Annotated in this window: 241 protein-coding genes, 1 other RNA gene, 7 pseudogenes, 2 riboswitches and 1 other annotated feature (1 of these 252 cut by a window edge); of the genes and pseudogenes, 176 read left to right on the forward strand and 73 right to left on the reverse strand. The window is 47.2% G+C overall.

Annotated elements, in window-relative coordinates:
* The first annotated feature begins 462 nt into the window (after window positions 1-462).
* The 9 genes from KNP99_RS00005 to nrdG all read left to right on the forward strand — a co-directional run bounded on the left by KNP99_RS00005 (window position 463) and on the right by nrdG (window position 8,580).
* On the forward strand, window positions 463-852 hold the full coding sequence (locus KNP99_RS00005; RefSeq protein ID WP_088836718.1) for a CidA/LrgA family protein: 390 nt from the start codon (window positions 463-465) through the stop codon (window positions 850-852).
* Window positions 845-1,525, forward strand: a complete 681-nt coding sequence (locus tag KNP99_RS00010) for an LrgB family protein (protein ID WP_214805030.1) — start codon at window positions 845-847, stop codon at window positions 1,523-1,525. The genes KNP99_RS00005 and KNP99_RS00010 overlap by 8 nt, the downstream gene beginning before the upstream one ends.
* Window positions 1,526-1,614: 89 nt before the next feature.
* Window positions 1,615-2,160, forward strand: coding sequence for an AAA family ATPase (locus KNP99_RS00015; protein ID WP_214767989.1), 546 nt, complete (start codon window positions 1,615-1,617; stop codon window positions 2,158-2,160).
* Between the two features lie 135 nt (window positions 2,161-2,295).
* On the forward strand, window positions 2,296-4,281 hold the full coding sequence (locus KNP99_RS00020) for an ATP-binding protein (protein WP_251132122.1): 1,986 nt from the start codon (window positions 2,296-2,298) through the stop codon (window positions 4,279-4,281).
* A 118-nt stretch (window positions 4,282-4,399) separates the two neighbouring features.
* Window positions 4,400-4,600, forward strand: coding sequence for an NUDIX hydrolase (locus KNP99_RS00025; RefSeq protein ID WP_088836722.1), 201 nt, complete (start codon window positions 4,400-4,402; stop codon window positions 4,598-4,600).
* 60 nt (window positions 4,601-4,660) lie between these two features.
* Window positions 4,661-5,833 carry an IS200/IS605 family element RNA-guided endonuclease TnpB gene (tnpB, locus tag KNP99_RS00030; protein ID WP_088836723.1) on the forward strand — a complete coding sequence of 391 codons (1,173 nt, stop codon included), beginning with the start codon at window positions 4,661-4,663 and terminating at the stop codon, window positions 5,831-5,833.
* 190 nt (window positions 5,834-6,023) lie between these two features.
* A complete protein-coding gene (locus KNP99_RS00035; RefSeq protein WP_157898465.1) occupies window positions 6,024-6,164 on the forward strand; it encodes a hypothetical protein in 141 nt (46 codons plus the stop codon).
* A 138-nt stretch (window positions 6,165-6,302) separates the two neighbouring features.
* On the forward strand, window positions 6,303-8,138 hold the full coding sequence (locus KNP99_RS00040) for an anaerobic ribonucleoside triphosphate reductase (protein ID WP_215192938.1): 1,836 nt from the start codon (window positions 6,303-6,305) through the stop codon (window positions 8,136-8,138).
* The gene (gene nrdG, locus KNP99_RS00045) at window positions 8,110-8,580 is read left to right on the forward strand and encodes an anaerobic ribonucleoside-triphosphate reductase activating protein (RefSeq protein WP_214767994.1); all 471 of its coding nucleotides are present in this window, start codon (window positions 8,110-8,112) and stop codon (window positions 8,578-8,580) included. Before KNP99_RS00040 ends, nrdG begins: the two co-directional genes overlap by 29 nt.
* A gap of 113 nt (window positions 8,581-8,693) precedes the next feature.
* On the opposite strand, the gene KNP99_RS00050 is transcribed toward nrdG, so the two are convergent.
* Complete coding sequence (locus KNP99_RS00050) at window positions 8,694-10,166, reverse strand: DHA2 family efflux MFS transporter permease subunit (RefSeq protein WP_214767340.1); 1,473 nt, start codon at window positions 10,164-10,166, stop codon at window positions 8,694-8,696.
* Between the two features lie 179 nt (window positions 10,167-10,345).
* Here KNP99_RS00050 and KNP99_RS00055 point away from each other — a divergent pair, with 179 nt between their 5' ends.
* The 9 genes from KNP99_RS00055 to KNP99_RS00095 all read left to right on the forward strand — a co-directional run bounded on the left by KNP99_RS00055 (window position 10,346) and on the right by KNP99_RS00095 (window position 21,371).
* Window positions 10,346-11,254, forward strand: a complete 909-nt coding sequence (locus tag KNP99_RS00055) for a TetR/AcrR family transcriptional regulator (RefSeq protein ID WP_088836727.1) — start codon at window positions 10,346-10,348, stop codon at window positions 11,252-11,254.
* A gap of 65 nt (window positions 11,255-11,319) precedes the next feature.
* Window positions 11,320-12,765 (forward strand): SulP family inorganic anion transporter, encoded by a 1,446-nt coding sequence (locus tag KNP99_RS00060; RefSeq protein ID WP_029333221.1) that lies wholly within the window; start codon window positions 11,320-11,322, stop codon window positions 12,763-12,765.
* 87 nt (window positions 12,766-12,852) lie between these two features.
* The gene (locus KNP99_RS00065) at window positions 12,853-13,680 is read left to right on the forward strand and encodes a fumarylacetoacetate hydrolase family protein (RefSeq protein ID WP_215192939.1); all 828 of its coding nucleotides are present in this window, start codon (window positions 12,853-12,855) and stop codon (window positions 13,678-13,680) included.
* A gap of 247 nt (window positions 13,681-13,927) precedes the next feature.
* A complete protein-coding gene (locus KNP99_RS00070) occupies window positions 13,928-14,674 on the forward strand; it encodes a DeoR/GlpR family DNA-binding transcription regulator (RefSeq protein WP_029333224.1) in 747 nt (248 codons plus the stop codon).
* Complete coding sequence (pfkB, locus tag KNP99_RS00075; RefSeq protein WP_214771809.1) at window positions 14,671-15,591, forward strand: 1-phosphofructokinase; 921 nt, start codon at window positions 14,671-14,673, stop codon at window positions 15,589-15,591. The genes KNP99_RS00070 and pfkB overlap by 4 nt, the downstream gene beginning before the upstream one ends.
* Window positions 15,592-15,610: 19 nt before the next feature.
* Window positions 15,611-17,545: a PTS fructose transporter subunit IIABC gene (locus tag KNP99_RS00080; RefSeq protein WP_214767344.1), complete on the forward strand. Its 1,935-nt coding sequence runs from the start codon at window positions 15,611-15,613 to the stop codon at window positions 17,543-17,545.
* Between the two features lie 108 nt (window positions 17,546-17,653).
* Complete coding sequence (locus KNP99_RS00085; RefSeq protein WP_088836731.1) at window positions 17,654-18,799, forward strand: FUSC family protein; 1,146 nt, start codon at window positions 17,654-17,656, stop codon at window positions 18,797-18,799.
* A 63-nt stretch (window positions 18,800-18,862) separates the two neighbouring features.
* Window positions 18,863-19,066, forward strand: a binding site (T-box leader).
* Between the two features lie 59 nt (window positions 19,067-19,125).
* On the forward strand, window positions 19,126-20,775 hold the full coding sequence (locus KNP99_RS00090; protein ID WP_214807743.1) for an aromatic amino acid hydroxylase: 1,650 nt from the start codon (window positions 19,126-19,128) through the stop codon (window positions 20,773-20,775).
* Window positions 20,776-20,858: 83 nt separating this feature from the next.
* The gene (locus KNP99_RS00095; protein ID WP_353048375.1) at window positions 20,859-21,371 is read left to right on the forward strand and encodes a pyrophosphohydrolase domain-containing protein; all 513 of its coding nucleotides are present in this window, start codon (window positions 20,859-20,861) and stop codon (window positions 21,369-21,371) included.
* Between the two features lie 391 nt (window positions 21,372-21,762).
* Here the strand turns inward: KNP99_RS00095 and KNP99_RS00100 are convergent, their stop codons facing one another.
* The 3 genes from KNP99_RS00100 to KNP99_RS00110 all read right to left on the reverse strand — a co-directional run bounded on the left by KNP99_RS00100 (window position 21,763) and on the right by KNP99_RS00110 (window position 23,607).
* Window positions 21,763-22,047 carry an MGMT family protein gene (locus KNP99_RS00100; protein WP_088836734.1) on the reverse strand — a complete coding sequence of 95 codons (285 nt, stop codon included), beginning with the start codon at window positions 22,045-22,047 and terminating at the stop codon, window positions 21,763-21,765.
* The gene (locus KNP99_RS00105; protein ID WP_214801111.1) at window positions 22,044-23,015 is read right to left on the reverse strand and encodes a cation diffusion facilitator family transporter; all 972 of its coding nucleotides are present in this window, start codon (window positions 23,013-23,015) and stop codon (window positions 22,044-22,046) included. The genes KNP99_RS00100 and KNP99_RS00105 overlap by 4 nt, the downstream gene beginning before the upstream one ends.
* Window positions 23,016-23,130: 115 nt before the next feature.
* Complete coding sequence (locus tag KNP99_RS00110) at window positions 23,131-23,607, reverse strand: pyridoxamine 5'-phosphate oxidase family protein (protein ID WP_088836736.1); 477 nt, start codon at window positions 23,605-23,607, stop codon at window positions 23,131-23,133.
* A 165-nt stretch (window positions 23,608-23,772) separates the two neighbouring features.
* Here KNP99_RS00110 and KNP99_RS00115 point away from each other — a divergent pair, with 165 nt between their 5' ends.
* Window positions 23,773-24,783, forward strand: coding sequence for an LLM class flavin-dependent oxidoreductase (locus KNP99_RS00115; RefSeq protein ID WP_088836737.1), 1,011 nt, complete (start codon window positions 23,773-23,775; stop codon window positions 24,781-24,783).
* Between the two features lie 19 nt (window positions 24,784-24,802).
* Here KNP99_RS00115 and KNP99_RS00120 read toward each other — a convergent pair whose 3' ends face one another.
* The gene (locus KNP99_RS00120; RefSeq protein ID WP_215192940.1) at window positions 24,803-26,074 is read right to left on the reverse strand and encodes an MFS transporter; all 1,272 of its coding nucleotides are present in this window, start codon (window positions 26,072-26,074) and stop codon (window positions 24,803-24,805) included.
* A 121-nt stretch (window positions 26,075-26,195) separates the two neighbouring features.
* Between KNP99_RS00120 and KNP99_RS00125 the strand changes: the two genes are divergently transcribed.
* Window positions 26,196-27,383: a helix-turn-helix domain-containing protein gene (locus KNP99_RS00125; protein WP_215192941.1), complete on the forward strand. Its 1,188-nt coding sequence runs from the start codon at window positions 26,196-26,198 to the stop codon at window positions 27,381-27,383.
* A 319-nt stretch (window positions 27,384-27,702) separates the two neighbouring features.
* Here the strand turns inward: KNP99_RS00125 and KNP99_RS00130 are convergent, their stop codons facing one another.
* Window positions 27,703-29,139, reverse strand: a complete 1,437-nt coding sequence (locus KNP99_RS00130) for a C40 family peptidase (RefSeq protein ID WP_215192942.1) — start codon at window positions 29,137-29,139, stop codon at window positions 27,703-27,705.
* A 202-nt stretch (window positions 29,140-29,341) separates the two neighbouring features.
* Here KNP99_RS00130 and KNP99_RS00135 point away from each other — a divergent pair, with 202 nt between their 5' ends.
* Entirely contained in the window at window positions 29,342-31,054 is a 1,713-nt protein-coding gene (locus KNP99_RS00135; RefSeq protein ID WP_215192943.1) for an ABC transporter ATP-binding protein, read from the forward strand.
* Window positions 31,055-31,206: 152 nt separating this feature from the next.
* Window positions 31,207-32,067, forward strand: a complete 861-nt coding sequence (locus KNP99_RS00140) for a DUF4003 family protein (protein WP_214767366.1) — start codon at window positions 31,207-31,209, stop codon at window positions 32,065-32,067.
* Window positions 32,068-32,105: 38 nt separating this feature from the next.
* Here the strand turns inward: KNP99_RS00140 and KNP99_RS00145 are convergent, their stop codons facing one another.
* Together KNP99_RS00145 and KNP99_RS00150 are read right to left on the reverse strand one after the other, a co-directional pair.
* Window positions 32,106-33,353, reverse strand: coding sequence for a lysine N(6)-hydroxylase/L-ornithine N(5)-oxygenase family protein (locus KNP99_RS00145; protein ID WP_215192944.1), 1,248 nt, complete (start codon window positions 33,351-33,353; stop codon window positions 32,106-32,108).
* Between the two features lie 77 nt (window positions 33,354-33,430).
* Window positions 33,431-34,561 (reverse strand): S1C family serine protease, encoded by a 1,131-nt coding sequence (locus tag KNP99_RS00150; protein ID WP_029333256.1) that lies wholly within the window; start codon window positions 34,559-34,561, stop codon window positions 33,431-33,433.
* Between the two features lie 195 nt (window positions 34,562-34,756).
* Here KNP99_RS00150 and KNP99_RS00155 point away from each other — a divergent pair, with 195 nt between their 5' ends.
* On the forward strand, window positions 34,757-35,113 hold the full coding sequence (locus tag KNP99_RS00155; RefSeq protein ID WP_088836745.1) for a DoxX family protein: 357 nt from the start codon (window positions 34,757-34,759) through the stop codon (window positions 35,111-35,113).
* A 43-nt stretch (window positions 35,114-35,156) separates the two neighbouring features.
* Here the strand turns inward: KNP99_RS00155 and KNP99_RS00160 are convergent, their stop codons facing one another.
* Window positions 35,157-35,921: an SGNH/GDSL hydrolase family protein gene (locus tag KNP99_RS00160; RefSeq protein WP_088836746.1), complete on the reverse strand. Its 765-nt coding sequence runs from the start codon at window positions 35,919-35,921 to the stop codon at window positions 35,157-35,159.
* Between the two features lie 126 nt (window positions 35,922-36,047).
* On the opposite strand from KNP99_RS00160, the gene KNP99_RS00165 reads away from it, so the two are divergent.
* From KNP99_RS00165 to hfq, 4 genes are all read left to right on the forward strand, one after another.
* On the forward strand, window positions 36,048-36,968 hold the full coding sequence (locus tag KNP99_RS00165) for an ABC transporter ATP-binding protein (protein WP_029333260.1): 921 nt from the start codon (window positions 36,048-36,050) through the stop codon (window positions 36,966-36,968).
* Entirely contained in the window at window positions 36,961-37,959 is a 999-nt protein-coding gene (locus KNP99_RS00170; protein ID WP_034801277.1) for an ABC transporter permease, read from the forward strand. The genes KNP99_RS00165 and KNP99_RS00170 overlap by 8 nt, the downstream gene beginning before the upstream one ends.
* 469 nt (window positions 37,960-38,428) lie before the next feature.
* A complete protein-coding gene (gene miaA / locus KNP99_RS00175) occupies window positions 38,429-39,382 on the forward strand; it encodes a tRNA (adenosine(37)-N6)-dimethylallyltransferase MiaA (RefSeq protein ID WP_088836747.1) in 954 nt (317 codons plus the stop codon).
* Window positions 39,383-39,404: 22 nt separating this feature from the next.
* A complete protein-coding gene (gene hfq, locus KNP99_RS00180) occupies window positions 39,405-39,653 on the forward strand; it encodes an RNA chaperone Hfq (protein ID WP_029333264.1) in 249 nt (82 codons plus the stop codon).
* A 140-nt stretch (window positions 39,654-39,793) separates the two neighbouring features.
* Here hfq and KNP99_RS00185 read toward each other — a convergent pair whose 3' ends face one another.
* A complete protein-coding gene (locus tag KNP99_RS00185; protein WP_215192945.1) occupies window positions 39,794-40,768 on the reverse strand; it encodes a tyrosine-type recombinase/integrase in 975 nt (324 codons plus the stop codon).
* A gap of 134 nt (window positions 40,769-40,902) precedes the next feature.
* On the opposite strand from KNP99_RS00185, the gene hflX reads away from it, so the two are divergent.
* The 6 genes from hflX to KNP99_RS00215 all read left to right on the forward strand — a co-directional run bounded on the left by hflX (window position 40,903) and on the right by KNP99_RS00215 (window position 46,311).
* On the forward strand, window positions 40,903-42,144 hold the full coding sequence (hflX, locus tag KNP99_RS00190) for a GTPase HflX (RefSeq protein WP_088836749.1): 1,242 nt from the start codon (window positions 40,903-40,905) through the stop codon (window positions 42,142-42,144).
* 2 nt (window positions 42,145-42,146) lie between these two features.
* Window positions 42,147-43,424, forward strand: a complete 1,278-nt coding sequence (locus KNP99_RS00195) for a methionine gamma-lyase family protein (protein ID WP_088836750.1) — start codon at window positions 42,147-42,149, stop codon at window positions 43,422-43,424.
* 139 nt (window positions 43,425-43,563) lie between these two features.
* On the forward strand, window positions 43,564-43,962 hold the full coding sequence (locus tag KNP99_RS00200) for a MerR family transcriptional regulator (RefSeq protein ID WP_029333272.1): 399 nt from the start codon (window positions 43,564-43,566) through the stop codon (window positions 43,960-43,962).
* Window positions 43,963-44,011: 49 nt separating this feature from the next.
* Complete coding sequence (gene glnA / locus KNP99_RS00205) at window positions 44,012-45,358, forward strand: type I glutamate--ammonia ligase (RefSeq protein ID WP_088836751.1); 1,347 nt, start codon at window positions 44,012-44,014, stop codon at window positions 45,356-45,358.
* A 466-nt stretch (window positions 45,359-45,824) separates the two neighbouring features.
* On the forward strand, window positions 45,825-46,061 hold the full coding sequence (locus tag KNP99_RS00210) for a (4Fe-4S)-binding protein (RefSeq protein WP_088836753.1): 237 nt from the start codon (window positions 45,825-45,827) through the stop codon (window positions 46,059-46,061).
* Window positions 46,036-46,311, forward strand: coding sequence for a GNAT family N-acetyltransferase (locus tag KNP99_RS00215; RefSeq protein WP_088836754.1), 276 nt, complete (start codon window positions 46,036-46,038; stop codon window positions 46,309-46,311). The genes KNP99_RS00210 and KNP99_RS00215 overlap by 26 nt, the downstream gene beginning before the upstream one ends.
* A gap of 49 nt (window positions 46,312-46,360) precedes the next feature.
* Here the strand turns inward: KNP99_RS00215 and KNP99_RS00220 are convergent, their stop codons facing one another.
* From KNP99_RS00220 to KNP99_RS00230, 3 genes are all read right to left on the reverse strand, one after another.
* Window positions 46,361-46,537 (reverse strand): hypothetical protein, encoded by a 177-nt coding sequence (locus tag KNP99_RS00220; protein ID WP_157898466.1) that lies wholly within the window; start codon window positions 46,535-46,537, stop codon window positions 46,361-46,363.
* 87 nt (window positions 46,538-46,624) lie between these two features.
* Window positions 46,625-46,951 carry an AzlD domain-containing protein gene (locus KNP99_RS00225; protein ID WP_088836755.1) on the reverse strand — a complete coding sequence of 109 codons (327 nt, stop codon included), beginning with the start codon at window positions 46,949-46,951 and terminating at the stop codon, window positions 46,625-46,627.
* Entirely contained in the window at window positions 46,930-47,631 is a 702-nt protein-coding gene (locus KNP99_RS00230) for an AzlC family ABC transporter permease (RefSeq protein ID WP_088836756.1), read from the reverse strand. Before KNP99_RS00230 ends, KNP99_RS00225 begins: the two co-directional genes overlap by 22 nt.
* 167 nt (window positions 47,632-47,798) lie before the next feature.
* Here KNP99_RS00230 and dhaK point away from each other — a divergent pair, with 167 nt between their 5' ends.
* Genes dhaK through dhaM form a run of 3 tightly spaced genes read left to right on the forward strand, consistent with a single transcriptional unit; the run spans window position 47,799 to window position 49,771 of the window.
* Window positions 47,799-48,767, forward strand: a complete 969-nt coding sequence (gene dhaK, locus KNP99_RS00235; protein WP_029333284.1) for a dihydroxyacetone kinase subunit DhaK — start codon at window positions 47,799-47,801, stop codon at window positions 48,765-48,767.
* Between the two features lie 43 nt (window positions 48,768-48,810).
* On the forward strand, window positions 48,811-49,413 hold the full coding sequence (dhaL, locus tag KNP99_RS00240; RefSeq protein WP_215192946.1) for a dihydroxyacetone kinase subunit DhaL: 603 nt from the start codon (window positions 48,811-48,813) through the stop codon (window positions 49,411-49,413).
* Window positions 49,406-49,771 carry a dihydroxyacetone kinase phosphoryl donor subunit DhaM gene (dhaM, locus tag KNP99_RS00245; protein ID WP_088836757.1) on the forward strand — a complete coding sequence of 122 codons (366 nt, stop codon included), beginning with the start codon at window positions 49,406-49,408 and terminating at the stop codon, window positions 49,769-49,771. The genes dhaL and dhaM overlap by 8 nt, the downstream gene beginning before the upstream one ends.
* A gap of 186 nt (window positions 49,772-49,957) precedes the next feature.
* Here dhaM and glpK read toward each other — a convergent pair whose 3' ends face one another.
* The 4 genes from glpK to lexA form a co-directional block, all read right to left on the reverse strand.
* On the reverse strand, window positions 49,958-51,481 hold the full coding sequence (glpK, locus tag KNP99_RS00250; RefSeq protein WP_214767385.1) for a glycerol kinase GlpK: 1,524 nt from the start codon (window positions 51,479-51,481) through the stop codon (window positions 49,958-49,960).
* Between the two features lie 41 nt (window positions 51,482-51,522).
* Window positions 51,523-52,224 carry an MIP/aquaporin family protein gene (locus tag KNP99_RS00255; protein ID WP_088836759.1) on the reverse strand — a complete coding sequence of 234 codons (702 nt, stop codon included), beginning with the start codon at window positions 52,222-52,224 and terminating at the stop codon, window positions 51,523-51,525.
* A gap of 178 nt (window positions 52,225-52,402) precedes the next feature.
* On the reverse strand, window positions 52,403-52,876 hold the full coding sequence (locus KNP99_RS00260; protein ID WP_088836760.1) for a metal-binding protein: 474 nt from the start codon (window positions 52,874-52,876) through the stop codon (window positions 52,403-52,405).
* A gap of 30 nt (window positions 52,877-52,906) precedes the next feature.
* Complete coding sequence (gene lexA, locus KNP99_RS00265) at window positions 52,907-53,521, reverse strand: transcriptional repressor LexA (protein WP_029333297.1); 615 nt, start codon at window positions 53,519-53,521, stop codon at window positions 52,907-52,909.
* Window positions 53,522-53,727: 206 nt separating this feature from the next.
* Here lexA and yneA point away from each other — a divergent pair, with 206 nt between their 5' ends.
* From yneA to KNP99_RS00300, 7 genes are all read left to right on the forward strand, one after another.
* On the forward strand, window positions 53,728-54,015 hold the full coding sequence (yneA, locus tag KNP99_RS00270) for a cell division suppressor protein YneA (RefSeq protein ID WP_214767387.1): 288 nt from the start codon (window positions 53,728-53,730) through the stop codon (window positions 54,013-54,015).
* Between the two features lie 46 nt (window positions 54,016-54,061).
* Window positions 54,062-54,715: a YneB family resolvase-like protein gene (locus KNP99_RS00275; RefSeq protein WP_088836761.1), complete on the forward strand. Its 654-nt coding sequence runs from the start codon at window positions 54,062-54,064 to the stop codon at window positions 54,713-54,715.
* Between the two features lie 113 nt (window positions 54,716-54,828).
* Window positions 54,829-55,065: a DUF896 domain-containing protein gene (locus tag KNP99_RS00280; protein WP_029333302.1), complete on the forward strand. Its 237-nt coding sequence runs from the start codon at window positions 54,829-54,831 to the stop codon at window positions 55,063-55,065.
* 207 nt (window positions 55,066-55,272) lie between these two features.
* On the forward strand, window positions 55,273-57,261 hold the full coding sequence (gene tkt, locus KNP99_RS00285) for a transketolase (RefSeq protein WP_088836762.1): 1,989 nt from the start codon (window positions 55,273-55,275) through the stop codon (window positions 57,259-57,261).
* Between the two features lie 108 nt (window positions 57,262-57,369).
* On the forward strand, window positions 57,370-57,600 hold the full coding sequence (locus KNP99_RS00290) for a YneF family protein (RefSeq protein ID WP_012370001.1): 231 nt from the start codon (window positions 57,370-57,372) through the stop codon (window positions 57,598-57,600).
* 123 nt (window positions 57,601-57,723) lie between these two features.
* Window positions 57,724-59,481, forward strand: coding sequence for an ABC transporter transmembrane domain-containing protein (locus KNP99_RS00295; protein ID WP_214767391.1), 1,758 nt, complete (start codon window positions 57,724-57,726; stop codon window positions 59,479-59,481).
* Window positions 59,471-61,237, forward strand: a complete 1,767-nt coding sequence (locus tag KNP99_RS00300) for an ABC transporter ATP-binding protein (RefSeq protein ID WP_214801143.1) — start codon at window positions 59,471-59,473, stop codon at window positions 61,235-61,237. Before KNP99_RS00295 ends, KNP99_RS00300 begins: the two co-directional genes overlap by 11 nt.
* Before the next feature lie 62 nt (window positions 61,238-61,299).
* On the opposite strand, the gene KNP99_RS00305 is transcribed toward KNP99_RS00300, so the two are convergent.
* Together KNP99_RS00305 and KNP99_RS00310 are read right to left on the reverse strand one after the other, a co-directional pair.
* On the reverse strand, window positions 61,300-62,202 hold the full coding sequence (locus tag KNP99_RS00305; protein ID WP_088836764.1) for an SH3 domain-containing protein: 903 nt from the start codon (window positions 62,200-62,202) through the stop codon (window positions 61,300-61,302).
* A gap of 448 nt (window positions 62,203-62,650) precedes the next feature.
* Window positions 62,651-62,845: an aspartyl-phosphate phosphatase Spo0E family protein gene (locus KNP99_RS00310; RefSeq protein WP_029333310.1), complete on the reverse strand. Its 195-nt coding sequence runs from the start codon at window positions 62,843-62,845 to the stop codon at window positions 62,651-62,653.
* A gap of 211 nt (window positions 62,846-63,056) precedes the next feature.
* On the opposite strand from KNP99_RS00310, the gene KNP99_RS00315 reads away from it, so the two are divergent.
* Entirely contained in the window at window positions 63,057-63,755 is a 699-nt protein-coding gene (locus KNP99_RS00315; protein ID WP_029333312.1) for a cytochrome c biogenesis CcdA family protein, read from the forward strand.
* Between the two features lie 16 nt (window positions 63,756-63,771).
* Complete coding sequence (locus KNP99_RS00320) at window positions 63,772-64,254, forward strand: CcdC family protein (RefSeq protein ID WP_215192947.1); 483 nt, start codon at window positions 63,772-63,774, stop codon at window positions 64,252-64,254.
* Window positions 64,255-64,352: 98 nt separating this feature from the next.
* Here KNP99_RS00320 and KNP99_RS00325 read toward each other — a convergent pair whose 3' ends face one another.
* Window positions 64,353-64,778, reverse strand: a complete 426-nt coding sequence (locus tag KNP99_RS00325; RefSeq protein ID WP_215192948.1) for a DUF2621 family protein — start codon at window positions 64,776-64,778, stop codon at window positions 64,353-64,355.
* A 92-nt stretch (window positions 64,779-64,870) separates the two neighbouring features.
* Here KNP99_RS00325 and KNP99_RS00330 point away from each other — a divergent pair, with 92 nt between their 5' ends.
* A complete protein-coding gene (locus KNP99_RS00330) occupies window positions 64,871-65,194 on the forward strand; it encodes a hypothetical protein (protein WP_029333315.1) in 324 nt (107 codons plus the stop codon).
* Window positions 65,195-65,232: 38 nt separating this feature from the next.
* Here the strand turns inward: KNP99_RS00330 and KNP99_RS00335 are convergent, their stop codons facing one another.
* The 3 genes from KNP99_RS00335 to KNP99_RS00345 all read right to left on the reverse strand — a co-directional run bounded on the left by KNP99_RS00335 (window position 65,233) and on the right by KNP99_RS00345 (window position 68,107).
* Window positions 65,233-66,537, reverse strand: coding sequence for a VOC family protein (locus KNP99_RS00335; RefSeq protein ID WP_214804963.1), 1,305 nt, complete (start codon window positions 66,535-66,537; stop codon window positions 65,233-65,235).
* 24 nt (window positions 66,538-66,561) lie between these two features.
* Window positions 66,562-67,575 carry a hypothetical protein gene (locus KNP99_RS00340; protein ID WP_029333318.1) on the reverse strand — a complete coding sequence of 338 codons (1,014 nt, stop codon included), beginning with the start codon at window positions 67,573-67,575 and terminating at the stop codon, window positions 66,562-66,564.
* 91 nt (window positions 67,576-67,666) lie between these two features.
* Window positions 67,667-68,107: an RrF2 family transcriptional regulator gene (locus tag KNP99_RS00345; RefSeq protein ID WP_088836768.1), complete on the reverse strand. Its 441-nt coding sequence runs from the start codon at window positions 68,105-68,107 to the stop codon at window positions 67,667-67,669.
* Between the two features lie 153 nt (window positions 68,108-68,260).
* Between KNP99_RS00345 and KNP99_RS00350 the strand changes: the two genes are divergently transcribed.
* The 3 genes from KNP99_RS00350 (at window position 68,261) to KNP99_RS00360 (ending at window position 70,970) form a co-directional block, all read left to right on the forward strand.
* Complete coding sequence (locus tag KNP99_RS00350; protein ID WP_215192949.1) at window positions 68,261-69,061, forward strand: hypothetical protein; 801 nt, start codon at window positions 68,261-68,263, stop codon at window positions 69,059-69,061.
* Window positions 69,062-69,279: 218 nt separating this feature from the next.
* On the forward strand, window positions 69,280-70,167 hold the full coding sequence (locus tag KNP99_RS00355) for an ABC transporter ATP-binding protein (protein WP_215192950.1): 888 nt from the start codon (window positions 69,280-69,282) through the stop codon (window positions 70,165-70,167).
* A complete protein-coding gene (locus KNP99_RS00360) occupies window positions 70,164-70,970 on the forward strand; it encodes an ABC transporter permease subunit (protein ID WP_215192951.1) in 807 nt (268 codons plus the stop codon). Before KNP99_RS00355 ends, KNP99_RS00360 begins: the two co-directional genes overlap by 4 nt.
* A gap of 240 nt (window positions 70,971-71,210) precedes the next feature.
* Here the strand turns inward: KNP99_RS00360 and KNP99_RS00365 are convergent, their stop codons facing one another.
* Window positions 71,211-72,458 carry an MDR family MFS transporter gene (locus KNP99_RS00365; RefSeq protein WP_088836772.1) on the reverse strand — a complete coding sequence of 416 codons (1,248 nt, stop codon included), beginning with the start codon at window positions 72,456-72,458 and terminating at the stop codon, window positions 71,211-71,213.
* A gap of 409 nt (window positions 72,459-72,867) precedes the next feature.
* Between KNP99_RS00365 and KNP99_RS00370 the strand changes: the two genes are divergently transcribed.
* From KNP99_RS00370 to KNP99_RS00380, 3 genes are all read left to right on the forward strand, one after another.
* Window positions 72,868-74,451, forward strand: a complete 1,584-nt coding sequence (locus KNP99_RS00370) for a peptide chain release factor 3 (RefSeq protein ID WP_214767409.1) — start codon at window positions 72,868-72,870, stop codon at window positions 74,449-74,451.
* 134 nt (window positions 74,452-74,585) lie between these two features.
* The gene (locus tag KNP99_RS00375) at window positions 74,586-75,032 is read left to right on the forward strand and encodes a general stress protein (protein ID WP_239456864.1); all 447 of its coding nucleotides are present in this window, start codon (window positions 74,586-74,588) and stop codon (window positions 75,030-75,032) included.
* 120 nt (window positions 75,033-75,152) lie between these two features.
* Window positions 75,153-76,238, forward strand: coding sequence for an MBL fold metallo-hydrolase (locus KNP99_RS00380; RefSeq protein WP_088836775.1), 1,086 nt, complete (start codon window positions 75,153-75,155; stop codon window positions 76,236-76,238).
* Window positions 76,239-76,460: 222 nt separating this feature from the next.
* Here the strand turns inward: KNP99_RS00380 and KNP99_RS00385 are convergent, their stop codons facing one another.
* Window positions 76,461-77,699: a purine/pyrimidine permease gene (locus KNP99_RS00385; RefSeq protein ID WP_214801161.1), complete on the reverse strand. Its 1,239-nt coding sequence runs from the start codon at window positions 77,697-77,699 to the stop codon at window positions 76,461-76,463.
* Window positions 77,700-77,805: 106 nt separating this feature from the next.
* Here KNP99_RS00385 and KNP99_RS00390 point away from each other — a divergent pair, with 106 nt between their 5' ends.
* Both KNP99_RS00390 and KNP99_RS00395 read left to right on the forward strand, forming a co-directional pair.
* A complete protein-coding gene (locus tag KNP99_RS00390) occupies window positions 77,806-78,618 on the forward strand; it encodes a LysR family transcriptional regulator (protein ID WP_215192952.1) in 813 nt (270 codons plus the stop codon).
* 71 nt (window positions 78,619-78,689) lie between these two features.
* A complete protein-coding gene (locus KNP99_RS00395) occupies window positions 78,690-79,880 on the forward strand; it encodes an RtcB family protein (RefSeq protein WP_215192953.1) in 1,191 nt (396 codons plus the stop codon).
* Window positions 79,881-79,972: 92 nt separating this feature from the next.
* On the opposite strand, the gene KNP99_RS00400 is transcribed toward KNP99_RS00395, so the two are convergent.
* Together KNP99_RS00400 and KNP99_RS00405 are read right to left on the reverse strand one after the other, a co-directional pair.
* On the reverse strand, window positions 79,973-80,503 hold the full coding sequence (locus KNP99_RS00400; RefSeq protein ID WP_215192954.1) for a DM13 domain-containing protein: 531 nt from the start codon (window positions 80,501-80,503) through the stop codon (window positions 79,973-79,975).
* A gap of 101 nt (window positions 80,504-80,604) precedes the next feature.
* On the reverse strand, window positions 80,605-81,096 hold the full coding sequence (locus KNP99_RS00405) for a GNAT family N-acetyltransferase (RefSeq protein ID WP_214801172.1): 492 nt from the start codon (window positions 81,094-81,096) through the stop codon (window positions 80,605-80,607).
* Between the two features lie 121 nt (window positions 81,097-81,217).
* Between KNP99_RS00405 and KNP99_RS00410 the strand changes: the two genes are divergently transcribed.
* The 5 genes from KNP99_RS00410 (at window position 81,218) to KNP99_RS00430 (ending at window position 84,452) form a co-directional block, all read left to right on the forward strand.
* Window positions 81,218-81,715: a cysteine hydrolase family protein gene (locus KNP99_RS00410; protein WP_214801174.1), complete on the forward strand. Its 498-nt coding sequence runs from the start codon at window positions 81,218-81,220 to the stop codon at window positions 81,713-81,715.
* A 167-nt stretch (window positions 81,716-81,882) separates the two neighbouring features.
* Window positions 81,883-82,500, forward strand: coding sequence for a hypothetical protein (locus KNP99_RS00415; protein ID WP_251132132.1), 618 nt, complete (start codon window positions 81,883-81,885; stop codon window positions 82,498-82,500).
* On the forward strand, window positions 82,497-83,102 hold the full coding sequence (locus tag KNP99_RS00420) for a hypothetical protein (protein ID WP_214801177.1): 606 nt from the start codon (window positions 82,497-82,499) through the stop codon (window positions 83,100-83,102). Before KNP99_RS00415 ends, KNP99_RS00420 begins: the two co-directional genes overlap by 4 nt.
* A 27-nt stretch (window positions 83,103-83,129) precedes the next feature.
* Complete coding sequence (locus KNP99_RS00425) at window positions 83,130-83,651, forward strand: AAA family ATPase (RefSeq protein ID WP_214801180.1); 522 nt, start codon at window positions 83,130-83,132, stop codon at window positions 83,649-83,651.
* Window positions 83,652-83,678: 27 nt separating this feature from the next.
* Entirely contained in the window at window positions 83,679-84,452 is a 774-nt protein-coding gene (locus tag KNP99_RS00430; protein WP_214801182.1) for an endonuclease/exonuclease/phosphatase family protein, read from the forward strand.
* A gap of 116 nt (window positions 84,453-84,568) precedes the next feature.
* Here KNP99_RS00430 and KNP99_RS00435 read toward each other — a convergent pair whose 3' ends face one another.
* Window positions 84,569-84,919 carry a hypothetical protein gene (locus tag KNP99_RS00435; protein WP_214801185.1) on the reverse strand — a complete coding sequence of 117 codons (351 nt, stop codon included), beginning with the start codon at window positions 84,917-84,919 and terminating at the stop codon, window positions 84,569-84,571.
* Window positions 84,920-85,034: 115 nt separating this feature from the next.
* On the opposite strand from KNP99_RS00435, the gene KNP99_RS00440 reads away from it, so the two are divergent.
* Window positions 85,035-85,784 carry a nucleotidyltransferase domain-containing protein gene (locus KNP99_RS00440; RefSeq protein WP_214801189.1) on the forward strand — a complete coding sequence of 250 codons (750 nt, stop codon included), beginning with the start codon at window positions 85,035-85,037 and terminating at the stop codon, window positions 85,782-85,784.
* 85 nt (window positions 85,785-85,869) lie between these two features.
* Here the strand turns inward: KNP99_RS00440 and KNP99_RS00445 are convergent, their stop codons facing one another.
* A complete protein-coding gene (locus KNP99_RS00445) occupies window positions 85,870-86,364 on the reverse strand; it encodes a hypothetical protein (RefSeq protein WP_159173715.1) in 495 nt (164 codons plus the stop codon).
* 255 nt (window positions 86,365-86,619) lie between these two features.
* Between KNP99_RS00445 and acnA the strand changes: the two genes are divergently transcribed.
* The 10 genes from acnA (at window position 86,620) to KNP99_RS00495 (ending at window position 97,776) form a co-directional block, all read left to right on the forward strand.
* Complete coding sequence (acnA, locus tag KNP99_RS00450) at window positions 86,620-89,343, forward strand: aconitate hydratase AcnA (RefSeq protein ID WP_215192955.1); 2,724 nt, start codon at window positions 86,620-86,622, stop codon at window positions 89,341-89,343.
* Window positions 89,344-89,408: 65 nt separating this feature from the next.
* Window positions 89,409-89,873 (forward strand): DUF3939 domain-containing protein, encoded by a 465-nt coding sequence (locus tag KNP99_RS00455; protein ID WP_215192956.1) that lies wholly within the window; start codon window positions 89,409-89,411, stop codon window positions 89,871-89,873.
* Between the two features lie 198 nt (window positions 89,874-90,071).
* Window positions 90,072-90,779 carry a hypothetical protein gene (locus KNP99_RS00460; protein WP_088836791.1) on the forward strand — a complete coding sequence of 236 codons (708 nt, stop codon included), beginning with the start codon at window positions 90,072-90,074 and terminating at the stop codon, window positions 90,777-90,779.
* Between the two features lie 76 nt (window positions 90,780-90,855).
* The gene (locus KNP99_RS00465) at window positions 90,856-93,099 is read left to right on the forward strand and encodes an AAA family ATPase (protein ID WP_215192957.1); all 2,244 of its coding nucleotides are present in this window, start codon (window positions 90,856-90,858) and stop codon (window positions 93,097-93,099) included.
* 12 nt (window positions 93,100-93,111) lie between these two features.
* Window positions 93,112-93,546, forward strand: coding sequence for an acyl-CoA thioesterase (locus tag KNP99_RS00470; protein ID WP_034801290.1), 435 nt, complete (start codon window positions 93,112-93,114; stop codon window positions 93,544-93,546).
* Between the two features lie 95 nt (window positions 93,547-93,641).
* Window positions 93,642-94,670, forward strand: coding sequence for a M15 family metallopeptidase (locus KNP99_RS00475; protein ID WP_214767439.1), 1,029 nt, complete (start codon window positions 93,642-93,644; stop codon window positions 94,668-94,670).
* Between the two features lie 17 nt (window positions 94,671-94,687).
* Window positions 94,688-95,299 (forward strand): glycerol-3-phosphate 1-O-acyltransferase PlsY, encoded by a 612-nt coding sequence (gene plsY, locus KNP99_RS00480; RefSeq protein WP_088836794.1) that lies wholly within the window; start codon window positions 94,688-94,690, stop codon window positions 95,297-95,299.
* Between the two features lie 205 nt (window positions 95,300-95,504).
* A complete protein-coding gene (locus KNP99_RS00485; protein WP_029333368.1) occupies window positions 95,505-96,269 on the forward strand; it encodes a DeoR/GlpR family DNA-binding transcription regulator in 765 nt (254 codons plus the stop codon).
* A 24-nt stretch (window positions 96,270-96,293) separates the two neighbouring features.
* Window positions 96,294-96,953 (forward strand): copper homeostasis protein CutC, encoded by a 660-nt coding sequence (locus tag KNP99_RS00490; protein WP_088836795.1) that lies wholly within the window; start codon window positions 96,294-96,296, stop codon window positions 96,951-96,953.
* A gap of 190 nt (window positions 96,954-97,143) precedes the next feature.
* On the forward strand, window positions 97,144-97,776 hold the full coding sequence (locus KNP99_RS00495; protein WP_088836796.1) for a DUF975 family protein: 633 nt from the start codon (window positions 97,144-97,146) through the stop codon (window positions 97,774-97,776).
* A gap of 776 nt (window positions 97,777-98,552) precedes the next feature.
* Here the strand turns inward: KNP99_RS00495 and KNP99_RS00500 are convergent.
* Window positions 98,553-99,440 carry an NAD(P)-dependent oxidoreductase gene (locus tag KNP99_RS00500; protein ID WP_215192958.1) on the reverse strand — a complete coding sequence of 296 codons (888 nt, stop codon included), beginning with the start codon at window positions 99,438-99,440 and terminating at the stop codon, window positions 98,553-98,555.
* Window positions 99,437-101,185 (reverse strand): ABC transporter ATP-binding protein, encoded by a 1,749-nt coding sequence (locus KNP99_RS00505; protein ID WP_088836798.1) that lies wholly within the window; start codon window positions 101,183-101,185, stop codon window positions 99,437-99,439. The genes KNP99_RS00500 and KNP99_RS00505 overlap by 4 nt, the downstream gene beginning before the upstream one ends.
* A gap of 154 nt (window positions 101,186-101,339) precedes the next feature.
* Between KNP99_RS00505 and KNP99_RS00510 the strand changes: the two genes are divergently transcribed.
* The 4 genes from KNP99_RS00510 to KNP99_RS00525 all read left to right on the forward strand — a co-directional run bounded on the left by KNP99_RS00510 (window position 101,340) and on the right by KNP99_RS00525 (window position 105,576).
* On the forward strand, window positions 101,340-101,777 hold the full coding sequence (locus KNP99_RS00510) for a YaiI/YqxD family protein (RefSeq protein WP_088836799.1): 438 nt from the start codon (window positions 101,340-101,342) through the stop codon (window positions 101,775-101,777).
* Window positions 101,778-101,847: 70 nt separating this feature from the next.
* Window positions 101,848-103,497: a sensor histidine kinase gene (locus KNP99_RS00515; protein WP_251132133.1), complete on the forward strand. Its 1,650-nt coding sequence runs from the start codon at window positions 101,848-101,850 to the stop codon at window positions 103,495-103,497.
* A gap of 19 nt (window positions 103,498-103,516) precedes the next feature.
* The gene (locus KNP99_RS00520) at window positions 103,517-105,271 is read left to right on the forward strand and encodes an EAL domain-containing protein (RefSeq protein ID WP_215192959.1); all 1,755 of its coding nucleotides are present in this window, start codon (window positions 103,517-103,519) and stop codon (window positions 105,269-105,271) included.
* Between the two features lie 59 nt (window positions 105,272-105,330).
* Window positions 105,331-105,576, forward strand: a complete 246-nt coding sequence (locus KNP99_RS00525; protein WP_214845452.1) for a hypothetical protein — start codon at window positions 105,331-105,333, stop codon at window positions 105,574-105,576.
* A gap of 112 nt (window positions 105,577-105,688) precedes the next feature.
* Here the strand turns inward: KNP99_RS00525 and KNP99_RS00530 are convergent, their stop codons facing one another.
* From KNP99_RS00530 to KNP99_RS00540, 3 genes are read right to left on the reverse strand one after another with little or no spacing between them, the layout of a single operon-like run.
* Complete coding sequence (locus KNP99_RS00530) at window positions 105,689-106,258, reverse strand: class I SAM-dependent methyltransferase (protein ID WP_215192960.1); 570 nt, start codon at window positions 106,256-106,258, stop codon at window positions 105,689-105,691.
* Between the two features lie 24 nt (window positions 106,259-106,282).
* Window positions 106,283-107,257, reverse strand: a complete 975-nt coding sequence (locus KNP99_RS00535; protein ID WP_215192961.1) for a DUF4003 family protein — start codon at window positions 107,255-107,257, stop codon at window positions 106,283-106,285.
* Window positions 107,258-107,312: 55 nt separating this feature from the next.
* On the reverse strand, window positions 107,313-107,834 hold the full coding sequence (locus tag KNP99_RS00540; RefSeq protein WP_215192962.1) for a DUF1836 domain-containing protein: 522 nt from the start codon (window positions 107,832-107,834) through the stop codon (window positions 107,313-107,315).
* 115 nt (window positions 107,835-107,949) lie between these two features.
* Between KNP99_RS00540 and trhA the strand changes: the two genes are divergently transcribed.
* The 3 genes from trhA to KNP99_RS00555 all read left to right on the forward strand — a co-directional run bounded on the left by trhA (window position 107,950) and on the right by KNP99_RS00555 (window position 109,731).
* Window positions 107,950-108,597 (forward strand): PAQR family membrane homeostasis protein TrhA, encoded by a 648-nt coding sequence (trhA, locus tag KNP99_RS00545; protein ID WP_215192963.1) that lies wholly within the window; start codon window positions 107,950-107,952, stop codon window positions 108,595-108,597.
* 109 nt (window positions 108,598-108,706) lie between these two features.
* Entirely contained in the window at window positions 108,707-109,405 is a 699-nt protein-coding gene (gene rpiA, locus KNP99_RS00550) for a ribose-5-phosphate isomerase RpiA (protein ID WP_214767460.1), read from the forward strand.
* Window positions 109,406-109,473: 68 nt separating this feature from the next.
* Window positions 109,474-109,731 carry a hypothetical protein gene (locus KNP99_RS00555; RefSeq protein WP_214801210.1) on the forward strand — a complete coding sequence of 86 codons (258 nt, stop codon included), beginning with the start codon at window positions 109,474-109,476 and terminating at the stop codon, window positions 109,729-109,731.
* 41 nt (window positions 109,732-109,772) lie between these two features.
* On the opposite strand, the gene KNP99_RS00560 is transcribed toward KNP99_RS00555, so the two are convergent.
* The 3 genes from KNP99_RS00560 to KNP99_RS00570 form a co-directional block, all read right to left on the reverse strand.
* Window positions 109,773-110,177: a DUF350 domain-containing protein gene (locus tag KNP99_RS00560; protein WP_029333388.1), complete on the reverse strand. Its 405-nt coding sequence runs from the start codon at window positions 110,175-110,177 to the stop codon at window positions 109,773-109,775.
* A 12-nt stretch (window positions 110,178-110,189) separates the two neighbouring features.
* Complete coding sequence (locus KNP99_RS00565) at window positions 110,190-110,366, reverse strand: hypothetical protein (RefSeq protein WP_167331096.1); 177 nt, start codon at window positions 110,364-110,366, stop codon at window positions 110,190-110,192.
* A gap of 64 nt (window positions 110,367-110,430) precedes the next feature.
* Complete coding sequence (locus KNP99_RS00570; RefSeq protein ID WP_215192964.1) at window positions 110,431-111,543, reverse strand: GGDEF domain-containing protein; 1,113 nt, start codon at window positions 111,541-111,543, stop codon at window positions 110,431-110,433.
* A 288-nt stretch (window positions 111,544-111,831) separates the two neighbouring features.
* Here KNP99_RS00570 and KNP99_RS00575 point away from each other — a divergent pair, with 288 nt between their 5' ends.
* Genes KNP99_RS00575 through KNP99_RS00585 form a run of 3 tightly spaced genes read left to right on the forward strand, consistent with a single transcriptional unit; the run spans window position 111,832 to window position 114,067 of the window.
* Window positions 111,832-112,578 carry a methionine ABC transporter ATP-binding protein gene (locus KNP99_RS00575; protein WP_215192965.1) on the forward strand — a complete coding sequence of 249 codons (747 nt, stop codon included), beginning with the start codon at window positions 111,832-111,834 and terminating at the stop codon, window positions 112,576-112,578.
* Window positions 112,571-113,233: a methionine ABC transporter permease gene (locus KNP99_RS00580; protein WP_215192966.1), complete on the forward strand. Its 663-nt coding sequence runs from the start codon at window positions 112,571-112,573 to the stop codon at window positions 113,231-113,233. Before KNP99_RS00575 ends, KNP99_RS00580 begins: the two co-directional genes overlap by 8 nt.
* A gap of 18 nt (window positions 113,234-113,251) precedes the next feature.
* Window positions 113,252-114,067, forward strand: a complete 816-nt coding sequence (locus KNP99_RS00585) for a MetQ/NlpA family ABC transporter substrate-binding protein (protein ID WP_214767473.1) — start codon at window positions 113,252-113,254, stop codon at window positions 114,065-114,067.
* A gap of 159 nt (window positions 114,068-114,226) precedes the next feature.
* Here the strand turns inward: KNP99_RS00585 and KNP99_RS00590 are convergent, their stop codons facing one another.
* Entirely contained in the window at window positions 114,227-115,171 is a 945-nt protein-coding gene (locus KNP99_RS00590) for a DUF2268 domain-containing putative Zn-dependent protease (protein ID WP_215192967.1), read from the reverse strand.
* A 149-nt stretch (window positions 115,172-115,320) separates the two neighbouring features.
* Here KNP99_RS00590 and KNP99_RS00595 point away from each other — a divergent pair, with 149 nt between their 5' ends.
* The 3 genes from KNP99_RS00595 to KNP99_RS00605 all read left to right on the forward strand — a co-directional run bounded on the left by KNP99_RS00595 (window position 115,321) and on the right by KNP99_RS00605 (window position 117,279).
* Window positions 115,321-116,061, forward strand: coding sequence for a hypothetical protein (locus KNP99_RS00595; protein ID WP_214801237.1), 741 nt, complete (start codon window positions 115,321-115,323; stop codon window positions 116,059-116,061).
* Window positions 116,062-116,078: 17 nt separating this feature from the next.
* Complete coding sequence (locus KNP99_RS00600) at window positions 116,079-116,786, forward strand: AAA family ATPase (RefSeq protein WP_088836814.1); 708 nt, start codon at window positions 116,079-116,081, stop codon at window positions 116,784-116,786.
* A 172-nt stretch (window positions 116,787-116,958) separates the two neighbouring features.
* Window positions 116,959-117,279, forward strand: a complete 321-nt coding sequence (locus KNP99_RS00605) for an antibiotic biosynthesis monooxygenase (RefSeq protein WP_214767482.1) — start codon at window positions 116,959-116,961, stop codon at window positions 117,277-117,279.
* A gap of 42 nt (window positions 117,280-117,321) precedes the next feature.
* Here the strand turns inward: KNP99_RS00605 and KNP99_RS00610 are convergent, their stop codons facing one another.
* Window positions 117,322-118,320 carry a FecCD family ABC transporter permease gene (locus KNP99_RS00610; RefSeq protein WP_088836816.1) on the reverse strand — a complete coding sequence of 333 codons (999 nt, stop codon included), beginning with the start codon at window positions 118,318-118,320 and terminating at the stop codon, window positions 117,322-117,324.
* The gene (locus KNP99_RS00615; RefSeq protein ID WP_214811111.1) at window positions 118,320-119,327 is read right to left on the reverse strand and encodes a FecCD family ABC transporter permease; all 1,008 of its coding nucleotides are present in this window, start codon (window positions 119,325-119,327) and stop codon (window positions 118,320-118,322) included. Before KNP99_RS00615 ends, KNP99_RS00610 begins: the two co-directional genes overlap by 1 nt.
* 104 nt (window positions 119,328-119,431) lie before the next feature.
* On the opposite strand from KNP99_RS00615, the gene KNP99_RS00620 reads away from it, so the two are divergent.
* From KNP99_RS00620 to KNP99_RS00660, 9 genes are all read left to right on the forward strand, one after another.
* Window positions 119,432-120,916 (forward strand): helix-turn-helix domain-containing protein, encoded by a 1,485-nt coding sequence (locus KNP99_RS00620; RefSeq protein ID WP_215192968.1) that lies wholly within the window; start codon window positions 119,432-119,434, stop codon window positions 120,914-120,916.
* An 87-nt stretch (window positions 120,917-121,003) separates the two neighbouring features.
* Entirely contained in the window at window positions 121,004-121,921 is a 918-nt protein-coding gene (locus KNP99_RS00625) for an ABC transporter substrate-binding protein (RefSeq protein WP_214804907.1), read from the forward strand.
* Between the two features lie 94 nt (window positions 121,922-122,015).
* Window positions 122,016-123,743, forward strand: coding sequence for an IucA/IucC family protein (locus KNP99_RS00630; protein ID WP_215192969.1), 1,728 nt, complete (start codon window positions 122,016-122,018; stop codon window positions 123,741-123,743).
* Window positions 123,700-125,349: an IucA/IucC family protein gene (locus KNP99_RS00635; RefSeq protein ID WP_215192970.1), complete on the forward strand. Its 1,650-nt coding sequence runs from the start codon at window positions 123,700-123,702 to the stop codon at window positions 125,347-125,349. The genes KNP99_RS00630 and KNP99_RS00635 overlap by 44 nt, the downstream gene beginning before the upstream one ends.
* Window positions 125,336-126,544 carry an AMP-binding protein gene (locus KNP99_RS00640; RefSeq protein WP_088836822.1) on the forward strand — a complete coding sequence of 403 codons (1,209 nt, stop codon included), beginning with the start codon at window positions 125,336-125,338 and terminating at the stop codon, window positions 126,542-126,544. Before KNP99_RS00635 ends, KNP99_RS00640 begins: the two co-directional genes overlap by 14 nt.
* A complete protein-coding gene (locus KNP99_RS00645; RefSeq protein WP_214767498.1) occupies window positions 126,541-126,795 on the forward strand; it encodes a phosphopantetheine-binding protein in 255 nt (84 codons plus the stop codon). Before KNP99_RS00640 ends, KNP99_RS00645 begins: the two co-directional genes overlap by 4 nt.
* The gene (locus KNP99_RS00650; RefSeq protein WP_215192971.1) at window positions 126,795-127,793 is read left to right on the forward strand and encodes a DUF6005 family protein; all 999 of its coding nucleotides are present in this window, start codon (window positions 126,795-126,797) and stop codon (window positions 127,791-127,793) included. The genes KNP99_RS00645 and KNP99_RS00650 overlap by 1 nt, the downstream gene beginning before the upstream one ends.
* Window positions 127,741-128,568 carry a sugar phosphate isomerase/epimerase family protein gene (locus KNP99_RS00655; RefSeq protein WP_214767503.1) on the forward strand — a complete coding sequence of 276 codons (828 nt, stop codon included), beginning with the start codon at window positions 127,741-127,743 and terminating at the stop codon, window positions 128,566-128,568. The genes KNP99_RS00650 and KNP99_RS00655 overlap by 53 nt, the downstream gene beginning before the upstream one ends.
* 94 nt (window positions 128,569-128,662) lie before the next feature.
* Window positions 128,663-129,769 (forward strand): glycerol dehydrogenase, encoded by a 1,107-nt coding sequence (locus KNP99_RS00660; protein WP_215192972.1) that lies wholly within the window; start codon window positions 128,663-128,665, stop codon window positions 129,767-129,769.
* Between the two features lie 46 nt (window positions 129,770-129,815).
* On the opposite strand, the gene KNP99_RS00665 is transcribed toward KNP99_RS00660, so the two are convergent.
* On the reverse strand, window positions 129,816-130,745 hold the full coding sequence (locus KNP99_RS00665) for a peptidoglycan DD-metalloendopeptidase family protein (RefSeq protein WP_214767509.1): 930 nt from the start codon (window positions 130,743-130,745) through the stop codon (window positions 129,816-129,818).
* Window positions 130,746-131,155: 410 nt separating this feature from the next.
* Window positions 131,156-131,890 carry a peptidoglycan DD-metalloendopeptidase family protein gene (locus tag KNP99_RS00670; RefSeq protein WP_088836827.1) on the reverse strand — a complete coding sequence of 245 codons (735 nt, stop codon included), beginning with the start codon at window positions 131,888-131,890 and terminating at the stop codon, window positions 131,156-131,158.
* Between the two features lie 333 nt (window positions 131,891-132,223).
* Here KNP99_RS00670 and KNP99_RS00675 point away from each other — a divergent pair, with 333 nt between their 5' ends.
* The 9 genes from KNP99_RS00675 (at window position 132,224) to KNP99_RS00715 (ending at window position 140,037) form a co-directional block, all read left to right on the forward strand.
* On the forward strand, window positions 132,224-132,688 hold the full coding sequence (locus tag KNP99_RS00675) for an NUDIX hydrolase (RefSeq protein WP_214807862.1): 465 nt from the start codon (window positions 132,224-132,226) through the stop codon (window positions 132,686-132,688).
* A 512-nt stretch (window positions 132,689-133,200) separates the two neighbouring features.
* Window positions 133,201-134,076: an SDR family oxidoreductase gene (locus KNP99_RS00680; RefSeq protein ID WP_214767516.1), complete on the forward strand. Its 876-nt coding sequence runs from the start codon at window positions 133,201-133,203 to the stop codon at window positions 134,074-134,076.
* Between the two features lie 13 nt (window positions 134,077-134,089).
* On the forward strand, window positions 134,090-134,278 hold the full coding sequence (locus KNP99_RS00685; protein WP_029333410.1) for a hypothetical protein: 189 nt from the start codon (window positions 134,090-134,092) through the stop codon (window positions 134,276-134,278).
* A gap of 63 nt (window positions 134,279-134,341) precedes the next feature.
* A complete protein-coding gene (locus KNP99_RS00690; RefSeq protein WP_088836831.1) occupies window positions 134,342-136,351 on the forward strand; it encodes a catalase in 2,010 nt (669 codons plus the stop codon).
* Between the two features lie 223 nt (window positions 136,352-136,574).
* Window positions 136,575-136,865, forward strand: a complete 291-nt coding sequence (locus KNP99_RS00695) for a hypothetical protein (RefSeq protein WP_029333417.1) — start codon at window positions 136,575-136,577, stop codon at window positions 136,863-136,865.
* A gap of 213 nt (window positions 136,866-137,078) precedes the next feature.
* On the forward strand, window positions 137,079-137,459 hold the full coding sequence (locus KNP99_RS00700) for a GntR family transcriptional regulator (protein ID WP_029333419.1): 381 nt from the start codon (window positions 137,079-137,081) through the stop codon (window positions 137,457-137,459).
* Window positions 137,452-138,132, forward strand: coding sequence for an ATP-binding cassette domain-containing protein (locus KNP99_RS00705; protein WP_214845475.1), 681 nt, complete (start codon window positions 137,452-137,454; stop codon window positions 138,130-138,132). Before KNP99_RS00700 ends, KNP99_RS00705 begins: the two co-directional genes overlap by 8 nt.
* The gene (locus tag KNP99_RS00710; protein WP_214845478.1) at window positions 138,129-138,941 is read left to right on the forward strand and encodes a hypothetical protein; all 813 of its coding nucleotides are present in this window, start codon (window positions 138,129-138,131) and stop codon (window positions 138,939-138,941) included. Before KNP99_RS00705 ends, KNP99_RS00710 begins: the two co-directional genes overlap by 4 nt.
* Before the next feature lie 10 nt (window positions 138,942-138,951).
* Window positions 138,952-140,037 (forward strand): hypothetical protein, encoded by a 1,086-nt coding sequence (locus KNP99_RS00715; RefSeq protein ID WP_215192973.1) that lies wholly within the window; start codon window positions 138,952-138,954, stop codon window positions 140,035-140,037.
* A gap of 94 nt (window positions 140,038-140,131) precedes the next feature.
* Here KNP99_RS00715 and KNP99_RS00720 read toward each other — a convergent pair whose 3' ends face one another.
* A complete protein-coding gene (locus KNP99_RS00720; RefSeq protein WP_215192974.1) occupies window positions 140,132-140,629 on the reverse strand; it encodes a C40 family peptidase in 498 nt (165 codons plus the stop codon).
* A gap of 215 nt (window positions 140,630-140,844) precedes the next feature.
* Window positions 140,845-142,032 carry an MFS transporter gene (locus KNP99_RS00725; protein WP_215192975.1) on the reverse strand — a complete coding sequence of 396 codons (1,188 nt, stop codon included), beginning with the start codon at window positions 142,030-142,032 and terminating at the stop codon, window positions 140,845-140,847.
* Window positions 142,033-142,237: 205 nt separating this feature from the next.
* Here KNP99_RS00725 and KNP99_RS00730 point away from each other — a divergent pair, with 205 nt between their 5' ends.
* The 13 genes from KNP99_RS00730 (at window position 142,238) to KNP99_RS00790 (ending at window position 154,893) form a co-directional block, all read left to right on the forward strand.
* Window positions 142,238-142,663, forward strand: a complete 426-nt coding sequence (locus KNP99_RS00730) for an OsmC family protein (RefSeq protein WP_088836833.1) — start codon at window positions 142,238-142,240, stop codon at window positions 142,661-142,663.
* The gene (gene nagZ, locus KNP99_RS00735) at window positions 142,660-143,892 is read left to right on the forward strand and encodes a beta-N-acetylhexosaminidase (RefSeq protein ID WP_215192976.1); all 1,233 of its coding nucleotides are present in this window, start codon (window positions 142,660-142,662) and stop codon (window positions 143,890-143,892) included. The genes KNP99_RS00730 and nagZ overlap by 4 nt, the downstream gene beginning before the upstream one ends.
* A 66-nt stretch (window positions 143,893-143,958) precedes the next feature.
* Window positions 143,959-144,061: riboswitch (TPP riboswitch) on the forward strand.
* Between the two features lie 89 nt (window positions 144,062-144,150).
* On the forward strand, window positions 144,151-144,741 hold the full coding sequence (locus KNP99_RS00740) for a thiamine phosphate synthase (protein WP_215192977.1): 591 nt from the start codon (window positions 144,151-144,153) through the stop codon (window positions 144,739-144,741).
* Window positions 144,738-145,742 (forward strand): NAD(P)/FAD-dependent oxidoreductase, encoded by a 1,005-nt coding sequence (locus tag KNP99_RS00745; RefSeq protein WP_215192978.1) that lies wholly within the window; start codon window positions 144,738-144,740, stop codon window positions 145,740-145,742. The genes KNP99_RS00740 and KNP99_RS00745 overlap by 4 nt, the downstream gene beginning before the upstream one ends.
* Window positions 145,726-145,929, forward strand: a complete 204-nt coding sequence (thiS, locus tag KNP99_RS00750) for a sulfur carrier protein ThiS (RefSeq protein WP_029333431.1) — start codon at window positions 145,726-145,728, stop codon at window positions 145,927-145,929. The genes KNP99_RS00745 and thiS overlap by 17 nt, the downstream gene beginning before the upstream one ends.
* Window positions 145,930-145,931: 2 nt before the next feature.
* Window positions 145,932-146,696 carry a thiazole synthase gene (locus tag KNP99_RS00755; protein ID WP_088836837.1) on the forward strand — a complete coding sequence of 255 codons (765 nt, stop codon included), beginning with the start codon at window positions 145,932-145,934 and terminating at the stop codon, window positions 146,694-146,696.
* Window positions 146,693-147,703, forward strand: a complete 1,011-nt coding sequence (locus KNP99_RS00760; protein WP_215192979.1) for a ThiF family adenylyltransferase — start codon at window positions 146,693-146,695, stop codon at window positions 147,701-147,703. The genes KNP99_RS00755 and KNP99_RS00760 overlap by 4 nt, the downstream gene beginning before the upstream one ends.
* A 126-nt stretch (window positions 147,704-147,829) precedes the next feature.
* Window positions 147,830-148,192, forward strand: a complete 363-nt coding sequence (locus KNP99_RS00765) for a hypothetical protein (RefSeq protein ID WP_215192980.1) — start codon at window positions 147,830-147,832, stop codon at window positions 148,190-148,192.
* A gap of 179 nt (window positions 148,193-148,371) precedes the next feature.
* On the forward strand, window positions 148,372-149,493 hold the full coding sequence (locus KNP99_RS00770) for an exonuclease SbcCD subunit D (protein WP_214767539.1): 1,122 nt from the start codon (window positions 148,372-148,374) through the stop codon (window positions 149,491-149,493).
* Window positions 149,475-152,486 (forward strand): AAA family ATPase, encoded by a 3,012-nt coding sequence (locus tag KNP99_RS00775; RefSeq protein WP_215192981.1) that lies wholly within the window; start codon window positions 149,475-149,477, stop codon window positions 152,484-152,486. Before KNP99_RS00770 ends, KNP99_RS00775 begins: the two co-directional genes overlap by 19 nt.
* 12 nt (window positions 152,487-152,498) lie before the next feature.
* Window positions 152,499-153,290, forward strand: coding sequence for an AAC(3) family N-acetyltransferase (locus tag KNP99_RS00780; protein ID WP_214769631.1), 792 nt, complete (start codon window positions 152,499-152,501; stop codon window positions 153,288-153,290).
* Between the two features lie 59 nt (window positions 153,291-153,349).
* Window positions 153,350-154,087 (forward strand): Bax inhibitor-1/YccA family protein, encoded by a 738-nt coding sequence (locus tag KNP99_RS00785; protein WP_088836843.1) that lies wholly within the window; start codon window positions 153,350-153,352, stop codon window positions 154,085-154,087.
* A gap of 590 nt (window positions 154,088-154,677) precedes the next feature.
* Window positions 154,678-154,893, forward strand: coding sequence for a hypothetical protein (locus KNP99_RS00790; protein ID WP_214767553.1), 216 nt, complete (start codon window positions 154,678-154,680; stop codon window positions 154,891-154,893).
* A gap of 102 nt (window positions 154,894-154,995) precedes the next feature.
* Here KNP99_RS00790 and KNP99_RS00795 read toward each other — a convergent pair whose 3' ends face one another.
* Window positions 154,996-155,301, reverse strand: coding sequence for a hypothetical protein (locus KNP99_RS00795; RefSeq protein WP_215193044.1), 306 nt, complete (start codon window positions 155,299-155,301; stop codon window positions 154,996-154,998).
* Window positions 155,302-155,433: 132 nt separating this feature from the next.
* On the opposite strand from KNP99_RS00795, the gene KNP99_RS00800 reads away from it, so the two are divergent.
* The 4 genes from KNP99_RS00800 (at window position 155,434) to KNP99_RS00815 (ending at window position 158,144) form a co-directional block, all read left to right on the forward strand.
* Window positions 155,434-156,168 (forward strand): nuclease-related domain-containing protein, encoded by a 735-nt coding sequence (locus KNP99_RS00800; RefSeq protein ID WP_215192982.1) that lies wholly within the window; start codon window positions 155,434-155,436, stop codon window positions 156,166-156,168.
* 40 nt (window positions 156,169-156,208) lie between these two features.
* On the forward strand, window positions 156,209-156,517 hold the full coding sequence (locus KNP99_RS00805) for a hypothetical protein (protein WP_214767559.1): 309 nt from the start codon (window positions 156,209-156,211) through the stop codon (window positions 156,515-156,517).
* Window positions 156,518-156,621: 104 nt separating this feature from the next.
* Window positions 156,622-157,044 (forward strand): MarR family winged helix-turn-helix transcriptional regulator, encoded by a 423-nt coding sequence (locus KNP99_RS00810; protein ID WP_215115174.1) that lies wholly within the window; start codon window positions 156,622-156,624, stop codon window positions 157,042-157,044.
* Between the two features lie 71 nt (window positions 157,045-157,115).
* Window positions 157,116-158,144, forward strand: a complete 1,029-nt coding sequence (locus tag KNP99_RS00815; RefSeq protein WP_215192983.1) for a YhgE/Pip domain-containing protein — start codon at window positions 157,116-157,118, stop codon at window positions 158,142-158,144.
* Between the two features lie 43 nt (window positions 158,145-158,187).
* Here the strand turns inward: KNP99_RS00815 and KNP99_RS00820 are convergent, their stop codons facing one another.
* A complete protein-coding gene (locus KNP99_RS00820) occupies window positions 158,188-158,829 on the reverse strand; it encodes an SDR family oxidoreductase (RefSeq protein ID WP_215192984.1) in 642 nt (213 codons plus the stop codon).
* Window positions 158,830-159,037: 208 nt separating this feature from the next.
* Here KNP99_RS00820 and KNP99_RS00825 point away from each other — a divergent pair, with 208 nt between their 5' ends.
* From KNP99_RS00825 to KNP99_RS00835, 3 genes are all read left to right on the forward strand, one after another.
* Window positions 159,038-159,859 (forward strand): transporter substrate-binding domain-containing protein, encoded by an 822-nt coding sequence (locus KNP99_RS00825; protein ID WP_214769609.1) that lies wholly within the window; start codon window positions 159,038-159,040, stop codon window positions 159,857-159,859.
* Between the two features lie 114 nt (window positions 159,860-159,973).
* Entirely contained in the window at window positions 159,974-160,897 is a 924-nt protein-coding gene (locus KNP99_RS00830; RefSeq protein ID WP_251133043.1) for an ATP-binding cassette domain-containing protein, read from the forward strand.
* A 1-nt stretch (window position 160,898) separates the two neighbouring features.
* Complete coding sequence (locus tag KNP99_RS00835) at window positions 160,899-161,666, forward strand: ABC transporter permease (RefSeq protein WP_214769606.1); 768 nt, start codon at window positions 160,899-160,901, stop codon at window positions 161,664-161,666.
* A gap of 51 nt (window positions 161,667-161,717) precedes the next feature.
* On the opposite strand, the gene KNP99_RS00840 is transcribed toward KNP99_RS00835, so the two are convergent.
* The 4 genes from KNP99_RS00840 to KNP99_RS00855 form a co-directional block, all read right to left on the reverse strand.
* The gene (locus tag KNP99_RS00840; protein ID WP_214845495.1) at window positions 161,718-162,593 is read right to left on the reverse strand and encodes a hypothetical protein; all 876 of its coding nucleotides are present in this window, start codon (window positions 162,591-162,593) and stop codon (window positions 161,718-161,720) included.
* Window positions 162,594-162,648: 55 nt separating this feature from the next.
* Window positions 162,649-163,242 carry an undecaprenyl phosphate transporter UptA gene (uptA, locus tag KNP99_RS00845; RefSeq protein WP_214804871.1) on the reverse strand — a complete coding sequence of 198 codons (594 nt, stop codon included), beginning with the start codon at window positions 163,240-163,242 and terminating at the stop codon, window positions 162,649-162,651.
* Between the two features lie 104 nt (window positions 163,243-163,346).
* Window positions 163,347-164,669, reverse strand: a complete 1,323-nt coding sequence (locus tag KNP99_RS00850; RefSeq protein WP_029333456.1) for a Na+/H+ antiporter family protein — start codon at window positions 164,667-164,669, stop codon at window positions 163,347-163,349.
* A 142-nt stretch (window positions 164,670-164,811) separates the two neighbouring features.
* Window positions 164,812-165,363, reverse strand: coding sequence for a beta-class carbonic anhydrase (locus KNP99_RS00855; RefSeq protein WP_159172645.1), 552 nt, complete (start codon window positions 165,361-165,363; stop codon window positions 164,812-164,814).
* 332 nt (window positions 165,364-165,695) lie between these two features.
* On the opposite strand from KNP99_RS00855, the gene adhE reads away from it, so the two are divergent.
* From adhE to KNP99_RS00920, 13 genes are all read left to right on the forward strand, one after another.
* Window positions 165,696-168,290 (forward strand): bifunctional acetaldehyde-CoA/alcohol dehydrogenase, encoded by a 2,595-nt coding sequence (adhE, locus tag KNP99_RS00860; RefSeq protein ID WP_215192985.1) that lies wholly within the window; start codon window positions 165,696-165,698, stop codon window positions 168,288-168,290.
* A gap of 148 nt (window positions 168,291-168,438) precedes the next feature.
* Window positions 168,439-168,539, forward strand: a riboswitch (TPP riboswitch).
* Between the two features lie 137 nt (window positions 168,540-168,676).
* Window positions 168,677-169,429 carry a 3-oxoacyl-ACP reductase gene (locus KNP99_RS00865; protein WP_215192986.1) on the forward strand — a complete coding sequence of 251 codons (753 nt, stop codon included), beginning with the start codon at window positions 168,677-168,679 and terminating at the stop codon, window positions 169,427-169,429.
* A 37-nt stretch (window positions 169,430-169,466) separates the two neighbouring features.
* Window positions 169,467-170,786 carry an LLM class flavin-dependent oxidoreductase gene (locus KNP99_RS00870; RefSeq protein ID WP_215192987.1) on the forward strand — a complete coding sequence of 440 codons (1,320 nt, stop codon included), beginning with the start codon at window positions 169,467-169,469 and terminating at the stop codon, window positions 170,784-170,786.
* 166 nt (window positions 170,787-170,952) lie between these two features.
* Window positions 170,953-172,368 (forward strand): hypothetical protein, encoded by a 1,416-nt coding sequence (locus KNP99_RS00875; RefSeq protein WP_214765602.1) that lies wholly within the window; start codon window positions 170,953-170,955, stop codon window positions 172,366-172,368.
* A gap of 211 nt (window positions 172,369-172,579) precedes the next feature.
* The gene (locus KNP99_RS00880; RefSeq protein WP_215192988.1) at window positions 172,580-175,297 is read left to right on the forward strand and encodes a bifunctional 2',3'-cyclic-nucleotide 2'-phosphodiesterase/3'-nucleotidase; all 2,718 of its coding nucleotides are present in this window, start codon (window positions 172,580-172,582) and stop codon (window positions 175,295-175,297) included.
* Window positions 175,298-175,383: 86 nt separating this feature from the next.
* The gene (locus KNP99_RS00885; protein WP_214769590.1) at window positions 175,384-175,899 is read left to right on the forward strand and encodes a GrpB family protein; all 516 of its coding nucleotides are present in this window, start codon (window positions 175,384-175,386) and stop codon (window positions 175,897-175,899) included.
* The gene (locus KNP99_RS00890; protein WP_214769587.1) at window positions 175,892-176,338 is read left to right on the forward strand and encodes a DinB family protein; all 447 of its coding nucleotides are present in this window, start codon (window positions 175,892-175,894) and stop codon (window positions 176,336-176,338) included. Before KNP99_RS00885 ends, KNP99_RS00890 begins: the two co-directional genes overlap by 8 nt.
* A 12-nt stretch (window positions 176,339-176,350) precedes the next feature.
* Window positions 176,351-177,220: an alpha/beta fold hydrolase gene (locus KNP99_RS00895; protein ID WP_215192989.1), complete on the forward strand. Its 870-nt coding sequence runs from the start codon at window positions 176,351-176,353 to the stop codon at window positions 177,218-177,220.
* A gap of 110 nt (window positions 177,221-177,330) precedes the next feature.
* Window positions 177,331-178,449 carry a GTP-binding protein gene (locus KNP99_RS00900; protein ID WP_215192990.1) on the forward strand — a complete coding sequence of 373 codons (1,119 nt, stop codon included), beginning with the start codon at window positions 177,331-177,333 and terminating at the stop codon, window positions 178,447-178,449.
* A gap of 112 nt (window positions 178,450-178,561) precedes the next feature.
* The gene (locus tag KNP99_RS00905; protein ID WP_088836874.1) at window positions 178,562-180,085 is read left to right on the forward strand and encodes a cardiolipin synthase; all 1,524 of its coding nucleotides are present in this window, start codon (window positions 178,562-178,564) and stop codon (window positions 180,083-180,085) included.
* Window positions 180,086-180,298: 213 nt separating this feature from the next.
* Window positions 180,299-182,635 carry a glycoside hydrolase family 31 protein gene (locus KNP99_RS00910; RefSeq protein WP_251131948.1) on the forward strand — a complete coding sequence of 779 codons (2,337 nt, stop codon included), beginning with the start codon at window positions 180,299-180,301 and terminating at the stop codon, window positions 182,633-182,635.
* Window positions 182,636-182,912: 277 nt separating this feature from the next.
* Window positions 182,913-183,815, forward strand: a complete 903-nt coding sequence (locus KNP99_RS00915) for an acyl-ACP desaturase (RefSeq protein WP_215192991.1) — start codon at window positions 182,913-182,915, stop codon at window positions 183,813-183,815.
* Between the two features lie 13 nt (window positions 183,816-183,828).
* Window positions 183,829-184,089, forward strand: coding sequence for a hypothetical protein (locus KNP99_RS00920; protein ID WP_029333470.1), 261 nt, complete (start codon window positions 183,829-183,831; stop codon window positions 184,087-184,089).
* Window positions 184,090-184,206: 117 nt separating this feature from the next.
* Here the strand turns inward: KNP99_RS00920 and KNP99_RS00925 are convergent, their stop codons facing one another.
* Window positions 184,207-184,788: a DUF1643 domain-containing protein gene (locus KNP99_RS00925; RefSeq protein ID WP_029333471.1), complete on the reverse strand. Its 582-nt coding sequence runs from the start codon at window positions 184,786-184,788 to the stop codon at window positions 184,207-184,209.
* 13 nt (window positions 184,789-184,801) lie between these two features.
* Complete coding sequence (locus KNP99_RS00930) at window positions 184,802-185,485, reverse strand: lytic transglycosylase domain-containing protein (protein ID WP_029333472.1); 684 nt, start codon at window positions 185,483-185,485, stop codon at window positions 184,802-184,804.
* Between the two features lie 315 nt (window positions 185,486-185,800).
* Here KNP99_RS00930 and KNP99_RS00935 point away from each other — a divergent pair, with 315 nt between their 5' ends.
* Window positions 185,801-186,223, forward strand: a complete 423-nt coding sequence (locus tag KNP99_RS00935) for a hypothetical protein (protein ID WP_088836877.1) — start codon at window positions 185,801-185,803, stop codon at window positions 186,221-186,223.
* A 109-nt stretch (window positions 186,224-186,332) separates the two neighbouring features.
* Here KNP99_RS00935 and KNP99_RS00940 read toward each other — a convergent pair whose 3' ends face one another.
* The 3 genes from KNP99_RS00940 to KNP99_RS00950 form a co-directional block, all read right to left on the reverse strand.
* The gene (locus KNP99_RS00940; protein WP_159172632.1) at window positions 186,333-187,232 is read right to left on the reverse strand and encodes a hypothetical protein; all 900 of its coding nucleotides are present in this window, start codon (window positions 187,230-187,232) and stop codon (window positions 186,333-186,335) included.
* Between the two features lie 92 nt (window positions 187,233-187,324).
* Window positions 187,325-187,531: a DUF2922 domain-containing protein gene (locus tag KNP99_RS00945; protein ID WP_029333475.1), complete on the reverse strand. Its 207-nt coding sequence runs from the start codon at window positions 187,529-187,531 to the stop codon at window positions 187,325-187,327.
* Window positions 187,532-187,549: 18 nt separating this feature from the next.
* A complete protein-coding gene (locus KNP99_RS00950) occupies window positions 187,550-187,777 on the reverse strand; it encodes a DUF1659 domain-containing protein (protein WP_215192992.1) in 228 nt (75 codons plus the stop codon).
* A gap of 70 nt (window positions 187,778-187,847) precedes the next feature.
* Between KNP99_RS00950 and KNP99_RS00955 the strand changes: the two genes are divergently transcribed.
* The 4 genes from KNP99_RS00955 (at window position 187,848) to KNP99_RS00970 (ending at window position 191,480) form a co-directional block, all read left to right on the forward strand.
* The gene (locus KNP99_RS00955) at window positions 187,848-188,843 is read left to right on the forward strand and encodes a potassium channel family protein (protein ID WP_214765629.1); all 996 of its coding nucleotides are present in this window, start codon (window positions 187,848-187,850) and stop codon (window positions 188,841-188,843) included.
* 68 nt (window positions 188,844-188,911) lie between these two features.
* Complete coding sequence (locus KNP99_RS00960) at window positions 188,912-189,604, forward strand: hypothetical protein (RefSeq protein WP_159172631.1); 693 nt, start codon at window positions 188,912-188,914, stop codon at window positions 189,602-189,604.
* Between the two features lie 59 nt (window positions 189,605-189,663).
* Complete coding sequence (locus KNP99_RS00965; protein WP_088836881.1) at window positions 189,664-190,077, forward strand: hypothetical protein; 414 nt, start codon at window positions 189,664-189,666, stop codon at window positions 190,075-190,077.
* Between the two features lie 59 nt (window positions 190,078-190,136).
* On the forward strand, window positions 190,137-191,480 hold the full coding sequence (locus tag KNP99_RS00970; protein WP_214804853.1) for a S8 family peptidase: 1,344 nt from the start codon (window positions 190,137-190,139) through the stop codon (window positions 191,478-191,480).
* 52 nt (window positions 191,481-191,532) lie between these two features.
* On the opposite strand, the gene KNP99_RS00975 is transcribed toward KNP99_RS00970, so the two are convergent.
* Entirely contained in the window at window positions 191,533-191,985 is a 453-nt protein-coding gene (locus KNP99_RS00975; RefSeq protein WP_235195231.1) for a hypothetical protein, read from the reverse strand.
* A 135-nt stretch (window positions 191,986-192,120) separates the two neighbouring features.
* Between KNP99_RS00975 and rnpB the strand changes: the two genes are divergently transcribed.
* An RNA gene (gene rnpB / locus KNP99_RS00980) (RNase P RNA component class B) lies at window positions 192,121-192,494 on the forward strand.
* 109 nt (window positions 192,495-192,603) lie between these two features.
* A complete protein-coding gene (locus KNP99_RS00985) occupies window positions 192,604-193,749 on the forward strand; it encodes a THUMP domain-containing class I SAM-dependent RNA methyltransferase (RefSeq protein ID WP_215192993.1) in 1,146 nt (381 codons plus the stop codon).
* A gap of 112 nt (window positions 193,750-193,861) precedes the next feature.
* Here KNP99_RS00985 and KNP99_RS00990 read toward each other — a convergent pair.
* Window positions 193,862-194,395 (reverse strand): annotated as a pseudogene (locus KNP99_RS00990) (IS30 family transposase); the annotation flags it as partial.
* Between the two features lie 101 nt (window positions 194,396-194,496).
* Between KNP99_RS00990 and KNP99_RS00995 the strand changes: the two are divergent.
* Genes KNP99_RS00995 through KNP99_RS01010 form a run of 4 tightly spaced genes read left to right on the forward strand, consistent with a single transcriptional unit; the run spans window position 194,497 to window position 198,663 of the window.
* Window positions 194,497-195,561 (forward strand): hypothetical protein, encoded by a 1,065-nt coding sequence (locus tag KNP99_RS00995; RefSeq protein ID WP_215192994.1) that lies wholly within the window; start codon window positions 194,497-194,499, stop codon window positions 195,559-195,561.
* On the forward strand, window positions 195,554-197,206 hold the full coding sequence (locus KNP99_RS01000) for a ubiquitin-activating E1 family protein (RefSeq protein WP_215192995.1): 1,653 nt from the start codon (window positions 195,554-195,556) through the stop codon (window positions 197,204-197,206). The genes KNP99_RS00995 and KNP99_RS01000 overlap by 8 nt, the downstream gene beginning before the upstream one ends.
* Window positions 197,199-197,666 carry a hypothetical protein gene (locus tag KNP99_RS01005; protein WP_215192996.1) on the forward strand — a complete coding sequence of 156 codons (468 nt, stop codon included), beginning with the start codon at window positions 197,199-197,201 and terminating at the stop codon, window positions 197,664-197,666. Before KNP99_RS01000 ends, KNP99_RS01005 begins: the two co-directional genes overlap by 8 nt.
* Complete coding sequence (locus KNP99_RS01010) at window positions 197,659-198,663, forward strand: DUF3307 domain-containing protein (protein ID WP_215192997.1); 1,005 nt, start codon at window positions 197,659-197,661, stop codon at window positions 198,661-198,663. The genes KNP99_RS01005 and KNP99_RS01010 overlap by 8 nt, the downstream gene beginning before the upstream one ends.
* Here the strand turns inward: KNP99_RS01010 and KNP99_RS01015 are convergent.
* Both KNP99_RS01015 and KNP99_RS15240 read right to left on the reverse strand, forming a co-directional pair.
* Window positions 198,630-199,613 (reverse strand): annotated as a pseudogene (locus tag KNP99_RS01015) (IS30 family transposase). The gene KNP99_RS01010 and the pseudogene KNP99_RS01015 sit on opposite strands and share 34 nt — an antisense overlap.
* A gap of 272 nt (window positions 199,614-199,885) precedes the next feature.
* Window positions 199,886-200,077, reverse strand: coding sequence for a hypothetical protein (locus KNP99_RS15240; RefSeq protein ID WP_251133023.1), 192 nt, complete (start codon window positions 200,075-200,077; stop codon window positions 199,886-199,888).
* On the opposite strand from KNP99_RS15240, the gene KNP99_RS15245 reads away from it, so the two are divergent.
* Entirely contained in the window at window positions 200,076-200,366 is a 291-nt protein-coding gene (locus tag KNP99_RS15245; protein ID WP_251133024.1) for a hypothetical protein, read from the forward strand. The two genes, KNP99_RS15240 and KNP99_RS15245, sit on opposite strands and share 2 nt — an antisense overlap.
* 165 nt (window positions 200,367-200,531) lie before the next feature.
* On the opposite strand, the gene KNP99_RS01025 is transcribed toward KNP99_RS15245, so the two are convergent.
* Window positions 200,532-200,777 carry a hypothetical protein gene (locus tag KNP99_RS01025; RefSeq protein WP_215192998.1) on the reverse strand — a complete coding sequence of 82 codons (246 nt, stop codon included), beginning with the start codon at window positions 200,775-200,777 and terminating at the stop codon, window positions 200,532-200,534.
* A gap of 365 nt (window positions 200,778-201,142) precedes the next feature.
* Here KNP99_RS01025 and KNP99_RS01030 point away from each other — a divergent pair, with 365 nt between their 5' ends.
* Window positions 201,143-201,427, forward strand: coding sequence for a hypothetical protein (locus tag KNP99_RS01030; protein ID WP_215192999.1), 285 nt, complete (start codon window positions 201,143-201,145; stop codon window positions 201,425-201,427).
* A 52-nt stretch (window positions 201,428-201,479) separates the two neighbouring features.
* On the opposite strand, the gene KNP99_RS01035 is transcribed toward KNP99_RS01030, so the two are convergent.
* Window positions 201,480-201,809 (reverse strand): ABC transporter permease, encoded by a 330-nt coding sequence (locus KNP99_RS01035; RefSeq protein WP_215193000.1) that lies wholly within the window; start codon window positions 201,807-201,809, stop codon window positions 201,480-201,482.
* A gap of 166 nt (window positions 201,810-201,975) precedes the next feature.
* Between KNP99_RS01035 and KNP99_RS01040 the strand changes: the two genes are divergently transcribed.
* The 4 genes from KNP99_RS01040 to KNP99_RS01055 are packed head-to-tail and all read left to right on the forward strand — an operon-like array spanning window position 201,976 to window position 203,829.
* Entirely contained in the window at window positions 201,976-202,590 is a 615-nt protein-coding gene (locus tag KNP99_RS01040; protein ID WP_215193001.1) for an SMI1/KNR4 family protein, read from the forward strand.
* A 41-nt stretch (window positions 202,591-202,631) separates the two neighbouring features.
* Window positions 202,632-202,919, forward strand: coding sequence for a hypothetical protein (locus KNP99_RS01045; protein ID WP_088836886.1), 288 nt, complete (start codon window positions 202,632-202,634; stop codon window positions 202,917-202,919).
* Window positions 202,920-202,957: 38 nt separating this feature from the next.
* A complete protein-coding gene (locus tag KNP99_RS01050; protein WP_214811171.1) occupies window positions 202,958-203,431 on the forward strand; it encodes a GNAT family N-acetyltransferase in 474 nt (157 codons plus the stop codon).
* Window positions 203,428-203,829 (forward strand): cytidine deaminase, encoded by a 402-nt coding sequence (locus KNP99_RS01055; protein ID WP_214801305.1) that lies wholly within the window; start codon window positions 203,428-203,430, stop codon window positions 203,827-203,829. The genes KNP99_RS01050 and KNP99_RS01055 overlap by 4 nt, the downstream gene beginning before the upstream one ends.
* Before the next feature lie 338 nt (window positions 203,830-204,167).
* On the opposite strand, the gene KNP99_RS01060 is transcribed toward KNP99_RS01055, so the two are convergent.
* The 4 genes from KNP99_RS01060 to KNP99_RS01075 form a co-directional block, all read right to left on the reverse strand.
* Window positions 204,168-204,407 (reverse strand): hypothetical protein, encoded by a 240-nt coding sequence (locus tag KNP99_RS01060; protein ID WP_214801308.1) that lies wholly within the window; start codon window positions 204,405-204,407, stop codon window positions 204,168-204,170.
* 270 nt (window positions 204,408-204,677) lie between these two features.
* A complete protein-coding gene (locus KNP99_RS01065) occupies window positions 204,678-204,947 on the reverse strand; it encodes a type II toxin-antitoxin system RelE family toxin (protein ID WP_214801311.1) in 270 nt (89 codons plus the stop codon).
* Window positions 204,944-205,168, reverse strand: a complete 225-nt coding sequence (relB, locus tag KNP99_RS01070; protein WP_029333494.1) for a type II toxin-antitoxin system RelB family antitoxin — start codon at window positions 205,166-205,168, stop codon at window positions 204,944-204,946. The genes KNP99_RS01065 and relB overlap by 4 nt, the downstream gene beginning before the upstream one ends.
* Before the next feature lie 464 nt (window positions 205,169-205,632).
* A complete protein-coding gene (locus tag KNP99_RS01075; protein ID WP_088836891.1) occupies window positions 205,633-205,962 on the reverse strand; it encodes a hypothetical protein in 330 nt (109 codons plus the stop codon).
* A 173-nt stretch (window positions 205,963-206,135) separates the two neighbouring features.
* Here KNP99_RS01075 and KNP99_RS01080 point away from each other — a divergent pair, with 173 nt between their 5' ends.
* Window positions 206,136-206,753, forward strand: coding sequence for a hypothetical protein (locus tag KNP99_RS01080; protein ID WP_088836892.1), 618 nt, complete (start codon window positions 206,136-206,138; stop codon window positions 206,751-206,753).
* A gap of 108 nt (window positions 206,754-206,861) precedes the next feature.
* Here KNP99_RS01080 and KNP99_RS01085 read toward each other — a convergent pair whose 3' ends face one another.
* Window positions 206,862-207,833 carry a DUF2268 domain-containing putative Zn-dependent protease gene (locus KNP99_RS01085; protein WP_215193002.1) on the reverse strand — a complete coding sequence of 324 codons (972 nt, stop codon included), beginning with the start codon at window positions 207,831-207,833 and terminating at the stop codon, window positions 206,862-206,864.
* A 243-nt stretch (window positions 207,834-208,076) separates the two neighbouring features.
* On the opposite strand from KNP99_RS01085, the gene KNP99_RS01090 reads away from it, so the two are divergent.
* The 3 genes from KNP99_RS01090 (at window position 208,077) to KNP99_RS01100 (ending at window position 209,238) form a co-directional block, all read left to right on the forward strand.
* Complete coding sequence (locus KNP99_RS01090) at window positions 208,077-208,376, forward strand: hypothetical protein (RefSeq protein ID WP_214801320.1); 300 nt, start codon at window positions 208,077-208,079, stop codon at window positions 208,374-208,376.
* A 92-nt stretch (window positions 208,377-208,468) separates the two neighbouring features.
* A complete protein-coding gene (locus tag KNP99_RS01095) occupies window positions 208,469-208,687 on the forward strand; it encodes a hypothetical protein (protein WP_088836894.1) in 219 nt (72 codons plus the stop codon).
* A 74-nt stretch (window positions 208,688-208,761) separates the two neighbouring features.
* Window positions 208,762-209,238: a glutathione peroxidase gene (locus KNP99_RS01100; RefSeq protein WP_214801322.1), complete on the forward strand. Its 477-nt coding sequence runs from the start codon at window positions 208,762-208,764 to the stop codon at window positions 209,236-209,238.
* Window positions 209,239-209,320: 82 nt separating this feature from the next.
* Here the strand turns inward: KNP99_RS01100 and KNP99_RS01105 are convergent, their stop codons facing one another.
* Together KNP99_RS01105 and KNP99_RS01110 are read right to left on the reverse strand one after the other, a co-directional pair.
* Entirely contained in the window at window positions 209,321-209,785 is a 465-nt protein-coding gene (locus KNP99_RS01105) for a hypothetical protein (RefSeq protein ID WP_214801326.1), read from the reverse strand.
* Between the two features lie 12 nt (window positions 209,786-209,797).
* On the reverse strand, window positions 209,798-210,703 hold the full coding sequence (locus tag KNP99_RS01110) for a DMT family transporter (protein WP_214801328.1): 906 nt from the start codon (window positions 210,701-210,703) through the stop codon (window positions 209,798-209,800).
* 170 nt (window positions 210,704-210,873) lie between these two features.
* On the opposite strand from KNP99_RS01110, the gene KNP99_RS15470 reads away from it, so the two are divergent.
* The 7 genes and pseudogenes from KNP99_RS15470 to KNP99_RS01140 all read left to right on the forward strand — a co-directional run.
* Window positions 210,874-211,098, forward strand: a complete 225-nt coding sequence (locus KNP99_RS15470; RefSeq protein ID WP_353048666.1) for a hypothetical protein — start codon at window positions 210,874-210,876, stop codon at window positions 211,096-211,098.
* Window positions 210,990-211,316 carry an SMI1/KNR4 family protein gene (locus KNP99_RS15255; RefSeq protein ID WP_353049622.1) on the forward strand — a complete coding sequence of 109 codons (327 nt, stop codon included), beginning with the start codon at window positions 210,990-210,992 and terminating at the stop codon, window positions 211,314-211,316. Before KNP99_RS15470 ends, KNP99_RS15255 begins: the two co-directional genes overlap by 109 nt.
* A gap of 219 nt (window positions 211,317-211,535) precedes the next feature.
* Window positions 211,536-212,393 carry an SDR family oxidoreductase gene (locus KNP99_RS01120; RefSeq protein WP_214769539.1) on the forward strand — a complete coding sequence of 286 codons (858 nt, stop codon included), beginning with the start codon at window positions 211,536-211,538 and terminating at the stop codon, window positions 212,391-212,393.
* 67 nt (window positions 212,394-212,460) lie between these two features.
* Window positions 212,461-212,688, forward strand: coding sequence for a DUF2188 domain-containing protein (locus tag KNP99_RS01125; protein ID WP_088836900.1), 228 nt, complete (start codon window positions 212,461-212,463; stop codon window positions 212,686-212,688).
* 558 nt (window positions 212,689-213,246) lie between these two features.
* Window positions 213,247-213,812 (forward strand): annotated as a pseudogene (locus KNP99_RS01130) (helix-turn-helix domain-containing protein); the annotation flags it as partial.
* A gap of 127 nt (window positions 213,813-213,939) precedes the next feature.
* Window positions 213,940-214,464: a DUF421 domain-containing protein gene (locus KNP99_RS01135; protein ID WP_215193003.1), complete on the forward strand. Its 525-nt coding sequence runs from the start codon at window positions 213,940-213,942 to the stop codon at window positions 214,462-214,464.
* 72 nt (window positions 214,465-214,536) lie between these two features.
* Window positions 214,537-214,727 (forward strand): annotated as a pseudogene (locus KNP99_RS01140) (helix-turn-helix domain-containing protein); the annotation flags it as partial.
* Window positions 214,728-214,776: 49 nt separating this feature from the next.
* Here the strand turns inward: KNP99_RS01140 and KNP99_RS15550 are convergent.
* Window positions 214,777-214,956 (reverse strand): annotated as a pseudogene (locus KNP99_RS15550) (DUF3885 domain-containing protein); the annotation flags it as partial.
* A 278-nt stretch (window positions 214,957-215,234) separates the two neighbouring features.
* Between KNP99_RS15550 and KNP99_RS01145 the strand changes: the two are divergent.
* Window positions 215,235-215,456, forward strand: coding sequence for a DUF2188 domain-containing protein (locus KNP99_RS01145; protein WP_214845516.1), 222 nt, complete (start codon window positions 215,235-215,237; stop codon window positions 215,454-215,456).
* Between the two features lie 63 nt (window positions 215,457-215,519).
* On the opposite strand, the pseudogene KNP99_RS01150 reads toward KNP99_RS01145, so the two are convergent.
* A pseudogene (locus tag KNP99_RS01150) lies at window positions 215,520-216,124 on the reverse strand (GNAT family N-acetyltransferase).
* Window positions 216,125-216,472 carry a hypothetical protein gene (locus KNP99_RS01155; protein WP_214845518.1) on the reverse strand — a complete coding sequence of 116 codons (348 nt, stop codon included), beginning with the start codon at window positions 216,470-216,472 and terminating at the stop codon, window positions 216,125-216,127. It lies immediately after the preceding pseudogene.
* Between the two features lie 202 nt (window positions 216,473-216,674).
* Here KNP99_RS01155 and KNP99_RS01160 point away from each other — a divergent pair.
* Window positions 216,675-217,114, forward strand: a pseudogene (locus KNP99_RS01160) (NUDIX hydrolase).
* Here the strand turns inward: KNP99_RS01160 and KNP99_RS01165 are convergent.
* Entirely contained in the window at window positions 217,105-217,683 is a 579-nt protein-coding gene (locus tag KNP99_RS01165) for a histidine phosphatase family protein (protein ID WP_214845520.1), read from the reverse strand. The pseudogene KNP99_RS01160 and the gene KNP99_RS01165 overlap by 10 nt on opposite strands.
* A 60-nt stretch (window positions 217,684-217,743) precedes the next feature.
* On the opposite strand from KNP99_RS01165, the gene KNP99_RS01170 reads away from it, so the two are divergent.
* The 5 genes from KNP99_RS01170 (at window position 217,744) to KNP99_RS01190 (ending at window position 220,933) form a co-directional block, all read left to right on the forward strand.
* On the forward strand, window positions 217,744-218,220 hold the full coding sequence (locus tag KNP99_RS01170; RefSeq protein ID WP_215193004.1) for a hypothetical protein: 477 nt from the start codon (window positions 217,744-217,746) through the stop codon (window positions 218,218-218,220).
* 28 nt (window positions 218,221-218,248) lie between these two features.
* Window positions 218,249-218,545: a barstar family protein gene (locus KNP99_RS01175; protein WP_215193005.1), complete on the forward strand. Its 297-nt coding sequence runs from the start codon at window positions 218,249-218,251 to the stop codon at window positions 218,543-218,545.
* A 92-nt stretch (window positions 218,546-218,637) separates the two neighbouring features.
* Complete coding sequence (locus tag KNP99_RS01180) at window positions 218,638-219,531, forward strand: Cof-type HAD-IIB family hydrolase (RefSeq protein ID WP_214845526.1); 894 nt, start codon at window positions 218,638-218,640, stop codon at window positions 219,529-219,531.
* A complete protein-coding gene (locus tag KNP99_RS01185; protein WP_214845529.1) occupies window positions 219,515-220,486 on the forward strand; it encodes a LacI family DNA-binding transcriptional regulator in 972 nt (323 codons plus the stop codon). Before KNP99_RS01180 ends, KNP99_RS01185 begins: the two co-directional genes overlap by 17 nt.
* Before the next feature lie 87 nt (window positions 220,487-220,573).
* Window positions 220,574-220,933, forward strand: a complete 360-nt coding sequence (locus KNP99_RS01190; RefSeq protein ID WP_214845530.1) for a cupin — start codon at window positions 220,574-220,576, stop codon at window positions 220,931-220,933.
* A gap of 49 nt (window positions 220,934-220,982) precedes the next feature.
* Here KNP99_RS01190 and KNP99_RS01195 read toward each other — a convergent pair whose 3' ends face one another.
* Window positions 220,983-221,204: a hypothetical protein gene (locus KNP99_RS01195; protein ID WP_214807965.1), complete on the reverse strand. Its 222-nt coding sequence runs from the start codon at window positions 221,202-221,204 to the stop codon at window positions 220,983-220,985.
* A gap of 363 nt (window positions 221,205-221,567) precedes the next feature.
* On the opposite strand from KNP99_RS01195, the gene sstT reads away from it, so the two are divergent.
* The 7 genes from sstT to KNP99_RS01230 form a co-directional block, all read left to right on the forward strand.
* Window positions 221,568-222,839 (forward strand): serine/threonine transporter SstT, encoded by a 1,272-nt coding sequence (gene sstT, locus KNP99_RS01200; protein ID WP_214804821.1) that lies wholly within the window; start codon window positions 221,568-221,570, stop codon window positions 222,837-222,839.
* 344 nt (window positions 222,840-223,183) lie between these two features.
* Complete coding sequence (locus tag KNP99_RS01205; protein ID WP_214845531.1) at window positions 223,184-224,485, forward strand: suppressor of fused domain protein; 1,302 nt, start codon at window positions 223,184-223,186, stop codon at window positions 224,483-224,485.
* 16 nt (window positions 224,486-224,501) lie between these two features.
* Window positions 224,502-225,041, forward strand: a complete 540-nt coding sequence (locus tag KNP99_RS01210) for a hypothetical protein (RefSeq protein WP_214769507.1) — start codon at window positions 224,502-224,504, stop codon at window positions 225,039-225,041.
* Window positions 225,042-225,070: 29 nt separating this feature from the next.
* Entirely contained in the window at window positions 225,071-225,727 is a 657-nt protein-coding gene (locus KNP99_RS01215) for a hypothetical protein (RefSeq protein ID WP_214845533.1), read from the forward strand.
* A 29-nt stretch (window positions 225,728-225,756) separates the two neighbouring features.
* Entirely contained in the window at window positions 225,757-226,479 is a 723-nt protein-coding gene (locus tag KNP99_RS01220) for a DUF2750 domain-containing protein (RefSeq protein ID WP_214769501.1), read from the forward strand.
* Window position 226,480: 1 nt separating this feature from the next.
* A complete protein-coding gene (locus KNP99_RS01225) occupies window positions 226,481-227,062 on the forward strand; it encodes a hypothetical protein (protein ID WP_214845534.1) in 582 nt (193 codons plus the stop codon).
* A gap of 116 nt (window positions 227,063-227,178) precedes the next feature.
* On the forward strand, window positions 227,179-227,407 hold the 5' end (the start) of the coding sequence (locus KNP99_RS01230) for a hypothetical protein (protein WP_214845536.1). 251 nt of this gene lie beyond the right edge of the window; the window shows 229 of its 480 coding nt (coding positions 1-229); the start codon lies at window positions 227,179-227,181; its stop codon lies beyond the right edge, outside the window.

A 227,407-nucleotide genomic window follows, 5' to 3' on the forward strand; every position in this document is an offset into this window, starting at 1 on the left:
GTCAACGAAACGTGACGCTTTTTAGGTAACACTATGACGGAAAGCCAGTCATGCAGACGGTTTAGGGCGCAATCCGTCTCGAATCGCTTTGAAGACGAGGCGAGACAGGGAAGCGCGACCGGATTGTCTTTCGTTATCGCATGTTCACGCTTCATAAGAGTTTGTCTACACGCTGATCGCGTGAAAATGCGCATTTTCCCATAGGAGTCAACGCAAAAGCGAAGCTTTTTGGGATTACACCGAAAAAAAGACATTTTAGAGCGTGTTTCGTCTTGAATCGCTTCATACACGTTCGTCTGTTCAACAACAGTTCTTGATGCTTAAAGCTGTACTGTATCAAGAAGTCCTTTCAATTCGTGTGAGAACGATTACATCAAACAAATTGACTCATTTCATTGATTGTTCACAAACAGAAGCGGATAATGAACAGTGAATTCGGTTTATACAAGGGGAAAAGGAATTATGTCTACAAAAATGCGCACACTTCTTTCATTGATTGGGCAAGTAATCCTGATCACTTGTTTTGCGACAATCGGTGAACTGATCAGTAAAAGCTTTGACTTAGCGTTACCGGGGAATATCGTCGGACTTTTGTTGCTCTATTTAGCGCTCAAGGCAAAGGTCGTCCAAGTCAAACACGTTGAACGGGGCGGCCGGCTGTTGCTGCTCATCATGCCGTTGTTCTTCGTTCCGGCATTGTCGGGAATCATGGACTATGCGGTATTCTTACGCCAGAACGGCTTACAGATCGTATTGATCGTCATCATGAGTAGCTTGCTGACGCTCGTCGGTTCTGCCTACATCGTCGATCGGCTTGCTCATCGAAAAGATGGGGTGACGCCACGTGATTAAGGCACTATTTTGGTTGATTCTGACGATTGTTATCTTTTTGATTGGATTTGCCGGGTATCGGCGGTATCCACGAGTCTGGACGTTACCGATTTTGACCGTGACGGCAACAATGATTTTGATTTTATCATTGACGGGTGTATCCCACGCGACCTATATGACTGGCGGACAGTATTTGACGAAAATGCTCGGTCCTGCCATCACCGCCTTCGCGATTCCGCTTTATACGGTCCGTCACCACGTTCGGCGTTTCTTGCCGGAAATCGGGCTAGGGGTCGTCATCGGGACGAGCATCGCCTTGACGTCAGATATCCTGTTCGGACTGTTGTTACATCTCGGACGAACGACGAATCTGGCACTGCTCCCGAAATCCGTCACGTTGCCCGTCGCTTTGTCGATTTCAGAGCGTTCGGGTGGAACGGTGACCTTAACCGCGACGTTCGTTCTGATGACAGGGCTCGTCGGTTCACTTGTCGGTCCACGCTTGATGACGGGGTTAAAGATTCGTCACTTCGTCAGTCGGGGTGTCGGACTGGCTTCGATTGCGCATGTCATGGGTGCAACCAAATCGATGACGCTCGACCAACGGGAGGGTGCGGTCGGATTGCTGACGATGGTCTTGACGGCGATTTTTGCGAGTGTCCTGGCACCTTTCATCATTCAGTTTATTTATTAATATTTCTGTAAAGCTGTCCGACGGTTGAAACCGGCGGGACGGCTTTTTCGTATGTACATCATGCTAGGAAAAGGGGAGACGGGGAAATCATGATTATCTGGATTAACGGGACATTTGGAGTAGGAAAAACGACGGCGGCTAAGGGATTACAAAAAAGAATACCGGGATCTGATATCTTCGATCCGGAATCAGTCGGTCAGTTGTTGAGAGAACAATTACCGTCGACACGCACGTATAGCGATTTTCAAGATGAACCGTTGTGGCGGGAACTGACGCGGGTGATTCTCGAACGAAGCAATCAATCCGGCAATCGGACGGTCATTGTACCGATGACGGTGACGAACCCGACATATTTTGATGAGATCGTTGGTGAATTAAGACGCCGGGGGCACCTGGTCCATCATGTTTCGTTAATGGCCTCTAGCTCTACCGTGAAACGACGTTTACTTCGACGATTTGAACGACCGGATTCCTGGGGAGGGCAGCAAGCAGATGCCCGCATTCAAGCATTGACTGATCCGCTTTTCAATCAACACATCCAGACTGATCGACTGACGAAGCAAGGGGTAGTTGATGCGATTGCGCTAAGTTGTGACCTGCATGTAGCACCGCCATGTCGTAAACGTCTCTTTTGATGATTGATTCACCCGAATTCAGGGAATTAACAGGGAGGTACGAGATGGGTTAAAGACATCCCTGTATTTTTTGAAGATAAGTAGGGGGATTTTTTTATGAGAAACTGGATGACCGAAAAGATAGGAAGACAACTGATGGCGATTTTTTATGGGGTATTCGCGATTGGGGCATTGACGTCATTTGCGAGCTACCTATATATCGACGGCGCAGCAAGTCAGACGAAACGTCAAGTACTCGACCAATTAGAGAAAACACAATGGTTCTGGTTTTTGAACTTACTGATTTTCATTTTGTGTCTTGTGTTCATCGTCAGACCGATCATCAATCGGTTGACGGAACAGCTGCAAGAGCTGACGAAGAAAAGTCACCGTCTTGCAGAAGGGAAGTCGATTTCCTTAGAATATGACCGCCAATCGAATAACGAAGTCGGTCAATTAACTGACTCCTTTTACGAAATGGCCGATTCAATTTCGTCCCAACATACCGATCTATCACGACAAAATCAGGAGCTCGAACAAAAACAAGATGATTTGACCGGTAAGCAAAGAGAACTCGAACAGTCTTTGACGGCAACACGATCGAATGAATTGCACTTGAAAGATCGGAATGAATTGATTGAGACATTGGCTTCCAAAGAAAGTTTATTTGATTTTTCTTCCGTCATCAGTACGATTGTCCGTTTGACGAAAACGGAGTTCGGGGCATTACTGTTCATCAAGAATAATGAGATTACGTCGGTTGTACCAAAAGAGATGACCGATGAGCAGCAAGAGAGCTTAAAAACGGAATCGTTACTGTTGAAACGGGTCATGGTCTCAAAAGAAAGTGCACAATCGACGAAGCAAGTGACCGAAGATCGGTTGCTAGGTTACCCGTACTACATTCATGAAGCGGTCATTCCAATCATGGACCCGGCAAAAGATGAATTGATTGCTTGCCTTTATTTAGCACGATTTGATGAAGCGTTCACGGAACATGACATCACCGAACTGGCATCGTTCGCAAAACAGATTGCAATTTCACGGATGCGGATGACGTTATATGAACAGATGGACTATGAGCGGGCTGAAACGGCGCAACTGTTAAATTCTGTCCGAGAAGCGATATTATACGTCAAATATGAAGAACGAGTGATACTCGGTAACCGAGCATTGTTTGAAATCTTCCAGTCGCTTCAGATTGAGGAAGAAACAGATATGACGACGTTTCTTGAAGTGAATCCCGAGACGATGTTCGAACAGATGGATCAACGAGAGGCATTCGCAATGTATTTCGAGAAGGTCCTCGCTGGTCAGATTCCGACAGACATGTTTTCTTTATCGATTGACGACGGCACATACTTTATTCAAGTCTATGCTGAAGGAATCGTTCATGAGGGACAACCAATCGGGACAATCCTCGTCTTCCGGGATGTAACGCCTGAAACAGAAGTCGACCGAATGAAGTCCGAACTCGTTTCAACGGTCTCGCATGAACTACGGACACCCTTATCGTCCATTTATGGTTTTACCGAGCTGATGTTAAAACGGGATTTAGGTCCGGATCGGAGTAAACGGTATTTACAGACAATTCATGACGAATCAAAACGCCTGACTGATCTCGTCAGTGATTTCTTGAATGTACAACGAATGGAATCAGGCAAGCAGTCATACGAGAAAGAGGTATTTAATCTCCTCGATGTCGTCAAAGAGCAAATTCAGTTTCATCAGGCGACGACGGAACGGCACAACCTTCAACTCGATGCGGATCAAGGGCAGACATTCCTAGTAGAAGCCGATCGCAACAGCATGAAGCAACTCCTCGGTAATTTATTAAACAATGCCGTGAAGTACTCGCCGGACGGCGGTGATATCATCATTGGTTTACTCGAGCATGATGCAAACATCGAACTGAGTGTCCGTGATTTTGGTGTCGGGATTCCTGTCAGTTCGACGCCGCACCTGTTTAGTAAGTTTTATCGCGTCGACAACTCGGATAGTCGTAAAATTGGCGGAACGGGACTCGGATTGTCGATTTGTAAAGAAATCGTCCGCGAGCATGACGGAACGATTGAAGTCGAGTCCGTCTTAGGCGACGGGGCACTCTTTAAAGTCATGTTACCGAACGCAACTAAAAAGTAAGCAGGCTACCTGTCTCTTCAACAATTCATTTTGTTGGAGCGGCAGTTTTTTTGTAGGGGATGTTTAAGGTCATCGCGAATGACTAAACAGAAACGAGTAGCTGAAAGGGGATTAAACGATGCGAGAATGGTACGGTGCAGCAGCAGTTTGTGTCAATGAGGAAAATCAAGTATTGATGGTCAAAAGTTATGGTTCTGAGGCGTGGGCCGTCCCGTCCGGTGGAATCGAGCCGGGAGAGACGGCAGGCGAATGCTGTGTGCGGGAAGTCATGGAAGAGACCGGGTATCCCGTAAAGGTTAAACAGAACCTATTTATCTAAATTAGGCGATGAATCGCCACCCTCTCTTTCGGGTAAACTCTTTGTAAGGAGGTGAACATCATGCTGACACACAAGGCCTACAAATTCAGAATATACCCGACAAAAGAGCAGGAAATCCTGATTGCGAAGACAATCGGTTGTTCGCGCTTCGTCTTCAATCACTTCTTGGCGAAGTGGGATGAGACGTATAAAGCGACAGGGAAAGGACTGTCCTACGCGTCTTGCTCGAAAGAAATTCCGATGTTGAAGCAGGCGTTCGACTGGCTGAAGGAAGTCGATAGCACGTCTGTTCAGACGAGCGTCAAACATCTTGCTGATGCCTTTGACCGCTTCTTCAAGAAGCAGAACGAACGACCCCGCTTCAAGTCAAAGCGCAACCCTGTTCAATCGTATAAGACGAACATTCAGGGCAAGTCTCAACTTCCAGAAGTCTCGATCGTCGGCGCCAAAATCAAAATTCCAAAGCTGAAGTGGGTGCGTTTCGCCAACTCGAGGCAGGTCGTAGGACGCATCTTGAACGCGACCATCCGGCGGAACGCTTCAGGAAAATACTTTGTCTCCCTGCTCGTCGAGCAGGAGAGCAACGAAATGCCGAAGACGGACTCATCCGTCGGCGTCGATGTCGGATTGAAGCACTTCGCCATCCTGTCGGATGGCACGGTATACAAGAACGACCGTTACTTCCGTTCGCTTGAGAAAAAGCTGACACGTGAACAACGTAAACTCTCTCGTCGTCAACGGTTGGCCTTGGACAAGAAAGTAACACTTTCCGAGGCGAAGAACTATCAGAAGCAGAAGCGGAAGGTCGCCCGCATCCACGAGAAGATCGCAAACAAGCGATCCGATTTCCTGCACAAGGTATCGACCGAGATCGTCAAAAAACACGACGTCATCGGCATCGAGACCTTGCAAGTGAAAAACTTACAGAAGAACCGCAAATTGAGCAAGTCCATCTCTGATGTCAGTTGGTCGGAGTTCTTCCGCATGCTCGAATACAAGGCGGAATGGTACGGAAAGACCGTCGTGAAAGTCGGAAAGACCTTCGCCTCTAGTCAACTGTGCTCCCGTTGCGGACATCAACACAAAGACGTGAAACATCTTGGTTTGCGTGAATGGACATGCCCGAGTTGCGGGATCCACCACGACCGTGATGTGAACGCAGGACTGAACCTCAAACAAGAAGCTGAACGCCTCTTAGCTTCTTCAACCGTCGGGACGACGGGGTTAGCCTGATCAATTTTCGACCGTTAGGTCGGATAACTCAGGAATCCTCCACCTCTGAGCGAAGCCTAGGTGGAGGTAGTTCAAGAAACAGACCGTCATCCAAACGATTCAAGTTGAAACGACATATTTTGAAGTCATCCGAATCGGTGACAGTCAAGGAATCAACGACCCGGACGAAACGATTGAACAGGTGGCGTGGATGCCGCGTGCTGAACTCGAGACAATCGAACACATGTATTCGGAAGATGTTCTTTTTTTGACGGAGTGGCTCGACGGTCGTGAGAATCATCATAGCGCTCTGGAAGTTCGAAAAGCGTGCCTGGAGCTGAAGAATACTTAAATTCTACAACCATTTCGTGAAAAATGAGTCCGTTTCCTTGCAAAAAATCAAAAGTATGCAGGGATTGCTGATGAAGATTCTTCCTAGATATAGTAGTCGTACAGACAGAAAAAAAGCGACATTTAGGGAGTGATGGTAATGGAAGTGAACACCTTATACCAACAAGTGATTGAGGAACCGACGACTAATCATGTCCAAGAAAATGCCAACATCGATGGGAAAGTACCACTTGCGAAGTTGAACCGGATTGCGAGTGCGGCAGCGCGGGCGATGATGGAAGACTTGCTCGTGACGCCGATCGTCAAACAAGCGTTAGCGGACAACATCCTCTATATCCATGACGCTGACTACTATGTCACGGGAACGACGACCTGCGCGCAAATTCCATTAGGACGCTTGCTGACGAACGGGTTTCAGATGAGTCATGGGTCGATTCGTCCGGCGAAAGATATCCGCTCCGCTCTTGCCCTCGCTGCAATCATCATGCAGGCCAATCAAAACATGCAACATGGCGGGCAAGCCTTTCCGAATTTTGATACCGATTTAGCTCCCTTCGTCGAGAAGACGTACGCATGTCAAATGAAGAAAATTAATCAGATTGCTCCGAGCTGGTCGAAGGCACGTCGTGCGAGATATGCGCGCCAAGAAGCATACGAAATCACCTATCAAGCATGCGAAGCCTTTATTCATAATACGAATTCAATGCATTCACGCGGTGGCGGACAAGTCCCATTCATCTCGATTAATTACGGGACGGATACGTCGTTTTACGGTCGAATGCTAACAAAAGCCTTACTTGAAGCGACACTGGCAGGTCTCGGAAAAGGGGAAACGCCCATCTTTCCGATTCAGATTTTTAAAATCAAAGCAGGTGTGACGTTAAATCCGGGTGATCCGAATTACGATTTATTTCAGCTTGCGACAAAAGTCACGGGAAAACGGTTGTTTCCGAACTTTGCATTTTTAGATGCCCCGTTCAACGTCAGCAAGGCAACAGAAGAAGTTGCCTACATGGGTTGCCGGACGCGTGTTTTCGAAAATCGTCAAGGAGAAGCTTCCGTGACGGGGCGGGGAAATCTGTCGTTTACGAGTGTGAACCTCGTTCGTCTCGCCTTGACGAGTCAAACGGTCGATCATATGTTTGCGACATTGACTGATTATACGAAACTTGCTTGCGAACAGCTGCTCGAGCGTTATCAGTACCAAGCGAATCGACGGGCGGAAGAATTTCAGTTTCTTTATCAACACGTCTGGCGCGACGGGGAGACGCTTCAACCGACCGATCGCGTTGAGCCGGTCCTGCGTCACGGGACGCTTTCGGTCGGATTCATTGGTCTCGCGGAAGCGCTCGTCGTTTTGACGGGACATGATCACGGCGATTCAGCGATTGCCCATAACATCGGCCGGGCGTTGATTCAGACGATGCGTAACGTTGTCGATCAATTCGGGGATGAGACGGGATTGAATTTTTCACTGATTGCGACACCGGCGGAAGGATTGTCTGGAAAATTCACGGCGCATGATGTCGCAAAGTTTGGTTTGATTGCCGGTGTGACGGATAAAACCTACTATACGAACTCGTTCCATCTTCCAGTGACGGCAGCTGTAACGATGCGTCAAAAGATTCGCCTCGAAGCGCCGTTTCATGCCCTTTGTAACGGAGGACATATCACCTATGTCGAGACGGATGGAGCGCTCGCAGAAAATCCGCAAGCCGTCGAGGATATCGTCCGGATGATGGTGGCAGAAGGCATTGGCTATGGCTCAATCAATCATCCAATCGATCGTTGTTTGACCTGTCGGACGGAACAGACAATCGAGCAGACGTGTCCGGTCTGTGGCGGAGAAGACATTGAACGGATTCGGCGGATTACGGGATATCTCGTCGGGACGATGGCACGCTGGAATGAAGCCAAACGGGCGGAAGAACAGGACCGGGTCTACCATGGTACGACTGCTATCCATCGTCGCTGATTCGGTCGTCGATGGTCCCGGCTTACGGACGGTCATCTTTTTCGCCGGTTGTCCACATCGGTGCCGAGGCTGTCATAATCCATCGTCGTGGTCGCTTGCAGCAGGTGCAACCTACTCGACTCCTGACGTCATCAAGCGGGTCGAGGAAATCGGATCAAAACGGATTACGCTGTCGGGGGGTGAACCGTTCGCTCAAATCGAAGCACTTGAACAGCTCGTCCTGGTATTGCGACCGGACTATGAGATTTATTTGTTCACCGGGTATCGGATTGAAGACTTAGTTAAAGATGAACGCGCGTGTCGAATCTTACGGCAGGTGGATTGTTTGATTGACGGACCCTACATGGAGCAGCTCCATGATACGAGCCTTGCCATCCGTGGCAGTACGAACCAGCGGATTCTCTCCGCCAAACAGATTGAGGAGTATATCAAGAACAGATAGCGGACGGACTGCAGACAACAAAAAAACGCCGATGCTCCCATGTTTCATCCGGAGTCATCGGCGTTTTCATGTCTATTCTTTTCATTCATAACGGAAGGAAGCGAAAGCTACCGTTACGCATATTTTTTTTCGGCGACCGGTTTGACGACCGATAATGTTTCCGATGGACGCTTTTTAATGAAGAACGAAAGGATTAAGGCGAACAAGGCGAGCAATGTCGCGATGAAGAACGTATCGTTAATCCCTTCGACCATTGCTTGTGTCATGATCGTTTTCGGTGCTGTCGTCGGTGTTGCGTTCGCAGCAAGATCCGTTGCGTAACTCGCTGTTCGTGATGTCATGACGGAAATGAGTAAGCCGGAACCGATTGCTCCTGATACTTGCGATAACGTATTGTTGAGTGCCGTACCATGTGGTGTCAAATGTTGTGGAATATGATTGAGACCGTTCGTCATGACGGGCATCATCACCATTGAGATTCCGAGGAAACGTAATGTGTACATGATGACGAGGAACGAATACGCTGTATCTGCCGTCAAACGACTGAAGAAGAACGTTGTTAAGACTGTCAACGACAATCCGATGATGGCAAGCACCCGGGCACCGAACCGGTCAAACAAACGACCTGTGATCGGAGACATAAACGCCATGACGAGTGCACCGGGTAACATCAAGAGTCCAGAGTGGAACGGGGAAATCCCGCGAATCGTTTGGACATAAATCGGCATCAAGATCATCGCCGAGAACATCGACATGTTAAGGACCATCGAAATCCCTTGTGATAAAGCAAACATCGGATATTTAAAAATCCGGAATTCAAGCATCGGTTCGTCGAGACGTAATTGTCGTATAATGAATGAGACGAGACTGATGACGCCGACTGTTAAGGAGCCGATGACAGCGAATGATCCCCAACCGGCTGAACCGGCTGAACTGAACCCATACAACAACCCACCGAATCCAAAACTGGACAACACGAGTGACAGGCGATCGATGCGTAAACTGCTTGTGACGACTTCTTTTTTTAGTAAGAAGAAACCAAGAACAAGAACAAGTGCAGCAATCGGTGTCACGATGTGGAACAGCATCGGCCATTCGTAATGCTCAAGGACCCAACCGGACAGAGTCGGACCGATTGCCGGTGCAAATGTGATGACGAGTCCGAAAATCCCCATCGCTTGTCCGCGTTTCTCGATTGGGAAGCCGGTGATCAAGACGTTCATTAATAATGGCATCATGATAGCAGAACCAGATGCTTGTAACATCCGTGCACCGAGTAAGACGGGGAAGAGCTCCGTTTGACCCGCGACGATGGTTCCAATCGTAAATAAGCTCATCGCCGTTAGAAACAGCTGGCGGGTTGAGAACTTTTGGACGAGAAAGGCAGACGTCGGAATCATGATGCCGTTGACGAGCATATAGCCCGTTGTCAGCCACTGGGCCGTACTGGTTTGAATATCGAGCGAAACCATAATGGAAGGTAAGGCGATATTTAATAGCGTCGAGTTGAGGACGGCAACGAACGCGCCTGCCATGAGGACAGCTAAAATAAGATAAAGTCGAGATGATTGCTTGGTTGATTGCATTTCGTTATGCTCCTTTTATACTACGTGTCTAATTTGTTATACTTCAATTCTACAACTTAGCTATCTTACCGCCTGAAGCAAAACATTACAAATTATTTGCTTTATACACTAAAATAAAAAAGATTGAGGTAAAATCGAATGTACTCAAAAAGATCTTTTACTAGAAGAGGGATTAGAAAATGAACCCAAAAAAGAAACAACTCCTGGATGCTGCATATCGTCTGTTCGTCGAAAAGGGATACCAGTCCACATCGATTCAAGATATTCTCGAGCATAGTAATGTCTCGAAAGGGACGTTCTATAACTACTTTTCATCGAAAAACGAATTGTTCATCGACGTATTTAACGTCGTCTTTGAAAAAATGCGTAATGTTCGAAAAGACATTTTGGTCGGACGCGACGTGTCGGATTATGAGACATTCATCCAACAAGGTAACTGTTACCTTGAACTGATGCAAAAATATAAGCTCTATACCTTGTTTGAAGAAGCTGTCGCTTCGAACGAAAAAGAACTGAAGGCGTTCATGGAAAAGAACCGATTACTTGAAATCGAATGGACCTATCACCGGATGCGTGATTTGTTTGGCGAGGAAAAAGCACCATACTTGCTTGACTTCGCCGTCCTTTATACAGGGATGCTCCAATACGCGATGTATTTTTTCCGTCAATCGGAAAAAAATACACAACCGGAGCGGGTCGTCCGTTACGTCTTTAATCGGTTGACACATTTCGTCGACGACGTCAGTCGAACGGAAGAACAATTGATTCCACCACGTTTCCTCTCCGTTTGGCTCGATCGTCCGCAAGATGAGGTCGTCATCCGGAAAGAACTGTTCGTAAAAACAAATGAACACATGAAACGGTTGATTGGCTTGTCGGCGATTTCAGACGCTTCAAGGGAAGCACATAACGAAGTGCTTGATTTTGTCTATGAAGAACTGCTCGAACGAAAAAAACCAAAAATTCATCTCCTCCGTCGTGCCCTCGATACGCTCGACGAGGATCCAATCTTCTGTGGACAGGACATCATGGCGACGTATAAAGAAATGGTCGATGAAATCGTGATGATCCGGACAAAATCACAATGAGTCTTGTTTGCGTCCCAAAAAGGTACTATGATAGGAAATAGACAAAAAAAGAAATGAGGAATTATATGTTTTCACAATGGAGAAAGGAATGGCTGCTGCAACCTAAAACAGACATTCTATCTGGAATCGTCGTCGCCTTGGCACTCGTTCCGGAAGCAATCGCCTTTTCCTTGATTGCTGGCGTTAACCCGATGGTCGGGCTGTATGCTTCCGTCATTATTGCGATCATCATCTCAATCGCCGGTGGTCGACCGGGAATGATTTCAGCTGCGACAGGTGCGATGGCACTCGTCGTCGTCCAACTCGTCAAAGATCATGGCGTCGACTATTTACTCGCTGCCGGGATTCTCGCCGGGGTCATTCAAATCGTGCTCGGTTTTTTAGGCGTTGCGAAATTACTTCGCTTCATTCCGCGTTCCGTCATGGTTGGTTTCGTTAACGCGTTAGCGATTTTAATTTTTTCGGCACAACTGCCGCAGTTCGAAGGACAAAACTGGATCATGTACGCAATGGTCGCAGCGTCGCTCGCCATCATCTTAATTTTCCCGCGCTTTACAAAAGTACTGCCGGCACCACTCGTCGCGATCACGATTATGACGATTTTGACGGTCGTCTTTTCACTTGATACGCGCGTCATCGGTGATATGGGACAAATTTCTGCGTCACTACCGAGCTTTTTCTTACCGAACGTTCCGTTTTCACTCGAGACGTTACAAATCATTTTCCCGTATGCCTTATCACTCGCTTTCGTTGGTTTGATCGAGTCACTCTTGACGGCACGAATCGTTGATGAGATGACGGATACGACATCAAACAAGGCGACGGAATCACGTGGACAAGGAATCGCAAACATCGTTGCTGGATTCTTTGGCGGGATGCCGGGCTGTGCGATGATCGGTCAATCGGTCATCAATGTCACATCAGGTGGACGTGGTCGTCTATCGACCTTTACAGCAGGAGCATTCTTGATGCTGCTGATGGTCACGATGAATGACTTATTAATGACGATTCCGATGGGGGCACTCGTCGGTGTCATGTTCTTTGTATCGTATGCGACCTTTGATTGGGGTTCATTCAAAATGTTGAAGAATTCACCGAAAAGTGACTCTGCTGTCATGCTCGCGACAGTCATCGTGACGGTCTTGACGGATGATTTATCGATGGGGGTACTCGTCGGAATCTTGCTTGCAGCGATTCTCTTTGCGTCAAAAATTTCGCGCATCAACATGACACGTCGTGTTGAAAACGATCAAGTCACGTATCAAATCAATGGACCGATTTTCTTTGCCTCGACGACGACATTTACTGAACAGTTTGATATCGTAGCCGATGCACAAATGAAACAAGTCGTCATTGACTTTACGAACGCCCATTTATTTGATGATTCCGCGACGGAAGCAATTGAAACGGTTGTCTTGAAATATCAGGCAGCAGGGACGAAAGTAGAACTCGTTGCATTAAATGAAGAATCACAAGCATTAATCGATCGGTTAGCGCACCGGATTGCATAATGAAGGACCGTCAGGATGAAAATCTTGACGGTTTTTTTGTATACATGACCGGGTGAACGGTATACTAAGAAAAAAGGGGGAGTTTTCATGAAATGGTTTCGATTTGAACAAGAAGGACGGGAACGGATTGGTGTGGAGTCGGACGGACACCGGTATGACGTGACGACACAAGCCTATACGGATTCATTGCTCGAAGTCATCACACGGGGGTTTGAGATGGATGTTGATTTAGACATCGCACCATTGATTACAGAAGATGTCCGCTTGCTCGCGCCGTACGTTCCGATGCGTAACGTCATTTGTGTCGGTAAAAATTATGCCGACCATATTAAAGAAATGGATACGGCAGGGGCAGGGAAATTTGTATTGTTCACGAAGGCGCCGAGTGCAATCGTCGGGCCGTTCGATTCCATTGAACGCCATGCTGATTTAACGAATCAGCTGGACTATGAAGGCGAACTCGCCATCATCATCGGGACGATGGGGCGTGATTTGACACCTGAAAATGCACTGGACCACGTTTTTGGCTACAGCATCGTCAATGATGTGACGGCGCGTGACCTTCAAAAAGAACACGTCCAGTTTTTCCGCGGGAAGTCGCTTGATGGTTTTTGTCCATTCGGTCCCGTTATCGTCACGAAGGATACGTTTGATCCGACTGACGTCCTGGTCGAGACGCGTGTCAACGGGCAAGTGCGTCAATCCGGTTCGACGAAGTTGATGATTCGTGACATCGTGACGATTTTGACGGAAGTCTCGCGCGGGATGACACTCGAAGCAGGAGATATCATTGCGACAGGGACACCAGCTGGCGTCGGTCATGGGATGAAACCCCCAGTATACTTACAGACAGGGGATATCGTCGATGTTTCGATTGAAGGAATCGGTCACCTTCGCAATGAAGTCAAGGTATAAAGCACAAACCTAACTGAAGTTGAAAGGCTGATTTACCTGTCTTTATAAACCGTTCACTCGTTGAACGGTTTTTTTGTGTAAACCGTCATATTGTGACCGTTTTTGATGTATAATTAGTATGAAATCGACATTACTGTCGAATAAAGTCGTAAAATGAATGTTTTTTAGAGAAATAAATAAAAAAATGAACGTTTTTGGTTGATTTTTAAATGTAAACGCTTTATATTAAAGATGCGGAGGGAAACCAATGTTAACGAAAAAACGTCATCAGCTGATTCTTGAGCTACTCGCTCGAGAAGAAGTCGTCAAAATGCAGACGATTGTCGAACGGACGGGAGCTAGTGAATCGACCATCCGTCGCGATTTATCACAACTGGAAACTGCTGGTCACTTACGCCGTGTTCACGGGGGAGCGACGGCAAACCATCTGCAGATTGATGAGCCGAGTTATGTCGAGAAAACAGATCGTTTCGTCGATGAGAAAAATCAAATTGCCCGAGCGGCGGCTGATTTAATCGAAGACGGCATGTATGTCTATCTCGATGCTGGAACGACGACGCTTGCCATCGTTCCTTATCTCGAACAGAAGGCGATTACGGTCGTGACGAACAGTCTTCCTCTTGCGAATACGTTACTCTACCACCGTATCCCGACGTTCGTCGTCGGAGGGCAACTCAAGCATTCGACGCAAGCACTGGTCGGCTACAATGCACGTGAAGGAATGTTGATTTACCACTTTGATGTCGCATTTCTTGGGATGAACGGCGTTCATCCGACGCAAGGGTTTACGACACCAGATCCGGAAGAGGCACTCGTAAAGAAGACAGCGATTGAGTTAGCGAAAAAATCGTATGTGTTGGTCGACGAAACCAAGTTGGATGAAATCAGTTTTAGTCGCGTTGCACCACTTCGTGCGGCGACGATTATCACGATGGCATCGAACGAACAAACAGCGAAATACAGTCAATATACAGAGGTGGTGAACGCGAAATGATTTATACACTGACACTCAACCCATCAATCGATTATTACGTATCGTTACCGGTATTTGAGGCAGGACAAGTCAATCGTGTCGAACAAGCAGAAAAAGTAGCAGGTGGAAAAGGAATCAACGTTTCACTCGTCTTAAAAAATTATGACGTCGAGACAGAAGCACTCGGTTTTTTAGGCGGAAGTACGGGACAATTCATTCGAAGTGAACTTGAAAAACAAGGCGTACTGACAGCTTTCACACCAATTGCTGACGAAACCCGGATTAACGTTAAAATTCGTGCCGATCAAGAATCGGAACTAAATGCAGCAGGTCCAGTTATTCAGGATGCAGAACTAGAGACGCTGCTCGCAACATTCGAAACAATGCAGTCAGGTGACATCGTCGTCTTCGCCGGAAGTATCCCAAGCAGTCTTCCACATGATTTATACAAAAAAATTGCACTCTTATTAAATGAACGCGGTGTTAAATTTGCCGTCGATACAACTAAAGAAGCAATGCTCGAAGTGCTGCCGCTCGGTCCATTCATGATTAAACCGAATCATCACGAACTCGGGGAAATCTTTGATGTCGATATCACATCAAAAGAAATGGCCGTCCCGTACGCCCAACAGCTTGTCGAACGAGGAGCGGAAAACGTCATTATTTCCTTTGCAGGTGACGGGGCAATGCTCGTCAACAAGCAAGGGGCTTACACGGCGAATACGCCAAAAGGAAAACTCGTCAACTCGGTCGGAGCAGGGGATTCACTCGTCGCAGGGTTCGTTGCCAGTCATGCACTCGGACGTCCGCCGGAAGAAGCATTCCGGTACGCCGTGACGACAGGAAGTGCTTCCGCGTATTCGTTCGGATTATGTACAAAAGCAGACATCGAACGGTTATTGACCGATGTCGAAGTCGTTGAACTCATTCAATCATAATAAAGGAGTGTGACTACTCATGAAAATTACAGATCTGTTAACACGCGATACGATTAAACTGGATTTACGTTCTGATACAAAAGCAAGCGTCATCGATGAGCTTGTTGAAGTACTTGATCGTGCTGGTAAACTAAACGACCGGGATGCTTACCGTGAGGCGATTTTAGCACGTGAAGCACAAAGTACGACAGGGCTTGGTGAAGGGATTGCGATTCCTCACGCAAAAACGGCTGCCGTTAAATCACCGGCAATCGCGTTCGGTCGTTCGACAGGACTTGATTATGAAGCACTGGACGGACAACCAAGTCGCTTGTTCTTCATGATTGCAGCTGGAGAAAATGCGGACAATGCCCACCTTGAAACACTCTCGAAACTATCAGTCTACTTGATGGACAACAACTTCCGTGACACGATTCTCTCGGCTCGTTCGGAAGATGAAGTCATCGCGGCCATTGAAGCGAAGGAACGGGAAGAAGAAGGTCCTGTTGATGTGACACCGGAAACGGTCGATCAAAACGCACCTTACATCCTCGCTGTAACCGCTTGTCCGACAGGAATCGCCCACACGTATATGGCAGCAGATGCTCTCCGTCAAAAAGCGGAAGAGATGGGTGTCCGGATTAAAGTAGAAACGAACGGTTCGACAGGTGTTAAAAACGGTCTGACGGATGCTGACATCCAAGAAGCGACAGCAATCATCGTCGCTGCAGATAAAGCAGTCGAAATGGACCGCTTCAATGGCAAGCACGTCGTTGAAGTACCAGTCGCACAAGGAATCCGTAAACCAAAGGAACTGATTGATCGCGCCGTCAAACAGGACGCTCCTGTCTATAAAGGCAGCGGGTCAGGAAACAGCGGTACACCAGCACGTGGTGGATTCTACAAACACTTAATGAGTGGGGTTTCAGCGATGTTACCGCTCGTCGTCGCAGGTGGACTCTTAATCGCAATCAGCTTCTTCTGGGGAATCAACTCGTCAAACCCGGATGACCCGACGTATAACCAATTTGCAGGTCAATTGATGTCGATTGGTCAAGCCGCATTCGGTCTTTTAATTCCTGTCCTTGCTGGATTCATCGCGATGTCAATCGCTGATAAACCAGGTCTCGCACCAGGTTTGATTGCCGGTTTCCTCGCAAGCCAAGGGAATGCAGGTTTCCTCGGTGGTCTGATTGCCGGTTTCCTTGCAGGTTACGTAGTTCTAGTTCTTGTTAAAGCTTTGAAAGGTCTTCCGAAAGCTCTTGAAGGAATTAAACCAGTCCTGCTTTATCCATTGTTCGGTTCATTCATTACCGGTATGATCATGTTGCTCGTCATCAACGAACCGGTTGCAGCCTTCATGACATGGTTGACAGATTCACTTAACGGACTTAGTGGCGGTAACGCAATCCTCCTCGGTATGCTCGTCGCAGCGATGATGGCAATCGATATGGGTGGTCCAATCAACAAAACAGCATACGTCTTCGGTACGGCAGCACTTACAGCAGGGAACACGGAAGTCATGGCTGCGGTCATGGCAGGCGGTATGGTGCCACCACTTCTCGTCGCATTCTCATCAACATTGTTTGCACGTAAGAAATTTACACCGCAGGAACGTGAAGCGGGTATCGCAGCTTACGCAATGGGTGCATCATTCGTTACGGAAGGTGCGATTCCATTCGCGGCAGCAGATCCACTTCGTGTCATCCCGTCAAGTGTCATCGGTTCAGCAATCGCTGGTGCACTTACAATCGTCTTCGGCGTCTTACTTCCGGCACCACACGGCGGCGTATTCGTCTTCCCGTTACTCGACGGCCCTTCAGGCACATTGATGGCAGCACTCAGCTACGCAGGTGCTATCTTAATCGGTGCACTTGTCGGAGCGGCAATTCTCTCACTTTGGAAGAAACCGCTCGTCGATCAAGAACTCGCGAAAAAAGAAATGACATCTGGAACAGTTACAAAAGCATCGTAATCAAAATGAAATCACCCTCAGTACGCTGGGGGTGCTTTTTTTATTGCGTTTTCATGATATTAAAGGAAGAATAGAGGGCATACTTACATTATGAAGGAGGGATCAACTATGGGGGGTCAATCCTTACAAATTGGACCACGTACCATCAAAACAGGACTAGCCGTTATTTTGGCATTAGTTATTAGCAATCTCTTTAACTTAAGCCCGATTTTACCAGGAATTTCGGCAGCAACGACATTGTTGCCTTCTGTTTATCAAACATGGAAACAATTTTTAGAAGAGGCAGAGGCGAACTTGATTGGTGCCTTTTTAACGTTACTCGCCTTATGGATTCTCGGAGCGAATCCTGCGAACCCACTTGCAATCGGCATCGTCATCATGGCAGCCATTTCCATCCTGCTGGCGTTCGGATTCGGTCGGACGATTCCTCACGTCGTCTTGATGATCATCGTCATCTTGGAGAGTGTCGAAGGGGCGACAGAGCCGTTATGGCAAATCGTTTTGATACGGTATTTACTCGTGATGCTCGGGATTGCATGTGCACTCGGTGTCAATGCATTGATTTTCCCGCCACGGTACGGGAATGTTTATTATCAAAAAGCCTCAAAACTATTTGAGAAGCTGCTCGTCGTCACGCGGGCGATCGCTTTTGAAGGGAAGGTCGCTCCGTATCGCCCGGCAATCGATAAAATGAGTAAATCCCTACGCGAGACACAACAATTATTTAACTTGCACCGGGAGGAAGTACGAGGGACACGCCAAAAACATGTCCCGTTGCTGCGTAACATCATCATCTTACAACACATGCAGTCGTGCTTGGAACGGAGTGTCGCGACGGCGGAACGTTTCCGTGAGCGGGAACAGGCCCTGTCGAACATCGCCGATGACTTACGCAGTGAATTGTTCTACCACGTCATGCATATCGCCCAGCGGCAGGAGAAAGTCCTGTTGACGTATGATTTATTGTTGACGGAAGAACCGCTCGCGATGGAAGACTTAGTGAAAGAAAATATTGCCTTCGTTAAACATTCTTTTCTCGATCGTGATGAGCTCGAAGAAGAAGAAATCATGGAAATTTTACCGATTGTCGTCGCGATGAATGAATGGATTCAAGAACTTGAAGCTTTTGAAAAACGCCTTCATGGCGCGTTAAAACGGCATGCGACGTCATTATCGATTGAACAGAAATCGGTCCGGGACAAAACATTTAATCGGTTTAAACGTAAAAAAGCCATTGACGAAAGCCAAAAGTAAGCGTATAGTCCTTCTTAACAGCACTTTAGTTGCTAAAAGCGTAACAGCATAACAGAACGAAAGACGTAGACGAGGACGAAACCGAAGTAGAAACAATCTCCCTGTTTCAGAGAGCACGTGGCGCTGCGAACGTGTACACAGATTGAATCGAATTACAGTTTCTGAGTCTCTTGCGAAGCAAGCGGAGAAAACCGTTATCCCGTAATGAAGTGATTCGTGCGAAGCATGGATTATCAGGGTGGTACCGCGGCTTTCGTCGTCCCTGTCGGACTTGATGTCCGACAGGGACTTTTTGTTGTTTAATTTAATCCAAGGGGGAACTTCATATGTCTACACCAATCATTCCAAGTCACTTACAACCACACGTCGCACCACAGCATTACGAAGATTACACACCAACGGATCATGCGGTCTGGCGCTACGTCATGCGCTTGAATTTAAATACATTGCAACATACGGCACACCCGGCGTACCTCGAAGGGCTTGCTGCTTCAGGAATCAGCCCGGAACGTATTCCTGATGTCCGCGAAATGACGGCGAACCTCAGTCGCGGTGGTTGGGGAACGGTCGCCGTCGACGGTTTGATTCCGGGTGTCGCCTTCTTCGACTTCCAAGGACACGGTCTCCTGCCGATCGCAACCGACATTCGGAAGGTCGATAACATTCTTTACACGCCGGCACCGGACATTCTGCATGAAGCGGCAGGACACGCACCAATTTTGATGAATCCGACGTACGCTGAATTTGTCCGCCGGTTCGGTGAAATCGGAGCACATGCCTTCAATCATAAAGCAGAACATGATGTCTTTAAGGCGCTGAAAAAATTAACGATTGTCAAAGAAAGTCCATTTTCAACACCGGAAGACATCGAGCAAGCTGAAATCGCACTCGCGGAAACACGGACCCATGTCACAGGGATTTCGGAAGCCAATGAAATTTCACGCCTCTTTTGGTGGACGGTCGAGTTTGGTTTAATCGGTGATCTTAACGACCCGCAAATTTACGGGGCAGGTCTTCTGTCCTCAGTCGGGGAAAGCCGCCACTGCTTGACGGATGCCGTCAAGAAACATCCGTTTTCACTCGAAAAGGCACTCGCAACAAAACATGACGTCACGAGCATGCAAAAAGAATTGTTCGTCTGTGAGTCCTTTGAACAACTGCGTGACGCGTTAGAAGAGTTTGCACAGACGATGTCTTACGTCCGTGGTGGACGCCACGGTCTCATCAAGGCGGTCGAGTCCGGTAACCTGTCGACGCTCGTCTTTGCATCCGGTCTTTCGCTCGTCGGTGTTCCGGCAGCACAAGAAACATTCGAAACACTTGATCTCGTTCGATTTACTGGGCCGACGGCACTCGCTGCGAATGGCGAAGTGTTAGACGGCCAATCCCAGACGGAGCACCCGAACGGATTTACACTCTTGCATGGAGAAGAATTGAACGCGGTTCTCGAGCAAGTCGAAGTCGGCGAGCAACTCGAGTGGATGGAAGGGACGTTACAATTGACGGGGCATATCGCAGCAATCGAGCAAGTGAATGGAAAACGTGCCATCGCTGTCCTGAAAGACGTTCGACTAACGAAAGACGGTGTGACGGAGCAATTCGATCAACTGGATCTCGTGATCGGTGCGATTACGTCAACCTTCCCGGGAACAGAAGTCGAAGCCTTGAAACCGATTCCGGAAACCGTTGAATTTGAACGGATCGAACGTCCATTGACGGCAGCTGATCCGATTTTCGAAGCCGTCCGGTCCATTCGTGAAGGTCAGGCGAGTCAGTCGCGCCTGTCACAGCTGATTGATCAGACACTTGTCCAGTTACCGGATGCCTGGTTACTCCGGCTTGAACTGCTTGAACTGGCAGATGAAGTCGACCAACCGCGTCTCCTTGACGATCTCGAGCGCCTGAAGCAGACGTCACCGGAACGCGACGAGTTGATCACGCGTGGCATCAAGATGCTTGATCTCGTTCATGCATGAAGCGGACGTTCGAGAAATCTGTCCAAACCTGTTAAAATGAATACGGTTCATGGATGAAACGTAAACATAGGGGAGTGGACAGTGTGAAACAACCAAATTATTTTCAAGACGTGAAACAGTTCCATCAAACATTTAATCACCCGGGAGCGGAACGACCAACCCCGCTCGAACTTGAGCGTGGCATCAAACGGGCAACTTGGACGACAGAAGAAGCAGCAGTCGAGTTTCTGCATCAATCGTCTCGGGATGAAGCGGAATTTTTAGCAGCAATCGATTCCCTCAAAGCAGGGATTGACCGGGCTGTTGAAAAATCATTAAAAGAAACCTATCCGACGACTTCCGTCGAACGCCTCGTAGGTCAAGGTGATGCATTGACGGACGCACTTTACTTCATCATGGGTAGCTTTGTCGAAGCAGGGCTCGAACCGGGACCTCTCTTTGAAATCGTTCAACGCGCGAACATGGCGAAACTCGGGCCAGACGGTCAACCGATCTTCCGAGAATCCGATCAAAAAGTCATGAAACCGGACGGTTGGTTGCCACCGGAACCGCAACTCGAGGCCGAAGTGTTACGGCAGATGGATGAAAAAGCATAAGGATGGACTACGATCGAACAAAAAGAACCACTTCCGCTTAGTTAGGGAAGTGGTTCTAGTGTATAGACGAAGTGATAGCGGGAGATAAACGCGTCTTTTTTCGTTGCTTTCCTCGGGCGAGGCGCAAGCCGTTGCTCCTTGCTCCTAGCGGACAACGAGCAGGGTCTTGCATGCCTCTGACAGCGCAAGGACCTTGCACTTTTTCCCGTAGGAGTCAACGAAACGTGACGCTTTTTAGCGGGATCGTGAGAATGCAGACAGTGTAGCGCGCGTTCCGTCTTGAATCGTTTTAAACTTCATAAGTGTAACTTCAGACTGAAACCACTTCCGCTTAGTCAGGGAAGTGGTTCTTTTTTTGAAAGTGAGTAAATATCCGTCCTCTACAATCAGCTTACATTTGATAATCCGGCAGCACGAGCTTGCCGTCCGATTGAAAGACGATTCCTTCCGCTTCGAGGGCCAATTGCTGTTCAATCCCTTGCGAAATTTCACCTTTGGCGTTGACGACGCGATGCCATGGTAAACGTTCCGCCTGACTCATACTATGCAGAATCCGGACGACTTGGCGAGCGGCCCGTGGGTTTCCAGCGAGGCGGGCGATTTGACCGTATGTTGCGACACGTCCTGCAGGAATCGCACGGATGATCGTCACGACGTCCTGCGTGAAGGGGGTCATCGTTCTTCGTTTGTCGAGACGATGTATTGCTGGACTTGATCGTCCTCATCGAAGCCGATCGTGACGTCGGTGATGTCTTGTTGGATCCGGAGTTGCAGTTCGAGTCGGTCTTTAATATCGTCCGCTTGCGCTACGGTCATCGCCGGATCGATTTCAATCTCGACTTCGACGTGGAAGTGGTCACCTTCTTTGATGACTTCAAGTTTACTGATATCACGGACGTCCGGATCTTGCATGATTAAACCACCGAGCCGTGCCGCCATCGTTTCATCGGCTTCACCGAGCGCTCCGGCAGCGTTTTGCAAGAAGACGTTACCGACGACATAAAACATCATCAGACCGATGAGGACAGAGGCGATTCCTTCCGCTTGATGATAAGGTGTCACATGTGAGATGACGACGGCGATCATCGCGACGATGCCACCAGCCGTCGCGACTAAATCTTCTAAGAAGACGAGTCGTGTCGCAGGCTTCGCTTGTTTTAATGATCGAAAACTTTCGAGAATGAGACGTGGTCCTTTTGCTGTCAGTTTTGCATCGTGGGCAATTTCTTTCATCGCCTTAAAGAAGACAGCACTTTCAAGGACGACACCGGCAAATAAGACAGATAGGGTGATCCAGAATCCCGTTGACTCCGTTGGGTCGATAATATGTCCAATCCCTTCATGAATCGTTTCGTAAGCCATGATGCCGACGAATAAAATTGCGCCGAGCAGAACGAGGTTGACGAGTCGACCAAAGCCATTCGGAAAGCGTTTTGTCGGTGCTTTTTTACTGAGCGCTGAACCGATGAAGACAAAGAACTGGTTCGCGGCGTCGCCAAGTGAGTGCATCATTTCGGCGAACATCGCAACGTTTCCGGTTAAGGTGTAGGCAATGGTCTTGATGATGGCAATGATGGAGTTGACGATTCCGGCTGTTAATGCCGAACGATTTCCTCGTCGTAATAACGTAATGAATTCTCCCATGAGTGTGCTCCTTTTGTTAACAAACTATAGTAATAGTAGTAGTCTACACTAAATCGATAGGAGAGACTAGAAAAAAACCGCTCCGCACAAGGCGGAACGGCTGGATATCAAGCTATTACGTCAAATCAACGGTTTTGTTGATTTCGTTCGAGTCGTCATTTCCTGTGACTTTCTTCAGGACTTGTTTGACAGACTTAGTCGTGTTTCCCGTTTCCCAGTACTCGGCAGCTTCCGTATCAATCTTGATTAAGACGACTTTCGGATCTTCGTAGCTTGTCCCGAGATACGCTTCGTAACGGGGGCTCCATAGTTCTTTTTTGCGGGCGACATCTTCGACGATTTCTGCTTTCCCGCGAATCGAGACGTATGATTTGTCGACATAGGCGACGTTGACGCTCGGATTTTTTAAGATTTCATTGTATTTCCCGGTTTCTTTAGAAGTGAGGAACCAGAGATCGCCATCGAACTCGATATCCTGTGTTTGCATCGGACGCGAGACAAGACCTTCATCTGACACTGTCGTCAGCATCGCCGTTTCGATTTTATCGACTAATTTTTTGACCGTTTCGACTGCTTCTTGATTCGTTGACATGTACAACACCCCATCTGTTCATTTTTTTTGCTCACTTTAAGAATGTTCCCTGAATTTAAAATTGAAAACGTCATCAATGAATCAAGAAGCAGTTTTATTGCATTCCGTCGTTTCCGAGGCGTACAGTCTAAGTATGAATTTCACTTCAAAGGAGCGTTTTACACGATGAAATTAAGTATATTGGATCAATCTCCTGTCTCAAAAGGGCAAACCCCATCCGAAGCATTACAAGAAACAGTCGATCTTGCGAAAACAGCAGATGAACTTGGCTACACACGCCTGTGGGTTTCGGAACACCACTTCGCGAAGACACTGGCCGGGTCGAGTCCGGAAGTCTTGATTGCCTACATGGCAGCGGTGACGAAACAAATCCGTCTTGGTTCAGGCGGCGTCATGTTACCTCATTATAGTCCTTACAAAGTTGCGGAAAACTTCCGTGTCCTCGAAGGGCTTGCACCGAACCGGATTGACCTTGGGCTTGGCCGGGCACCGGGCGGCATGCCGCTAGCGACACGTGCCTTACAAGAAGGTTCGTCGCCACGCTTCGGCGGCGCGGACTATGGCGCACAGCTTGACGATCTCGTTGATTACCTAAAAGACGGCGCACCGGCCGATCACCGTTTCGCAGGACTCGTCGCAACACCGGAAGTCGACACGACACCGGAAGCGTGGTTGCTCGGATCAAGTGGCGGTAGTGCGTTAAATGCAGCACAACGCGGATTCGGTTTTGCATTCGCCCACTTCATCAACGGACAGGGCGGACAAGACGTGATGGATTATTACCGTCATAACTTCATGGCGACATCATTCAACGCGACACCGCAGACACTCGTCTCGATTTTTGTGACGTGTGCCGAAACGACGGAAGAAGCAGAACGGTTGGCATCCAGTCTTGATCTGTCATTGCTCTTACTCGAAAAAGGGGTTTCATCAACAGGCACACCGACACCGGAAGAAGCAGCGGCATACCAGTATTCGTTCCAGGATCAATTCCGGATTGCCGAAAACCGGAAACGGATGATCGTCGGAAATCCGGAAGACGTCGCCCGTCAATTGCAAGACCTCGCCGATTCATATGGAACGGACGAAGTCATGATTGCTTCGATGATTGCCGATAAAGAAGCGAAACAACAATCACTCCGTCTCATTATGGACGCGGTCAAAGCAACGGTTTAAATCAATCCGGACGTTCATCTCAGCTTGCTGAGGTGGACGTTTTTTCAGTTTCGGGAATCTGATCTTTTGCAAGACGTTCTGCCCGGACGTCATGCCGTAAGTGGAAAAATCCGATTCCGACCGTCACGAGTAAGCCGGATGAACTGATTGCGAGGATCAGATTGAGCGAGACGTAATCACTTAACAGGCCGAATAACAGCATCCCGATTGGTGTAATGCCCATTGCGAGTGATTCGAGGACACCGATGACACGCCCTAAGTAAGCCGGATCGGTTTGCCGTTGGACGAGCAGTTGAATCGGAATGTTTGACCGGAGAATAATGAACCCTACCGTGAAGGAGAAGATGAGAAAATAAGCAAATGTCCAGTTCGGCGGAACGATACCGAGTAACGGTAATAAAGGGGAAAGGAATAGAAACCCGACCAAAGCAACCGACTGGAACAACGTCATCAATGGACGCTTAATCGTAAAGCGGGGGAGCGCAAGCAACAGCGAACTAAGCAAAAGACCCACACCTAAAGCGGCTTCAATCGTTCCGAACTGAAATGATGTAACGTTGAGACGATCGAGCAAAATGATGGGATAGATGACTTCTAAGGCGATGAAAAAGAAATTCAACACAAGTGCCATCAAGATGAGTGTCGTCAGGACCCGTTGTTTGAATAAATAACGGTAGCCGGATTGAAAGTCTGCCCACATCGAAGGCGGGCTTTCTTCATGAACAGCGGGGATGACGCGGAACGTCAGGCGCATGTTCCACAGCGCAGCGAGAGAAAACAAGCTGAGCGGTAAGAGGGTGAAAAGGTGGATTGGTGCAAAGGCTAACAGGAAACCGGCCAGCATCGGAGCAACAATCGACGAAAGGGAACTGATACTTGAAATCAGGGAATTACCACGCTGTAATTCCGTATCGTCAAGCAAGCGGGGCAGGGAACTCATCAAGGTAACGGAGAGGAATGTCGAAAGAGCCGTTAAAAGGGCACTGACGATCATGTAATGAATCGTATGGACCGGGAAAAAGGTAGCGAAACCTGCAAATATGGCGAGTATGACGGCACTCATCGCCTCGGTCGTGACGATGATTTTTTTTCGGTTCCAGCGGTCGGACAGCACTCCGGCAATGGGCGACAACAGAATCCGTGGCAGTGTCCCGGCGAGTAAGACGAGCGCGAATTGCAGCCCGGATGACGTTTCCCGTAATACGGTCAAACCCGCGACGAACGTAAAGAGACTCGCTGCGAACAACGAACAAAACTTACCGAACAGGAGCCGTTGTAAATTTTTCGACATCATGATTCCTCCTTTTTGTTCAATTAAATTGAACTTTCCTTTATACTAGAGGAACAGGAGATATTTGTAAATATAAAAGTTAAATTTAATTTAACTTAATCAGTAGAATGAGGTGCCGGCCATGCTTGGACAACGAATTAAAAGTTTACGGAAAGCGAAAAAAATGACGCAGTCGGATGTCGCAGACGGCATCATGACGAAATCGATGCTCAGTATGATTGAGAACGATAAGGCGACGCCGTCCTTACCGGCGTTACAAGCAATTGCGCGTCGTCTGCATGTCTCGATCGATGAGTTGTTGATTGATCCCCGGGCGATCGAAATGAAGCAGCTGATTGAAAAAATCAATGCACGAACAAACGACTATTATGCGGAAGAACAGATCGCCGACATGCTTGCACCCTATTTAGAACCGGCGATTGATTCTTACTGGCAAGGTCGAATCTATGAGATGTATGGAAACGCATTACGTTTTTCGAACACGGAACAGGGCTTACATTATTTCGATTTAGCGGAGGAAATTTACAAGCGGCTTGAATTACGGGATGAACAGATGAATGTACAAATCTCGAAAGTCTATTTCTTATTTTTCCTGCGCCGTTATGAAGAGGCGTACCGAAAGGTGGATGCGATGATGATTCATCAGGACGTCCCACTTGCACCTGAAACGTTTCTTGACTGCCAAATGTTACAGGCTCTCCGCGTCAGTGTGAACGAAGACAACTGGAGCCAGTCGATTGACTTTTTACGGGAAGGCATCCGTTATATGCGGGAAAAAGGCGTCTACAGTGACGTCAGTAACTATCACCGGTTGCTGGCGTTATTCTTAAGTCTAGACGGAGACTTTGAGGCAGCCGACCACGAACTGGAATTACTGGAACATTTCTTTTTGTTCACGGAAGCAACAGCATTCGAGCGGATTCTTGTCGAGTTGACGAAAGGGTCGATTGCGGTCCACCGAGAGGATTATGAAGGCGTCCGGTATGCGCGGGAACGACTTGTTGAAGTCAATATTGAAGCGTGCATTCATTACATCGGATACTTCGAAGTCAATCTGTGTTTGTGGAAGGACTCAAAAGAGACACTCCCGTTTGACCTCCAGAGCGGTGTCGCTAACATTTGGCGCGGTGCACATTTATGGCAAGTTGGCGGTGAATACGATCACGCGATGATGCTATATGCACTCGCATTAGCGATGCGCGCCGGGGTAGGGGTGGACCGTCGGGCAGAAGTGGAAGAAATGACGAAACAACTGTCACCGGGACGATTCAAACAAGAAATCGAGCAAATCTTAGCGGAATTATCGTAAAAAACAGGGCTGATGCAAAAGTCGCTCCAGACGATTTTTGAGTCCGCGCTTTCCATGGGCGGAAGACCCGGCAGGAAGCGAGGATTGCGCTCCTTTTTCCCATAGGAGTCGAGGATGAACACTCGGCACATCTAAGATGCCTATCGAAAAGAAAAAAAGGAGGCGCTTGCTTCACGCGACGCCTGCAGAAAAAAACGCAAAACTTACGCTGTCAGAGACAAAGAGACCCGACCTCCTGTTCACTAAGGGCAGGAAATCGGATCTTATGTCTCGACTGAAAAAAGGGGGAAAGTGCACTTTTTTAGTCAATCCTGTTGCATCAGAGGGCTTTAAAGCCCAGTAATTTTTGAGTCCAGTACTTTTCCGACAGGCGACTGATGCCGAGTGACGGTGTATTGGCATGGATGAATTGGTCATTGTTCAACATGATTCCGATGTGGGTCGGACCTGCGGCATACGTATTCTCGAAGAAGATGATATCTCCCCGGACCGGCTGACGTAATTTCGACAGCTTCTGACCGAGGTACAGGTCGTTGTTCCAGTAGCCATTGACGTTCGTCCGCCCGACTTTGTAACCGGCCGTATTCAACGTGTAGTTGATAAAACCCGAGCAATCGAATCCGCCGTTGATCGGGCTACTCGACCCCCAGACGTACGGTGTCCCGAGATACTGTTGACCGATTGAAATCGCCCGTTCCATGACACCGGAAGCAGGGACAGTCGAGACAGGAGGCGGTGTTACGGGCGGAGTCGTCGCAACAGTCCCGGTCGTAATGTAGCTTTTCGCGACATAATAGTAACCTGTCCCGATTTTGATTTGGTACCATCCGGCAGCGGAACCCGTCGTTTCACCCATCACCTGAACGCTCGAACCGTGGGCAACTTGGGTGAAGACTTGTGAGGAGGTTGTTGGTGCCGTCCGGACATTCAAACCTGACGGCGCATTGACGGTATACGTTTTGGCTTGGTCGACCGGATTGATCGAGACGCCATTCGTTGCAGGCGGTGTTTCTTTTGCTGATGCAGCAACATAACTCGCGGCGACGTAGAGGACTTTTCCGTCGAGCTTAATTTGATACCAGGCGTCAATCGTACCCGTGACCGTCAAGAGCGTTTTATTCGGAATCGTTTTGTAGATTTGTGCCGACGCCGATGCTGCTAAGCGGGCATTCAGTCCGCCACTTGCGTTGACTGTATATTGTTTGGTCGTATCGACGGCTTTAACGGCTGTTGCGACAGGTGTCGTCACTGGTGGTTTCGATGTCGTTTTGACGGTTGATTTTTTCGCAGTGATGAGACTGTCATGGACGTATGCCGTCTTTTTCTTGTAGACGATTTGGTACCAAGAACCGGTTTTCTTTTTGACGGACACGGCTGCATTTTTAGTAAGTTGTCCGACTTTTTTGGAAGCCGTACTCGCTTTCTCACGAACATTGACACCAGCTGTATTCGTTATGTAAGTCGTTGTTGTCGTCGTTTTAGCTGTCGTCGTTTTTGCAGCAGTAGCTGCTTTCACATAACTCGAAGTGATGAATGCTTTTTTCGATTGATAACGAATTTCGTACCAAGAACCTGACTTCTTAACAGCGGTTACCGTTGTACCCTTTTTTAAGGTCGTAATGATGGGTGCGGAAGTAGTGGCAGCAGTTCGGATGTTGACATTTTCGGTTAACGTTAACTTTGTGGAGGCGGCTTCGGCCGCGGTCGCTGAACTGACCAATGCGAGCGTCGTCAAAGCGAGAAGTGTCTTTTTCAAGTTGCGTAACTCCCTTCCAAAATGGTTCGAATAGAATCGTTGTTACCATTTTGTCATATGAGATGTTAATTCCCCTGTTTTTAAAATATATTTTTTATGAAAAAACTTACTTTGATTTTCAAAAATAATGATCTGTGTTTTGAGGCGCGATTAATCTAGAGTCTTCTTGTACACTAGAATTAGCTAGGAGGGGAGTTTACAAATGTTAAAACGATTTTATCAATACTACATACCGCATAAACGCTTGTTTTGGCTCGATTTTTCGTCAGCCTTATTCGTCGGTATACTCGAGCTCGCGTTTCCGCTTGCCGTCCAGTGGTTCATCGATTCTTTGTTGCCAGAAGGCGAGCTGAACTGGATCATCTTAGTCAGTGTCGGTCTACTGTTGCTTTATGTCATCAGTACGATGATGCAGTTCGTCATCAATTACTTCGGACATAAGCTCGGTATCAACATCGAGACCGACATGCGGCGCCAATTATTCGGACACGTTCAAAAACAGTCGTTCCGCTTTTTTGATAACACGAAAACAGGGCACATCATGAGCCGGATCACAAATGACTTGTTCGATATCGGGGAACTGGCTCACCACGGACCGGAAGATGCCTTCATTGCCGTGATGACGTTACTCGGTGCCTTCTCAATCATGCTGACGATTAATGCGCCGCTTGCACTCGTTACCGTCATTGCTGTTCCGTTCCTGATTTGGTTGATTAGTTTCGCCAACGTCCGGATGAATCGTTCGTGGGACAAGATGTACGGCAATATCGCCGAAGTCAACTCCCGTGTCGAAGATAGCGTCTCAGGCATTCGTGTCGTCCAGTCGTTTACGAACGAAGCCCATGAAGTTGCACGGTTCGAGCAAGACAATGCAACGTTCCGTCAATCGAAGATCAATGCCTATAAAGTTATGAGTACAAGTCTGTCCGGTATTTACTTGACGACGCGGCTGATGACGCTCGCCGTTCTTGTGTACGGTGCCTATTTAAGTTACAACGGCCGCCTTAGTTACGGCGAACTTGTCGGGTTCATTCTCTACATGAACATTTTGCTGAAACCGATTGACAAAATCACGGCACTTCTCGAACTTTATCCGAAAGGGATGGCAGGTTTTAAGCGATTCGCTGAAATGATTGATCAGGATGATGAGCTGAAGGATGCGCCAGACGCAATCACGGTCGATCGTCTGCATGGTGCAATCGAGTTCGATGATGTTAGTTTCGGCTACGAAGCCGATCGATTGATTTTAAAAAATATCAACCTGTCCGTTGAACCCGGTCAGACAATTGCCTTCGTCGGAACGTCGGGTGCCGGGAAAACGACGATTTGTTCCTTAATCCCTCGCTTTTACGATGTTTTAGAAGGTGCGATTACGATTGACGGCATCGATGTCCGGCAGATGACAAAAGCTTCGCTCCGCCAACAAATCGGTATCGTTCAACAAGATGTCTTTCTCTTTTCGGGGACGGTTGCCGAAAACATTGCCTATGGCGATTTGACAGCGACGCGGGCAGACATCATCGTAGCTGCCGAGCGCGCCCATCTCGGACAGATGATCGCTGATTTACCGGAGGGGTATGATACGCAGATTGGGGAGCGGGGCTTGAAATTATCCGGGGGACAAAAGCAACGGCTGGCGATTGCCCGGATGTTCTTGAAGAATCCGCCGCTATTGATTCTAGATGAAGCGACATCTGCTCTTGATACGGAGACGGAAGCGATCATTCAAGAATCGCTCGCGGAACTCTCGAAAAACCGGACGACTTTAATCATTGCCCATCGTCTCGGAACGATTCGAAATGCGGACCGGATTCTTGTCGTCACGAAAGAGGGCATCATTGAAGACGGTACACATGACGAATTGATTAAAAATTGTGGTTATTTCTCCCGGTTACTTGAAAAACAACGGGTCTGACATGCCTTTAAAAACCGGGTACCGGCTGTCTTTTCATTTGAAAGACGAGGTGAACCCGGTTTTTTCTTTTGAGGAACTTCGACGCGCATAGTCAGATTCGGGAATGATTTGTCAGGAAAAGGGGAAAACAGAACCGAAGGGAGGGCGCTTTGATGTACGGATTATTTTGTGAAAACTACAATAAGACCTATGCCATTCTCCGCGAGGAAACGTCCCACGACTTCCGCCGTTTTTTTGCCTTATCGTATACGATTCAAGACGTCGTGTTCGACCGGGCGGCCTACGATCGCTTAGCGCATGCCATTAAACGGAAGACAACACGCTTTTCAGCACTTCAAAGTCGTTATACGCCACTGCTGATTTCGCAACTTCAACTTTATAGCGACCGACCGGAACAGTTAGTCGAGCAAGTGATTGAAGCTGAAAAGCATATTAAACGGCGCTTCATCAAAGACAAAGCCGTCCGCCCGTTTTTTGCCCTTGGAGAGCTCTTGAATCGACAGCGCGGTACGGACGCTTTGCCGGTCGTCGAACACTTTCGAGCAGAACGCCCGGGGTTGAATGTGACGAAACAATACGTCGTCACGGCAGCATTGATGGACCAAAAACAATTGCTCGCATCCTTCGTCGAGGATGTCAAGACGAGTGAAGAATGGCTCAGTAAATGGATGGGACCGTCAAGCGAACGATTGATTGCCGCTCAAATCCTTGCTACGTCAAACAATCAAGCAGAACAAAAACAACGGATTGAAAATTGGGTGGACATGCTTGAAAAACGGGAAGTTCGCATGTTTGAACGCCTATTCCCGCTACTCGCCCTGTTACGTTCGACTGATCGTGTCGACTTGATATACGTGACACGGGTCGTCGACCGGGAACGGTCGCGGAATCGGTTTTCCGAAGAAGTCAACTGGTTGCTTGCGTTTCATCTATTACTCGCTAAAGCGGGGCATAGCCGGTTGCAGTCAACCTTACTTGTACTCGAAACGCTTGAATTGACGAAAAAACGCTAAAAAGTAGCTCGCCATATATTTGGCGAGCTACTTTTTTGTCAGTCGAACGTCGTAAACGTTGCATGCTGTTCGACAGGATACAACTCTTTCCCGGCGACATCATTTAAAATCAATTGATTTCGTGAGACCGACATACCTAGATTGTCGGCGGCAGGACCGTGCGAAAGCTCTAAGTTCGTCGTCGCGTACAACTGATGATTTGTTGCGATGGAACGAACGACCCGGTAATTCGCATCGACTTTCCAAGCCTGTTCACCTTCGAACTCGATGTTCAATCGGTCAATGAAGCGCGGTAATGCCGGGACGAAACCGGTTGCTGCGACAACGGCATCCGTGTTTGATGTCCGGACTTGGTTGAGTTCCGTATGCCGCATTTTGATTGCAAATGACGTATCGTGCGTAATTTGTTCGACCTCAAGATTTGCGCGAATCTGGACGCGGTCTTTTTGATCCGTCGTCAAATCATAGAGGTGTTCGTAAATGGCCTGTAAGGTTTCCGGACTGATCCCGTTTTGCGACCGCGTGAATTTCGAAACGGCCTCTTGCCGGGTTTCAAGTGGTAATTGATTAAAATACGTGACATAACTCGGTGAAAAGATTTCTTCGCCGAGTTTTCCGGTCTCAAGTGTTTCAAAAATCGTCGAACGTGAAATCCACTCGAGTTCGAGATCCGGCGAGCGATCGCTCGTCAATAGATCAAGGAAAATTTCTGCTGCACTTTGACCCGATCCGACGATGGAAATTTTATTTTTCGACAGGAGCTGTTCTTTTTCCATGACATATTGCGTGTTGTGAATGACGTTTGAATCAAACGTATCGGGAATTGAAGGTTTAGCCCCTGTTCCGATGACGACGTTACGTGTTTCATATGTCTTCCGTTCACCCGTCTTGACGTCTTCGACAAGCACCTCATAACTATCACCCGTGTCCTGAACATCAATGACGCGGGTCGAAAAACATAAGTCATCGAGTTGGGTCGCGACCCATTTCAAATACGAATTGTATTCTTGGCGCGAAATCAATAATTTTTCATAAAAATAAAACGTATGCAAACGATTGATGGAACGCAAATAGTTTAAATAAGTAAAAGAAGACGTCGGATCAGCAAGTGTGACTAAGTCAGAGATGAAACTCGTTTGCATCATCGAGTCTTTAATCATCATCCCGGGATGCCACGAAAATTGTTCGCTTTCATCAAAAAAAAGTGTCCGTAATGGTGTCGGATGAGCGAGTGCGCTCAACCCTAAATTCATCGGTCCAATCCCGATGCCGATCAAATCATACATAAAGAGAGCCCCCCAAAGATATTGTTCTAAAACAATACCCGATATGGGAGGCAATTGAAACGTCTTGATGTGGAAGATTATAACTGATCGGTTGTCGTCGTCGTTGTTTTAACAGTTGATGTTTTACCATCGCGGATGATCGTCAACGTGATGTCACCGTCCGATTTAATCAGTGCCGTTTTGATGTCGACAAAACTCTCAATCGCCGATCCGTTAATTTTCGTGATGACGTCACCTGTTTTCAGCTTCGCGGAGGCAGCCGGACTGTTCGGTTCAACTGACATGATGACGACACCGGTTTTTTGGGATTCAGGCAACTTGACTTGATCAAGCAAATAACCGGCCGGGAAGGCGGAAACGTCCTGCAAGGCGACACCAAGCGTCGGATGCTTGACTTCACCGGTCGTTTCAAGCTGTTTTAAGATGGGCAGCGCATCGTCGATCGGAATGCTGAAACCAACGCCTTCGACGCCCGTTTCAGCAATCTTCATCGAGTTGATTCCGACGAGCTGACCTTGTTCGTTGATTAAGGCACCACCAGAGTTACCGGGGTTGATGGCTGCATCGGTCTGAATGACGGTCGTATTGAAGTCATCTTGCCCATCGCTGTTCGTGTCGACAGGGACCGTCCGGTCATTTGAACTGACGATTCCACGTGTGACGGAGTTTTGGAATTCACCGAGCGGGTTTCCGATGGCGAGCACGGTTTGACCGGCTTTTAAGTCAGCCGATTTTCCGACCGTGATGACAGCGGGAACGTCTTTTGCGTCGACCTCGAGGACGGCAAGATCGTATGTTGCGTCGCTACCGAGTAACTTTGCACTCAAAGTGTTACCGTCGTTTAATGTCACTTCGAGTTTCGAGGCACCGTCGACGACGTGGTGGTTCGTAATGATGTAGGCCTTTCCGTCTGCTTTTTTATAGATGACACCGGAACCAGAGCCGCTCGCCGCTTCTTCTTGCGTCATGCTGTTACCGGTTTGGTAGTTCGTGACGGTCACGACCGATTTTTGGGCGGATGCGACGGCGTTCGTCACAGGGTCATTTGACGTCGTTGAAACTTGTTTCGGCATCCCGTTTGAAAGAGGTGTGTCCGCGACTTGTTGTTCTTGATCCATCAAAAGTGGAAAGGCGATCGTTGCCGTCAAAACGGCACCGATGATGCCTCCTGTCAGTCCGGGTAAAAGTTGTTTTGTTTTTCCTGCCATATCGACCATTCCTTCCGTATCAATTTCTATTTTTACTGTATCAGATATCCAAACTGAAAATGAAATTGCGGACGTTTTTCCAAAATGACTCATCATTCCCCACAATTGATCGACAGTTTCTTATAGTTGAGCGAAAAGGGTTCGTCCGTTACACTGAGTTTGGTTCTTACTTATATCAACGGGGAGATGGAAGTCATGAAGTATGTTTTACGTTTGTTGTACGGTGGAGGATTATTATTTGCTGGGGTCGGTCATTTTCGAAACGAAAGAGGATTTGTCAGCATCATGCCGTCCTTTATTCCGTTTAAGCGGTTTTTCGTTCAAGTGACGGGTATCATCGAAGTTTTGTACGGCTTCATGTTGTTGACAGGTAAAGGTGTCGATATCGTTCGCAAGACACTACCTGGCTTTTTATATGCCGTCTTACCGGCGAACGTCAACATGGCAGTTAATCCACAACCCATCAACGGTAAAAAATTGCCGGCCTGGGCGTTATGGACACGTTTGCCGCTGCAATGGGTCTTAATCGCCTTAGCCAAACGTCTGAAATGAAATGAAGCCGCCGAGTCGATGTGATTCGGCGGCTTTCTTTGGATTAAAAACGTTTATTTACAGCGAGCAGGGAAGCTTTCGCAATTTGTTCGTACGTTGAATCATTCGGGTGGAACTGATCACTTGAGAGATCGCGTTTGACGTCACGGACTAGGTTGAACGTATCGATGACTTCAATATCATATTCGAGTCCGAGTTGACGCGACTCGGCATTCCAATTTTGGACGATTGCGTCAAATGCCTCCCCATTTTCACTGGCACGGAAAGGATTATACAGTCCGACGTAGAAGATGACGGCATCCGGATTTTCATCTCGGAGGATTTTAAAGGTCTTCTCCAAGTTGGTTTGAGCTGATTTAATCGTATCAGCAGTCTTTTTTGCATCAAAGTTTGCGACACCTTCACCACGGTTGAACAAATCATTCCCGCCAATCGTCACCGAAATGACTTTTGCCTGGCTAAGGGAGCGAAGGACTTCTTTTTGTTCAAGTTGCTTCAGTAGATCTTCCGTCCGGGCTCCGCTGACGGCTAGATTTTGGAAACGTTCGACGGTGTTGTCTTTTGTAAGTTCTTGACCGACGATTGCTGCATAACTGTTTCCGTTCGAAGCACCGACGCCGCGTGTCAACGAGTCACCTAAAGCGACGTAAGTCCCGCCTTTTGCAACGGGTTCTTCTTTCGTTGGTGTCAAGACCGCCCGTTTTGGTGGATTAACGACGTCGTTATAGGCGCTTGCAAATCCGTACCCGAAAAGTGCGGTCAAGATGAGCGAAACGCTTAAAAATAAAGGCCAAGCATATCGTTTCATGAATCGTTCCTCCTTTTACTGTTACGATGATTGTAGCAAAACTTTAGAAAATGTGCGGTTTTGAAGTGCTTAGACGAGTCAAATCATTCATTATTCCGCTAGAATAGACCATAAGAGGTGAGAAACGTGAATCCAACTGTAAAATTAGAATCGGTCACGAAGGTGATTGGAAAGAAAACGATTATCGATAACATTTCGTTTGAAATCTTCCCAGGTGAAGTCTTTGGATTTCTCGGTCCGAACGGGGCAGGGAAAACAACGACGATCCGGATGCTCGTCGGATTGATTAAACCGACGTCGGGTAAAATCACGGTCTGTGATTTTGACGTCCGCAAACAATTTGTTCAAGCGATGGAGCGGATCGGCTCGATCGTTGAAAACCCAGAGCTTTACAAATATTTGAGTGGGCGCGAAAACTTGCGTGTCTTCGCCCGGATGTTACCGAATGTCGATGAAGCTCGGATTCAAGAAGTAATTGACTTGGTCGACTTGACGGCGCGGGTCGACGATCAAGTCCGGACGTATTCCCTCGGGATGCGTCAACGCCTTGGAATCGCCCAAGCCTTGCTCGGTCGTCCAAGTGTTTTGATACTCGATGAACCAACAAACGGACTCGATCCGATGGGGATTCGTGATTTACGGCAATTCATTCGGAAGCTCGTTGATGAGACAGGATTATCAGTTTTAGTCTCGAGCCACATCCTGGCTGAGATTGAGATGCTCGCTGACCGGGTCGCCATCATGAGTTACGGCAAAATCGTTCAAGTCGGGACGGTCAAGGAGCTCGTCGAGTCGCTTGCTCCAGGTGTCGACTGGCGGGTCGATGATGCCTTCAAAGCAAATGAAATTTTATCCGCGTCTGAAGACGTCCAGGTCTCTGAAGTCGTTGACGCGAATACCGTCCATACATTGATGGATTCAAGTAAGACACCGGCACTCAATAAACAGCTGTTTGAAGCCGGCGTCGAAGTCTGGACGATTGAACGAAAAGTCCAGACGCTCGAAGATCTCTTCATCACCTTGACGGGGGGAGATCATATTGCGTAATCCGAACATGCTTGGTCTCGTCCGCAACGAAGTGACGAAAATTGCTTCGAAAAAGCGCTTCGCCGTCGTCGCGATCATTTTAGTCGTTCTTGTGTCGATGTTTACGTATGCACAGTATCGTGACATCCAAGAACAAATTAAGAAACAAGGTACGCTCGATTGGCGTGTCGAACTGCAACAAGACATCGTCGATACACAGAATCGACTGGCCTCGAGCAGTATTCAAGACGAGTTCCGCCAGTTTTTAGAATTTGATTTAAAACAGAATCAATACTACCTCGATAATGATATCAATCCGAACTATCCGGGTGCGCCGACGTTCATCCGCATTTTCTTCTCACAAGGATTAACGTTAATCTTACCGCTCTTCATCATCGTCATCATGGCGGACATCGTCAGCGGGGAGCAAAACGACGGAACGATCAAGACGCTTCTGTCGCGACCGGTCCGGCGCTGGAAAATTTTGATGGCGAAATGGATCACGGTTTTACTCTATACCTCGATGCTGATGGCATTGACCGCGTTCGTCTGTTACGCGATTTCCGGCATCGTCCTCGGGTATGACGGCTGGACCGCCCCGATTTTGACCGGGTTCCAAGCATCGCCGAGCGGGACGTTCTCGACCGAATTCGTGCATACGATTCCGATGTGGGAATACCTCCTGATGGCAATCGGTCTCGCCTGGATCGTCACAGCCGTCGTCGGAACGATTGCGTTGATGGTCTCTGTCCTCGTCAAGAATACGGCGACCGGGATTGGCATCATGATGGCAGTCTTGATTTCCGGAACATTGTTGACGACACTCGGTTCGAGCTGGACAAGTTCGAAATACCTCGTTAACGTCAACTTTGGACTAATCAATTATCTGGATGGTCAAGCACCACCGATTGAAGGCATGACGTTGCCATTCTCGCTTGCCGTCCTTGGCTGTTGGACAGTCGCGACACTTGGAATCGCCTTCTGGAACTTTACGCAAAAAGATATGTATTAATAAAAAACCCCCTGTCCCGAACTCGGAACAGGGGGTTTTTGCAACGGGCAAGCCCGTCACTTGGAATCGAGAGGCAGAGCCTCTAATGGAAAGCCGATGCAGGTCAACTTCCGCGCTACGTACCAATCGTATCTTAATCATAGCGATTCCATTAATTGGTGTCAAACATGCTCGAATGGGTTTACAGTTGTCGCAAATTGTAAAAAGGTAGATAACAGATAAAAGAGGAGGGGCTATGATGGCAGATTGGGGTATTATGTTGACAGGGTTAGTGATTTGCGGATGGTGTGTATTCAGTGCAATTTATGACGACTTCATTCGTCGTGTCTAATATTTTTTTCGTAACAAGTAGAGTACATGTCCTTTTTCTTCAGGATAGGTGCTCTTTTTTTGTCTTAAAACGGCTACGGCAGAGTTGTGAATTATGGTACACTGACATCAAAAATGATCAGTGTAGGAATGGTGATGCATAGTGAAACAACCAGTCATCGTCATCGTCGGTCCGACTGCGGTCGGAAAAACGAAGACAGGTATAGAATTAGCGAAGCGCTTGAATGGTGAAATCATCTCCGGTGACTCCGTTCAGGTCTATCAAGGAATGGACATCGGTTCAGCGAAAGTGACAGAAGAAGAAATGGACGGTGTAGCGCATCATATGCTCGACCTTGTCAATCCGGATGATGAGATGAGTGTTGCTCGTTTTCAGACGCTGGCACGTCAGGCGATTGCGGACATTGCAGGTCGAGGGAAATTGCCAATCATCGTCGGCGGGACCGGGTTATACATCCGGGCGATTTTGTATGACTATCAATTTACAGCACAAGCGGAAAATAAAGAATTGCGGCAGGAGCTGGAACAATTTGCAGCGGAGCAAGGCGTAGTCGCACTCCATGAACGCTTGCGTCAACTCGATCCGAATCGGGCAGAGGAAATTCATCCGAACAATGTGCAACGGGTCGTCCGGGCGATTGAAGTCGCCGAGAGTGGACAGACACAAACGTCCGGTAGTGAACCGAGCTTATATGAGAGCTTGCTGTTCGTCTTACATATGGACGACCGGGATCGCTTATATGACCGAATCAATGAGCGGGTCGATTTGATGGTGGGGCAGGGACTCGTCGAGGAAGTCCGGCAGCTTGTTGACGCCGGCTTCGCCGATACGAAAGCGATGCAAGCAATCGGCTACAAGGAAATCGTCCCTGTTTTGAGTGGCGCGCCACTTGAACCGGCGGTCGAACAGTTGAAACGTAACACGCGACGCTTCGCAAAACGGCAGTTAACCTGGTTCCGTCATCAATTTGATGGCGTTTGGGTAGAAATGGGAACGATTTCATTTGAACAAAACTTCAAAATTATCTATGATAGAACAGTAGGGTTTCTGAAAGCGGTTAACTCGGACTGGCCTGAAGACAGAAACAGATAAAATAGAGGGGGCACGGGGTCTTATGAAAGCGACATACAACATTCAAGACTATTTTTTAAATCAATTACGAAAAGATGCGGTTCCAACAACCGTCTTCTTAATCAGTGGGTATCAATTACGGGGATTAATCAAATCATTCGATAACTTCACGGTAATCCTAGAATCAGAAGGAAAACAACAACTGATTTATAAGCATGCCATTTCGACGTTCGCGCCGGCACGTAACGTGACGTTGTACGAACAAGAGGAAACGGAAGAAGTATCGCGTTAAACAAGACGGCCGCGGGGGCCATCTTGTAAGAAATGCAATCCATTTAGATGAAAGGTCACTGCGAAGTGACGTTTCATCTTTTTTTTGTGGAGGATGACGAATGGTAGATGAAAAAGAGGCTGGCTTTTTGTCGCGACACGTCATAATAACGTCTTTAATTCGTCAAATGCCTCCGCGTACCGCCGTAACGAGACGTCTTTATAGAGACAGGTCTTCGTCAGGCGGTCTTCTGTCGTCATCTCGTCGAAATACGTTTTCAAGATGAAGCTGTTACGGAGCATCGACGGCGTGATCAACCGTTTATTATCCGACCGTTCATTGAGTTGCCGCATCATTTTCGTGATCATGACGATCGAAAGTTGCTTCGGCGCATTTTTACTGTAGAGCCAGCGGAACGTCATCCGGGCGAAGTCGAAGGCGACGAAAAACGGGTCCGTTGTATGATACCGTGGACGGACAGGTTCCGGAACGGTCTTCAAGTAACGGAGCATGACGTCCTGATCCTCGCGCTCGATTTGTAGTTTATACGTGTTCCCGAGCCGGTCGTGGACGAGCATCTCTTGCTGGGCAAAATTGAGGTCTTGCATCTTCAGTCCGATGATGTGGTGAACACGTAATCCGTACCGGTAGAACAATCGTAAAATCAATTCGTTGCGGTCGATCAAGTAGGGACGGGCGACGAGCTGGTGATCGGTCAAACCGCGGTCGGACTGATTCGTCCGGATCAACTGGTCATATTCTTCCTGTGAAGCGACATGGTGTGGACCGAGCTCATGGGTCGGCTGGGCATACTCAATTAGTTTTGCTTTTGATTGTCGGATTTGATAGTTCAGTTGATTGATGACGGTGACGATTCGGGCGACCGTCGCTTGTTTATAGAGTTTTTCTTCGATCAAGTATTCGTTGATGAATGTCTTCCAGGAATCGAGCGGAATCGCTTTAAAATCATCAATCGTCTCGAACGGTTGGTCGACTTCTGTCATGTAGCGGTGGACCTCGATTAAATCATAACGGTAGCGTCGGACGGTCGAGTCCTGTCGACCGCTGACCGTTAAATAGAGGAGATACCGTTCGATGAACTCGGGCAACGTATAATCCAGTCGTTCGCGTGCCATGTTCCGCCTCCTTCAACCTTGTTATTCTTATCATAAACCGAACGAATGTTTCCTGTCCAAAAAAGTTCAGACGGATAGCGGCGTGTGGTATGATTAGGGACGCAGAATGTCTTTATCTTGAAAGGAATGATTTTATGTCAGAACGCGTTATTGTCGTCGGTTGTCAGCTCCCCGATGTGGCAGACCATATTTATGCAGAATCGGTCGCGGAGCTTGAAGCACTCGTCACGACTGCGCACGGGGTCGTCGTTGGACGACTCGATCAAAAACGGCAGGCAGTCGATCGGCGTACATTTATCGGAAAAGGGAAGGTCGAGGAACTGGTCGCGCTAGCGGAAGAACTCGAACCGGATTTAATTATTTTTAATGCAGAAGTCACACCCGGTCAGATGAAGAACATCCGGATTGCACTTGAAGACCCGGAATCGATCAAATTGATTGACCGGACCCAATTGATTCTCGATATCTTCGCCGGGCGTGCTCAGTCACGGGAAGGGAAACTTCAAGTCGAGCTCGCGCAAATGAGTTATTTGTTACCGCGTCTCAGTGGACAAGGAACGCAACTGTCACGTCTTGGTGGCGGAATCGGGACACGTGGTCCGGGTGAATCGAAACTTGAGACGGACCGTCGACACATCCGTCGCCGTGTCGATGAAATCAAGAAACAGCTCGAAACATCGGTCGCACACCGAGCGCGTTACCGGGAACGCCGTAAAGAAAATCAGACGTTCCAAATCGCGCTCGTCGGGTATACGAATGCCGGGAAGTCGACGATTTTCAATCGCTTGACGCATGCTGACACGTATGAAAAAAATGAATTGTTCGCGACGCTCGATCCATTGACACGTCAGTTCGATTTACCGGAAGGCGGACAAATCCTGTTGACGGATACGGTTGGTTTCATCCAGGACCTTCCGACGAAACTGATTGCTGCCTTCCGTTCGACGCTGGAAGAAGTGCTTGAAGCCGATTTAATCCTCCATGTCATTGATGCTTCGAGTGAACATTATCTCAACCAAATGCAGACGACGAACGATGTCCTCGATGAGCTCGGAGCGGGTGATATTCCGCAACTCGAAGTCTTCAATAAAAAAGACCAGTTGACAGACTTGTTCGCCGGCGGAAAATTGCTGATTTCAGCACTCGATCCGACTGATATCGAACGGTTAACGCTCGAAATCGAAAAGTCGATCAGTGAGATTTTGGAATATCTCGAAATCCGGATTCCGGTCGAGGCGTTTGCCCACTACAACCCGGCAAAAGAAGTCATGATGAATTTAAAAGAACAATATGAAGAGGATGGATCGGTCACGCTCAAAGGGTACTTGCGTAAAGACACGCGTCTCTACTCGACATTGAAACAATACGAGGTGTAAGCATGTTTACAGAATTAACGCATTATGAAACGATTCGTCCCTTCATCGAGACGGCGGAGACGCGAATCGCTCCCGGGATCAAACGGACGCAAGAAATCGCGGAATACAATCAGTTTCGCGTCTTGAACGCGTTCCGGAAACACAAAGTCAGCGATTTTCACTTCATGCCGTCGACAGGTTACGGCTATAACGATGAAGGGCGCGATACGCTCGAACGGATTTATGCCGACGTCTTCGGTGCAGAAGCCGGACTTTGCCGTGCGCAAATTATCAGTGGGACCCATGCGATCGGGATTGCGTTGTTCGGGTTACTCTTGCCGGGAGACGAATTACTGTATATCACAGGCAAACCGTACGACACGCTCGAAGAAATCGTCGGCATCCGGGGTGACGGGCGGGGCTCGCTAAAAGAACTCGGTGTCACCTATGATGTCGTCGAGATGAAACAGGCGGAGACGATTGATATCGATGCCGTTCTCGCCCGGATCACAAGCAAGACGAAAGTCGTCGGGATTCAACGGTCGAAAGGTTATGCGACACGGCGCAGCTTACCGGTCGAAGAAATCGGTCACGCGATTGCGACGATTAAAGCCGTCCATCCGGACGTCATCGTCTTTGTTGACAACTGTTACGGCGAGTTCGTCGAGACGATGGAACCGACCCACGTCGGGGCTGACTTGATGGCAGGCTCACTGATTAAAAATCCGGGTGGGGGTCTCGCGAAAACTGGCGGCTACCTCGTCGGACGGACGGACTTGATCGAACGGGCATCGTTCCGAATGACGACTCCGGGCATCGGCGCGGAAGCGGGACCGTCGCTCTACTCGCTCCAAGACATGTATCAAGGCTTCTATATGGCGCCGCACACGGTCAGCCAGGCATTGATGGGGGCAATGTTCACGTCGAGCATGATGGAGCAGTTCGGTTTCGATACGGCACCGCATTACGCAGCAGAGCGGACGGATTTGATTCAATCGGTCTCGTTCCATGCCCCGGAACCGATGATTGCCTTTTGTCAGGCGATTCAAGCGGCGTCACCGGTCAATGCTCATGCTTTACCGATTCCGGACTATATGCCCGGATATGCGGATGATGTCATCATGGCAGCAGGGACATTCATCCAAGGGTCGTCGATCGAATTGTCGGCAGACGGACCGATTCGTGCGCCCTATACGGCTTACGTCCAAGGCGGGTTGACATTTAGTCACGTCAAAATCGCCATCATTTCTGCCGTCGACCATTTGATGGAAAAACAATTGCTTCCGCAAACGCGGGTTTAAAATAATTACAAACTGTGAAAAGACCTTTGATGACAGGTTGTCTGACTTGTGGGAAAGTTGTGTTAACTTTCCTGACATAGCTTGACAACTTGCCTCACAGAGGTTTATTCTCATGGAGTAAGGAAAAAGGAGGAACGACATGGCAGACGTAACACGACAGTCCAAGCCACTGTTTCCGATCGGAGTCGTTCAAGAGTTGACCGCGTTATCTGCCCGGCAGATCCGTTACTATGAAGAACAGGGACTGATCAAACCGGAACGGACAGAGACGAAACGCCGCCTCTACTCGTTCAACGATGTTGATCGTTTACTGTCGATCAAGGAATATTTGGATCAGGGACTGAATATCGCAGGGATTAAAATGATTTTTGACAATGATCTCATCAAACGAGAACGCGTTGCGGAGACGGTCGTCAAGACACGTCCGGAACTATCCGATGGAGAGTTGTATAAACTCCTGAAAAATCAACTGAAGGAAGCAGGTCAACCTGGAAAAACGTCGCTCATCCAAGGTGAGCTCGGGCGTTTCTTCAAGTAAGTACCTGTTACCATATATGAAAAACAGAATCGGAGAGGGGAACTGTTACATGACACGCCGCAACATTACACGAGAAGACATTATGAAAATCGCTAAAGCTGAGGACGTACGGTTTATTCGTCTACAATTCACAGATATCCTCGGTACAATCAAGAACGTTGAAATTCCAGTAAGTCAATTGGAGAAGGCACTTGATAATAAGATGATGTTCGATGGTTCGTCGATTGAAGGATTCGTCCGGATCGAAGAATCAGATATGTATCTCTTCCCAGACTTAAATACATGGGTTGTCTTCCCATGGACTGAAGATGGAACAGGTAAAGTCGCACGTCTCATTTGTGACATTCACAATCCAGATGGCACATCGTTCTCAGGTGATCCACGTGGTCAATTGAAACGCGTACTTAAAGAAATGGAAGAGCTTGGTTTCTCTTCATTCAACGTCGGACCAGAACCGGAATTCTTCCTCTTCAAAAAGGATGAAAACGGTCGCCCGACACTTGAATTAAACGACCAAGGTGGATACTTCGACCTCGCACCTGTCGATCTCGGTGAGAACTGCCGTAAAGAAATCGTCATCGAGCTCGAAAACATGGGCTTTGAAATCGAAGCGTCACACCACGAAGTCGCACCGGGTCAACACGAAATCGACTTTAAATATGCGGATGCGATCACGACTGCCGATAACATCCAAACGTTTAAACTCGTCGTTAAGACGATTGCTGCGAAACATAACTTGCACGCGACATTCATGCCGAAACCGCTCTTCGGTGTCAACGGTTCAGGTATGCATGCGAACATGTCCCTCTTCAAAGGAAACGAAAACGTCTTCTTCGACGAAGAGAACAGCAACATGCAACTCTCTGACGATGCACGCGCCTTCACAGCAGGTATCCTGAAGCACGCTCGTGCCTTCACAGCTGTCTGTAACCCGACAGTCAACTCGTACAAACGTCTTGTTCCTGGTTATGAAGCACCTTGCTACGTCGCATGGTCAGCCCGTAACCGTTCACCGCTCGTCCGAGTTCCTGCTGCACGTGGTCTTTCAACTCGAATCGAAGTTCGTTCAGTTGACCCGGCGGCTAACCCGTACCTTGCACTTGCGACATTGCTTGCGTCAGGTCTTGACGGAATCAAAAACAACTTGCAAGCACCTGCACCAATCGACCGTAACATCTACGTCATGGACAAACCAGAACGTGTTGCGAACGGCATCGATGATTTACCATCAACACTCAGCCATGCACTCGAAGTACTCAAAGCAGATGACGTCGTCATGCACGCACTCGGCGATCACATCGCGGAACACTTCGTTGAGCTCAAAGAAATCGAGTGGGATATGTTCCGGACACAAGTCACGGAATGGGAACGCGATCAGTACATGGTCTTGTTCTAAGTCTACTGGAAACGCCCGAATTTATTTCGGGCGTTTTTTAGCGTGTGGACAAAGCAACATAAAGTGATAAAAGCATCTCTCTTTTCCGTTGCTTTCCTCGGGCGAGGCGCAAGCCGTTGCTCCTTGATCCTCTCGGGCAATGAGCAGGGTCTTGCCTGCCTCTGACAGTGCGTTAAAAACGCACTTTTTCCCGTAGGAGTCAACGGAAGAGAGATGCTTTTTAGACCGTCGTGCAGCCGTTTTGAAGATGAGACGAGACAGGAAAGTGCAACACGCAAGCATATCGGTATAAACCTTTCATTAGAGTTTATCTACAGCCTGGAACGTCTGAATTTATTTCGGGCGTTTTTTGTGAGAATTCAATTGATGGATGCTTACATTTTTGTGATTTTATTAATTTTTTGATTTTCGAAAGGTGCATGCGTCTATTTAAGGAATAGAAAAATATACTAAGGAGGCGTTCCATATGAAGAAAGGCTATGAGGGAAAAGACGTGACTGTCTACTTTGATCCAGAAGTGTGCATTCATTCCGGTCACTGCGTCAAGAGCCTGCCTAGCGTGTTCGATGTCAAAAAACGACCATGGATTGAAGCGAACCGTGCGGAAGCAGAAGAAGTCATGCGTGTGATTGATGGCTGTCCAAGTGGTGCTTTATCTTATGAACGGAGGGAAGCAAATGGAACTGAAACGAGCAGAACGTAAAATCGAAGCGCATCAGGAAGGTGCAGTGATTGGAGAAATCACCTACAGCGACACGAACAACGGCATGTGGATCATCGATCATACGTATGTCGATCCCGCGCACCGGAACCAGCAAATCGGCGAACAACTCGTTGCCGAAATCGTCAACTGGGCACGGGAAGTTAACGTCAAGCTACTGCCGTTATGTCCGTTTGCGAAAAAAGAGTTTGAACATCAATCGGATTATCAGGACGTACAAGCAAATACGTGAACACAAAAATCTCCTCCAGTCTCTCAAGACCAGAGGAGATTTTTTCGAGTCATTGTTTGTGAGCCCTGACTTTCATTTTGCGAGAAACAACCATCGCGCCGAAATAGGCGACGACGTACAACGCGACCAGTCCTTGTTTTAGCATATAGGGGATATCCATTTGACTCGCGATCAGAAAAATCGCGCACAGCAATATCAAATAGGATACAAACTGCTTATTCGGCACATCAGGACCTCCTTCACTATCCATTAATTTTTATTTTAAAAATAACACAAGAGATGCATCGAAACATGTTAAAGATGAATGAGGTGCTTACAGATACAATCGTAGAAATGCCATGGTGACGACACCGGTCACGACCGTCCAGGATAGACTTTTGCTGAAAATTGCCACCGCCATCGTCGGTAGTGCTGCGAAGACATGAAGCGTCGAAATCGTCGGAAACGCGTCGTCTTGCGCGATGAGTAGATTTTGAAAAAAGAGGGCACCAAGCAGGCAGACCGGAATGAAGGAGAGCCATTCCGTTACGAGGCGTGGTAACGTCAGTCCATGAAGGACAAGAAACGGTAAGACGCGTGGAATCCAAGTGACGAGTCCACAAGCTAAAAAAAGAGCGATTAATTCTGGACGGATTTCCATCGTGTGATCACGACTCCTATACTTGCACCACCGAGCGTCGCGCAAAGAACGGCGACTTCTGGAGAAAAGTAGCGCATGGTTATGTAAAGCAATAGTAAGACGATCAGTAAGAGGCAACTGTTCACGGCAATGCGGGAACGTTCTCCTTCGAACTGTAAGTACAATAAGCCGATGAACATCGCCGTCAGGGCAAAGTCGAGACCGAAGCGCTCCGGATCAGGGAACCAACTGCCGACGAGTGCTCCGAGAACAGTTGCGACGATCCAGCTGAGATACGCAGTCAGGTTCAAGCCGTGCATGAAAGACGGGGAAAGCGTTCCTTTTTGCGCAGTATTCATCGCGACAGCGAACGACTCATCTGTCAGTAATGTCCCGACGCCGATCCGATCACGGATATGCCGGGTCTCAACATGCGGTGCAAGCGTCAGACTCATCAATAAGTGCCTGAGATTGACGATGAACGTCGTCAGGATGATGGCAGAAGCGGGACTATTCAATAATAAAAGACTTGTGATGATGAACTGGGCGGCACCGGCGTAAATGAAGACGGACATGAATCCGACTTCAAGAGGGGATAAACCGGAGGCACGACCGACGATGCCGGCAGAAAAGCCGATTCCGAGATAACCGAGAACAGTTGGTAAACAGGCTTTGATTCCTGCTTGGAATGAAGAAGACACGATACAATTCCTCCTTTTTTGACATGTAAGATGAGCATAGCATCCGTACTCAAAAATGGACACTAAGTGGTCAATATTTTCATATGTTTTCTTGACATAAGTTTGCTTGAATTGTGGTAAAGACTAAGTGGTAGTGCAAAAATTCGTTAGACGAAGGAGCGTTCAAGATGGATAAATTAATGCAAGATGCCAACCGATTCGTATCAGATATGGTGGAAGGTCTCGTTTTAGCTCATCCGGATTTATATGCGAAAGTCGACGGCGTCAATGTCGTAAAACGAAAAGAACCACTGAACGGAAAAGTTGCCCTCGTTTCGGGTGGCGGCAGTGGGCATGAGCCAGCCCATGCTGGTTTCATTGGTGACGGGATGTTAGCTGCAGCAGTTTGTGGAGAGGTCTTCACCTCGCCGACACCAGATATGGTCCTTGAAGGGATCAAGGCAGCAGACGCTGGTAAAGGCGTACTTCTCGTCGTTAAAAACTATTCCGGGGACGTCATGAACTTTGATATGGCGAAGGAACTGGCAGAACTTGAAGATATCGAAGTCGAGACGGTTGTCGTAAAGGATGACATCGCCATCAAAAAAGAAGAAGATCGCCGCGGTGTCGCGGGTACAGTCTTTGTCCATAAAATTGCTGGTGCGGCAGCGGCGGAAGGCAAGTCGCTTGCTGAAGTCAAAGCAATTGCCGAGAAAGTCATCGGAAGCGTGCGTTCGATTGGGATGGCACTTTCACCGTGTTACATGCCGGAAAGCGGAAAACCTGGTTTCGACTTACATGAAGATGAGATGGAAATCGGAATTGGAATCCATGGTGAAAAAGGAATCGACCGGAAACCGGTTGCGTCCGTTGAAGCAATCGTCACGGAACTGCTCGACCGACTGACAGCAGAAGTAACAGACAAAAAAGTCGCTGTCATGGTCAATGGTATGGGTGGAACGCCGGAATCGGAACTCTACATCACCTACAAGTATGTCGCGGAACAATTACAAGCAAAAGGCTACGACATCGTCCGTCCATACGTTGGAAACTATATGACATCGCTTGAGATGCACGGTTTCTCGATTACGTTACTTCCGGTCGACGATGAGCTCGTCGGTTACCTTGACGCAAAAACGAATGCAATCGGTTTTTAATCAAACTAAAAATTTTTAAAAGAAATAGAAGAGGTGGATTGAAATGAAGTTAACGACAGAACAGTTTCGTGAAAGCTTACTGAAGGCAGCAGCACAGATTGAAGCCCATAAAGATGAACTGACCGATCTTGATCGTGAAATCGGCGACGGTGATCACGGGATTAACATGTCACGTGGTTTTCAAGCCGTCCAAAAAGAACTAGAAGCACATGGTGAGTATGAAGATTTAGGTGATTTGTCAAAACAAGTTGGGATGACGTTAATCAAGATGGTCGGTGGGGCGTCTGGTCCGTTATACGGAACAGCGTTCGTCAAGTTCGCCGGAGCCTTTAAAGGGAAAAAAGAAGTGGAAGGGCAAGAACTGGCACAAGCTTTTGTTGAAGCGACGGAAGGCATCAAGATGCGTGGAAAGTCTGAATTCGGTCAGAAAACAATGGTCGACATTTGGACACCTTTCCATGAGGCCTTGAGCAAAGAGGCGGATTTAAACGCTGCACTCGAACAAGCGCTCCGTGATACAAAAGAACGTGTCGCGACGAAAGGGCGGGCTTCCTACTTTGGAGACGCGACAGTCGGCGTGCAAGATCCAGGTTCTTTATCGAGTGCACTCTTGTTACAAGAAATCGTGGAGGTGCTACATGGTTAATGTAATTCTCGTTTCACACAGTGAAAAACTGGCGACTGGTCTAAAGGAACTGCTTGCCGAAATGGCACCGGATACACCAATCCTGCTAGCGGCCGGTTTAGCGGATGGAAGCATCGGGACAGATGCTTCGCGCATTGAAGAGACGTTGAATGCGCTCGACGATGACGGTGTTATCTTGACGGATATCGGTTCTGCAACAATGAATACGGAGTTGGCCCTTGAACTGTATAGCGGTGATAAAACAGTCCAATTTGTCGAGGCGCCGCTCGTCGAAGGGGCATTCCTCGCGGCTGTTTTAAGTGGTCAATCGAAGTCACTGACTGAAGTCGTTGACGGATTGAAAAATGAATTCGCCTAAATGATTCGCGTAAGACCGATCTCCCTTCTAAGTCAGGTATCTGCCTGTTCGCTTAGAGGGGAGTTCTTTAGTGTGGATTGAGAAGGTGTATGAATTAAGAGGTCAAAGACAAAAAAAAAAGCGATTTCGAGTGATATCGAAATCGCTTCTTTTTAATAGAGTGGTGCAAAAGTCATCGTTATTCGATTAGACGTTTGCGTTGGCTGCTTTTTTGTTCGGTGTGAATGCCATTGTCGCTTCGACCGCTTTTTGCCATCCGGCATAACGTTTTTCGCGATCGTCTTCTTTCATTTCAGGTGTGAATTGATGGTTGAGTTTCCACTGCTTTTTGATTTCAGCTTTATCTTTCCAATAGCCGACAGCGAGTCCAGCGAGGTAGGCTGCACCGAGTGCCGTCGTCTCATTGATTTCCGGGCGGTCAACTGGAACACCGAGAATATCCGATTGGAATTGCATCAAGAAGTCGTTCGCGACGGCTCCACCGTCGACGCGTAACGTTTTCAGTTCGATGCCGGAATCTTGCTGCATCGCTGTCAAGACGTCGCGTGTTTGGTAAGCGAGTGACTCGAGTGTTGCACGGACAAAGTGTTCTTTTTCCGTTCCGCGTGTCAATCCGAAGATTGCACCACGAACATCGCTATCCCAGTACGGTGCACCGAGACCAACGAAAGCAGGAACGACGTAGACACCGTCTGTTGAATCGACTTTCAAGGCGTAGCCTTCCGAGTCTTTCGCATGTTTCAGCATCCGGAGACCGTCACGTAACCACTGGATTGCAGAACCGGCAACGAAGATGGAACCTTCGAGTGCGTATTCCACTTTGCCGTCGACGCCCCAAGCGATCGTCGTCAGGAGTCCGTGGTCTGAAGAAACGGCTTTTTCGCCCGTGTTCATCAACATGAAGCAACCTGTACCGTATGTGTTTTTCCCTTCGCCCGGTTCAAAACACGTTTGACCGAACAAGGCAGCTTGTTGGTCACCGGCGATGCCGGCGATTGGAACTTCGAAGCCGAAGAAGTGATACGGGACTGTGTTGTCGTAGACTTCACTTGATTGACGGACTTCTGGCAACATCGATTTAGGAACAGTCAGGATTTCAAGTAACTCGTCATCCCATTGTTGTTCGTAAATGTTGTACATGAGTGTCCGTGAGGCATTCGTGTAGTCTGTGATATGTGTTTTTCCACCTGAGAGCTTCCAGACGAGCCACGTATCGATTGTACCGAAGAGCAGTTCCCCGTTCTCTGCTTGCTCACGTGCACCATCGACGTTATCTAGAATCCATTTGACTTTTGTTCCTGAGAAGTAGGCATCGATGAGTAAGCCAGTTTTATCGCGGAATTTTTGATTGAGTCCTTGTTCTTTTAGCTCATCACAAATGTCGGCCGTTTGACGCGATTGCCAGACAAGGGCATGATAAACTGGTTTTCCCGTTTCCTTGTTCCAGACGACTGTCGTTTCACGTTGGTTCGTAATTCCGATGCTCGCGATTTGACTCGGTTTGATGTCAGCCGTTCCGAGTGCATCCGCCATGACTGCTAAAATCGAACCCCAGATTTCATTTGCATCATGCTCGACCCAGCCTGGTTGTGGGAAGTATTGTTTGAATTCACGTTGAGCAGAGTTGACGATTTGACCATCATGATCGAAAATGATGGCGCGTGAGCTTGTCGTTCCTTGGTCGAGTGCTAAAATATACTTGTTTTCCATCTGTGAGTCCCCCTTGAATAGTTAAGATACCTAATGCTCAATCAAAATAGCAGTTGATAGATGAAGACGGCGATTGCGCCTCCGATGATTGGTCCGACAATCGGAATCCATGAGTAACCCCAGTCTGATGATCCCTTACCCGGAATCGGTAAGATCGCGTGGGCGATACGTGGACCAAGGTCACGGGCAGGGTTGATTGCATAACCCGTCGTACCACCAAGCGAAAGACCGATGACGACTACGAGGAGACCGACGATCAATGGATTGAGTCCGTCTGCAAACGTATTCGCTCCAAGCGCCAAGATACCAAAGACGAGAACGAATGTCCCGATGATCTCAGATACTAAGTTTGATCCCGTATGACGGATTGCTGGACCTGTCGCGAAGACACCGAGTTTTGCGGCTTGATCTTCTGTCGCTTCAAAATGTTTCATGTAATGAAGCCAAACGAGTACTGCGCCAAGGAATGCTCCGACAAGTTGAGCAGCGATATAGATAGGTACATCTGCCCACGGTAAGTCAGAATTGAGCGCGAGCGACAAAGTAACCGCTGGGTTCAAGTGGGCACCACTGGATGCCGCGACGTAAACACCGGTCATAACGGCGAGACCCCAAGCGAGCGTGATGACAATCCAGCCACCATTTTCAGACTTGGTTTTCTTCAGAACGACACCGGCGACGACGCCATCCCCGAGTAGGACGAGAATCAATGTTCCCATCATCTCACTAATAAAATTACTCATGCAAAAACCCTCCCTTTGGATTAAAGCGAATAATGCCTTTCTATTTAAACCTAACCCGAATTGATAACGTTTTCAATACAAATAATTGAAATATAGGAATCGAAATTTTCAATATTTAGGTTTAAAAAAATTAGAATTGGATAATAAAAAGACTTTTTCCATGATTGAATGGAAAAAGTCAGGATCGACGTTTTTTTCGTTTCTTTTTAGGGCGGAACCAACTACTCGTATGATCAAGGATGATATGAATCGTACTTGCGGTCATCACACCGATAATAAAAGCAGGCATGACGTCAATCAATGAGTCGACCGTGCTTGCTTGGATGATTTCACTATAGAAGGCTAAAAAGAGTAGCGGAATCAATAAAGCGGCACTGTAGAGTAGGCGGATGACATCTCCGATGATTAAGCCATGCGACCAGATGGAGCGGTGCGGCATAATTTTAACGTATGGCATCCAAAGGACACGCAAAGGGCCAAAACGATAGTAAGGTTCCGATTTTAAGTCTAAGTCGGGCGAAAGCCATAAGGTCCCGACGGCGATTCCGACAGCGGTCGGGAGCCAATCCGTTTGGTTCGTTGCGACCGAATAAACAACATATCCCGTTAGGGCAACGGAGTTGACCGTATCATGTACATTTCCAGAAGGCATGAAAAAAGACCAGCTTAGCTGGTCCCTCTCTTAGTGAATCGTCCGGTAAACGCCGATGACCTTGCCAAGAATCGACACGTTATCGAAATACATCGGGTCCATCGAGTCATTTTCTGGTTGAAGACGTACCTGTTGATCTTCTAAGAAGAACCGTTTGACTGTCGCTTCACTATCTTCGGTCATCGCAACGACAATCTCCCCGTTTTCTGCTGTGTTTTGTTGACGCACGATAACACGATCGCCATCAAGAATACCTGCATTAATCATCGATTCGCCATCAATCGTCAACATAAAGACGGTTTCATTTCCTACATAATGTGCAGGGAGTGGGAAATGCTCTTCTATGTTTTCAATCGCAGTGATCGGAAGTCCGGCAGTTACCTTGCCGATAACGGGGACATGGACGATCGCTTCGTTGATTTCTTCAGGTTTATCAAGCAATATTTCAATCGCGCGTGGTTTCGTCGGGTCACGGCGAATCAGTCCACGTTTTTCTAGACGATCCAAATGACCGTGTACCGTTGAGCTTGAAGCAAGACCAACAGCTTCACCAATTTCGCGAACTGAAGGTGGATAGCCCTTTAACTTCACTTCAGCGATGATGTAGTCAAGGATTTCTTGTTGACGTTTAGACATTTTCCGCATACGAATTGCCACCTCTTTCCGGATTGGTTTTTTTAGGATTTAGGAATATATGTTTCTAGAATTACTATAACATAGAACAAATGAGCGCACAAACAATTGTTCGATGTTTTTGTATTGACCGAACACTGGTTCTGTGTTTATTATAGATTATGCGAACAATTGTTCCGAGAACATTTATTCTAATAACCTATTTGGAGGGATTCATGATGATTCATTCTATTCGTACTCATGCCTTTTCAATTCTGTTTTATACGCTCAGTTTTGCTTTCATTCTTTTTCTTTTAACACCACGACCGGATGAAAAGGTCCACCGATTACTTACGGCGTCAGTCACGGTAGATGAGAACGTAACAGTCGAACAAGTAGCTGAAGTCTACAATGATGGTTCGATGACGAATCAAGAATACATCGACTGGCTGATCAAGAACAATGAGCTCGAAACAAAACATGTCATTTCGAAAGACAAAATCGTTGTACCAATCGCACAACAATGACAGAATATAAAAGTTGTTGAATGAACGAACAGGGGTGTGAGGTACGATGAAAGTAGTAATCTACTGTCGCGTCTCGACGGAAAAAGAAGCACAAGAGAGCTCACTGGAGCGGCAAAGAGCAGAACTGTCGGGACTCGCTTTAACAAAAGGATTTGAAATCATAGATATCATCGTCGAAAAAGAAAGTGGCTATGATGTAGAGCGAGAAGGGATGTTGACCGTTCTTGATTATGTAACGCGTCATCTGGTGGAAGCGGTGCTCGTGACGGACGATACACGAATCGGACGAGGAAACGCCAAAATCGCGATTTTGCATACGTTCAAAAAACATGATGTCCAGTTGATGACGATGGAGTCAGACGGTGAATACCAACTGGCAGATGCGGAAGCGATGGTCCTCGAAATCGTTTCACTCGTTGAGGAATACCAGCGTAAGCTCCACAATGCAAAAATCGCACGCGGCATGCGACGGGCTGTCGATAATGGTTTTAGACCCGAACAAAATCTCAATCGGCAAGGCGAGAATGCCGGCCGCAGTCGAAAGGAAGTCCCGATTGAAGAAATCGTTCGATTACGTGAACTTGGTTTGACGTTTGCTGACATCGCGACGACCTTACGCGGCATGGGGCATGATATTTCGAAAGCGACGGTCAATCGGCGTTATCTTGAATATAAAGAAGTTGTCCAGTCTTATGAATGAAAGCAGGTGTTGTGTCATCTTGACGCGACAAACTTGCTTTTTTTTTTCGGGTCTTTTACAGTAAGGTTACTATTAAAGTGCTCCACGTTGAGTCAAAGAGAAAGAGGGATATTATGTTATCACAAGAACAACTCGATCGAATTAATGAACTTGCCAATAAATCAAAAGTCGAACCGTTAACGGAAGCTGAGACGGCGGAACAAAAAGAATTAAGAACGGCCTATTTAGAAGCATTTCGTGGTTCGTTCAAAAATCAAATGATGGGCATCAAAATCGTTGATGAAGAAGGAACGGATGTTACGCCTGAAAAATTGAAGCAAGCACAAGAAGAAGAACGCAATAAACAGTAAGCAAGTTTTGTATGAATGAAAGCTGCGTCGCTCAATCCGTGAGCGAGGTAGCTTTTTTAATGGGAAAATCAGTAATGTGTATCATGAAAGTCGCTTGAAAAGGGCAATAGAGAGCGCATTCATTTTAATGTGACATACTATTTAGAAAAGTTGTATCACATTTCTGTGTGTGCTAAAATGATATAGAATTTGTGAAAAAGAGAGAGGATGATTGTTTTGACGAACATGACAACAGTAGAATTACTAGCAGTAAATACGATTCGTACCTTATCAATTGATGCAGTACAAAAAGCGAACTCGGGCCACCCGGGAATGCCGATGGGTGCAGCACCGATGGCATTTACATTATGGGCGGATCATATGAACCACAACCCTAAAAATCCAGAATGGTTTAACCGTGACCGTTTTGTACTTTCAGCAGGACACGGTTCAATGCTTCTCTACTCACTCCTCCATTTATCAGGATACGACCTCGCGATGGATGACTTGAAGTCATTCCGTCAATGGAACTCAAAAACACCGGGTCACCCGGAATACCGTCACACAGCAGGTGTCGATGCGACGACTGGTCCACTCGGACAAGGCATCGCGATGGCCGTCGGGATGGCGATGGCAGAACGTCACCTCGAAGCGAAATACAACCGTGACGACTTAAATGTCGTGGATCACTTCACGTATGGCATTTGCGGAGACGGTGATTTAATGGAAGGTGTTTCAGCAGAAGCAGCTTCACTCGCAGGACATTTAGGTCTTGGTAAACTCGTCGTCCTGTATGATTCAAACGATATCTCGTTAGATGGTGACTTGGACAAGTCATTCTCTGAAAACGTCCAACAACGTTTTGAAGCATACAACTGGCAAGTCATCCGTGTTGAAGATGGAACGGATATCGATTCGATTTCAAAAGCACTCGACGCGGCGAAAGCGGAAACAACAAAACCGACATTGATCGAAGTCAAAACGGTTATCGGATTCGGTTCGCCGAACAAATCAGGGAAATCGGCTTCACACGGTGCACCACTCGGCGATGCGGAAATCAAGTTGACGAAAGCAAGCTACGTTTGGGATCATGAAGAATTCTATGTACCGGAAGAAGTCAAAGACTTGTTCGAGGAGCGCATCGAAAAACGTGGCGCTGATACAGAAGCAGCATGGACGGAAAAAATGGAGCAATACAAAGCAGCACATCCGGAATTGCACGCTGAGCTTGTTCAAGCGATCAACAATGAATTGCCGAGCAACTGGGAAGCAGATCTTCCGACATATGATCTGACATCGAAAAAAGCAACACGTCAGACGAGTGGAGAAGTCTTAAACGCTCTTGCGAAAAACATCCCATCAATCTTCGGGGGATCAGCTGACTTAGCTGGTTCGAACAATACGATGCTAAAAGGCGAAGCTGACTTCGATATCGATCCAAGCGGCCGTAACATTTGGTTCGGTGTCCGTGAGTTCGCGATGGCAGCAGCTGTTAACGGAATGGCACTTCACGGTGGCGTCATCCCTTACGGTGCGACATTCTTCGTTTTCTCAGACTACTTGCGCCCGGCAGTCCGTCTTGCAGCATTGATGGGGATTCAATCAATCTTCGTCTTGACGCATGACTCGATCGCAGTGGGAGAAGATGGTCCGACACACGAGCCAGTCGAACACTTGATGAGTTTCCGTGCGATGCCGAACTTGACGGTCTATCGTCCGGCAGACGGAAAAGAAACGATTGCCGCTTGGAAAACAGCTGTTCAATCGAAAAACAAACCGACGTTGCTCGTTATGACGCGTCAAGGTTTACCTGAACTGGAAGGCACGACAGTCGAAGGTGCTGAAAAGGGTGGTTATGTCATCGCAGGTGACGTAAACACAGCAGATACAATCTTGATGGGAACGGGTTCAGAAGTTCACTTGCTCGTCGAAGCACAAAAACAACTGGGTGAAAAGGTTGCGGTCGTTTCACTTCCATCATGGGAGTTGTTCGAAGCGCAAACAGCTGAGTACAAAGAATCTGTCTTACCAAAACGGATCACGAAACGTCTTGCGATCGAAGCAGGCGCGTCACTCGGTTGGTACAAGTACGTGGGAACAGAAGGACAAGTCATCGGAATCGATCGTTTCGGCGCATCGGCTCCAGGAGACCTTCTATTAAAAGAGTACGGCATGTCTGTCGAAAATATCTTGGAAACAGTCAAGCAACTCGGATAAGTGGAACAGGTGCGCGTTCATGCGCACCTTTTTCATGCATTATCTATGCAAACGGTTAGAATTATAGTATAGTAAAAAGCGACGTTTTAAGTTAGAGGAGGAAGCAACTTGGCTACATGGATTTGGATTTTAATTGCCCTTCTTTGCTTGGTAGCAGGTGTCGCCCTTGGTTTCTATATCGCTCGTCGATACATGATGAACTATTTGGAGCAAAACCCGCCAATCAACGAAGATATGATTAAGACATTGATGATGCAAATGGGTCAAAAGCCATCACAAAAGAAAGTCAACCAAGTGATGCGTTCAATGAGTGGTTCGATGAAATCACCTAAAAAATAAGCAGTTTCAAAAGGAGACCCTTGTGGTCTCCTTTTTGTTTGCTATTTACTGGAAAGATGGCTAATCTAAAATGTGAGACTATTTAAAATACTCAATTGATTTGAAAAAGGGGGGGAGACTTGAATGGGAGTCTTCAAGAAATTGAGTTGGTTTTTTCGACTCGAATGGAAAGCATATAGCATCGGTATCATTTGTTTGATTTTTGTCGCAGGTCTCGAAGTGATTCCACCAAAAGTCATCGGGACGACGGTCAATGGATTAAGTGACGGTACATTGACGAAAGAGCGATTGTTTACACTCGCCGGGGTGCTCGTATTGATCGGAGTCTCGACCTACGTTATCCGTTACTTTTGGCGTTTTCACATCTTCGGCGCATCGATCCGGCTGGGCCGGTTGTTGCGGAGTCAGCTTTATGGTCACTTTTCAGATTTAGACCAATCGTTTTATAAGAAATATCGAAGTGGAGACTTAATGGCGCATGCGACGAATGATGTCCAAGCGGTTTCAATGACGGCAGGGGCAGGGATTTTGACGCTCGTCGATTCTGTGACAATGGGAGGTTTTGTCGTCGTCATGATGGTGACGACAATCAGTTGGAAACTGACGGTCGTTTCCCTTCTGCCGATGCCGTTGATGGTCTACTTGACATCGCGTTACGGAAAGATGCTGCATTCCCGTTTTCATGATGCACAGGAAGCCTTTTCTGACTTGAATGACAAAGTAGCAGAAAGTATCAGTGGCGTCCGTGTTTTAAAAGCGACGGGTGAAGTCGAGTCAGACGTGACGACATTCACATCGTTATCGGACGACGTCGTTCAAAAAAACCGTCGTGTCGCGAAAATTGATGCGTTGTTTGATCCAACGATTTTTGGACTCGTCGGTTTATCGTATATCATCGCCGTCGGGTACGGAGCATATTTGTTACAACAAGGGGAAATCCGGATCGGTGACATCGTCGCCTTCACTACATACTTAGGTCTCTTGACGTGGCCGATGCTTGCATTCGGCTGGTTATTCAATATCGTCGAACGAGGACGTGCTTCGTATGATCGAATCGAACGGATGCTTGCCGTGGAGCCGGAAATTAAAGATGCGAAGGAAGCGGTGACGACCGTCGATTCACCACGACTCGATATCGCGATTGACCGTTTTATCTATGACACACAGCCGGTTCTCGAACAGATTGATGTCACACTCGAGCCTGGAAAGTCGCTCGGAATCGTCGGGCGGACAGGTGCTGGGAAGTCGACGTTTGTCCGGTTATTAACCCGCGAATATGATGTCAAACAAGGGGCTATTCGAATGGGAGGGCAAGATATTAAACAACTCCTCCGCGAAACGGTCCGGAAGCAGATCGCCGTCGTCCCGCAAGACCATTTCTTGTTCTCAGCATCGATTGCGGACAATATCGCTTTTGCGAAACCGGACGCTTCGATGGAACAAATCATGGAAGCAGCTCGTGTTGCTGCTGTCCATGACGATATTCTTGGTTTTAAAGAAGGTTACGCGACGATGGTTGGAGAACGCGGCGTGACGTTATCCGGTGGACAAAAACAACGGATTTCGATTGCCCGGGCGTTACTCGCCGACTGTCCGATTTTAGTGCTCGATGACGCGTTATCGGCCGTCGATGCGAAGACAGAAGAGGCGATCATCGATCATTTCCGGACAGCTGATAACGAACAGTCGCAAATCATCGTCGCCCATCGTTTGTCGGCCGTCTCCCATACGGACGAAATCATCGTTCTCGACGCGGGACGGATTATCGAACGGGGGACACATGAACAATTGTTGCGGCGAAAAGGCTGGTATAAAGAAACGTATGACCATCAACAACTCGAATCATTAGTTGAACAAGGGGGTGGACCGTTTGAATCATGATATCAATGAAAAAGACGTCTTGAAGCGTCTGCTTCGGTTTGTCGGTCCCTTTAAGAAACAAGTCTTTCTGGCATTCCTTCTCTTATTGGTCACGACGGGTGCGAAACTCGGAGGACCTTATTTAGTTAAAATCTTCATTGACAACTATGTCACGACTGGCAATTATCCAGTCCAGGAAGTCGCCTTATTATTTAGTGCCTACCTCATCTTGCATACGACAGGGATTATCGTCGATTATTTGCAAGCCTTTGAATTTCAAAAAATCGCGTTAAAAGTCATTCAGCGCTTACGGATTGATGTGTTTCGTCACGTCATGCACCTGCGACTCGCTTACTTTGACCGGACACCGGCTGGGGTTTTAGTCTCGCGGATCACGAATGATACGGAAGCGATCAAGGAACTCTACATCGGCGTCCTCTCGACGTTTGTCCAAAGTGGTGTCCAATTGATCGGAACTTATATCTTCCTCTATTTCTTGGACCCGACGCTTGCGACAATCGCACTTGTTTTACTGCCTGTATTTTATTTCGTCATCTGGATCTACCGCAAGTACTCGACGAAATATTATGCAGAAGTCCGCGATTTGTTATCGAAAATCAATGCGCAGTTAAATGAATCAATCAACGGGATGGCGATCATTCAGCAATTCCGCCAAGAAAAACGATTGATGGCGGAATTTGAAGAGACGAACGTCGCCCACCAAAATGGTCGTTATAAAAACTTAAAGCTCGACAGTTGGTTACTTCGTCCAATCATTGAACTGATGCTGGCGCTTTCAATCGCGACACTCGTCACGTACTTTGGGTTCTTATCATTTACGGAGACGGTTCAAGTCGGTGTCGTCTATGCCTTCATCAGTTATCTTGAACGCATTTTCCAACCCGTTCAACAAATCATGCAACGGTTGTCTGAATTCCAACAGGCGATTGTTTCGGCCGACCGTGTGTTTAAGGTTCTCGATACGGATGAGCCGGAACCGACGAAAGGGTTGCCTGGTGCAGCGAGCGTCACGGATGGACATATCGTCTTTGAAGACGTGCGGTTCAGTTATGATGGAGAGACGGAAGTCTTGAAAGGGATTACCTTTGAAGCGAAAAAAGGACAGACGATTGCCCTTGTCGGTCAGACGGGAAGCGGGAAAAGTTCAATCATCAACATCTTAATGCGGTTTTATGCCTATCAGTCGGGACGAATTTTGATTGATGGAAAACCGCTCGAACAGTTACCGGAAGATGAATTACGGCGTCACGTCGGACTTGTCCTGCAGGATTCGTTCCTCTTTACGGGAAGTGTCGCTGATAACATTCGGTTGTTTGACGATCGGATTTCGTTCGGAACCGTCGAAGAGGCGGCCCGTTTCGTTCAGGCGGATGGTTTCATTCACCAACTTGACGAGGGATACGATAGCCCGGTCGCCGAGCGCGGGGCAACGTTCTCAGCCGGAGAACGGCAATTGATTTCATTTGCACGAACGATGGCGCGTGATCCGAAAATCTTAATCTTGGATGAAGCGACAAGTTCAATCGATACGGAGACGGAAGAGAAAGTCCAGACGGCATTGAAACGAATGCGCGAAGGGCGGACGACGATTGCAATCGCTCACCGGTTATCGACGATTCAGGACGCCGACTTGATTCTTGTGTTACATCAAGGGGAAGTCGTCGAACAAGGAAATCACCAAACGTTGATTGCGAAAGACGGACTCTATAAAAAAATGTATCAATTACAGTCGGGTCATGTGACTTCGATTACGTAAATGCACACAAAAAGGCCTGCCAGGCGATCTCGCCCGGCAGGTTTTGCTGTTACTTTTTTTAATTAGTAGACAGTTACTGTGACGTTTTGGCGTCCCCAGTTGATGGCTTCTTGCTGTGAACCAACGAGAAGGTCAAGTTTGTTACCTTGAATTGCGCCACCACGGTCGAGAACGATTGCTTCACCGATACCTGAAATGTGCATCCGTGTGCCAATCGGGTATTGTGAAGAAGCTGCTACGATACGCATACCATTGTACGTGATCGTGTTTGTTACATCATAACCGCTAGCAGTCAATGCACGACCGTTGTAAAGCTGGCTACCGTTGCTTGATGGATCGTTCGTGTATGCACTTACGTTCATCGTCACTTTAGTACCAGACTTCGCTGAAGTCGTTTGTTTAGTTGCAGTAGCCGGTTTAGCCGCTGGTTTTGGTGCTGGCTTAGCTGCTGGTTTTGCTTCTGCTTTAGGAGCTGGAGCTGCTGAAGTCGAAGCAGTAGAACCAGAAAGTGTAGTGTAAGCACTATGCACATAGCGCGTTTTACCATCGATTGTGGTTTTAATCCAAGAACCAACTTTACTTTCTACGTTTACTGTTTCACCTTTATACAAGTTACCTACATCTTTCGAGTTCGTAGTAGGTTGTGTCCGAACGTTTAATACTGCCGTAGTGACTGTAGCTTTTTTAAAGTCGAATGATGAGGCAGCAGTAGTATATGCGCCATGTACATAACGTTTTTGGCCATTGATGCTTGTTTTGATCCATGCACCAGAACGTCCTTCGACATTTAATGTTTGCCCTTTATATACGTTACCTACGTCTGCTGATGCTGTTGTAGGTGCTGTGCGAACGTTGAGTACTGCTGTGTCTACTTTTACCGTCTCTGAGGCAGCCTCTGTCTCTTGGGCGAATCCTACTGATAGAGCCGTTGCTGCAAGTCCTGCAGCGAAAACTGCTTTTTTCATTATTGATGTCCTCCTGACATATGCTGTGTTTACTGTTCCTACTCTACACCCCGAAACCGGGTAGTGCGTTTACAGGTCAATGTCATTAAAGTTACAAAAGAGGTCAGTGTGACAAACAGATTGCAAAAAGCGTGTTTTTGTCATTAGTAGGTCATAAAGCATGGTTTTTAATTAGGTTCATAAGTCTTTATACCTATACAAAGAATAAACGGAAGCAATTGTAATGTACAAAAGTCATGAATCAATCCCTTGTCTAAAAATAAGTTGAACCATCTTCTAATCAAACTGGAGGCGAAGTTTGAGAGAAGAAGGGGGGCATGACAATGAAAAAGCGATTGAACAAAAACAAACCCTCTGAATGGAAAGAGGGTTTGCTTAAAAAGGATTAGTGATCAAACAAGTACACTTAATGGAAGGTGCCACGAAATGACTGCATTGAATTTTCGTTTTATGTGAGGAGCCGCTCATTTGAAGAGCCAACGGCATAAGTTTGCATAATCCGTGTGTACTCGACTAATAACAGATCGAGTTCATGACTGAGCTTCAATACATGTGGGGAGGTGAAACTAGACCGATCTGCTTGAAGATACAGTTCGCTTCGTTTTGCTTCAATTGCTAAGGTCAGTAATTGTTGGCTTGTCATAGCAGTCTCCCTTACATTGGTGTCGTATCCATATTCTAGCAAGTGATTATTCGGAGTGCAACGAAATTTTAGTAAGATAAAGTAAATGTAATTTTTTTGTAATTTGAGAAGTCACGAATCTTTCTTATCTTTTGTGAGATAATAGGTGCTAAATGATGCGGAGTTTGGCAAAATAGAGAAGAACTTCTTCTTATAGAAAGGAGCTGCTGAAATGGAGCTCTCGCTGTGGTTAGCATTTGGGGCAGGGTTACTGTCATTCGTGTCTCCCTGTACGCTACCGTTGTATCCGGTATTTCTTTCGTACATTACCGGAGTATCTGTAACGGATTTACAAGAAAAAGGTGTCCGGGAAAGACGTTCACTTTTCCATACACTCGCCTTTTTAGTCGGGTTCGCACTCGTATTCGTCGTCCTTGGATTATCGACGTCACTCTTTGCGGACGTCTTCATCACGTATCGCGATACATTACGGATGGTTGGGGCCCTCGTAATTTTCGTCTTCGGGATCGTCTTAGTCGGTTTATGGCAGCCGACGTTCTTGATGCGTGAAAAAAAATTGAATCTTGGTGAACGCAAGGGCGGTTACATCGGTACAGTCCTCGTCGGAATCGGATTTGCGGCAGGCTGGACACCCTGTACAGGTCCAATCCTTGCTGGTGTCATCGGTCTAGCGGCGACGAATCCGAGCCAAGGTATGCTCTACATGCTGTTTTATGTCCTTGGATTTTCGATTCCCTTCTTATTAATGGCCTTTTTTGTTGGACGCTCGAAACTCCTTGTCCAGTACAGTCTCAAAATGACGAAATTCGGTGGCGCCTTGATGATGGTCTTCGGAGTCATGTTGTATTTCAATGGCTTGAGTAAATTTGCGGCCTGGATGAGTGATATCGTTGGATTTACAGGATTTTAATCGAGGAAGTGATGAGATGATTTGGATATCAACAGGGGTTGCGCTCGTGATGGGGTTACTCATCAGCTTCATACGGGTGAAGGCGTCGGCGAAACCGACAAATGCCAAAAAGATTTTAATCCCTCCGTTCGCGATGTCGACCGGGATGTTGCAATTTTTATACCCGGCATCTCGTCTGACATGGACGGAGGTCGCGGAAGCATTGATTGTCGGGATGATTTTCAGTGTCTTCTTGATTAAGACGTCAAATTTTTATGAAGCAGAAGGTCAAATTTATTTGCAACGGTCAAAAGCATTTTTTATCGTCTTATTCGGAATCTTACTCGTACGGACGGTCGCAAAATTTATGATCGGGGGTCAAATCGATATTTTTGAGACAGGTGGAATTTTTTATCTCGTCGCGTTCGGAATGATCGTCCCGTGGCGAATCGCCATGTATCTGAAGTACAAACAAGTTAAGTCGGGGATTGTTCCCGTCGAACATTTACCACAATCATGAAAAATGACCGTCTTGTCCGATTTAATGGACAAGGCGGTCATTTTTTGAATACATCACATAGAATCTCGTTCACTCAGAGTAGATTGATTCTGCCATCATTAACGTTGGAAGTAGAGTTCGTATTCACGCCAATCGATTGCGTGTTCTTTTAAGGCTTTTTTCAAAAAATTATGATCACGTTTTGGAGTCGCTGAAATATATCCTTTGACGACAAGCTCTGACGTCATGACTGAAGCATGTTCTTCAAGTGCGAACTGACCGATCCGTCCGGCAATTTTCCGCCGTGCGACGTCACGAAACGCCGTCGGAACAGGCATGACGAGGGCATTCAATAACTCCATTGTCTCGTCCGTCCACAAGTGTCGTGTTTGGTCGATGTACTCATCTTCCCAATCCATCATCGATTTGCCGTCTTCTTTCGGGAGTTTTTTTAAGAACTTCCGGAACATGAAGAAGCCGCCAATCGCCATTAGTGTAATCATGATAAAGCCCCAGAGCAAAATTCCGTTCATGAACCATGCCATCCGTGACTCATCCCCCTTTCAACATCATTTATAGATTAGCATAAATGGTTTTCTCATGCTATGATGAATGACGGAGAAAGTGAGGAGAAGAGATGTTACAGCCATATGTACAATTAGATGAATCCGGACGACCGCAAAAGGGGAACTTACCCGAGACAGCAGACGGTCGCGTCGTCGAATTTTATTATGATACGAGTGGAACGGAAATCACGGTCGTATTCGTGACAATTCCTGCTTTTGATGCCAGTCGCAAGCGGGCATTTACCGTCGGGAAGACGTTTAAGACGATCTCGACTCTTGAAGATTTTACATTAGTGAAATATGACCTTATAGATCATCAGATCCTCGCGACACTTGAAATGTTCGCCGATGGATCGAAGCGCCAAATCGACGCTTCGAGATTGCTCGACTATTAAAAAAAGAAGGAGACGCGGATTGCCGCGACTCCTTCTTTTTATTTCGCGTTCAGCGTGATTTGATCATGGTCAAGCTCGGCGATCCCGCCAATCGGGAACGTAAATAAAGGTTCCGTGTGACCGAAATCCGCATTCGCGATGACGGGGATTGTTTTAAGTTGCGGGTAGAGACTGACGAGATAACGTAAATGTTCTTCCGTCATCTTCGTCGTCAGTTGGAACCGGCCGAAGACGATCCCGCGGATTTCGTCAGCGCCCGGTTGTGCCAGTAACGAAGCAAAGTCACGGGCGAACGTCGCCGGATGGACTTCGTAGTCGTCTTCTAAGAAGAGGACGGCTTGACGCAAATCGGGGAAAAACGGCGTTCCTTGTAATAAGTTCAACGTACAAAGGTTTCCCCCGAGAATCCGGCCGCTCGCTTTTCCGCTCGCTAAAACGAGATGACCGTCGTTCAACGACGTGACGGTCCGGCCGTCAAACCAGTCATGCCAGTTGACGCTCGGACGAACGGAGATCGCTTGGACGCCGAAGAACATCTTCTTGAAGTAGTCGAGCGTGTAGGCGTCACGCGAACTGAGTGCCCGTAACATCGGTCCTGAGTAGGTGACGAGACCTGTTTTTGTGAAAATCGCATTACTGAGCGCCGTAATGTCAGAGAAACCGCAAAGAATCTTCGGGTGGGTCCGAATTAAATCGTAATCGAGTCCCGCAAGCAATTCGTTTGAACTGAAGCCACCGCGTACGCAAAGAATCGCGTTGACGTCGCTGTCGGCGAAAGCGGCATGTAAATCGTCGATTCGGCAAGCCGGGTCGCTCGAACCGAACGGATTGACGGCGCGGGCATGTTGACTGATTGAGACGCGGAGTCCGAGCGTTTCTAACAGTTCGATGGCGTCATTGATGATTTTTTCATCGACACTCGCTAAGCTCGAAGCAGGCGCAAGGAGACGGACATGCGACCCTGCCTTTAGTTTATCCGGAGTAATCGGCGTCAACTGGCTTTCGATACATTCGATTCGGTTTCCGAATGGATCCTCCGTAAACAATCGCCGGCGCGGTGCAAGCCGATCGTCAAACGTGACCGGGTGACCGGCTTTATTCAAGCGCTCGGCGACACCATCCAAGTCGGGAAACGTAAGGCCGGGATGTGCTTTTTTAGCCGGCTGAAAATTTTGTTCGATGCCAACGTGAATCGCTGCAGCGTGACTTGTAAACCAAACGCCACCCGTCGCACGGACACCGACGGGCTTTTCGACTTCTTTCATATGTAATAGCCCGGCATAAAAAGCCCGGGTCGCATCTTCTGAAGCAGGTGGCGCAGCTAACTGAACATGATCAAGCATGACGACACTTCCTTTCGTGGTGCATCAACCGACAAATTGTGTGACCCGTTTAAGTTCACGTTCGACAAAGTCTAGATAGAAGGAACCGTCAATGCGGTGGTCAAGACTTTGGGCAATTTCATAAATATTCGAACGGAGCAATCCGAGATAGCCGGCTTCTTCTTTACGGGCTGATCGGTAAGAGGCTGCGTAATGAGCGAGTAAGAACTGAAGGTAGCCGCGATCTGTCAAAAGCGGAATCAATTGTTTTTTCTCTTCCATCGACCAGACGTAATTCGGGTTGTAATACATTTCGGCATAAAGGTGATACGGTTCGTCACCACCTGTGAAGAGCGGCTTGACGCGGCGTACTTCTTGTGTGAGTTTCTCCATCCAATCGAATCGGTCCTGTTTACGACTGATGAACAATGGCAAGATGTACGGATGTGCCTGGTCCGGCATCCGTGAACAACCGCGCTCGTGTCGGATTGCTGCATACAATAGAAGTGCCCGGTCTTCGAAACCACGTTCAATCGCATACGTCATCCGGCTGAATCCTTCACACGACGGACAATCACTCAGTTCATCGGAAGGGGCATCAATCCATTCTTCCAAGTATTGATCCGCTTGTTCTTCGTCACCAAGTTTACTGTAAATCATGAAACCGATATAATCACGGGTCCGCGCAAATCCATTGGCGTCACAAAAGTCGCTAAAACGTTCATAATCTGCCTCTAACAAAGCGATCGAGACGTCTTCTTGTTCAGCGGCATAAATCAAATACGATTTATAGTTCCAGTACAGGTCAAGCTCCTGTTTATGTGTCAGTGTCAGTTCGTCCTTACGAATCCAGTCCATCAATAATGAAAACGAGACGAGGAACGAGCGGAAATGTCCGAGATCAAATTGGTTTTGAGAAAAGGTCCATAATGCTAAGGGGCGAAGTGAATCGTCGGTCGTATCTTCAAAAATCGTCCAAAGTGATTCGCCACGTTCGAGTGACGGATTTTCCTCTTTCAATCGAAGATATAGGCTATTGAGTTCTTCATGAGGGTTCATCTGTACCCCTCCTTTCTTATATGAGTATACCACGCAGCGGATGAGAAATCGTTGATGATGCGGGCGCAACAAAAAATGATTCCGCTACGCATCAATTGCGCCTCGGAATCATTTCAAGAATTTGTGGATGCAGTTCATTTGCCGGATGCAATAAATCCTGGATCGTATAACTATTAAGTACCTGATGGAACGCTTCAATCGCTTCATCAAAGGCAGTTCGTGCAGGGTCAAGAGATGGATGTTCCACCATTCCCTCTTGCGGGTCCAAAAAATGAGTCGTTGGTTCGAACAATTGTACGACGTCACCGAGATAAATTTCATCCGGAGGACTTGCTAAGCGAAATCCACCACCACGACCACGGACAGAATGAATCAGACCATTTTGTCCTAAACGATAGACGACTTTCATCAGATGATTTTTAGAAATGTCGTAACAATCCGCTACTTCCTGGATTCGGACAAGTCGATCCGCATGTGTGCCTGCAAATAAAAGCGACCGGATCGCATAGTCCGTATAACGTGTCATGCGCATATATATCACCTACTTATCCTAGATTCTAAAATGGATAGGAAGGAAGAACAAGTTTAAATATGTTGTATAAAACAAGTATTTTTTATACCTTTTTTGAAGATTGTTTTTATCTAGGGGTTCGGGCATAATGAGGGGGGAAAGGTAGGTCATGGTATGCATTTTGATCAAGCATTACACCTCTTACAAAAGATGGGTCCGGAAGTGGATAAACGCGGTTTCCGCATCGCGAGCCGGTTTTATGATCAGTTAGAAAAAAATCATAGCCGACAGCTTGAACAAATGGGACAGCAGGACATACGTTTACAAAATCGTGAACTTCGGATTTTACGCCTCAGTCGCCTGTTGCATCACGTGACGAACCAACAAGAACCGAGTGAGTTGTTTAAACTCATTTTACTCGAAGAAATCAATCAAACGAAATCGTTCATTCTGTCTTACCCAGAAATCGTCAGTCAGGAGATCCTGCTCGCCGTGCAATGGGAATTTGAGCTTGAAGCGACAGACCCGTTGCTCGAGGCATGGTCTGTCGTCCATCACCAACTCGTTGATACGTGTCGTCACTTTTGCAAATATTCATCAAACGCAGACTGGAGACAACTCGAAGTGTTGTTGATTGCAGAAACACATCATTTAGGTGCTGTCATTGACGAAGCAAGGTATGCTTTGACGAATCATCGGAAAACGACGCTTGTCCATTTTAACGACATGAAGGCGCTCTCGGCTAAGTTGATGATGACACTCGAAGGACTTATTCAAAAGGGACTTGTTTTCCATACTATGCACCAAAATAGTACGGATGAAGGGGCGGTTGAATTTTTAGAGATGATTGCAAGCGACGACCCGATCGTATTCGTCAGTGGATCGAGTCGGTTCATCGCGGATGTGCAAAGGACGCTGGAACCGCTTCCGGTTATCTTTGGTCCATTTGTCGCAGATAATGCGTTGCCGTCTTAATGAAGGATTGCCTGAATCGAGTTATTTCAGGTACGAGAGCGGATACCCCGATGTTTTCGAGGGATGTCCGCTTTTTTTGTCGAATTAGCGTTGCTCGTGCGTAAGCTGGTTGGAACAGCGGACTTTTTCAACTGAAAGAGGAGAACTGATCGTTTTTCTTGAAAGGTATTAAAAGTATCAATGCCGGAGTATTCTTTCAAACTTTCAGGAGGGGTGACATGATTAACATCGAGAATCTGACGCAACAGTTTTCAAACGGAAAAGGAATTTTTGATGTCACGATCAATGTGGAGAAAGGCGAAGTATTCGGTTTTCTCGGACCGAACGGTAGCGGAAAATCAACGACGATTCGTCATTTGATGGGATATATGAAGCCGCAACGCGGGCGAGCGACGATAAAAGGGATCGATACGTGGGCAAATCAGGCGCAAGCGCGAAGTCACGTCGGTTATTTACCCGGCGAAATGGCGTTCCTTGACGGAATGACGGGGCTTGCGTTCCTCAACATGATGGCCGGTATGCAAGGATCAGACAATCCGGGCAGACGTGACGAGTTGATTAAAAAGCTCCAATTCAACCCGAACACACCGATTCGCAAGATGTCAAAAGGAATGAAGCAAAAGATTGGGATCGTCGCGACATTCATGCATGACCCGGAAATCTATATCCTCGACGAGCCGACGTCGGGACTCGATCCATTGATGCAGAACTTGTTCATCGAACTCGTCCTTGAAGAAAAAGCACGTGGCAAGACCTTCTTGATGTCGTCTCATAGTTTTGCTGAAATCGAGCGGACATGCGACCGGGCAGCGATTATTCGTGACGGCAAAATCGTCGCGACAAAAAATATTCATGAGTTGCAGACGATGCAACGAAAATCATTTAACGTCACGCTCGATGAAGAAGTGGCTGTAGCCGCTCTGCTTGCTTCCGCCTTGACGACGGAGCGAATCGACGTGCGGACGGTCCGGGTCGAACTCCGTGGGAATTATGATTTACTCATCCAAACGCTCGCCCCGTATCACGTCAAGAACATCAGTGCCGATGACCAAAGCTTGGAACAAATTTTTATGGATTATTATAATCAAAAGGAGTTGGGGAAATGAATCTCGCCCTTTATCGTCATATGATGCAGCTCCATCTGAAGATGTTTTTTGGTTTCGGGGTCGGCTCAGCCATTTATGTCACGTTGATTACCTCCCTTTATCCGTTGCTCGACGACAACATGGAACAGATTGACGACATGATGCAGGTTTTACCGGAAGGAATGATGCGGGCATTCGGAATGGAGTCGATCAGCAACTACGGTCAATTCATCTCGGCCGAATACTATGGTCTGTTTTATCTCTTAATCCTGGGTGTCTTTAGCGTGATGGTCGCGATTCAACTCGTCGCACGGCTCGTCGATCGCGGCTCGATGGCCTATCTTTTATCGACGCAGGTCTCACGAACGAAAGTCATCGTCACACAAATGCTCGTCTTAATCAGTGGTTTAATTGTGATTCATGTTTTGACATTCGCAGGCGGGGCGCTCGCAGCACGGTTCTTAATCGATACGGACCGAATCGCACTCACTGAGTTTTTCCAAATCAACTACGTCGGGTTTTGCTTATTTTTAGCCGTCAGCGGTTATTCGTTCTTGATTTCCTGTTTGTTCAACGATGAAAAAAATGCTTTTGCGGTCGCGGGTGGGATAACTTTTCTATTTTACGGGATGAACATGATGGGGAAAATTGTCACGAAAATCGACTGGATTCGGCATTTTACGCCGTTTTCGCTTTATGAACCCGGAAAAATCGCCAGTGGGGAAGGAGAGGTCCTCGTCTCAGTAATCATTTTAATCTTGATTGGTCTGCTGAGCTATGGTCTTGCCATCGTCCTTTTCCGGAAACGAAACTTGCCGTTGTGAGGAATGAATCGAAGGGGGGAGACGAAAATCACCTTCGGCTTGCCTGTCTCTTGAGCAGCGTGCGTTTAGTCGCTTTTTCCCGATGAAACTAACGAAACTAACGGAAATGGGGAGATTTGAAGACGAGTCGAGGAAGAGCGTTCCGCCCTAAACATAAGAAATAGGGACCTCTTCTTTCTAAAACAGTAAAAGGCGCATTCGACTTTTCGTCAGATGCGCCTTTTTAAAATAAACGTTAACTTACGCCGACTCGGACAACCGTTTCGCACGGCGAATCGAACGATCGAGTGCCAAGTAGACAAGTCCAGATAAACAACACGCGACCCCGATGGCGCCAAGCGCATAGTCGCCGTGACCGGATTCGAGGAACAACGACCCGAGGAGCGGTGCCGTTACGCCACCAATCAACCACTGCACGCTCGCGGCACCATTATACGTTCCCCGTAAGTGAACCGGCGCGATTAAAGCGATGAACGTCATTTGGACCGGTGACATGATCATTTCGCCGATGGTATAAAGGGCATAAATGACGAGTAAGAGAATGACGATGACGATATAATCCGTTCCGAGCGAGAAGAAGTAGGACGGGACGAAGGCGAGTAAAATCATGCCGAGTCCGAAGACGCTTGCGCCGAGTAACATGACTTTCCCGAACGATTTCCCGGATAGCTTCGCAGCAATCGGAAATTGGAACAAGACGACCATGATGCCGTTCAGTCCCATCAAGTACGGGAAAGGATTTTTTTCGTCCGGTAATCCCGGTAAGGCTTCTTTTAAGAAGACGGGTAGCATGTTTTCGACGAGCGTGAAGCCCATCGAGATGAAGACACCAGCCGCAATGAAGATTAAAAAGACATGGTCCTTTCGTAAGACAGTCAGTGAAGAAAGTTGTGGTGTATCCACCGGATGCTCAATTTTTTCAGGCTTCGTCTCACCGATGAACAGCAGGAGGACGAGGGCATAAAGTACATAAACAATAGCTGCTCCATAGAAAATCAAGGACCGATCGATGAAGAGGACGGCACTGCCGATCAATGGACCGAACGCAGCCCCGATGTTATGTCCCATCCGTAAGAGACCAAACGATTCGTTTAATCGTTCCGGTGGCGTGACATCAGCGACCATTGCGCTCGCTGCCGGGTGGAACAGAGAATTCGTCAGGCCGAGCGTCGCATTTAAGATAAGCAACGGCCAAAATGTATCGGCAAACGTAAAACCGATTAGGGCGAGCGCATCCCCGACGATGGCGATGACCATCAACGGTTTGCGGCCGTAAATGTCGGCGAGGTGCCCTCCGAGGAAAGAGCCGAATAAAGCGGCAATCGGCCCGATTGCCATGATGACGCCGACGAGGAGGTACGAATCGAGTTGATCGGCGTAATAGAGTACAAGAAATGGTGCAATCATGAACATCATGATGCCGGTTAACGTTTCCCCGACGAACCGGATCCAGATGTTACGGTCGAGCAGTTTTAATGAGTTGAACATAAATAAAACCCCTTATTATTCCGTTTTTAGACAATAGAAAAGACGGATACGCACAAATATGGGCATACCCGTCCTGATATAAGGGGGCAGCATGTACGTATACGCATACGCACACCCTGCTTAATTTTTAAAAAATTAAACGACTGGGTGACGTACAATGATCGCAGATGAGTTTGATACCTGAATCTGTCGCGGTGCTTGTGGCTGTTTCATGTGTACGTCTCCTCCTTCTAGTTAGTTAACTTCCTCGTCATCGTATAGAACATCAGGACGAGTTGTCAACTAAAAATCTGAAAATTAAGTCAATCGTGTGAAATAGACGAATAGCTGAAAATTCGGTATGATAGATTAGTTGCGAAAAATGAGCTGGTTACAAGTATTGAATTTATCGTGAAGGGACTTATTATACATGACAAAATTACAAACTGAAGTCGAGAAACGCCGGATTTTCGGTATCATCTCCCACCCGGATGCCGGGAAAACGACATTAACAGAAAAATTCTTACTCCACGGAGGGGCAATCCGGGAAGCAGGGTCGGTTAAAGCCCGAAAAAATTCAAAATTTGCTAAATCCGACTGGATGGAAATCGAGAAACAACGTGGAATCTCGGTGACGTCATCGGTCATGCAATTCGAATACGATAAAAAAATCGTTTCCATCATGGATACACCGGGTCACTCGGACTTCGGTGAAGATACGTACCGGATTTTGACGGCCGTCGACTCGGCAATCATGGTCATCGATGCGGCGAAAGGGATCGAGTCACAAACGAAAAAACTTTTTCAAGTCTGTCGGATGCGCGGTATTCCAATTTTTACATTCATCAACAAGATGGACCGTCAAGCACGCGATCCGCTCGAACTGATGGAAGAGCTTGAAGAAGTCCTCGGGATCCCGTCGGTTGCCGTCACGTGGCCGGCAGGTTCAGGACAACAGTTCGAAGGGGTCTACGACCGGGTCAACGAGAAGTTCCACTGCTTCAAACAAGACCGGAAGACGATTGAGCTTGGGGAAGAGGGGCTCGCAAGCGACGAACTCGCTAACTCAATCAACAATGAAATGTACGACACGCTCGTCGATGAAGTTGATTTACTCGACGGTGCCGGCAATGCCTATGACGAGGAATTGATTGCGAAAGGTGAGCTGACACCGGTCTTCTTCGGTTCAGCACTCGTCGACTTTGGTGTCACACCACTGCTCGAGCACTATCTCAACTTGTCCCCGTCACCGACACCACGGGAATCGAACAAAGGGAAGATCGAACCGGCACAAGAATTCTTCAGCGGGTTCGTCTTTAAAATCCAGGCGAACATGAACCCGAATCACCGGGACCGGATTGCGTTCATCCGCATCTGTACCGGGAAATTCGACCGTGGGATGGATGTCGTCCTGACGCGGACAGGGAAGAAAATGAAATTGTCGCAATCGACGCAGTTCATGGCAGATGAGCGGGAAACGGTCAACGAAGCCTTTGCTGGAGACGTCATCGGTCTCTATGATTCGGGCAACTATCAAATTGGCGATACAATCACGAATGGTGATCCGTCACTCCAATACGAAGCCTTGCCGACATTCGCACCGGAATTATTCTTGAAGGTCTTTACGAAAAATGCCCTGAAGTCAAAACAGTTCCAAAAAGGGATTGAACAATTGGCACAAGAAGGGGCAATTCAAGTCTATAAGACGGAATACAACGAGGTCATCCTCGGTGCGATCGGTCAACTGCAGTTCGAAGTCTTCGAACACCGCCTTAAAGGCGAGTATGGCGTCGATATCTTAAAAGATGCGGCGAACTTCCAGGTCGCGAAGTGGGTCAAGGTGACAGAAATCAATGAAGTGAAGAAATTGACGGATTCACGGACGGTCCTCGTTTATGACCGTTGGGAAAACCCGGTTCTCCTCTTTGCGAATGATTTCGTCTATGAACGCTTCGTCCAAAAAAATGAAGGTACGATTACATTAGTCGATTCGCCGCAACAGCTGAACGATTAATCGAATCTTGAGAGAGCTTTTCCGCGTCAGCGGAGGAGTTCTTTTTTTTACTGCACTGTTTTGCTTCAGAAGAACATGGGTAAAAAAGGGAAGTAGTCCGATTCATACATTTTGTGAGAGGGATGGTGGTAACGATGGCGAAAAAATTCGTAGGCGTTTTTCATGATCAATCCAGCTTGGAGCAAAAGATGCATGCTTTAAAAGAACACGGACATAAGGACTCCGACTTTTCAGTTGTCGGACGGGATGAAGCGGCCGAAGAGACATCGGGTGCGTCTTGGGTCGATGAAATGAAAGCGAAGTTCAGCAAGGAACCACCGTTACGCGAGACGCTGAAACGCGTCGGTCATTCGGACGACGAAGCGGCAAAACATTACGAAGAAGTCGAGCGTGGCGGCATCGCCTTGTTCGTCAAGGAACGGGACGATCACGACCACAATCATGACCATGACCATGATGAAGGACATCGACATGAGGGAAAAGTCGAAAATCCCGGCGTCAATGACTATGAGGCGGAGCAGGATGCGAATCACGAAAAAAGTACGCGGACGAAATGGGACGCAGACGATTTAAATAAATAAGGGACGAACACGGCTTGCTTTTTTTAAAGTAATCCGTGTTTTTTGTTGGAGAAGTGTCTTCGCTACCGCCAGGAAAAAGGCGAGTGCTATACTGGAAGCACTTATTGAAGAGGTGAAAACATGAAAAAAACAGTCGCAACACTTACAGGGCTCGGTTTACTCGGAACGGTCTTTATGACGCGTTATCCATTATTCGGTCGCCGACCGTCTAAAGCCGATCAACAGGATTACAGACGATCCGCCCAGTTCAAAAATGGAAAGTTTCAAAATGAACTGCCGTTTCAACTGAAGATGGAATGGGAGACAACAAAAAGTATCTTAAAAGATTATGGGCGGAAATTGCCGTCTTTAAAACCGGTCAAACCGTTACCGGTCAAACCGTTTGAACAGCGGACGGACGGGACAGAACCGCGTGTGACCTGGTTCGGGCATTCGGCATTCCTGCTCGAACTCGATCACCAGACGATTTTCTTTGATCCGATGCTCGGTCGTGCGCCGTCACCGTTCCCGAAACTCGGAGGCGGACGGTTCCAGACGACGGCACCGGTCGACCTCGATGCCTTGCCGGCAATCGATCTCGTCATTTATTCGCATGACCATTATGACCACTTGGATTACCATTCGGTCCTGGCATTAAAAGACCGGGTCGGACAATTTATCGTTCCGCTTGGTGTCGCGAGCCGCCTGAAAGGCTGGGGCGTCGACGCAAGCCGGATCACGGAACTCGATTGGCACGAATCGATTGAGACGAATGGCCTCCGTCTGACGGCGACGCCGGCCCGGCATTACTCCGGTCGTAACGGGCTTGATCAATTTTCGACGCTTTGGGCATCATGGGTAATTGAGGGATCAAAGAAAGTCTTTTTCAGCGGCGACAGCGGCTACGGTCCACACTTTAAGGCGATCGGTGACCAGTATGGTCCGTTTGACTTGACGATCATGGAGTGCGGTCAATACGATACCCGTTGGTCCAGTTCGCACATGTTACCGGAACAGACACTCGCGGCACATCTTGACGTCAAAGGGGACGTGATGATTCCTGTCCATTGGTCGGCGTTTACACTGGCGTTTCATCCGTGGTACGAACCGGTCGAACGGCTGTTGAAGGAAGCGGCGAAACATGACGTACCAGTCGTGACACCGATGATCGGTGAGAGCGTTACGGTTGCAAGTCAGACCCGTAAATGGTGGCGCGAAGTCCGGTGAAGTTAGGTTAAGTTAAGTGAAACTCTCATCTTTTCCCGTGCTTTCCTCAGGCGAGCAGTTGGATCTCGTTTGTCTCTGACAGCGCGAAAAGCACGCGCTTTTTCCTGTAGGAGTCACGGGAAGAAGCCGAAGTTAATGGACTGCCATCAGATGATGACTCAAAAAACATCCCCGCTCTTTCGCCTGTCGCGAGAGAGCGGGGATGTTGTGTTTTCGGACGAGTTAACTGGCAAGCCGTTCTGATTGAGCATCACGTCGCACGCGCAAACGTTCGATGACTTCAAAACCGAGGACGAGCATCGTCCCGATCAATAAGCCGTTACTGAAGAACGGACGTAACGTCAGTGGCAGAATTTCTGCCAGGACCGTCGATTGCAACAGAATGCTGATCCCGATGACGGCACAAATCGCAAAGGCATGTTTCCGGCGGCTTGTCGTCATGCTGCTTTCAGCCGACTGCCAGGCAATCAGGAACATGTGCGGTAACGTCGCGAGTAACGCTGCACTGGCGACACTACGCGGCAATGTCGCGATGATGCCGATGATGCTCGGGAAAAAACCGACCAAGGCGATGACGAGTGAGGCAATCAAAAACGGTCGGCGGTCCTTACTGCCTGTCTGGGCGATAAAGCCACTCGTGATCGGCAAGGGAACCGGAACGAGCGTCGAGAACGTCGCCGCGATCAAGTGAATGATCCCTTCGATCGTCAGTCCTTGATGCAATGCGCCTTTTTTCTGAATCGTCGCTTCGACGGCGCTGAGCGCAGCAATCAAGTTGACGATTAATAGAATTGCAAACGGAATCGCGACGAGAAACGCACTGCCGTCAAATTGCGGCATCCCGAACGGTAAAGCGGTCGGGACGGAAAAGACACCGGATGCTTCCGGCAGTGACGGGCGACTGACCAACCAGCCGACGACAATGCCGATCATCAAAGCAAACGGACGGAGCCGTGCCGGACCAAACTGGCTCAGTCCGAGGACAAGCAGGAATGTCAGAATGCCGGCAAAACGTGTCGCTTCGACGGCGAGAACGGCACTCAGCATGACGCCGGTCAGTTGAATACATAATAAAAGCAAAAACGTGCCGCTGACGAGCGGGGTGAAGACCGGTAATAAAAAGCGGGTCCATCCCGTCAACCCGAGGAAAATCAGGACGACGCCGGCAATGACGACAGCAGCCATCGCAATCGTAAAGGCCGTTTTTGAATCGACCGGCAGAGCGGCGATGACAACAAAGATGCTGACCCATGAACCGGCAGGACCGGACACGATCGGTAACCGGTGACCGAACACACCATGGAGAAAACAGGCAATCCCGCCGACAAAAAAGGATCGCTGGACAAGTGCGGCCGTTTCAACATTTGAGAGATTAAACAGGCTCGCGACGACGATCGGCAAGGCAATCGTATTGGCTAATAAGAAAATAATCCACTGGACTGTGGACGTCGTACGTTTCACAAAAATCGTCTCCTTTAAAAATCGCTGATTTCAGCATCTTATCATATGATTGATGTTATGATTCATACATATTTATGACTAAAAACATATGAAAGAGATGATGAATATGGATTTACGGCAATATCGCTATTTTTGTGCAGTCGTCGAAGAACAGTCGGTCACACGGGCGGCGGAACGCCTGCGGATGGCCCAGCCCGCTTTGACGCAACAAATTCGAAAGATGGAAGAGTTGCTTGGCGTACGGCTGATTGAACGGGCGGGACGCGGCATCCGGATTACAGCGAGCGGTGAGCGGCTCTATGAACGGGCCGTCTCACTATTGCGCTATGAAGCGGAAACGCGGATCGAAGTCAGTGACATCAAGGAAGGGCGGACCGGAATCTTACGGATCGGCGTCAATACGTTGTCCGCCGGCCGCTTGACAGGCTGGGTGCAAGAGATGAAACGCCGCTATCCGCGGATTACGTTACAGATTCATCAGGGCGAGTCTGCTGCTTTGATTGATCGTTTGAAGGATCATGCGATCGACGTGGCACTCGTCCGGCTGCCGATTGAGGCGCAAGGCGTCGCGATCGAGTGGATGGAAGAGGAACCGTTTTACCGAATCCATCATCCTGATTTTCCGGATGCCGATATGATTATTCCGAGTCAGGAAGGACTGGGTGTCTTTCAGACGCTCAGCCAACAGTTCGGGGTCGTCTCACAGGAAACGTGTTCCGACGTCTTGACCTTGATTGGCCTCGTCCGGTGTGGACAAGCGGTGACGCTGTTACCGGAAAGTACGCTTCGCGAGCTCGACATGACGGGACTGGTGCAGGAACGGTTACCGGACGCGACGAGTACGACGGCTCTTGTCTGGTTGACGGAAGACGGTCAATCGGCGCTGACCCAACAATGGATCTCGATTGTCCACGAGTAAGAACGAATTGTTAAAAAAGGGATTTTATAGGATACTTGAACAAGTGACAGGAAGGTAAGGAGGAGGATGAAATGAAGACGATTCGCGGAAAATACGGCGAAGCGAAGATTTTTACACACAATGTCGATGACATGACGATTGAGCAAGTGACGGGGATGCTGAACGAAAACATTGCCGTCAACGGCAATGTCCGAATCATGCCCGATTGTCACGCTGGCAAGGGCTCGGTCATCGGAACGACGATGCGGATTCACGATAAGGTGGTTCCAAATCTCGTCGGTGTCGATATTGGCTGCGGCATGTTATGTACACAAATCAACCGTGAAGGAACAGCCGGCGTCGATTATGAGAAGTTGGATGCTGCGATTCAGGAACTGGTTCCGAGCGGCATGTCGGTTCGCAATCAGCCGCACCGGTTGTCGGAACAGATTCCGTTTGAGCAGGTGTTGGCACCGTTCAACGAAACACGGGCCAGATTGTCGATTGGCACGTTAGGCGGCGGGAATCACTTTATCGAGCTGAACGCGGACGAGGAAGACAATCTCTACCTCGTGATTCATTCCGGCAGCCGGAACCTCGGGAAAACGATTGCCGAACATTACCAAAAGCTCGCGGAAAGCTCACAATTCACCGTCGATACGGCGTCGGTCGTCGCCTCACTGAAAGATCAGGGACGGGAGCAGGACATCCAATCGACGTTGGTCGAGCTGAAGAGTCAGTTCAATGAAACGAATAAAGATTTAGCGTACGTGTCCGGTTCCGATATGGACAGCTACTTACATGACTTAAAAATCGCCCAAAAGTACGCGGCACTGAACCGTCAAGCGATGACCGACGTCATTGTTGAGGCGATGGGCTGGTCGATCACGGAACAGTTCGATACGATTCATAACTACATCGATCTCGAGCGGATGATTCTCCGCAAAGGTGCGATTTCAGCGCAAGCCGGTGAAGTTGCCATCATTCCGATGAACATGCGTGACGGTTCACTGATTGTCAAAGGAAAAGGTAATCCGGACTGGAACTATTCGGCGCCACACGGAGCAGGACGGATCATGTCCCGTTCAAAAGCCTTTAAATCCGTTGATCTGAGAGAATTTGAAGCGACGATGCAGGACGTCTGGTCGAGTTCGGTCGTCGAATCGACACGTGATGAGTCGCCATTCGTCTATAAACCGATGGAGGAAATCATCCGGAACACAATGGATACGGTCGAATTACTCAAAGTCATCAAGCCGCTCTATAACTTTAAGGCGAAGTGATCCGGCAGGTGTCTGCGACTTTGAACCAGACCAAATCCCCCGACCTTCTGATTGGAAATGAATCAGTGGTGAGGGGATCGGTTACATAATATTTACTCGTTGTCAGTCTTTACTACTGCCGTACCAAAGTCGGCGTTGAAGGCACGGCACCAAATCACGACGGTATTGTACTTCGTGAAATCGACATCTGGAGGGACAGCATAATTTTGATTGCCGGTATTGCCTTTTAATGCCCCTAAGTTGATGCCTTCTTTTGGCTCCATACCCGGTTGAATGAGATAGACGAATAAATCTGGACCATTCGTCGTCTTGAAATCTTCAAACCGGAGATACTGACCGTCATCTGCTTGAATCGTTTTGAGTGTTCCTGAGGTTTTGTAGTTTTTTTCTCCATCGACGAATTTACCGGAGAACGTAAGCTCTTCCTCCTGCGTGCTAGGTGTCGTAGTTTCCGTTTCATCTTCAGTATCCGGTGTCTGTTCTTCCGTTTTGACGTCAGAGGAAGTCGGGGGAAGTCCTTCGTCAACTGCTTTATCAAAAAGAAGCGGCGAGACTAACCACCAACTGATTGCCAGGATACCGACGATGACGACGCCAAGGAGAATCTTCGTGATTGTTTTCATGTGCATCACTCCACTTCAGAGGTTTTTCAGTGCAGCGTTCGGACATCTGCGTCTTGGTTAAATTTTATCATATGTGGAAGATATCCGTTCATCAGAAGACGCTAGTTACTTAGATATTTGTAAGTCTCCCCATCATCAGCGCTGCGGAGAAAACCTGCTTTTACAAGTACGGATTGGGAGGCACGATTTTCATGTTCTGTATAGGCACAGACCTGTAAAACTTTCATTTCCTGCAGACCAAACTGGGTAACGGTCTTGACGGCTTCCGTCATATAACCGTGGCCGCGGAAGTCCGGTTTCAGGACATAGCCGATCTCAGCAATGTTGTTTTTGTAGCCGCGGCAAAAACAGCAGTTCCCGATGAATTCGCCGGTCGACTTTAAGTACAGTCCCCACGTAATCCCGTCCCCATTGAAGTAATCAAGAGCAATCTGACTCAAGATGTTGACTACGTCAAGGCTGTTTTTTGCCTGTTGACCATCATAGGCCGTGATGTCAATCATCTGGTTCGCTTCACTTAATCGGATTTCTCGTAATAACAGCCGTTCGTTCGTCAGTTCAGGAAAGACTTCAAAGTAGTATTTTTCTGTCACTCGGCACACCTCGCTTTATCTGTTTCATACGTCAAGTGTACTTCATCTGACACAAACAGGAAGAAGTAATTTGTCGTCATCATAAAAGCAAAATATCCGTTCATTCACAGGAGGAGTTCTTATGCAAAAGAAAGCGTTAGTCGTTATTGATATTCAAAATGACATGACAAAAAATTATAAGGAAGTCATCGGTACGATCAATCAGTCAATTGATTGGGCAGTTGAACAGGACATGCATGTGGTCTATATCCGGCACGAAAATTTATCAGCCGGGACAAGAACGTTTAAAACCGGGACACGTGGTGCCGAGTTAGCACCCGATTTAAATATCGTTTCAGATCATGTATTCACAAAATATAAGGGGAATGCTTTAACAAGCGAAGCGTTCGCGGCGTTTATTGAGCAGCACGAGATCACCGCCTTTTATCTGACCGGTGGAGACGCGACAGCTTGTGTCAAATCGACCTGCTTCAACTTACGTAAACTGGATTATGACGTGACAGTGATTACGGACGGGATTACCAGCTATGACAAAAAGAAGCTTCCGGAGATGATTGAATACTATGAGAAAAAAGGCAGCAGCATCATCCAGTTCAAGGATTTACTTTCGGTTGATTAACGCTGTTGAAGGAGGGGGGTAACATGAAAAATGTAATTAAAGTACTGATTGTTTTGTCCGTCTCAATAGGTCTGATGTTGACAGGTTTTCCGTCAAACGAAGCCGTGGCGAAAAACAAAAAAGAAACATAACATGACACTTTTAAAAAGCTGAAACTGAATACGTCGATGACCAGCGTTGCGGAAGTCATGTATGGCAAGAACTATAAAAAACATCTGTGTGACCGCTCAGAAGATGAAGTGAAAGTTAATCTTTTATGCAGTGGTGAATTGAACGATTCCAATACATACGATAAAAGCGGGAAGCTAAAATATTTGAAGTATGAGTTTTATCTGTACCCAGATTCAAAGGTGCCGAATGAATCGGACAATACGGATGAAGTGACGTTCCAAACCGTCCGGATGTTGCTCGTATTTAAGTCGAAAGAGCACAGCAAGCAGTTAAAGCTTGTCGAAAAACATTGGTTTGACGTATCCGTCGAAAATTCAAAACGTGTCTACAATAATCAAAAAATTAAAAAAGGTATGACGAAAAAGCAGTTGGATGACGTGCTGACTGGAACAGGGCTCGGGAGATACGAAGCCGTCTCGTATATCGACTATTCAAAAGTCGGAAAGCAAGCCGGTAAACAACAGCCTGTTTTTTTAAAGGCGTACAAGACGTATTCGTATTCTGTCTTGAATCAGAAAGAGAATATTCTGTACTTCTTCGAGATGAAGTACAGTCGGACGAAAAAAGAGTACGTCGTTTCGTATGTGGAGTCCTGGAGGGAGAACATTAAATGAAATGGAGAAAAAAATACTTGATTTTGTTATCCAGTGTTTTTTTGATTGCGGGATGCACAGACGATGCTGTGACATCTAAGCCTAAATCAGAAAAGAAAAAAGTCACTGTTTCGAATCAAAAAACAGATGAAAATCAAATCATGAATCATGACCAGTTTGAACAGCTGTTTGCACACATGAACGAACACTTGAAGATTGATCATTTTCAGCTAAAAGCAAGTACGCGGGGTTCAGATTTCACAATCATCGACAAGGAATTAAGCTTTGGTAAAAGAAATTGGTTAACCGTTGATGGAAGTAGTGATAGTGCCTCAACACAAGAAAGCCTATATTTCGAAGATAAAAAACAGACGACGCAGTTGTCGGTCCACTTTGCCTACACCGACCACTACATAGGCGAAGATATGATCCAGTATCCCAGCAGCTCGGGCTATGACAAATTGAATCAAAAACTCGCGAATCAATCTGATTTAATACTTATCAGCTACAAGAATTTAGTGATTTCCGTCCAACAAAATAAATTAAGTAAAGTAGACCCGGAAACGACAAAACTTGCAGTTGAGCGAGTCATCAAGGAGTTAGGACAATTAAACATACATTGAATCCCCTGACCGAAAGGGAGAACAGAAATGACAAACAGAATATATTTCATATCAGGTCCAGCAGGAGTAGGGAAATCAACGACGTCAACCATTTTAGCTGAAAGAATTAAGAGAAGTGCTTATATTTCGGGTGATCTTATAAGCCACCTCCCAGTTTCGGGACATGAAAAACCTTGGGAATCAGTTCAAGCAAAAAAACTCGTGTGGGAGAACCTGATTGCACTGACAAAAAACTTTATTAAGTCTGATTTCGATGTGATTATTGATTGGATAATTTCGTTAGAAGATATCCGTATCTATGCCCCTGAATTGTTCTCTTTAGATGTTGAGATGAAATTCGTCATTTTGTGGACGGATGAGAAAGTCAATGTAAATCGCGACAAAACGCGTTCTGAAAATGAACAAATGGGGGAGCGGGTAAAAATATTGAGAACTGATTTTCTCTCAGAAAAAAATCAACATCCTTACTTTTTGGATACTACCCATTTAGAGCCTAAGGATGTTGTCACCTCCATCATGGAGGAAGAAAGTTATCTTATTGAACTTTAAAACAAATCAAATGAAGGATGAAATACGATGAAGATAGCCACTTTTAATATTTGGAACAAACAGGTTGAGTGGGAAAAGAGGATAGAGGTTATTTGCGGTGAAATCCAAAGAATAAATCCAGACATAATTGCTCTTCAAGAAGTGAAAACTTTTATTAGTGCAGAAAGTAATATGAACGTAGCTCACTATATAAGTGAAAAACTAGAATCATTTCACTGTATTTTTAAAGAATATCCTGATTCACCAGACGAGGGATTGGCTTTTTTAAGCAAATTTCCAATAACATCAACGGATATGATTTGGAATACGGATACAGATGAGTCTAATTACTGTGCGATTAGAATAACAGTTAAACATGATGATGATGACTTAGACTATGGAATTACTAATGTTCACTTAAATTGGAGGACGGAAGAAATTCGTCAAGAGCAAATCATGACCGTCAACCAGTGGATTTCCGACAATCAAAAATCCTACGAAATACTTTGCGGTGACTTTAACGACGTGCCTGATTCTAATACACATAGATATTTAATCTATAATGATTGGTCTGATGTGGCATTAAATTATGAGAAAAGAGGATTTAAAGCTCAACCAACCTTAGACTACACTAACAATACATACCTAAAGAACGAAGGAACCTCACAAAAAACGTTACGGTACGATTGGATTCTTCTAAAAAGTAAGACATCTTTAAAAAGTTGGCAAATAGATTCTGTAGAAATATTTGGCGATAAGTTGCTGGGCAAATATGCTGTTCTTCCAAGCGATCATTACGGCGTGATAGCAGAAATTAATTAATCTCTTTTTGCTTTGTCACCATAAAAGGTAGTTGGTACATTAAGTCCGTCAGATGTTGGAACGGGCATCGAAAAAAGTGACTCCCACAAGACCAATTTCTTTTAAACGAATTTACGTTATTCAGTTTTCACTTCGTAATCAGCTAAAATTTTATTTCCAAAAGTAGTAAGCATTTCTGAGCTGACGAAAGATTTCACTATGAAAAGTAAGTTATCTTTGCTGAAAACAGGATTAATCAGTAGTGCTTTTTGTTCAAAAGCAAAGCGGTTATGATCATAATTGATAATCAGGTCTTTCAGCCCGCGTAGATCACTTTTTGAAAGATCGAATAAGATGACAGCTTCATGTATCGTTGTGTTTTCCATTGCATCCGGTTGTAAATTTCCGAGTAGAGTCAGTAACGTTTGATTGTGAAATTTCAGCTTTTCGATTTCCTCTATCAAATAGGTATAATTTTTATCTGACATATTTGAACTCTCCCTCTTTTTGGCTCCATCTGATAATATTGTATCAATTTACCAATGGTTACCGTAGGCGATGTTTAAATTTCTCGAATAGAATTGATTTGGAGGTGTCGATGACATGCAGTTGCCTACACGACTTGGCACCGATGAGGCCGGCTATATTATGAATCAAACGAGTGTCGTGCGTACTCAAGCGATGTTTCGACCTGTCATTGAAGAAGTGATGGGTCTGTTGAAAAAACAGTTTGGTGAAGTACTTCACAGCGTTTACGTATACGGCAGTATCGGTCGCGGTACAGCCGTCCCTGGAAAATCAGATTTAGATTTGACGGTGATTTTAAGAGAAGACGTTCAAATGGGTTCTTTAAGAGAAGTGACACAAAATTTGTTAGAGCGGCATGCTGAAATCATAAAAGTTGATTACGACATAGGCACACTTGATACAGTGCTCAGTCCTGAAAATCTGTATGAATGGGGCTTTTGGATACGTCATGTCTGTTCCTGCATCGAGGGTTGCGACTTATCTGATCAGTTTCCGAATATGAAACCGGACGTGCGGATCAGTCGTGCTCTAAATCGGGAGCTAGCTGCCCAGTTGCGTAAAGCTCATGAAAAACTAGAGGCAGGCGACATGGCTCAAACGGAAAAACGATCTCTCGTTAAGCGGATGATCCGTGGTGCTTACTTAAACATCAATGTAAAAGATCAAAGTTTTGTATCAACCATTGAGGACAGCCTGTCGATACTGCAGCTATATTTTCCTGAAGATAAACTGATTGAGGATTTAGCGATAATGGCGGACAAGATAGTACTGTCAGACGAAGAATTATACGGTGTGTTGCTTCGATTTGAAGCAGCGTTTACTTAAAGATCGTAATTTGTCACACAGAGTAACATGGCTAAAAAAAGCCCCCGAAAAAACGGGGGCGAAGCATATACTTTATCTTTTCAGTTCACACCGTCTCATCCGTAAACGTTTCACCGGTCCGGCGCACGGTCGCTCCAAGTTCAGCCGCAATCGCATTGATCGCTTCTGAATCTTCATTGACTTCACTGATGATGATGACACCGTAGTGATCGGCACTGATTTGGTTCAGCGTCCGGTTAAATAAATCAAACGAATCGCGTTCGTTTTTTTCGTCCCGGTTTGCGCCGATCAAGTATCCGGCAACAGAACCGACGAGCATCCCGAATGGTCCACCGACGACACCGACTGCCATCCCGATCATTGAGCCTTTGAACGATTGATCCTGCTGCGTAAAGTCAATTGCATCGATGAACGAAAACCCGTCCGTCTCATCGCGTTTCGCTAAAACCATCTGCTCCATCTCGATTTCTTTAATCGCTTCGAGGTCCTTGATCATCTCAAAGCCAGTTTTGGCTTTTTCTAAATCGTTGAAAATAATCGTCGTAACGACGTGGGTTGCATCATTTTTATATTCTGCCATAATTTCCGCCTCCAGAAAGTTCTGATGTCGTTCTACAGTTTAGTAGTACCCGGAACGGAAGTATCGAAAACTAGAAACGTGAACTCCGCCTAAGCATATGATTGATATAACTTCTCAATTAGGCGATAAGGAAAACTTATCACAAGTCTTTTGTTCTTTCAAATTGTAACGAGACCCATATTATACTATGATAGAGCTGTACAAGTAAGCGGTATCAGGGGCTTGATGTCGTCAACACTTAAAGGGGGAATCAGCATGAAACAAACGCAATCAACGCAAGACGTGTTTGGTGCACGCCGTTCGTTTGAAGCGAACGGTAAAAATTACAACTATTACAGCCTGGAAAAATTAGAAGAACTCGGACTAACGGAAGTCAAACGTCTTCCATATTCAATCCGTGTCCTGCTTGAATCGGTTCTTCGTCAACAAGATGGTCGCTCAATCACGAAAGAACACGTCGAAAACTTGGCGAAATGGGGAACTGCCCAAGTTTCGAACGATATCGACGTCCCGTTCAAACCGTCACGCGTCATCTTGCAAGATTTCACAGGTGTTCCGACTGTCGTCGATCTCGCATCACTCCGTAAAGCGATGCAGGACCTCGGTGGAGATCCATCAGTCATCAACCCGGAAGTTCCAGTTGACCTCGTCGTCGACCACTCGGTTCAAGTCGACGCCTACGGTTTCGCTGGCGCACTCGCTGAAAACATGGATTTAGAGTTTGAACGCAACGAAGAACGTTACAAATTATTACGCTGGGCAACGACGGCATTCGACAACTACCGTGCCGTTCCACCGGCAACAGGAATCGTCCACCAAGTTAACCTCGAGTACTTGGCATCGGTCGTCCTTGAAAAAGAAACGGCAGACGGCACAGTTGACGTCTATCCGGATACACTCGTCGGAACAGACTCACATACGACGATGATCAACGGTCTTGGTGTCCTCGGATGGGGCGTCGGTGGGATCGAAGCGGAAGCCGGCATGCTCGGACAACCTTCATTCTTCCCGGTTCCTGAAGTTATCGGTGTCCGCATCACAGGTGAAATGCACCCGGGAACAACAGCAACGGACGTCGCCCTTCGCGTGACGGAAATGCTCCGTCAACAAAACGTTGTCGGTAAATTCGTTGAGTTCTTCGGTCCATCACTTCACTTGATGTCATTATCTGACCGGGCGACGATCGCCAATATGGCACCAGAATACGGTGCAACATGCGGATTCTTCCCGGTCGATACAGAAACGTTGACGTACCTTCGCTTGACAGGTCGTGAAGAAGAGTTGATCGAGAAAGTTGAAAACTACTCGAAAGCAAACGGCTTGTTCTACACACCACAAAACGAAGATCCAACGTTCACGAAAACAGTTGAACTTGATCTTTCAACAATCGTTCCTGCGCTTGCCGGACCAAAACGTCCACAAGACCGGATTGACTTGACAGACGTCCACACGTCATTCGAAAAAGCGTTGACAGCGCCGCAAGGCAATGCTGGATTCGGTCTTTCTGAAGACGAAAAAGATAAAGTCGCAGTTATCCAGTATGAAGACGAAGCGGTCGAAATGCGTACAGGGGACCTCGCGATCGCCGCCATCACAAGCTGTACGAACACATCAAACCCTTACGTCATGATCGGTGCCGGACTCGTTGCGAAAAAAGCAATCGAGCTTGGCTTGACGGTTCCGAAATACGTCAAGACGTCACTTGCTCCGGGATCAAAAGTCGTAACGGATTACCTTGAGAAATCAGGACTTCAACCGTACCTCGATGAGCTCGGATTCAACACGGTCGGTTACGGCTGTACGACATGTATCGGGAACTCGGGTCCACTCGACCGTGCTGTCGAAGATGCAATTCTCGGTTCAGACCTGCTTGTCTCATCTGTCCTCTCGGGTAACCGTAACTTTGAAGGTCGGGTTCACCCGCTCGTCAAAGCCAACTACTTGGCATCACCACCGCTCGTCGTTGCATACGCAATCGCGGGAACAGTTGATGTTGATATCATGAACGCATCACTCGGAACAGGTAAAGACGGACAAGAAGTTTTCTTCGCGGACATCTGGCCGTCACGTGACGAAATTCAGACGATCATCAACACAGTCGTCACACCACAAAGCTTCCGTGCTGAATATGATTCAGTCTTCACAGGAAACGAACGTTGGAACAACCTCGACGTCCCGACAGGCGATCAATATGACTTCGACGAAGCGTCGACATATATCCAAAACCCGCCGTTCTTCGAGAACTTGGCGAAGGAAGCTGGACATGTTGAAGCATTGAATGATCTCCGTGTGTTCGGTAAATTTGCGGATTCTGTTACGACAGACCACATTTCACCAGCCGGATCATTCTCGAAAACGACACCAGCCGGTCAATACCTCGTCAATAAAGGCGTTGCACCAAAAGACTTCAACTCGTACGGTTCACGTCGTGGTAACCACGAAATCATGATGCGCGGGACATTCGCGAACATCCGGATCCGTAACCAAGTCGCACCGGGAACAGAAGGCGGATTCACGACGTACTGGCCAACTGGTGAAACGATGGCGATGTACGATGCTGCGATGAAATATAAAGAAGATGGCACAGGTCTCGTCATCCTCGCTGGTAAAGACTATGGTATGGGCTCGTCGCGTGACTGGGCAGCAAAAGGAACGAACTTGCTCGGCGTTAAAGCCGTCATCGCCGAGAGTTTCGAGCGGATTCACCGTTCGAACCTTGTCATGATGGGTGTCCTACCACTTCAATACGTCGCCGGTACGTCTGCTGAGTCACTTGGTTTAACAGGTGAGGAAGCAATCAGTATCGCAATCGACGAATCTGTCCGTCCACGTGACATCATTCAGTTGACAGCGACAGCTGCTGACGGAAAAGTCACGAAGTTTGAAGCGATTGCCCGCTTTGACTCGGAGGTCGACATCGATTACTACCGCCACGGTGGAATCTTACCGATGGTCCTTCGCGAACGTCTTCAAAAATAAGGGATTGTCGTTGATTGAAAAGGTGGGGGGAACCCCGCCTTTTTCTATAGGAGGGAGGCCAGCCGATGAGTCGGTTCAAAAAGTGGTTTCAGCCGAAAGAGGAAGAACCTTTACCGATTCGTGATGTTACGCTCGATGAAGTCAAACAAGCGACACACGAATTTGAGTTGACGTTACCGAAAGGGACGAACCGGACGGTCTTACTCGACGAAGCACAGAAAATTGATTTAGACCGCCTGGCTGTCCACCTCGGTGTCCGGTCGACACAAAGCTTTTACATGTCGCGGGAGACGTTCGCGATCATAGAAGCAAAAGACCGGGACATCGTCTATGAGATGGATCACGTCCAGCTCGCCGTCGATCGCTATTTTGATAAAGAAGGTAAGTTACCATTAAAGAAGTATTCGAAAACGTTTCAAGTTGATTGTGCGATGTTGTTTGCGACAGGCTATTTACGCGAATTGCCACAGCATTCGTATTATCTCGTCGACGAATCGATGATCATCGCACGTGAACCAAAAGAAAATTAACCGAAGACGGGATGAATCGCGCGCACGTGATTCATTTCGTCTTTTTTTGTCAATTTGTATGTTCGATGAACGGAATCGTTCAAAAGTCTGCCGTATTTCCTCAGAAATCAGTTGAACTTAGACAAACCCTTTGTATTCTAGGCGTAAAACCGATACCATTAACTATGAATCGAGACTGATTAGGATGGTGTACATGGCATGACGAAACGAACGAGTACATGGATTGCTGTAGCAATCGTGGCAATGGCGATACTCCTTGCCTATAATTTTTATTTACTGAATACGACACAGACCTCTAAAGAGGATGAAGCGACTCCCGTCAAACCGTTCTATACGATGTCCCGCATCCAGTATGTCGAAAAGAAATTATCGACGAAGGAAGATGCACTCGAAGCTCGGACGTACGAAGTCGTATTTGACGATCAGGGTCATTTCCGGACGGAAGTCATTGAAGGACCTTCGACAGGCACGACGGCGATTTGGGACGGTGAAATGTTCCGGGAATACGACGCTGACGGCAAGCTAGTCAATGAGACGGAAGCATCGAAAAGTGTCAGTGCGCCGCGCCCGTTCTTATCGCGTGGCTTCAATGAACAAATCCTCGACTTCATCGATAAAGGTGACTTTGGTCAAATCGAGGGCGAGGCGGATATTGCCGGCAATGCAGCAGACGTCTACGTCAAAAAAGAACCCGCAAGCACGGTTCCGGATGAGTGGATTAAACAGTATCCATCGTTCTTCGATAAAGAAGACAATCAAGAAGAAGCGACATATTATGTCGCATCCGACCGTTCGAAAGTCTTAGGGGCGGAGTCACGGAATAACGGTAAGTTATTCTATTCCGTCAAAATGAAAAAAATCGAGTCGTTGGATGAATTTGATCCAGCTTGGTTAAAAATGAAGTAATCGAAAAACCGACTTGAACGTCGCACATCGTGGCGACAAAAGTCGGTTTTTTCGAGAAGTAGGAGGGACTAAAGCGATGGAAGCATTCTCGAAAGAGGAGATGTTCAAACAAATTGAAGCCTGGGAACAGGGTGAAAAAGTCGAGGAGGTCCGCGCCTTACGCTACGCACAAAGTAGTCGGCTGTTAAAAGAGACGGAAGCACTCGTCCGGATTCTCGCGCTACTCGTCGAACACCGGTACATCATGACGGGACGGATTGATGCGCTGGCAGAAAGCTGGATTCAAGAAATCAAACAACACGGTCGCTTACCGGAACGCTTGGAGCAATTGATGATTGAACAACAATTACAAGGCAGTTATCAACTGCTCGTCGCGAACACGTTCCCGACGATCCGTGAGACGGATAATGCCAATGCGAAACGATCGGCGACAAAAGATATGATTCAGCAGGCGAGTCAAATCGTACAAGAAACAGAACAAGTCGTCGAATTGACGGAACGGCTGCGGCGGATCGATGCGACGCGCTGGACGGAATTGTTCGAGGCGGCGAAAGCGCTCCTCTTGTCGAGTGCCCGACTCGAACAGACGGCGACGGACTTTGTCAACAGTTTACAGGAACGGTTTTATTCACGCGAAGCCTTTCGGGAGATGACAGAGCTGAAGGTGACGGCGACGGAAGAATTACGCCGTGTCGTCTCACTGCTCCCGATTGAGATCAAACAAGTCGAACGCTCGGCACTCGAGGAACTCGATGCGATGATTGGACTCGAAGACATCAAGTTACGTGTCCATCAAATGTACCGTTTCTTGAAGTACCAGCAAAAACGGACGGAAGATGGTTACCGGTCGAGTGACCAGCCGTCACTGCACATGATTTTCATGGGCAACCCCGGTACCGGAAAAACGACGCTCGCTCGTCTGATGGCGAAAATCTATCATGAACTCGGACTGCTTGAACGGGCGGAAGTTGTCGAGACGGACCGGTCGTCGCTCGTCGGTGCATTCGTCGGCCAGACAGAAGAACAGGTCATGAGTAAAGTCCGGGAGGCGGTCGGTGGTGTCCTCTTCATCGATGAGGCCTATGCCTTGAAACGGGCCGGTCAAAGCGGGAATGATTACGGACAAGCGGCAATCGATACGCTCGTCGCGGCGATGACGAGCGGGGAATACGCGGGACGTTTCGCCGTCGTCCTCGCCGGTTATCCGGAAGAAATGCGTGACTTCCTAAAAGCGAATCCGGGACTCCGGAGCCGTTTTCCGGAATCGAACCATTATCTGCTCGCCGACTATACGGATCAGGAATTGCTTGAAATCGGTCGGTCGATTGCGACGTCTAACGATTATGTCCTGACGGATCAAGCGGAGCGGACGCTACTTGCGCGACTCGAGCGCGAACGGGTCGACTCGAGTTTCGGAAACGGGCGTGCCGTCCGTAACATCGTCCTCGATGCAATCTTCAAAAAGGGTGCGAGTCTCGGCGAAAGTGCGAGTCATGAAGACTTTGCCCTGCTCGAACAAGCGGATTTCGAACTCGCGGCACCGGAAGACGAGTCGATCGATGCAAGGTTAGCGTCACTCGTCGGTCTGACGGAACTCAAGGCAGAGCTCAAACAAATCCAGGCACTGCTCTCGATGCAACAGCGTCGCCAGGAAGCAGGCTTTAAAGTCTTACCGGTCGAACTGCATGCCGTCTTTAGCGGCAACAGCGGAACGGGTAAAACGACGGTCGCCGCCCTTTATGCTGACGTGTTGCGTCAAGCGGGATATTTGAAACGCGGACATTTGAAAGTCGTCAGTCGCGCCGACCTCGTCTCCGGTTATGTCGGACAGACGGCGCAACAGACGCGGGACGTCATCCGTGACGCACTCGGTGGTGTCCTCTTCATCGATGAAGCCTATTCGTTGAACGGCGGGGCGAATGATTTCGGCAAGGAAGCAATCGATACGCTCGTCGATGAGATGACGAAGCATAACGATAACCTCGTCGTCGTTCTCGCCGGTTACGAGCAACCGATGCAGGCACTGCTTGCAAGCAATCCCGGTCTGAAGTCACGCTTTAAGCGGGAACTTCACTTCCCGAACTACGCGAAAGACGAGTTGATTGAAATCATCGTCAATTACGCGGAACGCTACGGGTATGTCTTGACGGAAGAAGCGCGTCTGGCGTTAGATGAACAGATTCAGGTCGTGCCGAACGGAAACGCCCGTGCCGCGATTACGATTGTCGAACGGGCAATCGCGAAACAGTCCGTCCGATTGATTGACAAAGCGAGTGTCAGCGGTTCAGAATGGTCCTATCTTGAAAAAGAGGATTTTTAAGGGGGAAGTTACATGCACACGATTGAAATACCGGTTCGCTATGCGGAAACGGACATGATGGGGATCGTTTATCACTCGAACTATCTCGTTTATCTTGAAATCGCCCGGACGGAGTTGATTAAGTCGCTCGGTCTTGATTATAAGGAAATGGAAGAGGCAGGCTACGTCTCACCGGTAACGAACGTCAATCTCGACTACAAACGGTCATTGACGTATGGCGATACGGCGACGGTCTCGGTCTGGATCAGCCATTACGACGGACTTCGGACGATTTACGGCTATGAAGTCAAAAATGCGGATGGTCAACTTGCCGTCGCTGGAAAAACGACGCATGTCGTCGTCAAAAAAGAAAATTTCCGACCGATTCGTTTACCAAAGGTCTTTCCGAACTGGCATGCCATCTATGAACAGATGAGTGCTGAGGATGCACGACTCGTTTCGAACTAAGCCTAAGCCCTCAGCAGGATTTCTTGCTGGAGGGCTTTTCTATTGCGTCAATTAGAGGTAACATAGAATAGCACGAAGGAAGAGGGGAATACACGATGAAGAAAATCGTAGCAGTCAGCACGTTAGCGCTCCTCCTTGCAGGATGTAATCCTGGGGATCAAGGCGCAGAAGATGCCACTAAAACAGAAGATGCGACAAAAGAAAAAACGGATGACAACGTCGCCCAAGAAGATAAGAAGACAGACGCAGAAGTAGCGAAAGAAAAAGAAGCAGAAGAAGCAAAAAAAGAAGCGGACGCGAAAGCAGCTGCTGACAAGAAGGCTGCGGAAGAAAAAGCAGCAGAAGATAAGGCAGCAGCAGACAAGAAGGCAGCAGAAGAGAAAGCCGCTGCTGATAAAAAAGCCGCAGACGATAAAGCGACGGAAGATAAAGCAACTGAGGATAAAAAGGATGATGGTAAAACAACATCGTCGCAAGATCCTGAGCCGGATAAAAAGTCTGAACCGGAATCAGAGACACCGGACGTCGATAAATCGGATACGAAAGCCGATTTAGGACTCAATGAACTCGTCGTCGTCAACAAGAAATACAGTCTGCCAATCGACTACAAACCGTCTGATCTCGTCGTTCCAGACATCAGCTTCTCTTATTCGGGTGTGCTCGAACAAAGTTACATGCGCGCACCTGCCGCAAAACAAATTGAGAAGATGTTCGCAGCCGCTAAAGCAGACGGCGTGACATTGAATGCGGTCAGTGGTTTCCGGTCCGGTCAACGCCAGACGGTCCTCTACAATAACTATGTCGCACGAGACGGGAAAGCAGCAGCCGATCAATATTCGGCACGTCCTGGTCACAGTGAACACCAGACAGGGCTCGTCTTCGATATTTCAGCACCGAGTGTCGGAAACGGCTTGACAGCTGAACTCGGCAACACAAAAGAAGGTAAGTGGATTGCGAACAATGCGGCGAAGTATGGTTTCATCGTTCGTTACGATAAAGGGTTCCAAGCGCGGACAGGGTATACGTATGAACCATGGCATATTCGTTACGTCGGTGTCGGTCCTGCAACACAAATCAAAAATAATGGACAGACTCTCGAAGAATATATGAAGGTCGGTCATTAATACTTTGGAGGTTGACCATGATTGAAATCATTGGGATTTTGATTCTCGGCTATCTGCTTGGATCGATACCATTTGCGTTACTTGTCGGAAAATGGGGACATGGGATAGATATCCGCCAGCACGGGAGCGGTAACTTAGGAACGACGAATACGTTTCGTGTCTTAGGTAAAAAAGCCGGGATCATCGTCTTGATTGGGGATCTCGGTAAGGGGGCGGTCGCGAGTCTCGCCCCAATTCTGCTCGCGTCAGAACTCCATCCACTCTTTGCCGGTATTGCGGCAGTCATCGGACATATTTATCCGATCTTCGCAAAGTTCAAAGGTGGAAAAGCTGTCGCGACATCAGGTGGGATGTTGCTCGTGACGAGTCCACTCTTATTCTTGATTTTGCTCGTCTCGTTCTTAACGACGCTTCGTTTCAGTCGAATGGTGTCGCTCAGCTCGATTGTCGCGGCAAGCATCGGAATCGTCGCTGCCGTGTCGATCGGCATCGTACAACACGACTGGATCGTTCCGACGTTCTTTACCGTACTTGCTTTGTTCGTCATCTTCAAGCACCGCGATAACATCGGTCGGATTCGTCAAGGGACAGAGTCGAAGATTCCATTGTTCGATAAAGAAAAGCAATAACAGTCTGACTTTAGTCCACCTTTATTCATGTCATCCGTGAATAAAGGTAGACTTTTTTTGTCTGAGGGACGTGTTAATTCTGAAAAAATGAGGAATTCAACAACAATTCATAGGAAGCACACGTTTTTTTACACCGGATTTACAAGACCTTTACAGACGTTCGGTACACTAGAACTAGTACTCGTTAATGAAGGGGGAAGGTCGTGTGTCGTTACTCGGAGAAGAACGAAAAGGACAAATCATGAAATGGCTGGAAGAAGAAGGGAAAGTCATGACGAAAGATTTAATTGATCGATTGGATGTTTCAGGGGAGACCGTCCGTCGCTACCTGGAGGAACTCGAGCGGGACCGCCAACTCAAACGTGTTTATGGGGGAGCCATCTATCAAGGCGGGAAACCGGAATCGCCGATTTCCCGTCGGACGGATCAATTGTCGCGTCGTCTCGCGCGTTACGCGAAAGGCTGGCTCAGTGAATACTCCTGTATCTTTTTAGGGAAAGGGGAACCCGTCGAGCACTTATTGCCGTACTTAACGGGAACGGCGACGATTGTGACGAACTCGCTGTCGATCGCAAACCATCTGGAACAATGTCGTAAGAATGGACCGTTCAGCGGTGAAATCCGCTTACTTGGCGGAACTGTCGACACCTATGGTCAAACGGTCGGTGTCGAAGTGTTGCAAGCACTTGATTCCTATGCGTTTGATGCCTGTTTCCTTGCATTTGACGGCGCAGAAATCGAACGAGGCTTCGTTAGTGACGACATCGAGTCATCCTTGATTCAAAAAGCCGTCATCGGTTGTACGAAAGACGTCTATGCCTTTTTAGCATGTGACGAGTTTGAGGGGAACCGCAAGTATAAAGTCGCCGAGTTCCGACGGGCTAAAATCGTCCTCAGTCCTTCGACCTATCCACCATCATGGGAGATGAAGTTGTTTAACGAACGGGTGAACTGGACCGTCGTCTCGTGATACACTGATGCGGGAGGGATGTACATGTTAGAAGTAATCGCAGCAACCGTCGAAGAGGCGACGGCTGCAGAACAAGCAGGCGCAGATCGACTCGAGCTCGTATCTGCCTTATCGGAAGGTGGACTGACACCAAGTTACGGATTGATTCGTCAAGTTCTTTCAGCGGTAGAAATCCCGGTCCATGTCCTTGTCCGGCCACATAGTAAGTCATTTGTTTATTCAGAAGCGGATCAGGAAACGATCATCACCGATATCGATCTGATTCGTGAATTAGGGGCTGCCGGCATCGTCGTCGGTTCGTTGACAGCGGATGGACGGATTGATGAAGGATTCCTTGGTCGCGTCATCAAACACAAAGGGGAGCTGTCGCTGACGTTCCACCGGGCCATCGACAGCAGCCGTGATATCCACGAAGCAGCAGAGGTCTTAGCCGACTTCCCGGAAGTCGACCGTATTTTGACGTCGGGTGCCAAAGCAACGGCGCTCGAAGGACAAGCGGTCATCGCGGAACTTGTTGAACGCCACGAGGAATTGACGATTTTACCGGGCTCCGGCATTACCGTCGAAGCAGCAAAAGAGTTATTGGAAACGACGAAAGCGACCGAACTCCACGTCGGCTCAGCAGTTCTCGTTAACGGAAAAGTCGATGCATCAAGAGTGTCGGCTTTGAAATCACTTCTTTAAAGAAACATCGGTTACGAGAGGCGCATCTTCCCTGAATGGGAGGGTGTGCCTCTCCTTTTGTTTGTTGCTGTCGTCCGTCCATCTTTCAGTAGTTTGTCACAACTTTCTCTGAAATCGAAGCACGTCCCTATTTTTTCAAGCGGGACTACGTTAAAATCAAATGGGAAAGTGAAGTGAGAAGGGGTTTATGATGACAAATTCAGCGTACAAAAAAACAGCACTCGCGACATTAAAAGGCAACTGGTTTGTTGGGCTAAGCATTTCAATCGTCTATTTTGCGATTTTTGCCTTAGCGGCTAGTCGAATGTCGTTTGATCAAGAAGACATCGGAAGTATGATGAAGTTCGTTGGCTTGAACATCGTCGTCACGATTATTTTGGCACCGGTCACGGTCGGACGGACGATTTCCTACTTACGGTTCGTTCGAGGAGAAAAAGCCGGCATCGGAACGTTGTTCGAAGGATTCGCTTCGTTGAAATCATATGTCCGGACGATTCTTTCGTACACGGTCGTTACACTGCTCGTCTATGCAGGATCATTTTTGATTTTACCGGCGATCTATTTCTATCTTGTTTACCGACTCGTCCCGTATATTCTCGTCGATCGTCCGGAACTGTCGTTTATTCAAGTATTAGGAGAGAGCCGACGGATGATGCGTGGACAGAAACGACGTTTGATCAAACTCTACATCAGCTTCATCGGTTGGGGAATTCTCGCCTTGTTGAGTACGGTCGGTGTCATCTTCCTGACGCCGTATTTCGATACGACGATGGCGCATTTTTATGAGAAATTAAAAGCAGAACGGCCGACAGCGGCTGAATGATTGGTACGGATGGGTCCTCTGAGAAATCGGAGGACCTTTTAAGTTGGACTGGATTTGGATGTAAGGCGACCGGTCGCGCCTTCCTACCTTGCCTCGTCTCACAAAGTGGTACAAATGTACTGCTATTCGCCAGGGAGCAATTCAAGACGGACCGCTCGGTTGAATCGTTCTGTTTTTCAAGAAGGCAAAGATAATATGCTCAGAGGTATGCTGTTTGTGAGTCATGTAATGGTAAATTCGGAGTAAACCGACCGGTCGCTCGTTCCAGTCTTGCCTCGTCTCCCAAGCGGCAGTGATTTGTGCCGCTTCGCTGCGCTGCAGGGTCACAAATGCACTGCTATTCGCTAGGGAGCGATTCAAGACGGACGGCTCGGTTGAATTGTTCTATTTTCAAGAAGCCAAAGATAATATGTTCAGAATCGCTTCGCTTTTCGTGACTCCTACGGGAAAAAGCGCAAGGTAACCTTGCGCTGTTAGAGCCAGGCGAGACCCTGCTCCTTGTTCGTCAGAAGCAAGGAGCAACGGCTTGCGGCTCGCCCGAGGAAAGCACGGGAAGCAAGAAGCGGTTGCCGCAACAAACGGACTTTGCCCTTTATAATTTCTACGTGGAAAGCACGGGAAGCAAGAAGCGATTGCTGCAACAAACGGACTTTGCCTTTATGATTCCTATGTGAAAAGCACGAGAAGCAAGAAGTAATTGTCACATACGATTTCTCATTAATCGATATCAAGTAATCAAAAAAGGTCCACCCAACTGAATCGGGCGGACCTTTTTGTTACGGTTGCTGCTGCTGTGACTTTTCAGCGAGTAATAAATAGAGTGCTTGTGTACCAGACTCACCGTGCCCCATCGCTGCGAGCTCGTCATACAGTGATTTGACGAGCGCGAGACCCGGTGTCGAAATTCCCATCTCATCCGCCCGTTCAAGTGCAAGACGCATGTCTTTGATGAAATGTTTGACAAAAAATCCTGGTGAATAATTCTCCGCGATGACACGCGGAATCAAGTTCTCGAGTGACCAGCTGCCGGCAGAACCACTTTTAATCGTCTCGACGAACTGGGTCGGGTCGATGCCGGAGCGCGTGACGAACAATAACATCTCAGCTGTCCCGATCATCGAACCGGCAATTGAAATCTGATTTGCGAGTTTCGCCGATTGTCCTTTTCCGGGACCACCGAATAATGAAATCGAGCGTCCCATCGCCTCAAACAATGGTTTGACGTCAGCGAAAGCCTGTTCTTGACCACCGACAAGAATCGCGAGTGTCCCGTTTTTCGCACCAAGGTCTCCACCTGTGACAGGTGCATCGAGTGAAACGAGCCCGTTTGCTTGTGCCTGCTCCGCGATTTTGACGGCGAGCGCCGGGCTTGATGTCGTCATGTCGATGACGATCGTCCCGGGCGCAGCATTCGCTAAAATTCCGTCTTCACTGAAGTAAATCTGTTCGACGTCTTCCGGGTACCCGACGATTGAAATGACGACGTCTGCGCCGGTGACGGCTTCTTTAATCGTGTCGACGATCGTCGCCCCGTCCTGTTCGAGCGGTAAGCCTTTTTCTTTTGTCCGGTTATAGCCTTTGACGGCAAAACCGGATTTCAGTAAGTTCCGCACCATTCCTTGCCCCATGACACCGAGTCCAATAAATCCTACCGTTTTCGTCATCCGTGATTCCCCCTGATTGCATCGGTCTGACCGATGAATTGTTGCGTTACGAGTTTATTATACAAAACATTCGTCTCGACGAGGGTGTCGTGTGTCCCGATGCCGGAAACCCGTCCGTCCTCAAGAACGATAATTTGATCCGCGTGACGGACTGTCGCCAGGCGGTGAGCGATGACGAACGTCGTCCGTCCGCGCATCAGACGTTCGAGTGCTTCCTGGACGACACGTTCCGATTCTGAGTCAAGGCTTGACGTCGCTTCGTCGAGCAGTAAGAGTTCCGGATCACGCAGCAAGGCACGGGCGATCGCAATTCGTTGCCGTTGTCCACCCGACAGTTTGACCCCGCGTTCGCCGATTTCCGTCATGTAGCCGTGCGGGAACGACTCGATGAAGGCATCGGCATTCGCCATTTCTGCAGCATCGCGGATTTCCTGTTCCGTCACGTCACGGACGAGTCCGTACAGTAAATTATCACGAATCGTTCCCGACAAGACGGGTGAATCCTGGGCGACGTAGCCGATTGCCCGGCGCCAGCTTTCAAGCCGGAACGTCTCGATGCCGTCCGGTCCGAGTGAAATATCACCTGACGTTGGTTGATAAAACCGTTCGAGTAACGCAAACAACGTCGATTTTCCAGAACCGCTTGGTCCGACGATCGCCGTCGTCTGGCCGTGCGGCAAAGAAAAGGACACGTCATGCAGTAACGTCGTCTCATCATAGCCGAACGAGAGCTGATTGAATTGAACCGCTCCGAACGGACGGGTGACGTCACGCGTTCCTTGTTGCTCCGGCTGTTCTTCGAGCAGTTCCGAAATTCGTTCTGTCGCCCCGCGTGCTTTTTGGAGCTTCGAAATGAATTCGGTCATCGTCACGAGCGGGGTCATGATTTGGAACAAGTAGAGTGAAAAGGCGACGAGCTCACCGGCAGAAATTTGGTTCGTCGAGACCCGGTAAGCACCGAAGCCGATGATGATGATCAGCATCGATGTCAGCGTCACGTTGAACAGCGGTAACAGAATCGCTTGAATCCGACCTTCTTTGACGCCGAAGCCGAAGAGATTCTCAATCTTTTCGTTTCCACGGTCCATTTCGTAAGACTCGGTCGCTTGCGATTTGATGAGCCGGACTTCGCTCAACATCTCGGCGAAGAAGCCGGATAATCCGGCGAGTTCTTTTTGTGTCGCCCGGGAAATCTCATGCAGTTTCCGGACGAGCGGGATGATGATCAGTAACGTCAACGGAACGGCGATCACCATGACAAGCGTCATCTGCCAATCGAGGAAAAATAAAATCGTGATGGCCCCGATGATGGAAACGACGGATGTCAACAGGCGGACGAGCTGCTCCGACAACAACTGTTGTAACGTCGTCGCGTCATTGTTGAGGCGGGAGACGAGCTCCCCTGATTTTGTTTCATCATAAAACGGAACCGGTAGACCGAGGAGATGTTTCCACAGTAATGTCCGCAAGTTGGCGACGATGCGTTGCCCGGCAATCTGGAGCCAGTAAATCGAAAAGGCATTACTGACGAGTTGGACGAGAAAAACGACGATGAATAAGGAAATCAGTCCGGGTGTCAGCCGATCGACCGAGAAATTATCAATCAGTGATTTCAGAAACCACGGAATCATCAGTGCCGCTAATGCCTGGATGACCGAGACGGCGACGGCTGCTGATAGCAGACCGACCGGGGGATTACTTTTTTTGAGAAGATGTAAAAATGATTTGAATGTAGCTTGCTCCATACGGGCACTTCCTTTCCTATCTATTGTCTTGCGAAATCGGACTCGGGTCAACTTATAGCGATTCGCTTGACAGTGTTTCTGTTTCTCGCGGACACTTAGGACAGATAGGTAAACAGATAGGTAAACAGATAGGTAAACAGAGAGGAAGAGGGAAATGAAAGTATTAGTCGATGCCGATGGGTGTCCGGTCGTTGATTTGACAATCCGGTTAAGCGCCGGGGTGGACGTGTTTTTAGTCTGTGATACAGCGCATGAATTTAACCGGGCGGGGGCGACGACGATTACAATTGGACAAGGTCCGGATGCGGTCGATTATGCAATCGTCAACCGGATTTCACCGGGTGATATCATCGTCACACAAGATTATGGACTGGCGGCACTTGCCTTAGCGCGTAAAGGACGACCGATTGACCAGAATGGACGAATTTTTACAGATGACAATATTGATTTTCTCTTGCATACGCGGCATGTCGGCCAACAAATTCGTCGGGCCGGCGGACGGACGAAGGGACCGAAAAAGCGAACGCGCCTAGAAAACGAGCAATTTGAAGTGTCCTTCCGCTCCTTACTGAAGCAAGAAGAATTCAAATGATGTATGCCGGCCTTCTCATACGCGTGGTATAATTTTAGAAACGATTTTTCAGCTAGGAGGAAAAAATTCATTGAAAAAAGTCATGCGGTACCGTCCAACTAAAAAAACACGACCATATCGTTTGAAGAGTGGATCGTTTCCTTCGATCGAGCAAAGTGCGGATGTCACGACGGATCAGCAACAAATCGGTCAGCTGAAACACGACTTGCTCGCAGCCGAAGATAAATTAAGACACCGAAATGAAATCATGGAAACACTCGCGACACAAAACGTCGAATCTGCGTGCGAGACGCTTCTGTTGAAGCTGCTTCCGCTCATCGGATTGACGCGTGGTGCAATCATTCTCTACCGGCGCGAACAACTCAGTCATGTCGTGACAGAGGCGGTGGAAGAGATGGAGTTGATTGAAAAGGACTTAGATCAATATTCCGTTTTGCGCCGTGCATTCGTGATGCGAAAGTCCGTCCAACTGCCGATTGAAACAGGAGGATATGAGTCCGCGATTCCAATCCAGTCACCGAGTAACAACAGTGTCGTCGGGTTGATTTATTTAAAGCATGAGTTCGAGCAATTTAATTTAGAACAAGTCGGAGACATCTTAGACTTGTCACGCAAGCTCGGGATGACGTTAGAGCGACACCTCTTGTTCCATCAGATGGAGCATGAAAAAATCAAGACGTACCAGTTACTCGATTCGATTCGCGAAGCAGTCCTCTACATCGAGAGTAGTGGCGAACAAATCTATGCCAACCAAGCGTTGCTCGATATGTTCCCGCCAAAACTGTTGAATCAAGCACAAGGATTTCGGCATGCCTACGAGCGGGCGACATCGCTGTTTGAGCACGTCGACCAACCGGATGCGTTGCACGATTATATTGGTCAGCTGATGAACGGTGATATACCGGGTGAAACGATTGAACTGTCAGCCTTTCGAGGCAATCTCTTGCTCAGTGCCTATGCGGAGCGGATTGCGATTGCGAACGTCGAGTGGGGCATGATGCTCGTCTTGCGCGATGTGACGAAAGATAAAGAACTCGACTTGAAGCAAGCTGAATTCGTGTCCATCGTCTCTCACGAACTGCGGACGCCGCTCTCTTCAATCATGGGATTCACAGAATTGTTGATGAAGCGTTCCCTCGACGGACCCCGTCAAAAGAAATACCTTGAGACGATTTATTCCGAGACCGTCCGTTTGTCTGAGCTGATCCACGACATCCTCGAAATTCAAAAGGGTGAAGATTTGACGCAAGGGGCAACGAAAAGAACGATTGATTTAAAGAAACTGCTGATTGAAATGAAAACGATGTTCGAGTTAGCGAGCAGTGAACATACAGTTCGGATGGCGTTCGGTTCAGGGGCGCATCTCTTGATGGCAAGCGAAGAAAAAATGAAGCAATTGTTTACGAACTTAACCATGAATGCGATCAAATACTCACCGAATGGTGGAAACATCGAGATACGTACTGAAGTGACAGCGCAGGACGTCCGGATTGAAGTCGAAGATGAAGGAATTGGAATTCCGGATAAGGCGTTACCGTTCATTTTTGATAAATTCTACCGGGCCGATAATTCGGATACCCGGAAAATTGGCGGAACAGGTCTCGGACTTGCGATTTGTAAAATGATCGTCATGGACCATGGGGGTTCGATTTCTGTTCAGTCAGAAGTTGGTGTCGGAAGTCGCTTCATCGTTGAGTTCCCGATTCATCCGATGTCATGATACGAAAGGAGGCAGCACAATGGATAATTCTCAAAGCCGCTACGAAGCCTTACATCCGCTCGTCGAAGAAATTTTAGAGAAACTCAGTGAAAAAATTGGCGTCAATTCGTTATTTTTCGCACTGAATGATTCAAGTAGCAACTTCATCGTCAAAGCAATCAATCAAGATCAAGAATTGATTGAAGAAGGATCGACGCATGTGTTCAACCACGTCCTTTGTAAACTGGTCATCGATGAGAATGCAGGAAAAATTCAAATCAATGAGTTGTTGACGAGTCCATTGACGGTCGACCATCCCGTCACAAAGGCATTAGGAAACGGGAGCTTTCTTGGCGTCGCAATCAAAAACGCCGACAATGAGAAAATCGGAACGCTTTGTGCTTTTGACGATCGACCATATGACTTCTCAGCGAGCGATTTAGCATTGATTGAACATTACGCTGATATCATCAGCAAATCGATCAGTGTCGAAACATACGTCATTAAAGATGCCTTGACGGATGTGTACAATGAACGGTACATGAACCGTTTGATTTCAAGTGTGACGATTCATCCGGCATTTTTAATGGTCTTGAACCTGGATAACTTTCACGCTGTCAATGCCAAATTCGGATACCGTGTCGGCAACCGGGTTTTACAAGTTCTCGCCGATCGGCTGAAATATGTTCCGATTCCGAATCATGTTGTCGGACGGAAGGACGGCAATGAATTCATCATTCTTGCGCCACTTGATGAACGAGAGTTTGAACAAACGGGTGCGATGTATGCCGATTACATCATGGCAGCAATCGAGGCGCCGATCGCGGACATCGGATTTGAACCGATTCATTTGACGGCGTCGTCCGGTGTCAGTTTGTTGACGGGGGATTATACGAACCGACAGACGCAAGTCTATGCGGCAGAGGCCTTGATGCAACAAGTGAAGCTCGATGGGAAAAATGGAATGCTGTTCGTCAATCAACAGCGGGAGTTCGAACAGCATCCGTTCGCTTCCGTTCTTGAAGAAGAGTTGACGCATGCGTTAGAACGCGGGCAATTCGAACTGTATTACCAGCGGATTCTTGATATGAAGCGAGGGATGACCGTTGCGGTCGAAGCCTTATTACGCTGGAACCATCCGGTGCTCGGATTCGTCAGCCCGACTGACTTCATTCCAATTGCAGAACGTATGGGGGTCTTTGGCGACATCGGTCGATTTACGATTCGCCAAGCGATTGCCGATCGCGAACGGTTCGAAGCAGAATTCGACTTACCGGTTTCGGTTGCGGTCAATCTTTCCGCGAGTCAATTTCAGTCGAATCAACTGTTAGAAGAACTCTTGTCTTTTTCGAAGCAAGCAAACTTTAAACAAGATCGTGTCGTTCTCGAGATTCGGGAAGAAGTATTGCAGACGGGACGGAAAAAAGCAATTGAGCGCCTTGAACTGTTGCGAAGCGCGGGATACCGCTTGACGGTCGATCATTTCGGTAGCCATTATGCATCGCTCAATTCATTGCTTCATCTACCGGTCCAGGCGGTCAAGCTCGATCCGATCTTCACCCGACGTTTGGCTCAAAATCAGCTCGAACAGTCGATGATCCGGTCGGTCTATGCCTTGACGGAGGCGCTCGGTGTTTCGCTCGTCATTCAAGAGGTCGAGACATTATCGCAATACAAGCAAGTAGAAATGCTAGGCGAACGTTTATATGTCCAGGGGCACTATCTGCATCATCCGCAACCGCTCGATAAGTTGATTACGGACTTTGCGAAGAAAATGCAACCTCTTGATGTTTAACGGAAATCGTTCAGGGAATACTCTTAACTGTAGCTTAATTCAGTTAAGGGGGATTTCTCATGAATGAACAACACGATAAAGAAACAGATCCGATTACATCAGGTAATCAGATGACGAATGATGAAATTGCGGGACGTGATAAAGACGCGGCACCGGATACTCGCGATAAGCACGATCAAGCAAAAAACCAAAAAGCGGATGCCGAGAAATCAGACGATGCGTCTGATGAGCAACCGGATCTTTCGCATGAAGCAGACGATGACTCTGACGTCGAAGCGAACGAGGAAACGAATCAAGATAACTAAGTGAGCGAATCGTATTCGTTCCACGCACTTAAAAGGCATCGACTCTTTCAGATGAGTCGATGCCTTTTTGAATGCAAATAAAGAGGTTGTCTGGCAAAGACTTCTTTTTCGTTCAATCGGGCTGAACGGGACCTCGCTTTTTTACGGCGAGCAGATGGAATGTTGCATTTGCTTCTGCATATTCGGTATATGTGTCAGCGAGCGTTTCCCATTCATAAAGAGAATCAGAAAGAATATTTTTTAATACCTGTTCGCGGTTTGTCCCTTGCAACATGCAATTGACGAAGACTGCGCCTTCGCGCAACTGGTTCAAGATGTTGTTTACGAACGTCGTTTCGTTCTTTAAATCAATTTTATGGAAATGCAGCATCGAGTCTAACAACACGACATCGATCTGTTCGGAAATCGGAAAGGCATAAGCATTGCCGACAATGCCTTCGACAACATAGCCCTTTACTGAAGCGTGTTGGTTGAGCTGGGTGATACCGACGACGGAATGATCGACACCCGTCACGGTATAACCCAACTGTCCGAGTAACAAGGCGTCCCGTCCTTGACCACATCCTAAATCGAGCACGTGTCCCTTCGGTTGATATTCACTGAAAAAAGAGACGAGTCCCGGATAAGGCTGTCCAAAATAATTTTCATCTAAATAATACGTATCGTACGCAACTTTTTTCATGGGAAACCTCCTGGAGGATCATCGTCAAGCATCGCTACTGCTACTTCCCGCATCGCCGTCAAATCCGCCGTCGACCATTCCGCCATCTGTCGCATGCGACGTGTCAGTAATATCGATTGGAAACAGTAAAAAGGGGACTGTTTCCGTCGCAATGTCGTCGATCGTCGGAGCGAGTTGAGCAAACAGTTGTTGCAGTGTCGGATGATTCGCAAGATAGAGCCGGACAGCCGTTAAAAAAAGTAAGTCCTTTCGATGCTTGAAGTGGACATCCGAGCGGAGTTGCTCGACGATTTGGTCGAGTTTTGAAGCATGTTCGGCAGGATCACCGAGTAAGGCGAGCAGACCGTGGAACGCAAGTGGGATGTGAGATTTACGATAACGTGCGTGCGACGCCCGTAATTGGTCGACATACGCCTCGAAATCGTCTTCAGGTAAAAGTGAAAATAGGAGAGCGACGATATAGGTCTGTTGGGCGCGACCAAACCGTTTCTTCAACAGATCGTAAGCATCTTCCACTCGTGCAAGAAGATGCTCGACCTCACCGCGCTTGTAACATTGGAAAAAGAAGAATGAGCCGAGTAAAGGGGAAACGATGAAACGGTGTTGTTTTTTGGCGAGTCGGTAAAGGGATAACGTCCGATGTAAGTGAGCGTCTGATGGATTAAGCCGGCTGATCAGCAGAGCGGTCGAGAAGGCATTTGCAGGATGCGTCATGCGATGCGTCGCAAAAAAACTTTGAATCGACATCATTTCCGTGATGCGCTCAAACGGAGACGCATCAAAAGCGTGGATTTTCGATGCGAGGAGCAGTGCCTGGGTCTGGTGCGAATGTAAGTGAAGTTCGATGTAATCAGCAGTCTGTTCGAGCGTCGAAAATTCTGTCGCATAATGACCAATCGTTTGATCAAAAGCAAGTTCGATCAAGATATTGTCTTGGTAGCTAACAAAATACTGTCCTACGTCTTCGAGCTGATGCAAAAAGCGTGTGCTTTCCTCCATCACAGCCCACCCCCATCTTCATTTTCCCTATTTTACCATGAGCACCCGGTAGAAGTTAACCGTCGAGTTGATCAATCATTCGTTCGGCGGCACGTCGATAGAGATTGCTCATATGTGCAAGTGAAAGGATTTGTTGCAGCTGATCGATTGGTTCGTTTTCATCAGCCGACGCTTGCTCAGCTTCGAATGTCTCTAGATTCCGTACCGTGTTTTCCAGGTAGCTTGCATAAAAGGCTTCCAGATTGAGCGTCTCGTTTGCGACACCTTGATTCAATTCAGTCAATGTTGCTTTGATGTCATTGATTGAGACGGTTCCTTTCAGTTGATAAATCAAGCTGATCAAAATGAGATGATTCTTCGTATACTTTTTATTCGTGACGGGGAAAAAGAGTTTCTTTTTCGCGTAATTGTTAATCATCGTCTTCGTCAAAATCGTTTCGCCTTCTGTCCGCGTCGTTGCTTCAAACGTCCGTTCGAACAATTGAATGACTTGATCCATATATAAGTCGATGTTCGGAATATCGTCTAACTGGAATTGGCGATCGAGCGGTCGCAATTTGTCGTCATCGTGTGTCATTAAAAAAACCTCCATGAAATTTACAGGTAATGCTTTCTATTTCTCTACTATATGATAAGATATCTATATAACGCCATGTAGTATTGAAAACTACATAACTTTTGGAGGGTAACTTATGAAAACGTATATGCGCGAACCGATTAATGGATTGACTCATCTCGGGGGAGCCATCTTTGCCTTTGTCGGACTTCTTGCTCTAGTCATCAAGGCCTCACTTGAACGGGGCGCGGTCATCGCCATTGTCGCGGCCATCATTTTCGGAGTCAGTATGATCGCCCTGTATTCCGTCTCGGCAACTTATCATATGGTACTTGCAAGTGACCGGGCGATCGCGATTTGGCGCCGCCTTGATCACTCGATGATTTATTTATTGATTGCCGGATCCTACGCACCGTTTTGTCTCATCAGTTTGAACGGACCGACCGGTTGGGTATTGTTCTCGATCGTCATGTTGATTGCCGTCTTCGGAATCACATTTAAGTTAGTCTGGTTCAACAGTCCGCGTTGGTTATCGACGACGCTTTATATCGGAATGGGCTGGATCATGGTCTTCGCGATCACGCCGCTTGCCGCAGTTCTGTCGCCAGTCGGAATCGGCTTACTGTTCCTCGGCGGAATCTTTTATACTGTCGGTGGAGTCATTTACGGATTGAAACCAAGCGCATTATCGTTCAAGCACCTTGGTTTCCACGAAATTTTCCACGTCTTTGTCTTACTTGGAAGTCTCGCACACTTCTGTTGCGTCTATTTCTTCGTCATTTAACGTTCATGAACCGGGTACGACGGAGACGTCGCACCTGGTTTTTTGATTAAAAGGCGCAGGATTCGGGAAAACTATCAGTGAACTGGAATTAGAGAATGGAGGGTGAACGATGCAAGAACAGGATAAAGCATTGATTGCGCAAGCTGCACTCGCATATGTAAAACCCGGCATGACACTCGGTCTCGGTACGGGTTCGACGACACGCTATTTTATTGATGCTGTAGGAAAAGCAGTGGACGAAGGATTAAAAATCGAAGCGATCGCGACGTCGATTGAGACGGAAGAACAGGGCAAGCGGCTCGGAATACCGATGCGTCAGTTACGTGATGTCGAACAGCTTGATCTCGTCATCGACGGAATTGACCAGATTGATGAACAGTTCCAAGTCATCAAAGGTGGCGGCGGCGCATTGTTCCGGGAAAAGCTCGTCGCGCTGCAAGCACGCGAAGTGTTGTATCTCGCAGACAGCTCGAAGTTCGTCCGCCAGTTGATGGGACCTTTACCGGTCGAAGTCGAACCGTTCGGACGGACACACGTCGAACGACTTCTTGCGGACAAAGGAATTTCCTATACACACCGCGAAACGGCGGGAGAAGCATTCGTGACGGATGGAGGCCATTTGATTTTGGATGTCGCCCTGGATCGTGTCCCGGACGTCGCCCATTTCGTACGGGAATTGAAGTCATGGAGTGGTGTCATCGAAACCGGTTATTTTGAGCGGCAACCGGATCATGTGTTGACTCTAGAACACGGAAATATCAAACTGCTTGCCCACCCAACGCTGCGGAGCGGTGGCGGAATCGTTTGAACTTGACTCAACGTAGTCGGGATAGATAAGTAGTGCATCATTACTCGTTTTTTTAAGGAGGAACAGTCATGAAGCTACGGAAGCGATTTTTATTTGGAGCCGGTGTATTGGCAGGTACAGGACTTGTTATGAAAAAAATGAAATCACGCCGCCCGCCGAGTCATTTGAAGGAGTATTTGGACCACCTCGATCAAGATGAGAGTCAAGATGCGGATAAAGACGAGGATGAAGTAGGATTGACGAAGCTTGATTCGATATACCGATCAGAGTGGCAAGCGAACGGATTCCCGCGTTCGCAACAAGAACTCGATGAATTAGATAAATAAAAAAATGACAGAAGTCCGCTTCCGGATTTCTGTCATTTTTTTTAGTATGTAAGAGACCCGGCGATGATTAAGCCGATTGATAACGAGAGGAACAATAACAATAAACCAACGGCTTCGTTGTTGGCATCGATTTCCTTCGTCATGCTGAGACGCGGAATGAGCAGATCGGCAAGATAAAACAGGACGATTTGGAAAACGATCGCGAGAGCCCCCCACAAAACCATGTCGAGGATGCTGACAGAGTTTGCGATACTTGAATAAAGCACGATCGCAAGTCCGAGAATCCGTCCGCCGAACGCATAGACGGCTGCTTTTTTACCTTGACGAATCAATTCCATTTCCTTTGATTTCGTCGTCACTTCAAACAGGACAACACCGATTGCGAGCAAGAGCGTCGCTACACCGATATAGGCGAGTGTTGATAAAAACAAGTCACTGAATGCCATACCATTTCCCCCTTAAGAACGTTTCTTGTTGTTGCGGTCTTTTTTTTGCTGAATCGCGACATAGAGCTCAAGTAAGGCACCTACTAAAATCCCGGCGGATACATACAGATAAAAATTATCTCCGATAAATCCAAACAATAAACCGAGGAGAAGACCAATGAAAATGTACGGTCCTTTTGTTAACTTCATATTCTTCACCTGCCTTACTATCAAACGTAGCTGATTTTTTTGATTACGTCCATCCTTAATTGAATCACGTCGTCGTCGCGATCTCTTCTTGTACGGAATGGAGCGTGACTTGGTTTCGACCGGATTGTTTAGAAGCATACAGTGCTTGATCGGCATGGCGGACTAAATGATCAATATTTGCAGTCGTCTCTTCAAAGCTTGCGACACCAAAGGATGCCGTCACGCGGAGTGTTTGCCCGGTCTGCGTCGTGAAAGGGGCAGTTTCAATGCGCTCACGCAATTCTTCAGCGAGGGCCAAGACGTGCGTTAACGCAAGATTTGTGATGATGAGTGAAAATTCTTCACCGCCATTTCGTGACAGGTAGCCAGTATCTCCGACTCCATCACGTAACCGTTTTGAGAATTGACGTAACACGTCGTCACCAGCCTCATGCCCGTACGTATCATTGACCGACTTAAAGTGATCGATGTCAATCATGACGAGGGCGACCTGCTGCTCATTGAAGATACTTTGCCGTTTAATGTCCGTTAAGTAATCTGAAAAAACACGCGAGTTGTGAAGACCCGTCAAAAAGTCGATTTGCGCTTTATGTTGGAACGTCCGTAACGCAAGCTTCGTCATCCGGATGTCTTGGATGATGAGTAAAGTCAACCAGCTACTGACGAAAGACGCAGGGGTGATGACTGACAGGATTTCGACGATTTGACCGGTATCGCGTAAGACGATGCCTAAAATGACAGCGTGCAGAAGCGTCGCATAAAGCGTCACCGTCATGAAGGTCTTTTTTGAATACAAAGGCATCAGTTTGACAATCAGGGAGATGCCGACAGCGAGACTGATGATGAAAAAACATGCTGCATAAGCTGCAAAATTCGTACTGATGGTAAAGCGGTAAACGATGATGGCGACAGTCACGATGAACGTCGGCAATGGGCCAGCGAAATAGGCGGCGACAATGACCGGGATATGCCGTAAGTCGACTAAAATTCCAGGGGCCGGTTCAATCGTCATCTGCATCAACACAATCGCGAGGACACTCAAACATAGACCATACAAAATACGCAGTGACTGTTTAGAATCCTGTGTAATCGGTTGAGAAGATAATTTTCCGAGTAAGTAAAATCCACTCATTAAAAAAGTGATATTGTGAAGAACATCGTAGATGATTGTTTTCATATGTCGTGGACTCCTTTTAAACCGATTATGTCTATTGTACTATAATGCCGACATCGATTTTCAAAAAAAAATCATTAGTGCTTCGTCTAATCGTTGAGAAGTGGGCATATGCTCTCATGACTTCAAAAAAATACAGGTGACCTCAACGGTGAACATGAGATGTATGTGTTTATTTGACTGAATGATTTATTTAATTAGCGAGATAACGCGGGAAAGAAAAAAAGCATTCGGCATGACAAGGAATGGGAGCTTACGATAGAATGGAAAATGGCAAAAGGGGGAGGGCACATGATTACATTACATACGGTCAGTAAAGCATTTTCCAAACAACCCGTCATTCAATCAGTATCCTTAATGATTGAACAGGGTGAGATACATGGCATCATCGGTGCGAGCGGAGCAGGTAAGTCGACACTGCTTCGGCTGATGAACCTGCTCGAACGACCGGATGAAGGCGACATTGAGTTTGATGGCATCAATTTGCTTGCTTTACCGCACCATAAATTGCGGGGTGTTCGCCAAGACATCGGGATGATTTTTCAAAACTTTAATTTGATCGCGAATAAGACGGTCGAACAGAATATTTTGGTATCCCTCGAACTCGCGCGCGTGCAGAAGCAGGAGCGTGCCGCGCGGGTTCAGGACTGCCTCCGGTTCGTCGGATTGGAATCCTTTTCTGACAAGTACCCAGCCGAACTGAGCGGCGGTCAGATGCAACGTGTTGCAATTGCCCGTGCGCTTGCCAATCGGCCACGTGTACTCTTATGTGACGAACCAACGTCCTCCCTCGACCCAAGTACGACGTCGGAGATCTTACGGGTTCTTCAAAACATTAATCGGACGCTTGGTGTCACCATCGTGCTCGTCAGCCACGAAATGAACGTGATTCAGAGTATTTGCAATCGCGTCACGATTATGGAGAACGGTCAGATTCGCGATACGGTCGCGACTGAACCTGCAGGTGTTGCCGAAATCACGAGTGATGCGGGTTGGTTCTTAACGCAGCTGACCGAACGGGGGAACGCGGATGCCTGACATATTAATCGAGTACGCAGGGGAAGTCAGACTTGCCATCGGACAAACGTTCGTGATGGTAGGGGTCTCGATTCTTGCTGCAGTGCTGATCGGACTGCCGGTCGGAACGCTGCTGTTTTTATCGCGGAAAAATCAGTTGCTCGAAAATCGTTTCCTGTTCTCCGGTTTGAATCTGCTAGTCAACACGGTCCGCTCCTTTCCTTTTTTGTTACTTGTCGTCTTTTTGATTCCGTTTACACGGTTGATTATCGGTACAGCCATCGGGACGGCAGCAGCGACCGTTCCACTTGCGATTATCGCGATCGCCCATTATTCCCGGCTCGTCGAACAATCGTTACTTGATGTACCAAAAGGCGTCATCGAAGCAGCGATCTCAATGGGCGCGTCGACACGAGAAGTTGTCGTGAAATTTTTATTCGTTGAGGCCCGGTCCGGACTCGTTCTCGGTCTGACGACATCGATCGTCAGTTTTATCTCCTACTCGACGATCATGGGAGTGGTCGGTGGAGGGGGCATCGGAGATTTTGCCGTACGGTACGGGTATCAGCAATTCCAGACTGAGTTGATGATGTACATGATCCTGATTATGGTCATCCTCGTTCAATTGATTCAATTCATAGGTACGAGAGTAGCACGATTGATTGACAAACGTTAAAAGAAAGTAGGAAATGAAATGAAAAAACTGATGATGATGTTGACAATAGTTGTCCTGGCCTTAGCAGGTTGCGGAAATAGTGATGACAGCGATACCGGTTCTACGGAAGAGACAAAAACCTTGAAGGTCGCGTCACTGATTAAACCGATGACGGAAATTCTTGATCTCGTGAAACCACAGTTAAAGGAAGACGGGATTAACCTGGAAGTCGTCGTTCTGAGCGATAACGTTCAGCCAAACAGTGCGCTGGCAGCGAAAGAGGTCGATGCAAACTTCTTCCAACACGTTCCGTATATGGAGGAATTCAATCGGAATAACGATGCGAACCTCGTTCCGATCGAACCAATCTATTTTGCCAATTACGGTGTCTACTCGAAAGAATATAAATCAATCGATCAACTACCGAAGGGGGCCGTCATCGCGATGGCGAACGACGTCTCGAACATCGACCGTTCGCTGTCGTTACTCGCCCAGCATGACGCGATTAAATTGAAAAAGAAGACAGGATCTTACTATACGATGAAGGACATCGTTGAGAATAAACAAGATTACAAATTCAAGGAAGTGGACTTATTGATGCTCGCGCGTCTTTATGATGATGCTGACGCGGTCGTCATGACACCGGCTTATGCAGCACCGCTCGGTCTGACGCCGAAACAGGATGCACTCGTCACGGAAGGCATCGAGAATGACTTTGCGATTACCCTCGTTGCCCGGAAGGACAATCAGGATGCGGAAGCGATTCAGAAGCTTGCGAAAGCGATGACGAGTCCGGAAGTCAAAAAGTTCTTAGAAGAAAATTATGATGAAACGGCGATACCGGCTTTTAACTGATACTCAAATAAAAGTGACTTGTCGGACAATCGCTAGAACTCAGTTTAAAAATCACCCGCTTCACACGTCCGCTCGGCGTCGTGTAAAGCAGGTGATTTTTTTAAAACGATTGTTGATTAAAGCACAATAGACGGTCTGCCTGATCAACTCAAAACCGCTTTAATGTGCCGTCAATTGTTTTGCATAACCGCTTTGCTCTAAAATATCGCCTGTCGGTAGATGCGTCCATTTTTCAACGGAAGTGTCGGGATTTTTCTGAATGAAGTCGGTCATAATCGTATTTCCGATTGCATAATTCGACCAACCGGGGATCTGCAAATCAGAATTACCGTTCTGTAAGTCTGAGAATTTGGCGTGATACGAATTTATTTCATGCAGAACATGCTTAAAGGAATGGTCGAGCAGCGGTTCTGTCCAAGGTGGATTGACATCTGGATAAAGACCTTTCGCAAATAAGTCCGCTTTTCCTTCCGAAATGATATTATCGGCAATCGATGAAATTCCAAGCTTTTCGAGTAAAACGGTGTGATGGTATTCATGGGCAACTGTATAGGCAAGCATCGATTGATCGACATCACGATCGATATAAAGCACTAACAGATTTTTGGCGAGTGCAATTCCTGTCACACCACCCATTCGTTTGTTATTCACGGGATTATCTGAATTAATTGGAGCGACTAGAACGACTAAATCGTTTTGGCGGGGTAACTGTTTTGATGCTTGTTGTAACGATTGTTTGATTTGTTGCTGTATCTCGGTTTGATGCTGCTGTAAGTAGGTAACATTTTCTTTTAAGTGTTTGAGATCGTTCATCGGTCGGTCGAGCGGATTATAGACACCAAGCTGTTCCGAAACCTGCTCCTGCTCACGGATACGATCGTTTTCCTTTAAAACGTATTTTTCGAACAGCGCTCCATTTTCAGTCGGAGCTTTCAGTGCCGCATCGACATATGACTGATAGGCATCATACAGTGGGATGATTTTAACTGTTTTATTATCTTGCGTGAAGGTAACGTCCGTCGGCTTGATTTTTTGTGCTTGCGGTTCCTCGGAGCACCCGGCGAGTAAGCTGGCCAAGACGGCACTCACGATCAATCGTTTCATTCCGATCACATCCTTTCTTTTGGTCTGTGGGAGAACGTTCGAAGAAACCATTTTTTGAAACATTTCTTCTTTTGTTAGCGTATAGTAAGATAATGTAAGAATCAATTTGATTATGGATTTTATTGGATTACACACTAGGAGGGAACCGCGTGCGGAAAAGTTATGAATTCTTTTTGCTTTACAACAAAGAAATGTTCTTCAATAAGTTTGCTTATCTCTATACGCTCGCCGTACCACTCGTCATCATTCTCCTCAATCACTTCGACTGGTTCAAGGATTCCCCGACGTGGACGGTCTTTCAGTCGGCGATGATTCAATTCTTTGCGATCATGATTGTGTTGACTGCAATCAATGGAATTGGCATATCATTACTCAACCAACGGGAGAGCGGCTTTTTGAAGATGTATACGTTTTTGTCCGGGCAAAAATTCCCGGTCATCTTCGGACGTCTCATGTCGCAATGGTTTTTCCTCACGTTGAACATGTTCGCTGCCAGCCTGATGATGGCGGTTTTGTTTCATCAACCGTTGCTGAAGACCGTGCTGATGACCGGATTGCTTGCGCTCATCATCCCGTTACCGGTCTTTGCCTGTAGCCTGCTGATTGCAGCACTCCCATTGAAGCCGGAGACGATGACACCGCTCGGGACGATTTTAATTTTTGCCGTCTTCATTTTCATCGATGTATTTGAACTGACGGATAATCGATTGCTTGCGTATTTTTCATTCCTGAATCCGGCGAATTTAATTTTGAATGAAGCCCGCTTCCTGACAGGCAGTGTCAGTGACGGGATGATGGGCTTGTCGATTCTGACAGGTATCATGGTTTATTTAGTAGTCGGCTACGTTGCCTATCAGCGGTTGTCGATCACGTCAAAAACAAATCGTTAACGGAAGGGGACGGACAAATGCAACTCGGGACAATCGATTACAGCTATGATGAAAAACGGATGATTTTAGATAAAGCGGATCTTGATCTCGATCCGGAACGGTTGAACGTCGTGATTGGTTTAAACGGATCAGGGAAATCGACGTTGTTTGACGTCGTCGCCGGGGCGCTCCCGGCGGACGGGTTTCATCCGCCGTTTGAACGGGCGGAGATTCTTTATCAGTTGCAGCAGGCACCGCTTCCGCCGATGCTGAAAGGAAAAGATTTGGTCCGGTTGATTTTGAAAAGTGACCGGACGGAGCCGTTCCGTTCGTTATGGGATACATATGTCGCCTCGTTACGCGAACAGGAGCGAAGCCGGTTAGAGCGTCTGCAAGACTTACGGCTCGGTCAGATGTCAGCTGGTGAAAAACGCTGGCTGGTCATCCGGACGGTCTGTCATCTCGATCGTACACTCTACATCTTTGACGAGCCGACGGTCGGGCTCGACCCGGAGTCACGGCGTTTCGTCGTCGAAGCGATCGGTGCGTTACTCGACCGTCAAAAAATCGTATTATTGTCGACGCACATATTGCATGAAGTCGCCCACCTGCCGTGCAAGATGCATTTTCTCCATCATGGAAAAATCGTCTACAGCGGCTCCTATCATGCCTTCGTCGCGCGTTATGAAACCGATAATCCGGATATCGCGTTTGAGCGTTTCTTGTCGGAGCAACCAACCGCCTAAACTAACCTGTTCAAGATGCATTCGAACGCGAGTGTATCTTTTTTTTGCGTTGAATTACTCGAATTTCAAAAAAATGAAATAAAATTTAGTACGGGATTGACAATTTTAAGGAGTATAATGTTATATTGATAGTGAAAATGAGATTCATTATCAATTGAGGAGAGTGAGACATATGTTTATCCAACTGAAAACCATTCGTGTTGAGCACGGCTACGCGGAGACAATGATTGAACGATTTGCAGGAGAAGGCATCATCGAACAGCAGCCAGGATTCGTTGATTTGAGCGTTTTGAAAAAAAAGCGGACACGCGGCGATGAGGAAGTCGTGATTTTAATCCGCTGGGAATCCGAAAAGGACTGGAAAGCCTGGGAAACAAGCGATGTCCATCTCGCAGGTCATCGGGAGCGCCGTGGTCAGCCGGCACCGTCCTATATACTCGATAGCAGTCAAGTATATTATGAGATGCTCGGTCAAAAAACGAAAAGTGTGTAACATGTGACCGATTCGTTAAAGCCTTGACGAATCGGTCACACTTCATTTACGAAAAAGCAATACGATAAAGTACGGTGCACCGAGAACGGCGATGACGATCCCGACCGGAATATCGGCCGGGGCCAACAGATTTTTTCCGATTAAATCAGCTAACAATACGAGCAGACTACCGACAAGCGCGGCAACCGGAATCAGACTGTAATGGTTCGGACCGACGAGTCGTCTCGCGATATGAGGGGCGAGCAGACCGATAAATGAAATCCCTCCGCCAGCCGCCACGCAGGCTCCAGCAAGAGCCGCAGCCACGAACAGAATACGTTTACGGGTACGTTCAACCTGAAGTCCTAAGGTTTGTGGCAGTGAACCGCTCAATTGCAATAAGTTCAACGAACGGCTCTGCATAAATGCGAGTGGGATGAAAAGGACGATCCAGGGCGTAAGCATGAAGACGGACGACCAATCTGCCTGCCAGATGCTTCCGGTCAGCCAGACGGTTGCTTGCTGGAAATCTCTTGGATCCATCTTCAACTGAAAAATGATTAAAAGGGCACCGCATAAAGCATTGATTCCGACGCCGACCAACAACAGGCGGGCAGGCTGTAGTGAAGTCGCTCCTGCCAGCCGATAAATCGTCCAGGCGACGAGTATTGCACCGAAAAAAGCGACGAATGGCAAAAGCGGGAGCTGATGTAAAGCGGAGCGAAAATAAAACAGGGTCATGACGACAAACAGCCCGGCCCCTGCATTAATCCCGAGAATACCCGGGTCGGCCAAAGCATTGCGTGACATGCCCTGAAGCAGTGTCCCGGAAACAGCAAGACCTGATCCGATCAAGAGAGCCAGCAGCATCCGGGGCAGTCGCAGGTCAATCAAGACTAACCGTTCTGCATCCGTTCCTTGCCCGATTATGGTCCGGCTGATTGAACTGAACGAAACGGGAAGAATGCCGGTTGAGAGGCTGTATAAAAATGTAACGATAAGAAGAACACATAAGCTAAGAAACGTAAAACGTGATTTTTGAAAAGCGCTCCACATATCCATCAGATCGCCAACTCCTTCCGTCGTGCAAGGTAAAGAAAATAAGGAACCCCGATTACGGCCGTAATGGCTCCAAGTGGTGTTTCAAACGGGGGATTGACCATTCGTGCGAGTAAATCGGAGACAATGAGAAGTGTCATCCCGAATAATGCACTGACCGGCAGGAGAAGATAATAATTCGTTCCGACAAGAAAACGACTGATATGTGGAATGACAAGACCGACGAAACCTATGACACCAGCGATGGATACGGCACTCCCGGCAAGCAGGACGATACTGCAAAATCCGAGAACCCGGACTTTCGTTAACGACGATCCAAGACCTGCCGCGACCTCTTCTCCAAGCGAGAGAACGGTCATGCTTCTCGCGATATGTAAGGAAATCGCCGTACCGATTAAGACGATGGGAAGAAGAACATGGACATGTTCCCACTTAGAGCCGGATAACCCGCCAGCATACCAGAAACTTAAATCTTGGGCAACTTGATGGAACAAAGTGATGCCTGTTGAAAGCGCACCGAACAATGCACTGAGTGCGGCTCCGGCGACGGTCAACGTGACAGGTGAAAAACGGCCACGTGCAAAAACCGTAATTAGAACGATGAGCCCTGTACCAAGGGCTGCACCGCCAAAAGAGAACATCAGCGAACTGAAGAAGGAATGGGCAGAAACAAAAGCCAGGGAAATCGCGACCCCAAGACCAGCCCCGTGGGTAATGCCGAGCAGGGACGGGTCGGCCAATGCGTTACGGGTCAATCCCTGCATCATCGTTCCTGACAAAGCCAGGGCAATTCCGACAAGTCCTGCGCAGATTAAACGCGGCAGGCGGACTTCTTGAATCAATTGGTGCTGCAGGTTATTGGCATCAAACGAATGGAACGATGCGAGGACTGTATCCGAAGAAACCGGAAAAGCTCCGTAAAAGAGTGATAATCCGCTACATAAGAAAAACAGAAAAAGCGTAATCAAAAGAACGATAGCTGTAGGGTGAGGGCGTGCAGATGCATCCATAATCGTCTCTCCTTTTTAAATGAGAATTATATTCATTATCAACGCGATTAAACTTACATCGAATAGCAAATTTTTGTCAAATGTTTTTTTAGGGAGCAAACACTATGGAAGTGAATTTAAAGCCATTAATCATCCAAAAATACTGGTTGCTGGAAGGGGACCGGCAACCGGTCAATTCGGGCATCATCATTGTTGTTGTCGGCAAGGTGTTTTTATATGACGGCCGCCAACGGCTACAACCGGGTGAAAGCGCCTGGGTCGATCAAACGCAGGAGGTACTGGCAGCTACGAAAGAGAGCAGTCTTGTTTATCATCTTGCCGTAACTGGAGACCGTTGCCCACTTTACCGGCAGGATCCAGAACAACTTCACGCACAGTTGCGAAGAATGAGTACGAGTCCGACGACCGTCAAGGGGATGCTACGCCAACAGCGTCTCGTTTATGAGTTGCTTGAGACATTAAGCCACGAACAGGAAAAACATGTATTCGAACAAGTGACGAAAGAATGGCTAGAACAACTAGGCGATAACCGTCCCGTCAACGAACTGGCAGTGGAGCTCGGGATGTCTGTACCGACATTTAATCGGCTGTTTAAGGAGCGATATGCCGAAACACCTAAAGCGTACTTAAATCAACTCCGCATTCGAACGGCGAAAGAGTGGATGCTGACGTCGCCGGACATGACGTTGGCACAAATCGCTCAAAAGGTTGGTTTGCAAGATGAATTTTATTTTAGCCGTTTATTCAAAAAGCGGACAGGTTCGTCTCCCACCCATTTTTTGAAGCGTGCTTCACCCCGCATCGGTATCGCCAGCCGTCTTTTATTGCAGGACCACTTGCTGGCGCTTGGTCTGCAACCGATTCTTGCACCAAGTTATCCGACGGAATACGGTGCGAGTGGCCTACCTGTATTTTTAACCGATTTGGAAGGTACCCAGTTTTATGACGCCAATCGCCCCGCACCGCGGGAAGTGTTTGAATCGATGCAACTGGATTTGATCATCAAGACACCAGATCTCGATAAACAGCATGATGTCAGCTGGTCGCCGCCAGAACACGTCCTCGAATTGCCCCGCCAGACGTGTTGGAGCGAGTATCTGCGTCTGCTGGCAATCGCAACAGATCGGGAAGAGCGCCTGGAACCGATTATGGAAGAGGTCGACCGGTTGGAACAAACCGTTCGGGAACGGATAGCGTGGCACCGGACGGGGACGTGGGCGGTAGTTTGGGTTCGCCCGGACGAGGTGCGGCTTTATGGAACGGGTCAGCATACGATGCTTGATTTTTTGTTTCACGATGTAGGGATGACAAGTGCGACCGGTTTACCGGAGACGGTTTACCAATCTGTCACATTATCAGAACTGAAAATGATTGAACCGGACAATCTATTGATTTTATGGAGCCAACAGACGGATATCGAACGGATTCAACATGATGCCGCCTGGCAAACGCTCAAAGCAGTCAGCACGCATCGCGTCTTTTGTCCGGACAGTGTTGACTGGGATCCATGGGGACCGCTCGGACGGATTCATATGTTACGCCAATTCCTGATTTACATCGAACAGGACAAACGATTGATTTGTCCATGAAAGTTGACGGGTTCGTCCATGTCATTTTTAAGTGATAATGATTATCATTACTAATGAAGAACGAGTTTGAGAGGAGAAAAGAAAATAATGAAAAAAATCATAGGGGTAACATCAGTCCTTGCGACATGTGCAGTTTTAGCTGCATGTGGAGGGGAAGCAAGCGAACAGCCGGCTAAGCAGACAACAGCCGTCCATACGGTCGAACATATTTTCGGGAAAACAGAAGTTCCGGATAATCCGAAGAAGGTCGTCGTCTTATCGCACGTCTCATGGGAAGGCTCACTTGTTTCAGTCGGCGTTAAACCGTATGCGGTCATGGCATATGACAATGAGTTTCCGCCCCACTTGACGGAAGAACTGCAAGGAACGAAAGCCTTACCATATGCCGACGAAATTAATCCGGAAGAAATCGTTAAGCTCAATCCGGATTTACTGATCATCAGCGACCGTTACAAACCACTTTACGATAAACTGGCAAAAACGATTCCGACTGTCGCAGTCGAAGTCGGCGGGGACTGGAAAGAAGATCATTTGAAAGTTGCGGAAGCTGTCAACAAAAAAGCGGAAGGGCAGGCAGTCATCGATGACTTGTCGGAAGAAGCGAAGAGTATCGGACAACGCATCAAGGACAGTGTCAAAGACGAAACGTTTATGGCCGTATCGGTCAATAAAAAAGATATTCGTGTTTACGGTCTGACAAATCATGCGACAAACTCATTGTTGTTTGACGATATCGGATTAACACCGACGAAAGGTTTACCAAAAGATTTCGGGGAGAACATTTCCATCGAAGGGTTGGCGAAATACAATCCGGACCATATCATCGATCTGTCCTACTTCAGCAGCGGTCCTTACTACGATGAAGTAACAAACGGAAAGGTCTGGAAAGGATTAACGGCAGTAAAAAAAGATCAAGTTCATCAGCTATCAACGACATGGGGCTTCTGGGACCCGATTGAACGTGAAAAAGGGTTAAAAGAGCTGGAAGACGTCTTACTGAAATAATCAATTACAGAGCAGGAAGAGGAACGGGGAAACCCGTTTTTCTCTTTTCTTACAATGAGAATCGTTATCAATTGATGGAAGGATAGTGGCAGTCATGACAACACGACAAGAACGTATCGATGAGATTGCAACCCGGGCAACGCTCCAGGCATTTGCGAATAGTTATCTCCGTGAAGTCAAAACAGTTGATTGGTTCATTCCGAAAGAGGAGGAGAGAGAGAAGTGCGGTAAGAGTGGTTGCCGAATTGATGTGACAACAGTCTATATCCTCGAAATCCGTCATCGTTCACGCATTGGACGACATGAAATCGGGCGGATTTATCGCCAGACTCCGAGCGGATTGGTGGAAGAAGCACCTCTTGTCTTCATCATAGCGTGTTGCCAACATCTTCAACGGCTTGTACCGGGATTAACGGATTTACTATACCGGGTCCTCGATAGCCATCGGGTGATGTGTCAAGTCATCACACATCAGTTGGACGAGACGACGCGAGCTCAGACATTCCTTGAACATGAACAGACAGTTCGGTTCGGACATTGGTTTCACCCGACGCCGAAAAGTCGGGTAGGAATGCATGACTGGGAACAAATCGCATATGCTCCAGAATTTAAAAACGGTTTCCAACTCGATTATTTTGCCGTCGATCGGACTTTACTGATTGAGGAAAGTGCGACGGATCGGCTGATCAGTGAGCAGATGTGCAAGCAACTCGAATCAACGGTAAAACTTTCAGCTGGAGAAGCGCTTCTGCCGTCACACCCTCTGCAAACTCAGTTTTTGTTGACACAAACGACTGTTAAAGCATTAGTGGCACAGGGACGGATTCGCCACCTCGGGCAGCTCGGTCCACTGTATTATGCGACATCTTCAATCCGGACGGTTTTACATACCGACGGCCTGCACATGTTGAAGTTTTCGATTCCCGTCCAGGTAACGAATTCACGCCGAGTCAACAAACGACATGAACTAACGGCAGGGATAGTCATGAAACGTCTCGCCGGGCATTTGACGATGCCCCGAGGATTTTCAATTACGCATGATCCGGCATACGCCACACTTTGGACGGATACGGAAGAATCCGGTTTTGAAGTGATTTACCGGGAAGCACAAGCCGACGCGGTCAATGTCGCTGCACTCGTCCAGGAACCGCTGGACAATGAACCTTCCGTTTTGATGTCGCTCGTCCTCGAAGCGAAACAAGCGGATCAGTCATTGGAAGAAGCTGCATGGGACTGGTTTGCAACGTATATTGAACTGACACTCGGGGCGTTGCTCGAGTTGTACGACAACTACGGCATCGCGCTTGAGGCACACCAACAAAACAGCCTGATTACTGTTGAACAGGGACGGCCAATCCGTTATCAGTTCCGCGATAACCAAGGGTATTATCTCGCCCTGTCCTGCGAAGAGAAATTATTGTCTTTGGAACCCTCATTGGATCAGGCACGAGAACTGTTTTATGACGAGTCGACGATTGAGGAACGGTTAACGTATTACATGGTCTGGAACCATTTGGGCGGACTGCTTCACCGTTTTGACCGAGACGGACTCTTACGGGAACAGGACATGCTCGATTGGCTCGGAACTTGGCTTGATCAACGACAGCAAACATTGTCCGGTCCGGCTCAAGACTGGATTCACTATGTCCGCTCACGTCAGACGCTACCGTACAAGGCGAACTTGCTGACACGTCTGCATGCACTCGACGAGCTGGAAGTCAGCGGGGAGCGGGTCATCTTTATTGAAATCGCTAATCCATTACAACGGGAGGTCCCTCATGAGGCAAACGAGCGAACAACGTGTCTGCAAACAACTTCTTGAAGCACTTTTATTCGAACGGATCGAGCCGTTCAGTGAACATCCGCGACAAGACGGCAATGCGACGTTTCGATTCATCCGTCCCCCGTATGAACTGACGATTAACGGGAGGCGTGGGGCATTTGACCGGATTTGGCTCGAACTTTCTACAGGTGTGCTGACCAAAAACAATCAAGTTCAACCGATGACACTGGCGCAAATCATCGCGTGTTTTCAAATTAAGAATTCGCTCCGGCAAGAGCTCGAGCAAACGGTCGCGCTTGATGAGAGCTGTCCCGTCCCCATCGTTGCACGAACGCAAATGACATACAGTGCTTTAGAGCAGGCGTTAATCGAAGGACATCCGTATCATCCATGCTTCAAGTCCCGCATCGGATTTTCGCGCGCCGATCATTGGCGATATGGACCGGAGTCGGGACAGCGGTTTCGTTTACGGTTCGTCGCACTTCCGGCTACTACTGTCCACATGACACAAATGAATGGCGTGATGGAACAGGCATTCGGTCAAGCGACCCTTGAGTGCTTAAATGCACTTCTAATCCGCGCAACAAATGATTCCGCCGATTATCAAATTGTTCCGGTCCACCCGTGGCAATGGAGATGCGTCGGGATGGATGTCCTCGAGTCGGGCGGCATTGACCTTGGAGAAAGCGGTCCCCTGTTTCAAGCGACTCAATCAATCCGGACTGTTTTCCAACCAGGCGTACCGGATGCTCCGCATATTAAGCTCCCGCTTGATCTCATCCAGACGTCGGCGAGACGGACGTTTGACGTCCCGAGCATTGTTGCGGCACCGGTGTTATCCGATTGGCTGATCAGAAGAGCGGAAAAGCTTCCCGTAACGTTGCTCCGCGAATTCGCCAGTCAGGTCGTCGAGACGAAGGACGGAAAATTATCAGGCCGCATCGGCTGTCTCTATCGCGACAATGTCCTGACGAATGTCACAGCTGAGGAAACAGTCATCCCTTTTACGGCGCTTGCCCTCAACGAAGCGAACGGGGGACTGTTTCTTGACCCGTGGTTCAAGAAATACGGGATGGAACAGTGGGTAAAACAGTTTCTGACCGTTTATTTACAACCGGTCTTCCGTCTCGTCGCCGAAGAAGGGCTTGCTCTCGAAGCACATGCCCAAAATAGTTTACTCGTGTTAAAAGACGGCTGGCCAACGCGACTAATTTTGCGGGATTTTCATGATAGCGTCGAATATGTCGGGAAATTTGTCCGGCATCCGGAGGAGATACCTGATTTTAAGACCATCCATCCCGCTTTTAATTCGCCGGTCGGGACATATTACGAAATGAAAGAGGTCGAGGCATTACGCGAGCTCGTCAGCGATACGGTATTTGTATTTCATTTGACGGAATTATCGCATCAGTTGGAGGACAAGTACGGCTTGAAAGAAACAACATTTTTCAAATGGGCTGCCGCGGTACTCGACCGACTCGAGCTGTCGCCGGATCGCTTTGCCGCCTTAGGATTCGGCGAAGCGACCATGTACACGGAGTCCCTCTTCGCGCGTAAATTCGAGACAGGGCAGTGCCGGCATCTTGTTTGCAATACATTATATACAAGGACGCAGAAGGGAAGCGAAACGCATGTTATACATTGAAGAGACGCTTTATACCGAACAAATGCTGACAGATCATCCCGTTTGCCAGTTAAGTTGGCTCGCTGACCCCGGGACTACAGTTGTTGCAGTTTGTACTAAAGACACGGCAGCCTGGATTGCCTTTTGTTTACTTATGAAAAGAACACAAGGAACGGTCGTACCGCTTCATCCGGACTTACCGGAAGCCGGTGCACGCGATATGGCGGAACGAGCAGGGTGTGACTTTTTAATTTATGGTGATTTTCAACAACCGGTTCGATTGACGCAGGCAAAACCTCGTCCGGGAGGTCTGATTCAATTCAGCTCCGGTACGACCGGAGAGGCGAAAGTGATTCACCGGACATGGTTGTCGATTGAACAAGAAGTGACAGCATACAATCAATGTTTTCCGTTACCGCATGCAACAGGAACGATTGTCGCCTGTCCGACATCACATTCATTCGGCTTGATTTGCGGTGTCATGGCGACGCTATATCGGGGGGCAGTACCCGTCATTCTCGAACATACGGCACCGCGACATGTCTTGCGTGTCTGTCGGGCACATCCGGATGCGATTTTGTATGCGGGACCGGGGCTTGTCTATCTGCTCAGTCAATTTAAGCAGCGGCTATTTGCAGTGATGATTTCCGGTATGACGTTGCCGAATAGTTGGTTTGAAGCGATTCAGGACGTGACCGATCATCTTTTACAGCAATACGGATGCTCAGAAACCGGTTGCATCGCATTACACCCTGATCCGAAAACAGCGCAGGCGATTGGCTATCCGTTACCACATCTTCAAACGGAGGCTGGAACTATAAATCAACCGGCTGAATTGCTAGTCGAATCAGATGGAACCTGGACGGGTACGAAGGATTTGGTCGGAGCGTCGGAAAACGGCGAATTGTTCTTCTTCAGCCGGTTGGACGAAATGATAAATGTATCTGGTCTATCCGTTTATCCAGCAGATGTTGAAGATGTATTACTACGTCGCGCCGACGTCAACGAAGCCGTCGTCTTTAAGAAAAGTGATCGTCTGCAAGGCGAACGAGTCTGTGTCCAGATCGTCAGTTCGGCGACCGAGGAGACATTACGCTCGTTTTGCCATGCGCATCTTGCTCCACATCAATGTCCGACTGACTGGACGTTTGTTACGGAAATAAAAAAACTGCCGAACGGAAAAATCAGTCGAATCCGACTGGGGGTGACGTCATGAGTTCCTTCCTCGACCAGCAGACATTTCATCAAATCGTCGAGGCGCAACTCGATGTCATCTTACCGATGGAAGTGACGGGACAGGAGCGGCTTCGCGATGAACTGCAACTGGATTCGATGCGATTGTTGCAGTTGCTCGTTCATCTGGAGCTTGAATACGGTCTCGTTCTAGCCGACGAGCAACTCGGACAGCTTCCACAGATGACGGTTGAAATGTTCTTAGCTGCGCTAACAAAAAAGGAGGTGCTTTGATGATAAAAGTTCACTGTCTCGTCAGTTGTGTCTGTGAAACAATCAAGCGGTCGCAAGCAGATCATCGTCCGTATTATTTCGGGATTTGGGACGCCGACTTTGGCTTGACGTCCGATTTTGTTTTATCGCATCATGCCCCGGAGATTAATCATGAAGCGATGCTCGAGTGGTACCGGTTACTGTACGGGATCACAGTCCATCAGTGGTATGACCGGACCCTGTCACGGGCTACGAATATCATGAACCTCGAACGACTCATGAAAACGAAACGACCGGAACAATCGATTATCGTCATGCTGGATCTCGCGCAGTTACCGGAGCGGGAAAACAAGTTTCACCATGACGTATTTCCACATTATGTGATGCTTGAACCAACGGATGACGAAGAGACATGGCGGATGATGGACCCGGATTTTAGATATGAAGGTGAAATGGATCGCGTACGGATCATCCAGGCAATCGATCAGCCGACTGTCGCCGGAGGGTTCTGGTTTGACGGGAGTCACGTCAAACTTCCGGATCGGGAAACGGTCGCAGCTTACTTCATGAGTGGTCTCAAGCGGCACCACCCGTTGACGGAAGCAGTCGGAAAAATTGTCTCGCATCATAAGAAAACACCAAATCGCTTACCTTCTGCGCTAAAACAACTTCCGGTCATCGCGATCCGTAAATATGCCTATGAACATGCTTTTGCTTATTTTTATGAACAGTTAGGTCTCGATTTAGGCTCTTCCGATTTCGACGGGTGGTGTGATCGAATCGAACGACTCGTCAATCAATATACTGTCATCCAGCACCGGACAATTAAATACAGTATGACGTGCGATCCAGCTGTTTTGACTGAGATTCAAGCGTTGCTCGCAGATCAGGCGATGTTAGAAGATACGATCAAACAACAGCTCATCGGATTATTTAACGAATACTGCCGGAAAGAAGGGGAAACAGATGAAAATTGCACTGTGTACCATCAGCTATCGCCATCATCTCCGCTCGTTTGACGACTTATTATCCTACGCATTGGCGGAGCAGTTTGATGCGTTAGATGTTTGGGGGGTTCATGCGAAGCATTTACAGGACGATGAAATATTGCGTTTACGCGAGCATGCTATAGAGGTCAGTATGCTGAGTCATTATCTATCGTTTGACGCACCATTATCGGTGTTGCTTGAACAGACGAAAGCGTTATCCCGTTTAGGACAACGAATCGGAACAAGGCGTATTCGGATTTTTGCGGGCAACAAGTCAAGTCAGCAGTTGACCGAACCGGAACGGGTCCGGCTCGTCTATCAGTTGCAGGGCGTTTGTAAGGTTCTAGATCAAAGCAAGCAACTGCTGTTAATTGAAATTCATCCAAATACGGCAGCGGACACGATTGAATCGACGGAACGGTTAGTACGCGAAGTGAACCATCCGGCTTGCCGGCTGAACTTTGATGTGTTGCATGTCGTCGAATCAGGTGCTGATCCGGTCACTGCTTACCGTCGTCTTGAACCAGTCATCGAACATCTTCACTTGAAGTCGATTGCCCGGACGGATCAATTCGAAGTCTTTAATCCGGCAAACGTATATGCGGCAGGTGGAACACGTGACGGTATGGTACCGCTGTTTGATGGAATCATTGATTACGAAAGATTTTTCGAAGAACTGAAGCAAGCGTTAACATTGAAAACGGCCAGTCTTGAATGGTTCGGTGATAGTCCGGATGAACAATTAAAAACAGATTGTCGTAAAGTACGCGATGTATTAGAAAAATCACAACTGCAGTTCATGTAATGGTCATACAGATCAGCGTTTAAGAAGCGGCGCGAACAGGGAAACACTATTGTGTACGTCATTGTTTCGTGTTTTCTCGGAAAGGATGTTGATTATGTCAGAACGTGTCTTCATCAGCCCAAGCAAGTACGTCCAAGGAAAAAACGTCATCGACCGGCTCGGTACATACGTGAGCCCGTTCGGTGACAAAGCTCTGTTGATCGCAGACGATGTCGTCTTTAAAATCGTCGGGCAACGGATTCATGACTCTTTTGAAACAGAAAAAATTGGTATCGAACAAGTCGACTTTAGCGGCGAAGCATCGCGCCATGAAGTCGAACGGATCACGAAGCAGGCGAAAGAAGCGGACGTCCGCTTTGTCGTCGGGGTCGGCGGCGGGAAGACGCTGGATACGGCGAAAGCCGTCTCGGACGAACTAACGGTGCCTGTCGTCATCGTGCCGACGATTGCTTCGACCGATGCACCGACGAGCGCGTTATCAGTCATTTATTCAGACGCCGGGATTTTTGAGAGCTATCGCTTCTATAAAAAGAATCCCGATCTTGTCCTCGTCGATACGAAGCTGATCTCGGAAGCACCGGCGCGATTCTTCGCGTCCGGGATTGCCGACGCGCTCGCGACCTGGGTCGAGGTCAGAAGTGTCATCGCATTCGGCGGGAAGACAATGGCCGGTGGTCGGCCGACGATTGCGGCGGAAGCGATCGCGAAACGCTGTGAGGAAGTGTTGTTCGAACATGGTCGACTCGCGTATGAGTCGGTTCAAGCAAAAGTCGTTACGCCGGCTCTTGAAGCAGTCGTCGAAGCGAATACGTTACTGAGTGGACTTGGTTTCGAAAGTGGGGGACTAGCCGCGGCACACGCGATTCATAACGGCTTTACAGCACTTGACGGGGACATCCACCACTTGACGCACGGTGAAAAAGTTGCGTTCGGGACGCTCGTCCAGCTCGCACTTGAGCAACACAGTCAAGAAGAAATCGAGCGGTATATCGCATTTTATATGGACCTCGGGTTACCGGTCACGCTCGAAGACGTCAAACTCAAAGATGCCTCGCGCGACGACATCTTGAAAGTCGGGAAAGCGGCGACGGCAGATGGTGAGACAATCCATGATGGATTCGATGTGACGGCGGAAGAAGTGGCTGATGCGATCATCGCCGCGGACCGTTACTCGAAAGCCTATCAAGCAAAATTAAAATGAGTCAGAAAACAAACACCCCCGACCGGATGTGGTCGGGGGTGTTGTCTTATAAGTAATCGAGCGGATTGACACTGCTTGCAGCGGAGGTTGCGCTGTAGACATATGTACCACGGTGAAGCTCGAAATGAAGGTGTGCTCCGAAAGCATTTCCTGTTTCGCCGACCGTTCCGATCAGTTGTCCTTGCGAGACCGTTTGACCGACTGAGACGCTCCGGCTGTTTAAGTGAGCATAGAGGCTTGTGAAGGAAGATCCGTCAATTGTATGAGTCATCATGATGTAGTTCCCGTACGCGCCATAGTTTTTAGACGTCGTGACTTTACCGGCAGCTGTCGCATAGACGGGCGTTCCTTTTGCTGCACCATAATCGATGCCGTTATGGAACGTATAACCGTAAACGCCGCTCGCTGCCCCGTAACCTTGTGTAATCGGTCCGCTTGTCGGTGTGACGAAATCTTTTGAGGCTTTACTAGCACCTGAATTCGTTAATTTTAAGACCGCGTATTTTTTTACATAGTCGGCGTGCACATAACGCTTTTCGCCATTATAAAGGAACTTAATCCAGTCGCCTTTTTTGCCGAGGTAGCGGTACGTTTCTCCACTATCGACCGAACCGACCTGCTGGCTGTTTGTCGAAGAACTTGTCCGGACACGAAGGTTATCCGCCATTACCTTGATTTTATAATAACGTGTGACTGAATATTTTTTGACATAAGACGAAGAAACATAAACTTTACTTGACCCGTATAAAATTTTTGTCCAGTTGCCGGTACGCCCGAGATACTTGTAGGTTTCTCCCTTAGCAACACCCGTAATGACGCTTGATGAAGTAGAGGGGCCGGTCCGGACGCGTAAACCGTCATCCATGACTTTAACTTTATAGTAAGTTGTCGCAGCATCGACTTTCGGGACTGCAAATGTTGTCAGTCCAGCTACTGCAATGGCAGATACTGTTAAAGTCGTTAATAATTTGTTCATCTATGTATGTCCTCCTTGAAAATCAACACGATAGGTCAGTTGTTTGTTGAAAATATGTTCTACTAAATTTCATAAATGAGTATAACATTACTTAAAATGTTTAAATATTACATTAACATTTCGGAAATGTTTCAATAGAATATATTTAAGCTATCCAAAAATAACATATGACATTTATTGGTTTTTCTATATATATCAACACATTTTAGATGTTTAAAAAATGTTCACACACTAGGGAATTAATAAAAAAGTGTGACAAGTTGAGGTCGTTTAAGATAAAGTTGAAATGGAAATAATAGTATTTTTTAAAATTTGAATTTTTGTAATTTTGATGTTTAAAAAATTTTTTAAGTTTTCAAAATAGGAATCCAAACAAAAAAGACACCTGATTAGAGGTGCCTTTCTTTGGTTTAAAGTAAGTTGAGTGGGTTGACACTACTTGCGGCTGAAGAGCTGCTGTAGACGTAGCTGCCACGATGAAGTTCGAAGTGAAGGTGAGCACCGAACGCATTACCTGTGCTACCGACTGTTCCGATCTTCGTTCCTTTTGCAATCGTTTGACCCGCATAAACTTTACGTGAATTGAGGTGGGCATAAACACTTGTGTAGGTTAAACCGTTCACCTTATGTGACATCATGATGTAGTTTCCGTACGCGCCTTGATATTTTGAGGAGATGACTTTCCCAGTGGCTGTCGCATAGACAGGAGTTCCTGTCTTCGCTCCGAAGTCGACACCGTTATGGAACGTATATCCGTAGCGGCCGCTTGCATTGCCATAGCGTTGCGTCAGAGTCCCGCTTGTCGGGCGAATAAAGCTAGACGAGACGGATGCTTTTTTTGCAGTGCTAGTTTTAGACTTGAGGCTGTACTTTTTAACGTATCCTGAGTATACGTAGCGTTTTTCTCCACCGTAGATGATTTTCGTCCAGTTTCCTTTACGTCCAAGGTACTTAAACGTTTGGCCCGAGTTGACGCCTCCGATGATCCGGTATTTTGTTGAAGGGCCGGTCCGAACGCGAAGTCCGTCTGCCATGACTTTTACTTTATAAGAAGTACCAGCCGCTTCAACCTTACCTGTACCCGTAGCTGCAAATCCTGAAACGACAAGCGCGCTCATCGTCATAGTTGTCAAAATACGTTTCATGTTGTAAATCCTCCTGATGTGAAAACAAAGTGACGGGTTAATGAAAAATGAAATGACTGAGTCATTAAATAGGATGTGTTGTATATAGAGTAGATTGAGTTAGTAGAGTGAGTGGTGCTTTCGAACAAACTGAGTATAGCATTCGGAATTTACAAATCGATATTTCAATTTTATTTCTAAAATATCTTTAGATAATATATATTGTAATCTTCGTTTTGGGATAATTACGCAATCCCTTGAGACGAGGGTTTGTCCATGTCATCTGTTTGACTTTTTTATTACAAAGTCAATTATGGGAAATTATGATATTGTATCGAAACATAACAAAGGAGTGTGGGACAGTTGGATATTAACTTTAAGTTTGAGAAGCAACGATTCAATCACCGGGCGGCTGCCGTGATCGTCAAGGAAGGGTGTCTCTTAATTCATCGGAATATTCGAGATGCTTTTTGGGCATTACCAGGGGGACGGATTCAACTGATGGAGAGTGGGGAGACAGCGGTTGTCCGTGAAATCAAAGAAGAATTAGGATTAGAAGCACAAGTTAAACGTTTTTTGTGCGTTCACGAAAATTTCTTTACATATGAAGACGTCGCTTTTCATGAAGTCGGTTTTTATTACGAAGTCGAGTTGTTAGATGAGATCAATGTGACGACGGAAGATTTTTACGGTGTCGAGGGCGAGGAACTGATTTACCGGTTCGTCCCGATCGACGAATTGCCATCCATCGAATTCTATCCCCTACAGCTAAAAACGATGCTGAAGACAGGTGAGTGGGACCGTCTAATAAAAGAATGAATTCCTGGAGTAAGACTTGTATGCACCTTTTTTTGAAGGAGATTCTGGCTGTAGACAACGTGCGATTGGGAGATCAAGCGTCTTTTTTCGTTGCTTTCCCCGGGTGAGGCGCAAGTCGTTGCTCCTTGATCTTCACGGACAACGAGCAGGGTCTTGCCTGCCTTTGGCAAGTCGCGTTAAATTCCCATAGGAGTCAACGAAACATGGCGCTTTTTAGGTAATACCGTGACAGAACTCTAGGCATGCAGACGGTTTAGCGCGCAATTCGTCTCGAATCGCTTAGAACCGCGAAAAGCAATCGGTCGCGACCTTGCAGCTTTGGAGACGAGGCGAGATAAGGCAGCGCAAACGGATTGCCTCTTTTTATAGCCTGTTCATGTTTCATAAGAGTTTGTCTGTAGTCTGTATCCCCTTTTTGAAGGGGATTTTTTTTATGGAATGACGTTTATTCATACATGGCAAGGGAATGTTAACTAAGGAAGTCAATTATCACAGTAGAGGGGATGAGTGAGATGCGCGAAAAGCAACTGAGGGATATGCATGAAGAAGCAAAAGGGCAAACACAAGATCATCAACCAGGAATTGAGTCCGAAATGAATCCTGAACCGATTTATGACGATCCCGAGTATGTCGGCTCCGGGAAGCTGAAAGGGAAAGTCGCGCTTATCACTGGCGGTGACAGCGGGATTGGTCGCGCCGTCGCGGTCGCTTACGCAAAAGAAGGCGCAAATGTCGCGATCGTTTACTTAAATGAAGGACAGGACGCGGAAAAAACGAAGCAGTTAATTGAAGGGTACGGAGTTAAGGCCCTTGCATTTGCGAAAGACGTCAGCCGGCCGGAAAACGCAAAACCAGTCATTGATCAGGTGCTTCAGGAATTCGGTCAACTGAATATTCTCGTCAACAACGCAGGAAAACAATTTCCGCAAGATGATTTTTTAGACATCACACCGGAACAGTTGCAGGAGACGTTCGAAACGAACATCTTCTCGATGTTTTATTTGACGCAGGCTGCCGTGCCGCATCTGAAAGAAGAAGATACAATCATCAATACGTCGTCCGTGACGGCTTATCGCGGGGCACCGACGTTGATCGATTATTCGGCGACAAAAGGGGCGATTACGACGTTAACACGTTCGCTTGCATCGAGCCTCGTCGAAAAAGGCATTCGTGTCAATGCCGTCGCACCGGGTCCGATTTGGACACCGTTAATTCCGGCGACGTTCTCGAAAGAGAAGGTCGAAGCACATGGGGAAGACACGTTACTGAAGCGTCGGGGACAACCTTCAGAAAATGCTCCAGCTTATGTTTACCTCGCGTCACGCGACTCGAGTTACGTCACGGGACAAACCATCCATATCAATGGCGGCGATTATATTACATCATAAGGAGGTTTTTTTTATGAAGAAGAATCCGAACGAAGTACCGGAGCACGAACCGAATCACGAACCGAATGAAGTGCCGGGAACACCACCGTCGGAAATTCCGGACACGCCGCAAGAAGATCCAATCCGTCAGCCGGAGCCGGATACGTTTCCGGAACCGACAGAAATACCGGATGCACCACAAGAAGATCCGACACCGTATTGATGGTAGCGATGACCTAACTAGCTGATTGACACCGATTGCTTTTACTTATGGGGAGGTAACAGTATGACGAATAAAAAAGAAGAACAAATGAAGGCGCACCAAATCGATAACACGAAAAAAGCGGGACTGACGACGAATCAAGGGTTGAAAATGGCGGAAGATGAATTTTCGCTAAAGGCAGGACTACGGGGACCGACATTGATTGAAGACTTCCACTTTAGAGAGAAGATGACACACTTTGACCATGAACGGATTCCGGAACGAATCGTCCATGCTAGAGGTGTCGGGGCACATGGTGAATTTCAGGTATACGAACCGCTAGCTGAGATTACGAAAGCGGGCTTTTTGAACGATCCCTCGAAAACGACACCGGTCTTCGTCCGTTTTTCGACGGTCCAAGGGTCACGCGGTTCAGGAGATACGGTCCGTGATGTCCGTGGTTTCTCGACGAAGTTTTATACGGATGAAGGCAACTACGATTTAGTCGGGAATAACATTCCGGTATTCTTCATTCAAGATGCCATCAAGTTTCCTGATTTCGTCCATGCCGTCAAACCGGAGCCACATACGGAAGTTCCGCAAGGCGCAAGCGCGCATGATACATTTTGGGATTTCATCGGTCAAAATCATGAGACTGCACATACGGTCATGTGGGCGATGAGTGACCGTGGAATTCCACGGAGCCTTCGGATGATGGAAGGGTTCGGCGTCCATACATTCCGACTCGTCAACGCACAAGGGAAGGCGCACTTTGTTAAGTTCCACTGGAAACCAAAACTTGGTGTTCATTCGCAAGTCTGGGATGAAGCACAAAAAGCACTTGGTAAAAATCCTGATTTCCACCGCGTTGATTTATATGAAGCAATCGATAAGGGGGATTTCCCGGAATGGGAGCTCGGACTGCAATTGATTGCGGAAGAGGATGAGTTCAAGTTCGATTTTGACATTCTCGATCCGACGAAACTATGGCCGGAGGAAGAAGTACCGGTCCGACTCGTCGGTAAAATGACATTGAACCGCAATGTCGACAATTTCTTTGCGGAAACAGAACAAGTAGCGTTCCACCCAGGACACATCGTTCCGGGAATTGATTTTTCAAATGATCCGTTGTTGCAAGGGCGGTTATTCTCATATACGGACACACAGTTGTCCCGACTCGGAGGACCGAACTTCCATCAAATCCCAATCAATCAGCCGGTTTGTCCGTACCATAACAATCAGCGGGACGGCATGCATCAGATGGCGGTCCATAAAGGACAGACGAGCTATCACAAAAATGGTTTGAATGAAAATCAGCCTGAGCCTGTCCCGGTCGAAGAAGGCGGTTTTGAGCATTACCAGGAAAAAGTCGACGGCCATAAAGTGCGTGGCCGGAGTGAAAGTTTCCTCGACTTTTATTCACAGGCGAAGCTCTTTTACAACAGCATGACTGCTGTTGAACAACAACACATTCGTGATGCCTACAGCTTCGAGCTCGGAAAGTGTGAATCTGATGTTGTCAAAACGAATGCCGTGGATTTGCTGAATCATATCGACCATGCCCTCGCGAAAGAGGTTGCGGAGAACATTGACGTTGCGGTACCGACGACGGATGAAGGGGTTCAATCAGAGAAACGCTCAGATGCCCTCAGTATGGAACATACGATTCGAAAAACGGATACGCGCAGTGTTGCTCTGTTGCTTGCAGGGGACGTGGATGCAAATCAGGTGAAGGCGTGGGTCGAAAAACTGGCGGAGCATAACATCAATTACAGCCTCGTTGGTAAAAAAGCCTATACACTAGGTGAAATGAAAGTAAAAGAAACGTATGATACGGTCGATTCAAGTTTGTTTGACGCCGCATTCTTAATCAGCGCATCTTCAAAAGTAGCGGACGACGTGCTCGAATTTATCGAGAACACGTATAAACATGCTAAACCGCTGGCGTTACATCTCCATGATGACTCAGTACTCGATAAGTGCCGTGTTGAAACGGATCAACCGGGTGTCTTCTTATTCAAAGAACATAACTTGGATCATTTTGATTCGTTCATCGAAGGCATCGCCCAAGCACGTTTTTGGGACCGGAAATAAGAATAGTCAAGGACTTCCAGCGTTGCGGGAGGTCCTTTTGACGTCGTCAAAATAACGTATGACTTCAATCATTATGTAGATAAGGCTCTTTTTTTGATGCAGACGCTTCACCCCTTTATAAAAGAATCGTATAAGCCTTTGTTAAATGACAAAATAATCAAAAAAAACAGGAACTTTTTAGGTGGGTATCCGTAGAATAGGTTAAACAAAGGGGGAAGTTCGGATGGAAATCATTTTGGGGATCATTGCAGTCGGGGCAGCATTTTGGTTTTTCTTCAGTTACTTACTTGGCTTCAAAAAGAAAAATATCACGATGACGTTTGACGATCGTTTTTATACGCTCGATGAGCATGTCAAAGCAATTGAGCAGAAATTAAAGCAGGACGGAAAACAGGTCGAGTACTTAGGAAACCGCCGCTTTTTAGTAAGCGGGAAACGTTATCTGTTCGTTGAACGGACGGTTTCGATGTCAGGTGTTCCGATGCAACAAACGATTTTAGAGTTCGAAAAATAAGTAAAAAAGGTGATTCCGACTCAGAAATGAGATCGGCATCACCTTTTTTATGTCGATAGATAATTGAGACTACCGATTCTACGAGACTGGTCAAAAAGAAATAAAATCAATAGATGGGAAATGATTGACAGTCAACTGTACTATCGATATGATACAGAAAGAAAGTGTATTACTGTTTTAATACAACGAACGGTGAAAGGTGGTCGAGGGCACGTGCAATTTGACCAAAGAAGCCCGGTTTATCTTCAAGTCGTCCGCTGGTTCAAGGAACGAATCGCGACAGAAGACTTAAAATGCGGGCAAGAAATTCCATCGCGGCGGGAAACCGCTGCGCAACTCGGAATTAATCCGAATACGGCTCAAAAAGCATACAAAGAAATGGAGGACCAGCAATTGATTACGACAGAACGAAACGTCCCGAGTAAAATCACGATGGATCAAAACATTGTAAAAAAAGTCCGGACGGAGATGTTGGACGAAGCAGTTGCGCAATTCATCGAGGCGGTCCAAGCGATTCAGATACCGCTCGGCGAAGTCGTTACGAAAGTCGAAACCGTTTATCAATCAACGGAACGGAGGAAAATTGATGCTTGAAGTCCATGGATTAAAGAAACGATATGGTCGTAAGAAACCGATTTTAGAAGGGGTTTCCTTTTCAGTTCGCCCAGACAGTATCACCTGCCTGATCGGTTTAAACGGGGAAGGGAAATCGACGATTTTAAAAGCGATTATGGGTCTTGTGCCGATCGACGCCGGAACAGTGCTGGTTGACGGTGAAGTATCGCGTGAAAAAATTGCTTTTGTTCCCGATCTTCAAACGATGCCTTCTTACATGACGATTGGAGATGCTTTGCGTTACATGAGTGATTATTATCCGGACTGGAATCCGAAGATCGCTGAAGAATTAATGGGGCTGTTGAAGCTGTTATCGACCGACCGGATTTTAGAACTGTCAAAAGGAAATCAGGCGAAGTTCAGTTTGGTGCTCGGTTTTGCACTTGATCGTCCCTATTTGTTGCTTGACGAACCATTCGCAGGAATTGATTTATTTACAAAAGAACAAATTGCCTGGCTATTTTCGAGTCATTTCATGGAAGGACGTGCAATTTTGATGACGACGCATGAAATCGTCGAAGTCGAACATTTGATTGATCGGGTCGTCTTTTTACAGGATGGTCGGATTATCGATGAACACGATACGGAAGAAATGCGGGAAATGTACGGGAAATCAGTCCAAGACCGCATGCGGGAGGTCTATCAACGATGAAACAATATCTGATGCTGACGAATGAAGAGTTAAAACGAAGCTGGAAAATCATCGTATCGTTCATTCTTGCGATTGCGAGTATCGAAATCTTAATTGTTGTCGGACGAATCATTTACCATGAACGCCAAGTCCAAAGTTACATGAAGAGTGCAAAACTGTCTGAAGTCGAAGCGATTCAAGAAATCGGGAAATTATCGTTTGAACAAGCCAGTTCTTATTTCAGTTATATCATTATGATCGGGGTTGCGTTTGTTTTGCTATATGCGATTCAAATCTGGTATCGGGATTGGCTAGGCGAATCCAAGTACATATATCGGTTATTACTACTACCAGGTAGTCGCGCAAAAATCTTTTTCGCAAAATTTACTTCTCTCGTACTCGTGATTGTCAGTTTCCTTGGTTTACAGTGGACGGTGATTCAACTCAGTCATGGGATCTTCAACTGGTTAATTAAAGATGGGTACAGGGAGTCAGGTTCGCTCGGTCTCTCAAGGAGCCTCAATAAATTATACATGATGAACTTAATCGATTTATTTGTGCTGGTTATCTTATCGCTGTTCATCGTCAGTTTCTTGTTCCTGTTCGTTCTGCTTGAACGGTCATACGGGAAGTCAAAAGGAATGCTGTTCATCATCATTGAACTAGTTGCTTTAATAGTTATTTTAATTAGTATGCAGTATAGCTTAGAAATGATTGACGGGTTGCTTCAAGAAGAATTCGGAGCAATCGTTCTGTCAGTATTTACGTTGTATTTTATTTATACAATTTGGAGAAGTTTGCGTTTGTTAAAATGGAAAATCACAGTTTAAGGAGGAAATCATGCGAAATTTTAAATTTGTACTCATTCTGACTGTCGTCAGTTTCTTGACGATTGGCATTTACGGATGGTTCATTCATTCGATGGATGAATCAGAATTTGTAATCGAGACGGTCAAAGGTGATCCGAAACAACAAGCTGTCCAGTCCATCCACGCTGAAATCTTAGATCGTGGTCTAAAGCCAATGGATTATGAGATCACGCTGAATGATCGTGTGCAAAAAACAACACATGATTTTGTGGATCAACTCTTCAAAAATCCTTTTGACATCATCGACGCTCCCCGTGCGTTCCGCCGCTTTATTGCCCCTAATTCGGTTAATACGTTAGAGCAAGATGGTATTGTCTATGCGATGCGTCTGCAGAAAGAGGGACGATGGGAACTACAATATTTTAATCAAAAAAAACAACGCCTCTTTAAAAAAATAGTATCAGCACCAGCTGGAATCAAGTACAAAGGGGAAGTGCAATTCAATCCGTTCCAACGTTCTGGTGACAGCCTGTATGTTTATGTCGTAGATGAAGATCCAACGAATGTAGGAAATCATTTCTTTAAGTTCGACTTAAAAGCAGATACGATTCAAACAGTCGATTTACCGAAGACATCAAATGAGTACTTCAATGTTCTTGGGATTAACGGTGAGAAAATCGTTTATCAAACAGAAGGAGATATCAATGGATTGGACGCGACTAAACGAAACACGTACATCAGTGATAGAAAAACGGTTCAATCTCTGACTGCGCTAGATTCAATCGATCTGTATCAATCTGAACTCATCGAGGATGGAACAAAACTTGTTGCGCTTATAGATGCTGATCAGGAACGCTTCAAATGGATTGTATATGATATCGATAGTAAGAAGCTGACACGTCATTCAAATGATTTTAACAAATGGCAGGGGGCTGACGGCTCAAGTACATATTTCCGACTAGAAAACGGAGTAATCTACACGGGGTTAAATACAGGGACCGGCATCTTCAACGTCCAAGTGATTGATCCATTGTCGGGAAACGTAATTTATGAAGGCAATATCAAAGATCGATTAAAGCGACAAGACATAATATTAAATGAACTCGTTGTAAAATAATTGTGATTAAGGCTGAAAACTTGTTGCATAGAGTTCGAAAAATAAGTAAAAACGCGCGGCTGACTCTGCATTGAAGTCAGCCGCGCGTTTTTTGTCATTGGTACGATTTAATGAGGATGTCCTGTTTCGTATAATAACTCCATGTCAGGTCCTGGGCTTCGACCTTCTTCGTCGTCACGGCGACAAACGTGTTTTTGCCCGTATAGATCCCGACGAAGTTCGGTGTCTTTGCTTTTTTCGCCTGGACGAACAACAAGTCACCCGGCATCGCTTTTTTAAGTGTGACAGTTTTCAACGGCATGGCAGCCTGTTTTGCAACCGTCCGCTCAAGCGGCAAGCCGCTTTTTTGATAGACGTATTGCGTGAAGCCTGAAGCATCAAATCCTTTTGTCGTCGTGCCACCTTCTTTATACGGTGTCCCAATCAGTGACGTGGCGAGTTTTGCGATTGCAAGTTTCTTTTTCGCAAGTGCTTTTTCGGACAATGGTTTTTTCGTCTCGACTTTTGTTGGTGTTGCGGCAGACGTGACGACTGGACTGACGGATGCCGTTACAAGTAAGGCAGTCAGTGGGATGGCATAATACGGTTTCATGGGAGAACTCCTTTTTAAGTTAGGGTGAACAGCTAACTTCAGCGTATCATGTGAATTTACAGATAAAGCAACAAGTTGGCGACGATTTCCTAACAGTCTTGTAAGGTTCGGGCTGAGACAATACTTTTTTGACGATAGAAGGCACAAAAAAAAGATTCCCTTCACATTGCGTCCGAGGAAACAAGTGAAGTGAGAATCTTTTCGTTCCAGTTCGTTTATGATACGCGTCGGTCGAGTCGGAAGCTGATTGCAGTCAACAACGCGGCAAGCAAAGCGACAAGTCCGCCGACGAGCGCCGTATTCATCATCGGTCCGCTCGCGTAAACGAGTCCACCGAGCGCGGAGCCGAAAGCGATCCCGACGTTACTTGCGACCGGCATCAAGGACGCAGCGAGTCCTTTTGCTTCCGGGTTGAACTTTTCCGCCAAGTCAATCAGATAGATTTGTGTCGATGTCGTCAATAAAATCGACATCAGTGACATCAAAGCGATATTAATCAGTCCGAGCGTGACGGATGACGTCGTGACATATAAGGCCGCCAAGACGAACGCTTGCACGACGAACACAAACCGTAACCGACCGATCGGATTATGACTGGCGATTTTCCCGGCCAGAATGTTACTGAAAATCGAGACGACGCCGTACGCGAGGAGGATTGGACTGATCCAGGCCCGCGGCAGCTCGAGTTCAAGTTCGAGAATCGGCACGAGGTACGTGTAGACGACATAGGTCGCACCAAATCCGAACGACGGGATGAAGAAGGCAATCATGATACGTGGGTTCGCGAGCAGGCGCAGTTGATCCTTAACGGAACTTGTCGCCGTCGCCTGTTGCCGTGGAACGACTTTGAAAACGGCGAAAAAAGCAATCAGTCCGAGAGCTGTCGTCAGCCAAAACGTCGCTTCAAAACCGGCATGTTGCCCGATGAACGTGCCGATCGGGACGCCGAAGACGTTCGCGAGCGTGAAGCCGCCGAAGATGAACGACACGGCGACACCGCGTTTCGCGACCGGGACACTGTCACTCGCGACGACCATCGCAAGCGAAATCAAGACACCGGTCAGGACGGCCGTGACGATCCGTGTTGCGAGCAGTAGCGAGTAGGTGTCGGCGATGCTGCTGCAAAAGTTCAAGACGACCCAAACAAAGATCAGGCTGAGCATCAATTTGCGACGTTCGAAGCGTCCCGTGATCGACATCGTGAACGGTGTCCCGATCGCGAAGGCAATCGCAAAGGCGGAGACGAGTGTGCCGGCTTTCGCAATCGTAATTCCGAGGGCCGAAGCGATTTCTGATAAAATCCCGACAATGACGAATTCGCTTGTGCCTAAGACGAACGTCAGTAAGGAGAGGGTGGCGATTAAAAGCCAGTCCGTTTTACTTAAACGGGTAGTAGATGACATATCAATTCCTCAATTCTAGCGCTAAGCAGCGCGAAACTATCGTTTTTCAGAATAGCATGATTCGTGTGTCAGGTGAACGGGAATCGGATGGAAACGGAAAAGAAGAATTATTTTGAATAGCATGTCAATTTTCTTCAGGTGAGACTACGCTATAATGAAGGAGAGCGAAGCGAACCGAACTAAAAATCGAAAGGTAGTGAGAAAAATGCAAGCGACAATTACATGGAATCACAAGATGGGCTTTAGTGGAGTGACGGAGTCCGGACACCAACTGGCAATGGATGCAGCACCTGAAAATAACGGGGAGAACGGAGCACCACGACCAACTGAATTGTTGTTACACGCCGTCGCCGGCTGTACGGGAATGGACATCGTCTCCATTTTAGAAAAAATGCGTTTACCGTTAACCTCGTTTGAGATGGACATTGAGGGAGAACGGGCGACGGAACACCCGCGCCGCTTTACGACGATTTCGATTCATTATCGTCTCGAAGGCGACTTACCGGATGATAAAGTCCGCCGGGCCGTGTCGTTATCAAAAGATAAATACTGTTCTGTCTCGAAATCGCTGAATGCTGAAATTGAAGTCTATTATTCAATCAATGGCGTCCGAAACGAGGAACCGCTTTGAAACCGATTTACGTGCTTTTAACGGCTTGCTTTTTGACGGCATGCGCGAGTGAACCAGCAACAGAACCGAAGACGAAACCGGAACCGAAGACGAGTCAGCAACAGCCGGTCGCTGACGAACCGACGGCTGCCGACCAGGCGGAGCAAGACATCAAACGTCAGCTCGCCAAACTCTCGACTGCTGAAAAGGTCGATCAATTGCTGTATATCGGGATCAGTGGGACGACGTTATCGGACGCGGACCGAAGTCTGTTAAACGATCACGCGATAGGCGGTGTCCTGTTACTCGGAGGCAATATCACGTCAGACGCCCAGCTGAAAACCTTGACGGCAGCAATCAAGGACGCACAAGACGACGAAGCGCTCGCGTTCCTCGGCTTCGATGAAGAAGGAGGACGTGTCAGTCGTGTCCCGGATCAAACGTTTCATTTACCTCCGAGTCTGACGCTCGGTCAGAAAAACGATCCGGCATTGATGCAAAAGACCGGACAGGCGCTTGGTGCGATGTCACGGTTTTATGGATTTAATATGGATTTCGCCCCGGTTCTTGATGTCAACAGCAATCCGGCGAACCCGATCATCGGTGACCGGGCACTCAGTGCTGAGCCGGATGATGTCGCCCGGCTCGGTGTCCCGTTAATGCTGGGAATCAAGTCGGAAGATGTCGTGCCGGTCATCAAACATTTTCCCGGACACGGGGATACGACCGTCGATTCGCATGTCGGCTTACCGACCGTGACGAAGACGAAAGCGCAACTCGAGCAACTGGAACTCGTCCCGTTCAAAGCGGCAATCGATGCCGGAGCGGAAATGGTGATGGTCGCACACATTTTATTCCCGGCGCTCGACCCAGACAATCCGTCGTCGTTATCAGAGCCGGTCATGCAACAACTGTTGCGTGAAGAGTTGAAGTTCGATGGCGTCATCGTGACGGACGACCTCGTAATGGGTGCGATCACGAAACAATATGGTCTCGCCCAAGCTTCGCGTCTCGCCCTCGAACGTGGTGCCGACATGGCGATGTTCTCGCAAGCCGGTGCTTACACGGATGTTCATGCGGCAATTATGCAGGGGATCAAGGACAAGTCACTATCACGGGCTGACCTCGACGCGAAAGTGACACGTGTCTTACGTCTGAAACAAACGTATGATTTAGCAGACACGAAGCTGATTCCAACGCGTGAACAATTGACGGAACAGGTCAAAACGGTCACGGATCGGCTGAACTGACAAGTCAGACTAGAAATCAAGCGAGCGGTCATGGTAGACTACGAATGAACCAACCAACACTAAATAGTTCTACACTAGGGGAGTCTCGCAGCAGACTGAGACGGAAATATCCGGACCCTTTGAACCTGATCTAGTTCGTACTAGCGGAGGGAAGTGGCTTCTGATTATCATCCTGTCTCAGGTCTTACCTGGACATTTTTCGGACCACTCCATCATGTTCATGGGGTGGTCCTTTTTGTGTAGCAAGGAGGAGAAGGTATGCGTCCGAAGTTACATATTGTGACGACCGGGACAAAAGAGCTGACACATCTTCTAGAAGTCTTGCCGGCTGTTGTGCCTTATGCCGACATGATTCATATCCGGGAACCGGGTTGGTCGGCGGACCGACTCGTCCAATTGATCGAGGCGCTAGTATGCGCCGGTGTTCCACGTGAAAAACTAATCGTCCATGACCGGCTTGATGTCGCCCTCGTAACGAAGGCAAGTGTCCAGTTGACATCACGCAGTATTCCCGTCGCTGTCGTGCGGCGTCAATTCAGCGAGCTACAGATCGGCCGATCAATTCACTCCTTGACGGAAGCGCTTGAGACGGGCAGCGACTTCGTCATGTATGGTCATGTCTTTGCGACGGCGTCAAAACAGGACGTCGCCCCGCGCGGACTAGCGGCACTCGCGCAAATCGTCACGTTTTCAAAAGTCCCCGTCATCGCGATTGGCGGGATTCAGCCGGAGAATGTCGCGGGTGTCCTCGCGACCGGCGTTGCTGGCATCGCTGTGATGTCAGGGATTCTCGGTCAGGCAAATCCGGTCGAAGCAGTCCTAGCGTATCGCGAGGTGCTTGATCAATGAAAGCAACAGAGACGTTAATCGTCGGCGCAGGCGTAATCGGTTTGACACTCGCCTACGAATTGCTCAAACGAGGACAAGCGGTACGCGTGCTTGAGCAAAGCCGGTGTGGCGAAGGAACGACGCGAGCGGCAGCCGGCATGCTTGCGACGGATCATGAACTGATCCCTGCCTTACATCAACTGGCGGCAGCGAGTCGACAGCTTTATCCCGACCTCGTCCGTGAGCTGTTTAATGAGACCGGCATTGATAGTGGCTATAAAGAAAATCCCTTTCGGTTGATTCGGGGCCATGAGGAAATTCAATTTGCATCCGTCGGTCAAATCGATCCCGTCCAGTTGACGCGTTCGCTCCGTCACGCGATTAAAGTCCGCGGAGGTGTGATTGAAGAACAGACAACGGTCACGGGACTGCTCCGGGCAGGGGCGACCGTCGTCGGCGTTGCGACGAGTAACGGTAAGCGCGAAGCCAGTAACGTCGTGGTCGCAAGCGGTCGGGGATCAGAAGCGTTACTCGCGACGAGTGGTGTCGAGATCGCGACGGTACCGGTCAAAGGCGAATGCCTCGCCGTCCGGCTTCCGGGGCATGTCTTGACCGAGACGTTGTTTAGCGACGACGTGTACCTCGTCCCGAAGTTTGACGGACGGATCATCATCGGGGCGACGGAACGGATCGGTGACGAGACGACAGGGGTCAGCGTCAGCGGGATTGAACATCTCCTGCAGGCGGCGGCGCGACTGTTCCCGGCAATCAGAGAAGCGGAAATCGTGGACATCTGGTCCGGGATTCGTCCACAAACAGCGGACGGATTGCCTTATCTCGGGCAGGTCCCGGGAGTCGGGCACCTATTCGTCGCGACCGGCCATCATCGGCACGGGATATTACTCGCCCCGATCACGGCGTCCGTCCTGGCAGACGAGGTAACGGGAATCACGCCGAAATATGAGCTTCGTCCGTTTTCATTACATGAATCGAGGAGGAACACGAATGCAACTCACTATTAATGGTCAACCGTATACGCTTGACGGATCGATTTCGACAATCGACGGATTGATTCATCATCTCAATTTGACGGAAAAAATGGTCATCATCGAACAGAATCGACAGATTGTCGAGCGGACAGCATACCAAAACACACCCATTCAAACAGGCGATTCTTTTGAAATCGTCCACTTCGTAGGAGGCGGTTAATCATGTTAACGATTGGTCAAACGACATTTCAGTCGCGGTTATTACTCGGAACGGGCAAATACCCCGACGTGACGACACAGCAGCAAGCAGTCGAGGCATCGGGAGCAGACATCCTGACCTTTTCCGTGCGCCGGATGGATATCTTCGAAGCGAGTCAACCGAACTTTTTAGAGGCGCTTGATTTGAGTCAGTATCATTTATTACCGAACACGGCGGGGGCGAAGACAGCGGAAGAAGCGGTTCGGCTGGCAAAACTCGCCCGCGCGTCCGGACTGTGCGACATGGTCAAAGTCGAAGTCATCGGCTGTGATAAAACGCTGTTACCGGACCCGATCGAAACGTTGCGGGCATCGGAAGAATTATTAAAAGAAGGATTCACCGTCTTACCGTATACGTCAGACGATCTGTTGTTGGCACGAAGACTGGAAGAACTCGGGTGTCACGCCATCATGCCTGCCGCGTCCCCAATCGGATCCGGACAAGGAATCCTTAATCCACTGGCCTTAAGCTTCATCATCGAACAGATGACGGTCCCGGTCATCGTCGACGCAGGAATCGGTTCACCGACCGATGTCGCCTATGCAATGGAACTCGGCGCAGACGCCGTCTTACTTAATTCGGCTGTCGCCCATGCGAAAGACCCGGTCAAGATGGCGCGAGCGATGAAGCTTGCCGTCGAAGCGGGACGACTTGGCTTTGAAGCGGGACGGATTGAAAAGAAACGGTACGCGACGGCGAGTAGTCCCGAGACAGGGATGAGTCGATGACGGATCGTTATTCACGGCAAACCCGGTTTCGTCCGATCGGTCAGGCGGGACAGGATGAGCTGACAAAAAAACATGTTCTCCTCATCGGTATGGGGGCACTCGGAACGGCAAGTGCCGAACAACTCGTCCGGGCCGGAATCGGCAAGCTGACGATCGTCGACCGCGATTACGTCGAGTGGAGTAATCTCCAGCGGCAGCACCTTTACACGGAGGACGATGCCGCGCAGCATGTCCCGAAAGCGATCGCGGCGGAGCGCCGCTTAAATGCCATCAATCAGGAAGTCGAGATTATAGCCCATGTCACCGATGTCACGCGTTACGAATTACCGCAATTGATCTCAGGTGTCGATTTGATTCTTGACGCAACCGATCACTTCGACATCCGGATGCTGATCAATGATGTGGCAGCGCAACACAAAATTCCGTGGATTTACGGCGGGTGCGTCGGGAGTTACGGCATGACCTATACGGTCCTCCCGGACGAGACCCCGTGCCTGCATTGTTTGCTCGAACATTTACCGCGCGGGCAAGCGACGTGCGAAACGGCGGGGGTGATTGGTCCGGCGATTCAACTCGTCGCCGCGTATCAAGTCGCGGAAGCCTTGAAGCTCCTCGTCGGTGCGACGGACGCGTTACGGCGGGAATTGCTCGCGTTCGACGTCTGGACGAATGAACAGAGCCGGATCAATGTCGCGTCTTTGAAGAAGGCATCATGCCCGTCCTGCGGCGAGAACCGGACCTATCCGTATTTGACGCACATGCCGGTGCAGTTTACAACATTGTGTGGACGCGACGCCGTCCAGGTCCGTGGAGATGAGGCGCGTGACTTAGAACGTCTTGAACAGAATCTGAGCCCGGTCGTCAGTATCGTCGCGAAAAATCCATACTTACTCAGTTTTAAGACGGAGACGCATCGATTCGTCGCCTTTCGTGACGGACGCGTCCTGATTCATGGGGAACAGGAACTCGTCCGTGCAAAACAGCTCTATCACGCCTTTTTTGGTTAAAAAGTCACAAAAAAATCAAACTAACATTCAAAATATATGTTTTAGATGTTTTGAAAAGAGGTAAATAAGACTTCAAGACACAAAATGGCGTTTTAGGTAGACTGAAAGCGAAGAGGAGTGATTAGGATGAAACAAGAATTCGATAAAGTGGTCCAATCATCGGACCAGACGAAGCGGACAGAACAGACAGCTGAACCGGTTCAGCAGGCGAATTGGAATCCAGATCGGTACCGGACGAACTTAAATCCGTTCTATCTGTCACCTTGTAGCGTCGAACGACGGGAAGATGTTGAAGCACATGCCAATCATCTGATCGAAGTTGAACCAGACGCGTCCCCTCTTACCCAAATTTTCGAACAACAACAAACAGCCCATATACCGAACAAACATCAGAGCTCAAAATTCACGACAGGAATTGTAGTCGGTGCTATCATCGGAGGATCCGTCTCCATCATCACTTCTGTCAAGCGGTTGCGGCACAAACATTAAGGAAATGAATGCATGGAATGTAAAGGATAGTAAGGTCCGGTCGCGTCCGGTCTTTACTGTCTTTTTTTTGATTATAGACGCATGCCGGTTCGAAGCATATGCGCGGACGAGAGTCGTCATTGCCGTTTCAGACGTGTTAAACTGAACTTAATATATTAGTAAAGTGAGGGTGAGGAAACATGAAATGGATTCATACAGCGGATTGGCATTTAGGAAAAATCGTCCACGGCGAATCGATGATTGAAAATCAACGGGCCGCGCTCGAAGCATTTTTAGCGTTACTCGACCGGGAACGCCCGGACGCGGTGGTCATTGCGGGCGACTTATATGATCGCGCCGTCCCACCGACCGAGGCGGTCGAACTGCTCGACGCAACACTCGCGGACATCGTCCTCGACCGCGGGATTCCGGTCATCGCGATCAGCGGTAACCACGATTCGGCGGAACGGCTCAGTTTCGCGACGACCCTTCTCGAACGGTCAGGTCTGCATCTCGCCGGTAAATTAACACCGGTGATTGAGCCGATCGAGATTAAAGGCGTCAAGTTTTATCCGGTCCCGTTCGCAGATCCGGCCATCGTCCGTTACGTCTATCAGGACGACACGATTCGGAATCATGACGAAGCGATGCGAAAAATCATCGACCCCTTAACGATTACAGGACCAAGTGTCCTCGTCGGTCATGCCTTCGTCATCGGTGGACTTGAGACCGACTCGGAGCGTCAACTGTCGGTCGGGACGGCAGGGCAAATCAGTGCCAGTACGTTTGCGCCGTTCACCTATACGGCGCTCGGTCACCTACATAACCCGCTCGCGATCCGTTCCGAGACGATCCGGTACAGTGGATCACTTTTAAAGTATTCCTTTTCGGAAGCGAGTCACGTCAAAGGCGTCGATATCTTGACGCTCAATGATGCAGGAACGTTTGATCGTCGCTTTGAACCGATTGCCGCGAAACGCGATTTACGGGAGTTGACGGGAACGCTTGCCGAATTGATGGATCCGACGTTCGTCGCGACACAATCGACGGACGACTACATCAAAATCAACTTGACGGACGCGGAAGCGTTGATTGATCCGATGGGTAAGCTGAAAAAAGTTTATCCGAACATCCTGCATCTCGAGCGGACCGGTTTTACTAGGGAGAGCACACGATCCGTCCAAGCATCGCGCGACCAGGTCAAGACGGCGACGCTAACCGATTTATTCAGTGAGTTTTATGAAGCAGTCCGGGAAAAACGACCGACGGATGCGATGCAGACCGTCTTAGAGGAGGAAGCGACATGCGGCCAGAACGATTGACCTTACGGGCGTTCGGCCCGTTCGCAGAAGAACAGACGATTGATTTCACGGCACTCGCCGGACGGACGATGTTCGTCATTTCCGGTAATACGGGAGCCGGCAAAACGACGATTTTTGATGCCTTGACGTTTGCCCTTTACGGGGAGACGTCAGGCGGCGAACGGGAGATGACGGATTTACGGAGTCATTTCGCGCGCCCTGATGTCAAAACGGAAGTCGAACTGGAATTTTTACTGAAAGGTGAACGCTATCGTGTGATTCGCCAACCGAGCCAACCGCATCCCGTCAACAAAACGGACTATGCGCACGAGGCAGAACTGGCACGGTTCGACGGGACGGCGTGGCAACCGCTCGCCGTCAAAATCCCCGAAGTCAAGCAACGGGTTCAAAGTCTGCTGCAACTCGACCATAAACAGTTTTCGCAAATTTTGCTGTTGCCGCAAAATAAATTCCGGGAGCTGTTGATGGCGGAGTCAAAAGACAAACTGCAAATCCTGAAGCAACTGTTCAAGACGGAGCAGTACGGTGAGTTCCAGCAACGCTTGCACCGGAAAGCACTCGATCTTGCTGCCGCAATCAAAGAGACAAAAACGAAACAGCTCGCAAAACTGGAGGAATTGCCGTTAGAAGTTGATTGGGTCAATCAAAATGAGACGACGATCCGGAGCGTGACGGATGAATTGTTAGCGTCGCTCGATGAAACGATCACTGCCGCCAAAACAGTCGAACAGCAGGCGCGTCAAGACGTCAATCAGGTTAGCGAACGCTTCCGCCAGGCGGAACAACTCGAACATGCCTTCGTCGAACATGAACGACTGTCGCGACTCGAGCAAGAACTCGCCGTGACGTTACCCGACATCACGCGACAAGCGAACCGGTATGAGATTGCGACACGTGCCGCGGCCATCACGGGACGATACGATGCCTTCTTGTCAGAGCAGCAGACGGTCGTCCGCCTGGAGACGGCGCAAACGCAATTGACGTCAGAACTGACGACGTTGCAAGGACGTCTTGACCAAATCACCGGTCAAGCGGAACAGTTAGCGAGTCGCGAACAAGAAATTCGTGACGGGGCCCGACGGATCGACCAAATCGAGACGGAATTGAAGCAACTGCGCGAACAGGAACACCTGCAACAAAAACAAAAAAAATTGGCGGAGGACGTCGCACGCCTGAACCCGCAAACATTGCTGACAGAGCGTGAGACCAAACGTGCCGAACGGACCCGCATCCAAGCAGAACTTGCGGCACTGGCTGACGTCTCGGACACGCAACTGACGTTACAAGAACGGCGCTTCAGTCTTCAGACTCTCGAACAAAAGCGGCTCGAGTGGCAACGGAGTGAAACGGAACGGCAACAATTGATTGAACGCGGGACCCGTGTCCGGAAAGAGAAGGAAGCGGCGGAAACGGCCTATGCGGAAGGACGGCGCAAAGAACGGATGCAACTCGCGTCCGAGCTTGCTGAACATCTGCACGACGGGGAAGCGTGTCCCGTTTGCGGGAGCCGTGAGCACCCGGAACCAGCGGTGAAGACACAGCTGGATGACGTCGAAGCGTTGCATCAGCTGTATTTAAAAGCGCAGACGGCCCACCAGGAATTACAGGCGACGTACCGGACAATCGTCGAACGGAAACGACAACTCGAGCACGATATCGCAACACTCGGGCAAGAACAGACGCTGCCGACGGAACTCGATCTGATTCGGACGGAAATCAACCGCCTCGTCGCAGCAGAAGCAGAACAAAAACAGCAACAAGATAAAAAACGTCAGCTCGAACAACGCTTGCGGACGCTCGAAACAGAACTTGAGACACTGACGAGTCAAATCGATCAGCAGCTCGCGGCACAAGGGAAACTCGAACTTGAGCTTGCCCGACTTGATGCATTGCTGACGAAAGCAGGCGAGCCGTCAGCGTCGAAAGGGGTTCTCGAACAGGAACAACAGACATTGCAGGCGAAACAGACACAATATGAAACCGACCGGGCGATGGTCGATCAACAAAAAAATCAACTCAATCGGGAAGTCGCAGAACGACAGGGACGCCTTCAACACATTACCGAAGAGGCGACGACACATGTTGCAGCGCGGACGCAAGCGAAGGCTGACTTGGAACAGGCCCTGTCGGAAGAGCATTTTGAGACGTTAGAACAATTCGAACAGGCGCGATTGTCCCGGCAGGAGATGCAACAACTCGCAGCGATGCTTGAAGCGGATCGTGTCAAGCGCCAGGAAGTCGCGACAGGACTCGAACGCTTGAAACAACAAATCAATGCCGCGGCACGTCCGGATCTCGCGCATTTACGGACGCTTGTCGAAACAGCGGAAGGACGCTTGGCGGAAGCAACAGACCAACGTGTCGGTGCCGAGAAGGAACACATCCATGTCAAACAGCTGATCGATGCCTGGGCGACGCTCCAACAAACGATTGAAGCCGAGGACGCCCGGTACGGGATCATCGGGGAGCTGGCACGGGTTGGAGTCGGTGAAAATGCGCAACGGATGACGTTCGAAACCTACGTCCAGACGGCGTACTTCGATGAGATTCTCCAGGCGGCGAACCGCCATTTGACGGAGATGACGTCAGGTCGCTTCCAGCTCGAGCGGAAGACGGAAGCCGGTAAAGGCTTGAAGAAGTATGGCCTCGACCTGAATGTTTTTGATGCTTATACGTCACAGACACGGCATGTCAAAACATTGTCCGGTGGCGAAAGCTTTAAAGCGTCGCTTGCGCTCGCGCTTGGTCTGTCGGAAGTCGTCCAAGAAGCGAGTGGCGGCGTTTCCCTTGAAACGATGTTCATCGATGAAGGATTCGGGACACTCGACCCCGAGTCGCTCGAACAAGCGATCGAGACGTTACTGTCGATTCAAGCGAGCGGACGGATGGTCGGGATCATCAGCCACGTCCAGGAGCTGAAGTCACGGGTCGATGCTAAAATTGAAGTCACGCAAGGAAAAACAGGCTCGACGATACAGCTTGTCGTTGAATAAGGAGTGAGACGGATGGAAGTCAATCAAATGGTAACGAAGTCGGATTTAATCCGCGACCTGAAACAGCTCGGGGTCGAACCAGGGATGAAAGTGTTCGTGCACAGTGCGATGAAACAGATCGGCTGGGTTCCGGGCGGGGCGCAAGCGGTCATCGAAGCTGTCCAGGAAGTCGTCACCGAGACGGGCTTGATCATGATGGCGACACAAAGTACCGATAACTCGGACCCGAAAAACTGGAGTCGTCCTGCCGTACCGGAGGAATGGTGGGAGACGGTCCGTCAAGAAATGCCGGCGTATGATAAACGGAAGACGCCGACGCGGAGCGTCGGCAAAGTGCCGGAATTGTTCCGGACATTTCCGGATGTCGAGCGCAGCGACCACCCGATGTGGTCGGTCGCAGCCTGGGGCAAAGGAGCAGCAGAGTTCGTTGCTGACCATACGCTCGAGAACGGATTCGGTCCCGGATCACCGATTGAACGGTTCATCGAGGCGGACGGTCACATTCTGCATATCGGCTCACCGTGGGATGCGACGACGGTCTGGCATTATGCCGAGTATGGGATTGAGCGTCCGGACATCGAGAGCGGGTGTAAAATCAAGCGAGGCGATGACGAAGAGTTCGTTCACTACTGGCACCGCTTGATTGATAGCGACCCATTCGGTCCAATTGGTGAAGGGTTCACGGACGAACCGTTCGTGACGAGCGGAAAAATCGGTCGTGCGACGTCGCACCTCGTCTCTGCCAAAGAATCGATTCCCGTCGTCATGTTCCAGCTGAGTGCTTTAAATAGCTGGTTAAGCTGAAACTTTTTCGGGAACGATTCTTAATAAGACACAGAGAAATTAAAAGGAGTGAACGCAAGATGGCATCACGATTTAAAGTTAACCCAGCGCTGCGCCGAGGTTTTGAGACGGCACGGGCTGGCGAACGGTCGATGACGAAAAGTGGGACGATGAGTAAGATTTTCTTAATGCTCGCCCTCGTCACGGCAGCTGCCGGAGGAACGTGGTTCTTTTTAGCCGCGAATCCGCAATTTTTATTCCCGGCTTTGATTGGCGGGATCGTCCTCGGACTGATCCTTGCTCTCGTCATCACCTTTAAACCGGCTACGGCACCTGTCCTGTCGCCGGTCTATGCGCTGGTCGAAGGGGTCGCAGTCGGAGCGATTTCCTTGATGTTCGAAAGCATGTACCCAGGCATTGTCGGAAAAGCCGTCGTCGCGACGTTCGTCGTATCGTTCGCGATGTGGTTCGTCTATACGACCGGCATGATTAAAGTGACACAACGGTTCCGTTCCGCTGTCACGGCAGCAATCCTCTCGATTCTCGTCTTGTACGGTGTCAATTTCCTGCTCGCCTTGTTCGGTGTCGACCTCCCGTTCATGACAGGCAGCTCGCCGCTCGCGATCGGGATTCAGTTTGTCATCGTCATTGTCGCCTCGCTGTCACTCGTGATGGACTTCGATTTCATCTCGCGTCAAGTCGAGGCACGGGCACCGAAGTCGATGGAATGGGTCGCCGCGTTCGGTTTAATCGTGACGATCATCTGGCTGTATATCGAGTTACTCGATTTATTGTATCGTTTAGCCGCGCGTGACTAAAACCTGTTTAACGCATCGTTTCCGTTTTGACGGGGACGGTGTTTTTTTATGAAAAGTTGCTGGGCAAATGCTTTTTTCTTCCCGTGCTTTCCTCGGGCGAGGCGCAAGGCGGCAGGGTTGATCCATAAATTATCCCCAGATAAATCCTTGAAACGGATGTTTCCGCCATCCTCGCTTTCCATGGGCGGAAGGTAAGCTGCGGCATCCCGCATTTCATGCTCGCATGCCGGGTCTTACCTATTCCTGACAGAAGCGCGAACCGCGCTTCTTTTTCCCATAGGAGTCGAGGATGGACGCTTCAATCGAATAGCCGATGAGCTCACTTTTCACAAGGAGCAAAACGAGCTGCTTTGGATCTTGTTAGGGAATAAGACACGCGCAATTACAAGTTTAAAAAGATTCGTCCTGATTTAACGCAAACATTCATAAGCTTATAAGAATGGTTGGGGTTTGACATATAAGGAAGTCTATCATTTGCTTGAAAAGAATCAATCGTGTTGTCATTTTTGGATATTTTTGTAACAATGGATAGGTTGAAGAAAGTAATCGCTCATGCGTTTGACTGACAGATCGAAGAAGGGAAGAATGACATGGATTTAATCTTCATGATGAAGGAACGGCTCGGTCTGTTTGCATTTTTATTCGGATTCCTACTCCTGAACGCCCTGCTCCTCGTGGCAATTTGGAAAGTAAAAGTTCAGCTGCCAAAACCGTTGTTGGTTCTGTTGACGATGTGTTGTACGTTTTTCATCTTTGCGACGATTGGTTTCATCGTCAGCACGTTATCATTTGGATATAATTCATAATGATGTTTAAATTATGACAATAATTGAAGTAAAGCAAATAATTTATCCACCGAATTAAACAGGCAAACTTTCCACTCACTTAGGGAAGGTTTGCCTGTCTTTTTAGTTTGATGAATCAAAATGAAGAGAATCGACATACTGCTTAGCTTCGAGTAATGAATAACCAAGTTGATTTCGGACTAGTTTAACAGCTTCCACCATCTGATCCTCTTGAAGAAGGTGTTTAACTTGATGTTGGAGTTTAACCTCATCCGCATCTACTTCCGGCATTCCAAGGTGAATTTGAATACGTTTAATTTCCTTCGTTAATTGCTGTTGCTGGATCCGTTGCTTGGCTAGTTGTTGTGAAATTGATTGCCAGATGATGGCAAGAAACAAGACGGGCAACCATGTGAATAAAGCATCCATCAATGCATCCACCTCCTTTTGTTCACCGTAGCATAGACTGTACCATGTAACAAATAGTGGAAAAGTCATAAGAATACGTTTATTCTTAATAAGTGGTAAATAAAGGTTTTTTAGGTGAAAGGAATGAAAAAAGTGGAAAAAATCATTGTATCGTTAATTCCGTTGTTAGTCCTCATAGGTGGTGTCATGTTCGTTGGTTTCGTCGTGACGCTCTCAAGTCTGTATTACTTACGGCGCCGCTCATTTGAACGAAGTACATATAAGCAAGTAACACAAGAACGATTCCTCAAAGCGGTCCGTGACAAAGGGCTGTGGGGCGAGTATTTGACGACACGCCAACTAGAAAAGATCGACGGATACGGAAAGTTTGTCATCAATACATATGTACCAAAAGCACGGGGGAAAGGCCTGACGGAAATCGACGTCACGTTCATTCATGAGAGCGGGATTTACGTCCTCGAATCGAAAAACTACAGCGGCTGGATTTTCGGGAAAGAAGCAGACCGTCAGTGGACACAGATGTTCAAGAATCGCTTTAAACAGCGATTTTACAATCCAATCAAACAAAATGAACAGCACCTGAAGAGTCTTCAAAAGTTTTTGTCTGAAACGGTTGAGGCAGATGTTTTTAAATCACTGATCGTCTTCAGTGAACGGTGCGAACTGAAGAAAATCACGGTCGATTCGAGCCATGTCCATGTCATCAAGCGGAATGAGTTACGCCGGACCATCAATAAACTGGCGACGGTTAATCGTTTGACACGAGCACAAGTCGATAACGTTTACGAGGAGCTCAAGCAACGGTCTCAAGTCGATCAAATGATTAAAGACGCGCATATCGAATCGATAAAATCGTTTACGTCGTAAAAAATCAAGTGAGACACGTTAATGAAAAGGGAGTGAGAGCATGGCTATTCATCAAGAACCTATCGATTATATTGACATCGATGCACCTCAACATAGTCGAGATGCGTACTATCGGATAATTTATGGTGATGTCGACTGGGAAGAAAACGGGGATTTTAAACGGGCCATTTATGTTTTGATGGGATATGGTAAAAAATTAGCTTATCGGAGAGTTGCTCACATTTTGACGACGCCAAATACACCACACGATCTTTCGGACTTAGAAAAAGTGTTAACTGCAATGGAACGGTTGAAAAATCGAAATTCAACATACAATGATAAAGCAAAAACTGCAGACAAACCGGAATGATTGTTTAATTTTAATTTCATTGACAACTCCTCTTCCTGACCAGTATAGTGAGTAAGTCGAAATAATAAGTAGTGCAACTATTTATCGGAAAGAAGGGGAAGCATGTGAAGGAAGTCGATTGGTCGCTTGGCATGCAGCTGTCGCGCAGCTATCATTCATTTAAACGGGCGGCGACGAAGCGGATGGACGTGCACGGTCTGACACCGGAACAACTCTCTGTCTTAAGTGAATTGCATAAGCAAGAAGGTGTTTCCCAAAAACAGTTAGCGCTCGTGACGGAACGGGATCAAACGACAGTTGGGAAGATTCTTGATAAGCTTGTCAAAAAAGGGTTCGTCATGCGAACGTCTGATCCGAGAGATCGCCGTGCGTTCATTCTTTTGACAACAAAAGAGGGTGTCCACGTGCTTGAATTGCTTGAACCGACGCTTGATGCGTTGCAAGAGCAAGCGTTTCATGGACTGACAAAAGCGGAGATTGAACAGTTCATTCGGACGCTTGAAACCATTCACAAAAATGTGACGTGAGTGGTTTTCTTTTTTGGTTTAATAGTTGCACATGCTATTATAAGCAATGCACATAAAAAGGGGATACAAAAATGAAGACAATGAAAGACGTATTTGCAATCACACAAACGAAAGTCGGGCTCATGTTCGCCCTCGTCGTACCGGTTCTCTTCCTCGTCATCTGGATGACAGGGTACCAGGGTGCGACGGAACGACTGGATCAATTACGCGTCGCGGTCGTAGCGGATCAAGGCTCGGCAAATTTCTATCAACAGTTTAAAGCTGAAAGTCCATTTACCGTCTTGCAAGTCAATTCAACAGAAGCTGGACTGAAGCAACTTGACCAGGGGGATGTCGAAATGGTCCTCGTCGCGGATTTGACGAATGAACAGCGCTTGACGTTCCACGTCAATCAGGCCAATGCAGAGTTTGCTAATGGAATCTTGAAACAGGGAGCGGGACAAATCGTCAATCAACTGAATGGAGACGTCCCGTTCACATCCGATATCATCATCGAACATCACGTGTCAGAATTCTCGACGTCGATGTTACCGATCATCCTTGGCTTCGTCATTTACATCGCTGTCATGACGATGGGGATTCAGTTTAATCTCGTCACACAAATTCTTCAGAAGCAACATCAAAAGTGGTCGCTCTTTTGGAGTAAACAATTGTTGCATGGCATCGTTCTTGTCGTCGTTCCACTCGTCATGGTGACGATTGCCTTCTTGTTCTCGGATAGTGCAGCATCCTTTTTAAAAGTCTGGGGATTCCAAGTCTTATTAACAGCAGCCTGTATCAGTGTCACGCAAATGAACTTTGCGATATTTGGACCAATCGCACCGCTCGTCAACGTCGCGTTGATTCCGTTCCAGTTGATGACGGCAGGAAATATCGTGCCACCATCGATGCTCGCACCGTTCTATCAGTCGCTCGGTCAGTTTCTTCCCGTCCCGAATGCAGTCGCAGGACTGACACGATTAATTTACTTTGATGGAGATATCTCGCAGTATGCCTTTAACCTGGTAATGATCTTAATTGTGACGTTAGGCGTTACGTTGATTGTAACGGCAATCCGTCGCGAACAAGCACACATCGTTGAAGTGAAACAAGCGTCATGAAAAAACGAGCGACCTCCGGAATCGGGGTCGCTCGTTTTTTGTTTTATGCAAATACGTCAGCGATGGGTGTATCGCCTTCGAGGAGTGTAATCGTTTGACGGGATACCGCTTCTTGTCCGATTGAAGCAACGATGACGGTTGCGACATCTTCGCGGGCAATCGATTTTGTCTCCGCATCAGATGGATCAGTCGTGACGGCACCTGTTCCGGCGTCGTCCGATAAACCGCCGGGACGCAAAATCGTATAGTTGAGTTTGCTGTCACGTAACAACCGGTCGGCATAGTGTTTTGCGACATAATACGGTTTCATGCTGTCAGACCAAGTTTCCGGCGAGTCGGCGTTCAAGGCACTGACCATGATGAATTGTTTCGCTTCTTGTTGCTCTGCTGCCGCGATTGATTTAGCGGCACCGTCTAAGTCAATCAACATCGTCTTATCGGCACCGGTGTGTCCGCCGGATCCCGCTGTGAAGATGACGACGTCGCTATCTCCGAGTGCGTCCTGGATCGATGCCATGTTCTGCTCGAGATCAAGCAGGACAGGAGTCAGTCCGAGTGCTTCAAAGTCAGAAAACTGGTCAGGTGACCGCAGACCGACACGGACTTCATGAGTTGAGTCACTCAATTGTTTGGCGACGTGCCGTCCTACTTTCCCGTTCGCTCCGATAATGAATACTTTACTCATCTTACATTCCTCCATTTCGCTAATTGATTCTTTTTTATTATGGAAGAACGGTAAGCCGGAATGCAATCGAGAGGGCTTGGCACAACGCATCGAATGGAACCGATTTGACGAAATAATCAAAAAAAATCTTGGATAACATAACGCAATATGATACTGTTTTGAGTATTACACAGAAAAAAGCGTCAGACAGAGAGAGGAAGCGAGCAGAGTGAATAAAAGAGGATTAGCACTTGGAGGAAGTCTGTTGCTTTCTGGTCTATTGGCAGCAACACGATTAAAAGATGTCACCGGTTCGTTCAGTGTCGGGAAACAAAACGTCTTCACGACGAAAAAGATCGTCGTCGGAACGACCGGAGATTATAAACCGTTTACGTACTTGAACCGTCAGACGAATCAATATGAAGGGTTCGATATCGACGTCATCCGCTCGTTTGCCGAGAAAGCCGGATTGGAAGTCGAATTCGTCCCGACGACATGGGGGACGCTGACACGTGACTTACGTGCCGGGAAATTCCATATGGTCGTTGGCGGCGTCACGAAGAACATCGAACGGGAGATCGTCGGCGACTTCACGAAAAGCTATCTATCGTTTCAAAAGACACCTCTTGTCCGCGCTTCCGATCTCGATGTATTGACGTCAATCGAAACAATCAATCGTCCCGATGTGACAATCGGCCTGAATCCGGGCGGCACAAATGAACAGTTTGTCCGGCAGACGTTCGATCAGGCGCATATCGTTATGTATGCGGATAATTTGGCGATTCCGGCGGCAGTCGCGACGGGAGAAGTGGATGTCATGATCACGGATACCGTCGAAGCGATTTATTACGCATCGCTTGATGTCCGGTTAGGTGCCCCGAAAATTAAGGAAAAATGGATTCCGGCCGAAAAAAGTTATCTCATTCAAGATCGGCAAACGGAAGTCCTGGATGTCATGAATCTTTGGATGAATTCCTATGAAGGAAAACAACGGATTGCGCAATTAAAAGACAAGTGGTGTGTCGCTTCGGTCGCACACGACGTGGTATAACGAATCAAAACAACGGGCAAATCCATTTGGGGTTTGCCCGTTGTTGTGCAAACAAGGAAAAGGGGGTAAAGGTAATGAAGCAACGTAAAGATGGTCTTAGTGCAGAAAGGACGGATGACCGTGATTGAAGTAGAGCAGTTGACGAAGGAGTACAACGGGAAAAAAGTAGTCGACCAGATATCGTTTCACGTAAAAAAAGGAGAGATTTTTGCTTTTCTTGGACCGAACGGTGCCGGCAAGTCGACGACGGTTCAAATGCTGACGACGTTGATTGCCGTCTCGTCCGGTCACGCGACGATTAATCAATACGACATCGAACGCGATCAAAAAAACGTCCGGCTCCAGATCGGCGTCGCTCTGCAGGAAACTGGTATCGATAATGATTTGACGGGGCAGGAGTTGCTCGTACTGCAAGGTAAATTGTTTGGTTTTTCCGAAGAGAAAGCAGTCGAACGAGCCCATGAATTATTGGAGCTTGTTGGTTTAGCAGCAGATGGCAAACGCCGGTCCGGTACGTATTCCGGCGGGATGAAGCGGCGGCTCGACTTGGCACTGACGCTCGTTCACCAACCGACCGTCCTGTTTCTCGATGAACCGACGACGGGTCTTGATCCGGCAAGCCGGTTACAGATTTGGACGGAAGTCCGGCGCTTGAATGAAGAATACGGGACGACGATTTTCTTGACGACACAATACTTGGAAGAAGCGGATCAGCTGGCGGACCGGATCGCGATCATCAATGACGGTAAGTTGATCGCCGAAGGAACAGCGGCAGAACTGAAAGCGATGAACGGAGCTGAACGAATTGAAGTTGTCCTTGAAGACGAATCCGCCAGTGAAGCGTTTCGAGCGGCATTTTCGGGACGGATTGAAAAAGAGACCGTTCTCCTGCCGTCGGATGGAACAGAGACGCTCAAACAAGTCGTCCGCTATTTGGATGACCATCAGCTGACAGCACGATCGCTTGCCGTCAAACAGCCGTCACTCGATGATGTTTTCATTCAGTTGACCGGTCAAGCGTATAAGGAGGACAAGTGACATGTGGCGGGAAACCTTGATTTTGACAAAACGCAGTTTACTCGTGACGTTACGGAATCCGTTCTCATTCATCCCGAATTTAATCATCAGCGTCTTTTTCCTGCTCGTCTATACGAGCGGATTATCCGGCATCTCGAGTCTGCCCCAGTTCGGCGGCGTTGATTACTTGAACTTCATCTTGCCGGTCTCAATCGTCTCTGGTGCAGTCGGCGGGGCAGGGGGTGCCGGGCAGGCGCTCGTCAAAGATATCGAGAGCGGTTACTTCGCACGTTTGCTGTTGACGCCGGTTTCGCGGACAGCCATCGTCCTTGGACCGATGCTTGCCGGGATGTTACAGTTGTTCGTCCAGACGTTGTTAATCTTCAGCATGGGCTTTTTACTCGGATTATCGATTCCAGCCGGAGCCGCCGGATTTTTCTTGACGATCATCCTTGCGCTCGGCTTCGGACTCGCCTTTGCCGGCTATTCGGTCGGAGTCGCCTTGAAAACACGCAATGCACAGGCGGCGCAAGCCGGAACATTGTTGTTCTTCCCGTTGATTTTCCTATCGACGACATTCGTCCCGAAAGAATTGATTGAGGCGGAATGGTTAAAGATTGCTGCGACGGTCAACCCGACGACCTACATCATGGAAGGGATGCGGGCCGTTTTGCTACGTGAGACGATTGACTGGAGTGTCTATACGCAAGGGGTGCTTGTCGCGGCTGTTCTCAGTCTTGCGATGGTTGTGTTTGCGGCACTCAACGCGCGGGGAGCACTCAAAAAATAATGAAAAACACCTCGAATTCGAACAAAAAAAACTGTTCGAATTCGAGGTGTTTTATACTGTTCTGAAACTTAAATCATTTAATTTTCCTGTATAAAGACGTGTATCTGTCGTCAACACAATTTGATTCTTTCGCATCTTGATGGTTCCGGACAAGCGTTCATCCTGCTCCGACATGAAGGACATACGTCCTTGCTCGACATACCGTTTTCCTTGTTGCTGTAAGACGTGGGTCTGCGTATTATCCGTCGAGACGAGATAGTCCTTATAAATAGCAAAATCTGTGAACGGCCGTTTCGGTGCGTGGAACGCCTGACTCGTTCCTCCTTGCAGTTGAACGATCCGGTAGTCGGAGTAATAAAAGAACCAGACATCATTCGCAGACGAGACGTTCATTGCATAACAGTCATCGATGGGATAGTCGCGATTTTTAAAGACGACTTTCCCCTGGTCGTTAAAAGCGACGAGGCCGAACGACCCAACTGAATTGGTCGCGGCGTCAGCAAAGACGCCTTCATCGAAATAACTGACCCAAATGTGGTCACGCTCATCGACTTGGACATTTTGAATTCCGTCGTCTAGACAATAACTGTTAATCAGATGGCCGACTTGATCGTAAATAAAAGCATTTGGTAACCATGATCCGTCGACATCGTCATCACAACGCGAGGCGACGAGCAGGATCCGTCCGTCGGAAAACGATTCGACATAACTGAATTCAACGTCTTCCTGGGCGATGATGATCGTATTGCGCCACTGGTCATGAATCCGATGGACATGCAAGAAAGGACGGTGCCGTTTTTCATCGTAGATTTGTTCGACGAGTAGAATATGACCGGCAATCGTCAGTCCCGTCGCGATATGCGTTCCACGGATATGTGAGGCAGTGACACGATCCAGATGCATGGTTACGGTTTTTGATGTCTCCAATAGAAATCACTCCTTTTAAAAAAAGCCTGTCGCAGTAGGACAGGCTGTAAACGGATTACGTCGTACGTTGGCGTTTCTTGAGGGCGACGTACAAGACGATCATGACGACCGCTGCGATTAAGATGCCGTTCGTATAGGGAGCGGCGACGCCTTTAATCGAGCGCCAGTTCGTTCCGAGTGTCTCACCGAGATAGAGAAATAAAATCGACCACGGGATGATTGCGAGAATCGTGTAGATTGAGAACTTTGTTTGATCCATTTTGGCGAGACCTGCCGGAATGGAAATCGCATGGCGGACGACGGGGATGAACCGTGCCCCGAAGATGACACCTTGTCCGTATTTGACGAACCAACGTTCCGCGAGATCAAGATGGTGTTCCGTAATCAATACATATTTTCCGTACTTCAAGATGAGGGGACGACCGCCGTAGCGGGCGAACCAGTACAAAAACAATTGCGAGAACAATCCACCGATGACGGCGGCGACGATAGCGAGTGGCCAGCCGATCGTCCCTTGAGAAATCATGAACCCACCATAGGATAAGACGATCTCACTCGGGATGATTTCAATCATCAAGCCAAGCGCGATTCCGAAATAACCTAAGTCGGCTAAATATAGTAAGACGGTATTGACGACGCTAGATAACACGTTCCACACTCCTTTAATTGCACTTCATCCCTTCATTTTAGAGAAGTCCACGCAAAATGGAAAGAAAAAAATCATCCCGTCGTTAAAACGAGATGATTTCTTCATTAAAGAATGACGGCAGCGATTGTACCGAAAATCAGTAATGGTAAGTTGTAGTGTAAAAATGTCGGAATGACCGTTTCACGCATGTGATCGTGTTGTCCGTCAGCATTCAATCCGCTCGTCGGTCCGAGTGTCGAATCACTTGCCGGACTACCGGCGTCACCGAGTGCACCGGCTGTACCGATGATGGCAATCGTCGCCTCGAGACTGAATCCATACTGGATGCAAAGCGGGACGAAAATGGCGGCGATGACCGGAATCGTCGAGAAACTTGAACCGATTCCGACCGTGACGAGAAGTCCGATCGATAACATGACGAAGGCAGCGACGAGCTGCGAATCCCCCATTAACGATTTTGAGTTTTCAACGAGTGGTTCGATATCACCTGTCTCACGTAAAACGTTTGAGAAGCCATTCGCTGAAATCATGACGAATCCGATGAACGACATCATCCGCATACCGCGTGTGATGACATCGTCTGCTTCGCTGAAGCGGACGAGTCGTAACACGAGGAAGAGCAGGAGGCCGGTCGTCGCGGCGATGATCATCGATTCCGTCGTCAATTGGACGACGAGCGTCGCGATGACGACAATTGAACTCAGTAATAATTTGGATTTCGTGACGACAGGAATCTCGTAATCGTCCGGTGCGATGTTCCGCATCTCATATTCACGCGGTTTCCGGTAATTGTATAAACCGAGTAACAATCCGAACAACATCCCGAGCGCCGGAATCGCCATCGCTTTGATGACTGATGCGCCAGCGGTGTCCATCCCGTTTTCTTGTAAGTTCGGTAACAGAATCTGATTGAGATAGATATCACCGAAACCGATTGGTAAAAACATATACGGTGTGACGAGACCAAACGTCATGATGATGGCCATCCGGCGCCGGTCAATTTTCAAATCATTAAACAGACCGAGTAACGGCGGGATGATGATCGGAATGAAGGCGATGTGAATCGGCAAGACGTTTTGTGAACTGATTGCGAGTAATAAAATCGCGAACATGATGAACCCTTTTAACTTCTTGACCGACGTCGCATCGGCACTTCCTTTTGAGCGAGCAATCAAGCTATGTGCGAGGGCGTCCGGCAAACCTGTTTTCGACAGGGCGACGGCGAACGCACCAAGCAAGGCATAACTGAGGGCAATTTCTGCGCCGGCTCCAAGACCGCCTGAGAAACTTTCGATCGTTTTCGTTAAACCAAGACCGCCGAGTAAACCACCGGCGAGAGCGCTGATGACCATCGCGAGGACGATGTGGACACGGAAGATGGCTAAGACAAATAAAAGGATAACGGCTAAAACAACAGCATTGAACATAACTATAAAACCACGCTTTCTTTTGGTATCACTGTACTATACTAAAGTATCATACAGACCGTTCTTTTTGCTGTCAAGAAAAAAACATAAAAAGGCACGACCGGTGTCGGTCGTACCTTCTTTCTACTATATAAGGACAAGTTTAGCAATCGACGCGGTCGAGTTTCCCTGTCCCGGGGTCGATGACGAGTCCATGGACGTTCGTGCCCGGTGGTAACAATGGATGGTTTTTAATCAGACCGACGGAATGGCCGACGTTTTCTTCGACTGACGTGAATCCGCGTAACCATTGCTTCAAGTCAACGCCGGAGGCTTCGAGTGTCTGCAAGACTTGCGGATTGATGCCACGTCCTTCCATCTCGGCAATCATGTTTGCCGGATCGATCGTACTCATGCCGCAGTCGTGGTGACCGATGACGATGACTTCTTCTGCACCGAGTGCGTACAAGGCGACGAGGATCGAGCGCATGACGGAACCGAATGGGTGTGACAGAACGGCCCCTGCATTTTTAATGATCTTCGCATCGCCGTTTTTTAGACCGAGCGCGTGCGGGAGGAGTTCCGTCAAGCGGGCATCCATACACGTTAAGATCACGACCTTTTTATCGGGGAATTTATCCGAGATGAATTGTTCGTATTGTTTTTCTTCGACGAATTGTTCGTTGAACGCAAGCATTTGGTTGACGATTGTCATGAAACTTCCTCCTTCAAAACAAATAAATATGTATCTTTTAATAGATTACACGATGTTTCGTCCGTCAGACAAGCAAAGAAAACAGGTCCTGTGAGAAAAGTCACAGGCGAGGGATTCAAAAAGGATGCCTTGTCCGACAACACCTTTTGAGAATGAGAACGTTTTCAATGATGTGAAATAGTTCACAGGATGGTCATGCACAAATCATCAAAAAGGCGGTATGATTGATTTGTGAAGGAAAGCACAAACTATTGAATATCAGCTTGGCATTCCTAACATCTAGTAAGGAAATGCAGACTCAGATTCGTTCCAAAATAGGGAGGAAACCAAACATGGCTGTCAAAGAAAAAATCAAACAAGACGTATCACCTGTCGAACAAACAATCAATAAAATCGTCGCAAAAGGTCAAACCGCATTACAAGAATTATTAACATTTGATCAAGAGAAAATCGATACGATCGTCCGTGACATGGCGCTTGCCGGTCTCGAACGTCACGTTGAACTGGCACGACTCGCCGTAGAAGAAACAGGACGTGGTGTCTTTGAAGATAAAATGATTAAAAATATGTTTGCGACAGAATATATCTATAACAGTCTCCGTGAAGAAAAAACGGTCGGCATCTTAGAAGAAGATGTTCAAAACGGACTAACATATATCGCAGAACCGGTCGGTGTCGTCTGTGGCGTCACACCTGTGACGAATCCGACATCAACGACGATGTTCAAAGCGTTGATCGCGATTAAAACACGAAACCCGATCATCTTCGCCTTCCACCCGTCAGCGCAAAACTGCTCACTCGAAGCAGCGAAAACATTACGTGATGCTGCCGTCAAAGCGGGCGCACCGCGTGACTGTATCCAGTGGGTCGAACAACCGTCACTCGAAGCAACAAAAGTCTTGATGAACCACACGGATATCGCGATGGTCCTTGCGACCGGCGGAGCCGGCATGGTCAAATCAGCCTATTCAACAGGAAAACCGGCACTCGGTGTCGGACCAGGGAACGTCCCGTGTTACATCGAAAAAACAGCGAAAATCAAACGTGCCGTCAGTGACCTTGTCCTCTCCAAAACGTTTGATAACGGCATGATTTGTGCATCGGAGCAAGCGGTCATCATCGATCAGGAAATCTACGCGGAAGTCCGGGCGGAGATGGAAGCACTCGGTTGCTACTTCTGTACAGCAGATGAGAAAAAACGTCTCGAAGCGCTCGTCATCAAAACCGATACATGTGCCGTCAATGCTGACATCGTCGGGAAACCGGCAACATGGATCGCAGCAAAAGCCGGCATCGACGTCCCGAGCAACACCGTCATGCTCGTCGCAGAACTTGAAAAAGTCGGCTCAGAAGAACCACTCTCACACGAAAAACTAAGCCCTGTCCTTGGTGCGTATAGCGTCCAGTCAACGGAAGATGCGTTCCATGTCGCTGAACGGATGCTTGAAATCGGTGGCCTCGGTCATACGGCAGTCATCCACACGACGAATGACGACTTGATGACGACATTCGGAATGCGGATGAAAGCCTGCCGGATTCTCGTCAACAGCCCGTCAGCACACGGTGGGATTGGTGATCTGTATAACGAATTGACACCATCACTGACACTCGGTTGCGGCTCTTACGGGAAAAACTCCGTCTCTGAAAACGTAACGGCGAAACATCTACTCAATGTCAAGAAGGTGGCGAGACGACGCGTGAACATGCAGTGGTTCAAAGTACCGGAAAAGATTTTCTTTGAAAAAAATTCAGTCCAATACTTGAAATCGATTCAAGATGTCTCACGTGCGTTGATCGTCACCGATCAAGCGATGGTCGAGTTCGGCTACGCGGATAAAGTCATCCGCAACTTACCGGCAGGCGTCAGCTACCGGATCTTCGACCAAGTCGAACCGGATCCATCGGTTGCAACGGTTCAGACAGGAGCGCAAGCGATGCGCGACTTCAAACCGGACTTGATCATCGCCCTCGGTGGCGGATCAGCGATGGATGCAGCGAAAGGCATGTGGCTCTTCTACGAGCAACCGAACGAAACGTTCTCGAACTTACGTCAAAAGTTCCTCGATATCCGGAAACGGGCCTATAAATTCCCGGCGCTCGGTAACAAAGCGAAGTTCGTCGCGATTCCGACGACGTCCGGAACAGGATCTGAAGTCACACCGTTTACCGTCATCACGGACAAAGAGAAAAACGTCAAGTATCCGATTGCTGACTATGCATTAACACCAGACGTCGCAATCATCGATCCGGAATTCGTCATGACGGTCCCGGCATCAATCACGGCTGACACCGGAATGGACGTCTTGACACATGCGACAGAAGCCTTCGTCTCCGTCCTCGCGAACGACTATACGGACGGACTGGCGCTAAAAGCGATCAAGATGATCTTCGACTACTTGCCACGCGCTTATGCGAATGGTGACGATGCCGAAGCACGCGAAAAAGTTCACAATGCGTCAACGATGGCCGGAATGGCGTTTGCCAATGCCTTCCTCGGGATTAACCATTCGATCGCACACAAAATCGGTGGGGAGTTCCACACGCCACACGGTCGGACGAATGCAATTCTGATGCCACACGTCATCCGCTACAATGCAGCGAAACCGACGAAACTTGCTTCGTTCCCGAAATATGAATCATTCATCGCTGATGAACGGTACGCAGAAATCGCCCGTTATCTCGGACTACCGGCAGCGACGACGGAACAAGGTGTCGAATCATTAATCCAAGCGATCACAGAACTCGGACAACAGTTGAACATCAAAATGTCGTTCAAAGCCCAAGGCATCAAAAAAGCCGACTTTGAAGCAAAACTCGATAAGATGGCAGTCGATGCATTCGAGGATCAATGTACGACAGCGAATCCGAAAATGCCGCTCGTGACGGAACTTCGGAACATCATGGAACTTGCCTACGAAGGCGTATAACAGAGAAATAAATCATGGCAATCAAAAGAGCCTTGCTTCCGGTCGACGGAGGCAAGGCTTTCGTTCGTAATCAAAAGAGACACCGACAAAACTGTCCTGTCATTATTGACAGATATTTCTAAGACCGCTAAAGTGAAGGTAACTTGAATAGAATCACTAGGGGTGTTACTAAACTGAGATGAGTAGATACTCAAACCCTTTGAACCTGAACTAGTTCGTACTAGCGTAGGGAAGTGTAGACTCTAATAAACAAGCGAAGACCAGTCTGTCGGTTTTTTGTTATGTGATTATTTAGACGTGCGCAACTTTCCTTTTGGAGAGTTGCGCTTTTTTTGTTTACGACTTCGCTATTTAAGTTGCAAAAGACGATGAAGGAGTGGAAGACAGTGAACAGAACAGTGTTAGTGACGGGAAGCAGTCGGGGACTTGGCGCGACGATTGCAAGAGTATTGGTGAACAACGGGTTTAAAGTTGTGATTAATTATTATAAGAGCGAGGATGCGGCAGAGGAACTCGTAAATGAGCTCGGTGCAGAACATGCCATTGCCCTGTATGCGGATGTCACGAAGCGACAAGACGTCGAGACATTGATGCAGTTAGCGACAGCTCATTACGGACAAATCGATGTCGTAATCAATAATGCATTAGTCGATTTTAAGTTCGATCCGCGCGCTCAAAAATCATTCATCGATTTGGAATGGGAAGATTATCAAAAACAGTTGGATGGCACGTTGAAAGCAGCGTTCCACGTCGTGCAAAGTGTTCTGCCGCAATTCATTGAACGAAATAACGGCACCATCATCAGCATCGGCACGAATCTGTATCAAAACCCGGTAGTTCCCTATCACGAATATACGACGGCAAAAGCAGGGTTGATCGGCTTTACGCGTAATCTTGCATCAGAGCTAGGACAGTACGGCATAAACGTGAATGTCGTCTCCGGCGGCTTGTTGAAAGTGACGGATGCCAGTGCTGTGACGACCGCTGAAGTATTCGATTTAATTGCCCAATCAACTCCGTTAAAAAGAGTGACGACGCCGGAAGAGGTTGCGCAATTGGTCGCCTTTTTAGCGTCAGAAGCAGCCTCTGGCATTACCGGTCAAAATCTAACCGTAGATGGCGGATTGACGATGAACTGATGTCAGCGCTCAGGAGAAAGGAGTCAGGGACCTAAAGATGACGAAAACGAAGCAGTTAAACATCGGTGTTTTATTGTACGGCTGTGGCCATCATCAAGCGGCATGGTTAATGCCGGATTCTGCGATTGAAGAAATCGGGGAGAGCGGTTATTATCAGCGATTGGCTCAACTAGCGGAAGCGGGTTGCCTGGATGCTGTATTTTTTGCTGACAATCAATCTTTTCCTGCTGCAAACGCAACTGAACTACCGGCCTTTTGGCTCGATCCTGTAATCAATTTAACCGCTATTTCTCAAGTAACCCGCCATATCGGGTTAGTTTCAACGATATCGAGTACGTTTTCAAATCCGTATACAGCGGCGAGACAACTGTTAAGCCTTGATCACGTGACGAACGGGCGTGTCGGCTGGAACCTGGTTACGTCGATGACGGACTGGGAAGCGTTAAACCATAGTATGGATGCGCTCCCTGCAAGGGACGAACGGTATCAAAAGGCGGATGAATTTGCATCTGTAATGGAAAAATTATTTTTATCCTGGGATCGAGCTGATTTCCTTTCGAGCCGGACGGACAACCGGTTAATTGATCCTGAAAAGATTCAACCGATCCATCATAGCGGGACCTACTTCAACGTAAAAGGTCCTTCGTCTACACCGCGTAGTCCTCAAGGGAAGCCGGTGGCAATGCAGGCGGGTGCATCTGCCCAAGGGATTGCACTTGCATCAAAGCACGCGGATGCCGTCTATTCGGTGTCGTGGAATGTAAAGCAAGCGAAAGCATTCCGGGAAAGTCTACAGAAACAAATCAAAGAAAGTGAGTCACCGGAGCGGCAGATTAAAATCTTTCCTGGATTGGTTACATACGTCGGTCGAACCCGGGAAGAGGCGCTGGCGAAGAAAGCCGAACTAGATGAAAAATTACCGGTCGCGAATGCCTTGAAGCAACTGAGTTTCTTTTTGAAACAGGACTGTTCTGATTGGGATCTTGACAAAGAGGTGCCGTCCTTACCGCCTGTCGAAGCGTTTTCAGGACCCGTCGGACGCTATAAAACGATTCTTGAAATCATCGATGATACAAAGCCTACACTAAGAGAACTGTTAGGTTATCTGGCAGCTGGTGGGGGACACCTGACACTGATAGGTACACCGGAAGAAATCGTCGATCAGATGGAGCTGTGGTTTGAAATGGGTATCGCAGACGGATTTAATCTGATGCCGCCGTCACTCCCGTCAAGCTTAGAGGATTTTGTAGACCTGATCGTTCCTGAACTGCAAAAAAGAGGGTTGTTTAGAGAAGCCTATCAAGGGACTACGCTTCGGGAACATTTTGGTTTAGATCAGGTGGGCAGTCGGACGTGAAAAAAATCGTAAAGTAAGCGTTCCTGCCAATCGGAGTTCGGCGTCTGGGAAGTAGCCCGTTCGTCATGAACGGGCTACTTTTTGTATTTACTGCAGAAGATTCGTTTTCAAATCACCTGGAACAGGAATAACTATACAAACAATCTAGTCAAGGGGAGGCGCTTTTATGGAGCGGAGGCAACAGCGAAAGGAACGCTCGCATATGTTACGCAATATCTTGTTTGGTATAGGACTCGCTTGTATTGGTTTTCTCGTCCTGTTCGGTGTCATGACCGTTCTCGTCCAACAAATCGAGAAGTCTGCCGATTATCAGGCGTTCGTCGAACTGATGCAGGACACGGACGTCTCGTGGACGACATTGGAATTGACCCTCGTGTTCCTCCTGTTTTTCATCAGCGGAATGGCTGTCACGTTGCCGGAAGCCGTCAAAGAGGGATTGACGAATCAACTGATTGGCGCAAATGATACGGGGAACATCTTGTCGATTTTCGGAATCGATCTCAATCAAGTCTTGGAACCGCTATCCTTCCGCGCCGAATATGGCAGTCCCTTCTTATCGATTTTCGGAATCGGTCTATTCCTAATCTTATTCTTAGTTTTACGGATCGGCGCAACGCGTGTGACCTGGACGATTCGAACAATCAGCTTTTTAGCGGCGAGTTTCGTCTTGTTTGCATTTACGTTCAACACAGCACTCGGGATTGATGTGCTGACAATTGATCAAGCGACCGTCTGGAACGGAATCTTCATTTTACTCTTTTTGACAGGTCTGTTTTATCTCGCGTTTTATCCACGACAACTGTCCGGTATGTCAGCCGCCTCCCGTGCTGCGATCATTATCCTGATGGTCGCAAGTAGTGCACAACTGTTCTTTACGGTGACGGATGAAGCGAAATATGAGGGGGACGCCTCGACCCGGACGTGGTTGACTGTTTCGAGTTTAAACGCAGGCAGTGACGGCTGGTATGATTTGATGCACGGCAGTCAAGTGACCTACAAGGCAAATGTCCTTGGTGCAAGATTAAATGTCCCGGTGACGTTTTTGAACGGGGAAACCGACGTGACGCGGTTGAAACGATCGATGGAGGACGTCGTCAACCGAATCGACGCCGAGCGCGTCACGAATCAACTGTTGACTGTCATCGGGGGAGAACGTCCCGATTTATCGAATACGCGTTTGACGCTTGACGCAGTCGATTACGGAACGGCACGAAATGTCGTCCTTGCGGTGGACGCTCGGTCGGCCGGGCAAACGGCGGCCGCTGATCAAGTCGAACAGGATAAGCCGTTCCCGTTTTGGCTGTTTCTGATTGTCCCGTTCGTCGTCTATCTCCTTGTCAGCATCCGGGCCTTTAAGAAAATATACGATCCCGTCGTTTTCGCTGTTGCGACCAGTTTGATTAGCTGGTTCATCTGTTCGCTGACGGGGACATCGTTTGCACTTTTATGGCAAGACGAGGCTCTCGTCCGGTTCAGTCAAGAGACGGCGACGGTGACGACGATTCTCTATGCGACGGTACTGGCACTGATTGCCGGTTTCATCGGTTACGCAATCAAACGACAGCATCATGGTGATAGATGAAGGGTGAAAACCGTTTCCCGTAAGTTCGGGGAGCGGTTTTCTTTTTTACAAGTAAATTTGTAAAGGTTCAAGGTTAATGTAAAGCCAATTTGTGGAATTAGTTAAGAAGGTTAAATAAGACGGATGTCCGACCTATTCAAAGAGGCTATAAGCTACAATCAAAGCGTGTTAAATTAATTGAGCAGTCATTTATATCTTAGGGGGAAACCAGATGAAACAGGCTACAAAAATTATTATCGCTACCACGTTGATCGCACCGATGTTAGCACCCGTCATCCAAGTCAAAACACTCGCAGCAGATGACAGTGTCGTCAAACTACGTTTTCTAGAAACAACAGATTTACATACAAACTCGATGAATTATGATTACTTTAAAGATGCGCAAGATGAGTCGATCGGTCTCGTCAAAGCAGCGACAGTCATCAAACAGCAACAAAATGTCGTCGGCGAAGCGAACAGCTTCCTGTTCGATAACGGGGACACACTGCAAGGCACACCGTTCGGGGATTATGTCAAAAATCAGTACGATCAAGGCAACAAAGGCAAACACCCGATGTATGAGTTAATGGAATACCTCGGATACGACGCCGTCACGCTCGGCAACCATGAGTTTAACTTCGGACTCGATTTTCTGAAGTCAGCGATGAGTGCTTCAAGCGGTTCGATCAAGTTCGTCAACTCGAACGTCCTCGACGCCGTGACGAAACAACCAATCGTCGCGGAATACAATGAAGACGGAAAAGATTATCAAATCATTGAACGGCAAGTGATGGATCAAAACAATCAACCGAAAACAATCAAAGTCGGCGTCTTCGGTGTCGTTACACCACAAATCATGGCGTGGGACGCGGGGAACTTAACCGGTAAAGTGACGGCGGAAGCCATCATCCCGGTCGCTAAAGCGACGGCGAAAAAACTAAAAGACGCTGGTGCAGACGTCGTCGTTGCGTTGGCTCACTCCGGAATCGGGGATACGATCGACCAAAAAGACGGCGATGAGAACGTCGGGTATGCGTTATCGAAACTGGCCGACATCGATGTCTTGATGACCGGTCACCAGCACGGAAAGTTCCCGGCAGCTGACTCGGCATTCAATAAGTTACCGAACGTCGATGCCGAAAAAGGGCTGATTAACGGAAAACCGGTCGTCATGGCGAACACACAAGGGAAAAATGTCGGTGTCATCGATCTGCAATTAAAACAAGTCGACGGCAAGTGGACGATCGATACGTCATCTGCGAAACTCGCTGACGTCACGAAAGAGACGGTCGCTGATGCCGGTGCGGTCAAGCTGATCGAGAAGTCGCATCAAGGAACACTCGACTATATCCGTCAGGAAGTCGGAACGATCAACGACGATATCCAAAGTTTCTTTGCACTCGTCCAGGATGATGATTCCGTCCAGTTCGTCACGAACGCTCAAAAATGGTACGTCGAAAAACAGTTAAAAGACAATGCGGAACTCGCGAAATATAAAGATTTGCCACTCTTATCTGCCGGTGCACCATTCAAAACAGGCGGACGGAATCAAGTCAATGCGGCAGACTACACGTTGATTAAAAAAGGCCCGATCGCACTGAAAAACGTCGCTGATCTATATGTCTATCCGAACACGCTTGAAGTCGTCAAGGTGACGGGCAAAGACGTCAAAAACTGGCTCGAGATGTCGGCCGGTCAATTCAATGAAGTATCAGGTGAACAAACCGATTTATTGAACAAGGATTTCCGCAGCTACAACTTCGATATCCTCGACGGATTGACGTATGAAATCGACATTACGAAACCGGCGAAGTATGACTACAACGGCGTCGTCGTCAACGCGGATGCGAGTCGTGTCCAAGACATCAAGTACGAAGGCAAGGAAATCACGGATGAGCAGGAATTCCTCGTCGCGACAAACAACTACCGTGCAGGCAGTGCGTCGTTCCCGGGTCTTGGTGGCGGAAAAAACATCGTCTACAAGTCAGCGTACGAAACACGGAACGTCATCTCAGACTTCATCCAAGCCAAGCAGCCGGTCGACTATAAGGCCGATGCGAACTGGTCGCTTGTTGCCAGTAAACCGATGACGGTCAACTTCGATTCAGCGGAAGCGGCAGCAGCATATACGAAACGTTACGAAGGAATCACGAATACAGGCGTGACACGTGCCGGTGAAACGGGAACGTTCCTGAAGTTCGAAATGAACGTGCCGATGAAAAACTTCAATGTTAACGTCGCAACCGTCAAACCGGGAGCGAAAGTCGTCACAGGAACAGCTGTTGCCGGAGCGAAGATTACGGTCAAACTCGGAACGACGGTTCTCGGAACGGCGACTGCTGACGAAACAGGAAAGTATGCGGTAACGGTTCGTCCGGTCAAGCTCCGTGACAAACTGACGGTCGTCTCGGAACTCGGATTCATGAAGAAATCAGCAACCGTCACGGTCGGAACAGGCTTCGTCGCGACACCGGCGATCGATAAAAAATCAGCCGTCTACGGTTCGACGGTCTTGACGGGTAAAGCGACAGCAGGACTTGATGTCACGCTGTACAAAGGGTCGACAAAAATTGCCAAAGCAAAAACGACAGCGAGCGGCTTTAAGATTCCAGTCAAAAACGGTTTGACGACAGGGACATACACGGTCAAATCGACGGATATCTCGCACAAAGTCACGAAAAAAGCATCATTCACGATTAAAAACACCTACCCGGTCAAAAAATGGACAGGTAAAAAGACGTTGACGGGCAAAGTCGAAAAACGTCAAATCGTCCGTCTGTTCGAAAAAACGAGCAGCGGCTATCAATTGATTGCTCAAGACGTCGCCGACAACCACGGCAACTACGTCTTGAAAATGCGGACGGGTCTTGCGACAGGTTCGTACAAGATGAATGTCTATACGGCATCGGATCGTCTCGATCAATCCCGTTACTTCATCACGAAAAAATAACCGAACGAAAACGACCTCGCACGCTTGAGGTCGTTTTGTTTTTGTTTAAAGAACTGGCATACTAAATAACAAAGGAGAGGATTGGTATGAGACAAGTCATCGTTACACCGTATCAAGAGGTATGGGCAGAAATGTTTGAAACGGAAGCGGCACAACTGCGGGCGATTTTCGGGCAACGGTTGCGTGGCATCCATCATATCGGCAGTACATCGGTCGCGGGACTGTCGGCAAAACCGATCATCGACATCTTACCGGTCGTCGATACGCTGGGTGAGATTGAGTCGTTCGACACGGCGATGGAAGCACTCGGTTACGAAGTCATGGGCGAGTTCGGCATGCCGGGACGGCGTTACTACCGCAAGGGCGGCGATGCGCGGACGCATCACATCCATCTCTATGCGGACGGCAGTCCGGAAATCAGGCGTCATGTCGTCTTTCGCGATTACTTACGGCAGCATCCGCAAGAAGCGACAGCTTACAGCGACATCAAGGAACAACTGGCGAAGCAGCATCCGGTCGACATCAGTGCCTATATCGCCGGTAAGGATGCGTTCGTCAAGGAAATGGAACACCGGGCGCTCACGTGGTGGTCCCGTGGATGAGTGGCAACAGGCGTTACAACGGCACGTCGCCGTTGGTGTCCGGACGACAAGCCGATTGATGGAACGGATTCGACAGGACGATTGGCAGAAGCGACCGATTGCGGGGAAGCGGTCCGTATATGAAGTCGCCGCCCATCTTGCCGTGTTGCTCGAAGCGGATTTGCGGATTGCGACCGGCGCGACGGCAGAGGAGATGGCGCAGTTTTATGCGATCCCGGTGCTGACCGGTCAGCTTGTCGACCGCTTGGACCAGTCATGGCAGTATTATCAAGACCGGCTGGCGGGTGATTTTGCGACGGAACCGACCTACTGGGGCGTCAGAGACAGTTCGTCCGGTTGGTTGGTGGAAGCAGCCGTCCACTTGTATCATCACCGGTCACAATTGTTTGATTACTTAAATCTGCTCGGGTACGATATCGAGCTGGCGTTATTTGAATAAGGGGGGATTAAAGTGGAACGGATTGTTGAGACGGTTGACGGACGGTTTGACACCCGCTTGACGGGAACGGGCGAAGTCACATTCATCCTTGATCACGGGATGATGTCGAACCACCACCAGTGGGGCTGGTTGCGCGGCGAGTTATTGCAGCTCGGACGCGTCTTTGAATATTCACGGCTCGGGTACGGCAAGTCCTCGCGCGGCAAAACGAAACGATTTTTTAGTCAGCAGGCGGCTGAACTCGGACGCGTCCTGGATGTACTCACAATCGACGGACCGTTTCTGTTCATCGGTCATTCGCTCGGTGCCTATATCTCGCTCGAACTCGGGCGCCGTCGTCCGGACGAGACGGTTGGCATCGTCTTGCTCGATCCGTCACATCCGGAAGTTGATGTTGAACTGCCGGACTGGTATGAGCGGATGCAGGAAAAGTGGAACCGTTTTTTGTATGTCCTCAGTCATATCCGTCCTCTCGCCTGGTTGATTCCGGACAATCTTGGGGCGCGGATGTTCAAAAGCCTTCCGAAAGCGGACCGTGTCCCGCTGTGGCGACAGTTGAGCCGGACGCATCACTGGCGGGGCACGCTTGACGAGTGGGACACCGTCGCACACAACAATCAGCAGATTTTGCAGCTCGTCCCGCACGTGACGCCACCGGTTCTTGTATTGTCAGCTTCTGATTGGGCGGGCGGGATGCCTGAAAAATGGCTGAACAAAGATTTGACGAAACGGATCAATGCAGCTCATGAACGGTTTGCCGATAGTTTGCCGGATGCGAGATTCCATCTGATTGCGAATACGAACCATTACACGATTGCCGGTTTTTCAAAAGAGGCTGCCGAAAGAATCGTCCAGTTGATCCGGACGACGTTTTTTGAATGAACGGACGGTCGTTGTCCTGACTTTTTTTATTTTTCGGGACTTGACAGTCTAAATCGGAATCGTTACTATTTAAAACGTAATCATTACGATTTATAAAGGAGACGATTTACATGTCACGCATTCCGATCACGGTCCTGTCCGGTTATCTTGGTGCAGGAAAAACAACAGTCTTGAATCACTTATTACATAATCGGGCAGGGCGGAAGCTCGCCATCATCGTCAACGATATGAGTGAAGTCAATATCGATGCGGCATTGATTGAAAAGGCCGGCTTTTCACGGACGGAGGAGTCGTTCGTGACGTTATCGAACGGTTGCATCTGTTGTACGCTTCGTGATGATCTATTAGTTGAAGTCCGTCGCCTCGTCGACCAAGGTGATCTGAATGGCATCGTCATCGAATCAAGCGGGATCTCGGAACCGATTCCGGTTGCCCAAACGTTTACGTACGTCGATGAAGACAGCCGAATCGATTTGACGGACGCGACGAAAATCAATGCGATGGTGACGGTCATCGACGGGTACAGTTTCCTGAAAGATTTTGAGTCCGGCGAATCACTAATTGAACGGCAACAGGCAGTTGATGAACAGGACGTCCGGGAAGTCGTTGACTTGCTCGTCGACCAGGTCGAGTTTGCGGATATCCTTCTCTTGAACAAGGTGGACCGACTGACGGCGGAAGAACGTATCGAAGTCATCCGTTATTTGAAAGCACTGAACCCGGTGGCGAAACTGATCGAGACGACCTACGGACAAGTCGACCCGGCAGCAATTCTTGACGTCGATTTATTTGATTTTGAGCAGGCGGCAGGAAGTGCCGGTTGGATCCGTGAGCTCAATGCCGAGGAACATGTCCCGGAGACGGAAGAATACGGGATTCAATCCTTTGTTTATCGGCGGGAGGTACCGTTTCATCCGGAGCGCCTGCTTGCGTTGATTGAGACGTGGCCGGAAACAATCGTCCGCGCGAAAGGATTTTTGTTCCTCGCGACACGACCGGAAGTGGCACTCTTGTTTCATCAGGCAGGATATGCGTCGAATATGGAATACGCCGGACGGTTCGAGACGCAAGCGGATCGCCGGACGGAACTCGTCCTGATCGGGATTGGTTTGGATCGAAAACGGCTTGAAGCACAATTCGATGCCTGCCTCGTTCAGCGGGATGAAACTGATTGGGCCTCGCTCGCCGATCCGCTTCCGGGTCGCGCGATGTACGATGAAGTTTTTTAAATTCAGGTCAACTTTTGAAGAAATCACATCTGTGGTTTCTTTTTTTGCTATATTTTTAAAGGAGACAGGGAAATAACGATAAGAGAGTATGTTTCATAGAGGGGGAAGTAAAGTGCGCAATCGGGTTTTACAGTTCGCGCTCGTGTTTTTAGTCGCTGGAGGTATCATTTGGACATTGTATCAATTGGATTACCTCTATTTTGTATTAACGATTTCCGCGGTCGTCGTGCCGCTCGCCGTCATCATGATCATCTTCATCGAAAATCGGACGGCAGAATCGACGATTGCCTGGTTTCTAGTCTTAATCTTTTTACCGATTCTCGGGGTCATCATCTGGATGATGTTCGGTCGGAACCCGCGTCGCCGTCGCCGGAACCGCCGGTCGCATGATGAGCGGATGTTACTCAAACAAGCGACCCGGCCGGTCCGTTCGCTTGCCGTCAGTGAATTGCCGGCAAATCACCTGAAGCTCGCCAACACAATTCGAAACTTCGGTGGCGGTGGGGTCGATGTCCATACGGCAAGTAAAATTTTGACGAACGGAACGGAGACGTTCCCGGCGATTCTTGAGGCGATCCGGAGTGCGAAGCATCACGTCCACATCCAGTATTACATCTACCGCAACGATGAGACGGGGAAGGCGATCCGTGAAGCATTGATTGAACGGCTAGAAGCCGGGGTCGAAGTCCGCTTCATGTACGACGGGCTCGGCAGTTATATGCTCGGGGAAGGGTTTTTACGTCCGCTCCGTGACGCCGGAGCAAAAATCGCCGCGTATGATCCGATTTCGAGTCCCTTGTTCATCTTCACGGCAAACTTCCGGAATCACCGGAAAATCGTCGTCATCGACGGCAAAGTCGGCTTTACCGGTGGATTGAACGTCGGCGATGAATACGATGGTAAAAACAAGAAATTTGGATTTTGGCGCGATACGCACCTTCGACTCGAAGGGCGTGCCGTCAAGGAGTTGCAGGCGACGTTTTTGGATGACTGGATTTATGCGCATCTTGAAGGGACGGATACATGGGAGACGTTCGGTGGCGAGGACGGATTAGCACGCTACTTCCCGAAACATGACGCTGAGACGGACGGGGCGGTACAAGTCGTCACGAGTGGACCGACGTCAAAAGATCCGGCGATCCGTAATGCCCTGATTGCAGCAATCATCTCTGCCCAGCGCTCGATTTGGATTGCGACGCCCTATTTGATTCCGGACAATGAAACGATGACATTGCTGCGGCTTGCGGCACGGGCCGGGCTCGACGTCCGGATTTTGACGCCGGGACGAGGGGACAGCTTCACGTCGTATTACGGGACACGCTCTTATTTCGGACCATTGCTCAAAGACGGAGTGAAAATTTATACGTATAACCGTCACTTCATCCATGCGAAAATTGTGTTGATTGATGGCAAGATCGGCGTCGTCGGGACGGCGAACATGGATATTCGCAGTTTCGTCCTCAACTACGAAATCATGGCGTTTCTCTATGATACGGAAAGTGCATCGAAGCTTGAGCGGGACTTCATCGATGACTTCGAAGTTTCGATTCAGTTGTCGTCCAATGATTATGTCAAGCGATCGCTTCGTTTCCGTCTGTTCGAATCATTCTCGCGGTTGATTTCGCCCTTATTATAAAAAGCAGAGTTCGTAGTCCCGTCGATAATGCATTGGCGGGACTACTTTTTTTGAATAATGGATTAGTTGGAACTTGAAACGGGAACAAACAGTTTTATACACTTAGGGTGTACATCGGTTGCACTACTTACTTTTTGGAAGGAAGTGAAAAGGACGATTTCGTCCTGATCCCGTATGCGAACAATTGACGAATCCCATTTCTATACGCGAGACATGAAACCACTGGCACGACCGGAAGCGATCATTCAAGGTGATCATTACCGCTTCACGATTTTGACGAGTCGGATGATTCGGATGGAATACGCGGAGGATGGTCGCTTTGAGGACCGGCCGACGCAAACGGTCTGGAACCGCGATTTTCCCGTCCCTTCATTCCGAATCGTTGAAGACGATACGGAATTGCAAATCATCACGGAACATGTGCACCTCCACTATACGAAAGGTCCGTTCGCTGAGAACACGTTATATGTCGACGTGCTCGGGAACTTCAGTACGTACTACAGCCGCTATACATTCGGCGGACCGCTCCGGACGCTCAAAGGGACGGCGCGGACACTCGACCATGCGGACGGGGAGATTCCGCTCGAAGAAGGAATCATCTCCCGCCAAGGGTACGCGGCGATTGACGACTCGGCTTCGTTCGTCCTGACGGAAGATCATTTCGTCGAGCCGCGCCAAGACGGGGCAAAAGATATTTATTACTTCGGTTATGGTCATGACTATAAACAAGCGCTGAAAGACTTTTATCATTTAACAGGACCGACGCCGATGCTGCCGCGTCAAGTTCTCGGGAACTGGTGGAGCCGTTACTGGCGCTATAACGAAAAAGAATACAAAGACTTGATGACACGTTTCAAAAAAGAAGACGTCCCGTTTTCCGTCAGCGTCATCGACATGGATTGGCACGTGACCGACATTCCGGAAAAATACGGGAGCGGTTGGACCGGCTATACGTGGAACCGCGACTTGTTCCCCGATCCGCGAGGCTTCCTGAAATGGTTGAAGGATGATGACCGGATGGTGACGCTCAACCTGCACCCGGCGGACGGTGTTCGCGGGTTTGAAGAGGCCTATGAAGCGATGGCTGTCGCGATGGGACTTGATCCGGATACGGAAGACCGGATTCCGTTTGATTTTTCGGACAAGACGTTCATCGAAAACTACTTCACGAAACTGCATCACCCGCATGAGGCGGACGGCGTCGACTTTTGGTGGATCGACTGGCAACAGGGAGCGAACTCGAAGATTAAAGGGCTCGACCCGCTCTGGATGCTCAATCATTACCATGCGCTCGATATCGCCCGTGACGGCAATCGTCCGTTAATCTTCTCACGCTACGCAGGACCCGGCAGTCATCGTTATCCGGTCGGTTTCTCCGGTGACACGATCATCTCCTGGGCATCACTCAAGTTCCAGCCGTACTTCACGGCGACGGCGTCGAACATCGGCTACGGCTGGTGGAGTCACGATATCGGCGGACACCAGCGCGGTGAAAAAGATGATGAATTATCGACGCGCTGGCTCCAATATGGTGTCTTCAGCCCGATCATGCGTTTGCACAGTACGATGAGCATCTTTAACGGGAAGGAACCGTGGCGGTATTCGGTCGAGGCGGAACAAGTCATGAAACGGTATTTACGGTTGCGTCATCAACTCGTCCCGTATATCTACACGATGAATGCCCGCAATCATTTTGACGGATTGCCGCTCGTCTCACCGATGTATTATGAGCATCCGGAAGACGAACTTGCGTATGCCGTCCCGAACCAGTATTATTTCGGAACGGAAATGATGGTCGCACCGATCGTCGAACCGATGAATCAGAAATTACACGTCGCGGCGACGACGGCGTGGTTGCCGGACGGGGAATGGTTCGATTTCTTCTCCGGTCACCGTTATACAGGCGGGAAACAAATGCGTCTGTTCCGAAAGCTTGACGAACAGGCGGTTCTGGCGAAAGCAGGCGCGATCATTCCGCTCGGTCGACACGTCGAGCACTCGAACGCCTTGCATAATCCGGAACACCTCGATGTTCACGTATTCCCTGGCGCCTCGAACCAATTCACGCTGTTTGAGGATGACAGTGTCGGTGTCGCCCACCGGGACGGGGAAAACGTCGAGACATCGTTCGAACTCGACTGGGTCGCCCGGACGATGACGATCGCAGCACCAATCGGAAAACAGGAACTGTTGCCTGAAAAACGGGTCATCACCGTGATTTTACGTGGTGTCAACGAAGGGTATATCGTCCGTGACGGAGAAACGTTACCGGGCGAATATGACCCGAAAAAACAATCGTTGACGGTTTCGCTCGGTGAAGTGACGGAAACGGTCACGTTATCGCTCCAAGTCGAAATGTCAACGAACGATAATCGGATGGAACGCTTATATGAGTTCCTCGATCAGGCGGAAATCGGCTACGACTTGAAGGACCGTCTCTATCGTCTGTTGACGCAACGTCTTGAGCCGATCAATTTGATGCATCAGCTCCAGGCACTGGATCTTGAGAAGGATCTCGTCGACTGTTTACTTGAATTGATGCTGTACTGACGCGAAAATGAACGACAGGGTGAATAGTATTCAAATCATTTTAGCGATTTTTCTCAAGTGAGTCATAAGCCTGTATGCATGGATTTTTAAAAAATCTGTGAATGCAGGTTTTTTTTCTTGGATAGGACGGCGTCTCACTTTATAATGTCTACAGTAGCTAATACGACCTGCTCCTTAAAATGTTATAGCCATAAACAAGTTTGATTTAAATCATTATAATGGTTAAATACATTTAAATGGGTTAAGGTTAAAAAAACATCTTAAAGGAGACATGATCATGTTAAATTCAGATTTAGATATTCGTTTAGAACCGCGCATTCAAGAATTATATCGATTACATAAGGAACGCTCTGCACATATCGACTGGAGCTATCACGAATTCATTCCTTGGGACAAGGCGATGTCATTTAAACGGGTTCCTTGGGAGGAAAGTCAAGTCACGCTTCCGGAAGGTGTCATCGTTGCGGTGGAAACGGCCTTGCTGACAGAAGTGAATTTACCTTGGTACACGTCGCATTTGGATTACACCTTTAAAAATTCGATGGAGGTCATCAATGATTTCGTCCGTACGTGGACGGCGGAGGAAGATCAGCATTCGAGCTTACTCGAAACGTATTTACTCGTGACACGAAACGTCAATCCGACCCGGTTGCATCAATTAAGAAGACGCGTCGTTGAAAGTGGTTGGTTCCCGGACTTTACGAATCCTTTAGCAACAATGGCCTATACGTCGTTGCAGGAGCTTGCGACACTCGTTTTCTATAACAACGTCGCGAGAGTGGCAGGGGCGCATGACAAAGACTTGGCGACGCTGCTTCGCCGTTTGGCGAAAGACGAAGCCCTTCACTATGCGTTCTATCGCGATACGGTAAAGGCACACCTTGAGCTCGATCCGAACTTCATCGTGTTCTTTGAAGATGTCATCATTAACTTCTCGATGCCGGGTGCCGTCATGCCGGACTTTACCGAGCGCATGAAAACCATCGCCGTCGATACGAATTACGGACCACTCCAATACTTCGACCAAGTATTAGATGTCGTCGTGAAATACTGGGATATCGAGAACTTGGAATCGACGAGTGAAGAAGCCAAACAATCACAAGCGAACATCATGAAATATCATGGACGTCTAAAACGAATCAAAGAACGCCAATTAGGAAAAAGTAAGCAAGATGTCTGAAAAGGGGAGCGGAATGAACATGACGTGCGAAATATGTGGAAAAGAAACGAATAACCAAGTCAGTTATCTGGAACTGGAGACGTGGGAATTTAAATCTTTGAAGACAGATGAAAAAGATTTTCATGCGGTTTGTTACAGCTGTTTTGATAAGCATACGAACCAGTTCATCGATCAAGAAATGGATCTTGAATTGAGAAAAAAACGTTCGCAGATGGTGAATAAAGAAGTCGAAGCAGAAATCGAAGCTATTCTGGAAGTCGAAGTCGAAAAGTGATTCGAACCGCTTTACCGATGAGACAAGACAGCATCCAGACGTAAATGCTTTAATCGTCCTAAAAAAAGGTGTTCTCCCGTGTGTATGATCCGGGAAGAACACCTTTTTGTTGACGCATTATTTACGCCGCAGTTTTTTCGCTTTTTGTTGCATCTCACGATACGTAATCATCGGACTGTCGTCGACGGTCAGACGCAAGTGGTTCGGTTCGCCTTTAGACGTGATGCCGGAGCAGTATAATATGTCGGCATATTCGTTGAATAAATCTTCGAATGCAGGCAAGTGGTGCATCAAGCGACCCGGGGAGCCCCATCCGCATAAGACAACACCATTTTTGGCCCGGACTTGCTGTAACGTCTGTTCGACGAATTGGTAGTTGATTTCGTCATAGCTCGCCTGAGCGAACGGTAAATCTTCACTGACGAGTAAATCAGGCATCAAGCTGATGATATCGTATTGTTTGACGGGAGCACTGACGTGTTTCTTCATCAAGTTATACGCCCGTTGTGTCGTCGTCCCGGACAAGAAGGCGTCCGTCGTCCGCGGTGTATAAATCATCGCGGCGACGTGCGTTCCTTCCTCGATGTCGTCAAAGATGTAGCTTCGCAAATAACGTTTCGTCTTGTCTGCATCAAATGTCGTCTTGACGCGGATCGACGATTCCTCGATCTGAAGTGATGAAAGATCGGGTTGTGTCATGGTGGTGCCTCCTTTAATTGAGTAAACGTGAGCTGACGCGAAGAAGTAGGGCGAGTGTCTTTTGTTTGAAGTCGAGGTCGTTCGCATCAATCGTCTCGACTTGCTGTTGATAATTATCGTATTGTGCGAGGACGTCGACGACATATTGTTCACTGCGATTGTATTCAAACAGTGCGGACTCGAGCGTCTGGCGTTCAGATGTTTTCGTGACGTCATGCTGGTTGAGGTACTTCGCTGCCGTATGGGCGCTATCCGTCAGGTTCGTCGGATCGGCTTTGCCGTCCTGGTCAGCATCGACCCCAAGACCGCCATACTTTTCAATTGCTTCCGGATCCGTCAAATCAATCCCGTCGTGCTCGATGTCACCAAGCGACGTACCACCTTCATATCCCCAACCGACCCATGTTTTCGGCATGAATTGGAATGGACCGATGGCGCCGACGGACGACTGCATCGCGGAAGAGTTCGAAAAAATCGTCTCGACCCGATGGATTGCTGCTAACAGCTTCCAATCGATTTCATAACGGTCACCGGCTTGTTCGTAGATGTCGATGTTCTCGGCAGGGACGCCGTATTGCCCGTAATAGGTACGATACAATTCATTTTGGACACGTTCCCGATTCTGCCAGTAGACGAAGCTGCCGGCGATGAGGACGAACAGTACGAACAAGATGCTAACTCGTAAAAACTTTCGCATAATGTTCTCTCCTCTTTCGATGATTCCACTGAATGGTATCACATTTTTAGTGGAGCTAGTAGCTATTTCTTTACGGGACGGATGGTGTCGCAGGATTCGATCATTTTTTGCCGATTTGCGTCCAGGCGGTTAAAAAAAGTAAGACGCGGGGAATGTTGTTAATTACTGCCATCGTCAACAGCGGAAAAGTTTGTTAGACTGAACGTCAGACGAAGGCATCGTTCAGTTTCATTAGTTTGTCACTTGCACGAAAGGTCAATCGGCTTGTAGAATAAGAGAGTAAACGCTTACACATCAAAGGAGATGGACGAAACCATGCGAACGATCACTTCTACTGGCGAACGAAAGAAAACGAGTTGGATTTTGAACATCGGTAGTCAGCCAAAGTTAAAGACGGACGGAGTGATTGAAACGTCGATGGATCATGAGCGACGCATCCTCTTTCAGCAATGGTCGATTCCGACGACGGAGACGTTAATTTTTCGGTTTAAGCAACAATTCCCGAACCATCTCTGCGAGAACGGGTATGATGTGTATGGAGCGGCTGCTTTTGATGAGCAGGTCGTAGAACTGATTTCGAATTGGTTCGTCGAACTCGTCACGGTCCTGACGGCGATTCAACGGACAAAAGGGATTCATCATGTTCATATTAAAGGCGGCGTCGCGAAACGAACGGACTTTTTACCGACGATCCGCAGAACGTGTCGGGCCCTTGAGTCGACGCTCGACATCACTTAATTTCAAAATGCCGCTACCTCGAAGTAAGTGTTCGACGGTAGCGGCATTTTTTTGTTTCGGAAAATCGGTTTCATTTAATAGGTATTTCATGTGTGAGAGTCGAAAGAGGTTACGTACGCGAATCGAGATTCTTCTCGACGGAGCGGCAGGCACGGAGTAACGCGTCCTTGAAGAAGCGATCTTCCTGTGAAGCCAGTTGGCGTGTCGCATCTTCGTCGCCACGCAGTGACTTGCCGAGCATTTGGATGACCTTGACCCAGCGGCGGACATGGTCGAGTTGGGGACGGCCCATTGCGACATAGACCGTGAACCAGTCATTTTGATCGCGGCGGATCATCCGTTGGAACAAGGATTTCGCTAAATCGACTTCTTCTGTCGAAGGCAGCTCGTTCGTTTCGAAAAACTGACGTAAGCCCCGGATGGCCGTCACGTATGCCGCGAGGACTTCAGCCGACGGTTGGTGTTTTCCGTAGTCGGAAGTCGACAAGTGGATCAAGGCCGGTTTTTTCTCGATGCCCGTCACCCAAGCTGCTATCGTTTTGCTGCCTTTGAGCGCTTGGCGGTTCGCGACGGGAAGTTTTGCCGTGACTTGTCCGACTTTCCCGATGACGGTCACTTTACTGTTGCGTTCCTGAATCTCCGTAACCTTCATCTCGACGGTGTCACCCATCTCGAACGGGATTGCTTTCGGTTGGAGCTTCTCTCCGGCAGAGAGGGGAGAGCGTTTACGGATCATCCGTAATGCTTCCTGCTCCATCCGGTCGTCGAGCGACCATAAATGTTCCGGAGGGACGTTACGGAAACGGCGGCGCCGCACCTTGATGTATTGATCAAGCGACTCCGCTGCTTGTTGACGGGTCGCGTCACCGGTCGCGACCGGTCCGATGATGTCTCGGAGCGTGATCGACTCGAGTCGTTCCATAATTCCTTCGAATGGAATCAGTTCCATTACATAGAGACTACAGACGACGAGTTCGCATTCGCGAGGGGTAAGAGGGCGTTTGGCCATAAATTGACTTCCTTTCCAGCTGGTTGATAACACTAGTATACCAAAAAAAAGTCATCATCACCTCAATCGGTGATGATGACAACTGGTGCGTGTTAGAGGACGTAGGCGGATTCCGAGCTGTTTTGCAGTTCGGCTTCACGCAGTTTGATGATGCCGTTATAAAACGGATCGTGTGCGACCATCAAGTTGCCGAGTGCTTTGACCTCAGCGACCGTCGTGTCTGCTTTCGCACCGGATAACCGAAGGCGAAACGGTTTGTTCGTCGATGTGTCGAACGTCAATAAAATGGTATGTTCCATGAGAATCCTCCTTTAAGATTAGGCGTTGAGTAGAGCGTAGTCACGACTGATTTCACTGTGTGTGTATGTTCCTGTAATCATTGCGCCGATGGCTTGACCGATTGCAGCGACAGCTTCAGGTGCTAAGTCTGGACGGAGTCCGTTGAAGCGACGACGGCCGATGAGGGCATCTCCGTTCGGTGAAACTTTATCCGCTCGTTCGAAGACGACGACGAGACTCGTTTTGATTTCTTCCGCTTGTGTCATGTGTATCACCTCCTTCGCCCCTATTAACAGGGTGCGAAGAGATATTGTTCGAAAGGAAGTGAAAAAAAGGATGATTTGGTTTCGATTTTTACGAAAAATGTCCTTTTTAAAGATGCGGACGTTAGGCTATGCGTCGTTTTTCTTTGTGTTCGGCGTCGCCTTGCTGATGTATCTCGTCGAACCGGAGACGTTCGGCTCGTATTTCCGTGCCGTCTACTGGACGATGACGACCGTCGTCACGGTCGGATACGGTGATTTCTTCCCGAATACGGATTTCGGGCGGATGATGACGATTTTTGTATTCATTTTCGGGATCGGGATCGTCGGGAGTTTAATTTCGAAGCTCGTCGACGGAGTCCAAGTGATCCGCGATCAAAAAGAGAGAGGGTTGTTGCAAGTGAAAGAGTCAGGCCATACGATCGTCTTCGGCTACAGCCGCCGGTCGAAACATGTCATCGAGGAACTGCTCGAGACGACGGATGTCATCCTCGTCGATGATTTGGAGCGAGAACCATTCAGTCACGAACGGTTCCACTATGTCAACGGGGACCCGGCACTCGCCTCGACGTTACAACGGGCGAACGTCAAACAGGCGGCGCGTGCAATCGTCCTCGCCGATCATTCAATGCCACCGGCGCTGGCGGACGGCCGGACGCTGCTGATTGCTTCGAGTATCGAACGCGCGAATCCTGACATCTATACAATCGTCGAGATGATGCTTGAAGAACATCTCGACAGCTTTGAACAAATCAAGGTCGACGAAGTCATTCTCGGGGACGAAACGATTTCCCGGATGGCGATTCTCGCCTCCCACCACCCGGGCGTGACGAAAGTCGTGACGAACTTATTGACGAAACACGGGGACGGAATGTTCTCGATTCCGGTACGACCGGAGTGGACGACGTACCGTGAAGCGTTCCATGCGATGCTCGAAGAAGGCGTGACGATTTTGTCCGACGGAAAGCGACTCGACCTGAACCGAAGGCTCGACGAAACGATTCCGTCCGGCTCATTGTTGATCGTGTTATGTGGAGAAGAAACAGCTAAACGGATTGGTGCTTTTTAAAGAAGAGGATTACATTTATTTCTTTTCGGGTATAGTAAATAAATTTACTATGTAGAGGAGAATTTATTATGACGAACGAACAACCAGAGTGGATTCAAGAATTATTTGAGACTGTCGATCAAGGAGATTTGAAAGATGTCCCGAAATTACTTTATATGGCGCTAACATTAGAACCAAGTTATTTCACGAAAGCAGTCAGTCGACTCAACCAGCGGCTGGAAGTCGAAACGCTCCGTGACGTATCGGAGCTGTTGACGGTGTATCGTCAATTCTTCATCTCGGCGAACCCGTCGGAAGAATATTGGACGGTCGCCTGGAATGAATTGATTCAAACGATGCACCACTTCATCGACCGGACGGAAGCACAACAACTCTTTAAAGAGCACGTCGATTTAATCGACTGGTGGTCAAGTGAATCGTTGTTATCGTTACCGAGCTGGTTGACGGTCCTCGATTTAGCGGAACGCATTGATGCGCTCGATCAATTCAGCAGCTACTTGCCGGACATTTTTGAAAGTTACGCTCTTGAGACGGCGAAAGACGAGCCGTTTGCGCGGCTTGCCTGGTATGCCCTCGCAAGTCAGCAACAAGCGTTGCTTGAGCCACACCGGGCGCGCATCGCCGAGTCGGAAGCGACTGAAATCCGCTCGCTCCAAAAGTCTGATTTACTCGATCAAATTGATACGACGCGCGTCCATGTGTTAAAGTCTAAGAACAACGAACCGATTGAATTGATGTTTGATCGAAAATGGACATTATAAGGCAGTGAACAGCAAGTCACATCAAGAAACTACACGAATTTAATCCAAGGGGTGTAGTGATGATACACGTCAATGTACCGAGCGGTGACTACATCGTTCTAGTTGAAATCAATCGCGAAGTATTACTTTGTCAGACGTTAGAAGACGCGGATCAAGCTCAGCGCGACCGCTATGAACTGGTCGGGAGAATGAGTGAACGCCTCCCGGCAGAAGTAATCGGTCCCTCGATTGCGGATTTCGTCAGATTTTCAACGGGTTTCATTGGCGAGTCTGTGATATGGAACGAGGACGAAGAAGCGTTTTTTTGTCAGCAGTTTGAGACATTTGACGGTTCTCCGCTCGGAGAAGACTTGACGGGGATTGACGCCGCGCGTTGGCGCGCCGTCCTGGCACGGTACTATGCGTATGTCACGATTGGGAAAATCACTTCATTTGAAGTCAGCGAAGAATCAGGTGGCACTGTTCCTTTTTAAGTCCGTTGAATCAGCAAATCAATCGAATCGGCGTGTGTTAACAGAAGGGCAGGGTCCATATGAAAAAGCAACTTGTATCACTCACTGTCGCGCTTGCGGTCGGTCTACCGACGACGGCATTCGCTAGTTCCCAATATGTCCAGTACGATCCGACGTTCACTGACCAACAAAAACAAACCTGGTTAAAAGACCAAGGCCTAAAAGAAGTACGTCCGCTGAAACAGGACGGATTTTCGCTCGTCGAGCCACTCGCACACCTCGATGCGGATGAAGTCAAAGCTGACTTGATTCCCGTCACGGATGTCGAGAAGGCGACCGATTCGGCACAATTGCAACAAACATATCTTGATCAATCACGCATCCCTACTTACTGGAAGTACAGTCATGGGAAATCAGATATCCGCGTCGCAATCATCGATGACGCGATTGATACGAAACACTCGGAATTCAAGAACGTCATCTATAAGACGACGACAATTTCCGGAATCCGTAAACCGGATGATCACGGGACGCATGTCGCTGGAATCGTCGCAGCTGCAGAAGACGGAAAAGGCATCGTCGGTGTCGCTTCCGGTGTCAAGCTGATCGGCGCGGACGTCTTTGACGGCGATTACGCCAGTTCGATTGATATCGGTGACGGGATTTTATATGCGATCGCGCAAGGCGCGGACGTCATCAATCTGTCGCTCGGTCAATATGAATTTGATCCGTACATGGAAAAAGCAATCAAGAAGGCGGAAGCGAATAACATCATCGTCGTCGGTGCTGCCGGCAACGACGGTCGCAATAAATTGCTCTTCCCGGCGTCGATGTCGTCAGTCGTCGCCGTCGGTTCGGTCGGAACGCTCGGTCGGGCATCGACATTCTCGAACTACGGACGTGGACTGAACATCATGGCACCAGGGGAGGGCGTCTACTCGACGATCGTCGGGAACAAATACGGCTACCTCGACGGAACGTCGATGGCGACACCGATCGTCAGTGGCGTCATGGCGCTTGCGAAGTCAAAGAACCCGTTCATTTCGAACCATACGCTCCGCAGTAAGCTTTATGCGGCCGCATCGAAAAAATCAGGCGATACGTCGCTTCATTACGGGAAAGGCCGTCTGAATGCCGGGATGCTGGCGAAAGTACCGGCTCCGATTTCGAAAATCTCGTTGCCGTCCGTCATTAAACCGAACCAGACGTTTTCGTTCTATTTTAATGAGTATTCGAGTGCGTCGACCCGGACCCGTCTGTATAAGGACGGTGCCGTCGTCAAAACGTTTTCCGACTCGAACTTACGCAACGGGCTTCACAAATTTTCCTACAAGCTAAAGGACAAAGGGACGTACAAACTCGTCTTCACGACGTCTGCCGGCCGCCATACACGAACGGTCGAACGTGTCCTGACGGTCAAATAATCAAATAAAAAAAGCCAATTCCTCATGTGAGGAACTGGCTCGAAGAAAGGACTCAAAGATCTTGCTTTGGGTCTTTTCCTTTTTTATAAACGGGAGTCGGCACAGTGAGCGTCTCACCTGTCCACTCGATTTTAGCTTCCATTTTATACCCGGTATCATCCTCATGGACAAACGAGAGGCGTCCCGAATCAATTAGTTGATACAAACCGAATTCAACCTGTTCCGCCCATGAGCGTAATGTCATCGCTTCATCATAGAGTGGAATTTGTTGTGGGAATCGTTCGTTCATCAAAAGAATATCGTGTTGGTCGAAATGATAGCTTCGTTTTGATAACGCATCCGGTTGTTTGACGTTAAATGGCTCGAACGCATGGATGAGTTCTCCTTTACGATAAAAGGCAAAGATGCCGTTGCGGAGATGCAGCGCCTTGATTTCATCGATTTCGATCAAGAACGTCAGCTTCCGGACGGTACGCTGGTTCGTACCAGAGCGTCGTTTTTTCATAGTACATGCCCCCTTCTGAACCATTGTACTATACCGCGAAATCACGTGAACACGCAACTTTTTCGATTGTCGTTTTTGAAAATAAACCTTGCGGGAAACAGGGGAGTACGCTACACTGTTAAGCAGTGACTATGTTGGTTCGGACAATTGCGGGGCACTTCGGTGCTTTGAGGAAAGTCCATGCTCGCACAACCTGCGATGGTTGTAGTGATCGTGCTACACGAAAAGATAAGTGTAGGCAGCGTCGTGCTGACGGCAGAAGGAACGCCTAAGTCTTCGGATACGGCCGAAACTTCTTGAAAGTGCCACAGTGACGGAGCCTTACTGGAAACAGTAAGGGTGGAACGAGGTAAACCCCACGAGCGAGAAACCCAAATTTGGTAGGGGAATTTCCGGAGCGGAACTGAACGCGAAGGAGAGCGTATGTAAATACGGAGATAGATGATTGTCGCCCACGTGTGAGGGTCAAACCGTTTGCAACACTAGGGAACAGAACATGGCTTACAGGACCACATAGGCTGTTATTTTTACTTTGAACGAGAGTCCAGGTCCAACTGGGCTCTTTTTTTATTGAAATGATTTTGGAAATCTTAAAAACAGGTAGGAGCGTGAACAATCATGGCAAAACGTTTAGTCATCGCGACGGCAGCGATGGGCATCGAGGCATTGGTCGCGAAAGAAGTCCGCGATTTAGGATATGAGTGTACGGTCGAAGACGGAAAAGTTTACATCGACTGTGAGATGGAAGACATTCCACGTTTGAACTTGTGGCTCCGGACGGCAGACCGAGTCAAACTGGTCGTCGCGGAATTTAAGGCGACGTCGTTCGAAAAATTATTTGATCAAGTCAAAGACCTCCCGTGGAGCGAACTGCTCCCGTGGGAAGCGAACTACGTCGTCAACGGGCGGTCCGTCAAATCGAAGCTGTTCTCAATCCGGGACTGTCAGAAAATCACGGAGAAAGCGATCGTCTCGCACATGCAGGAAGCGTACAACAAAGGGGATGAGTGGCTGCCGAAAACGGGCGCCAGCTTCCCGATTGAAGTCGCGCTCTTAAAAGACATCGCGACGCTGACGATTGATACGTCAGGTGACGCGCTCCATAAACGCGGCTACCGCGAGTTCCACTCGGCGGCACCGCTCAAAGAGACGATGGCAGCGGCAATGCTGATGCTGACGAACTGGAAGCCGGACATGCCGCTCTACGACGTCTTTACGGGTTCCGGAACACTGGCAATCGAAGCGGCGATGATCGGACGCAATATCGCACCCGGGATCAACCGTGAGTTCGTCTCGCAGGAATGGGCAGCGATTCCGAAAAAAGCTTGGTTCGACGCAATCAAGGAAGCAAACGAAAAAGCTGAGTGGGACAAGCCGCTCAAAATCTATGCCAACGATACGGATCCCGAGATGGTCAAGCTCGCGAAACAAAACGCCGAGCTCGCGGACGTCCGGGACGCGATCAACGTCATGCAACGGGACGCAGCCGACTTCAAGCCGAAGGAAGACTTTGGTGTCATCATCGGCAACCCGCCGTACGGGGAACGTCTCGAGGACGCACGTGAAGTCCATCAGTTGTACCGGAAAGTCGGTAACGCCTTTAAGGAATTCCCGTATTACAGTGTCTATATGATCACGTCGTACGTCGAGTTCGAAAAAGCATTCGGTCGCCCGGCGACGAAACGCCGTAAGCTCTATAACGGGAATATTGAAGTACAATTTTATCAATATTATGGTTTGCGTCGGAAAAGACCGCAGTCTTAAAGGATATCTATTCTTAATCGTGTTTATATTGTAAATTTATTTAAAAAACTGTTAAGAATAGGATTTAAAAAAAGCCGTTCATATTGAATGGCTTTTTTTCTATGACGGTTTGTCAAATTAAGTGCAACACTTCTTCCGTAAAGACCTCGTATGCAGTTTTCCAGTTAAGACATTTTCGTGGTCTCCCATTAATCCAAGCGAGCGCTTGAGCGATTTCGGAACGACTGACCTTTCCGAAATCTGTCCCCTTTGGAAAAAATTCACGGAGAAGACCATTGGCGTTCTCGTTACTCCCATGTTGCCAAGAAGAATATGGATTCGCGAAATACATCGGTAAGCCTAACCTGTCACGAATTCGTTCATGACAGCTAAACTCTTTTCCACGATTTGTCGTCGCGGTTTGGAACGTTCCAAATGGGAAGGAAATAAGTAATGCTTGAATCGCAGACTCCAACGATTGAGCGCACTGATTTTCCATCGGTATAACGAGATAAAAACGACTCTTTCGCTCGACGAACGTTGCAACAAAGGCTTTTGACGTCCCTCTATCCGATACAACAGTATCAAGCTCCCAATGTCCAAACGTTTGACGCTTTTTGACGTCGGACGGGCGTTTACTGATTGGCAATCCAACGTTGAAGCGTCCGCTAAAAGAGAAGTACATAGGTCAAAAAGACTTAACTACAATAATTATGTTATGATTATTCTAACAATTTTGTTTTTTACTTACTTTAGGGAGGTTGACCAATGAAACCGACAAAATATTATGAATTAATGCAGAAAGAGCAACGTTACAAAGATACTTATAACCCACTGCAAGCATTATTCCAACAGGACGGAATGTTAAAGAGCCTAGAAGAAGATATAAAAAAGCAAGAAATCGAAAAAATAATAGATGAAGAATTAAATGAAGAATTTAGAATAGGCGGCCATCCGGATTATGATTATTTAATTGATCAAATTAAGAGTAACGATCATTTCTTAGATGACTCGTTTAGAGAAAAAGACGTAAAAATGTGTTCTCTTTTTATTGATTTAACTAATTTTACCAAAAGAGCGTTGTTTATTTCAGAAGAAAGTGGAGAAACTATAGAGGAAATTGCTGACTTAAAACAAAAAGCAATTTCTACTTGGATCAAATTAGCTAGGTACTATCAAGGTCATATTCACTCCATAACGGGAGACGGGCTCATGGTCTTATTCGGCGGTAAACAGTTAGAAGATCAGGATGAATGGACAATAGGTGCAAGAGCTTTTTTGTTGAGTTTGAGAGTACTAGAAAGTACAGATATCTTAAATAATCATTTAAAAGAAACTCTTGCTAAAAAAGGTTTGGAAACAACTAATATTCACAATTTATTAGATATCAAAGTAGGCTTAGAGTATTCTCCAAATACTCTAATGAACGGTCAAGGAGTAATAGTTAATACTGTTGCTGTAGGCGAAGTGAAAGCGACATCGTTTGAAGTAGACTTCTCAGCCAAATTACTTGGATATTATAAAGATGCTAAAAGTAAGCTGGATGTTAATCCGAAGTACGGTAGATTAGTTATGTTAGGTGAAAAATTCATTGAACTTATTGAGTTTAAGGAAGACGTGAAAATCTGCAAATTAGATCAAGTATATAAGAAACGAATGTTTGGTACTGATCAATCAAGAACGATACATTACTTGGACTGTACTCTTTATAAAAATAATACTGTAAGTCTTGATCAAGTTGCTAAAATGTGCAACGTGTATGCTTCATATGAAGAGGTAACAAATCAAAATATCAAAGTGTTGAAAGAAGGTGAAAAAATACAACATGGATAATCTGATGCAAATAAAAGCCGAGCTTACAGAGCTAGGCTTTTGTTTAGTTGATAAAGAAACAATGGTAGGTAAAGTTCCAAAAAATGGTGATTTAAATGGTTTTTTTATCGAAGTAGAAATAATATTAACCGATTTTCCATATAATTCTCCTAATATTTTTCTTAAAGCTATAAATAACGAATACAATTTATATGAAATAATACCCGATAAATGGAAGCATTTAGACGAGCTAGTTTATAGTGAAGATATTGAAAATACTCTTTTTTCAATTTGTTGTTTACACAATTGGAAAGCAAGTGATGAACACAATGGTGTTTTTATATACGGAAGAATATTGGATTGGTTGCGGTCAAACTGTGAAGATAAGTGGGAAGAAGGATCTGAAGTACAGGGATGGCGCATGATGCCTCATTTTAGCACAAGTAAAATATACTTAGGTTACGATGTTATTAAAGAAGTCAAAGCTAAGGCTATTGGAACGATCAAAGTTAAGCAAAGTATGTATATTCTAAAAAGCGGGAAAAAGGTTTCTGGTAAAAAAGAAGGTACAGCATATAGTATAGAAGAAGTTGATTTTTCTCAGAGTTATTCTTTTTATCCTAATCACGGTTTCGCCAAAAAATTGTCTATGATTAGACAAGAAGAGTGTATCGACACAGAATTTATAGTTCTTAGATTACCTCAAAACTATAAATTTACAACTTTCTATCAGCTACTTATGAAGGTTAGAAATAACTTTAATTTAAAAATATTTGGAAGTCAAAAAAAAAGTTTTCCGTTTATTGTTTTATATAAAGGTTTTTTAGGAAAACTCGAAGCAGTCTCATTTATAGCAAATCAAAAATTTATAGAAGGAAAAGAAAAATTTATAGTGAAGCCATTAAAAGTTGAATCAATACCTAATCGGCCTTTGAGTATTGATCTAAAAATAGGGCTATATGGTGTAGGATCACTAGGAAGTCAGGTAGCTAGTTTACTAAATGACAAACAAACGAAAGAAATCATACTACACGATAACCAAATTTTTTCTTCTGATAATTTAGGACATCATGAATTAACAGGTAATTTTTTAGGCGTAAATAAAGCAATAGCACTTCAAAATAAACTAATTTTCAGTAGCATTGATACTAAAATAAGTACAGTTGCTTCAAGTGATAAACTGATTGAGGAATCTGACTTACTTGTAGTTACAGTTGGAAGTTCGCAAGAATACGACCGTATAGCGTTTAATGAATTAATAAACTACAACAAACCAATAATTTGGGCATGGACTTCTCCTTATAACGTTTTACAAGAAATCGTTATAACAACTCCTAAAACTGGGTGTTTGAATTGTTATTATCAATTGTCAAAAGAAAATGATAGACTAATTCAATTTAATGAATTTAAAGATATCGAGTTAAGTGGACTATCAAGTTACAATTATGATTTTTGTGGTGAACCGCACACCGAATCACAGTGGGAAAAAAACGTTTTTCTCGCTACACAGATAGTTTCAGTAATTAACTATTTTAATAGAAAAAAAGAATTTAATTTTAATTATTTTGTATTTGCTTGGGGATTTAACGATATAATTGCAACTCCTACTATGGGGAATATCCCCAAACATAATTTATGCAATTGTATCAGGGGGAACTATGAGTAATCAAAGAAAAATAAGAATGCTAGAAAAATGCATTTATAAGATAAAATTAATTACACAGTCTTCGAAAAATTTAGAAACAGGAGGCTTGATTTATGGAAGAATGAATCCTGATTGGGTTAAAATATACGATGTTTCAGGTCCGGGTGAAAAGGCGCAATCTAGTGAATATAGTATATCATTTGACTTGAATTATATTGCGGAATATACATTTCAAAAAATCAGTGAAGATTATTATATATTAGGAACCTGGCATTCTCACCCCTCTGACACTAGTTTAAATGCTTCATTGATCGATATTTCCACAATGATAAAATTTAGTAAAAAGTACAATTTTTTTTATCCCCCTATATTTATTATTGTGGGATGGAATTCTGGTGATTTAAATTATCAATTATATGAAGTTATTGATAATAAAGTTAGATTAATTAAGTTAAGCGAAGGGAGATTTATTATTGAATGATGATAATTCGTATAAAGAAGAATTTTTGTACAAAGCTTTAGAGGATGGACAAAATACTATACGTTTTACAGATACAAAAGCAGCAGCAGTAATAGCATTTTGGACTTTTTTTATATCTGCATTAATTAGCATGAAAAATATGTGGATAGATAATGTCACTGATATGAAAAGTTGGGCTGAAGTAGTTTTAGTATGCATATTAATTTTTACAATGATTAATTATTTAATAAGAAGCATTACATTGGCTTATACAGTCTTGGTACCAAGAAATAATCCTGGATCGCACATTATTTCAGAAGGCATCGAAGGGAAAGGATTATTTTATATTCATGGATATAATTTGCCGGGTCCACTCAATTTTAAATATCTTTATAAGAATCATGAAGAATTAAAATTAGGGAAAAAAACTAAAGATTATATCCAAGAATTTAAAGAAATTTCAAAAATAGAAGTTGAAACTGAAATAGTACTAGAGTTACAAAAGGTTTCATTCATTAGAAACCTAAAAATTGATAGAGTCAATGAATCAATTTCGTTATTAATGAGATTTATGATAGTATTTTTTATTATATTGATTTATTTTTTTGTTGAAAACTCATTTAATATTAAAGAAATAAGTAGTTTGTGGAATTTCAACTTTAATGTCGAATTATTTATAGTATTATATATAGCTCATAAGATTGCTGATTATCTTTTCCAAACTAATAATCAAGCCTTAAATAAAACTCAAAAATGGATACCATTATTAATTCATTGTGTCATTTATACATTAATATTAACCGTGTTACCGTACTTAATTTTAGGATTTATTAGTTGGTCAGCAATTATTGTTATTTTTATAACACATGTAATTTTAGACAAAGGTGAATTTTTAAATTTGTGGGCAAAAAAAATTAAAAGGATAGAAAATCCAAATGATACTACAGTCAAATTAGCAATGTTTGAATTAGATCAAGCATTTCATTATTTAGTCATATTTTTTGTTAGTTTTATGTAAATGACGATTTGTAAAATTAAGTGCAAGACTTCTTCTGTGAAGACCTCGTATGCAGTTTTCCAGTTGAGACATTTTCGTGGTCTCCCATTAATCTAGGCGAGCGCTTGAGCGATTTCAGAACAACTGACCTTTCCGAAATCAGTCCCCTTAGGGAAAATTCACGGAGAAGACCATTGGTGTTCTCGTTAATCCCACGCTGCCAAGAAGAATACGGATCAGCGAAGTACATCAGTAAGCCTAACGCTTCACGAATTCGTTCATGACAGCTAAACTCTTTTCCACGGTCTGTCGTCGCGGTCTTGAACTTTCCCGGTGGGAAATAGAGATGCGATGCTCGAATCGCAAACTCCATCGATTGAGCTGACCGGTCTTCCATCGGTACAGCGAGATAGAAACGGCTCTTCCGCTCGACGAACGTCGCGACACAGGCCTTGGACTTCCCTCTGCCTGAGACGATGGTATCTAACTCCCAGTGTCCGAATGTTTGACGATCTTTGACGTCGGACGGACGTTTGCTAATTGGCAGTCCAACGTCGAAGCGTCCGCGCGTCTCACACGTGGTTTCTGATGCTTCCCCTTTTGCCGAAGGAGTCCAGAATTGGCCTCGATGAGACCCCTATAAATCCAACGATAAATTGTCTTGAACGAGAGTCCTTCTTCTTGGAATAATCGTCCGGCAATTTGTTCAGGGGACCACGTCTCCCGTAACTTTTCGAGGATCTAGACTCCTTTTTCGAGCGTAAACTTCGTACGTGCACTGCACTTCTTTTTTCGCTCCACATAACGCTGGTCAGCATGAGAAGAATCGTAGTAAGGATCTCGTTTCAATTCTCGTGAAATCGTAGAAGGTTGACACTCAGGCGTCCCGCAATCTTTCGGACAGAGAAACCTAGCTCGAGATACGTCTCTATTTTGACTCTTTCTGATATGGTGAGATGAACATAGCTCATAACGAATCCTCCGTTGAATTTTGTGTGGTAACTCTATTCTACACGAGGCCGTTATGGGTTTTTTTGTGTTTTCAGCTAGGTATTGCACTTAATATTACAATTCGTCAAATTGAAATATATGATGATTTACCTAAGGGTTTATTAACTATAATTAGAGTTTTGAATGAACTTTTAGGTCTATCGTAAAATTGTACATTTCAATTTATGAAACTCATTCCAGAAAAACAGTAAAAAAGTCTCGGTAATTTTTACTTTGCGGTACAGATGTTTCATTACGTCTTCACCGGTTCCGTGACACTGGCCATCGAAGCCGCGATGATCGGATGGAATATCGCTCCGAGGATCAACCGCGAGTTCACTTCGCGAGATTGGGCAGGTATTCCGAAAAAAGCTTGATTCGATGCAATCAAGAAAGCAAATGACAAAGCCGAGCTCGCTGACGTCCGGGCCGCGATCAACGTCATGCAACGGGATGCAGCCGACTTCAAGCCGAAGGGAGACTTTGGTGTCGTCGGTAACCCGCCGTACGGAGAACGTCTGGAGGACGCCCGTGAAGTCCATCAGCTGTACCGGAAGATCGGCAATGAGTTCCGTGAATTCCCGTACTACAGTGTCTACATGATCACGTCGTACGTCGAGTTCGAAAAAGCATTCGGTCGTCCGACGACGAAACGCCGTAAACTCTATAACGGAAATATCGAAGTTCAGTTTTACCAATACTACGGATTGCGCCGAAAACGCCCGCAAGCGTAAGTTACGTCCAACATTCAATGAAAATCACTGCAAACTTGGTGTAAAATGCAATATTCATCCTTAAAACCGCTCTGTTGAGCGGTTCTTTTTGTGTATTCAGTTAGGTATTGTGCTTAATCGTGTAATTCATCGTACAAAAAAGCCGTCAAATCGACGGCTGAGATGTTACCATTCAAATCCTTCTTCACTATAAGATCCATTCGAATTAAAGAAACGTTCTTCTGCTTTACCGCTTGATGTATTCGTATAGATGACGTATACATCGAGTTGATCGTACTTGTCCGCCATTTTTTTAGCAGCTTTACGAGCATCGGCTTCATTCGTAAACGTTTCCGTCATAGTTGCTTTTTGATGGTTCTCTACACCATGTTCCTCATAACCTTCTACTGACCATACTTTTTTTGATGACATAATAACCAACATCCTTTCATTGCAGAGTGAGTTGTGTAACGCTTTGCTGTTTATCATTATGCTTCGTTTGATTAAAATTAGTCAAATCATCATCCTTGCGTGTATAGAGAATAGCATCCAGTAGGGACTTCAGATTGAAGACGAAAAACGATTGTTCTCTTACACGAGAAGAATCGTTTTTTAGCTTTGCTTAATTTAGGTGCTCGCTTACATTTTTGTAATCATCAGAAATATCAAATCATTCTTCGTTTTAATATGGTAAATTATTGATGTTGGCAAATGGTTGAAGAAACCTGCCTGGATGTATGAAAAGGCGTTTGACGGTTGAAGATTTTAAAATATGCTCGACTAGGGGAGGAAGAAGAATGGATTTTCTATGGATGGGTTTACTTTATGCCGGCATACTCGGAGTGCAGTATGTATTATCGAGTCAAAAGAATGTGTATTTAGGGGCAGTTGTTCCGTTGCTTTTTGTAGCGGGAATGACTTGGCGGTATGTTAACGTGGAGTCCGTTAGTACAATGCACTACCTGCTAATGACAGGTTTTGGTCTGCTTTGTTTGATTGCAGAGTGGGATCGAGGTCGAGAAGTATCTTGTACAAATCAAGAAAAAGAATGGAATCGTATGAGAATACAGGATTTCAAGTGAACAGACCGTGCATCATGATTCGAAGTTATGGTTCCTTTTCTATTCTGTATTTTCATCTTAACTGATTTACTTGCCGTCGTTTAATAAAATTCTTAATCCCTAATACGAGACCGATGAAGAGATAAAGAATCCCGTTACCCACGATAACGAACCCAATAAAAGCTGCTGAATAAGCTGCTCCAAAACCGTATCCGCCCATACTATGGTCGATCTTTAAAAAAACAGAGCTGGTTATCAAAGCGATGATTGGTCCGAGTATGACAATTAGTAAGCCGGATCCCCATAACGGCATTTTCCCTTTTCTGTATAAAAGGATGGCTGATCCATTAAATCCGATTAAGCTTGGTAATAATACACTCCAAAGTAGTCCATCACCACTCACTCAAAGCCCTCCTTCTAAAGATAGAATAGGTAATAAATGTAATTAAGGTATTGCGTTGATCATATCATAAAATCTGTAACCTAGTATCTTTATTTCCAACTAAAGGTATAAAATGAAGGTAATGTTTTTGATGTAATAGGAATTCAAAAAAGTAGGAGCGTATCAAATGAAACCAATTGAAAGAACGTTGATTTTGCTCAAACAAATGTTCAAAGATGAACCGAGATTTATTATGGGGAGATACGGGAGAAATGGATGGGCCACTTGCACCTTCCATACACCGTTAACGTCTAAAGAGATTGATTCACACTTCCTGAAAGATACGTATTCTTTGCCAAAGGACTACAAACATTTTTTAACGTTGCATAATGGGTGCGGTTTATTTGAGACAGAATCCGATTTAATCCTAGAATTGTTTCCGCTTGAGGAAATGCTTGAAATGTCGGAAGAGTACCATTCAGAAGACGGTCTCCTCTCGGAAGGAAACTACTGGATCATAGGTCAAATCGATGAAAATTGGATTTTAATTGATAAAAATCAATGTACAGATGCAGAAGACTCTTTTAAAAACCCATATATCACGGTTGTGCATCCATCGGACGGGTTAGACACGGCGGTTGCGTTAAATTTAAATTTCGAATGTTTTTTAGAACGTGCGATCATCGCGCAAGGCGACTATTTTTGGCAGTGGTCTGAAGACACTGAACTCACTGTCATGTATGACGCGGTTTCAACGTATGAAGAAATCGACGAAACCCTTTATCTTGAAGACAATAAATAAAATAATAGGACAAACAATCAGGAAAAAAAGGGGATACGGTCATGTGGTTACTGTTTGGGATACTTGCCATCTTCGCGACGGCGGTGAATCTGATTTTGTACTTCATCGGCAAGGACTATAAGCTGGCAATGGCTGCCGGGTTATCGCTTACGGCGCTCACGCTGTGTGCGGAAAACAGTCAAATTGCGAACTGGGTCGAAGCGGAGGACTGGGCGGCCTTGGCAGACGTTGTTCCCGGAATGGAACGCGTCTGGTGGTTCTTGACGATTGTGTCGATTGGACTGAATCTGGCACCACTGTTGCTCGAATATCGAAAAAACCGATCCTGATTGATGCATAAATTCCTTTTGAAGGGAGGTCGCTTGCAATGACCTATACCTATTTACCACTGACACAACATCAGGCGGAACAGATTGCGTATGACTGGCAATATGAGGGTGACTTTGCGTTCTGCGATATGCCGAATGATCAGGAGGACCTGGCGGAATTTTTGGATCCGGACAAACGGAAAGAACATTACTATGCGGTGATGGACGGTACGCAACTGATCGGATTTTTTGTGTTCGAACCCGGACAGGGCAGCCTTGAATTGGCGTTAGGGATGCGACCTGATTTGACGGGACGGGGAAACGGAACGGCTTTTTTGGAATCCGGTCTTGCCTTTGCGATCAAGCAGTATCAACCGCGCCACATTGAATTAGCCGTCGCAACGTTTAACGAACGGGCAATCCGGTTGTACACTAAAAGCGGTTTTGAGCCGATTGAACGGTTTCAGCAAGAAACGAACGGTGGAAGCTTTGAATTCGTCAAAATGCGTCTGCATACAGGAGTGATGAAATGAATATTGAACAGCAGTTATTTGAGGCAGCAAAAGAATTAATCGAAACGAGGTATTCGAACGGATGGGGTGGAGCGGCAGCGATGGCGACCGATGACGGGCGGATCTTGACGAGTGTCGCACCGGAAGTCGTCAATGCGTCGACGGAATTGTGCATCGAGACTGGTGCCATCCTCGAAGCACACAAGTTGAATTGTCGGATCACACATACGATTTGTGTCGTGCGGGACGATGAACAGGCACCGTTCAAGATTTTGAGTCCATGCGGTGTCTGCCAGGAGCGTCTGTTTTACTTTGGTGCGGACGTCAAAGCTGCCGTCACGAATCCCGAGCAAGCACTAGTCTTTAAAGCACTCCATGAGTTGCAACCATACCATTGGTTAAAAGCGTATCAAAGCTGAGTAACAAGTGAAAGAAGAAGAACTAATGTTAGTATGAAATTGGCACTGATTATAGGTTATCAGGTAAAGAAGGTGAGGTTGAATTTGCTACATTTATCAAGTTTTATAGCCTTAGTGCTAGGTATCGGATGTGGTCTGATTGCTCTTGCTGTCTACGTCCTAAAGAAGAATTTGAAGAACTGAACTTTCGAGTAGTCCTACTTTAATAATGAAAATCAGCTTGATTGATAAAAAGAAGAGTGTACACATAAACAGGTTCCCACTCCTCTTTCGTTACGTTATGTGCCGTTAAATAAGATTCGGCTATGTAGAAAAATCGTCATCGGTATTTTCCTTTCTTAAATAAAGACAATCAGCGAAAATCCAATCAGGATGTTGATGAAACTGAGGACATCCGTTGTTTTGGTAAAGGACGATCGTCCCGTTTTCTTTGCTCTGTCATTGAAAAACATCAAAACGACAGCAAACAGTGTTGTTAAGCCGAGCGGGGCGTTAAGGAGACTGTCGGAATACGTAAATAAATTAATTACGAGGTAAAGACTGTTCAGTATCGAAAGGTAGAGTAATGTTTTTTGCATCCAATCACATCCTGTTTGATTTGTTATATGATTATACATTTTTTACATAAAATTTCCAACTCGGGAAGGGGAGTCTTAAATGTTTTTACCTGTAACTATTTAAAACCACGAACTTAAAGTCATCAAAAGAGCCAAATCCCTTCTTTGTTAGAGGTGAAGGCACTTTGTTCCTTTTCATCATACGTATGAATAATGGTTAAGCGACGTTTGCAAAAACAGTCGTTAAAAAGAGAAACGAAGATGTTTACTTATCCGTGGGTCTTAGCTTCCTTATTTATAGATATCCCGACGATGGCCAATCTCAAGAATCAAGATCACGACTTTGTCCTCTTGGATGTCAGCAATCAGACGATAATCACCGATGCGATACCGCCATTCACCCGAACGATTCGAGACCAGACCCTTTCCATGACGACGCGGATCATCCGTCCCGACCAGGTTCTTCTTGATCCAGGACATGATGATCCGCGATTGTTGAGGATCCATCTTTTTAAGGGACTTTTGAGCTCCGAGCTCAAACTCGACTATATATGCTGTCATTCTAAATCAAGTGCCTTTATCATATCATCAAACGAGATTGCTTCTGATTTTTTGCGGTGTGCTGCCATGGAATCATGATAGAGTTGTAAATCAATCTCATCTTCAATACGATCGAGAACGGCATCGCGAACAAGTGTAGAAATCGTGATGTTTTTTGCTTTCGCATATTCTTTGATCAGTCGCGTATCTTCATCATCGAGTCGAACAGAAATCGTACTCATACTTATCATCTCCTTTGTAATACATTGTAATACATATTTAGATGTTAGTATAGATGCGAGTTCGTTCTCACTTCAATCTATTTTGATTAAGAGAGCATACTGACCATCACCATTCTCCGACCATCCTGCTTGAAGTTCATATGCGTACGTTCCACTCTTTTTTGGTATTACGAGTTGCTTATTTTTTAACGTAACCGGGTTACTTTTTTCAGTCATGTGCAGACCGTCTGCGTAGATTTTGTCGACGCATTGACCTCTAAACATGCAACTCCAGCAAAATGTACCTTGGACCGTTAAAATACTTTGTCCCTTTATCTCGACACGGGGATCTGGCGGCTCATTACATAAGGGTTCGAATTGAACAAAAAACGCAAAGATGATCATTACAGAACCAATCAATAAGTATTTACGCATTTTAAACTGTTCTCCTACGCAAGTAGTATCTTAAAAAATCAATCATATTTTTAATCAGATAATCTAATATGAGTTAAACTGAAATGTGGCTTAAACTGTATATCAACTTCCGTTTTTCCTGAATCGCCTTTGATTTTTAAACACTCACTTTCATTTCTGATTGATTCTATAAAATATAGTTCAAAATCGAAGATCGTCCACCTGTATTCATCATTACTTAAGCTGACGTCACATTTATGTTCATATTGTGAGATATACAGTAATAGCTGAAATCCGAGTTTGTCGACCTTTTTATACATATAAAAACCGGCACCTTCTTGATAAAGTTCTTCCGGTTCGGATTCGAATAACTCAAGCAGTTCGTATTCATCATAAAACATATTTTTCTACTCCTTCCTTTTGTATGTGTTGTTTATAGGTAGGTATCGCGGTAATGACTTTCATGAGGATTTCGTCCTTAATGTTTAGAAGTAGGCAGATTTGTGGCTAGTTTTGATAAAAAACTAATGAATCAAGCAAGGTTTCTTTGCTTGACTCATTCTGGAGGTTCCAAATGACAATCGAAGTAATTAAAAATATAAGGGTGTTGTTTCGCGAAGAAGCGAAACGACCAGTTCCATTGTTGGACTATCTTGAACTAAACGATTTACGAATCGATGAACTTCTGAAAGAGGAAGATCGGAATGGTGAATTTATTATTGAATTCGAGCTGGAACAAGACACCATCACGTTGTCTTACGAAATGCATGAGCGGGAAGAAACATCACAAGTCGAATACATCGTGTATTTCATCTGTAAGTGGAAATGGATTTGGCAATGGTATTCGAAACGATTTTTAGAACACGACATACCATTTGACGTTTATCCGACAATCATCGATTACGCGAAAGCCCGCATACGTCCACTCGAATTAATGGAAGAAACGGTTCAAGAATTAGAGGGATATACAAAAGAAGGCTTACTCTTTTATTATGGGTCGGGACCGTTCGATGACTTTGAGGAGTCCGATGAAAATCTGGATCAAATTTTAGAATATGATGAAATGAACAGCAAAGAAACCATGCGAGAACAGGGACTTTATTTTGACCCGGAGATGGAAAGATGGATTCAGATTCCGGCTTCTCTCGACATCATCGAAAAGACAATTCGGCCATTATCAAACGTAATGTAAGGACGGACTTGACGATTAAGAAAGCATCCTGCAACGATATTTTTTTTGTATTCACCGAACCTGACTCAATTGAATCTTTGCTCTTTTCACTACTATTTTGCTTATTCATCATTTGAGAAGATCCTGATACTTGTAGCCTTTTAAGATGTCATCATTCTCTTCATACGTCCATGCTTTGACGGCGAGATCAGGGTTTGCTTTCAGGTGATGCGTCAAGATATCGCGGCCTAAAGAATAGCGGCTCCATAAAGGGATGTCTTTTTCAGTGTTTCCCATTGTAATCTCCTGATAATCGGCTTCGCCGTTCCCAATCAGACGCGCTACATGTTTCTTCGCTGCCTCATCGATTGGTTTATCCCAGGGCGGCTTGACATCTTTAATGATGCGATCGGCAAAGGCATCGGCTTTCCCTTCGAAGATGACAGAGTCGAGGGACGTATCGATTGAACTTAACTCGGGTGTGTCATTCAGGACCAGGTGATGGTATTCGTGTGCGACCGTATAGGCAAGCACGTCCTGATTGAAGTCGGGATTTAGATTAAAGAGGATGGAATCTTTAAAAGCGGCTCCACCGACTCCTCCTAACGGATCAATCATCGACCAAAATTCCGGATTGGACGGTGCGATGAAAATCGTGCTGTTTTTTTTAGGGAGAACCTTATGGGAAGCGAGGTAGCTGTTCGTAATGATTTCTTTGATTTCGTCATTCCGTTTCGCCAATTCATTCGTACGATCGAGCAGATCCTGCTCATTGATTGTTGATTGCAACAAGAAAAAGCTCTTTAGGCTGTTTGTATTGAAGTTCTCCTGTTCCCCGATCTTGTCAATGTAGCCGAGGACATATTCTGCATAATTTTTTACGTCCATCGCTGAGTCGTCTTTCTTAAGCGATGCCTTCAAATATGTTTGATACGGCGCGTACAGCGGTACGATCGTCAGTTCGCTGTCCTTGCCGATTTTTATAGTTTCTGGTTTGAAAGCTGCAGACTCTTCATGAGTCACTGCTTTTTCTTTTTCATCTGAACATGCCGATAACAGAAGGAACGGGACACAAAGCAAAGGAACGATTACTTTTTTCAAGGGGATGACCTCCATTTTTTAATTTTATGTAAAAATACACCATCTTTTTAATTTGTATGACCATCGTAAACATAGGGTTAAACGCTTCTGCGGTAATCCTTTTGTTATAGTGATACATTGTTATATTTTTTTACGTTGACTACCGTATAAGGTTTCGCATATTCCGTTTTTTTACAAAAAAGAAGCGAAGAATAACAAATGCACGATACAATCAAGAAAGAATACCCAATAGGAGTTGGTGTAATGGAGAATGTTCAAATCAGTGAAACCATCACAAAGTTGGAAATGGTTTTAGAAAACCAGCTGACACGGGAAGAAGTGTCGGATTGGGCGTATGAAGTGATGACGGCGATGGAATGGATGGAAGAAAAAGAAAATCGTGTGTTGACAAAGGAGGAGTTGGCTGTTTTTCATTGTCTGACGACGGTCTATGGGATGGATTTGCAAAATAGCCCGACTGAGTATTTTCATGTGGACGATGATTTTCGGGATTGGATAAAAGACTTTCAGGAAGTGGAGAAAAGCCTAAAGACTAAGAAATGAGCGTCTTTCGTTGGTATACTCAACAAAAATCGTCCGAATCGTGAAACCTTTACTGGAACAAACAGGTAAAAGAATTCAAAGGGGATGATGAGATGGTACGCTGTACAAATTGTGATTACAAGTGGAAGACGAAAGACGTACTGGCTGTCGGCTTTGCGAAGCATGGCAAGGCATGCCCGAACTGTGGCGAAAAGCAGTATCTTTCAAAAGATACGCAGCATTATCTGTCGCTCGGATACGTCAGCCTGTTTTTTTTACTGATCATGCCGTTCGTCATTAAGCTGAGTGACCGGGAAGAATCTGTCTGGTAAGCAGGTCGCCGCGTGTTCAAAAAAGACGGAGTTTTTCTAACGGCGTATACTGACGGAAAAGGGGGCGCGACGGGATGCCATCACTCTATGAGATTGAAGTACAGGATGCAACCGGACAGACCGTTTCATTACAAGATTATGCGGGAGAGGTACTTCTTATCGTCAACACAGCCAGCAAATGCGGGCTCGCCGGTCAGCTCGGAGACTTGCAACGGTTGTACGACACGTATGCCGAGCAAGGCGTTCAGGTGCTTGGTTTCCCGTGTGATCAGTTCAACCGTCAGGAATTTGCTGATCCGCAAGAAACGATGCGGTTTTGTCAGCGGAATTACGGTGTGACGTTTCCGATGTTTCAGAAGATTGACGTCAACGGGCCAGCAGAACACCGGTTGTATACGTACTTGAAACAGCAACAGGGAGGACTGCTTTCGTCAACCATCAAATGGAACTTCACGAAGTTTCTCGTCGACCGTCAAGGGCGGGTCGTCAAGCGGTTTGCCCCGGTCGATTCAATCCAGACGATTGAAAAAACACTGGCGCGCTATGTATAATGAAACTATGTCCCGTCCGGCGCAAGCCGTCGGACAGGCGTATCGCATCACCCTACCTTTGGCGAGGTAGGGCTTTTTTGTATCAACGATCCGCCTGTGGATTTAACGACTGTTTCACGATATAGTCGCTCATCTTGTGACCGAGGTCCGTAAAAGCGGGTGGACGCGGGGATAGGATATGAATGTCATCCTCAAATGCCCGGATGGCGTAGTGGGTCCAGTCTCGCGACGGGTCCCGCTTCAATCCCATCCAGGCCGTCGCAAAGGTCAGAAGTGCCGATTCCTTAAACAGGACAAGTGGAATCGAGCTGTACTCGAGCCCTTCATCCAGTTCATATAAATCCGGTGCACGAAGCAGGATACTGTCCGCTTCAAACGATAGTTTGAAATAATTGCAGGAATAATCACCGATGATCACCATAGTTTGATCTGTATGGCCGCGAAAATAGAGGGCGATTTGATGGCCGTTATTCTCGTCCGTGACCAATTGATCGAGTGCGATCTGATAGTCTTCCCGGTACAACAGTTTCTCAAATGTGATGTGCATGACTATTCCTCCTTAAGAGTGCTTCTCCTTGGCGAGTTCGAGGATATCCGGCTGTCGCACCCGTCGTGACGACCAGATGAGTAATCCGATGCCGCAAAATAAAAGTAAAATGCCGATCCACGACAACAGACTGAGTGTTTCCCCGAGGACAAAAACTCCAAGCAGGGCAGCGGTCAACGGTTCACCAAGCGACAGCGTGACGGCAGTCGAAGACGAGACATGCGCGAGCCCTTTTGCGAACAAGAGATAGGCAAGACCGGTCGCAAAAACTCCGAGATGCAGACTGATACCGGCACCGCGCAGACTGAAGACCCATGACAGGTCGAACAGGAACAGGAGCGGCGACAACAGGACGGCGCTGAGCGTAAAGACGACGGCGACGACCGACAGCGGCGGATGGGTTTTCACCAGATCCCGGCTGACGAACGTGTAGGCGGCGAAGGAGAGTCCGGCACCGAGAGCGAGCAAAATGCCGAGCGGGTTGACCGATACTGCCGCTTGATTTATGACGAGCAGCAAACAACCGGCAATCGACAGTAATGTCGACAGCCACCAAATCGTACCGGGACGGTTTTTTAGGACCAACCATTCAATGACTCCGGAAAAAATCGGCGCACTGCCGATTGCGACGACCGTTCCGACGGCGACACCGGTCATGAGAACAGCGGAAAAGAACAACGGCTGATAGGCGGCCATGCTGAGGGCGGCTAGAAAAACCGTGAGCAGGGGCCAATCTTTTAAGGTCAACTTTCCCGTCAGTAAGACGAGGCACAGTAAAAAGAATCCGCCGACTGCTAAACGGACTGCACCGATCGCAATCGGATGAGTCGCTTCCGGCGCAAAGGCTTGTGACGTGCCGGTCGTGCCCCAAAACATCGCTGCGAGTAAAATCAGTAGCATCGAAGACTGTTTCTGCATAGTTCACCTCCAAATAAATCGGTGACTGATGTGACATAGGCACCGTTATGATTAGAAAAAGAATACCATAGAAACAGGAAAGACGAATCACCCAAATTATTGGTAAAATGGTAGAATCGAGGAAGACGTATCAGCAAGTTTCAGATAGAGATACATAAAGGGTGGAGATCATGAAGCAAATCGCAGCAGTACTGGATGGATTGAAACAAAAAATTGATCACGGATCGACGTTCATCCAGCGCAGTTACAATTCAATCGGTCAAGCACGTTCCATCTGCCAAAACCGATCAGACCGGAAACACTTCAAGCGTTCCAAGCCGAGTTCGAGCAACCGTTACCAAGTGAATATCAGACTTTTTTCGAACTGCATGACGGAGCAAAACTGTTCATGTTAGGCGACGAGGGGCTGGTCTTGTATCCGCTCGAGGAAGTGATCGAAAAGACAATTGAGCCCAAGGGAGATGGTCTGATTGATGAAGACTATGGTCATTACTGGATCATCGGTGAACAGATCGCGAAACGAGTCGAACATCCGCAAACCCAAATCATGCGGTATGACGGCTACCGGGCCTTTGCAGAACAATTGCCACGCCCTTTACCGGGCTGGGAGTAGGAAATGATTTGCGAAAAAGTAGTGATTTTTTAAAATAGTCATTTAACAAGTAAACAGATTGAAGCACGGCGTATAAGGGAAATACTCACTATCATCCGGATAGGTTTAGTAGTGAAAAGATATTCTGTTTCTTATTTGAGACTCGATTCATTTTGGGATTTTTACTACGTTTAGTCTGTATTTTAAGAAACAGTTAAAAAACGCGAAGGAGGAGAAAAAATGAAAATAGCAATATCGGCTGCGAATGGTAAGTTGGGAAAAGCAATAATTAAAGAAGCGGTCTCGCTATTACCTAAAAGCGATGTGATCGGACTAGCGCGAACGCCTGAAAAAGCAATGGATATTGGGATTGAAGTACGTCCTGGCGATTACGACGATCTGGAAGCATTAGAGAAGTCACTTCAAGGGATTGATGTGTTGTTACTTGTATCCGGTATGGATGCACCTGATAAGAGGGTAATTCAACACCGCAATGTCATTCGAGCTGCTAAAAATAGCGGTGTCAAGAAAATTGTCTACACTAGTATACAAGGAGCAGAGGAGGGGACTGCATTTTCACCAATTGTTAAGAGTAATCGACAGACTGAACAAGATGTAATCGAAAGCGGGTTAGAGTGGGTTATTGGGCGCAATGGAATATATATTGAACCCGATGTTGAATACATCGACTCCTATATTAAAGAAGGTGGCATTCGAAATTGTGCAGGCGACAACAGATGCGGCTATACGACAAGAACTGAACTGGCTTATGCGTATGCAAAAATGATGATAGAAGATAAGCATGATTCTAAAATATACAATCTTCATGGCGAAGCCATTACTCAATACGAACTTGCAAATTATTTGAGCAATGCTTTTGATGTCGATTTAACTTACACGTCAATCAGTGTGGAAAAATTTAAAGAAGAACGAATTGCCGAGTTAGGTGAATTTATTGGAACAGTTGTGGCTGGAATTTATCAAGGAATCAGAGAAGGTAAGTCAAACAACACGAGTCACTACTTTGAAGCGGCAGGTAGATCTCATCAATATTGGAACGATTATTTTAAAAGTTTCAGACAAGAAAATAAAAATTAAACTTAAAGGGTACTTTCTATAAAAGCATTTTTTTGCAAGAGAATTTTTAACGATAGGAAGTGAACTCATGACGAAACAAAATCAGCATGTCACACCACATCCGGATGGTGGATATCAAGTCAAAGCGGCAGGGGCTTCCAAAGCCACAAAACGTTTTTCGACGCAAAAAGAAGCTATTGCCGCAGGTCGTGAAATTGCGAAGAAGCAACAGGTAGAGTTAATAATTCATAACAAAGAAGGTCAAATCCGCGATCGGGATTCTTACGGAAATGATCCTTTTCCGCCACGTGGATGACCGAAGTTTGGTAGAACTGCACAATAAAGCACGTCCATACAAACTGGACGTGCTTTATTGTGCAGTATTTTTCGTGTGTGATCTCCTTTGAGTGCGCCACTTAAATTTAAGAAATACTTCAAAGATGAGAGTTCATGGTGTATGAAAGGAAATTACTTTGTTAACACGGGTGAAATGACTGTCGACACTGTATCTAGTCCTTCAGCCGTCACCCGAAGTCCTTTGACGTTGATTTCAAAATCGACAGGGTCTGTACCAAATATGATCGTATTTTGACCAAGTTCTTTACCATTATTATCAGAGAACACAATTGTCGTCTTGTCGTCAGGCTTAGCATAAGCAATGTAATTAGGATTATCAGATAACGCCTCTTCCGTTAAGAGAAAGCTGACCAAAAAATTTTTATTCGAAGAGCACGGTGACGTCTATCTGACAGTTTTTCAAAATTAGGCGAGAATACGCCCACTTTTAAACGATCCGCGTGAAGCCCGAGTGAAAAGTGGGAGATGAATCGCTAACCACTCTTTCGGGTATATACGTTGCAAGGAGAGGAACATCATGTTGACACACAAGGCCTACAACTTCAGAATATACCCGACAAAAGAACAGGAAATCCTGATAGCGAAGACCATTGGTTGTTCGCGCTTCATCTTCAATTACTTCTTATTGAAGTGGGATGAGACATACAAAATGACAGGAAAAGGACTGTCTTACGGTTCTTGTTCGGAAGAAATTCCGATGTTGAAGCAGGCGTTCGACTGGTTGAAAGAAGTTGATAGCACGTCTATTCAAACGAACGTCAAACATCTTGACGGTGCTTTTGACCGCTTCTTCAAGAAGCTGAACGAACGGCCACGCTTCAAGTCAAAGTGCAACCCTGTTCAATCGTATAGGACGAACATTCAGGGCAAGTCTCAACTTCCCGAAGACGGGCTCATCCGTCGGCGTCGATGTCGGACTCAAGACCTTCGCCATCCTGTCGAACGGCACGGTGTACAAGAATGACCGTTTTTTTTTTCGTTAGCTTGAGAAAAAGCTGGCGCGTGAGCAACGCAAGCTTTCTTCGTCAACGGTTGGCCTTGGATAAGAAAGGAAAACTTTCCGCATGCTCGAATACAAAGCGGAATGGTACGGCAAGACCTTAACCTCTAAGCGAAGCGTAGGTAGAGGTAGTTCAATTTGAGCCTTTCCACGACAGATTGAACTGAAGGACCAGTAGTATGAAATTTTGAAAGGATAGGGGATGACTATATGTTTTCAATAACAATAGAGAGTTTTATACGCATTACCACTGTAGGTTTTTTAGCTTATATCAGTCTAATAATTTTTTTACGAATTTCTGGGAAGCGGACATTAACTAAATTGAACGCTTTCGATTTAGTGATAACAGTCGCACTTGGTTCTACTTTAGCTACTATTTTACTTAGTAAGGATGTCAGTTTATTAGAAGGATTGACTGCACTTACTCTATTAATTTTAATGCAATTCATGATGACATTCATAGCTGTTCGTTTTGAAAAATTCAATAAACTCATTAAGTCAGAACCACAGTTGCTATATTTAAGAGGCAAATTTCTTGAAAGGGCTATGAAAAAAGAAAGAATAAGCAAAAATGAGATCTTGCAGGCTGTGCGTAATAAAGGAATCGGAGGATTAGAGGAGGTGAAAGCTGTTGTTCTTGAAACAGACGGTAGCCTATCAATTATTAAAGGAGAACTAGAGGATACTTTATTAAAATTAGGCGGAAAAACGCCCACTTCTAAACGGTCCGGGTGAAGCCCGAGTGAAAGTGGGAGGTGAATCGCCGCCCTCTCTTTCGGGTATATCCATTGCAAGGAGGTGAACATCATGTTGACACACAAGGCCTACACATTCAGAATATACCCGACAAAAGAACAGGAAATCCTGACGCGAAGACCATTGGTTGTTCACGCTTCGTCTTCAATCACTTCTTATCGAAGTGGGATGAGACATACAAAACGACAGGAAAACGCCTGTCTTACGGTTCTTATTTGAAAGAACTTCCGATGTTGAGCAGGCGTATTGGTGAATGACGTCTTCCTCATCGCGGACAGCCTTTTTTTTGAACTCAAGCGCGTATCGATTCTTGTTATTTTTGAGATAGCGCTTAAAGATCTCCGTACTTTTCGCCGGAGGAGAATGGAGTTCTTTTCTGACACGTACAATGAGGTACAGACGGTCGTCTTTCTGAAACAGATCTTCAAACAAGGCGAGGGATTTTTGATAGACCTTCTCAAAGTACGCCATATTCAGTTCATCGGAATCCGGTTGAATCTGATACAGTTCCTTTTACAAGTCGAGACTAAGTGTCAGCGGACGCTCCGCAAAAGATTCTTCCAAAACATCTGGATTGTCGAGGTGAGTGTGGAAATAATCTTTTAGTTTCATAAAGTGTTCCTTCCTTGGCAGTTGTTGTGTACTTTCCCATTATGTTTAAGAACATCTCCGAATGAATGAAGATTTCCGGTTAAGGGTATCAAGTATAGAATCAAACTAAAACAATCCACTCAAAAGGAAGTGAACGCATGGCGAATCAGCATGTTACACCCCATTCGGATGGTGGCTATCAGGTCATCGCGGAAGAAGCATCGAGAGCAACGAAGCGATTTCCGACACAAAAAGAAGCCATCGCAGCCGGGCGGGAAATTGCGAAAAAGCAACAGGTCGAGCTGATCATTCATAATAAGGAAGGTCAGATCCGCGATAAAGATTCATATGGCAATGATCCGTTCCCGCCGCGCGGGTAAACGCAAAAACACGTCGCTAGTATATGAAATACCCCATAAAAGTTGGACATAAAAATCCAACTTTTATGGGGTATTTTTATTATGGATTGAGCCGTTCTGCCATTCTGCCTTCGACAAGGAATACATATACAAATCGTCGAACTGTCCGCGTGTCTTCTCGTATTGACGCAACAGTCCTTCCCGCTGGAAACCAAGCCGTTCTAGTAACCGTTGAGAGGCTGTGTTGTTCGGCAGAACAAGCGCTTCGATCCGGTTTAGGTCCCAATCATTAAAACCGTGTGCGAGTACAGCCCGAACGGCTTCTTGTGCCAGTCATTTGCCCCAGTAATCAGGACTCAGTTCAAACCCGAGTTCCGCCCGCTGGTGCCGGGAAGAACGGTTCAGGAAGCCGCAACTGCCGATGATATCAGAAGTCGCATGTTCGGTGATGCCCCAGCGGAGACCGGTCTGTTCTGTTCTGTTCGGATGGAGTGATACCAGTTGATTTCGTCCAACGCATCGGCTTCCGTTTGGAACGGATTGAGTCCCATTTGTGTGACGACGCGTTCGTCAGCGAGATACTTCAGCAGACTTGGAGCGTCAAACGGTGTGACTTCACGTAATGTCAGCCTGGTTGTCGTCAGTACAGGAAATGCAAGTGTCGTCAAAGTGATTCCTTCTTTAAACATTTAATACAAGCCGGTCATCGTCAGCTTCAACAGCATCGAGACGATGTAGGTTTTTTCCGTTTGAGTACCCGAAAACTGTTGCGTATCAAACGTGATCCCGCGTTCACGAAAAAAGGTACACCAGGTCCCTTGCTCCTCATAGTAATAAAATCCGTCCGTCAACCGGTCGATGGCCGGTGATGCGGGCAACCCGTATTTTTCGGTATAAGCGAAGACGTCGGCTTCTGTGACCGTAAACACGTCCGCGTAGGAATGATTCCGCATGTCAGAGACATTCAGTGTAAGGCAGGCAAACTGATACGGATTGCCGTACAGGAGAACTTTGATTTGTGTATCATGGTCGATCATGTCCTTCGACTCTTGTTCTAAAAAATGGTGATATCGGCGTTCAAAATGTATTTCCATCATTTTAACATTTAGATTATTTTAAAACCAGATGATGGTAAAATGGAAGGGGGAAGATCGCATTCATTCAGAAGCTTCGTGGTATTTAAAGCAAAGTCTCTACATAGGTTATGTACGATATAAAACGGAAAGCAGGAATAAAAGAATGAACCATATCATTGAACTTCGAAATTTGATCGGCACGCGTCCGCTCGTCGTAACGGGCGCCTGTGTCATCGTCCTGAATAATCAAAATAAAGTCTTGTTACAGTTGCGCCGCGATAATCACTGTTGGGGATTCGCCGGCGGAGCACTCGAGCCGGGCGAAACGCTGGAACAGGCAGCTGTCCGCGAACTGTTTGAAGAAACCGGCTTGAGTTATTCAATGTCTTCTCAGGTAACGACTTTTACTATAAATATCCGCACGGGGATGAAGTCTATAACGTTATCTCGGCCTATATCTGCCGCGACCATCAGGGAAGATTGGTTCAGGACGATAAAGAAGTCGTAGATTTACGATTCTTCCGTTTGGACGAATTACCAGACAAAATCAATCCGCCGGAACACCTGATTTTGCTCGAGTTTATTGCAACGCATCAATTATAAAGCGGCAATGTGATACGTGACACGGTTACGAGTTTTGTTCCGGTAAAGGTAATTCGATAGATATCCGGTTTTGTCGTCTGTTGCAAAAAATAAAAATCGTACATCGCATCAAAATGGTGAAGCATCGCCGTCATAATCATTCCGTGCGTGCCAATGACAATTCGTTTCCCAGGATGATTTTGCAAGATGGCGGTCAACGCTTGAACGCCGCGGTGCTGACAGGAACGAAACGTTTCCGAGCCGTCATGCGAAAAAGTGTGATCGGCAAACATCTGTCGGACGAGCGGGTAAACATCCGTTTGCGGCATCGTCTGGTTTTGTCCGGAGAAAACACATTCCCGCAAGTTTTCGTCGATCCGGATAGCTTGTCCGAGTGAACGGGCTGCTCCTTCAATCGTCAACAAGGAACGTTCGTATGGACTTGAGTAAAAAAGATCAATCTTTTCGGTCGTTAAAAAACGCGCGACGCGTTCTGCGGCTATCTGTCCCGCATCGGTCAACCCACGTGTTCGCTCACTCAAATCGGTTTTTGGAGACTCGGCGTGGCGTACGAAATAAATAGTAGTCATGAGTAGAAGATGCCTCTTTTCTTTGAATAAGTAAGGTCAGGTCTTGGATGTGAAACGTAAATGAAACAGCTGACACAACGGACAAAATTCATAGGTCTTGGCTTTGTTGTTTTGATAAGTAGTGTATACCTTGTTGATTATTATGAACGATGGACGATGGAGAAACCAACCCGTTTTGTCTATCAAGCGAAAAGTGCCTCATGGGAAAGTGTGATCGAAGTAAAGCAGGCAAAGAACGGTCTGTTTTCCTATTATACAAGTGAACGCTACGCTCTTCAGTACATCGGTAAAGATATGAAACGGTTATATAAGAAGGAACAACCTATTCTATGGGAAGTGGACAGTCTTCTTTCGAGTATAAATGGCTCACCGAATCGAGTAAGCCATTTCAATGAGACGGTCGGCACCTTCCCGGGCGGTTCAACAACCGAAACGACAGAAAGTTATCGTGTCGCCACGACGACTGATATCTTTCGCATCAGCGTCAGGTGGAATGATCGTAAAAAAGAGACCTTATTTTTGACCTATACCAAGTAAAGCGAAAGTTGCCGGAAGGGGAGAAATCATGAAGACCGTTGAAATAGACGTCACCGCGGTTCAATCAGCAGTTGAGCTGCACCGGCTCTTAAAACAGAAGTTGGTCTTCCCTGGACATTACGGCGAGAACTGGGATGCATTTTGGGATCTCATCACCGATCCGGAAGACCCCGGTTTACCAGACGAAATCATATGGATCGGCTTTTCAGCGCTCCAACGAAAGCTGCCGAAACAAGCGGAACAATTATTAGCGTGTCTGGATAACTATCATCAGGAAATGGAACTTCATCCATGTGTTTCGACTTTCTTGGAAAATACGGATTGAGGTCGCTTGCCCGTAATAGGGGGTTGCTCTGGGATGCGTTTCAGAATCTATACTGAAGACGAACAGTACATTATCCCGCAAGGAGGAACACCATGCGCTTATTTGCCATTGATTTAGACGGCACGTTGTTACACTCAACTCATATAATTTCAGAACGAAATGTCTCAGCGGTCAAGCAATGCCAGAAGAATGGAGACATCGTCGTGATTGCGACAGGACGTGCCGCGTTTGACGCAGCGCACCTGTTACGGTTCCATGAACTCAATTGTCCAATCATCGGTTCAAACGGAGCAGAACTCCGGGCAGAATATGAAGAAACAACGATACGGAAAAATACTTATGTTCCCTCTGATGAGAGTGAAGCCATCTTGAACTGCTTGCTGAAGCAGAACGTATATCTTCAAATTTACTTGGAAGATGAAATTCTGATGACGTATGACGCGACGGATCAGTTGATGAAAAAAATCAAAGAAGAACAAGGAACCAATCCGTCGTTTCAAGCTGACAAATTTCTTAAATCCGTGCACCCTCAATTGACGCAGTATGGCGTCCGGGAAGTAACGGATTTCTCTGATGTCAATTTCACGCAAGTCATGAAATTCATGATTGTCAGTCCGAAAGCAGTCGTACTTAAACAGATTCAAAATGACTTGTCGTCACGAAACTGCACCGTTACAAGCTCTGGCCCATTTAACCTTGAGGTGACTGCGAGCGGAAGTGATAAAGGAATGGCGTTGCAACAATTTGCTGAACGGATGGGAATTCTACTGACAGCAACCGTAGCGATCGGCGATCATCACAATGACTTGCCGATGTTTCGGGTGGCCGGGACAAGTATTGCAATGGGGAATGCGGAAGACACCGTTAAACGACTGGCGACTTACAAGACAGGACATCATGATGACGATGGAGTTGCCATGGCGTTAGAAACGTTCCGTTCGATTCAAGTCGGACATAAAGGAGTACAGGATGGCAAATATTACTGAAATCGCAAAGGAAGCCGGCGTTTCCCGCTCGACGGTCTCCCGTGTGTTGAACAATCAGCCGTATGTCATTGCTGAGAAACGGGAGGCCGTCTTACGGGCAATGAAGCAACTGGATTATCGGCCGAATCAAAATGCGGTTCATTTGTCGCGTGGCAAAACAAATGTCATCGGTGTGATGGTTCCGCAAATCAACCATCCGTTTTTCAGTCAACTGATCGAGGGCATCGGTATTGCCTGTGCCGAACAGAACATTTCGATGCTGATTCATCAAACGTTTAATGACAGGGAACAGGAACAGCAGTCGTTTACACAACTGCGGCATAAACAAATCGACGGGCTGATCATCGGATCGTCAGTCAGTCCGCCGGAAGCACTTGAGCGTGTTCGACGCGATGGTCCGGTCGTAATCTGCGAACAGCGGGAAGAAAGTCTCGCGCAGGTCGCTGTTGATCATCAAAGCGGAGTCTTAGCAGTGTTATCTCATCTAGTGGAACGGGGGCATTCTTCTCTCGGACTGTGTCTCGGAAATCCGGCGAGCGGAGTTGGTTTGATTCGCCGTCATGCTTTCGAAGCGTTCGTTCAGGAACACGGACTACTCGTTTCGCCGGATTGGTATTTTGAGGAGAACTATTCCTTTGCCGATGGACAAAAGGTCATGAATCAGTTGTTGACGCTCACAGACCGACCAACTGCGATGATTGTCGGAAACGATTATGTCGCTGCCGGCATCATTCATCAGGCGAAACAAGAAGGTATTAAAATTCCGGATATGCTTGCTGTGACCGGCTTTGACAATCAGGCGATTGCGGAGGCAATGGGGATGACCACCGTTGCCCAACCGATTGAACGACTCGGAAAAGAAGCGGTCCAACTGCTCGATCGATTGGCTGCGGGAAAAGAGCCTCCCATCTGTCAGCCGATTCCACTCGAGCTGATTGTGCGTGAAACGACATGATACTTGAAAGTTGTAAAGCTTGTAAACGTAGCGGTTTATCTTCTCAAAGCGGTCATATTCAAAAGCGGTTGGTCAGGAGAGGATTATATGGAAATCTATCAATTTAAAAAAGAAGTGGGTAAGAAAATTACAAAGTTCGACTCTGATTTTGTGATGTCACGTATTACACAGACAGACAAAGTAGCACATATCGGATGTGTGCATTTAGATGAGGATGGATTAATCGGTTATCATCAGGCTGTTGTTTCTCAGCTTCTTGTAGTTGTAAACGGAGAAGGCTGGGTCAAAGGTGAGACGGATGAATATATCAAAGTTCATAGTGGGGAAGCCGTATTCTGGGATAAAGATGAATGGCATGAAACCAAAACAGATACGGGGTTGACTGCAATCGTTATAGAAAGCGAAGAGCTGACCACTTCATCATTAACATCTTTGAAGAAAATATAAGTGTTAACTAAATATGAAAAACTTTTAAAACCATCCTAGTTCAGTTACTTTACATAAAATGCTTTCGTTTGTACAGTTTATCTTCAATCCACAGCCAAACCCGGGTGCCGAGGTACACATTTCCGACCGTGACGACAAAGAGGATACCGAGCATGATGATGCCGCTCTGATCAAAAGTAAGAAGCGATTGGAAGATTGTAAAGACGGCGATTAACAGAAGTGGGACGGTAATACTGAGCCAAACAGAAAAAAATAAAAGTGGTTTCCACATACAAATCTTCCTTTCGTCTTTCATTTCTTCTTTTAGTATATGACGAATTTTAATATTAAGTGCAAAATTTAACGAAAAAAAAGAAAAGCCAAGGGAGGATGTCTCGTAACGAGAGGGTCTTCCTTTTGTATTTATGCAACCGATTGCATCCGTATTCGATTAAAGCAGCAGATTAAATGAATCGTTTCTCTTGCAAAAAACTAGTTTTTATTTCTTAGGTTTTGTGTAAAAATAGAGGACAACAAACTGAGAGAATTTTTAGAAAAATGAACGAATAGATTATCTGATTTTTTGGATAAAAGAGAAAATCGTCGTTTTTCAAATTCTAAATAATTTATTTGCTTTAAGCCTGGAGGGGAAAGTATGAAAGTGTTGAAGATGTGGAACCAAATCAGTTTAGTGAAACAAATTGCAATCGGCTTGATTCTTGGTATTATTTTAGCTGTATCGATTCCTGAAGCCGCAAAATCCTTAACGATTTTTGGGACACTGTTTGTTTCCGCGTTGAAGGGAGTTGCACCGGTCCTGGTCTTCTTCCTCGTCATGGCGTCGATTGCCCAGCATAAAAAAGGACAGCAGACGAACATGAAGTCAATCGTCTTCTTGTATCTTCTCGGTACGTTCTTAGCAGCAATCGTGGCAGTCGTGTTTAGCTTCCTGTTCCCGGTAGATATTACTCTGACTCAAAATACAGAAGAACTGACTGCTCCAGGGAATGCCGTCGAAGTTCTCCGGACGCTCGTCTTGAATGTGGTCGACAATCCAGTCAACGCGTTAATCAATGCGAACTACATCGGTATTCTAGCATGGGCCATCGTCTTAGGGTTAGCGCTTAAAAATGCTTCGGATACGACGAAGACGTTCATCTCGAATTTCTCGGACGCAATCGCTAAAGTGGTCGGATGGATCATCAAGCTCGCTCCGCTCGGTATCATGGGGCTTGTCATCGGAGCGATCACGGAAAATGGTCTCAGCTCTTTGCTTAGTTACCTCAATTTATTACTCGTCTTGATTGGTTCGATGCTCGCTGTTGCACTGATCATCAATCCGCTGATTGTATTCATCAATGTTCGTCAAAATCCTTATCCGCTTGTCTTCAAGTGTCTTCGTGAGAGCGGCATTACGGCTTTCTTCACACGGAGCTCGGCAGCAAACATTCCGGTCAACATGGAACTCTGTAAGAAGCTTGGTCTTGATAAAGAAACATACGGGATTTCCATCCCGCTCGGTGCGACAATTAACATGGGCGGCGCGGCAATTACGATTTCCGTCTTAACGCTCGCAGCGGTAAATACGTTAGGCATCCAAGTCGATCTTCCGACAGCAATCATCTTAAGCGTCCTGGCTGCGGTCTGTGCGTGCGGGGCTTCCGGTGTCGCAGGCGGATCACTCCTCCTGATTCCGCTCGCATGTAGTCTATTCGGTATTTCAAATGATATAGCGATGCAGGTTGTAGCGGTCGGTTTCATTATCGGAGTCTTGCAAGATTCGTTTGAGACAGGTCTTAACTCTTCGACAGACGTTCTGTTTACGGCGACAGCTGAATTCAAAAAACGTTTAAAAGAAGGGGAACAACTGTCAATCAACCGATCGGTCATGGCTGCAGAAACAACTGAAAAAGTCGTCAATAGCTGACTCGATTGTAAATAGTATCGGTGATGCTACAAAAAAAGGTTAAAACCACCCGAATGGGATGTGTTTTAACCTTTTTTGTCTTGATGGATTTACAAGCCTTGAGCGACATCGATATCGTCTCCCGGCAATGGGTGCTGACAGGGCCGCTCAACGTTAGCGTGTGATGTACTAATGGAATCAGTATTTTCACTGAGTGAAAGAAATTATCTTTGTTTGTGTATCAATCGACTCCACTAAATAAAAATTTCCAAAAATGTTTTCTGATTATATAATAAATATGAGAAATGGAAATTGATTACGTTAGAATAGCAAATTTAATCAAAGGCAACATAGTGGAGGTACATATGAATTATATCGAGCATTTGGAAAAACATTGTGGCAAGATGATGGGTCATCTCGAGATTGAAGAATTACAAAAAGAGGCGATTCAATTGGTGCAGTTTCAAAATGCACCGTTTGCGAATGCGAGTACAGTGACATCACTCGGACTGTTGCGCAACCCGTTGCGATTCGATAATAGCGCTATTGTCCATCAAGAAGTGATGCTGTCCGTCATGCAACAAGATGCCGAATCGGACCTGGTTGAATTGGTCTATCGCTTGACGCTGGAAGCATTAAAGACTGGACATGCTTATGATTTAGGCGAGTACTTACCGCTGCCGGATGGATTGTTATCGAAGTACGGCTTCGCTGCTCGGTATGTGACGACACCGTTCTACTTCGAGGAATCGTTTCAAGTCCATCACGGAGATGCGGCGTCCGGAGAACCGGAGACGGTATTACCGGTCTGGTTCGTGCCGATTTTTGCTTCGGAAGTCGCATACATCGAGCAGTACGGCATTGATGAATTTAATGACATGCTGTATGAAACAGAGATGCAATTGCTCAATTTAAAGCGGCATCCACTCGTCGGGGACGATGAAATGATTGATGAATCAAGGCCTGACAGACAGGTCTTCGTTCTCGAATGTGAGATCACAGATGACCTTTTTGAAGACGACATCCAACGGCCGTTAGTACTGGACGGACCCTTAGGGAAGGCGTATGACATCAGCGTAGAATCGGAAGAACGAGGTAATTCTGTCCTAAACCAAGCCTTCCTGTATGATTTTTTGATTCATCAAAATCGTTTTCCGGTATACGCGACCTTTTTTGCGTTTCAAGAGGAAGCCAAAGAAAACAGGTCGTTCTTCGCGCAACATCATATGTCGTTCACCTCACATGTCTTGTCTAGACAAAAACAAACGAACGGATGGTTACTCGGAAAACGATCGTCGACGACTGAGACGCATTACTTCACGGTCAAGATTGAAGATGCTAAGAGACTCGAACTCATCCTTGAACACGCGTACGGAGTCGCATTGATGAACGAACTGTTCATGTTTTCGTATTCCGACCATCTGGCGATTCAAACAGAGATCGAAACCATCTACCGGAAAACACGTGTGTTAGAAGATCGATTCGTTTATCCGGAGGATTCGACGGTCGTGATCGTCGGTCATGATGGTGCAATGCTTTATCTGCTCTCGAACGAAGAACACTTCGCTTATGATCTTCGGACGGACTGGGCGAAACGATTGCGTCAACAGTTACCAAGCGATACGGTGATTCGGCAGCTGAATGGAGAATGGTTCGCGGATTTATAAGAACGGGAGGAAAGGCATGCAAGTCATCAAACAGATTAACGGTCAGAATCATTTTTGGCTGTTCGAAAAGGATGGTCGGACGCTCTACACGTTTCACGGCATCATGGGAGAGCGGTTAGAAGAACCAATGAGCGAGCAAAAATTCTCGCGTTTTTTTAATCTGGATGCCTACATCCGGGAACTTGTAGTAGAGAAAGAAAAAGACGGATACTACGTCGTTCAAGAAGCGGATTACTACGAAATTGTCATCGAAATCTTTTGTCAGGAGAAAGAATATGACGTCATCTCGGAGCATCGCGCGAACATCGAAGAGGAACTCAATGAATTTCTTTTTTCGTCGGGAAACGGTTATTTTTTTGAGGATGATTATGGTCCGGAAGCAATCGAATTCGTCCTCTATGTTCTCGAACCGTCTCAGATCGTCGAACCCGTCATTGAATATTTTAAGGCACAGTATGGCGTGACGAAGATCCGGGTGGGGCAGGCAGAGGTTCATTACGGCAGACGCTTGACCGGACTTTATCCCGCAGGCAAGAATTTTAACCGGAAAAATTGAACGATGACGATACAGGTAGGAGGTACAGTATGAACGAGCTGATGATCGACGAATACTCTTTTCAGTCGAAGAGTATACAACGTATGCTTCAGACATCCGAAATCAACGTGCTTGGTCCATTACAAACTATCTACAAAATCATGTGTTATGACCATACAGTAGGTAGCTTTACAAGTGAATTGACGGAGGGGGTATTGTATGACACGCTAGTTCGCTACAATCATTTTCCTTTATATATCACGACTAATTTTGATGAGATTAGAGAAGATGAGATGAACCTCTTAGACCGTTTAAAATCGAGACTATTCGTATGCCACGAACATCCACGGTACGAAGGCGATCATCGGCGTACCAGTTTTTACTGTTGTATCGAAGTGTTGGATGCGAATGCTCTGCGTTTCATCTTAGAAGAGTCCTTTTTTCGAGCTGCTTATAGTGAAACGTTCCTCATCACGTTCGCGCGACCTACGTTTGAGTTGAAGATTTCTGGGAGATGGATCTTTAAAGAAGCGAAATATACCCATGTGATTGATGCACGTGATGGATTACCGTTTATTCTTCCATCGCATGATGCGCTCGGTTTCATGTGGTTTTCGAATGGAGATGCTTTTCAAAGCGTCGATCAGCTAAAAGCGATCCTACCACCGGATTATCAGATTGATCACGTTTTAAATACCTACAAATAATTTATTTTAAGATAAAAGGAGTCATATTGATGGAATACCCAATCGGCTTACCAGGTATCACAGAAGAGAGACTACAAGAGGTAGAAGTAGAACTCGGCTTCGAGCTTCCGAAAGAACTACGAAACAGGTACAAGCGCGAAAACAAGTTCAGCGTCGGCGAATGGGAATTTCATCCGATCAAGGACGAGCAATATATCAAACGGACATGGGACGATCTCGTTCGTGTTAACACGACGGATGCAGAGGACTATCCATCCGGGTTCTTGCGGATTGCTAGTGACGGAACAGGTGACGAACTCGGGTATCAGCTTCCGGACACGGAGACGATCGTCTTATGGGATCATGAAGAACAAGAGTTGTTTCCGGTAGCACCGACGTTGAAGGCGTTCATTGAAAAGGAACAACAAATGGAACGGAGTGCGGAACAAACAGAACTCTTCGTACAGACAGTTCTTGAGACAGGCGTTGTTTATGGGCTATCGAAGTTTGAGCAGTCGGGCTGGGCGTATTGTCCGTCGAACCAAGAGGAAACGGATGTGCTGTTATTCTTTTCGACGGAAGCAGCAGCGAAGGCTTTACAGACAAAGGAATGGGCGAACTATCACCTGATTCGCTTAGACCTGAATTTGTTCATGAATGGCTGGTTACCGAACATGATCGACGACGGACTCTATTGTGGCTTGAACTGGGGACCGGAGCTCGTCGGACTTGAGCTTGATTCGGAAGATGTTCTGGCAGATCTGGAGGGTTAACATGATTCAGACACTCAGTAAACAAGTGGGTGGCATCACCTATGTCTGGTTCTTGTACCGCGATGGTCGAACGATTCAGATGTATCACGGAGTCACGGAGCAATGGAAACTCGATCAAGATGTCAGTGATTCAATTGAAGAAAAATATACATTTCGGCGCCAAGCAAAACGACGGATGGAGGAATTGATTACAGAGAAGCAAGCGGAAGGATACAAGCAGGATGATATTTACGGGATGCAACCCGGACGGAAAGAACGCGAGACGTTTCGACGCCGGACGAAATGGCTCGCTTATCTTCTTGTTGGACTCGGTCTGTTTCAGTTCGTGACACCGTTCTCTCTATTACCGATTGTTGTATTAGGTATCGGTATCGTTCTGATGTTCTTAGCATTCATCAGTAAAGATCAGTTACCAATGTGGTTACGGATTATCTGTTTCGTCGATTATTTCTTGATGCATGTCAGTTTTCGGCAAGTGCAGTATATTCCGCATCTATTCCCAATCCTTTCGATTGGTACAGGAACGGCACTCTTATTATATCTTCGAAGCAAGCACAAACGTAAAATCGAAAAAATCTCCTGAATGTGGAGATCGCTACATATGAATGAAACAAAGAGATTACGAACCCTTTTAAAGAATCAATTTCTGATATGACTAAAACTTCAAAGCACTGCACAAAGGTAGGGGAAAATGACAGTATGAAAGTAACCTATTCTCACGAAGAATTGTTAGCACTCGAAGATCCATTTGAATATGAGGTGGGATTACCGATCCGGATCGGAGAACTTCCGGCTTCTGTCATCGAAGAAGAGATTCCGGATAGCCGAGAACAATTGGATCGTCTTCTGAAAGATGGCTATACCTTGGTCATTCAGAAACCGCGAATTCCGAACCATTCCGTATTTGCGGCGTTACCCATGATAGCAG

It is taken from the genome of Exiguobacterium sp. s95, from assembly GCF_018618655.1.
GTDB classification, from domain to species: domain Bacteria; phylum Bacillota; class Bacilli; order Exiguobacteriales; family Exiguobacteriaceae; genus Exiguobacterium_A; species Exiguobacterium_A oxidotolerans.

What these genes read in the sequence shown, in the direction of transcription:
- KNP99_RS00005 (WP_088836718.1), top strand. Translation starts at nt 463, where the DNA reads ATGTCTACAAAAATGCGCACACTTCTTTCATTGATTGGGCAAGTAATC.
- KNP99_RS00015 (WP_214767989.1), top strand. Translation starts at nt 1,615, where the DNA reads ATGATTATCTGGATTAACGGGACATTTGGAGTAGGAAAAACGACGGCG.
- KNP99_RS00020 (WP_251132122.1), top strand. Translation starts at nt 2,296, where the DNA reads ATGGCGATTTTTTATGGGGTATTCGCGATTGGGGCATTGACGTCATTT.
- KNP99_RS00025 (WP_088836722.1), top strand. Translation starts at nt 4,400, where the DNA reads ATGCGAGAATGGTACGGTGCAGCAGCAGTTTGTGTCAATGAGGAAAAT.
- tnpB (WP_088836723.1), top strand. Translation starts at nt 4,661, where the DNA reads ATGCTGACACACAAGGCCTACAAATTCAGAATATACCCGACAAAAGAG.
- KNP99_RS00035 (WP_157898465.1), top strand. Translation starts at nt 6,024, where the DNA reads ATGCCGCGTGCTGAACTCGAGACAATCGAACACATGTATTCGGAAGAT.
- KNP99_RS00040 (WP_215192938.1), top strand. Translation starts at nt 6,303, where the DNA reads ATGGAAGTGAACACCTTATACCAACAAGTGATTGAGGAACCGACGACT.
- nrdG (WP_214767994.1), top strand. Translation starts at nt 8,110, where the DNA reads ATGGTACGACTGCTATCCATCGTCGCTGATTCGGTCGTCGATGGTCCC.
- KNP99_RS00050 (WP_214767340.1), bottom strand. Translation starts at nt 10,166, where the DNA reads ATGCAATCAACCAAGCAATCATCTCGACTTTATCTTATTTTAGCTGTC.
- KNP99_RS00055 (WP_088836727.1), top strand. Translation starts at nt 10,346, where the DNA reads ATGAACCCAAAAAAGAAACAACTCCTGGATGCTGCATATCGTCTGTTC.
- KNP99_RS00060 (WP_029333221.1), top strand. Translation starts at nt 11,320, where the DNA reads ATGTTTTCACAATGGAGAAAGGAATGGCTGCTGCAACCTAAAACAGAC.
- KNP99_RS00065 (WP_215192939.1), top strand. Translation starts at nt 12,853, where the DNA reads ATGAAATGGTTTCGATTTGAACAAGAAGGACGGGAACGGATTGGTGTG.
- KNP99_RS00070 (WP_029333224.1), top strand. Translation starts at nt 13,928, where the DNA reads ATGTTAACGAAAAAACGTCATCAGCTGATTCTTGAGCTACTCGCTCGA.
- pfkB (WP_214771809.1), top strand. Translation starts at nt 14,671, where the DNA reads ATGATTTATACACTGACACTCAACCCATCAATCGATTATTACGTATCG.
- KNP99_RS00080 (WP_214767344.1), top strand. Translation starts at nt 15,611, where the DNA reads ATGAAAATTACAGATCTGTTAACACGCGATACGATTAAACTGGATTTA.
- KNP99_RS00085 (WP_088836731.1), top strand. Translation starts at nt 17,654, where the DNA reads ATGGGGGGTCAATCCTTACAAATTGGACCACGTACCATCAAAACAGGA.
- KNP99_RS00090 (WP_214807743.1), top strand. Translation starts at nt 19,126, where the DNA reads ATGTCTACACCAATCATTCCAAGTCACTTACAACCACACGTCGCACCA.
- KNP99_RS00100 (WP_088836734.1), bottom strand. Translation starts at nt 22,047, where the DNA reads ATGACCCCCTTCACGCAGGACGTCGTGACGATCATCCGTGCGATTCCT.
- KNP99_RS00105 (WP_214801111.1), bottom strand. Translation starts at nt 23,015, where the DNA reads ATGGGAGAATTCATTACGTTATTACGACGAGGAAATCGTTCGGCATTA.
- KNP99_RS00110 (WP_088836736.1), bottom strand. Translation starts at nt 23,607, where the DNA reads ATGTCAACGAATCAAGAAGCAGTCGAAACGGTCAAAAAATTAGTCGAT.
- KNP99_RS00115 (WP_088836737.1), top strand. Translation starts at nt 23,773, where the DNA reads ATGAAATTAAGTATATTGGATCAATCTCCTGTCTCAAAAGGGCAAACC.
- KNP99_RS00120 (WP_215192940.1), bottom strand. Translation starts at nt 26,074, where the DNA reads ATGTCGAAAAATTTACAACGGCTCCTGTTCGGTAAGTTTTGTTCGTTG.
- KNP99_RS00125 (WP_215192941.1), top strand. Translation starts at nt 26,196, where the DNA reads ATGCTTGGACAACGAATTAAAAGTTTACGGAAAGCGAAAAAAATGACG.
- KNP99_RS00135 (WP_215192943.1), top strand. Translation starts at nt 29,342, where the DNA reads ATGTTAAAACGATTTTATCAATACTACATACCGCATAAACGCTTGTTT.
- KNP99_RS00140 (WP_214767366.1), top strand. Translation starts at nt 31,207, where the DNA reads ATGTACGGATTATTTTGTGAAAACTACAATAAGACCTATGCCATTCTC.
- KNP99_RS00145 (WP_215192944.1), bottom strand. Translation starts at nt 33,353, where the DNA reads ATGTATGATTTGATCGGCATCGGGATTGGACCGATGAATTTAGGGTTG.
- KNP99_RS00150 (WP_029333256.1), bottom strand. Translation starts at nt 34,561, where the DNA reads ATGGCAGGAAAAACAAAACAACTTTTACCCGGACTGACAGGAGGCATC.
- KNP99_RS00155 (WP_088836745.1), top strand. Translation starts at nt 34,757, where the DNA reads ATGAAGTATGTTTTACGTTTGTTGTACGGTGGAGGATTATTATTTGCT.
- KNP99_RS00160 (WP_088836746.1), bottom strand. Translation starts at nt 35,921, where the DNA reads ATGAAACGATATGCTTGGCCTTTATTTTTAAGCGTTTCGCTCATCTTG.
- hfq (WP_029333264.1), top strand. Translation starts at nt 39,405, where the DNA reads ATGAAAGCGACATACAACATTCAAGACTATTTTTTAAATCAATTACGA.
- KNP99_RS00185 (WP_215192945.1), bottom strand. Translation starts at nt 40,768, where the DNA reads ATGGCACGCGAACGACTGGATTATACGTTGCCCGAGTTCATCGAACGG.
- hflX (WP_088836749.1), top strand. Translation starts at nt 40,903, where the DNA reads ATGTCAGAACGCGTTATTGTCGTCGGTTGTCAGCTCCCCGATGTGGCA.
- KNP99_RS00195 (WP_088836750.1), top strand. Translation starts at nt 42,147, where the DNA reads ATGTTTACAGAATTAACGCATTATGAAACGATTCGTCCCTTCATCGAG.
- KNP99_RS00200 (WP_029333272.1), top strand. Translation starts at nt 43,564, where the DNA reads ATGGCAGACGTAACACGACAGTCCAAGCCACTGTTTCCGATCGGAGTC.
- glnA (WP_088836751.1), top strand. Translation starts at nt 44,012, where the DNA reads ATGACACGCCGCAACATTACACGAGAAGACATTATGAAAATCGCTAAA.
- KNP99_RS00210 (WP_088836753.1), top strand. Translation starts at nt 45,825, where the DNA reads ATGAAGAAAGGCTATGAGGGAAAAGACGTGACTGTCTACTTTGATCCA.
- KNP99_RS00215 (WP_088836754.1), top strand. Translation starts at nt 46,036, where the DNA reads ATGGAACTGAAACGAGCAGAACGTAAAATCGAAGCGCATCAGGAAGGT.
- KNP99_RS00225 (WP_088836755.1), bottom strand. Translation starts at nt 46,951, where the DNA reads ATGGAAATCCGTCCAGAATTAATCGCTCTTTTTTTAGCTTGTGGACTC.
- dhaK (WP_029333284.1), top strand. Translation starts at nt 47,799, where the DNA reads ATGGATAAATTAATGCAAGATGCCAACCGATTCGTATCAGATATGGTG.
- dhaL (WP_215192946.1), top strand. Translation starts at nt 48,811, where the DNA reads ATGAAGTTAACGACAGAACAGTTTCGTGAAAGCTTACTGAAGGCAGCA.
- dhaM (WP_088836757.1), top strand. Translation starts at nt 49,406, where the DNA reads ATGGTTAATGTAATTCTCGTTTCACACAGTGAAAAACTGGCGACTGGT.
- glpK (WP_214767385.1), bottom strand. Translation starts at nt 51,481, where the DNA reads ATGGAAAACAAGTATATTTTAGCACTCGACCAAGGAACGACAAGCTCA.
- KNP99_RS00255 (WP_088836759.1), bottom strand. Translation starts at nt 52,224, where the DNA reads ATGAGTAATTTTATTAGTGAGATGATGGGAACATTGATTCTCGTCCTA.
- KNP99_RS00260 (WP_088836760.1), bottom strand. Translation starts at nt 52,876, where the DNA reads ATGCCTTCTGGAAATGTACATGATACGGTCAACTCCGTTGCCCTAACG.
- lexA (WP_029333297.1), bottom strand. Translation starts at nt 53,521, where the DNA reads ATGCGGAAAATGTCTAAACGTCAACAAGAAATCCTTGACTACATCATC.
- yneA (WP_214767387.1), top strand. Translation starts at nt 53,728, where the DNA reads ATGATTCATTCTATTCGTACTCATGCCTTTTCAATTCTGTTTTATACG.
- KNP99_RS00275 (WP_088836761.1), top strand. Translation starts at nt 54,062, where the DNA reads ATGAAAGTAGTAATCTACTGTCGCGTCTCGACGGAAAAAGAAGCACAA.
- KNP99_RS00280 (WP_029333302.1), top strand. Translation starts at nt 54,829, where the DNA reads ATGTTATCACAAGAACAACTCGATCGAATTAATGAACTTGCCAATAAA.
- tkt (WP_088836762.1), top strand. Translation starts at nt 55,273, where the DNA reads ATGATTGTTTTGACGAACATGACAACAGTAGAATTACTAGCAGTAAAT.
- KNP99_RS00295 (WP_214767391.1), top strand. Translation starts at nt 57,724, where the DNA reads ATGGGAGTCTTCAAGAAATTGAGTTGGTTTTTTCGACTCGAATGGAAA.
- KNP99_RS00305 (WP_088836764.1), bottom strand. Translation starts at nt 62,202, where the DNA reads ATGAAAAAAGCAGTTTTCGCTGCAGGACTTGCAGCAACGGCTCTATCA.
- KNP99_RS00310 (WP_029333310.1), bottom strand. Translation starts at nt 62,845, where the DNA reads ATGACAAGCCAACAATTACTGACCTTAGCAATTGAAGCAAAACGAAGC.
- KNP99_RS00315 (WP_029333312.1), top strand. Translation starts at nt 63,057, where the DNA reads ATGGAGCTCTCGCTGTGGTTAGCATTTGGGGCAGGGTTACTGTCATTC.
- KNP99_RS00320 (WP_215192947.1), top strand. Translation starts at nt 63,772, where the DNA reads ATGATTTGGATATCAACAGGGGTTGCGCTCGTGATGGGGTTACTCATC.
- KNP99_RS00325 (WP_215192948.1), bottom strand. Translation starts at nt 64,778, where the DNA reads ATGGCATGGTTCATGAACGGAATTTTGCTCTGGGGCTTTATCATGATT.
- KNP99_RS00330 (WP_029333315.1), top strand. Translation starts at nt 64,871, where the DNA reads ATGTTACAGCCATATGTACAATTAGATGAATCCGGACGACCGCAAAAG.
- KNP99_RS00335 (WP_214804963.1), bottom strand. Translation starts at nt 66,537, where the DNA reads ATGCTTGATCATGTTCAGTTAGCTGCGCCACCTGCTTCAGAAGATGCG.
- KNP99_RS00340 (WP_029333318.1), bottom strand. Translation starts at nt 67,575, where the DNA reads ATGAACCCTCATGAAGAACTCAATAGCCTATATCTTCGATTGAAAGAG.
- KNP99_RS00345 (WP_088836768.1), bottom strand. Translation starts at nt 68,107, where the DNA reads ATGCGCATGACACGTTATACGGACTATGCGATCCGGTCGCTTTTATTT.
- KNP99_RS00350 (WP_215192949.1), top strand. Translation starts at nt 68,261, where the DNA reads ATGCATTTTGATCAAGCATTACACCTCTTACAAAAGATGGGTCCGGAA.
- KNP99_RS00355 (WP_215192950.1), top strand. Translation starts at nt 69,280, where the DNA reads ATGATTAACATCGAGAATCTGACGCAACAGTTTTCAAACGGAAAAGGA.
- KNP99_RS00360 (WP_215192951.1), top strand. Translation starts at nt 70,164, where the DNA reads ATGAATCTCGCCCTTTATCGTCATATGATGCAGCTCCATCTGAAGATG.
- KNP99_RS00365 (WP_088836772.1), bottom strand. Translation starts at nt 72,458, where the DNA reads ATGTTCAACTCATTAAAACTGCTCGACCGTAACATCTGGATCCGGTTC.
- KNP99_RS00370 (WP_214767409.1), top strand. Translation starts at nt 72,868, where the DNA reads ATGACAAAATTACAAACTGAAGTCGAGAAACGCCGGATTTTCGGTATC.
- KNP99_RS00375 (WP_239456864.1), top strand. Translation starts at nt 74,586, where the DNA reads ATGGCGAAAAAATTCGTAGGCGTTTTTCATGATCAATCCAGCTTGGAG.
- KNP99_RS00380 (WP_088836775.1), top strand. Translation starts at nt 75,153, where the DNA reads ATGAAAAAAACAGTCGCAACACTTACAGGGCTCGGTTTACTCGGAACG.
- KNP99_RS00390 (WP_215192952.1), top strand. Translation starts at nt 77,806, where the DNA reads ATGGATTTACGGCAATATCGCTATTTTTGTGCAGTCGTCGAAGAACAG.
- KNP99_RS00395 (WP_215192953.1), top strand. Translation starts at nt 78,690, where the DNA reads ATGAAGACGATTCGCGGAAAATACGGCGAAGCGAAGATTTTTACACAC.
- KNP99_RS00400 (WP_215192954.1), bottom strand. Translation starts at nt 80,503, where the DNA reads ATGAAAACAATCACGAAGATTCTCCTTGGCGTCGTCATCGTCGGTATC.
- KNP99_RS00410 (WP_214801174.1), top strand. Translation starts at nt 81,218, where the DNA reads ATGCAAAAGAAAGCGTTAGTCGTTATTGATATTCAAAATGACATGACA.
- KNP99_RS00415 (WP_251132132.1), top strand. Translation starts at nt 81,883, where the DNA reads ATGACCAGCGTTGCGGAAGTCATGTATGGCAAGAACTATAAAAAACAT.
- KNP99_RS00420 (WP_214801177.1), top strand. Translation starts at nt 82,497, where the DNA reads ATGAAATGGAGAAAAAAATACTTGATTTTGTTATCCAGTGTTTTTTTG.
- KNP99_RS00425 (WP_214801180.1), top strand. Translation starts at nt 83,130, where the DNA reads ATGACAAACAGAATATATTTCATATCAGGTCCAGCAGGAGTAGGGAAA.
- KNP99_RS00430 (WP_214801182.1), top strand. Translation starts at nt 83,679, where the DNA reads ATGAAGATAGCCACTTTTAATATTTGGAACAAACAGGTTGAGTGGGAA.
- KNP99_RS00435 (WP_214801185.1), bottom strand. Translation starts at nt 84,919, where the DNA reads ATGTCAGATAAAAATTATACCTATTTGATAGAGGAAATCGAAAAGCTG.
- KNP99_RS00440 (WP_214801189.1), top strand. Translation starts at nt 85,035, where the DNA reads ATGCAGTTGCCTACACGACTTGGCACCGATGAGGCCGGCTATATTATG.
- KNP99_RS00445 (WP_159173715.1), bottom strand. Translation starts at nt 86,364, where the DNA reads ATGGCAGAATATAAAAATGATGCAACCCACGTCGTTACGACGATTATT.
- acnA (WP_215192955.1), top strand. Translation starts at nt 86,620, where the DNA reads ATGAAACAAACGCAATCAACGCAAGACGTGTTTGGTGCACGCCGTTCG.
- KNP99_RS00455 (WP_215192956.1), top strand. Translation starts at nt 89,409, where the DNA reads ATGAGTCGGTTCAAAAAGTGGTTTCAGCCGAAAGAGGAAGAACCTTTA.
- KNP99_RS00460 (WP_088836791.1), top strand. Translation starts at nt 90,072, where the DNA reads ATGACGAAACGAACGAGTACATGGATTGCTGTAGCAATCGTGGCAATG.
- KNP99_RS00465 (WP_215192957.1), top strand. Translation starts at nt 90,856, where the DNA reads ATGGAAGCATTCTCGAAAGAGGAGATGTTCAAACAAATTGAAGCCTGG.
- KNP99_RS00470 (WP_034801290.1), top strand. Translation starts at nt 93,112, where the DNA reads ATGCACACGATTGAAATACCGGTTCGCTATGCGGAAACGGACATGATG.
- KNP99_RS00475 (WP_214767439.1), top strand. Translation starts at nt 93,642, where the DNA reads ATGAAGAAAATCGTAGCAGTCAGCACGTTAGCGCTCCTCCTTGCAGGA.
- plsY (WP_088836794.1), top strand. Translation starts at nt 94,688, where the DNA reads ATGATTGAAATCATTGGGATTTTGATTCTCGGCTATCTGCTTGGATCG.
- KNP99_RS00490 (WP_088836795.1), top strand. Translation starts at nt 96,294, where the DNA reads ATGTTAGAAGTAATCGCAGCAACCGTCGAAGAGGCGACGGCTGCAGAA.
- KNP99_RS00495 (WP_088836796.1), top strand. Translation starts at nt 97,144, where the DNA reads ATGACAAATTCAGCGTACAAAAAAACAGCACTCGCGACATTAAAAGGC.
- KNP99_RS00500 (WP_215192958.1), bottom strand. Translation starts at nt 99,440, where the DNA reads ATGACGAAAACGGTAGGATTTATTGGACTCGGTGTCATGGGGCAAGGA.
- KNP99_RS00505 (WP_088836798.1), bottom strand. Translation starts at nt 101,185, where the DNA reads ATGGAGCAAGCTACATTCAAATCATTTTTACATCTTCTCAAAAAAAGT.
- KNP99_RS00510 (WP_088836799.1), top strand. Translation starts at nt 101,340, where the DNA reads ATGAAAGTATTAGTCGATGCCGATGGGTGTCCGGTCGTTGATTTGACA.
- KNP99_RS00520 (WP_215192959.1), top strand. Translation starts at nt 103,517, where the DNA reads ATGGATAATTCTCAAAGCCGCTACGAAGCCTTACATCCGCTCGTCGAA.
- KNP99_RS00525 (WP_214845452.1), top strand. Translation starts at nt 105,331, where the DNA reads ATGAATGAACAACACGATAAAGAAACAGATCCGATTACATCAGGTAAT.
- KNP99_RS00530 (WP_215192960.1), bottom strand. Translation starts at nt 106,258, where the DNA reads ATGAAAAAAGTTGCGTACGATACGTATTATTTAGATGAAAATTATTTT.
- KNP99_RS00535 (WP_215192961.1), bottom strand. Translation starts at nt 107,257, where the DNA reads ATGGAGGAAAGCACACGCTTTTTGCATCAGCTCGAAGACGTAGGACAG.
- KNP99_RS00540 (WP_215192962.1), bottom strand. Translation starts at nt 107,834, where the DNA reads ATGACACACGATGACGACAAATTGCGACCGCTCGATCGCCAATTCCAG.
- trhA (WP_215192963.1), top strand. Translation starts at nt 107,950, where the DNA reads ATGAAAACGTATATGCGCGAACCGATTAATGGATTGACTCATCTCGGG.
- rpiA (WP_214767460.1), top strand. Translation starts at nt 108,707, where the DNA reads ATGCAAGAACAGGATAAAGCATTGATTGCGCAAGCTGCACTCGCATAT.
- KNP99_RS00555 (WP_214801210.1), top strand. Translation starts at nt 109,474, where the DNA reads ATGAAGCTACGGAAGCGATTTTTATTTGGAGCCGGTGTATTGGCAGGT.
- KNP99_RS00560 (WP_029333388.1), bottom strand. Translation starts at nt 110,177, where the DNA reads ATGGCATTCAGTGACTTGTTTTTATCAACACTCGCCTATATCGGTGTA.
- KNP99_RS00565 (WP_167331096.1), bottom strand. Translation starts at nt 110,366, where the DNA reads ATGAAGTTAACAAAAGGACCGTACATTTTCATTGGTCTTCTCCTCGGT.
- KNP99_RS00570 (WP_215192964.1), bottom strand. Translation starts at nt 111,543, where the DNA reads ATGAAAACAATCATCTACGATGTTCTTCACAATATCACTTTTTTAATG.
- KNP99_RS00575 (WP_215192965.1), top strand. Translation starts at nt 111,832, where the DNA reads ATGATTACATTACATACGGTCAGTAAAGCATTTTCCAAACAACCCGTC.
- KNP99_RS00580 (WP_215192966.1), top strand. Translation starts at nt 112,571, where the DNA reads ATGCCTGACATATTAATCGAGTACGCAGGGGAAGTCAGACTTGCCATC.
- KNP99_RS00585 (WP_214767473.1), top strand. Translation starts at nt 113,252, where the DNA reads ATGAAAAAACTGATGATGATGTTGACAATAGTTGTCCTGGCCTTAGCA.
- KNP99_RS00590 (WP_215192967.1), bottom strand. Translation starts at nt 115,171, where the DNA reads ATGAAACGATTGATCGTGAGTGCCGTCTTGGCCAGCTTACTCGCCGGG.
- KNP99_RS00600 (WP_088836814.1), top strand. Translation starts at nt 116,079, where the DNA reads ATGCAACTCGGGACAATCGATTACAGCTATGATGAAAAACGGATGATT.
- KNP99_RS00605 (WP_214767482.1), top strand. Translation starts at nt 116,959, where the DNA reads ATGTTTATCCAACTGAAAACCATTCGTGTTGAGCACGGCTACGCGGAG.
- KNP99_RS00610 (WP_088836816.1), bottom strand. Translation starts at nt 118,320, where the DNA reads ATGGATATGTGGAGCGCTTTTCAAAAATCACGTTTTACGTTTCTTAGC.
- KNP99_RS00615 (WP_214811111.1), bottom strand. Translation starts at nt 119,327, where the DNA reads ATGGATGCATCTGCACGCCCTCACCCTACAGCTATCGTTCTTTTGATT.
- KNP99_RS00620 (WP_215192968.1), top strand. Translation starts at nt 119,432, where the DNA reads ATGGAAGTGAATTTAAAGCCATTAATCATCCAAAAATACTGGTTGCTG.
- KNP99_RS00625 (WP_214804907.1), top strand. Translation starts at nt 121,004, where the DNA reads ATGAAAAAAATCATAGGGGTAACATCAGTCCTTGCGACATGTGCAGTT.
- KNP99_RS00630 (WP_215192969.1), top strand. Translation starts at nt 122,016, where the DNA reads ATGACAACACGACAAGAACGTATCGATGAGATTGCAACCCGGGCAACG.
- KNP99_RS00635 (WP_215192970.1), top strand. Translation starts at nt 123,700, where the DNA reads ATGAGGCAAACGAGCGAACAACGTGTCTGCAAACAACTTCTTGAAGCA.
- KNP99_RS00640 (WP_088836822.1), top strand. Translation starts at nt 125,336, where the DNA reads ATGTTATACATTGAAGAGACGCTTTATACCGAACAAATGCTGACAGAT.
- KNP99_RS00645 (WP_214767498.1), top strand. Translation starts at nt 126,541, where the DNA reads ATGAGTTCCTTCCTCGACCAGCAGACATTTCATCAAATCGTCGAGGCG.
- KNP99_RS00650 (WP_215192971.1), top strand. Translation starts at nt 126,795, where the DNA reads ATGATAAAAGTTCACTGTCTCGTCAGTTGTGTCTGTGAAACAATCAAG.
- KNP99_RS00655 (WP_214767503.1), top strand. Translation starts at nt 127,741, where the DNA reads ATGAAAATTGCACTGTGTACCATCAGCTATCGCCATCATCTCCGCTCG.
- KNP99_RS00660 (WP_215192972.1), top strand. Translation starts at nt 128,663, where the DNA reads ATGTCAGAACGTGTCTTCATCAGCCCAAGCAAGTACGTCCAAGGAAAA.
- KNP99_RS00665 (WP_214767509.1), bottom strand. Translation starts at nt 130,745, where the DNA reads ATGAACAAATTATTAACGACTTTAACAGTATCTGCCATTGCAGTAGCT.
- KNP99_RS00670 (WP_088836827.1), bottom strand. Translation starts at nt 131,890, where the DNA reads ATGAAACGTATTTTGACAACTATGACGATGAGCGCGCTTGTCGTTTCA.
- KNP99_RS00680 (WP_214767516.1), top strand. Translation starts at nt 133,201, where the DNA reads ATGCGCGAAAAGCAACTGAGGGATATGCATGAAGAAGCAAAAGGGCAA.
- KNP99_RS00685 (WP_029333410.1), top strand. Translation starts at nt 134,090, where the DNA reads ATGAAGAAGAATCCGAACGAAGTACCGGAGCACGAACCGAATCACGAA.
- KNP99_RS00690 (WP_088836831.1), top strand. Translation starts at nt 134,342, where the DNA reads ATGACGAATAAAAAAGAAGAACAAATGAAGGCGCACCAAATCGATAAC.
- KNP99_RS00695 (WP_029333417.1), top strand. Translation starts at nt 136,575, where the DNA reads ATGGAAATCATTTTGGGGATCATTGCAGTCGGGGCAGCATTTTGGTTT.
- KNP99_RS00705 (WP_214845475.1), top strand. Translation starts at nt 137,452, where the DNA reads ATGCTTGAAGTCCATGGATTAAAGAAACGATATGGTCGTAAGAAACCG.
- KNP99_RS00710 (WP_214845478.1), top strand. Translation starts at nt 138,129, where the DNA reads ATGAAACAATATCTGATGCTGACGAATGAAGAGTTAAAACGAAGCTGG.
- KNP99_RS00715 (WP_215192973.1), top strand. Translation starts at nt 138,952, where the DNA reads ATGCGAAATTTTAAATTTGTACTCATTCTGACTGTCGTCAGTTTCTTG.
- KNP99_RS00720 (WP_215192974.1), bottom strand. Translation starts at nt 140,629, where the DNA reads ATGAAACCGTATTATGCCATCCCACTGACTGCCTTACTTGTAACGGCA.
- KNP99_RS00725 (WP_215192975.1), bottom strand. Translation starts at nt 142,032, where the DNA reads ATGTCATCTACTACCCGTTTAAGTAAAACGGACTGGCTTTTAATCGCC.
- KNP99_RS00730 (WP_088836833.1), top strand. Translation starts at nt 142,238, where the DNA reads ATGCAAGCGACAATTACATGGAATCACAAGATGGGCTTTAGTGGAGTG.
- KNP99_RS00740 (WP_215192977.1), top strand. Translation starts at nt 144,151, where the DNA reads ATGCGTCCGAAGTTACATATTGTGACGACCGGGACAAAAGAGCTGACA.
- KNP99_RS00745 (WP_215192978.1), top strand. Translation starts at nt 144,738, where the DNA reads ATGAAAGCAACAGAGACGTTAATCGTCGGCGCAGGCGTAATCGGTTTG.
- thiS (WP_029333431.1), top strand. Translation starts at nt 145,726, where the DNA reads ATGCAACTCACTATTAATGGTCAACCGTATACGCTTGACGGATCGATT.
- KNP99_RS00755 (WP_088836837.1), top strand. Translation starts at nt 145,932, where the DNA reads ATGTTAACGATTGGTCAAACGACATTTCAGTCGCGGTTATTACTCGGA.
- KNP99_RS00760 (WP_215192979.1), top strand. Translation starts at nt 146,693, where the DNA reads ATGACGGATCGTTATTCACGGCAAACCCGGTTTCGTCCGATCGGTCAG.
- KNP99_RS00765 (WP_215192980.1), top strand. Translation starts at nt 147,830, where the DNA reads ATGAAACAAGAATTCGATAAAGTGGTCCAATCATCGGACCAGACGAAG.
- KNP99_RS00770 (WP_214767539.1), top strand. Translation starts at nt 148,372, where the DNA reads ATGAAATGGATTCATACAGCGGATTGGCATTTAGGAAAAATCGTCCAC.
- KNP99_RS00775 (WP_215192981.1), top strand. Translation starts at nt 149,475, where the DNA reads ATGCGGCCAGAACGATTGACCTTACGGGCGTTCGGCCCGTTCGCAGAA.
- KNP99_RS00780 (WP_214769631.1), top strand. Translation starts at nt 152,499, where the DNA reads ATGGAAGTCAATCAAATGGTAACGAAGTCGGATTTAATCCGCGACCTG.
- KNP99_RS00785 (WP_088836843.1), top strand. Translation starts at nt 153,350, where the DNA reads ATGGCATCACGATTTAAAGTTAACCCAGCGCTGCGCCGAGGTTTTGAG.
- KNP99_RS00790 (WP_214767553.1), top strand. Translation starts at nt 154,678, where the DNA reads ATGGATTTAATCTTCATGATGAAGGAACGGCTCGGTCTGTTTGCATTT.
- KNP99_RS00795 (WP_215193044.1), bottom strand. Translation starts at nt 155,301, where the DNA reads ATGGATGCTTTATTCACATGGTTGCCCGTCTTGTTTCTTGCCATCATC.
- KNP99_RS00805 (WP_214767559.1), top strand. Translation starts at nt 156,209, where the DNA reads ATGGCTATTCATCAAGAACCTATCGATTATATTGACATCGATGCACCT.
- KNP99_RS00815 (WP_215192983.1), top strand. Translation starts at nt 157,116, where the DNA reads ATGAAGACAATGAAAGACGTATTTGCAATCACACAAACGAAAGTCGGG.
- KNP99_RS00820 (WP_215192984.1), bottom strand. Translation starts at nt 158,829, where the DNA reads ATGAGTAAAGTATTCATTATCGGAGCGAACGGGAAAGTAGGACGGCAC.
- KNP99_RS00830 (WP_251133043.1), top strand. Translation starts at nt 159,974, where the DNA reads ATGACCGTGATTGAAGTAGAGCAGTTGACGAAGGAGTACAACGGGAAA.
- KNP99_RS00835 (WP_214769606.1), top strand. Translation starts at nt 160,899, where the DNA reads ATGTGGCGGGAAACCTTGATTTTGACAAAACGCAGTTTACTCGTGACG.
- KNP99_RS00850 (WP_029333456.1), bottom strand. Translation starts at nt 164,669, where the DNA reads ATGTTCAATGCTGTTGTTTTAGCCGTTATCCTTTTATTTGTCTTAGCC.
- KNP99_RS00855 (WP_159172645.1), bottom strand. Translation starts at nt 165,363, where the DNA reads ATGACAATCGTCAACCAAATGCTTGCGTTCAACGAACAATTCGTCGAA.
- adhE (WP_215192985.1), top strand. Translation starts at nt 165,696, where the DNA reads ATGGCTGTCAAAGAAAAAATCAAACAAGACGTATCACCTGTCGAACAA.
- KNP99_RS00870 (WP_215192987.1), top strand. Translation starts at nt 169,467, where the DNA reads ATGACGAAAACGAAGCAGTTAAACATCGGTGTTTTATTGTACGGCTGT.
- KNP99_RS00875 (WP_214765602.1), top strand. Translation starts at nt 170,953, where the DNA reads ATGGAGCGGAGGCAACAGCGAAAGGAACGCTCGCATATGTTACGCAAT.
- KNP99_RS00880 (WP_215192988.1), top strand. Translation starts at nt 172,580, where the DNA reads ATGAAACAGGCTACAAAAATTATTATCGCTACCACGTTGATCGCACCG.
- KNP99_RS00885 (WP_214769590.1), top strand. Translation starts at nt 175,384, where the DNA reads ATGAGACAAGTCATCGTTACACCGTATCAAGAGGTATGGGCAGAAATG.
- KNP99_RS00900 (WP_215192990.1), top strand. Translation starts at nt 177,331, where the DNA reads ATGTCACGCATTCCGATCACGGTCCTGTCCGGTTATCTTGGTGCAGGA.
- KNP99_RS00910 (WP_251131948.1), top strand. Translation starts at nt 180,299, where the DNA reads ATGAAACCACTGGCACGACCGGAAGCGATCATTCAAGGTGATCATTAC.
- KNP99_RS00915 (WP_215192991.1), top strand. Translation starts at nt 182,913, where the DNA reads ATGTTAAATTCAGATTTAGATATTCGTTTAGAACCGCGCATTCAAGAA.
- KNP99_RS00920 (WP_029333470.1), top strand. Translation starts at nt 183,829, where the DNA reads ATGAACATGACGTGCGAAATATGTGGAAAAGAAACGAATAACCAAGTC.
- KNP99_RS00925 (WP_029333471.1), bottom strand. Translation starts at nt 184,788, where the DNA reads ATGACACAACCCGATCTTTCATCACTTCAGATCGAGGAATCGTCGATC.
- KNP99_RS00930 (WP_029333472.1), bottom strand. Translation starts at nt 185,485, where the DNA reads ATGCGAAAGTTTTTACGAGTTAGCATCTTGTTCGTACTGTTCGTCCTC.
- KNP99_RS00935 (WP_088836877.1), top strand. Translation starts at nt 185,801, where the DNA reads ATGCGAACGATCACTTCTACTGGCGAACGAAAGAAAACGAGTTGGATT.
- KNP99_RS00940 (WP_159172632.1), bottom strand. Translation starts at nt 187,232, where the DNA reads ATGGCCAAACGCCCTCTTACCCCTCGCGAATGCGAACTCGTCGTCTGT.
- KNP99_RS00945 (WP_029333475.1), bottom strand. Translation starts at nt 187,531, where the DNA reads ATGGAACATACCATTTTATTGACGTTCGACACATCGACGAACAAACCG.
- KNP99_RS00950 (WP_215192992.1), bottom strand. Translation starts at nt 187,777, where the DNA reads ATGACACAAGCGGAAGAAATCAAAACGAGTCTCGTCGTCGTCTTCGAA.
- KNP99_RS00955 (WP_214765629.1), top strand. Translation starts at nt 187,848, where the DNA reads ATGATTTGGTTTCGATTTTTACGAAAAATGTCCTTTTTAAAGATGCGG.
- KNP99_RS00960 (WP_159172631.1), top strand. Translation starts at nt 188,912, where the DNA reads ATGACGAACGAACAACCAGAGTGGATTCAAGAATTATTTGAGACTGTC.
- KNP99_RS00965 (WP_088836881.1), top strand. Translation starts at nt 189,664, where the DNA reads ATGATACACGTCAATGTACCGAGCGGTGACTACATCGTTCTAGTTGAA.
- KNP99_RS00970 (WP_214804853.1), top strand. Translation starts at nt 190,137, where the DNA reads ATGAAAAAGCAACTTGTATCACTCACTGTCGCGCTTGCGGTCGGTCTA.
- KNP99_RS00975 (WP_235195231.1), bottom strand. Translation starts at nt 191,985, where the DNA reads ATGAAAAAACGACGCTCTGGTACGAACCAGCGTACCGTCCGGAAGCTG.
- KNP99_RS00985 (WP_215192993.1), top strand. Translation starts at nt 192,604, where the DNA reads ATGGCAAAACGTTTAGTCATCGCGACGGCAGCGATGGGCATCGAGGCA.
- KNP99_RS00995 (WP_215192994.1), top strand. Translation starts at nt 194,497, where the DNA reads ATGAAACCGACAAAATATTATGAATTAATGCAGAAAGAGCAACGTTAC.
- KNP99_RS01000 (WP_215192995.1), top strand. Translation starts at nt 195,554, where the DNA reads ATGGATAATCTGATGCAAATAAAAGCCGAGCTTACAGAGCTAGGCTTT.
- KNP99_RS01005 (WP_215192996.1), top strand. Translation starts at nt 197,199, where the DNA reads ATGAGTAATCAAAGAAAAATAAGAATGCTAGAAAAATGCATTTATAAG.
- KNP99_RS15245 (WP_251133024.1), top strand. Translation starts at nt 200,076, where the DNA reads ATGCAACGGGATGCAGCCGACTTCAAGCCGAAGGGAGACTTTGGTGTC.
- KNP99_RS15240 (WP_251133023.1), bottom strand. Translation starts at nt 200,077, where the DNA reads ATGACGTTGATCGCGGCCCGGACGTCAGCGAGCTCGGCTTTGTCATTT.
- KNP99_RS01025 (WP_215192998.1), bottom strand. Translation starts at nt 200,777, where the DNA reads ATGTCATCAAAAAAAGTATGGTCAGTAGAAGGTTATGAGGAACATGGT.
- KNP99_RS01030 (WP_215192999.1), top strand. Translation starts at nt 201,143, where the DNA reads ATGGATTTTCTATGGATGGGTTTACTTTATGCCGGCATACTCGGAGTG.
- KNP99_RS01040 (WP_215193001.1), top strand. Translation starts at nt 201,976, where the DNA reads ATGAAACCAATTGAAAGAACGTTGATTTTGCTCAAACAAATGTTCAAA.
- KNP99_RS01045 (WP_088836886.1), top strand. Translation starts at nt 202,632, where the DNA reads ATGTGGTTACTGTTTGGGATACTTGCCATCTTCGCGACGGCGGTGAAT.
- KNP99_RS01050 (WP_214811171.1), top strand. Translation starts at nt 202,958, where the DNA reads ATGACCTATACCTATTTACCACTGACACAACATCAGGCGGAACAGATT.
- KNP99_RS01055 (WP_214801305.1), top strand. Translation starts at nt 203,428, where the DNA reads ATGAATATTGAACAGCAGTTATTTGAGGCAGCAAAAGAATTAATCGAA.
- KNP99_RS01060 (WP_214801308.1), bottom strand. Translation starts at nt 204,407, where the DNA reads ATGCAAAAAACATTACTCTACCTTTCGATACTGAACAGTCTTTACCTC.
- KNP99_RS01065 (WP_214801311.1), bottom strand. Translation starts at nt 204,947, where the DNA reads ATGACAGCATATATAGTCGAGTTTGAGCTCGGAGCTCAAAAGTCCCTT.
- relB (WP_029333494.1), bottom strand. Translation starts at nt 205,168, where the DNA reads ATGAGTACGATTTCTGTTCGACTCGATGATGAAGATACGCGACTGATC.
- KNP99_RS01075 (WP_088836891.1), bottom strand. Translation starts at nt 205,962, where the DNA reads ATGTTTTATGATGAATACGAACTGCTTGAGTTATTCGAATCCGAACCG.
- KNP99_RS01080 (WP_088836892.1), top strand. Translation starts at nt 206,136, where the DNA reads ATGACAATCGAAGTAATTAAAAATATAAGGGTGTTGTTTCGCGAAGAA.
- KNP99_RS01090 (WP_214801320.1), top strand. Translation starts at nt 208,077, where the DNA reads ATGGAGAATGTTCAAATCAGTGAAACCATCACAAAGTTGGAAATGGTT.
- KNP99_RS01095 (WP_088836894.1), top strand. Translation starts at nt 208,469, where the DNA reads ATGGTACGCTGTACAAATTGTGATTACAAGTGGAAGACGAAAGACGTA.
- KNP99_RS01100 (WP_214801322.1), top strand. Translation starts at nt 208,762, where the DNA reads ATGCCATCACTCTATGAGATTGAAGTACAGGATGCAACCGGACAGACC.
- KNP99_RS01105 (WP_214801326.1), bottom strand. Translation starts at nt 209,785, where the DNA reads ATGCACATCACATTTGAGAAACTGTTGTACCGGGAAGACTATCAGATC.
- KNP99_RS01110 (WP_214801328.1), bottom strand. Translation starts at nt 210,703, where the DNA reads ATGCAGAAACAGTCTTCGATGCTACTGATTTTACTCGCAGCGATGTTT.
- KNP99_RS15470 (WP_353048666.1), top strand. Translation starts at nt 210,874, where the DNA reads ATGAAGCAAATCGCAGCAGTACTGGATGGATTGAAACAAAAAATTGAT.
- KNP99_RS01120 (WP_214769539.1), top strand. Translation starts at nt 211,536, where the DNA reads ATGAAAATAGCAATATCGGCTGCGAATGGTAAGTTGGGAAAAGCAATA.
- KNP99_RS01125 (WP_088836900.1), top strand. Translation starts at nt 212,461, where the DNA reads ATGACGAAACAAAATCAGCATGTCACACCACATCCGGATGGTGGATAT.
- KNP99_RS01135 (WP_215193003.1), top strand. Translation starts at nt 213,940, where the DNA reads ATGTTTTCAATAACAATAGAGAGTTTTATACGCATTACCACTGTAGGT.
- KNP99_RS01145 (WP_214845516.1), top strand. Translation starts at nt 215,235, where the DNA reads ATGGCGAATCAGCATGTTACACCCCATTCGGATGGTGGCTATCAGGTC.
- KNP99_RS01155 (WP_214845518.1), bottom strand. Translation starts at nt 216,472, where the DNA reads ATGATCGACCATGATACACAAATCAAAGTTCTCCTGTACGGCAATCCG.
- KNP99_RS01165 (WP_214845520.1), bottom strand. Translation starts at nt 217,683, where the DNA reads ATGACTACTATTTATTTCGTACGCCACGCCGAGTCTCCAAAAACCGAT.
- KNP99_RS01170 (WP_215193004.1), top strand. Translation starts at nt 217,744, where the DNA reads ATGAAACAGCTGACACAACGGACAAAATTCATAGGTCTTGGCTTTGTT.
- KNP99_RS01175 (WP_215193005.1), top strand. Translation starts at nt 218,249, where the DNA reads ATGAAGACCGTTGAAATAGACGTCACCGCGGTTCAATCAGCAGTTGAG.
- KNP99_RS01180 (WP_214845526.1), top strand. Translation starts at nt 218,638, where the DNA reads ATGCGCTTATTTGCCATTGATTTAGACGGCACGTTGTTACACTCAACT.
- KNP99_RS01185 (WP_214845529.1), top strand. Translation starts at nt 219,515, where the DNA reads ATGGCAAATATTACTGAAATCGCAAAGGAAGCCGGCGTTTCCCGCTCG.
- KNP99_RS01190 (WP_214845530.1), top strand. Translation starts at nt 220,574, where the DNA reads ATGGAAATCTATCAATTTAAAAAAGAAGTGGGTAAGAAAATTACAAAG.
- KNP99_RS01195 (WP_214807965.1), bottom strand. Translation starts at nt 221,204, where the DNA reads ATGTGGAAACCACTTTTATTTTTTTCTGTTTGGCTCAGTATTACCGTC.
- sstT (WP_214804821.1), top strand. Translation starts at nt 221,568, where the DNA reads ATGAAAGTGTTGAAGATGTGGAACCAAATCAGTTTAGTGAAACAAATT.
- KNP99_RS01205 (WP_214845531.1), top strand. Translation starts at nt 223,184, where the DNA reads ATGAATTATATCGAGCATTTGGAAAAACATTGTGGCAAGATGATGGGT.
- KNP99_RS01210 (WP_214769507.1), top strand. Translation starts at nt 224,502, where the DNA reads ATGCAAGTCATCAAACAGATTAACGGTCAGAATCATTTTTGGCTGTTC.
- KNP99_RS01215 (WP_214845533.1), top strand. Translation starts at nt 225,071, where the DNA reads ATGAACGAGCTGATGATCGACGAATACTCTTTTCAGTCGAAGAGTATA.
- KNP99_RS01220 (WP_214769501.1), top strand. Translation starts at nt 225,757, where the DNA reads ATGGAATACCCAATCGGCTTACCAGGTATCACAGAAGAGAGACTACAA.
- KNP99_RS01225 (WP_214845534.1), top strand. Translation starts at nt 226,481, where the DNA reads ATGATTCAGACACTCAGTAAACAAGTGGGTGGCATCACCTATGTCTGG.